We start from the raw sequence: 193,009 nt of genomic DNA, 5'->3' as shown, positions 1-193,009 counted from the left end.
TCGTCGTACACCGCCGCTCGATGATCACCAGCGGCAGGACACGTCCCGTCTCCAGGGCACTCCTTGAAGAAGATGCGCGATGAAGCGCTGACGCTACTTCCCCTACCGACTACATCTACTTTTCCCCCACCGGCCGTGACAACGAAAGCGGGCTCTCGCATCACCCCGTCGAACTGCCGGGCCAACTCCTCGGGCGTCCGCCCCTTCCGAACCAACTCGACGATGCGCTGCCAGGAGGCCGGCCGCCGGTATGGAGTGGCCACGAACACATCTCGGTGAGAAAGAGAAGCCTCACGGGGACTACGAGCCAGCCTGCCCCGGCGTCGTCGCGGGGTGTGTCGCCCGGCTCATCGCGCGGGACTGCGCACAGAACCCCAACTCCAACTGCACGTTCCAGCTGTGACGATAGGATGCGCGCGTCGCGAACCATCCGCCCTTCGCACTAGCCCTGAGGTACTCGGTCAGCAGGCGACGCACGCGCCAGCGCGGGACACCGAACACGAGCGCCACACGCTGCTGCTCCGGCCGGACCATCGACTCCTCGACACATAGCCACTTGCCGTGGCGACGAGCCCGGTGCAGCGTCCAGCAGCGCGTTAGTTGGTCCGGGCGGATGATGTGCTTTACGACCGGGCGGTTGCTGAAGTAGCAGCGGTGTCCAGCAGCAGACAGCCGGCGAACCAGTTCGGTTTCGCCGCCCATGACGTACTGACCGGGAGCTGGGCCAAGGGCTTCGTTGAACCGGATGCCGCCACGGAAGACGCTTGCCCGGATCATCATGTTCCCCCCCCACACCACCCATGGCACGTCTAGGCCCTCCGGCATGTCGTCGGAGTGAAGGCCAAATGCCACGGCGAGATCCACGTGGCCGAGGACCCACTCTGGGGGCGGGAACGGCCATTCGGGCAAGATCCGGCCCCCAAACACTGCCACTGATGCCTGCTCCGTGGCAACGGCCTTCATGGCCATCAGCCAGTCCCGCGCCGGCAGGACATCGTCGTCCGTGAACACGACGAGGTCGCCTTTGACGTGTGCGAGCGCCAGATTCAGGGCAATGTTCTTCCCTGGCGTCGGGCACGACAGCACGGTGAGTGGCAGTCGGGTCCGATATCGGGCCAGCACCGCGGCCGTGTCGTCGGTGCTGGCGTTGTCGACGGCTATGAGCTCCCACCCTCCGCTTGGTGCGTCCACCCTGCAGAGCGCGTCGCACGTGCGCACCAGCGTCCGCACGCCGTTCCGTGTCGAGAACACGACGGAGATCACCGATAACTCACTCGCTCGGAGCCTCTACGGCCCTCGCCTTGGCCGCCGGGCCGGCAGATCGCCCTCACGCCGCCCGCTCCAAGAGCCGCGCGCACCTGCGCCGGCGTCTGATGCCCATGGCGTTCGCAGAGCCACTCGCGGTTGTACCGGTCCTTGAACTCGAGCAGGGCCACTCGCAACTCCTCAACGGTGTCGAACGTGCGCACCCAGAGCAGTTGCTCCTTGAGCGTGCGGATGAAAGTAGTCACTGACATACTGGCTGCCGTGATCGTGCCGGGCCAGTAGCCCCGCGGGCGATCCCGGTCTCGTAGCCCCCCGAAGAGGGCGTGGACCCCTTGCCGCAGCGGCTCCACCGCCTCGAAGCGCGTCCCAGGCTTGGCCGCGTGCAGCCCGATGCACTCGGCCGCGCAGTGATCCACGACCACGAAGACCGTGGCCGTCCCTCCCGCGTCAGACAGCTCGTCGCATCCATCCCCCACATCTGACCGGCTGCTCCGTGGTGATCGTGCCGTCGTGCGCCTTCGGCCCATGGGTGTGCCCCACGCGCGTAGGCGCCAGCAGGTGCGCCTCGCGCATCAGGCGCAACACCCGGGCCTTCGAGGTCCGCACCCCGTGCCACCGCCGCCGCGCCCAGACCTTACGGTGCCCCTCCCCCAGAAACCCCGCTGCCGCCAGTACCGCCCGGATCTCGGTCAGCAGGATCTCGCCGCTCCAGCGCGGCTTCGGCCCGCGCCGCTGCGGGGCCCGGGCCGGCTCCGCCGCCCGGCTCTTCGCGGCGTACACCGTCGAGCGCGCCACCTCCCACACCCGGCACACCCGCGCCAGACCGTAGACCTGCTGCGTGGGGGGGGGCAGGCCTGGCTCGTTCGCCCCGCCTCCGCGACGCCAAAGGGAGGCCGCCCTCCAGCCGATGGCACCGGTCCAGGAGCAGCTCGTTGTTCATCGTGATCTCCCCGACCTTGGCCCGCAGCCGCTGGATCTCCTCGTCCCGCTCGTCGGCCGGCCGGCTCTTCAACGCCGCCTGGCCACCCGCCAGGAACCGCCACTGCGCCAGCGTCGCTGCCGTCACCCCGAGCTCCCGCGTCACGTTGTCGAGCGCCTCGCCCGGGAGCAGCCGGAGGAGCGTCTCGACCTTCCGCCGCGCCGAGAAGCGCCCGGGCTCCCGGCCGCCGGCCCCGCGCGTGGCCACTGCCGCGCCCGCCCCGGCCTTCCTATCTCTCTTGCGCTTGCTCATGCCCACCTCCCTGGAGGACCATCATGCCCCCAGTGAGGTGTCCAGCGAAACTCTAGAGCCCATTGGCCGCGCTCCGGGGGGTGTTGTCCCAGTTCGGGAGCAGGCAGGGGTGGCTGCGCACCCCCGGTCGCCGGGGCGGCAACAGGTCGGCTTCCACGTCCTCGTAGCGATAGACCGTGGGGAGCCGGCGCCACCGGCTCCACCTCCATCGCATGTTCCCGATCGGATGCCACCACGGAGCCCACGGCCTGAGCGACGGTAGGTCCGCCGTGACGAGGGGATCGAAGCCGTGGTGAGACGCGGGCCAGGTCGCCTCCGCCCGGGCCACGAGGTAGTAGAACGCAATACCCCGGGCCCTCAGGGTGTCGGTGCTCACTCGCTCCATCGCCTCCGGTCTGTTCTCAGCTGTTCAACGCAGTGTAGCGGGGAGCGGGGCGCGCAGCGTCCAGCGGCGGCTCTGAGCGGGCGAGCCCGTAGACGGCGAGCAGCCGCTCGCGCACCGCGGGCCACGCATAGTGCTGGATGGCCTCGAGACCGGCCCCGCGGAGGGAGGCGGCGAGGGCGGGTTCCCCGAGGATCCGCATGGTGGATGCGGCCATCGCCTGAGGGTCGCCGGGGGGGACGAGCAGGGCCGTGCGGCCGTCCTCCACGAGGAACGGCACGCCGCCGACATTCGTGCTCACCACGGGAACGCCCGAGGCCAGGGCCTCGAGGATCGAGATCGGCATGTTGTCCGCGCGGCTCGGGTTGAGCACGAGGTCCGCGCCCGCGTAGAGACCCGCCATGCGTGCGTTGTCGAGGCGGCCCGTGAAGGTCACGGCGGCGGCGATGCCGAGGTCACGGGCCAGGTCCCTGAGCTGGCTGCGGAGCGGGCCCGAGCCCGCCACGCTGAGCCGGGCTCCGGGGAAGGCCGTGCGGAGCGTGGCGAAGGCGCGCAGGGCGGTGGGGATGTCGTAGATGGCCTCGAGGTTCCGGGCGACGACGACGTGCGGGGCAGGGCCGGCTGGGCGCGGCGACGCGGGCCTGAACCGGTGGAGATCGATCACATTGGGAACGATGTGCACGGCGATGCCGCGCCTGCTGAACACGGCCTCGAGGAAGCCCGAGGGCACGATCACCGCGTCAGCCTGGCGCAGCGTCGGCTCGACCCACCGGAAGGATCGGGCGAAGAAGACCTCGGCCTCCCCCCCGCGGTAGTTGACGACCACCGGCACGCCGGCGCGGCGGGCCGCCCGGATCGCCGGCGCGGCGCGGAGATGCCACGCCCAGCCCGAGTTCGCCATGACGTGGACGAGCCCGGCTCCCGGGAGGGCCCGCCGGAGCGCCCGCCGATAGGCGCCGAGACGCCACAGCGCGCGGACTCCGCGGAGCCGGCCGATCCACGCCGGGCGGTACGGGGCATTGGTCGCGACCAGCCTCACGTGCGACCCCTCCTCCTGGAGGAGGCGAGCGAGCTGCTCGGTCTGGTTGGCCATGCCCCCGGACGGCGGAGGGAGCGGGCCGACGAGCACGAGGCGCAGGTCCGAGAAGCCCATCCGCGGTCCGGAGGCTACCAGCAGACGCCGCGGTACGCGCCGGGCAGCGTGTGGCGGTCCGGCAGGTCGACGAGGTCGAGGAGGAAGTGATCGGGCCGACGACGCTCACGCAGCGCGGCCAGCACCGCGTCCGTGCACAGCCCCACGACCAGCACCTGGGCCTCATCCACGAGGCCGGCGAGGTCGTCCGACATGAGGGAGCCCAGGTGCGGGATGCTCTCCTCGATGTAGCGCTGGTTGGCGCCGGTGAGCCGCGAGAGGTTGACGTCCGGGTCGTAGATCCGCAGTTTCAGGCCCTTGCCGATGAAGTGCTCGGCCATGACCACCAGCGGGCTCTCGCGAAGATCGTCGGTGCCGCTCTTGAAGGAGAGCCCGATCATGCCGATGGACTTCTTGCCCGTGGCGAGCACCGTGGCGATGGCGTGGTCGAGATGCGCCTCGTTGCTCTGGGGCACGGCAGAGAGCATGGGAATCGTGACGTCGTGCTGGCCGGCCAGATGGCGCAGCGCCGCGAGATCCTTCGGCAGGCAGGAGCCGCCATAGGCAAAGCCGGGGCGGAGATAGGCGCGGGAAATGTTGAGCCGCGTGTCGGAGCAGACCAGGTCCATGAGCGCGTGCGAGTCGACGCCGAGGGCCTGGCAGACGCGGCCGACCTCGTTGGCGAAGGTGATCTTCAGCGCGTGGAAGGCGTTGCACGCGTACTTGAGCATCTCCGCGGTGCGGATCCCGCACGTCTTGAACTCGCAGGGCAGGTGTCCGAATACCTCGCGCACCGCCGCGACGTCGCGGTCGGAGGCCGCGCCGACCACGGTGAAGGGGGGCGCGTCGTAGTCGCGGATCGACGAGCCCTCGCGCAGGAACTCGGGCTGGAAGCAGAGGCCGAAGCCCGTGCCCGCCCGCTTGCCGGCGTGCTGCTCGATCAAGGGCGCGATCTTCTCCTCCACGGTGCCGGGGACGACCGTGGACCGGATGACGATCACGTGGTATGCCGGCTTCGAGCGCAGGGCCGCGCCGAGCTGCGCCGCGAGCCGCTCGAGCGCCCTGAGATCCTGGCTGCCGTTGCGGCGCGCGGGCGTGCCCACGCAGACGAAGGAGAGATCGGAGTTGTGCACGGCGAAGGCGGCATCGTCGGTGACGTGGACCCGGCCGCTGGCCACGACCTCCCGCATGAGCCGCTGCATGCCCTCCTCCACGATGGGCGTCTGGCCCCGGCGGATCAGGTCGAGCTTGGAGCCGTCGATGTCCACGCCGATCACCTTGTGGCCGTCCCGCGCGAGGCAGGCCAGCGAGACGGCGCCGACGTAGCCGAGCCCGAAGATGCTGATGTTCATGTGCTCGCTCTCCGTCGCGACTTCAGACGCGCGCTGGCGGGCGCCGTCTCCACGCGGTCCGGCGCGCTCGGGAGCCCGGCCAGGAGCCCGTCGAGCATCTCCATGGAACGGGCCCAGCCGTGATGCGAGAGGACGCGGGCGCGCGCCGCGGCGCCGAGCGCCAGGCGCTCGGCTGGCTGCGCCATGAGGCGGAGCAACGCCGCCGCGTACTCCTCGGGCGTGGAGGCCGTGACGAGATGGCGGCCCGGCTCGGCATCGACGCCGCGGGCGGCCACCGGGCTGGTGACGGTCGGAATCCCCATGGCCATGGCCTCGAGGATCTTGTTCTGGGTGCCCCGGGCGATCCTGAGCGGCGCCACCGTGGCCGCCGAGGCGTGGGCGAAGGGGCGTACGTCGGGCACCGAGCCCGTCACCGTGACTCCGGGGAGGCGGCCCAGGCCGAGGATCTCGCGGGACGGGGCAGCACCCACGATGCAGAGCGTCGTCGCCGGGCGCCGGGCGCGGATGAGCGGCCACGTCGTCCGGCAGAAGTCGACCATGCACTCCTGGTTCGGATAGTAGTCCATGCGCCCGATGAAGCTGATGCGGTCGGGGTCATAGGGCGCGGTGGTCGGCTGGAAGTACTCGGTGTCCACGCCGTTGGGGAACCAGCCCGTCGCCGCGGCGATCCCGTAGCCCTTGAGCGTGTCGAGCTCCGCCTGCGTGGTGCACGTGCAGAGGTCGAACTGTGCCGCCAGCCGGCGCTCGGCGGCCTGGAGCTTGAGCCCCTCGAGCCGGTACCCCAGAGACAGCGGGAAGCGGCGCACCCGCGCGTAGGTCAGCCACTTCTGGGAGTCCATGTCGCCGAAGTCCAGGATCTTCGGCATGCCGTGGAGATCGGCCACGTAGGGCGCCACGAAGGCGCAATGCACGAAGACGAGGTCGAAACGGGTGTCCGGCACGGCCTGGCGGATCCGGCGGGACAGGGAGGGTGAGTGGAAGTAGCCCATGGACGAGGGGGCTGGCGTCGGAAGGCGGGCCAGCATCCGTGCCAGCGCGGCAGGGACCGACACGGTCTCCACGAGGAGGCGCGCGCAGTGCTGCTCGAGCCCACGCCCGGCCCGGGCTTCCTCGGCCGAGCGGGCCAGCGAGGCGACCGTGACCTCGTGCCGGCGGCTCAGGTGGCGGATGATGTTGAAGGGCCGGATCTTGCCGCCGCGGCTCGGCGGGAATGGCAGCCGGTGGCAGACGAAGAGGATCTTCATCTGGCTCCGGGCATCGGTCCGATGGGCCCGTCCGTGGCCAGCACCATCTGATCCAGCCAGATGTGCATGTCGCGGCAATTGCCCTGGGTGCCTCCCTTGTAGACGTCCAGCCAGGCGGTGCGGACGTGCAGGTTCTGATGGCCGGGGATCCGGAAGACCATGTTGGTCTTCTCGTAGGCGAGCTGCCCATCCACCCACCCGCGGATGATCCCGTCCGCGACGCCCGGAGTGTTCATCTTCACGAAGGTCTCGACGGCGTACCAGACCTCCCGCACGAACACCCCGGCGTTCATCGCCAGGCCCGTCCGCTCGTTGCTGTTCACCCCGCGCCTGGCTCGCGGCGCGCTGCAGAAGAGGTTCCGCGGATTCCTCTCGCAGGTGCCTCCGCCCGTGTCGAACTGGCCCCAGTAGTCCGAGTCCCACGGGGCGGCGCTGCCGGTGCCCCCGTCCTGGCCGTAGTAGTAGATGTAGCCGCCGAACCGCATCACGGCTCCCGGCTTCGTCGAGCAGACGCCCTTGGTAAAGCCGCCGTGCCGGCCACAGGCGCGGAACTCCGCCCGATGGGACCAGCAGTTGATGCCGTCGCCCCGCTCCCCCCCGTTCCCACACTGGCCGCCCGGGGCTGCTGGATCGCCATTGACCCTGGTGTCGGCGGGGCCGGGGAACTTCCCTCCGTGACCGACGATCGCCCCCTTGTCGTCGCACATGTTCGGCTCCCAGGTGGAACCGAGCTTGATGTAGTAGCGCATGGAGAGCTGCTCGGGCGCGAGGCCGGCGTTCTTGAGCGGCCAGTGCAAGCTCAGCGCCCCGGTCTGCCCCTTGAGCATGTTCACCCGGAGGCACTTGCCCGAGATGCACCCCTCGGTCTCGAGGGCGGTCCGCTGGACGTTGCCGGCCGTGGCCGGAGCGGGGTCGAGGAGCCGCGGGTTTCCCACGTAGCCGCGCGTCCACCAGCCCGACTCCTCCCACGGCTCGCAGAACACGACGTCCTGGCGGGCGGCGAGACCTGTCTCGCTCTCGCAGCCGGGAGGGAGGGCGAGGGCCGGGTTGGCCGGCCACAGCGCGATGGCGAGCGCGGTCAGGATCGCGAGCCTCAAGCTCAGTGTCGGGCTCCTCGGCGAGAAGGGGTGGCTCCTCGAAGACGCAAGTGTAGTATACGGGAGAGAGCCACTGATGCCGATGGATTCCAGCGCCTGTCGCCGCCCGCGGGCGTGCCCGTCGGGAGCGTGCGGACACGTGGGAACGCGGCGCTGCCGACGGCGATGCGGAGGCTGCGAAAAAAATGCGCGATCTGACGCCCCGGGCCGCGACGACGGATCTCGGCGGCGGACCCGGAGCGGGTCGGTGCGGCCGTCACGCACCTTCCCCGGCGGCTGAACGGCGGCGCGCGGTGGGACGAGCGGCGTTCGTCACGATCACGATCGCCCTCGCAGCGATCGTGGCCGCTTCGATTGCGATCGCGGAGCAGTCCCGGACGGTGGGTCGGGTCGACATCCCGCTCAAGCAGTGGGTGGGGCTGGAGATGCCGCTCAGGGGCCGCGGTCCCATGGGCCCGATCAAGCACCTCACGGCTGCTCACAACCCCGACGACGGCCGGATCTACATGACGGGCGGCGATTACAGGGGAACCGAGTTCGACCAGTCCTACCGGCAGGAGACCTGGTCCCTGTCGCTGGGGGAGCGGTGGGCGAGCCGCGCTGACCGCAACGCGGGGTGGAGGCTCGAGTACCCGTACTGCGGCCCGGCCGGCCAGATGCAGCCGAAGCACCCGGACTTCGTGGGCTGGACCTGGGACTCGAAGCGGAAGGTCTTCTGGATGGTGCCGGGTGTGATGGAGGTGGGCACGGCCAACTGTCCGGGGGAGACCGGCGCCCGCACCAGCGACCCCGGGTTCAGGCTCAACCGGATCATGCAGTTCGACCCGGCGGCGCGGCAGTGGCGGGATGTCAGCGGGAACGTGGGGCAGTCCGTCGAGACGTGGATGTCCGTGTACGACCCCAAGAACGACTCGCTCATCCGGTTCGGCTACAGCGGAGGCGGTGGCGCGATGGTGTCCACCTACCGGATCGGCGAGGACCGGTGGGTGAACCGGTCGCTATCGGCCGGCGCCGGGCGGCGCGAGATCCGGATCAACAAGGAGTACCTCGCGGTGGACCACGCCGAGCGGGTCATCTACGCGATCGACGGCGTGGCGGGCCGCCTGTACCGGTATCGAATGGATACGCAGGCGATGGAGGACCTGGGAGCTGTGCCGGGCGGGCCTCATGGACGCGAGAACTACATGTACGTGGTCTGGGACTCGACGAGCAAGGTGTTGCTGTGGTTCCGCTACGATCCGCCGGGCGCAAACGCCTATCATCCGACGACGCGGACGTGGGAGACGATTCCTCTCGCGGGGGACGTTCCGGGCGTGAGGCCGGGTGGGCGCGTGGCGGTGTACGACCCGCTCCACAACGTGACCGTGCTCTTCGGGAGCCACGTGGAGACGTCCCACCTGTTCCTCTACCGCTACGGCGACGGGCCGTGAGGGCGGGCCGGGGGCCCGCGAGGAGCCTCCCCGCTCGGGCGCCGGTCGCGTGGCGGAGCTGTCTGGCGCTGCTGGCTGCGGGGCTGGTCTGGGCGCTCCTCGGGCCGCGAGTGGGCGCGGAGAGGGCGTTCCCGGACGTTCCGCCCGGCACCTGGGTCGAGCTGCCGGACACCAGGCTGGACTCGGTGCTCTGGCGAGACGGTGCCGGGAGGAGCCTCAGCGCTCTCAAGGGATCCGGCGGCCCCGCGTCCATCGTGACCGCCTGGAACGGCGCCGCCTGGGACGAGGCTCGCGATCTCCTGTTCATCCTGGCCGCCGGGGGCGACAGTGACTACGCCGGCAACGAGGTCTACGCCTTCGACCTCGCCGCGCGGCGCTGGCGGCGGGAGTTCGATCCCACCGTCGGGCTGATCCCGTACCTCCAGCGACTGGGCCCGCAGGAGTCGGACCCCAAGAGCTCGACGCCCCCCCCGAGCAGGTACACGGATGCCAACGGCGTCTACCCCGCCTCCCGCCACACCTACAATGGGCTCACCCACATGCCCAGCGTGAACAGGACGTGGGTGGCGGGCGGGTCGCGGTGGTGGGCCGGGGCCGAGATCAACGACGTGTTCCTCTGGGACCATCCCGCGAAGCGCTGGGAGTACCTGGCGCGCGATCCGCTGCCCGCCTACTTCCTCGGGATCGTCTCGACCTGGGACTCGGTGCGGAGCCGGGTCCTCTACCACGACGCCGGGCGCCTCCGGGCATTCGATCCCTCGGCGCCCCCCGGATCGCGTCACTCGACGCTCGACGACGGCCAGCAGCCCAACGACACCGCGAACCGCTTCTATACCGCGCTCTTCGACCCCCGGCGCCGTCGCTTCGTGATGGCAGGGCCGCGCGGCCTCTTCTACTACGACTTCGCGGCGGGGCGGGAGGGAAGCCTGAAGCGCCGGGCTCTGCGACTCGGCGGGGCGCCGTGGCCCCAGCTCTACGCTCCCGGCTTCGCCCACGATCCCGTGGGCGACCGCTACGCGGCCTACGGGGGCGGCAACAGGGTGTACTTCGTCGATCCCGACACCGGCGCCGTGACCGTGGAGACCGGGGGCGGTGCCGTCATGACCCCCGCGCCGCCCAACGGCACCTTCGGCCGCTTTCGCTTCTCCCGCTCGCGGGGGGTGTTCCTCGTCGTGAACGGCATCGACCAGAACGTCCGGGTGTACAGGCCAGCGGCGCGCCCGCAGCCCGGCCGATGAGGGAGCCGGCTCGCCGATCGCGAGCGGCCCATCTCCGTCGGCCGCGCAGGCCCGTCGTGTGGCGGGTGTTCGCGCAGTGGCTGCTCGTGGCGGCGGCCGCGGCGGGCGCCGCGCGGCCCGCCGCGGGGGGCGAGATCGGGCCGGGGGCAGACTGGTGCGCCGCCCTGCGGATGCTGAAGCCCGGAGAGGAGCTGTCGCTTCGCGCCGGGGACTACCAGGGGCCGTGCGGGATCCGCGCCGGGGGGGCGCCGGGGGCGCCGGTCGTGCTGCGCGCCGCCGATCCCGCGCGCCGCCCGCGCATCGTCTACCAGGGCTCGACCTCCAACGTCCTCGAGATCCGCGCCAGCCACGTGATCGTCCGGGGCCTCGAGTTCGGTCCGAGCCTCCCCGGCGTGGACGCGGTCAGGGTGTTCGGCGGCGAGGAGGTGACCGTCGAGGAGTGTCGCTTCCTCGGGCCGGGCGGCATCGCCGTGGTGGCCAACCACGCCAGCGTGCGGGGCTTGACCGTTCGGCGGAACGAGATCCTCTCCCCGTGGACCACCGCCATGTACTTCGGCTGCCACGACGGCCGGTCGTGCACGGTCTCGGACCTGCTCGTGGAGCGGAACTTCGTCCGGGACGTGACAGCTCCGGACCCGCAGATCGGCTACGGTGTGCAGATCAAGGCCAACTCGTCCGGGATCGTCAGGGACAACGTGATCGTGGACACCAAGGGGCCGGGGATCATGGTGTACGGCGCCGGCGAGGCGCGAGGCCCGAGTCTCGTCGAGCGCAACCTGGTCATGGGCTCCCGGAGCTCGTCGGGCATCGTGGTCGGGGGTGGGCCGGCCGTGGTCCGGAACAACATCGCCGTGGGGAATGCCGTGGCCGGCATCGGCCTCGAGGACTTCCGGGGCCGCGGCTGGCTGCGGGGCGTGGTCGTGGCGCACAACACGATCTACGCCAACGGAGCGGCGGGGATCCAGCTCCCCAGCAATGGCCCCCTGGAGGTCGTCATCGTCAACAACGCCGTGAACGCCCGGGCGGGCACGCCGGCCCTCCCCCTCCAGCGGACGGGCGTGACGCTGGCGGGCAACGTGGACTGCTCGGTCACGGCGTGCTTCGCCCGGCCGGAGGCGGGTGATTTCTCCCCGCTCGCAGGGTCGGCGCTGGGGCATGGGACCGCGGGCGCGGGGACGCGCCTGCTCCAGCCAGGCGACGACTTCTTCGGCGTCCGGAGGGGCGTGGCCCCGATTCCGGGCGCGATCGAGCGCGCTGCCGGCCCCGTTCCCCTGGGCATCAAGCCCTGAGGCCGGCCGCGCGCGATTGCAGCTCCGGAATGAGGCACGCCCTCTTCGTCGCCTTCCATTACCCGCCGGAGTCCAGCAGCAGCGGCGTCCTCCGTACGCTCAAGTACACGCGCTACCTCGGCGCCCATGGCTGGCGGGTGACGGTGCTGACCGTGCGCCCGGACGCCTACGAGGTGGTGGACCCGGCGCTCATGCGTCAGGTCCCGCCCGAGGTGCGCGTCGTCCGCACGGCCTATCTCGACAGCAAGCGCCATCTGTCCGTGAGGGGCCTGCACCTGGCGCTGACGGCCATTCCCGACCGGTGGATCGGCTGGTGGCCATGGGGGGTGAGGGCCGGGAGGCGTATTCTCAGGGACGACCCGCCGGAGCTCATCTACTCGACCAGTCCCCACGCCACGGCGCATCTCATCGCCGCCTCGCTGGCGCGCACGGGACGTGTTCCCTGGGTGACGGACTTCCGTGACCCGTGGTACGAGGATCCGCCGGAGCCCGGCACGCCCCGGGTGGTGCACAGGGCGGCGCGGCGGCTCGAGCGCATGGTGGTTCGCCGGGCCGCCCTCGTGATCGGCAGCACCCGTCGGCTGCGGGACGTGCTCGCGGCGCGCTATCCCGACGAGCCCCCGGTCAAGTTCGCCGCCATCCCGAACGGCTTCGACGAGGCCGATTTCACCGCGCTGCCGCTGGCCGAGCGGTCGTCGGGAGACGAGCTGGTCGTGGTCCACGCCGGCAACGTCAATGCCGAGTTCCGCGACCCCCGGCCGGTCTTCGAGGCGGTGGGGGAGGCCGTGGCGGCGGGGGACATCGATCCGGGCCGGCTGCGGTTCAGGTTCCTGGGCGGCGGGCCCTACGGTGAGTCGGCCGCTGTGGCCGGCGCGGTGACAGCGGCCGGGCTGACGGGACGGGTGCAGTTCCTCCCGCGGGTGCCCTACGACGCGGCCCTGCGCGAGCTCACCGGCGCCGACATGCTTCTCCTGCTGCAGGCGTCGGCCGACACGGTCGACCTGGTGCCCGCGAAGCTCTTCGAGTACCTGCGCGCCGGACGGCCGGTCCTCGCGGTGGTCCGGCCCGGCGCCACCACGGAGGTGCTCGCGCAGGTGGGTGGCGGCTGGGCCGTGGATCCCAGGGACGGAGCCGGGCTGCGCCAGGCGCTCGTCGCGGCCTGCGCGGCCTGGCGGGCCGGCCATCTCGGCGGGATGGCGGCGAGTGCGGGGCGGCTCCAGGGCTTCAGCAGGGCGCAGCTGACGGCCGAGCTGGCCCGGCACTTCGACCGGCTGGTGCGAGGACCGGGGCCGGCAGCCTGACGCCCGTGTCCGGCGCGGCCCGGCCCCGGAAGCGTCAGGGGGGTCACCGGGTGGCCGGGGAGGGATGGCGGGACGGCGACCGCAGGACGTCCTCGTAGGCCGCGCGGTAGGCCTCCACGACGCGGTCCCACGAGTAGTCCCTGAGGGCTGTCTCCTGCCCGCGCGCCGCCAGCGCGGCGCAGAGGGCCCGGTCGGTGTCCAGCCGCATCATGGCCTCGGCGAGCGCGTCCGCATCGTCGGGCTCCACGAGGAGCCCGGTCTCGCCGTGCCGCACGAATTCCGGGATCCCGCCGACGCGGGTGGCGATCACCGCCTTGCCGAAGGACATCGCCTCGAGGAGCACGAGGCCGAAGGCCTCTTCCCGGGCGGTGTGGACGAAGAAGCTGGCGCGCGGGTAGAACTGCAAGGCCGCCGCGTGCGACATCTCACCCGCGAAGACCACGCGGGCGCCGACGCCCGACTCCCGCGCCAGCCTCGCGAGCGCCGCGGCCTCCGGGCCGTCCCCGACGACGACCACGTCGAGGGGGTGACCGCGATCCTGCGCCAGCCCCGCCGCCCGGACCAGGACGTCGTAGCCCTTGCGCGGGATGAGGCTTCCCACCGCGAGCACGAAGCGGTCCGGCAGCGTCGGCGACGGGGGCAGAGCGGCCGCCGGCAGGGGCCCAGCGACGGCGGGATTGCCGTTGAGGATGACGCGGGTGCCGGCGCGGAGCGCAGGGTACACCGTCTTCACCGTCCGCAGGAGGTCCCCCGACACGGCGGTCACGAGGTCCGCACCCGCCAGCACCAGCCGCACCAGCAGGCGGTACCGGGTGCCGCGACGCCGCAGCCCATACCCATCGGTTCCGTGAAAGGTGGCCAGGAGCTTCCAGCGGCTGAACGGGCGCAGGGCGACGAAGTAGAGCGAGGCGGGGATGGTGAAGTGCAGGTGCACGACGTCCACGCGCTCCCGTCGCAGGAAGGACCAGAGATGCCAGAGGGTGAGGGGGAGCATCGCCCAGAAGCCGGCGAACGCCTTCAGCCGGGAGGACTCCGGCCACATGCGCCTGAGGTAGATCGCGTGGAGGCCGGGCGCCCCCTCCTGCGGGACCACCCGGTTGCTGTCCCCGGCCACCAGGACCAGCGCCTGCCAGCCCGTGGCCGTGAGCCCTTCCTGGAGCCTCAGCACGAACGTGGTGAGTCCGGCCGTGCCCAGACGGTACGGGTGCACGAGCACGGCCTTCATGGCGCCTACAGCTTCTCGGTGAGGACGCGAAGAATCTCCTCGTAGGACAGCATGGCTTCCATCTCGCCGACGCTGAACGACACCTGGAAGTCCTGCTCGAGGCTGAGGCAGAGGTTGATGTGGGTCAGGGAGTCCCACGATTCGGTGCTGTCCATCGCCGTCTCGCCGTCGATGGCCAGCGGGTCCAGGTCGAGGACATCGGCCATGATCTGCTTGACTCGGTCTTCCATGTCTCCGGGCATCTCCAGGGTAGGTGCGGCGTGGGCCAGTCCCGCGGCGGTCCCGGCTGTCAGCGCGCGGAGGGGTCCGAGACGACCTTCATCCAGTCGGGATGCCGGACGGGCTCCCCGGCGAGGTCGAGGATCCAGGAGGTCTCCCCGGGCTCCTCGCCGGACTCGCGGCGGAAACCGTGGCGCAGGTAGAGATCGCGGACCGGGAGGTTCTTGGCCGTGGGAACGATGCGACCGCGGACACGCCGGCTGCCCAGGCGGAGCGCGTGCTCGCACACGTGCGCCAGCATCGCCGTCTCGACGGTGCGCCCGATCACGCGGCAGCTGAGCAGGAGCGAGTCGACCTCCATCTCGTCGGCCTCGGCGCGTGCCATCACGACGCCGACGATGCCGTTGTCGCCGAAGCGGTCCCGCACCTGGACCGTACGCACCAGCCACGCCGGGCTCGCCTGGCGCTCGAGGAGGTCCGCCTCGCTGTACCGGATGGTCGTCACGTTGAACTGGTTCGTCTTCTGGGTCAGCTGCGCCGCACGCGCCACCGAGCCGTCGCGCACCGGGGCGAGGATCACCTCCATCTCGAGCCGCCGGTAGAAGTCCTCCAGCGAGCCGCTCTCGGCGCGGAGCGCCTCGGCCTGGTCGCGCTGCTGGTACAGCTCGGCGCGCCGGAGATCCTCGGCGGAGACGCTCAGGCCGTCGAAGTACCCGGGCTCGAGGAGGGCCCGGACGAAGTGCTCCGGCCGCGCGGGCAGGGGCAGGACGGTCACCGCCGGCAGGGCATGGGCGACTTCGTCACACTCGGCGGGATTGTCGTCGGCGAAGAGCACGTGGTCGAGGGCGATGTTGAGGTGCGCGGCGATCTCTGCGAGAGACCGGCTCTTGGCGCCCCAGCCGACGCGGAGGACGGAGAAGTCCTGCGGGCGCAGCACCATGTGCGGATGCGTGGCGAGGAGCTCGTCGACGTCGTCGGGGTTGTTCTTGCTGGCCACGGCCAGGATGACGCCCCGCTGGCGGAGGCCGCGGATCGCCCGCTGGAAGGCCACGTAGGCGCTCCCGGGGTAGTCGGGTCCGAGCTTTATCCCCGTGGGCCCGTCCTCGCCGAGGATCCCTCCCCACAGCGTGTTGTCGAGGTCGAGGACGAGGCACTTCTTGGCCTTTCCGGCCAGCGCGCGGAAGAACTTCACGTGCTCGCGGGCCAGCTCCGGCAGCACCGCCTGCCCGATCGGGGCCTTCGCGTAGTGATCCATCCGGTCGTCGTACCACCGGAGCGCGCCCGCGCGGTGGACGAGACCCGCGTAGTCGACGGCGTAGGCGCCTCGGGTCTCGCGGCAGAGGCGGGCCAGCTCGGCGTTGAGCATGCCGACCATCTCGGCCTGGCCGGGGCCGAGGTGCCCATCGAGGATCCCGAGGTGGCGCCACGTGGGCGGGGCGAAGTTGTGGACCAGGAGCGTCGCGGCCGAGCGGTCGCGGAACGCCCTCACGAGCGTGGCCAGCTCCTGCCCGGCCTCGGCCACCGCCTGCCCGAGGCGGTCGTCGCCCTCCGGCGCCTCGTGGGCGTACAGCACGGGGGCGACGTCCTTGCCTTCCAGGGCGAGCACGACGACATCGGGGGAGAAGGCGTAGAGGCCGGAGTCCGCGCCGAGGAGCTCCTGGCGGAACTGGGAGAAGCCCGCCTGGTGGATCTGCAGGTGCAGCCCCTCGAGGAAGCCCAGCGCGATCAGCAGGTCGTGGATGAACTCGATGGAGAAGGACGAGAGGAGGGCCACCCTCAGCGGGGCGAGCCCCAGACGCTCCGCCGCTGCGTTCTCGATCGCCCGGCGGATGAAGGCCGCCGCGGCTCCCTGGGAGGGCTGGCCCAGCAGTGTCCGGGCCGCCCGCCTGGCCGCCGCGAGGTCGCTGCCGTCGAGAGCCGCACGGAGGGCGCGGCGGGCCTCGGCCGCGGTCGATGCGTCATGCGTCATAGCAGTACACTCCGTGCTCGGCGAGCCAGCGGCCCGCCGCCAGGACGTCTCGCGCGTTGAGGAGGATCAGGTCAAGTCCGCCCACCCGGCCCTGCGCCCACCTGCCCCGCTGCCGGAGGACGGGACGGAGCTTCTCGAGGTTCCGTCGGCGCGACACCGCAGGATCGAAGAGACGCGTCTTGGTCAGGAGGATTCCGCCCGTCTCGTCCCGGCTCTCGAGGGCGATCTCGTCCTTCGTGAAGGGCGAGATCGGCATGCCCGGCTCGAGCATCTCCTCGACGCAGTGGAAGAGCGTCATCGAGTCGATGTCCGCCCCCAGGAAGAGGACGCGGCCGTCCCGCTCGAGGAGCCGCGCAAAGGGACTGCCTTCACCGCAGGGCGTCCGCGCCAGGTGGTGAGTGGCGATCATCTCCGCCGCGCGGGCCCCCCAGGCCGCCACCGGGTGGGTCGGGTGGACGCTGCGCACGACGCCCGCGGAGCGGCGGAACAGCTCGGTGAGCAGGCCGACCCGCGAGGGCGTCCGCCGGACGTCGAAGATCTCCCCTCGCGACACGTACTCGACGGCGGTCACGGTGAAGGGGAGCGTCGGCATCAGCAGGGTGCCGGTGGGGCCCACCGCCTCCTGGAGCACGCGGAGCACGTCGGTGGGCTTGCCGGCGAACCCCGCGAACCGGTCGAAAGAGCTGTGAACCATCACCACGTCGCCCGGGGCGACGCCGAGTCGCTGGACCGCGGCCGCCAGGTCGTCGGGCCCGAAGGCCCGCCAGCGGCGGAGATAGGCCAGCCGCAGCCGCTTGCGCCATCCCTTGAGCCGCTCCTTGGCTCCCTTCGGGAGGAGAGCCACGATCCCCCGCGCCGCGGTGCTCATGTGCCGCTGTTCGGGCCCAGGCGCTCCTGCAGGAGCAGGCCGTCGAGGAGGTACTTGGTGGCCCAGTTCGGATAGCCCGCCGTCATGTAGCTTCCGAGCAGCGGGAACGAGCCCCCGATGGCGCCGTCCAGCGCGGGATCCGGTGAGCCCAGGAGCTGGTGCGCCTTGAGATGGTCGAGCAGGCGGTCGGCCGCCGTCCGGTACCCGGGCTCTGACGTCTGCTGGGAGAGCCGCAAGCAGACGACGGCGAGCTGGGCGCTCCCCGTCAGGCACGAGGAGAACGTGGCCGGCTCCCAGTTGGAGAAGAAGCACCCGTGGAGGAAGCCCCCGCGCGAGATCCGCCCGATGAGCGGCGCGAGGCCACTCCGGACAGCGTCCACCAGATCCTGGCGCCCCGCGAGAAGGCCGATCTCGAGGAGCCCCTGCAGGGTGTATCCGATGGTGTGGGTCAGCGGCGCCTCGGGGTCCGTCAGGCAGTTGTTCGCGAACCATCCGTTGGGGTGCTGCTGGCCGGCCGCCGCCTCGGCGGCCCTGAGGGCGACCTTGGCGTAGCGGTCGTCGCCGGAGTCCTCGGCGAAGCGCCAGAGGGCCCAGCCACAGAGGCAGTTGTAGGTCTTGATGCGGTGCTGGGCCACGAAGGTGCCGTGGGAGCGGAAGTGCCCGTCACCGTCCAGGTCGGCCACGAGGAAATCGGCGGCCCGCCGGCCTGCCTCGAGGAAGCCTGTCTCGCCGGTGGCCCGGTAGGCCGCGGTGTATCCGTGCAACACCATGCCCGTGTTGAACACGGCGGGCACCTGCCGGTCGGGGGCGCAGACGGTGCCGCCCTGGACCGCGCCCGACGGCATCTGGACCTGGATCTCCCAGGCGGCCATCCGGAGCGCACGCTGCCGGACATCGTCCCGGCCGAACACCTCGGCGAACTCGAGGAGGGAGGGAATGATGTAGCCCGTGGTCTCCGGGTACGAGGGAAGCCAGCCGGCAGTGGTGTCCGGAAGGCACGGAAAGTACCCGAGCGAGACGCCGTCGTCCGGGGTGACCGACTGCGCCCGGAGGAGCCAGCCCACGGCGGCCTCGGCGCGCTGGCGCCCCTCCCCCCGGACAGGCCGCGCAGCGCCGAGCGCGAAGCGCAGGTAGTCCCGGGCGAGCACGCGGGCGAAAGGGCGTCTCCGGGGCTGGCCCAGGAACGCCAGCCGGGAGATGTGGCGCCGGAGCGCCCAGTACCGCTCCCGCGGGCCCGCCCGCAGCGCGATTCGCGCGACCGTCCCGACTCTCACCGGTTGTCTCCGCCGCAGGTCACGGCATCACCTGGCCGCCGGAGACCGGCACGTCGACGCCGGTCAGGAAGGCGGACTCGTCGCTCAGCATGAAGGCCACCGCACTCGCCACGTCCTCGAGGCTCGCGAGCCGGCGCAGGGGAACGCGGGCGGCCTCCATCTTGAACACGCGGTCGGGATAGTGCTCGGTCAGATCCGTTCGCGTCAGCCCGGGCGAGACCGTGTTGACGCGGACACCGTCGGCGGCCCACTCGACGGCGAGGGCCTTGGACAGGCCGTGAAGCGCATACTTGGCGGCCACGTAGTCCGCCATGAGCGCGGGCGGCACACCGGAGGCGGCCTGAGACAGCACGTTGACGATGGCGCCACCCCCTGCGGCCTTGAGGAGGGGATAGGCGGCCTGGCAGACGTGGACCACGGCCTTGAGCTGGTAGTCGAGCTGCTGCTGGAAGGCGGCCCAGTCGAGGTCGACGAATCGGTGCTGCTCGAGCCCCCCGATGGCGGCGTTGACCACCAGGCTCAGGCCGCCCAGCTCGTCGGCGACGGTCCTGACCATGCGCGAGACCTGATCAGGCTCCCGCACGTCGGCCTGGACGGCGACGGCATGCCCGCCTGCCTGCCGGATGTCCCGGACCTGCTGCTGGGCGCGGTCGGCGCGCTGGTGGTAGTTGACGGCCACGGCGATGTCCCGGGCGGCGAGCCTCCGCGCGATGGCCCCGCCGATCCCCCGGGAGGCTCCCGTCACGAGGGCCACACGCCTGCCCGCGTCCGGGTGCGCCGGGGGCGGAGGCGCGGCGGCCTCCGGGCCGGGGCGCGCGCCGCGCACCTTCACCTTGGCCGCGCCGCTCACGACCACCAGTCCCGCCTCGTTGCGGATCTCCGTGGCGAGCGCCAGGGTCGCCGTCGCCTCGTTCTTGGCCGTCACCTTCGCCGAGGCTTGCACCCTCTCCCCGACGAGCACGGGACGCCGGAAGGCGAGATCCTGGCCCAGGTAGAGAGCGGCAGCGCCCGGGATGTGCATCCCGACCAGCCGGGAGAAGAGCGAGGCCAGCAGCATGCCGTGGAGGACGCAGCCACCGAACTCCGTGGAGGCGGCGTAGGCGGGGTCCACGTGCAGGGGGCTCCAGTCGCCGCTGAGGGCGGCGAAGCGCTCCACGTCGTCGGCGGTGAACGTCCGCTCGATCTCGAACCGCTGTCCGAGCTGGATGTCCCGGAATGTCAGCGCCGCCGCCGCCGGCACCGGGTTCATGGACGGGAGGGTGATGCGGGCATCAGCGAAACGCCTTGGCGTCGATACCGTGCCGGGCCAGCATCTCGTGGAACGTGGGGCGGCTCACCCCGACGGACTGCGCCGCGCGGCTGATGTTGCCCCCGCTCCGCGCCAGGGCGTCGATCACGAGCTTTCGCTCGTGCCCCGAGCGGGCCTCGCGGAGCGTCGGCAGGGGCGCGTCGGCGGCGGCGGAGAGCTCCAGATCGGCCGGCTCGATGGTGCGGCCCGTGGTCATGATGACGGCGCGCTGCACCTTGTTCTCCAGCTCCCGGATATTCCCCGGCCACGGATAGCGCACGAGGGCCTCGAGGGCCGCCGCGCTGAACCGCGTCTTGCGCTTCATGGTCTGTCCGGCCCGGCGCAGGAAGACGTTGGCCAGGAGGACGATGTCCTCCCCCCGCTCCCGGAGCGGGGGCACCCGGATGGCGACGACCGACAGGCGGTAGAAGAGGTCTTCCCGGAACGTCCCCTTCTGGATGCCCTGCTCGAGGTGGCTGTTGGTGGCGGCCAGCACGCGCACGTCGATCCGGATCGGCTCGCGGCCGCCCACCCGCTCGATCTCCCGCTCCTGGAGGAAGCGCAGGAGCTTGACCTGCAGCGGCACGCTCATCTCGCCGATCTCGTCGAGGAACAGCGTCCCGCCCGAGGCGACCTCGATCTTGCCCTTGCGCTGGACGTGAGCGCCCGTGAAGGAGCCCTTCTCGTGGCCGAACAGCTCGCTCTCGAGGAGCGTCTCGGGGATGGCCCCGCAGTTGATGGCCACGAAGGGGCCCGTGAAGGAGCCCTTCTCGTGGCCGAACAGCTCGCTCTCGAGGAGCGTCTCGGGGATGGCCCCGCAGTTGATGGCCACGAAGGGCGCGTTCCGGCGCGGGCTGCTGGTGTGGATGGCGCGGGCGATCAGCTCCTTGCCCGTCCCGCTCTCTCCTTCGATGAGGACGGTGGCGTCGGTCTTGGCCACGCGGCTGATGACGTTGAAGATCTCGCGCATCTTCTGCGTCGTGCCCAGGATGTCGCGGAAGCTGACCGCCCGCTCCTCCTGGCGCGTCCGCTGCTCGCTCTCGCGCTCGAGCTGGCGCAGATAGGTGGCCCGGCCGAGGACCACGCGCAGGTCGTCCAGGTTCACGGGCTTGAGGTGGAAGTCGAAGGCGCCGAGGTCCACGGCCTTGAGCGCGTTGGCGCGGTCGCTGTTACCCGTGATGACGACGACCTTGATCCCGGGGGCGACGTCGAGGATCTCCTCGAGCGCCTTGAGCCCCTCCCCGGCCGAGTCCGGCTCCGGCGGCAGGCCGAGATCCAGCGTCACGACAGAGGGCTGGAGCTCGCGCACCGCCGCGAGAGCCTCCCTTCTGTTCTCCGCGAGGGTCACCTGGTACTGCTCCTGGAGCGCGTACTTGAGCTGGGTCCGGATGTCCTCGTCGTCCTCGACGTTCAGCAGCCGTTCACGGTCCATGCCTGAGGGCCTCCGGTGTCGCCGGTCGCGGCCGCCGGCGTGATGCGGCCATCATCGTCTCGAGGGTGTCGCGGCCTACCCGCGACTCCACGGGGCGGAACTTGCCAGACGCCGTGGGCGGCAGGGCCGGGAGCTCCACGATGTCGACGCGGATGTCAGCGCCGAGGAGCATCCGGAACTTGGACAGCAGGCCCGCCTTCGCCGCGGAGTCCGGGGGAGCCGCAGCCACGAGCTGGACACTCACGTGATCGATGGCATCCTGGACGACGCGGGAGTCGCGCACCCACGGGATCTCGCGCAGGATGTGCATGGCCGAGGTGGGGTGCAGGAGGCGCCCGCCGGGCGTGACGAGGAAGTCGAGCAGCCGCCCCTCGACGGGGTGGATCTTCGGCAGGCTCCGGCCGCAGCGGCACGGCGTGGGGTCGAAGGCTCCGAAGTCGCCGGTCCGGTAGCGGATGGTCGGGAAGGCCAGTGAGTCGAGGCACGTGAGGACGATCTCCCCGCGGCCATCCGCGTCCGGGTCGAGGATCTCGACGTAGCTTCCCTCGGCGAACACGTGCAGGCCTCCCTCCGGGCAGCCCAGCGCCACGAGGCCTCCGTCGCGGCAGCCGTACTCCTCGGCCACGGGACAGCCGAAGCCCGCGGCGATGGCCTCGCGCTGGTAGGGGAAGAGCGGCTCGGCGGTCGTGAACACGACGCGGAGGCCCTCGGGACGTGGAAGTCCCTCACGCAGGAAGTACCGGGCCAGGAGATACACCGCATTGGCGTAGCCGTAGATCCTGGCCGGACGGTAGGCGAGCAGTGCCGCGGCGGAGGCGGGCAGCCGGTCCTCGCCCATGTCGAAGGCCGGCAGGATCCTCGAGTTGAGGAGCCAGTCCCGGAGGTCACGGACGCGGTCCTGGCGCGTGATCTCCAGCGGCGAGCCCCAGACCAGCACCTCCCGCGCGCCGGGCTCCACGCCGAACCAGCGGTGGGACCGCAGGCGGGCCGCCTCGGCGATGCCCATGCGGCCCATGTCCACCTCGATGGTGACGGGCGAGCCCGTGGATCCGCCCGAGGAGCGGCGATGCACGTGGGGCAGCCTGGCGCGCGCCCGGAGCTCCTCGAAGCGGCCGCGGATCAGGTCGCGCGTGAGGAAGGGCAGCCGGTGGAAGTCCTCCGGGGAGGCGATCCGGTGGGGAGGCAGCCCGTGCTCGTCCATCACGCCGCGGTAGTACGGCACATGCGCGTACGCCCACTCGAGCAGCTGGCGCTGACGGCGGAACTGGAACTCGCGCAGTCGGTCGGGCGCGAGCCACTGGGTGCGCTCGAGCTCCGGGAGCCAGCGGAACGTCGGCTTCCGCTTGAGCCGCTCGTGGAGCGGGAAGAGGACGTGACCGACCAGCCAGGGGTTCATCGCGCGCCTCGCCGCGCGCCGCCGGATCCGACGAGCACACGCATCAGGCGGCGCTCCCGTACACGTCGAGGTAGCCTGCCACGACCCGATCCCACGTCCGCTCGGCCTCGACGAAGCGGCGGCCCGTCTCGCCTAGCCGCTGGCGCAGCATCGGGTGCTCGCCCAGACGCACCGCCTCGGTGACCAGGGACTCGCGGTCCTCGGCGCGGAAGAGGACGCCGGTCTCGCCGTCCCGGATGAGCTCGGCGTGGCCGCCGATGTCGCTGGCCAGCACCGGCTTCCCCATGGCCATGGCTTCCAGCGGTTTCAGCGGCGTCACCAGCTCGGTGAGCCGGATGCGCCGGCGCGGCAGGACGAGGACGTCCAGCAGGGTGTAGATGCCCCGGACCTGATCGTGCGGGATGCGCCCGGTGAGGATGACGCCCGGCCCGGCCTCGAGGGCCGCCTCCCGGAGGGCGGTCTCGTCGCGCCCGCCCCCCACCAGGAGAAGGCGTCCGCCCGGGAGCCGGCGCAGGAAATCGGGCGCCGCGCGGGCGAGGAACGGGAGATTCTCGTAGCGGCTGAAGGACCCCACGTAGCCGAACACCGGGCCCTCCCCGAGCCCCAGGCGGGCCGCCAGGGCGGTGGCTCGCTCCCGGGGTTCGAACCAGTCGGCGTCGACCCCGTTCGGCACCACCGTGACCCGGTCCCGGGGCACTCCCCGGCGGAGGAGCTCGCCTCGGATGCCTTCGCAGATGGCGACGACCCGGTCCGCCTGCTTCACCGCCAGGGTCTCGAGCACCCGCGTCATCCGGTAGCGGAGCGAGCCTTCCGCGTACGTGCCGTGGTTCACTGCCGCATCTTCCCAGAAGGTGCGAACCTCGTAGACCACCGGGAGGCCCAGCCGCCTCCCCGCCCAGATGGCGGGAAGCCCGTTGAGGACCGGCGAGTGGGCGTGGAGCAGGTCAACCCGCTCCGCGCGGGCGACCTGCCCGATCCGTCCCGCCAGGCGGCGCATGAGCAGGAGCTCACGGAGGAACGGCATGCGGCCGCCGGGCTGCCCCGTTCTGTGGTGGCGGATCCCCTCGATCGTGTCGCAGCAGTCCGCGGCCGTCCCCTGCTTGGGGGAGGTGAGGATCAGGGGCTCCAGCCCGAGCCGTCGCTGGAACATGACGATGCTCCGGCTCCGGTAGCTGTAGCCGCTGCCGATGGGCAGCGAATGGTCCAGCACGTGGAGGATCCGGCGCGGGCTCATCGGATTCTCACCCGCGCGAGGCAGCGCCGGTAGAGGTCCGCGTAGCCGGCCAGCATCCGCTCGAGGCTGAACTCCCGTTCCACCCTCTCGCGGGCGGCCCGGCCGTGCCGCCTCGCCAGCGCGGGGTCGTCGAGGTACCCGCTCATGGCCTCTGCCAGGGCCGCCGTCGATCCCGGCTCGACGAGCCAGCCGGTCCGGCCATCGGCGACCAGCTCGGGGTTGCCCCCTACCCGCGTCGCCACCACGGGCAGGCCGGTGGCCATCGCCTCGAGGATCGCGTTGGAGATGCCCTCGCCCACCGACGGGAGGACGAAGAGGTCCAGGGCGCGAAGCACCAGCGGGATGTCGTCGCGCTCGCCAAGCAGGCGGATTCGGCCGCCGGCGCCGCATGTGCGCACGAGCTCCGCGAGTTGCGGGCGGGCCGGGCCATCTCCGGCGATGACGAGGATCGCGGCCCGCCGCCCCAGCTCCTGGGTGAAGACCCGGATCAGCCCGGCGTGATCCTTCACCGGATCCAGCCGACCGACAGTGCCGACGACGGGCAGGCCGTCGGGAACTCCGAGCGCCCTGCGGGCGACGTCGCGGTCCCCGGGGAGGAAGCGCTTCGTGTCCACGCCGTTGCAGAGATGCGTCACCTTGCGCGCGGGGACGCCCACCTCCTCGATGAGCCAGCGGGCGAGATCGCGCGAGACGGTGACGAACTCGGTGACCAGCGGTGCCAGCCACCGGCGCACCCGGCGGCGGAGGGGATTGCGCCCGTGGGGATCGGCGGCGTCGCGGCCATGCTCGCCATGGACGACCACGGGCACGCGGGCGAGCCGGGCGCCGATGACGGCATCGATGCAGGTCCAGTTGCGCGTGTGGACGATGTCGGGCCTGAAGGCGCGGAAGAGGCGCGCCATCCGCAGGGCATTCCACCTGTCCGATGGATGGTGCTCCGACATCGCCACCACCCGTACCCCTCGCGGGAAGTCCTCGCGGAGGGGACCGTCGCCCGAGGGGGTGACGACGAGGTGCTCGATCGGATCCCCGAGCGACTCGACCAGGCGGAGCACCACCTTCTCGAGCCCCCCCACCCGGAGGGAGGGGATGACCTGGGCGATCCTGGGCCTCCGGCCGGTTGCGCCGGCCGCCAGCGCCAGAGGGGAGCGCCGTGTGTCGTGGTCGAGACCGGGCATGCTCAGGCCGTGTGCCTCACCGCTGCTGGTCGCTCGCCGATCCGGCCAGGCGCACCGCCGCATAGAGGGCCGGAGCGATCTCCCGCAGGGGGCCAAGGCGCTGGTCAAGGGTCCCTTCCGGCGGCAGGGGGGTGGCGATCCGGACCAGCACCGAGTCGGCCCGCCGGGCGAACAGGATGTCCCGCGTGAGCGCCAGCCGGTGCGCGTACTCGCTGCCGTACGCCCGGCGGCCCATCTGGTGCCAGTAGACCACCAGCAGCCGTCGCTCCTGGTCCCGCTGGATGACCATGGCGGGAAGCTCGAGTGGGGGATCCGGCGAGCCGTTGAGGGACAGGGTGAAGGGCAGCCGATCGATCCGGACGGTGTTCCGCTCCGGGTAGATCAGGTTGATCGCGGCCCGGCGCTCGGGCTCCTGCTGCCGGCTGAACACCGCCACCGACACCCACAGGGTGTCCGGGCCGCGCTGATAGGTCCGTCGCAGTGCTGACCGCCCATTGGGATCCACGGGGAGGGCCCACTCCGGCGCGCCTTCGAGCGAGGTCCAGCCCGCCGGGCTCGGCGCCAGGGCCAGCAGGGCATGGTCGCGCTGCTCGCGCACCCCGGGGATGAGGACGATCGTCGCTCCGGCGACGAGCAGCAGCCCCAGGAGGAGCCCCAGCCGCCACGGCGGCCTCACGACCGGCGCCTCCTGCGCCAGAGAGACATGAGGGCGCCGTCGAGCACGATCAGCAGGACCACGGTGAGGAGGAAGACGCTGGTCCCGTTGAACTTGTGGATCACGTTCTCGAGCGCGATCCGGCCGAGGTAGTAGGCGCCGAGCGAGGTGAGGACCAGACGCACGATGTTCGAGGCGAGCCCCAGGGGTGCTGCCGCCAGCACGAGGAGGACGCGGACCCAGGTCGGGCGGGGGTTGATCTGGGCATAGGCGGCGCCGAGTGCGACCAGTGCGGCGACGGCGGGGATGCTGCTGCACTCGTCGGCCACCTCGAGAGTCATGTTCGCCAGGTGGAGCATGACACCTTCCCGGAGCACGGGCACGCCAAGCCAGCGCAGCGCCTCGGCCGTCACGGCAGCGTCGAAGAGGCGGGACTGGTAGGTGACGTCCCGCAAGGTCACGTAGGGCAAGGGGATCATGAAGACCAGGTAGGCCACCCCGATCCAGAGCTGCCGGGTGGCCGGTGCCCCGGCCAGGAACAGCAACGTGCCCACGAGGGTCACGGGCAGGGAGACGCGGGCCAGGAAGGGCTCGCCGACGAGGGACCCCATGACCAGCATGGCCAGGCCCAGCACCGCGAGGGGAAGTCCGAGCGGAGAGGAGCCGACGGGAATCTGGGCCAAGCGGTCCCAGCGTGCCCAGACGAGATACGCCGCGATCAGCGGGATCGCGAAGCCATGGGACAGGTTGGGGAACCTCGCCCACTCGTCGGCCATGCTGGCGACGACGGGGGCATAGAGAGCGGCCACCCCTGCGACGGCAATGGCGGGGGAGAGCCACGGGCTCCCGCCCGCGAGCCGGAGCGTGGCCATCCTCACGGCCGGGCCTCCGGCAGGAGGAGCGTCACGGTGGTGCCGTGGCCTTCCTGGCTGGCCACCTCGATCCGGCCGCCGTGGGCCGCGAGGATCTCCCGGGCCTGGTAGAGCCCGATCCCCCAGCCTCCCTTCTTCGTGCTCTGGAAGGGGACGAAGAGCGACTTCCGGATGAACTCCTCCGACATGCCGCAGCCGGCATCCGTCACGGAGCAGCCGACGAACCCGTCGCGGGCGAAGGTGCGGAGCGTGATCTCTCCCTCGCCGTCCATGGCCTCCACGGCGTTGGTGATGAGGTTCTGGATGACCCGCTGGATCGCGTCGGCGTCGGCCCGGACGGCCGGAACGGGCTCCAGCAGGAGCTTCGGCCTGGCGCGGCTGCCGCTCAGCGCGACCTCCGCTGTCTCCTCCGCGACGGGCGGGAGCTGGATCTCCTCCATCGCGAGGGGCTCGCCCGCCTGGCGGCTCGCGAGGCGGCCGAGGAGCTTCTGCATGCGCCCGACCGTGCGCTCCAGCGTCCCGAGCGCATCGCGCTGGAACTCCGGGTCATCGAGGTGAGCGCGGGCGTTCTGGTTGAGGAGCGAGAGCGCGGAGATGGAGTTCTTCAAGTCGTGGACGATGAACGAGCTGAGCCGGTTGAAGGCGTCGAAGGCGCGGCTCTGGCCGAGCTGCTCCGAGAGGCGCGCGGTGGCGATGGCGCTGGCGGCCTGCTCGCCGACGGTGGTGAGGAGATCGAGGTCCTCCTGCCCGTACGAGGCCTCCGTGCGCTCGGACCCGACCAGTATCACGCCGAGGAGCCGGCCCTGGGAAGGCAGGGGAACGGCGACCGCTATGCCGACCGGCAGGAGCGCCTCCGGCCGGCCGCCGCCGAGCGTGGCGGCGAGGCGGGCCTCGGGGGAGCCGGGCCGGTCCGAGAAATCCTCCAGCCGGAAGGACAGCTCCTTCGGGAGCCGGTCCGTGCCGAGGGCCGCTGCCTGCCTCATCGGGCCGCCGCTCTCCTCGGCCAGGTAGAGCGCTGCGCGGGTGGTCCCGACGGTGTCCATCAGGCTGCGCAGCAGGCTCCCGGCGATCCCGTCGACGGTGACACGGGAGGCGAGGCTCTGGGTGAAGCTCCGCCACTGCTGTCGGTAATCGTACTTGTCGGCGTAGAAGTGCGTGCTGATGTACCGCCTGAGCCGCCAGCGCAGGCTCTCGGACAAGAGGAGCGCCGCGAGCCCCATGACGGAGACGAAGAGGACCAGCGTGCCCCAGAACGCCTGGTCCGGGATGCCGAGCGTGTTGAGGAGCCACCCGCCGGCCCCGGCCAGGATCAGGTACGCGCCGCAGATCCCGACGACGACGGAACGGTAGACGAAGTGGCGAGACACGGCGAGGCCTGTCCGCAGCGCGCCGGTCCGCGCGAGGCCCACCGCGACGAAGCCCAGGCCCAGGGCGAGCGTCATGCTCCCGATGGCGAGGCTGTCCGGTGTCAGCATGCGGAAAAGGAGCAGCTGGCTCAGGAGGTAGAAGCGCACCACGAAGATCCCGCCGAGCCCCAGCGCCAGGTACTTGAGCTGCCAGCGCGCGGAGCCGTACGAGTTCCGGATCGAGGGCTCCAGCCCGTACAGCACCGCGATCGTGGCCAGGATCTCGACGGCGATGCCGATCTGGCCTGCCGGCGTCAGGAGGGCGTAAGGCAGGGGGCCGCGCGGCCAGGCGCTGGCCAGGAACGGCCAGTGGAGCCCCGCGGCCGCCACGGCCGCCAGGGTCGCCCCGCCCGCCACGAAGGACAGTCGCCACGCCCGCGGGATGGCTGCGTCGGGGCGGCGGGCCGACACGAAGGCGAAGACCGCCCACGGGAGCGGAAGCAGGAGCGCCACCGTCCTCAGCGCGAGGAGCCAGCGGGCATGGGCGGACACGCTCACGGAGTGGAAGAGGAGTCCGTAGCCGGCGGCCGCCTCCAGGGTGAAGCCGAGCATGCCGGCCGCGAATGAGATGTGGGGCAGGCGCAGGGGCCGCCGGGCCACCGCCGCGGTGCCCAGGGCCGCGCTCGCGGCCACGGCGAAGAGCGTGACGTAGCCGATCACGACCGTTCTCCGACGATCCAGAAGGCGTGGGGCGCCAGGTGCCGCATGCCGGGCACTGCCTTCACGGCGGCGGCGACCCAGGGCGTGCCCAGCGGGTCGGCCAGGCCCGGAAGCGACCGGGGCGGCAGGAGCAGGCTGATCCGGCTGAGCGCCCTCGCCCCCGTGGCGCCGAGGGCCCTCTCGATCCCGCGGGGGGCGCCGTAATGGAGGCGGAGCGGTTCACCCGTGAGCCGGCTGCGCATCCGCCGGGTCAGCGCCAGCGGGCTCCAGGGGTTCAGGGTCTCCACCAGCAGCCGCCCGCCAGGCCCGAGCACCCTCAGCATCTCGCGGAGCGCCTCCTCGGGCCGCGTGAGCGCCTGCAGGACGCCGATGCAGAGCAGGCCCTCGAAGCTCCCGCTGGCGAAGGGCAGGGCATAGGCCTCACCGGCGACGTAGCGGCCGAGCCCACCGGAATCGGAGGCCAGGGACCGCTCGAGGCTCGGCAGCGAGTAGTCGAGGCCGACGACGGGATGGCCGCGCTTGGCCAGGAGGCGCACGTAGGTGCCCGCGCCGCAGCCCAGCTCGAGGAGGCGCGCGCCGGGGTGGAAGAGCCCCCCGTCGAGGAGCTGCTGGAAGAGGGCGACGCGGCGCCGGAGCCCCACGGCCGACCAGCCCGACACCTGGTGCTCCTCCCCGTGGCGCGTGGCGAAGCGCTCGAAGCGGCCCCGCCACTGCCGCTCGAAGCTGCTCATGGCGTGTCCACGTACGCCCGGTGCCACAGCTCGAGGGCCATCAGCGCCCAGATCTGGGCCGAGTGGTCGCGGGTGCCCTGCTGGTGCGACCGCCAGATCCCCTGCACGGCCTCCGCCCTCAGGTAGCCGCGCTGCTCCGTCCGCGGGGACAGGAGAAGATCGCGGGCCAGCTCGCGCAGCTCCCCCCGGAGCCAGGCCGCCAGCGGCAGGGTGAACCCCTGCTTCTGCCGGTGCACTGGCGCCGCCGGCAGCCGGCGCTCCAGATGACGCTTGAGGAGGTACTTGGAGATCGGGCCCCGGTATTTCAGCTCGGGAGGGAGGGTGGCAGCGAACTCGATGATCCTGTGGTCCAGGAGCGGGGCGCGCACCTCGAGCGAGCAGGCCATGCTCATCCGGTCCACCTTGACCAGGATGTCGTCGGCCAGCCACGTCTTGAAGTCCACGTACAGGATCCGCGTGAGGGGATCGGCGTCCCGGACGCGCTCGAACCGCCGTCCGAAGGCCTCGAAGGAGTCGTGGGAGCCCAGCTGGCGGACGAACTCGGGGGTGAGCAGGGCCGCCTTCTCGTGCTCCCGGAACAGCGACAGGTCGTTGAAGTAGGCGCGCTCGAACGAGCGCCCAAGATTCATGAGCACGAGCTTGAATCGCAGCGGCCGCGGGAGGCGCTGCCACTGCGGGTAGAGCCGCCCCAGGGGGGCCAGGAGGCCGCGGCGGATCGGCCCCGGGACCAGGCCCCGCAGCCGGTTCTCGAGCCGATGGACGCCGTAGCGCCGCTGGTAGCCCGCGAACAGCTCGTCGCCGCCGTCTCCCGACAGGGCCACCGTGACGCGCTCGCGGGTGGCGCGGGAGACGTAGTAGGTGGGCAGGGCGGAGGAGTCGGCGAAGGGCTGGTCGAGATGCCAGACGAGCTGCGGCAGGTCCTCCACCGCGCGGGGGCGCACCAGCAGCTCGTGATGCTCGCTGCCCACGGCCGTCGCCACGGCCCGGGCATGCCCGAGCTCGCTGTGGCTCGCCTCGGCGAACCCGACGGTGGTGGTGATGACGGGGCGGGAGGACTGCCGCGCCATCGAGGCGACGACGGATGATGAGTCCACCCCGCCGCTGAGAAAGGCGCCCAGCGGGACATCGGAAACCAGCCGCAGCTTCACCGCCTCGTCGAGGAGCCCGTCCAGCTCCTCCAGGGCCTCCGCCTCCGGCCGCGGGCGGATCTGGAAGGCCACGTCCCAGTATTCCTCGATGCGGATGCGCCCGGCCTCCCAGACGAGGAGATGGGCCGGCGGCAGCTGCCGGATCCCCTCGAAGACCGTGCCGGGGGCGGGGATGGCCCCGAGGCTCAGGTAGTCGCTCAGCGCCTCGAGGCTCACCCGCCGCTTGATGCTCGGATCCTCCCGGAGGGCCTTGATCTCGGAGGCGAAGGCCAGACGCTCGGCATCGGCGTGGTAGTAGAGTGGCTTCTTGCCGGCGCGGTCCCGGGCCAGCACGAGGCGCCGCCGGGGCTCGTCCCAGAGCGCGAAGGCGAACATGCCGCGGAACCGGTCGACGCAGCGGACCCCGTGCTCCTCGTAGGCGTGCACGATCGTCTCCGTGTCCGAGTGCGTGGCGAAGTGGTGGCCCCGCGCCTCGAGCCCGGAGGCCAGCTCCCTGTAATTGTAGATCTCGCCGTTGAAGACCACCGCCACGGATCGGGTCTCGTTGTAGATGGGCTGATCCCCCGTCCGCAGGTCGATGATGCTGAGCCGGCGGTGACCGAGTCCGACGCCCGCCCCCATGTGGTAGCCGTCGGCATCGGGGCCGCGGTGGGAGAGGACGGTCGTCATCCGGCCGAGCAGGGCGCGGTCCACCGGATGCCCGGGATCGCTGAAGACCAGCCCGGCGATGCCGCACACGGCTAGTGCCCTCTCGCAGGAATGCGCCGGCGGTCCGCCGGGCGGGGCCGGGGGCGCCCTCCCCGGAACACGCTACCTCGCTGCGCGGTGCCCCCGGCTGGAACGGGCCACGACATGACGGTGTCCGGCTTCGTAAACACGCAGAAGCCACGGTTCCGGGGAGAGCGCCCCCGGCCCCGCCCCGCGTAGTCGGCTGGCGACTTCCCGGGACGGTGCATCAAGGCGTCTCCCCGGCCGTCCGAGCCGGCGGCCGGTCCAGCCACTCGCGGCACCAGAGCTCGAGCGACAGGAGTGCCCACAGCCGCGGCGAGCAGTCCCGGCCTCCGTCGTGGATCCTCAGCAGCTCCTCCACGGCAGCCGGCCGGACCAGGCCCCGCTGGCGCGCCCGCGGGGAGAGCAGGAGGTCCCGGGTCATCTCCCGCAGCTCGTTCCTGAACCAGGAGCCGAGCGGCACCCCGAACCCCATTTTCCTCCGCGTGAGGATGTCCGGGGGCAGGAGACCGGCCATGGCCTGCTTCAGAATATACTTGCCGGCGCCCTGCCGGAGCTTCAGTGAGAGCGGGATCGTTCCCACGAACTCCATGAGCCTGTGGTCGAGCAGCGGGACCCGCGACTCCAGCGAGACCAGCATGCTGGTCCGATCCACCTTGGTCAGGATGTCGTCGGGCAGATAGGTCTCGATGTCGATCCACTGGAGCGCGGAGACGTAGTCCCTGGCGCCGCTGTCGGCCGCGAGCCGCCGGAACGGGGCTGGATCCGTGGCGCCGTCGGCCACCGGGGCCAGCTCGTCGGCGAGGAGGCGGCGCAGCGTCTCGCGGCGCTGGCCGGTGATGAGGCGGAAGTACCGGTCCACCGGCCCGGCGCCCAGGAGCCCCGCATACCCCTGCCCCCGGGCGCCAGCCGGCATCAGCCGGGAGAGCAGCCGGAGCGCGGGACGGGTCCCGGCCAGGAGCCCCCGATCCAGCCGCTCGTGGAGCGCCTGGGCGCGGGCGTAACGCCGGTAGCCGGCGAAGCTCTCGTCCCCGCCATCTCCCGACAGCGCGACGGTCACGTGCTCACGCGTGATCTTCGACACGTAGTAGGTCGGGATGGCGGAGGAGTCGGCGAAGGGCTCGTCGAGCTGCCAGGCCAGGCGCGGCAGCACCTCCAGCGCGCTGGGCTTGACGACCATCTCGTAGTGATCGGTGCCGTAGTGTGCGGCGAGCTGGCGGGCGAAGCCCAGCTCGTCGAAGTCCGCCTCGTCGAACCCGATGGAGAAGGTCCGGATGGGACGGGACGAGGCCCGCGCCATGAGCGCCACGACGGTGCTCGAGTCCATGCCGCCGCTGAGGAAGGCCCCGATGGGCACATCACTCACCATGTGGCTCTCGACGGCATCCGTCAGGTGGGCGCGGAGCCGCGCGATCCACTCCCGCTCGCCCACGGCGTCGTCGGGTGCGAAGCGGAGCCGCCAGTAGCGGGAGATCACCGGCTCCCCTCCGTCCAGGGGTAGGAGGAGCGTCGAGGCCGGAGGCAACTTGCGGATCGCGCGGAAGATCGTCCGCGGCGCCGGGATGTAGTGGTGGGTGAAGTAGTCGCCCAGGGCCTGCAGATCGAGCTCCCGGGAGAGGCCGGGATCCTCAAGGAGGGCCTTCAGCTCCGAGGCGAAGTGCAGGCGGCGGCCGTCCCAGGCGTAAACGAGGGGCTTGATGCCGGTCCTGTCGCGGGCGAGAAAGAGGCGGCGGGCCCGCCCGTCGAGGATGGCGAAGGCGAACATGCCGCGGAGCCGGTGGACGCAGGCGGGACCCTCGGCTTCGTAGGCCCGCAGGATCACTTCCGTGTCCGAGCTGGTGCGGAAGCGCGCCCCGCGGGCCTGGAGATCGGCGCGGATCTCCCGGTAATTGTAGATCTCGCCATTGAAGACGATCCACATGGAGTCGTCGTCATTGGCCATGGGCTGGTCCCCGGTGGCCAGATCGATGATGGCGAGCCGTCGATGGCCGAGCCCCGCGGCCCCACGGTGGACGAACCCCTCCCCGTCAGGGCCCCGGTGGGCCTGCACCCGGGTCATGGCCTGGAGCAGCGCCGGCTCCACCAGCGCGCCCCCGACGTCGACGATCCCTGCGATCCCGCACATGTCAGAAGGTCGTGGCGACGATGATCCGCGTCAGGCGGACGGCCTCGGTCAGGTGCTTCCGCGCGACGTCGATGGGGTTGCTGGAGGCGTTCCAGGTCTTCCGGCTCTTCAAGGCATCGTGAGCGGAGAGGATCTGGGCGCGGGCCTGTTCGATCCGCCGGTCCGCGAGGGGGAAGAGCGGGTCCGGGAACTTGGTGTTGGAGGCGTTGATGATCATGTTCCCGTGAGCCGCCCGCATCTGGACGTAGGCCTCCCAGGTCAGCTTCTGCGCGCGATCGGGCTCGTCCAGGGCGCTCAGGGCCTGGAGCTGCTGCTGCAGGCTCGTCTCGAGCTGCTGCCTGATCAGTGCCGGGCTGCGGGGCAGTGGCTCGACCGGTGCGGGCCAGAGACCGAAGACGAGCGCCGCACCGAGCGCGATCCGTCGAAGCGCGGAGTGCCTCATCGCAGTTGCTCCCACTGGTGCGGGTAGTGGATGTATCCGGTGGCGTCTCGCCCCGAGGCCCGCTGGCCATCGATCGTGATCCGGGCCGCCCGCCGCCTCAGGTCGTAGTACTTCTTGAGGCGCGGATCCTGGACGTGGACAGAGAACGTGTAGGTGCCGCGGTTGAAGAGGAGCGGGTCGAGCGTCAACCGCAGCACCGCGCGCTCCGAGGGCGCGGTGATCTTGATGCAGTCCGGATCCGTGACGATGCCGCCCAGGGGGTAGCCGTGGACGTCGTGGACCGAGACTCCGAAGACGGCGCCCGGGACCGCCGCCGCCGCCGCGTAGGTGATGTCCACGAGCACGGTGTCGCCGCGATCGAAGGTCGTGCGCGCGGTCTCCTGAGCGTCCCGGGTGGCCACGGACAGGATGGAGACCTGCGGATTGTCCCCGCGCACGGATGCCGTCCCGGCGTCGGCCGAGGTCATGCCGGCCGTCACATGCTCGAGGTACGCGTTCACGACGCTCTCGGGCTCCCCGATCATCCTGAGCTTCCCCCGGTCGAGCCAGGCCACGACCCTCGAGTGCTCGGTGATGTTGGTGAGGTTGTGGGACACCAGGATGATCGTCTTGTCCTGGTCCTTCAGCTCGGCCAGCTTGTTGAGGCACTTGGCCTGGAAGGAGGCGTCGCCCACCGCCAGGATCTCGTCGATCAGCAGGATATCGGGGTCGGTGTGGGCGGCCACCGAGAAGCCCAGCCGCATCTGCATGCCCGAGGAGTAGAACTTGATCGGCGTGTCGATGAAGCGCTCGATCTCCGCGAAGCTGACGATGCGGTCGAACTTGCCCTGCACCTCGCGCCGGGGCATCCCCATGATGGTGCCGTTGAGGAAGATGTTCTCGCGGCCGGTCAGCTCGGGGTGGAAGCCGGCCCCCACCTCGATGAGCGCCCCCAGGCGTCCCGTGGCGCTGAAGGTGCCAAGGGTCGGCACCGTGACGCCGGAGAGGATCTTCAGGAGCGTGCTCTTGCCTGCTCCGTTGGCGCCGACGAGGCCCAGCACGTCGCCCCGCTTGAGGGAGAACGTCACGTCCCGGAGCGCCCAGAACTCCTCCCGGGGCGGCGCGGGCCGGCCCATCAGCCGGGCGGTGAGGCGCCCAACCTCGTCCCTGATGGACGTCACGTACCAGCCTCGCCGGAGCCGGTAGCGCTTGGAGACCTTGTCCAGCTCGACCGTCGTGTCCTGGGTGGGCATCATGATCTCTCAGATGACATCGGCGAAGGTGCGCTCCGCCCGCCTGAAGACGGACAGGGCGAGGATCGCGAAGAGGGTGACGGCGAGGGCGCTGAGCCCGACGGCAGCCAGATCGGGCGCCACGCCGTGGAGGAGGGCCCGTCGGTAGCCGTCGATGATGGGCGCCATCGGATTGAGGAGGTAGAAGGGCAGGAGCCACTCCGGGATGACGCTGATCGGGTAGGCGACGGGGCTCGCGAACATCCAGAGCTGGAGGAGCAGCGGCAGGCCGTGACCGATGTCGCGGAAGTTGACGTGTGCGGCCGAGGTGAGACTCGCGACACCGAGGGCGAAGAGCATCTGGACCACGAGCAGAGGGAGCGCCCAGAGGGCGGTGAGCGTCACGGCGACGTGGTAGTACGCCATCATGGCGAGGAAGAGGGACGCGGACACCAGGAGATCGAGGGAGCCCGCGATGAGGACGGCCACGAGGAGCGTCGCCCGCGGGAAGTGGATCTTCCGGATCAGGGAGGAGTTCCCCACCATGGTGGTGGTGCCGCCGCTGATGGCGCTGGCGAAGTAGGTCCAGAAGATGAGGCCGCTGTACGCGAAGATCGGATAGGGCAGGCCGTCGCTCGGGATCTTCGCGAAGAGGGAGAAGACCAGGGTGAAGACGACCATCATGGACAGCGGCTGCAGCACGGCCCAGGCGATGCCCAGCACCGTCTGCTTGTAGCGCGCCTTGATGTCGCGGCGCGCGAAGCTGACGATCAGGTCGCGATGGCGCCAGAGGTCGGCGATCATCTCAAGCATGGCGTGTCCTCGATGGAACGGGCGCGCCGTGCCGGCGGCCCCGGAAGGGCTGGAGCCGGGCGGTCCGGGGCACGGTGACCGCCGCCGCCTCCGCCGCCTCCGCCCGCGCCGCCAGGGTCTGCAGCACGATGCTGGTACCGATGAGGTGCTGGTAGAGATCGAAGTAGGCGACGGTGAGGAAGGCCCCCGCCACCAGGAAGGGATACAGGGACAGCTGGGTCATCTCGGCGTAGCGGGACAGGTAGCCGTGCTCGGGATCGCCCCGCCAGCGCTTCCGGATCCGCCTGAGGTGGACGAGCGTGTTGAGCAGGAGCGCCATGTAGAGGGCAAAGCCGAGGAAGCCATGCTCGCCCAGGACCTCGAAGTACAGGCTGTGGGCGTCCCGGACCTTGACGTAGAGCCCGGGGTGGTACCTGTCCCAGATCTCCGCGTTGTGGAAGGCGCGGAAACCGGCGCCGGTGAACGGGCGGCTGAGCGCCAGGTTCCAGGCGACGCTCCAGGCCTCGATGCGTCCCGCGGCGGACTGGTCGCGCGTCTCGGCGCTCTCCTGGTCGGAGATGGAGCCGAGGCGCAGCCACAGGCGCTCCGGGAGCAAGGGCGCGGCGACGAGTGCGGCGACGACGATCGCGACGGCAAACCGCAGGCGCCAGGGGGAGCGCCAGATGAGGATAGCCAGGATCACCGTCAGGCCGAGAAAGGCGCCCCGGGAGTAGGTGAACAGGATGGCGATGATGGTGAGGGCGAAGGTCGCGCGCAGGAGCAGCTTGAGCCACCGGCGCGGCTCCTCCCGCGACAGGTAGAGCAGCAGCGGCAGCACCATGCAGAGGGCGAGCCCCAGGGTGTTGTTGTCGGCGAAGAAGGTGGTGCCGGGACCCTGCACCACCTCGCCGCCGCCGGTGCGGAGCACCCACAGCCCGCCCTTGAAGCCGTAGAAGCCCAGCGACAGCGCCATCACCAGGTAGAGGGCTCGGAGGCGGGCGCGGTCCTGGAAGAGCGCCATCGTCACGAAGGTCATCAGCATGGACTTGAGGACCCAGTCCAGCTTGCCCGCGGCCAGCGTCGGGTTGTGGGCGAGGAGGGTCGTCAGCGTGAAGTGAGCGGCGAGGGCCGTCATGAGGACGGTGCCGGTGACGCGGGGGACGGGCTTGCGGTCCTTGGTGAGCAGGAATCCGGCGAGGGTGGCGACCCCGATGAGCATGGCGACCGGGAGCACGCGCCCGAAGCCCCACGTGAGCTGATGGGGGGCCATGTACGCGATCCACGACCAGGCCAGCACGCCCACCCAGGGGCGCCTGAAGCTCACCGGCACCAGCCCCAGGAGAAGAATGGTGAAGACGACGTCCCTGAGCCCGCTCATGGAGAGTGCCGCCCCCGACCGGTCCTCGATACCTGCCACTCCCCCCACCAGCGGCCGGCAGCGGCGAGGAAGTCCAGCTCGCGCTCGAAGGCGTCCCGCCGCCGGCAGAGAGCGGAGAGCCAGGCCGCCAGCCGCGCGAGGAGCCACCGGTAGCTGAAGAGGGAGACGCCAAGGAGCCGGTGGCCCGCCGGGGGCCCGGCCCGCAGGGCCATTCCCTCGGCGCCGTCGAAGTGCCAGCGCCGGAAGTACGATGGGCGCATCCGTTCCTCCGGGATCTTGTGCCACACGACCAGCCGCGGGTCGTACAGGACATGGGCGCCCGCCGCCAGGGCTCGCCTGACCATGTCCACGTCCTCGCCGCTCTTGAGCCGGGTCCCGACTCGACCCAGGGTGACGTCGAAAGGCCCGATGGTGTCCAGGAGAGAGCGCCGAGCCGCCAGGTTGGCACACCAGAGCTGGAGAGTTCCACGCTCCTGCACCAGCCACTCCCGGTGTTCATGGTCCACGAGAGCCAGATTACCGTAGAGCCACCGATTCCGAGCAAGCCATCCGGGGAGCGGACCCGACCAGTCGGGCAGGATCCGCCCTCCGATCATGTCGGCCTTCGACTCGCTCAGCAGGGTCCACAGCATCGCGACCCAGTCGGAGGCCGGCCTCACGTCGTCATCGGTAAAGGCGACGACCTCCCCCTTGCCCACCGCCACCCCTGCATTCCGGGCCCAGCTCACGCCCTGCCGGGGCTCGAAGAGGTAGGTCACCGGTGCCGGAGCCCGGGCGGCGAATTCCCGCACCACGGTCGCGGTCTCGTCGCGGGAGTTGTTGTCCACGATGACGATTTCCCAGTCGACCGCCACGGGAGACCGCTGGGCCGCAAGCGCCTCCAGCGTGTGGCGCAGCGAGGGCGCACGGTTGTGGGTGCACACCATGACCGTCATATCCATCCTGGTCACTCCGCGCCGTGACGGGCGCGGCCGCCAGCCGGCTGCTCCCCGCCGGCTCTCGACGCCCGCCATTCCCCCCACCAGCGGCCAGCGGCGGCGAGGAAGTCCAGCTGGAGCTCCAGGGCATCCGGCCGCCTCCGGCAGGCGGCGACCAGCCAGGCCGCCAGCCGGACGAGGAGCCACCGGTAGCTGAAGAGGGAGACGCCCAGGAGCCGGCGGCCCTCCGGGGGCCCGGCCTGCAGCGCCATTCCCTCGGCGCCCTCGAAGTGCCACCGCCGGAAGTAGGACCGGCGCATCCGCGCCGCGGGGATCTTGTGCCACACGAGGAGGCGCGGGTCGTAGACAACCGCGACGCCATGGGCCAGAGCGCGGGACAGGAAATCGGTGTCTTCTCCCCCGTGGAGCTTCGCCCCCCTCCGTCCCAGACCGGGGTCGAAGGAGCCGACTCGGGCAATGGCCTCGCGCCTGATGGCCACGTTGCAGGTCCACACGCGAGGGTGACGGGTCGCGGGGGTGATCCGCTCGACGGTCCCGTGGTCCATCAGGGCGAGGGCGTGCAGGAGGGTCCGGGACCCGCTGAGCCACGGAGGCGCCGGACGGGGCCAGCGGGGGAGGACGCGGCCGCCGAGGATGTCTGCGGAGTGCTCGCGAAGCAGAGGAAGGATCGCGGCAACCCAGTCCGGGCCCGGGAGCACATCGTCGTCGGTGAATGCGATGATGTCCCCCGTGGCGTGGTCGATGCCGGCGTTCCGGGCCGCGCTCACTCCCTGCCTGGACTCGAACACGTACTTGACGGGCATCGGACCACGGGCGGCGAACTCCCGTACGACCGCCCCGGTCTCGTCGTGCGAGTTGTTGTCCACGACCACCACTTCCCAGGCGAGCGTCGGAGGGACCTGCTGTTCCCTCAGCGCCTCGAGCGTGTCACGCAGGGACGCGGCCCGGTTGTAGGTGCAGACGATCACGGTGACGTCCATCGTGGTCACCACGCGCTCAGACGGGATCGCCCGGCCGCAGCCGGCTCGCTGCGGTGGGCGAGCAGCTCCCGAAGGTCTGCGCCGAGCCGGGTCCCGATCGCTTCCCAGGTATACCACTCCGCGACGAGGCGGCGCCCCGCCTCGGCCAGCGACTCGCGGGCCACGGGGTCGCGCAGGAGGTCCACGACCGCAGCCGCGAAGGACTCCGGCGTGTCCGCGATCCTGAGATGGCGCCCCGGAACGACGTCCAACCCCTCAGCGCCGATGGAAGTCGACACCACGGGGGTGCCCAGCGCGAAGGCCTCGAGGATCTTGATCCGCGTTCCGCCGCCGACGCGGAGCGGCGCCAGGCTCACCGTGGCGCGCGACACATAGGGGGCGACGTCGTCGACGCGGCCGGTAACGATGATGCGGTGTCCGTCGTGCATGCGGCCGAGGGTCCCCCGCAGATCGTCACCGACCAAGTACAGCCGCACGTCGGGCACCGCCTCGGCGACCCGAGGGAGGATCTCGCGGACGAGCCACATCGCCGCATCGACGTTGGGCTCGTACCGCATGGTGCCGACAAGGACGAGACTCGCGGGATCGCGTGGCCGCGTCGGAGCGTGGAGCAACCGGGCCGGGACACCGTTGGGCACGACGAGCACCGCGCCGCGGTGGCGGGCGGGGAAGAACCGTCGGTCCGGGTTCGAGCACACGACGACGCGGGCATAGCGCGATGGCGCCCGCCGCTCCAGCCGGCGGAGCTTCAGGTTGTCCAGGCGGAGGGCGAGGCCCCACGGGCCCGCGGGCTCGAGTGTTAGCCGCCGATTCTGCTTTACGGACTCGAGGTCGTCGAGATCGACGATGGTCTTGCCGCGATCCGTGGTCAGCCACTCGGCCACGAAGATGCGCTCGGCCCAGACGAGGTCGGCCCGCTGGGCCAGCGCTGCGGCGCGCTCGACGAGCGGCACGCCCGCGAAGTCGCTGACGAGATGCGGTGTCCGCGAGATCACGAACTGCCGGAGCACGTCCCGCCGGCTCCGGGAGCTGGCGTGCCCGGGCGCTGACGGATAGGGCAGGGCTTGGAGCGTGTCGCAAAGGTCGCGTAGCGGTCCGAGATCGCCATCGTCGCACGGAAGCTGATTATCACGATAGCACACGAGATCCACGGGGCCCAGACTGGTCAGCGCGTTCAGGACGTGGAACATCCGCTGGGTCAGTCCCGAGTCTAGCGGGTACGGGACGCGCGGCGCGACGAAGACGGTCCTGAAACTCATTCGACGGTCACGCTCTTGGCGAGGTTGCGGGGCTGGTCCACGTCGCAGCCGCGGAGGACGGCCATGTGATAGGCGAGCAGCTGGAGGGGGACGACGCTCACCAGTGGCGCCAGGAGCTCGGCGGCCGGCGGGATGGGGATCACCCAGTCCGCGCGCCGGGTGATCTCGGTGTCGCCGTCGTGACAGACGGCGAGGATGCGGCCACCGCGCGCGCGCACCTCCTCGAGATTCGCCACCATGCGGTCGTAGGAGGCATCCCGCGGGACGAGCGCCACCACGGGCATCTGCTCGTCGATGAGGGCGATGGGGCCGTGCTTCATCTCGCCGGCCGCGTAGCCCTCGGCATGGGCATAGGTGATCTCCTTCAGCTTGAGGGCCCCTTCCAGGGCGATGGGGAAGTGCACGCCCCGCCCGAGGTAGAGGAAGTTCTGATGCGTCCCCACCTCGCGGGCGATGGCCCGGACCGCGGGCTCGGCGCCGAGGGCCCGCTGGATCAGCGCCGGCACCTCCGCGAGGTCCGTGAGGCGTTTCTGCGCGTCCCGCTGGGTGAGGAAGCCGCGTCTGAGACCCAGGTGGAGCCCGAGGAGGTAGCAGGCCGTGAGGGTGGCCGTGAAGGTCTTGCTGGAGGCCACCCCGATCTCGGGGCCGGCATGCGTGTAGAGGACGCCGTCGGTTTCTCTCGCGAGCGCCGACCCCACGACGTTGGTGATGGCCAGCACCGGCGCCCCCCGCAGCCGGGCCGCCTTCGCGGCGCCCAGGGTGTCGGCCGTCTCCCCCGACTGCGAGATGGCCACCACCAGCGAGTCCGGGCCCAGGATGGCGTCGCGGTAGCGGAACTCGGAGCCGATGTCCACGTCGGCGGCGATCCCCGCCAGCCGCTCGATCATGAAACGGCCCACCAGCGCGGCGTGGTACGAGGTGCCGCAGGCGACGAGCACCACGCGGCTCAGCCGGGCGAGGAGGGCGTCGGACAGGTTCGCCTCGCGGAGGCTGACGGTGCCGGCCTCGGCGTCCACCAGGCCGCGCGCAGTATTGGCGACGGCCAGCGGCTGCTCGTGGATCTCCTTGAGCATGAAGTGGGGGTAGCCGCCCTTCTCGGCCATGGCAGCATCCCAGGTGATGAGCGAGGGGGGGCGCTCGACGAGCCGGCAGTCGCGGCTGGACAGCCTCACGCCGTCGCGCTCGATCACCGCGACCTCGTCGTCCTGGAGGACGGTGACGGTGCGGGTGTGGGGGAGCACGGCCGGGATGTCGGAGGCCACGAAGGCCTCGCCAGCGCCGAAGCCGATTACGACGCTCCCCGCGCCCCGCTTGGCCGCGATGATCCGGCCCGGCTCCGTCTCGCTGAGGACGCAGAAGGCATAGGCCCCACGGATCTCGCCCAGGGCCGCGCGCACGGCCGTCTCGAGGTCGGCGGCGTCGGGGAGGTAGTGCTCCACCAGATGGGCGATGACCTCGGTGTCGGTCTCGGATCGGAAGCCGTGACCGATGGCCTCGAGCTGCTCCTTGAGCGCCACGTGGTTCTCGATGATCCCGTTGTGGACGACCACGAGCCGGCCGGTGCAGTCGGCGTGCGGATGGGCATTGCCCTCCGAGGGACGCCCGTGGGTGGCCCAGCGCGTATGGCCGAGCCCGACGCTGCCCCGGAGCCCGTCGGTGGCGAGGCGCTCCGCGAGCGCGCCGATCCGTCCCACGCTGCGCCGGACCTCGATGCGCGCGCCGTCGAAGACGGCCAGGCCGCTCGAGTCGTAGCCGCGGTACTCCAGGCGCCGGAGCCCCTCGAGGAGAATGGGCGCCGCCGCGCGTTCACCGATGTAGCCGACGATTCCGCACATGGGGAGGATCCTCCACGGTCAGGGTTCAGCCAAGCGGTAGTACGCCAGCCTCAGGGCGTAGGTCGGGAGATGGTCCTCGCGCGGCCCGCCGCGCCGCAGTTCCAGGGGTGGCGTCCGGGGCGTGTTGAGCCCGTGCTGGGTGGTCACCGCCCAGGCGAATCCGGCCTCGCGCACGAGGTGCTTGACGGTCTCGGTGTAATCCCTTGCGCCCCCGTTCGGGTACGCGAAGCCGCGAATCGCCCCTCCAAGGTGCCGCTCGATGTCGCGCTTGCAGCCGCAGATCTCCTCCCGGGCCCGGTCGGCGGAGGTCCGCGAGAGGATCGGGTGGCTCACGGTGTGAGCGCCCACGGCGAAGCCCAGGCCCTGGAGGGTCTGCACCTCGTCCCAGCTGAGCATGAGGCTCTTCGTCTCCCCTGGCGCGCTCCCCCCGAGCTGGTCCAGGATCCGGTCCAGGCCGTCCCGGCGCTCCTCGTCCGTGACGCGCTTGAGGTATCCCAGGGTTGCCTCGAGTGCGCGGAGGCGCTCCTCCCGGGTGCCGAGGGGCAGGATGCGATCGGCCGCCAGGCGCAGGGCGTCTCGCGGGGTGGTCTTCAGTGCGATGGCCAGCTGGTCGAACCACGGGATCTGGCCGGTGCCGATGCAGCCCGTCGTCAGGAAGATGGTGGCCGGGAGGCCGTGGCGGGCCAGGATGGGCGCCGCCTCGGTCAGATTGTCGCGGTATCCGTCGTCGAAGGTGATGGCCAGCGCGTTGCGGGGCACGCGGCCCGAGCGCATGCGCTCCACCAGGTCCTCGACGGTGAGAACGCGGTAATGCCGGGCGATGTGGGCCATCTGCGCCCCGAAGACCCGCGTCGGCATCGCCGGAAGGAACGGATCCCCGGCATCGCCCACTCGATGGAAGGTGAGCACCTGGAAGGTCGGCCCGCGTCGCGCGCGGCCCGCCAGCGCCGTGAGGGGTCCCACGATGCCGCCGTGATACAGGGCGCTCGACAGGGCGCGGAGGACCGCCACCTTGGCTGTCACGCCCGGTCCCCGTGCCGCTGGTGCCAGGCCTCGAGCATCACGAGGGTCCAGAGCACGCTGCCGTAGAAGGCGGTCGAGTCCTCCGCGTGGAGACGGAACAGGGACTCGACGGCGCCCGGGGCGAAGTAGCCCCGCTCGAGCGCCCGTCGGGAGAGCAGAGTGTCGCGCGCGAACTCCCGGAATCCCCGGTGGCTGCGGAGCCAGTCCGACACCGGCAGCCCGAAGCCGTGCTTCTTCTTGGCGAGAATCTCTTGGGGCAGGAGCGGGGCGAAGGCGCGCTTGAACAGATGGCGCTTCTCGGTGCCGCGAACCTTGTGCCAGGCCGGCAGGGTGGCCGTGAACTCCACCAGCCGCCGGTCGAGCAGCGGGAAGCGCACCGCCAGCCCTGCGGCCTGGGCGGTCCGCGTCACCTTGAAGAGATCGTTGTCGGCGAGGGTGATCTTGAGGTCGACGTAGAGGAGCCGGTTGAGCTCGCTCGCAGCCCCGGCCGCGTCGAAGTGCCGCTGGGCGACCAGGCGCGGCCAGTCGGGCGTGACGGCCGCCTGGAAGTCCGGGTGCAGGAGGCGGCTCCGCTCCCGGGCGATGAAGAACTCACTATCGTAGAAGCGCGCCGGATTCGGCGTCGTCGCGCGCTGGACGTAGCGCTGGGCCTTGCCCAGGGGGCCAAGCCCCCCCGGGGGCAGGGCACGGAGAACCGGCTCGATGACCCGTGTGCGGAGGGCCGCCGGAAGCCGCTGGTAGCGCGCGAGGATGCGCTCGCGCCGGTACCGCTCGTTGCCACCGAAGATCTCGTCACCGCCGTCGCCCGCGAGCAGCGTCTGGACGCCCGCATCCCGCGCCAGCCGCGCGCAGAGGTAGGTCGGAATCGCCGAGTCGTTGCCGAACGGCTCGTCGTAGGCTTCGATGAGGTCGGGAACGCAGGCCAGCGCGTCGTCCGCGCCGACGAGCTTCGTGTAGTGGGCTGCCTCGAAGCGCCGGGCCGCCAGCTCGGCGTAGGCGAGCTCGTTGTACCGCTCCTCGGAAAAGCCGATGGAGAAGGCGTTCACGCGCTCGCCGGCCATGCGGCTCATGAAGCCCACCACGGTGCTGCTGTCCGTCCCGCCGCTCAGGAACGCCCCCGCCTGCTTCGGGTCCAGGCCCCGGATCGCCTCACGCACTGCCTCCTCCGTGTGCCGCCAGAGCGCTGCCGCGGCGGCCGCTGTCGGGAGCGGGCGCTCGTCGTAGCGGAGGTCCCAGTACCGCTCGAGGGTCAGGCGCCCGTTCTCCCAGACGAGGAGGTGCCCGGCGGGCAGCCGGCGGACGGCCCGGTGCATGGTCTGAGGCGCGGGCACCGTGCCGAAGTTCAGGTACGCGTAGGCGGCATCGGGATCGAGATCCCGACTGACCCCGGGGATGGCGAGCGCCGGGAGGGGACGCGAGCTGAAGCCGAGGGTATCTCCCGTCGCGGCGTAGTAGAGGCGACGCAGCCCGAAGGGATCGACGGCGAGGAGGAGCCGCCGGGCGGGGGCGTCCCATAGCGCCACGGCGAAGGCCCCTCGCACCTGGTCGAGGCCCCGCCCCTCCCGTGCGAGCAGCGAGTCGAGAAGGCGCCGCTCCGGTGAGGTGCCGGCCTCGGGCCCGGACAGCTCCTCGGGGTTCGTCAGGTCGAGATCGCCCACGGCCCAGCCCCGCTCGCATTGCTCCACCCAGAGGCCGTCGCCGGCCGCAGCCAGGCCGGCTCCCGGCAGCGCGATCCGCCACGTCTTGCCGGCCTGCGGCGCGCGGGCGAGGAGCGGCGAGAGGTCGTGCGCCTGCACGGGCCGCCGCGGATCCCTGAAGGCGATGCCGGCGATGAGCGTCATGATGCGGAGAGCCCTCGACGGAGGCGCCGGAGCGCGGGCACGGCCCGGGTCTCCATGGCGAAGAGGGACTTGCCGTAGATGCCGGGATGGAAGAGCCGGAGCCGGACCGTCTCGTGGGCGCCCATGGCCCAGCGTGACTTGTACTCGTTGTCGCCGGGTCCCATGTCGTACTCGTGCACCCCCTCACGGTCGAAGAGGGCCCGGACGATGTGGCCGCTGAGATGGGCGCCCGGCGAGAGATCCTCCGGGAGGCTCGCGTCGAAGTCGGCCCGGAGCGCGTGGACGTGGCCGTCTGCCTCCAGCTGGTACTCGGTGGCCACCGCGCGCCCGTCGAGCCTCAGCACCCAGAGCCGGAGCCATCCCCGCGCGCTGGCGCGCTCCGTGAGCCCGCGGAAGAACTCCGGCATCCCCGGCATGTTGCCCATGGCCAGGCGGCGCGGCCCCTTCCAGCTGCGCAGGGACACGTCCAGCGCCTCGGCGAAGGGGCCGCCGTCCACGGCGAGATTCCGGTGCTCCTCGACGCCGACGCACCCCGCCTTCTCGAGACGATTCCGCACGCTGCGGAAGGTCTTCTTGAAGCGCTGGCTCGTCTGCGACCAGAAGGCCTCCCAGGTCCCGCTCACGTCGAGGTACGGCGAGCGGAGGGTGGCCGCGCGCTGGCAGGGGACGCCGCCGGGAGTCCTGGACTCGAGGACCTTCACGATCGGGGAATCCACGGGCATCTTGTCGAGGATCAGCAGGTCCCAGTCCCCGCGCGCGACGAGGTGCGCCATCACGGCGTCGGTGACCTGTTCCGGGCCGCCGGCCATGGGCCAGTCGACGAACGGCGTGTCGGGGGCGTCCAGCGTGCCGAGCACCTTGACGGGCAGGCCTCGCAGCCGCGCGCCCCAGCGCGCCAGCGGGACCAGGGCGACGGGACCGGCGGTGTCCTCCACGAGGAGCAGGAGCGGACGGCGGGCCGGGACGGCGGCGCGCCAGCAGCAGGCGAACCAGTCATGGCTGAGAAAGGGCGAGGCGCATCCGCCTGCGGTGGCGACCTCCCGCCACACGGGCGCCAGGGCCTCGAACTCCTCCGGGGACTCCACCCGCCGCACCTTCATGTCCCGACGCGCACCCTCGACTCGCGTGGCGCATGCCGGGCCGGCCGTCCCTTGGGCACGACCGTCTCGACCAGCTCCAGCAGCTGCGCGCTCGCGGCGTCCCAGGAATGGTGCGTCTGGACGAAGTCCCGTCCCTGGGCGCCGATCTCGGCGCGGAGCCCCGGATCCTCGAGGAGCTCCGTCACCCGCTGGCTGAAGCCGGGAGTGCCGTCCTCCACGTGGAGGTGACGGCCCCGCGTGGCAGCGATCCCCTCGATCCCCTGGGAGGTCGTCACGACGGGCACGCCGCTGGCCATGGCCTCGAGAACCCCCGTCTGCAGTCCGCGGGGGGCTGCCAGGGGGGCGATGGCGATGGCCGCGCGGTGGAGGAATGGGCGCACGTCGCTCACGGGCGCTGCGACCACCACGCCGGGGATCTGCTCGAGCGCGCGGATGGACGGTGGCGCCTGCCGGGCGGGCACGACGAAGCGCGCGTCCGGGATGCGGGCCAGGACGCGCGGGAGCACCGATCGGCAGAACTCGGCGGCGGCCTCCGCGTCGCCGTCGGTCTCGATGGCGCTCACGCAGAGGGCCGTCGGCGCCGACGGGAGCCGGAGCCCCGGGGTGAAGTAGTCGGAGTCCACGCCGTTGGGGATGGCCGTCGTGGGAGCCCAGGGGGCGAAGGTCGCCAGCACACGCGCGCCCTGGGGGCTGCCGACGAGACAGCGGGCGGCCCGCCGGGCGACGGCGGCCTCCGCCAGCCGGAGCCGCATGCCCTCCGTCCGGTAGAAGCTCGCGCCGGGGAACGCGCGGACCTGGGCCTGGCGCAGCCACCACTCCGAGTCGATGTCCCCGAAGTCCATGAGGACCGGGATGTCCGTCCCCAGCTCCAGGGCGTAGCGGATCATGCTCGATGCCGAGACGAGGACGAGGTCGTAGCGGGAGGTGCGCACCCGGTCGCCGAGCCGGGTGCTGAGGGCCTCCGAGCGGTGATAGGCCATGGTGCAGGACTCGCCGGTCGCGAGGCGCACGGCGCTGGACACCGTCTTCCAGCCGCGCGGCACCACGGCGAACTCGATGTCGCCGAACTCCTCGCGGAGCGCCGAGACGCAGCCGACCGGATTGGGCTCGTCGGTGACGAAGGCGAGCGTGAGCCGGTGGGACCGTGCGAGGCAGCGCGCGAACCGGTACTCCCGTCCCACCTCCTCGACACGGCGGGGAACGGGCAGCCAGCGGCCGAGCATGAGAATGTTCATGTGGGGGTCCTAGGGCAAGTACTTCGTGAGCGTCGGGCCGATGCGCTTGGTCAGACCCAGGGGCAGCCGCTTCCACGTCTCGACCGCCAGGCGCATCTTCGGGTTGGAGGGGCTCAGGTTTGGCAGCGCCGCGCCGTCCCGCAGCACGTACTGGTAGGGCAGGGGCTCCGGCTCGAAGCCCCAGTGGCGCTTGAAGTGGTAGGGCCCGGTGCCCTCGCGGCTCCGGCCGAAATCGAAGAGGCGGAAGCCGGCCCGGGCAGCGTGACACATGAGCTCCCAGTACATGAAGTCGTTCACGGCGTACTGGAAGGCCTCCCGCAGGGCACCGCCGTAATAGGGCAGGACCTGGTCCTCGTAGAGGAGCGTCAGGACCCCGGCGACCATCCGGGCGTCCTTCCAGACCGTCAGGAGCTCGCAGTCCTTGCCGAACTCCTGTGCGATGGCATGGAAGAGGCCCCGCGGGAAGACCGGCGAGCCGAGCATGTGGACGCTCGAGGCGTAGATGTCATAGAAGCCGTCGAGGTGCTCCGGCCCGAATTCGACGCGCAGTCCGAACTTGGCGCCCTGGCGCGTCATCCGCCGCTGCTTGCGAGGGATGGCCGCGAGGTTCTCGTCCTCGGAAGGCGAGATGGGCCGCGAGAAGCTCACGTAGAGTGCCTTGGTGGGAAGGTTCATTCGCTGGGGCGCCCGGTGGCGCAGCTCCACGTAGCGAGCGCCGAGCCGCCGGGCCAGCCCGCTCGCCGAGTCGAGCAGCGCCTGGCGGACCTCCCCGGACCGGGCGCAGATGCCTCCGTAGACACCGTAAGGGACCGAGACGAGGGCCCGGCCTCCGAGCGGCCCGCGCACCTCGAAGAGCGGCAGCACGCCCTCGATGCCCGTGGCGCCTCCGGCGAAGAGGTAGTGGGGGCGGTGGCCGAAGGCCGTCTGGACGGCGTGCTTCCAGGCGATCAGGTGGAAGGGGCTGCCGTCCGGCGTTCCGCGGACGAAGGCGTCCCACTCGACAGTCTCGTCGCTCAGCACGCGAACGTCCATGGCTCCTCTACCTTGCCGACCCGAGCAGGATCCGCACGATGCGCTCGGCCGCCTTGCCGTCCCACAGCTCGGGGAGCTCGCCCGCCGGCCAGCGCCCCTCGGCGATCTGTCGCCAGGCCGAGAAGATGGCCTCGGGCTCCACGCCCACGACCCGGTTGGTCCCGCGCGCCACCGTGATGGGCCGCTCGGTGCTGGTCCGGAGCGTGAGGCAGGGGATGCCCAGCGCCGTGGTCTCCTCCTGAATGCCGCCGGAGTCGGTCAGGACGCAGCGGGCGTGCGCCATGAGACAGACGAAGTCGAGGTACGGCAGCGGGTCGATGAGCCGTAGCCCCGGCACCGCCGGCAGGCTGCCGCCCATGCCGGCCAGGCGCTGCCGGGTGCGGGGATGCACCGGGAACACCACCGGGATCTCGGCCTGGATCCGCGCCACCGCGGAGACCATGCGACCCAGCGCCTCGGCGCTGTCAACGTTGCTGGGCCGGTGCAGCGTGAGCGCGGCGTAGGCGCCGGCCTCCACCCCGAGGGTCCCGAGGATCGGCGACTGCTCCGCTCGCTCCCGGTAGCGGAAGAGGGTATCGATCATGACGTTGCCGACGAAGTGGACCCGGTGGGCCGGGATTCCCTCGCGGGCGAGGTTCTCCTGCGCGGCGGGTTCGGTGGTGAAGAGGAGATCGGAGATCGCGTCCGTGAGCACGCGGTTGATCTCCTCGGGCATGGTGCGGTCGAAGCTCCGGAGCCCGGCCTCCACGTGTGCCACGGGCACGCCGACCTTGACCGCGGTCAGCGCCGCGGCGATCGTCGAGTTGACGTCGCCCACCACGACGACGATATCCGGGCGGGAGGCCGCGAGGACCGGCTCCAGGCGCTGCATCACGCCGGCGATCTGGGCCGCCGCCGTCCCGGACCGGACGTCCAGGTTCACGCCCGGCGTCGGGATCTCGAGGTTGGCGAAGAAGGCCTCCGACATCCGGACGTCATAGTGTTGCCCGGTGTGGATCAGGGTCGTCCGTGCCTCGGATCGATCCCTGAGGGCGGCCAGGATGGGGGCGATCTTGACGAAGTTCGGCCGGGCGCCGACCACAGCGGCGATCTTCATCGCGGGTCTCCGACGGGCAGGAGATCCGAGTCCGCGAGGACCTCGCAGGCCGGGGCGAAGCGGAAGTCCAGCAGGAGCCGCTGCAGCCGCCCGGCCACCTTGTCCGCGTTCACCGTGTGCCGCCACCAGGAGAAGGCGTTGACCGGCTGTCTCGGCTGGTCCGGATCCACGTCCCAGGGATGCAGGTAGACGATGGCGGGCTGGCGCTCCCTGAGGTTCAACCGCGAGATCGCCCGGCGCGTCATCGCGTAGGGCAGGAGGCGGAAGTAGCCGCCACCGGCCACCGGGAGGCGGCGTCCGAGAAGGGTGACCGTCGAGAGCGGGAACTCGGTGATCCCGCCGGTACCGTTGACCGGCAGCCGGTGCGGGAACCGCGGGGCGTCGGGGATCCCGTAGCGGTCGTGCAGGATGGGGAAGATGCTCGAGTCGTACAGGAAGCCCGCCTCCCCGAGGACCTCGAGACTCCACAGGGTCTCCCGCATCACCGAGAAGGTGGGGGCCCGGTAGCCCAGGACGGGCGCCCCCGCCGTGTCCTCCAGCACCTTCTTGGCGCGCCGGACGTCCTCCGCGAACTCGTGGCGCTCCAGGTGCTGGATCATCCGGTGTCCGTAGCCGTGGCAGCCGATCTCGTGGCCCAGCGCCGCGATCTCCCGCACGAGGGCCGGGTGGCGCTCCGCCACCCAGCCCAGGACGAAGAAGGTGGCCCGCACCCGCTCCCGGTCGAGGATGTCGAGCAGCCGCCTGGTGCTGGACTCGACCCGGCTCTCCAGCCCCGGCCAGTCCGCGGGACGAAGAACGCCGGAGAAGACCTCGGCGTGGAAGTACTCCTCGACGTCAAACGTCAGCGCGTTCTTCATGGGACCCCACCTCGGCCAGGAGAGGCTCGTCCGCCCGCTCCGCCTCGGCGAAGAACTGGGCCGACCGGGCGAGGCCGCTCACCAGCGACACCCGCGGCGCGCATCCCAGGAGCTCGGTGGCCAGCGTGGTGCGGGCTGTCATGGGCGTGCCGGGCTCGGTGGGCCGCTGCCTGAGACGTGGGACGGCATCGCTCCGGAGCAGCCGCTTGAGGATGTCCAGCACCTCGAATGCCGAGGCCGGCTGCCCCGAGCCCACGTTGATGACGCGCCCGGCGGCCCCCGGGGAGACCGCAGCCGCCCGGGTCGCCTCCACCGCGTCGTCGACGAAGGGGAAGTCCCGGGCGCGCCGGCCGTCTCCGGCGATGAGGGGGCGACCGCGACGCCTGAGGGTGTCGATGAGGGCCGGGACGAGCGCCCCCCCGGAGATGCCGTTCTGCCTGGGTCCGTAGACGCTGAAGTACCTGAGCGCGACCGTCTGGAGTCCGTGGGTGCTGTGGTAGGCGCGACAGTAGATCTCGCCCGCGAGCTTGGAGGCGGCGAAGACCGAGACCGGATGGGCGGGGCAGTCCTCGCCGACGGGTGTCGCAACCGTGGGTCCGTACACCGACGCGCACGAGGCGAAGACGACCCGGGGCACACCCTCGGTGGCCGCGCCGTGGAGGACGTTGAGGGTGCCGTGGACGTTGACCGTGTGCAGCTCCATGGGGTTGGTGAGGGCGACAGGGCTCGGGGGGACGGCCGCCATGTGGAAGACGCATTCCGCGTTGCGCATGGCCCGGCGCACGAGCCGGTCGTCCCGCACATCCCCGATCATGAGCTCCAGGCGCCGGCCCGGCGCGAGTGCTCCCGACGGTCCGTTGCCGCCGCCCCGGCCGTCAGCCGCCCCCTGGAGGTTGCGGAGCGACCCCGTCGAGAGGTTGTCCAGCACGCGGACCACCGTGCCGCTCTCGAGGAGCCGATCCACGAGATGCGACCCGATGAACCCAGCACCGCCCGTCACGAGCACGATACCCATGGTGACTCCTCAGAGGGTGACGATCGACGGGTGCGCCCGCCGGTACGCCTTGAGCGCGTTGCGGGTGTCCACGACCAGCGGCGCGCGCTCGACGACGGCCGCGTAGTCGAAGGCGGAGTGGTTGGTGAGGATCAGCACGCAGTCGGCCGCCGCGAAGGCCTCGCCCGACGGCTCCACCGCGCTGAACTTGTGCCCGTCCACACTGAGCTGGGGCGTGAACGGGTCCGCGTAGGACAGGCGGGCGCCCTTGCGGGCGAGCATCTCGATGATCTCGAGGGCCGGAGACTCGCGGATGTCGTTGACGTCGGGCTTGTAGGTGACGCCCAGGACGAGCACCGAGGCCCCGCGGACCGCCCGGCCGCGCTCGTTGAGCGAGTCGGCGACCAGCGTGACGACGTGCTCGGGCATGGCACGGTTGATCTGGTCGGCCAGCGCGATGAACTGGGCCTCGTAGCCGGTGAGCCGGATCTTCCACGACAGGTAGAGCGGATCCACCGGGATGCAGTGGCCGCCGATGCCGGGCCCCGGGTAGAAGGGCATAAAGCCGAAGGGCTTGGTGGCCGCGGCGTCGATGACCTCCCACGGGTCCACGCCGATCTTCCGGCAGGCGAAAGCCAGCTCGTTCGCCAGCGCGATGTTCACGCTCCGGAACGTGTTCTCCAGGAGCTTGGCCGTCTCGGCCACCCGTGGGCTGGAGGCCTCGAAGACGCTCGAGGTCACGTGCCGGTAGAGCGCGGCGGCCAGCTCCGTGCAGGCCCGCGTGACGCCGCCCACCACCTTGGGGATGTTGGCCGTCGTGAAGCGCTGGTTGCCCGGGTCCACGCGCTCGGGCGAGAAGGCCAGGAAGAAGTCCGTGCCGATCGTGAACCCCATCGACTCGAGCCTGGGCTGCACCACCTCCTCGGTGGTCCCCGGGAAGGTGGTGCTCTCCAGCACCAGGAGCTGGCCGCGACGCAGCCGCGGCAGGAGGTGCTCCATCGCCGAGAGGATGAACGAGATGTCGGGCTCCTTGCTCTTCCGCAGCGGCGTGGGGACGCAGATGATGATGGCGTCAGCGCTCCCCGCCTCCTCGAAGCCGGTCGTGGCCGTCAGCGTGCCCGCGGCAACGAGCGGGGCGAGGGCGTCGCTCGACACGTCCACCAGGTACGACGTGCCCCGGTTGAGCAGGCTCACTCGCTCGAGGTCGAGGTCGACGCCCCGCACCTTGAGTCCCGCCCTGGCCAGCTCCACCGCCAGCGAGAGCCCGACGTAGCCCATGCCGACGACGGAGACGCGGGCCGTCTTCGTCTCGAGTTTCTGCTTGAGGGTCGCTATCCAGTCGGTCACCGGGATCTCCTCTCAGGCCTTCGGGTCGTGACGCACGTACGACCGGTAATAGCTGTAGTACTGGTTCACCGCCTTGACCGGCACCTGGTTCAGCACGACGCCGATGATGGGCGTCCCGGACTTCTCGATGATGTCCTTGGTGCGCAGCAGCTCGCGGGGACGCGTGACCCCGGCCTGGACGACGAGCAGGACGCCGTCGGCTGCCGCCGCCATGTAGAGGTTGTCCGGGATCAGCAGGATCGGGGACGAGTCGAGGAGGACGAACTCGGCCTCGGCGGCCATGGTCTCGAGGACCTCGGTGAGCCGCTGGGAGCCGAGCCCCGTGCGCGACAGCGCTGTCGAGGAGGTGCCGCGCGGGGACAGCCACACACCCTCCGCCACCGGGCTCATGGCCTCTCTGAGATCCCCGGTCCCGGCCAGAAGGTCGCTGAAGCCCTTGTTGTTGGGGGTCTTGAGCGTCCGGTGCAGCGTCGGGCGGTGGAAGTCCGCATCCGCGATGATCACGTGCTTGCCGACCTCCCCGAAGGTCAGGCCGAGGTTGACGACCACCGTGGACTTCCCCTCGCCGGGCAGGGCACTGGCGACCATGATCCGCCGCATGGGCAGCTCCCGCCCGAGGAGCTGGATCTCGACCCTGAGCCGTCTGAAGGCCTCGAGGAACAGGAAGTAGTCCTCCTGCCGCATATCCTCGGGCTGGCCGCTCCCCAGGAGGAACATCGAGCGGCGGGAGCGGACGAGGGGAATCGTCGAGAGGATCGGGAGGCCCGTGAGCTGGCGGATGTCGTGCTCGGACTGGACCGGCCGGTTGAAGTACTCGACGGCCATCGGCACGCCCGCCCCCGCCACGAGCGCCAGCACCACCGCGATGCCCAGGAACTTGAGCCGCTTCTGGTTCGCGGCGGGGAAGGGGACCTGGGGAGGATCGATGACCTTGACGACCTTCATCTCGCCCTGCTCCCGCATGCGTGCCGCGGTCAGCTTCTCCGAGAGCAGGGCCTGGAGCCGGCGGTTGGAGTCGTTGTCGCTGTTGAGGCGCGTGAACTCCATCTCGTCCTTCGAGAGACCCGACAGGCTACGCCGGAGCCTCGCGCCCTGATCGCGGAGGGCCTCCTCCTGGGCGCCGAGCGCCAGGACCGAGCTCTCCAGGGCCGCGACGGTCTCGGCGAAGGCGGCGCGGTCCTGGGCGGGCACCGCACTGGCGGTCGAGGCCGCGGCGACTTGCGGCATGTCCTTCACAGCGTCCCCCAGCTCTGCCCGGACCTCGTCGATCTGCCGGCGGGTTCCCGCCACGCGCGGGTGCCGATCGGTGTAGAGCGACTCGTACTCGAGGAGCTGCCGCTGGAGGGTGGCGAGCTTGCCCCGAAGGAGCTGGATCCGCGGCGAGGGCGGCGCTGGCGCCGCGGCTGCGACTCGCGGCGCCGCCGGCGCCGGCGGCGGGAGCGTGTCCAGCTTGGCCTTCATGGCGGCGAGCCGGCTCTGGCTCATGTTCCTGTTGGCCTGGATCTCGGCCAGGGTCTGCTCGACCTGGGCCAGCCGCTGCACCGTCTCTGCATTCCGGGCGGGCGGCTTGATGCCGCCGCGCGCCAGGGTGAACTGGCGGAGGGCCCCGTCGCTCTGGGCCAGGGCCTGGCTCACCTGACTGTGCTGCTGCTCGAGGAACTCGCGGGTGACCTTGGTGTCGTCCACGTTGAAGGAGCGGGTGCGGGAGAGCAGGGCCTCGATGTAGGTGTTGGCGATGTCGAGCGCCGCGCGGGGCTTCGAGGCCTCCGCCGTGATGGCCACGATCCCGGAATCCCCCTGCGGAGTGAACCGCACGCGCGCCTGCTGGAGCTCGGCCAGGGCCCGGCGCTGGGGGCTCTCCACCACGATCTCCTCCCCGCGAAGCCGGCGAATCCAGTTCTGGAACTCGAGGGCGTGGTCCCGGGAGTAGGGGTTCTCGATCAGGTCCTCGACGGTGGCCCGGGGCAGGCTCTCGATCACCACCTCGGCGAGGCTCCGGCTGCGGAGGATCGCGAACTGGACCGAGAGCGGCCGGAACGGCGAGAACTCCTGGAAGAGCGGCGTCCGGTCCGGCTTGTTCTCGATCAGGATGAGGGCCGAGGTCCGGTACCGCGGCGGCTCCTGGGAGAGGAGGTAGGCGGTCGGCACGAAGGCGAGGAGGGCGAGGGCGATCCCGGCCAGCACCCACCGCTTCCGGCGAGCGACGACGGACCGGGCGACCTGCTTGAGAATCGTCAGGATGTCCATGTGGGCATGTTCCCCTTGTCAGGCGTGGGTCGATCAACCACGGCTAGCGCCCTCTCGCGAAGAGAACGACTTGGATCGTGTTCAGCAGGATGAGCAGATCCAGGAAGAGAGAGAGGTTCTTGATGTAGTAGAGATCGTACTGGAGCTTCTCGAGGGCATCCTCCAGCGAGGCCCCGTAGCGGTACCGGACCTGCGCCCAGCCGGTGATCCCGGGCTTCACCGAGAGCCGTTCCATGTAGAACGGGATCTGCTTCTGGAGCTCGTAGACGAATTCGGGCCGTTCGGGGCGCGGGCCGATGAAGCTCATGTCTCCGACCAGCACGTTGAGGAGCTGCGGCAGCTCGTCGAGCCGGGTGCGCCGGAGGATGCCGCCGACCCGGGTCACGCGCGGGTCCTGCTGCTGCGCCCAGACCGGTCCCGTCTCCTTCTCGGCGTCCTGGCGCATGGAGCGGAACTTGTTGAGGATGAACACGCGGCCGTTCTGGCCCAGCCGCGGCTGGCGGAAGAGCGCCGGACCCGGCGACTCGAGCTTGATCGCCAGAGCGGCCAGCGCCATGAGGGGCAATGCCACGGCGAGCCCGGCGAGCGCCAGCAGTACGTCGGCGAGCCGCTTGATGATCTCGGTGCGCGGGGTCTTGACGAAGCCGTCGGAGAAGATGAGCCAGCTCGGCCGGAGATCGGTCACGAGGATCTTCCCCGTCTCCTTCTCGTAGAAGGTGGGCCAGTCCTCTACCTGGATGCCGCGGAGGCGGCAGTCGAGCAGCGCCTTGCCGGGGAAGCTGCCGCGCCGGTTCATCTGCGCCACGACCACGAGGTCGGGCCGCAGCTCGTCCACGATGGCCGGCAGATCCTTGATCTTGCCGATCAAGACATGTCCGTCGGGGATCGTCTCGGGAGCGTTCGGGTTGTCGTCGAGGAAGCCGATGACGGTGAACGGCCGGGCGCCAGTCTGTTGCAGGCCGGCGATCACCTTGCCGATGACCCCGGTGCCGAGCACCAGCACACGGATCCTCATGTGCCGGTGCGACCAGGGCCCGAGCCAGGCCGCGCGCCAGGCGAGGAGGCCCACCGTGGCCGCGATCCCGATCTCGAAGTAGGCGGCGCGCCCGAGCCTCAGGTGCGGCACGACGAAGCCCCCCGCGGCGATGAGGAGACCGGTGACCGCCTGGCAGGCCAGGAGGCGCGCGACCATCTCGCGGCGCCCCAGCGGGAGGTGGATGTCGTAGAGGCCCCCCAGGTGCAGCACGAAGGGGGCCAGGGCCATCACGAAGACCAGCTTGGGGAGCGGTTCGCTCTGGCCGAGCCAGGAGCCGGTCAGTGTGACGACGTGGAAGGCCCCGTAGATGACGGCCAGGTCTCCGGCGAAGAGGAGGAGAGACAGGCTCGGGATGTAGTGCCGGAATATTCTCAGCATGGCTCGCTGGGGAGGGATGCGCAGCAAGCCGGGTGCCAGGAGAGGCTGATACCGCCTCTCTCAACCTATTGATTCCTAAGCCTCACCTTACCAGGGTGTCGGGGAACTTTGCTGGCCACACAAGGTAAGAAAGGCGCCAGTCGCGCCAATTCTGCGCGGCTCCGCGCCTTCCTCACGAGGCGTCCAATAGAATCGGCTGCTTCAGAGACGCCGCCGGGTCATGCAAGAGTTGCGTAGGGGCGCCAGAAGTGGGGGGTGCCTACAAGAAGCGTCGCTGAACTAGAAAGACGCGGTCAGACTGAGAAAGGCCCGGTTCTCCGAGACGTCACTCGCTGGCTGGCTCTGAGAGCCGCCCGATGCGTCGCCGAAGGTCAGATCCCTCGAGCTGTCGCTGCTGCGCTCGGTGTGGGTGTAGTCGAGCGTCATGCTGAGCCAGCGGAGGACCTGCCACGACAGCCCGGCGCCCGCCGTGAATGCGGTGCTTGACTGGGCCGAGGCGGCGTTGCCGCTTCCGGTGGGCTCGTTGCGGCTGTAGGAGACCCTCGCGTTCGTGGTGATGAACGGGGTGAGCTGGTAGGTGATGGTGCCCGTGAGGGTTCGGGTGACCACGACCCCGAAGTCCTGCCCTTCCTCTGCCGTCTGCCTGAAATCCTGGAACGCAGTGAGGCTGATCACCGTCCTCACGAAGCGGTAGCTGATGCTGCTGTTGGTGGAGAACGTCGACAGCGTGTCCCCCTGGTCCGAGTCGAACAGGCTGTAGCCGAGGCTGCCCGAGAGCGACAGCCCGGTGGGGAGGCCGTAGGCCGTGAACAGGGAGATGTTCCACAGCCGGCTGTCGCTGTCGTCCGTGGAGGTGATCGAGTAGGAGCTCGAAAGCCCGGCGCTGCCGAACGCCCCCACTTGCCGGGAGAGCGAGGCCAGCACCCGGTGGCCCGTGCTCGACGAGGAGACGTTCTCGTTGGCCGTCGTCGTCCCCGTGCTGACCGAGCTGGTCCCTCCCGACGTCTCGCGCAGGCTCAACTCGTACCCCGCGGTGAGGCTCATCAGGGCCCCCAGCGGGGTCGTGGCGTTGACCCCGAGGATGTGGCTGACGGTGTCGGCATTACCGAAGAAGATCGTGTTGCGGTAGTAGCTCTGGGTGGCGATGAGGTCTAGGAGCCAGTCGGCGGCGATGCTGAAGGAGTTGCTGGTAAAGACGTCGCGCTCGCGCCGGAGCCCGCCCTGATCCCCCAGCGAGGGCTCGTCCGTCCTGGTGAAGCTGTCGGTGACGGTGAGGCTGAGCCGGGGATTGAAGGTGTGGCGGACCGAGCCGTTCAGCGTGGGGAAGATCTGGTAGTCCTCCTGCCCCGTCGCGCTGTCGTGGCTGACGCTGACGCTGCCCGAGACGCTGCCCTTGGTCCTGGGACGGTTGATCAGCAGGCTCAGTCCCGAGTTGAGCGACGAGCGGAAGTTGTCGGTCCTACCGCGGGAGGCGAGCGTGAAGTTGTCCGTGTACTCCTCGGTGAAACCGAAGCTCGGATGCAGCTCGAAGCTCATGGTCCGGTCCGCGAGGAAAGGCTCCCGGAAGGGCCCCGGCACCCGGGTCTGAGATGGAGGCGGGGGCACGGGTGGGACGAAGGGGGGCTCCCTCGGCGTTACCGTGGCCGGTGTCGTGGCGCCCCTCTCTCCGCCCGTCGCTGGCGGTGGGGCCTGGCCCTGCTGAGACGACGGCGCGGCGGGCGTCGACGACTCCTGGGGCGATGCGGGAGTGCTGGCGAGCAGAATCAGGAGGAGAGAAGCGACCGAGAACGGGAGGCTGGAGGGAAGGGACCACCACCGCCCCTTCCCCCCAGGGCCTGCGCCTTGTCTAGAAGAGTCTCTGGGGCACAAAGATGATGTCGTCGGGCCTCAACCGCATGTCGGGATTCTCCTCCGGGGCCCGGAGCATCTTATCAAGGTCGATCCGGATGCGCACCTTTTTTTCGCCTTCAGTTCTCACCAGATCGACCCGGCCCGCAGCGGCCAGCTGAGTGAGGCCGCCGGTCAGCGTGATGGCCTTGACGATGGTCAGGTCATTGGTGTACTTGACCACTCCCGGGGCCCTCACCTCCCCCTGGATGTAGACCACGTCGGCCAGGGGGACGACAACCGTGTCCCCGGGCTCGAGCCTGGTGTTCTGGGAGAGATCGCCCCTCCTGAGGAGCTTGTCGAAATCCAGGGGCAGCCGCTTGTCGCCACGGAGCAGGAACCCCTTCTCCGCGTCCGCCCCCGCCACCACCCCGCCGACGATACCCAGCGCCTGGAGCATGTTCAGCTCCCGGGTGAGCTGGAGGGGACCGGCCTTGCCGAAGCCGCCGATGAAGTACACGGGCCGGCTCTTGATGTCCCTCACGATCACCGTGACCGCGGGCTCCTTCACGGTCTTGCCGTAGGCGGCCACGAGATCGGCGGTGAGGCTCTGGACCGTCTTGCCGGCAGCCTGGACCTCCCCCACCAGCGGCAGGGAGATCTTGCCGTCAGGCCGGACGAACGTGACCTGGTTGAGATCCTTGTTGTCCCAGACCTGGATGTCGAGCACATCCTCGGGTCCGATGACGAAGGCTTCCTCCGCGGCCAGTGCGGAGCCCCCCCCGAGCCGAAGGAGGAGCAGGGAGAGCGCGAGCAGGGACGGCAGCCGGAAGAGAGGCATCTTCATCGCTTAGACTCCTAGCAGGTGCCCGGGCTCGCTGGCCCGACTGGGTTGAGCCGAGGGGTCGGCGGCGCCCTCGGCGTAGGCCTTCAGCTTGTACTGAAGGCAGCGCAGGCTGATACCGAGGATGCGGGCGGCTCGGGTCCGGTTGCCGCCTGTCTCCTGGAGCGTGCGCAGGATGTACTGCTGCTCCACATCCCTGAGCGTGAGGCCGGAGCGGATCCGGATCGAGCTGTCGGCCTCCCCGCGCTGGGGCGCCGTGTCCCCGAGCCAGAGGGCGTCCACGTCCACCACGTCCGCCTCGCACAGTACCACGGCCTGCTCGATGCAGTTCTCGAGCTGCCGCACGTTGCCCGGCCACTGATAGCTGGTCAGCAGCTCCATGGCGTGCGGGGTCACGGCCCGGATGGGCTTGCGGTGGGCGGCGCTGAACTTGTCCAGGAAGTGCTCCACCAAGAGCGGAATGTCGCCCCGCCGCTCCCGCAGGGCGGGGCTCTGGATCATCACGACGGCGACGCGGTAGTAGAGGTCCTCGCGGAAGTTGCCGTCCTCCACGGCACGGCCGAGGTCCCGGTTGCTGGCGGTGATGAGACGGATGTCGGTCCGGATCGGCTTGGTGCCGCCGACCTTGACGAACTCCCGGCTCTGGACCACCCGCAGGAGCTTGGCCTGCAGCGGCAGCGACAGCTCGCTGATCTCATCGATGAAGAGCGTCCCCGTGTGGGCGAGGGAGAAGACACCGTCACGATGCTCCACGGCGCCCGTGAAGGAACCGCGCACGTGGCCGAAGAGGTGGCTCTCCATGAGCCCTTCGGGAATGGCCGTGCAATCCAGGGTGACCAGCGGCCGGTCCCGGCGGGGGCTGTTGTAGTGGATGGCCCGGGCGATGAGCTCCTTGCCCGTGCCGCTCTCACCGACGATACACACGTTCGCGTTGCCCCCCGCCACCTTCTCGATCTTGGCGAAGACGTCGCGGAGCTGGGGCGACTGGCCGATGATGTCCGAGACCATGAAGCTCCCCGGCGCCGGCAAGGCCTTGGGCACCGGTGCCGTCGGCGCCGCCCCTGCGGCCGCCTGCGCCCTGTCCAGCGCTCGGTCCAGCAGCGCCCCGAGGTCGGCCGTGCTGCGGGGACGCTCGACGCACTCCACGCCGGGCAGGCTCGAGAGATGCTCGAGACCCTCGGAGGACTCCGGGCCGAAGAGCACGAGCGTGGTTGGCCGGCCCTCCCCGGCCCTGAGGTACCGAGCGAGCTCCCAGGCACCGAGGGTCGGGGAGAGGTTCACGATCCGCAGGGGGGCGGGCCCGTTCGCTGCCTCGGCCAGCTGGAACTCGTGCGGGGAGCAGACGAAGGCGGCATCCGCTCTGCGCGCCGCCAGCAGCCGGTGCAGATCCTGCGAGATGTCCAGCGTTTCGTCGAGGACGAGCGTTTTCATCGGTCTGGGTCCTCAGCGCCTGCTCTCGCTGGCGTAGACGACCTGGTTGCCTCCGCGACGGGAGGCCTCCGCCAGGTGCGCCTGCGCCCGCGAGAGGAGAATGACGTCGTTGTACCCGTCGCGCGGGAAGGAAACTCCTCCGACGCTCAGCGTGATCTGGCGCGGGCTTGTGCCAGGGTCACCGGTGAATGCGACGTGCTCGATGTGGGTGCGGATCCGCTCGGCGACGCGCATGGCGTCAGCCCCTTCGGTGTGCAGCAGGAGCACGGCGATGCCGTCCTCGACCCGGGCCACCATGTCCGTGGATCGGAGGAACTCGGCGATCTTCCTGGAGATCGCGTGACGCGTTCCCTCCTCCGCCGCCCGGCTCTCGCCGGCCCAGTCGGGCCTGACGAGACAGATGGAGAAGAAGTCCTGGTACCGCGTCGCCCTGAGTGCCTCCCGTGTCAGCAGATGACGAAACGCGCCCTCCGCGAACACGCCGGTCCCAGGCTCCATGAAGTCAGTCACCGAACACTCCTTTGCCTCGCCCCAGAGCTGTGGCCTGCCGGCCGCCCTCACGGGCATGCTGAACCTCTCCCCGGAACCCGACAGCGCTCGATGACTGTGCAAAGCCTGCGCCATACGTGGGCCACGCGGGTGCCGGGAGACACGGGGCCCCTCGAGAACCGATCGTTCTCAGTGAGTTATACGAATGTCGCGATCTCGCCGCTGGCTCCGGGGCCGCTGAGCCCCTATCGGGTTGTGCCCCGGTAGGAACTGCACAGGTCAATCGCGAGACTAATTTTTGTCAAGTGGCGAATCCCTGTCCTTCTTCGCGCGCGCCCCGTTCTTGCCGTCGAGCCCGGCCGCCGTGATCTTATAAAGCAGGGCCTTGTAGCTGATCTTGAGGAGCCTCGCGGCCTCGGCGCGGTTCCACCTCACGCGGTCCAGGACTTCCTTGAGCACAGCCCTCTCCGCCTCCCTGGCGGCGCGCCGGGCGATCTCCTTCAGACCGACGGAGGCCTCGAAATTTGTAGCGACCCGCGCGGGCGGGGACTGCGGCTGCGGGGGAGCCGGGGCTCCCACCAGGGCGGGCGCGGGCTGAGGCGCCGACCAGCGGCGCCCGCGCCTCAGCGCGATCTCCTCCTGCAGGAGTCCGTCCTTCTGGAGTACGACGAGCCGCTTGATCATGTTCTCCAGCTCGCGGACATTACCTGGCCAGGCGTACTCCTCGAGGAGCCGCATGGTCTCGGGCGAGATCCTCGGCGTCTCCCGCTCGTACTGGCGGCAGAACTTCTTGAGGAAATGCTCGGCCAGGATCGGGATCTCCTCGCGCCGCTCGCGCAGGGGCGGCACGGCGATCGTGACCACGTTGAGGCGATAGTAGAGGTCCTCGCGGAAGAGCCCCGCGCCCATGACCGCGGCAAGGTCCTTGTTGGTCGCCGCAACGAGCCGGACGTCGGCGTCGATCAGCTCGCTGCCGCCCACCCGGAAGAACGTTCCATCCTGCAGCACGTGCAGGAGCTTGGCCTGAAGGCCCAGCGGCATCTCGCCGATCTCGTCGAGCAGGAAGGTCCCCCGGTGGGCGAGCTCGAACTTGCCGGGCTTGCGCCGGTGCGCGCCCGTGAAGGCGCCCTTCTCGTGGCCGAACAGCTCGGACTCGAGCAGCTCGCCAGGCAGGGAAGCGCAGTTGACCTTGAGGAACGGCCTGTCCCGGCGCTGGGAGATGTAGTGGATGGCCTTGGCCACCATCTCCTTGCCCGTCCCGCTCTCTCCCTGCACGAGGATCGTGGCGTTGGTGTCCGCGGCCCGCCGCACGACGCTCTCCACGTCCTGCATGCGTCCGCTGTTCCTGAAGAGCAGGTCCAGGTCGGGCCAGTGGCGATCGGCAGCCGGTACGGCGCTGCTCGCGCTCTCGCCTGCCAGTGGTCCCTCGGTGCGCGCCAGGGCGCTGGCGACGGCTTGCTGGATCGCGCCCGCCGACGCCGGCTTGACGATGAAGTCCGAAGCTCCCGTCCGCATCGTCCGGACCACGAAGCCCGTGTCCCTCACCCTCGACAGCGCCAGGACGGCGGCGTCCGTGGCCTCCAGCCGGATCTGCTGGATCACCTCGAACGGCTCTGTCCCAGGCATGTCGAGGTCGAGCAGAACCACCTGGGGGTGCAGGGTCGAGAGCAGCGCGAGCCCCTCGGCGGCGTCGGCCGCGGCGAGGACCGCGTGGCCCGCGTCCGTGACGACGCGCGCGAGCACGTCGCGGCTCTCGGCATTGGAGTCGATGATGAGCGTGCTCGCCTGGGCCATGGGCTGGTCTACTCCGTTATCCCTTGACGGGGGCGGGCGCGGCCCGGATACTCCTGCCCGAGAGCGCCATGAGGATTCTCGTGGTGGACGACGATCCGTCCGTGGCCGAGGTGATCGCGGACAGGATCCGGGCCGGGGGCGACGGGGCTCTGGTGGCGCTCGACGGCAGCGAGGCGCTGCATCTCCTGGGGTCCACAAGCGTGGACGGCGTGCTGCTCGACCTGGTGATGCCGGGGCTCAGCGGGCTCGCGGTCCTGGCCCGGATCCGGGACCGACACCCGGCCCTGCCGGTGGTGATCCTTTCGGGGCACGCCGACCACGAGCTGACCAGGAAGGCGCTGGCCATCGGCGCGGTCGATGTGATCAGGAAGCCAGACGTGCTCACCCACTTGAGCGTTACCCTTTCTAAGCTGAAGGGCCTATGAATACAGGGTGGCCCGGCGCTGTCCTCGAGGGCCCTATTATCCAAGACACGCTGTGAAATGCAATACCCAATTTTGCCTGGTATGGGCCCTGGGTGACCGCTACACCTGGGGAGATCTAGGTAAGGGGGAGAGCCGAATGGGCAGAGGGCGGGCACGGATGCCAGCAAGCCGAGACGGCTCTCGCCTGGCCGGGAGCTCGGCTCGAGAACGCTCGCGCCGCCTGGCCATAGAGCGTTTACACCATGCGCCGGCGCAGAGGGATCTGGCGCGCCTTGACGACGGTTGCGGGACTCACCGACAATACCCGCCATGATCAATCCGAGCATCCGGGCGGACACGGCCCAGGCGCGGCCCGGGCGGATCCGCCGGCCGGTGCCGCTGTCCGTGCGGTCGTAGCCTCATGGCGACAGCGGCGCAAGTCCTGGGCTGCTTTGCCGCGCGCCTCGACGCCGGGGCAATTCCCTCGGCCGTCCGGGACAATGCGGCGCTCCGGGTCCTGGACACCATCGGCTGTGCGCTGGCGGCCTCCAGAGAGGAGCTTGCCGCCCCGGTGCTCTCGCTGGCGCGCCAGTGGGGGGGCAGCGGCCCGTGTGTCGTCATCGGTTCGCCGCTCACGGCCACGCCGCCGCTGGCGGCTCTCGCGAACGGCTGCCTGGCCCACGGTCTCGATTTCGACGACACCCACTCGCCGTCCATCACCCACGCCTCCGCCGTGCTCGTCCCCGTGATCCTGGCCCTCGGCCAGTCCGAGGGATTTGATGGCCGGTCGGCGCTGATCGCGCTGGTGGCGGGCTACGAGACGGTGACGCGGATCGGCATGGCGGCGCCGGGGCGATTCCACGAGCGGGGCTGGCACGCCACGGCCGTGTGCGGGGCCTTCGCGGCCGCGGTCACCGCCGGCCGGTGCCTGGGCCTCGACGAGAGCGGGATCACGGCGGCCATGGGCATCACCGCCAGCTTCGCCTCGGGCGTGATGGAGTTCCTCGAGGACGGCTCCCCCGTGAAACGGGTGCATCCGGGGTGGGCGGCTCACTCGGGACTGCTCGCGGCAGGCCTTGCAAAGGGGGGCTTCAGCGGTCCGGCTACGGGCCTCGAGGGGCGCTTCGGGTTCTACCGGGCCGCCCTGGGCGAGGCGCCAGACCTGGCGCCCCTCCTCGACTCTCTCGGCCGGGAGTGGGAAACGCTGCGCATCTCCTTCAAACCGTATCCCTGCTGCCACTACAACCACGCCTATGTTGACGCGGCCGCCCGCCTCAGGCGGGACTCCGGCGTCAGCGCGGCGTCGGTGGCGGACATCGAGTGCATCGTCCCGCAGGGGGAGGTGCCCATCGTCTGCGAGCCCGCTGCCGCCAAGCGGCGGCCGCGCACGGCCTACGAGGCCCAGTTCAGCCTGCCATTCGCCGTGGCCGCAGGGTTGCTGGACGAGCGAGTGGGGGTGGCCTCGTTCTCGGCGGAGCGCCTCTCGGATCCCGGCGCGCTGGAGCTGGCGCGGCGGGTCCGCTACACCGTGGATCCGGAGTCACCGTTCCCGAAGACCTTTCCCGGGCGCGTCCGCGTGCGGCTCGTGGACGGGAGCCTTCTCGAAGCGCGCCAGGACCACAACCGGGGCGGACCGGAGCTCCCGCTGAGCGAGGCGGAGGTGGTGGACAAGTTCCGCGACAACGCCTCACGGGCGCTGGCTCCGGCGCAGGTGGCCGAGCTCGAGAAGGCCGTCCTCGGCCTCGAGGGCGCTGCCGACCTGGGCCCCCTCGCGGCGCTCTGCGCGCGCAACTGACGCGGGCCGCCGCTTCTCCTTGCCTGGACCTGACCGATCTGCCATCATGAGTTCATGAACAGGGTTCTTCTCGTCGCGGCGGGGGGCTTGCTGGCGCTGCTCTGGACGGGCCCCGGTCTCGCGCAGCAGGCCCGGGGGGCGCCCTCCCCGGAGCCGAGATTCCAGATCCTCGCCCCGGGGCCGGCCGTGCGCGACGCCACGCGGCCCCGCGAAGCGGAGTTCTACAGAGAAGACGTGCGCGTGCGTCATGAGCCCGCCTTCATCGAGCCCCTGACTGCCGCTCCCGTCTCGGGCCCCGTCAAGAAGGTGGGGCTGTCGGCCTGGACCGCGCCGGCCGGCCGCGGGGACGGGATCGTACAGCACGAGACGAGCGGCTGGTTCGGGTTCGGCTTCAGCCTCGTCTGGGAGTGAGCCTCGCCGCTGCTCAAGGGTAACCTGCACGCCCACACCACGCTCTCCGACGGGCGCCGCCCGGTGGACGAGGTGGTGGCCCGCTACCGCGATCTCGGCTACGACTTCCTCGCCATCACCGATCACGACGACCGGATCGCGGACGACTACTGGTTCCGCATCCCCGCCGGCGACGACCGCATGCTCATCCTGAGCGGGATAGAGCTGGACTACCGCCCGCTCTCGCAGCACGTGGGGAAGATCCTCGGCGAGCACGAGACGCTCTTCGTGCTCAACCACCCCGGCCGCTACAAGCTGACCGTGGACGAGACGCTCCGGCGGATCGCGACGCTCACCGCGGCGGGCGTGCCCATCCACGCGGTGGAGCTGAGTGACACGGGGATCTACCAGGCCGAATACGATGTGGAGGCCATTGGCCTGCCGAAGATTGCCACGGACGACTCGCACCGCGACGCCGATTACGGCCGGGCGTGGATCGAGGTGGACGCCCCACGGACCCCCGACGCCATCCTGCGGGCGATCAAGGCCGGCGACTTCCGGGTGGACTTCGCTCCGGGCGATGGAGCCGTCGCCGGGCCGGGCTGGAACCTCCTCTCGATCGAGGATTAGCCGCCCCGCCGGGCGCCCTGCGAGGTGGCGGCGCCCGTGACGATGGGGCCCGCCGGGCCCCTGTGATACCCTTTCTGGGCACATGCCAGCGCGGCGCCTGTGGAATGCCGTCGCGAGTCGCGAGCTCTGTCACGAGGAGAGGCAATGCCTGTCATCCGTATCGGTCACAGCCCGGATCCTGATGACGCCTTCATGTTCCATGCGCTCAACGCGGGGAAGGTGCGTCTCCCGGGCTTCGATGTGCAGCACGTCCTGGAGGACATCGAGTCGCTGAACCGCCGCGCGAGGACCGCGGAGCTCGAGGTCACGGCAGTCTCGGCCGCAACCTACACCCTCATCGCCGACCGCTACCGTCTCATGGATCCGGGGGCCTCCATGGGGAAGGGCTACGGCCCCATCCTCGTTGCCCGGGAGCCGATGGATCCCGCGAGGGTGTCCCAGCACGTGGTCGCGATCCCCGGCAGCCACACCACCGCGGCGCTGCTGCTGCGGCTGTACTGCGGCGACCCGCCGGTCATCGAGGTCGCCTTCGACAAGATCCCGAGGGCGGTGCTCGAGGGGCAGGCGCATCTGGGCCTCCTGATCCACGAGGGGCAGATCACGCACGCCGCCATGGGGCTCGTGAAGGTGCTCGATCTCGGGCAGGCGTGGGAGAAGGAGACCGCCCTGCCGCTGCCACTTGGCGTGAACGTCATGCGGCGCGATCTGGGGGAGGAGCTGCATCGGACGATCTCCCAGGGCCTTCGCGACTCCATCGAGTACGGCTACGCCCATCTCGACGAGGCTCTCGAGTACGCCATGCAGTACGGGCGGGGCATCGACAAGGAGACCTGCCGCCGCTTCGTCCTCATGTACGTCAACGAGTACACGCGGCGGCTGGGTGACGACGGGCGCGGCGCGCTCCTCCGGCTCTACCAGATGGCGCATGCCCGGGGCCTGATCTCCGAGATCCCCCCCATTGACCCCATCTAGGGGTCAGGTCTTGCATTACGACATCGGCGCGGCCGCGGCCCTGCATCGTGATACGGGGTCAGCGTACTCGTCATCGTGTACCGCCGGGCGGACAGCAGGGGCGGGGACAGGGCTACGTGTCGGATTGCAAGACCTGACCCCTAGAACTCGCGGAGGATCTCGTAGGTCGTGGTGCGCTGGGCCGGCGTGAAGCCGGCCTCGCGGATCAGGGTCACGATCTCCGCCACGGTGGTCCGGTTCACGTAGTCCGCGGCCGCGTGCACGTTCTCCTCGAAGAGCGTCCCGCCGAAGTCGTCGGCGCCCCAGGAGAGCGCGACCTGGCCGGTGCGCTTGCCCCCGGAGAACCACGAGGCCTGGATGTGCTGGAAGTTGTCGAGGTAGAGGCGGGCGGCGGCGAGCATGCGGAGGTAGGCGCTCGGTCCCTGGTAGTGCTTGATCCACTTCTCGAGGAGCGTGTGTCCCGGCTTGAACGACCACGGTACGAAGGCCGTGAACCCGCCGTGCTGGTCCTGGAGGTCCCGGATCGCCTCCCAGTGGTCGAGGATGTCCTCGGGCTCTTCCACGTGCCCGTACATCATGGTGGCCGTGGACCTGAGTCCCTGGCGGTGGGCCTCGCGGTGCACCTCGAGCCAGCTGTCGGGCCCGCCCTTCTTGGGCGCGATGCGGGTCCTGACGCGCGCGGAGAGCACCTCCGCCCCCCCGCCGGGCAGCGTGGTCTGCCCGGCCTCCTTCAGGCGCCCGATCACTCCGGCCACGTCGAGCCCGCTCACCCCGGCCATGGTGTGGATCTCCGAGGCCGTGAAGAAGTGGGGAGTGACCGACGGGAAGCGCCGCCGGGTCTCCCGGACCAGCGAGAGGTAGTACTCCAGCGGCAGCTCCGGGTTGTGACCCCCCTGCAGCAGCACGGTCGTGGCGCCGTCGCGCGCAGCGGCCTCGACCTTTCGGAGCACCTCCTCGACGCCCAGCGTCCAGGCCTCCGGGTGACCGGGCTTGCGGTAAAAGGCGCAGAACTGGCAGTCGGTGACGCAGACATTGGTGTAGTTCGGGTTGGAGTCGACGACGAAAGTGACGCGGCGCTCTGGCAGGCGCCGGAACCGGGCGGCCTGGGCGAGGCTGCCGAGGTCCAGCAGCGGCGCCTCGGTGAGGAGCCAGCGGCCCTCGGCCCGCTCCAGGCGCCGGCCCGCCTCGACCTTCTCCCGGATCGCCTCCTGCGGGCTCAGCTCCACACCCGCACCACGTTGTAGAGGGCGTCACGCTCCACGGCAGTCTTGCCCGCGTCGCGGATCATCCGGAGGATCTGCTCGCGGGCGAGCCCCGCCGGGCTCTCGGCCTTGGCCATGTGGGCGATCTTCTCCTCCTCCAGCGTGCCGTTGACGTCGGAGGCGCCGAAGTGAAGCGCCAGCGAGGCAGTCTCTTCGCCGAGCATCACCCAGTAGGCTTCCACGTGGGGGAAGTTGTCGAGGAGGAGCCGGGAGATGGCGATGGTCCTGAGATCGTCGGTCGGCGGAGTCTGGCGGGGCACGAGCTTCGTGTTGCCCACCTGATAGGCCAGCGGGATGAAGGTGAGGAAGCCCCCGGAGCGGTCCTGCTGCTCCCTGAGCCGCAGCAGGTGATCCACGCGCTCTGCGAGCGTTTCCACGTGGCCATAGAGCATGGTGGCGTTCGTCTTGATGCCGAGCCCATGCGCGATCCCGTGGATCTCGCACCAGCGGTCGGCATCGGCCTTGCCAGTGAAGTTGAGCCGCTTCTGCAGGCGCCGGGAGAAGATCTCGGCGCCCCCGCCCGGCATGGAATGTAGCCCCGCCTCCTTGAGCCGCGCGAGCGCCTCGCGGGGCTCGATCTTCCAGCGGCGCCACCAGAAGTCCACTTCCGCCGCCGTGAAGGCCTTGATCTGCGTCTCGGGACGGGAGGCGTGGATGGCCGCGATGAGGCGCTCGTAGTACTCGAAAGGCCAGTCGGGGTGATGCCCTCCCACGATGTGGGCCTCGCGGGTGCCCGGCTTGATCATCGCCAGCACGTCCTCGATGGAGTTCTCGAAGGCGCCGGCCTCACCTTTCTTCCGCGTGAAGTCGCAGAAGGCGCAGGAGAGGACGCAGACGTTGGTGGGGTTGACGTAGCGGTTCATCACGAAGAACACCCGCTCTCCGTACCGGCGGGCCTTGACGTGGTCGGCGAGGCTCCCCACCCCATGGAGATCCTCACTCTCGAAGAGAAGGAGGCCGTCCTCCCGCGACAGGCGCTCCCCGGCGCGGACCTTCTCCCAGACGGGGACCAGCAGCCGGTCTCGCAGCAGGAGCCGGCGCTCTTTCACGACAGGCATGCTATCCTCCCGGTGGATCGGACGGACCAGCCGCTCTGATTCTAGGGGCGACTGACCCTTCGGTCAATGTATCCCGCCCGCGCCGCTGCTTGGCCGGACGGGAGGGGGGCGTGGCGCACATCCCCCGGCTGCCAACCCGTCTCACGCCTGCGGAGGACTGCGTGGAATCGCCACTCAGAAGACTTGCGCGGAAGATCGACCTGGTCCAGGAGCACATCGGCCGGGCGATGTCCTGGGTCATGCTGGCCATGGTGTTGGTCACGTTCGGCGACGTGGTTCTGCGATACGCGTTCAACCACAGCGCGGTGTGGACCCAGGAGCTCGAGTGGCACCTGTTCGCGGTGTGCTACCTGCTGGCCGCCGGCTACACCATGCTCTACGACGAGCACGTGCGCGTGGACATCATCTACTCGCGCTGGGCGCCGCGGAAGAAGGCCAAGTCCGACTTCATCTTCCTATTCATCTTCTTCTTTCCGTCGTGCCTCATGATCCTCATCACGACCTGGCCGTTCCTGAGGAACTCCTTCATGGTCAACGAGGGCTCGCCCGATCCCGGCGGCATCCCCGCGCGCTGGCTGCTGAAGAGCATGATCATCATCGGCTTCGGGCTGCTGACCCTGCAGGGCCTCTCCCAGGCCGTGAAGAACTTCTACGTCCTGAAGGGGTGGGAAGAGCCTGAGCGGCGGGCGAAAGAGATCCACTGAGATGCTGCCGCTCGACCAGACGCTCGGCGGCCTGATGTTCATCGGGATGATCGCCTTCCTCTTCTTCGGCTTCCCGGTGGCCTTCAGCCTCACGTTCACGGGGCTCTTCTTCGGCATGGCCGGCGTCGGGCTGGGCGTCCTGAACGCCAACTTCTTCGACATTCTTCCCCTGCGCATCTGGGGCACCATGACCAACGTCACGCTGATGGCCGTCCCCCTCTTCGTCTTCATGGGGGTGGTCCTCGAGAGGTCGGGGCTGGCCGAGGAACTGCTCGAGACCATGGCGCTCCTCTTTGGCAAGATGCGCGGGGGCATCTCGATCTCGGTGATCGTGGTGGGCGCCATCCTGGCCGCCTCGACCGGCATCGTCGGCGCCAGCGTCATCACCATGGGGCTGGTGTCGCTGCCGACGATGCTGCGCCGGGGGTACGACAAGCGGCTGATCAGCGGCACCATCTGCGCCTCGGGGACGCTCGGCCAGATCATCCCGCCGAGCATCATCCTCGTGCTCCTGGGTGACATCATGGGGGTGTCCGTCGGGGACCTCTACATCGGGGCGGTGCTACCCGGCCTGGTCCTCGTGGGCCTCTACATCATCTACGTCGTCATCCTGGGGCGGCTCAGACCGGGGCTGGCGCCGGCCATCCCCGCCGAGGAGCTCAGGGAGTTCCAGGGCGAGGCCCTCAAGCGGGTGACGATCGCGCTGATCCCGGCCTTCGCGCTCATCGTCGGCGTGCTCGGCTCCATCTTTGCCGGGATCGCCACGCCCACCGAGGCGGCCTCCGTGGGGGCGGCCGGGGGCACCATCCTCACCATGCTCAAGCGGCGCTTCTCCTGGGCCATGCTCAGGAACGTGATGGAGACCACCACGCGCATCACGAGCCTCGCCTTCATCATCCTGGTGGGAGCCAATTGCTTCGGCCTGGTGTTCCGGGGGCTCAACGGCGACCACCTGATCCAGAACTTCCTCCTGGGACTGCCCTTCGGCCCCTACGGGGTGCTCGCCGTCGTGATGCTCGTGATCTTCGCGCTGGGCTTCTTCATCGACTTTTTCGAGATCTGCTTCATCCATGTGCCGATCCTGACCCCGGTGCTCGTGACCCACTTCGGCTTCGACCCCCTGTGGATCGGGGTCCTCATCGGCGTGAACCTGCAGACCTCGTTCCTCACGCCGCCGTTCGGCTTCGCCCTCTTCTTCCTCCGCGGGGTGGCCCCGCCCGAGATCACCACCCAGGACATCTACAAGGGCGTGGTCCCCTTCGTGATCCTCCAGCTGATCGGGCTCACCATCGTCATCGCCTTCCCGCAGCTGGTCCGGGCCCTCTTCACCGTCTTCCGGGGGTAGAGACGGAAAAGGGGGCGAAGCCCCTCGGGCTCCGCCCCCCCCGGCTGCTCTCGCCGTCGCCCGCTAGAGGGCGGCGATCTGCGCGTGGTAGGCCGCTTCGGAGAGCAGGCGCCAGTCGTTCAGCGCCTTCTCGAACTTCTTGACGGAGGCGTAGACCTTTCTCGCCTGCGGACTCTTCTCCGACTCCTCCTTGATGACGTCGTCGGAGATCTTCTTGAGGTCCTTGAGGATGGCGTTGGAGAAGGCCACCAGCTCGACCTTGCCCTTGAAGTCGGTCTTGAGCTTCTGCAGCGCGATGAAGTTCTTGGCCTCGTACTCCATGAAGGTGTGGACCTGCATGGACTGGCATGCGTAGTCGAGGATGCGCTTGAGATCGACGGGCAGGGAGTCGTAGGCCTTCTTGTTGAAGCTGTACTCCCCGGTGGTCCCGGGCTCGTGCCACCCGGGGTAGTAGTAGTACTTGGCCGCGTTGTGCAGGCCGAGCTTCATGTCGTCGTGGGGTCCCACCCACTCAGTGGAGTCGATGGTGCCGCGCTCGAGCGCAGTGTAGATCTCGCCGCCGGGCGTCAGGACCACGGTGCCGCCGGCCTTGGCAACCACCTTGCCGCCGAGGCCGGGGATGCGCATCTTGAGCCCCTTGTAGTCGGCAGTGGTGTTGATCTTCTTCCTGAACCAGCCGGCCATCTGGCAGCCGGTGGAGGCGCCGGGGCGGGGGACGAGGTTGAAGGTGGCGTAGATCTCCTCCCAGAGCTTGAGCCCGTCGCCGTGGATGTACCAGTTCATCTGCGCCTGGGGATTGAAGGAGAAGGGGACGGCGGAGAACCACTGCAGGGCCGGCTCCTTGCCTGCCCAGTAGTAGGGGGCGGCGTTGAAGGCCTCGATGGTCCCCTGGGAGGCTGCGTCGAAGCAGCCGAAGGCCGGCATCAGCTCCCCGGCGGCGAAGACCTGGATCTTCAGCCGACCGCCGCTCATCTCGTCGACGATTCTGGCGAAGCGCTGAGCGCCGCCCTGGAGCACGTCGAGCGCCGGGGGCCAGGTGGTGGACAGGCGCCACTGGAACTTCGGCTGGGCGATGACGTTGGGGGCATTCACCGCCGTGGCGGCGCCGGCGGCCGCGAGCGCGGCCCCCTTCAGGATGAACCGTCTGCGACCTTCCATAGACACCTCCGTGTTGTATAGGATGCGCCCCTGGCCGCGATGTGGCGGCCCGTGATCGGCGGCCAGAGGATACCACACCCTGCCCGCCCCGTCGGGTCAAGCGAGGAGGGCGAGGCGCTGCCGGAGGCGAGGCGAGCGGATATGGGAGGCCGGGCGAGCGTGAGCGAGCCCAGACGAGGCGGAGCCGCCGGCGAGTCTGGGCGGTTCCGGGGCCGCGGGCTCGCGTGCTATGCTACCGCCTCGTGAGCGTCGGAGAGACGGTGCACTTCGAGGACATCCGGGTCGGCGAGGAGTACATCTCCCCCGCTCGTACTGTCACCGAGGCCGACATCGTGATCTTCGCGGGGCTGAGCGGCGACTACAACGTGCTGCACACTGACGCCGAGCACATGAAGGCCTCGCTCTTCGGCGAGCGGATCGCTCACGGTCTCCTCGGACTCTCCATCCAGCAAGGCCTCCTCGCCCGGGACATGCCAGCCTGGGCCGGCGAGTCGCTGGGCGGGCTCAGGTGGAAGTTCAAGGGACCCATCAAGATCGGCGACACCATCCACGTGCGGGCGCGCGTGGCAGCGAAGAAGGCTGCCGCCGGTCCCGGGTCGGGGATCGTGACCATCGCGCGCACCGTGCTGAATCAGCGCGGCGAGGTGGTGCAGGAGGGGGAGACCGAGCACGCCGTCCAGCGCCGGGGCGGCTAGACCGACGCCGATGGCTGCCCTCGTGCCGGATCAGCGTCAGGCCTACTTCGAGGACGTTGAGGTGGGCGTTCCCCTGGAGACACCAGGCATGACGCTGACCCAGGCGCACGTGGCCCTCTTCTCGGGTGTCACCGAGGCCCGGAGGGCGCTCGACCCCGGAGCAGTGCCCGATCTGCTGCCGCTGTGCATGTCCTCGGGGCTCGGCTGGCGGGTGCCTCGGCCGCCGCTGGTGGTCCTGGCCTTCATGGGCTTCGAGTGGCGCTTTCTCCAGCCGGCGCGGATCGGCGACACGATCCGCAGCCGCTCGCGGACCCTCGTCAAGCGCCCCATGCGGGAGGGCGGTATCATCGTCGAGGAGCGGGACATCCTGAACCAGCGAGGCGAGATCGTCCAGTCCGGCAGACTCACCCTGCTGGTGGCGCGGCGCCCTCGGCCATGACCGGGCGTCCGCCCCGCGTGCTGGTCCTGACCGCCTCCTATGGCTCCGGCCACAACCGCGTGGCCCAGACGCTGGTCGACGAGTTCCGGCGCGCGGGCGCCGTGGCGAGGGTCCTGGACCATTTCCACGATCTCGTGCATCCCGGCTTCGACCGGGCGAGCCGGGGGCTCTACTACGCCATGCTTCGCCGGACCCCCCTCCTGTGGGGAGCCGCGTACTGGCTCGGCGATCAGCTCAGCGTCACCTCGCCGCTCCTGATGGGCTTCAACCGGCTCGGCGCGAGGAAGCTCAGGAGGCACGTGCTGGCCCAGGCCCCCGACCACGTGGTCTCGGTCCATCCGACCCCCGTGGCCGCGCTCTCGGTGCTGCGCTCCCGCGGGGTGCCGATCCCGCCCCACACGACGGTGTTCACCGACTTCGTGGCCCACACCCAGTGGATCGACCCCAACGTCGACCGCTACTGCGTCCCCGCCGAGGAGATCGCCCACGATCTCACGGCGCGTGGCGTGCCGCGAGAGCGAGTGGTGGTGACCGGAGTCCCGGTGGGACCGGAGTTCGCCCAGGCGACGGACCGCGCGGCGTCCCGGCTCGCTCTCGGTCTCTCCCCGCGCTTGCCCGTCCTGCTGCTCATGGATGGCTCGGGCGGCGGCTTCGGCCGGCTGGAGGTCGCCACCCGCAAGCTCCTCCAGATGGAGCAGCCGCTCCAGGCCGTGGTGGTGACCGGCCGCGAGGAAGCGCTCGAGGCGCGGCTGCGCCGGCTCGTGGCGGGCAACGAGACGCGGGTGAAGGTGTGCGGCTACGTGGACAACGTGCGCCAGCTCATGGGGGCGGCCGACTTCCTGGTGAGCAAGGCCGGCGGGCTCACCCTCGCCGAGGCGCTGGCCGCGGAGCTGCCCGTCATCTGCTTCGGCTCGCTGCCGGGGCAGGAGGCGCGCAACGAGCGATTCGCCGCCATGGCGGGGGTGGCGCTCGTGGCGAGCTCCGAGGCCCAGCTCCATCGGGTCATCGCGGCTGCGCTGCGCGACCCGGTGCTGCTCTGGGACATCCGCGAGAGGATCCGCATGTACCGGCGCCCGCACGCCGCCCGGAGCATCGTGGACCTGGTGCTGACGCAGCCTGCCGTTGTCCGGGAACGGGCCTCGTGACGGCGAGCCCCTGGCTGCTCGCGCCGCCCCTGATGTGGGCGGGCTACACCTGGGGCTCTCACCTCCTCACGCTCGGGAGCATCTGGCGGGGACGGCGGGGCGAGCGGGCCGCGGCGCTGACCTTCGACGACGGGCCGGATCCCGAGCACACGCCCCGCGTCCTCGACATCCTCGCCCGCCACGGGATCCACGGAGCCTTCTTCCTGATCGGGGAGCGGGCCCGGCGTGCGCCCGAGGTGGTCCGGCGCATCGCCGCCGAGGGGCACGACCTCGGAAACCACACGTGGAGCCACCGGAGCCTCTGGCTCTGCGGACCGTCGGAGACGGTGCGGCAGGTCGAACGGGGCCATGCCGCCATCGCCGAGACGGCCGGCCGGACCCCGCGCTTCTTCCGGCCACCGTGGGGCCTGACCAACCTGGCGCTCTTCCCCGTGCTCCGCCGGCTGGCCACACCCTGCGTCTTCTGGTCGGTGCAGACCGAAGGCCGGCGTGCCGTGCCGGCGGCGCAGCAGGTAGAAGCGAGCGCGCGCCGTGTCGGGCCGGGGGCCATCCTCGACCTGCACGACGCTGACGGCGTGGCGGGAGCGGGCACGCGGCTCGTCGAGGGGCTGCCCGCGCTCATCCAGGCGCTCCGGGGACGGGGCTATGCCCTGGTCCCGCTCCGCGACCTGCTGTAGAATCGCCAGCGTCGCTGTGACGGCGCCGGGCGCCGCGCGAGGGAGTGACCGGCAGCGAAGATGCGGCGGGCGCGGGCGGGCGTGAGCCCGGGTGCCCGGGCGGGGTGACGGCGCCGGGCGCCGCGCGAGGGAGTGACCGGCAGCGAAGATGCGGCGGGCGCGGGCGGGCGTGAGCCCGGGTGCCCGCGCCAGGTAAAGGAGCCAGCCACATGCCGCCCACCAAGCCCTGGGACCCACGCCAGAAGAGCCGCCTCCTCCTCGAAGGCCCCGACCGCGCGCCGGCACGGGCGATGATGAAAGCCGTCGGCTTCCGGGACGAGGATCTTTCCCGCCCGCAGATCGGCGTGGCGCATGCGTGGATCGGGACGATGCCGTGCAACTGGAACCACCGGAAGCTCGCCGAGAAGGTCATGCAGGGGGTCCGCGCGGCGGGCGGCACGCCCATCGAGCTCAACACCATCGCCATCACCGACGGCATCACCATGGGCACCGAGGGCATGAAGGCCTCCCTGATAAGCCGCGAGGTCGTGGCCGACTCGGTGGAGCTGGTGGCGCGCGGCCACCTCTTCGACGGCCTCGTGACCATCTCGGGTTGCGACAAGACCATTCCCGCCATGGCGATGGTGCTCGGGCGGCTCAACATCCCCGGGCTCATGCTCTACTGCGGCTCCATCATGTTCGGGCGCTGCGGGGCGGGCGGGCCCTTCTCCGACCGCAACCTGACCATCCAGGACGTCTTCGAGGCCCTCGGCGCCTACAACGCCGGGAAGATCTCGGCCGAGGAGCTGAAGGACGTGGAGGACCACGCTTGCCCGGGCGAGGGGGCGTGTGGCGGTCAATTCACCGCCAACACCATGGCCACGGCCTACGAGATGCTCGGCATCTCTCCCATGGGGTGGAACGGCATCCCGGCCCCGGATCCGCGAAAGGACGAGGTCGCCTTCGAGTGCGGCCGGCTCGTCATGGAGCACGTGCGGAAGGGGATCACGCCACGCTCGCTCATCACGCGCAGGAGCTTCGAGAACGCCATCGCCGGGGTCCTGGCCACGGGCGGCTCCACGAATTCCGTGCTCCACCTGCCCGCCACGGCCTGGGAATTCGGCCTCAAGCTCTCCATCGACGACTTCGACAGGTTGTCGCGCAAGACCCCCGTGCTGGCCGACCTCAAGCCCTGGGGCGCCTACACGGCCCCCGAGATGCACGAGGCGGGGGGGATGGCGGTCGTGGGCAAGCGGCTCGTCGAGGCCGGGCTGATCCACACGCAGGAGAAGACGGTCACCGGACGCACCATCGGCGAGGAGATCGGCGCCGCCCGCGAGCCCGCGGGCCAGAAGGTGATCAGGCCGCTGGCGCAGGCGCTGAAGCCCACGGGCGGCATCGCCATCCTCCGGGGCAACCTCGCGCCGGGCGGCTGCGTGATCAAGCTCTCGGGGCATGCCAGGGTCAGCCACCGGGGTCCCGCCCGCGTGTTCGAGCGCGAGGAAGATGCCTTCAAGGCAGTGAAGGAAGGCAAGATCAAGGCCAACGACGTCATCGTGATCCGCTACGAGGGGCCCAGAGGCGGCCCCGGCATGCGCGAGATGCTCCACGTCACGGGGGCGCTGCAGGGAGCGGGACTGGGGGAGACGGTGGCCCTCATGACCGACGGGCGCTTCTCCGGCGCCACCCACGGCTTCATGATCGCCCACGTCGTGCCCGAGGCCTTCGAGCGCGGGCCCATCGCGGCGGTGCGGAACGGCGACATGATCAATATCGATGTGAAGAAGCGGCGGGTAGACCTGGAGATCACCGCGGCCGAGTTGAAGAAGCGCCTCGCCGGCTGGAAGGCCCCCAGGCCGCGCTACACGAGCGGCGTCTTCCACAAGTACGCCAGGACCGTCTCCAACGCCTCCGAGGGCGCCGTCACCGGCTGAGAACCCAAGGCGGATCGGGCGCGTGGCGCAGGGGCCGGGGGCGCCCGCGGGCCGGATGCTAGAATGACCGCATGACGGTCGGTTCCTCCCGCGCCGCCCTGCTGGCGGGGGCCTGCCGGCGGCGCATCCTCGTCCTCGACGGTGCCATGGGCACCATGATCCAGGCCCGTGCTCTCGGCGCCTCGGATTTCGGCGGCGCGTCCTACGAAGGGTGCAACGAGCACCTCAATCTCACCCGTCCTGATGTGATCCGGTCCATCCACGAGGTGTACCTGGATGCGGGCGCGGACCTGATCTCGACCAATTCCTTCGGCTGCGCTCCCTATGTGCTTGCAGAGTATGGCCTGGCGGCGCGCTGTCACGAGATCACGCTGGCGGCCGCTCGGCTGGCCCGAGAGTCCGCGGCCTCGCGAGAGAGCGCCGCCCGGCCTCGCTTCGTGGTGGGGGCCATGGGGCCGGGCACGCGGACGATCACGGTCACGGGGGGGGTCACCTTCGACGAGGTGATGGAGGGCTATCGCCTCCAGGCGCGGGCCCTCATCGAGGGAGGGGTGGACGCACTGCTGCTCGAGACCTGCCAGGACACACTCAACGTGAAGGCGGCGGCCCTCGGTGTCCGAGGCGCCATGGACGAGGCCGGCACCCGGCTGCCGCTGATGGTGAGCGGGACCATCGAGCCCATGGGCACGATGCTGGCGGGGCAGGGCGTGGAGGCGCTCCACGCCTCGCTCGAGCATCTCGATCTCTTCTCCATCGGGCTCAACTGCGCCACCGGCCCCGAGTTCATGACCGACCACCTGCGCTCGCTGTCGGCGCTGGCGACGTGCTTCGTCTCCTGTTACCCGAATGCGGGGCTTCCGGACGAGCATGGCCACTACGAGGAGACGCCCGAGAGCCTCGCGCTCAAGATGCGCCGCTTCGTTGACGAGGGGTGGGTGAACCTGATCGGCGGCTGCTGCGGGACCACTCCCGCTCATATCCGGTTGCTGGCGGCGCTGGCGGAGGGGCGGCCTCCGCGCCGGCCCGCAGCCGTCCTGATGGCGGCCGTCAGCGGCATCGAGGTGCTGTACCCAGGGGAGGACACGCGCCCGGTGCTCGTGGGCGAGCGCACCAACGTCATCGGCTCGCGCCGGTTCAAGGCGCTCATCGTCGAGGGGAAGTTCGAGGAGGCCGCCGAGATCGGCAGGGCCCAGGTCCGCGGCGGGGGGCAGGTGCTGGACGTCTGTCTCGCCAACCCGGACCGGGACGAGATGGCCGACACGGAGCGATTCCTCGACCGGCTCACCCGGAAGGTGAAGGTGCCGCTGATGATCGACTCCACGGACCCCGCCGTGATCGAGCGGGCGCTGCGCCTGTGCCAGGGCAAGGCCATCGTGAACTCGATCAACCTGGAGGACGGCGAGGAGCGCTTCGAGCGGGTGGTGCCGCTGCTGCGCGCCTACGGGGGCGCGGCAGTGGTCGGCTGCATCGACGAGGACAAGCAGCAGGGGATGGCGCTGACCCGGGAGCGCAAGCTCAGGATCGCCGAGCGCGCCCATGGGCTCCTCACGGAAAAGTTCGGCCTGCCCGAGCGCGACCTGGTCTTCGATCCCCTGGTCTTCCCGCTGGGAACCGGGGACAGGAACTACGTGGGGTCGGCCGTCGAGACCATCGAGGGGCTCCGCGCCATCAAGGCCCGCTTCCCCTCGTCGAAGACCATCCTGGGGGTCTCGAACGTGTCCTTCGGGCTCCCGGACGCGGGGCGCGAGGTGCTCAACGCCGTGTTTCTCCACCACTGCACCAAGGCGGGACTCGACTACGCCATCGTGAACACCGAGCGGCTCGATCGCTATGCCTCCATCCCCGAGGAGGAGCGGCGGCTGGCCGAGGATCTCATCCACATGCGCGGCGCCGATCCGCTGGGAGCCTTCGTCGCTCACTTCCGTGGGCGGACACGGGCCGCGCGGGCGGCCGGCAGCGCGCTGCCGCTGGACGAGCGGCTGGCCCGCTACATCGTCGAGGGCTCGCGCGACGGGCTGGTCGAGGACCTGGAGCTCAAGCTCCGGGAGGCGGCGCCGCTGGCGATCATCAACGGCCCGCTCATGCGAGGGATGGAGGAGGTGGGCCGGCTCTTCAACGACAACCAGCTCATCGTGGCCGAGGTGCTGCAGTCGGCGGAGGCCATGAAGGCCGCCGTCGCGCACCTGGAGCCGCGGATGGAGCGCGCGGAGAGCGCCACGCGGGCCACCCTCGTGCTGGCCACGGTGAAGGGCGATGTGCACGACATCGGCAAGAACCTGGTGGAGATCATCCTCAAGAACAACGGCTACCGCGTCATCAACCTCGGGATCAAGGTGCCGCCCGAGGACCTGATCGCCGCCTACCACAGCCACAAGCCCGACGCATTCGGGCTGTCGGGTCTCCTCGTCAAGTCAGCGCAGCAGATGGTGTCCACCGCCCAGGATCTGCGCGCAGCGGGGATCGAGGTCCCGCTCTTCGTGGGTGGCGCCGCCCTCACGCGGAAGTTCGCCGCCACGCGTATCGCAGTCGAGTACGCGGGGCCGACCGTGTACGCGAAGGACGCCATGGACGGGCTCGATCTCGCCAATCGCCTCTTCGGCGCGACGACGCGGGAAGCGTTGCTCGCCGCCCTTCGCGAGGAGCAGGCGGCCCTTCGCGCCGGCACCCCCGGGGGGGCTGCGCGCCTCCCGGTCCCGGCGGCGGCGACCCCGGCGGGCCCGTCCGTCTCACGGACTGTCTCCGTGCCGGTCCCGCCGGATCTGGATCTCCATGTGCTGCGGTCGGTTCCCCTGGGTCACATCTATCCCTATCTCAATCTCCAGATGCTCCTGGGCAAGCACCTGGGGCTCCGGGGCCCTGTCTCCCGCCTCCTGGCCGAGCGCGATCCGAAGGCCGTGGAGCTGCTGGGTATGGTCGAGGAGCTCGAACGGGAGGCGGCGGCCCGCGGCTGGCTCAGGGCCGACGGGCTGTACCGCTTCTTCGAGGCGCGCTCCTCCGGCGAGACTCTGGTCCTCTACGACGGCGGCCGGGAGGTGGCGCGCTTCCGTTTTCCGCGGCAGGCGGGCGGCGAGCGCCTGTGCCTGGCGGACTACGTGAGGGGCGTCGAGTCCGGCGAGCCCGATTCCGTGGCGCTCTTCGTCGTGACCTGCGGCGCTGGTGTGCGAGAGCGCGCGGAGGAGTGGAAGGAGGCGGGCCAGTACCTGCGGGCGCATGCGTTGCAGGCCCTGGCCATCGAGTGCGCCGAGGCGTTCGCCGAGCTCGTCCACGCCCGGCTCAGGACCCAGTGGGGCTTCCCCGACCCGGCCGAGCTGACCATGGAGGAGCGGCTCAAGGGCCGCTACCGCGGCATCCGCGTCTCCTTCGGCTACCCGGCCTGCCCGGAGCTCGCCGACCAGCGGCTGCTCTTCGACCTGCTGCACCCGGAGCAGATCGGGCTCACCCTGACCGAGGGCTTCATGATGGACCCCGAGGCCTCCGTGTCGGCCCTGGTCTTCCACCACCCGGAGGCCAGGTACTTCAAGGCCGATGACGTGTGAGGCGCCCGCCCCGGCCGTGATCAGTCCGAGGTTCTGGGCGCTGCTCGAGGAAGAGGGGCTGAGGGGGAAGCGGATCCTCGACGTGGGTTGCGGGTGGGGAAGACTGGCGCTCCCGCTGGCGGAGGCGGCGGGATGGGTGGTGGGTCTGGACCGGGATCTCTCCCTCGTGGCGGAGGCCCGGCGGCGGGCGAGGGCGGCCGGGCTTCACAGGGCGGAGTTCCACGAGGCGGACGTGGAGCAGGAGGAGTACGGCCGCTGGCACCCCGACCTGATCGTCGCCCACCTCTGCGTCTCGGATGCCATCATCCAGCGCGCCGCGCGCGCGCTCCGGTCGGGCTCCTGCCTCGCAATGGTGGCCTTTCACGTGGATCAGTGGCAGGAGACGGGGAAGGTCTCGCGCTTCGCCTACGACGAGGAGCGCATGGCCGACGTCCTGCGCGAGGGCGGGCTCCTGCCCGAGGCCGTCGAGCTGGAGCGCGAGGTTCAGCGGTTCGAGACCGTCGAGGCGGGGCTGGCGGCCGCCGTGGGCCTCGCGGACCTCTGGAAGGCCGACGGCCGATGGCACCGGTACCTGGCCTTCCTCGAGGGCGGCGGCCGGACGCTCACGCGCAGTCACCTCCTCGTCAAGGCGCGCAAACCGTGATCACGGTCGCCACGCTCACGGCAGCCGTGAAGGCGCGCGCGCTGGCCCTCGGCTTCGACGCGGTCGCGGTCGGTGCCGCCGATCCGCCGGCGCACGGGGACGAGCTACGCCGCTGGGTCGAGGCCGGTCGCGCCGGGACCATGGCCTATCTGGAGCGCCGCCTGGAGGAGCGGCTGGATCCGCGACGCGTGCTCCCCGGCGCGCGCTCCGTGGTCTGCGTGGCGCTCAACTACCATCAGGGCCGGATCGCGGACGGGTCCTGGGCCCCCGTGGCGCGCTACGCGTGGGGACGCGACTACCACGAGGTCATGCTCCCGCGGCTCCAGGCGCTGGCCGCGCTTCTGCGCGAGGCGGCCTCCGCCGAGAGCCGCGCCTACGTGGACACCGGTCCCGTGCTGGAGCGAGAGCTGGCGGCCCGCGCCGGACTCGGCTGGGTCGGCAAGAACACCATGCTGCTGAGCCCGTCGCTGGGCTCCTGGTTCTTCATCGGCGTGCTGCTCACCACCGCCGAGCTGGTGCACGATCCGCCACTGCCCGACCGCTGCGGCTCCTGCCGCGCCTGTCTGGATGCCTGCCCGACGGGGGCCTTCGCGGCCCCGCGGCTCCTCGACGCCCGCCGCTGCATCTCGTACCTCACCATCGAGCACCGGGGCCCCATCGAGCCCGCGCTCGCGGCAGGCATGGGGCAGTGGCAGTTCGGCTGCGACCTCTGCCAGAGCGTGTGCCCGTGGAACCGGAAGGCGCCCGTCACCCGCGAGGAAGCCTTCCGTCCGGCAGCGCCGTACCCGGGTGCCGAGGCGCTGCTCCAGATGGACGACGCGGCCCTCCGGCGCCGGTTCGCCGGCACGGCGCTGCTTCGCCCTCGGGCGGCGGGCCTGAGGAGGAACGCCGCGATCGCGCTCCGCAACCGCCAGAGCAACAGAAAGGAGCTCACCCCCATGGTCGATCCGGCCCGCGACGCCCTCGTCATCGTCGACGTCCAGAACGACTTCTGCCCGGGCGGCACGCTCGCCGTCCCCCACGGTGACGGGGTGGTCGAGCCGCTCAACCGCTACGCGGCGCACGTCGCCGGGGCCGGGGCGGCGGTGTTCGCCTCACGCGACTGGCATCCGGCGCGGACCCGGCACTTCAAGGCCTTCGGTGGAGTCTGGCCGGCGCACTGCGTGCAGGGGACAGGCGGCGCCGAGTTCCACCCCGCCCTGCGCCTGCCGGCGGGGACCACCGTGATCTCCAAGGGGATGGATCCGGATGAAGACGCCTACTCCTGCTTCCAGGGCCAGGCGCCGGACAGCCGTCCCTTCGCTGGCATCCTCGCCGCGCGCGGGATCAAGCGCCTCTTCGTCGGCGGGCTCGCCACGGACTACTGCGTCAAGGCCACGGCGCTGGACGCCCTCCGCGAGGGCTTCGAGGTGGTGGTGCTGGAGGACGCCATCCGCGCCGTGGACATCCAGCCCGGAGACGGAGCGCGGGCGCTCGAGGAGCTGAAGCGCGCCGGTGCCACCTTCGCCGGGGCGGAGCCCCTGTGACCGGTCGTGCCTCGAGCCGGGACGGCCGGGCGCGGGTCAGCCGGCTGCCACCTGCTCGCAGCGCTCGAGCTCGCGCATGATCTCGTCGTTGCCGGGGATCTGCCGGACGCCTGCGTCACCCACGTAGGAGCCCGTGAGCGCGTAACGGACCACGCCGTCGCGGTCCACGATGAAGAAGCCCATGTCGTCGTCGACGATCAAGCGTGGCAGATCGGTGAGCGGCGTCTTGACCGCGCCGAAGTCACTGGGCGGCTCCTGGCTCTTGAACCCCGTGTAGAGCGTCTTCGCGTACCAGGCCATGGAGTGGGATCGGGCCTCGAGGCCCCAGGCGCGGCGCGCGGTGTACTCCGGGTCACAGAGGTACGGGAAGGGGATCTTGAACTTGTCCACGTAGAAGCGCGCCCGGTCCGGAGTGGAGAGGGTGATCTCCAGGATCTCGGCTCCCTGCGCCCGGAACTGCGGGTAGCCCCGGGCCAGCTGGGACATCTGCTGGCGGCAGAAGGCGCAGGCCATGCCCTTCGTGAACCAGACGATGGCCTTGTTCCGCCCGCGGTAGTCGTCGAGCGCGATCTCGCGTCCGTGGCCGGACGGCAGACGGAGAGCCGGAGCGCGTTCACCGAGCGTCGCAGTGTTCATCGAGGTCCTCCTTCAGCAGAGAAAAGGCAGGAGCAGGAACGTGTCGCTCGTCCACCCCGTCGTCTCCCGGGTGTGACGGCTCTTCTCGAGCCACCGGTCGGCCTCCGCCTCGTCGCCCCGCTCGACGGCCAGGGTGGCGAGGCCCTCGTAGCAGGGACAGAGGAGCTGCGGCTCGCCCACCGCCTCGGCCACGGCGAGGGCCTCATCGTAGTAACGGCCGCTCCGCGGGTAGTCCCCGCGGCACTGGTAGATCTGCGCTAGGATGATCAGCGGGATCGGCAGGTGGTTGAGCTGCCCGAGGCGCCGGTCCAGCTCCACGGCCGCCTCGGCAGCCCTGACGCCCTCGTCATAGTCGCCCGCTACCGTGCAGTGCCCGCCGGCGAGCGCGCAGTAGAGCCACGGCTGCTGGAGGAGATCGCCGATCCTCTGGGCCAGCGCGAGCCCTTCGCGGCAGAAGGCCGCCGAGCGGCCGTGGTCGAGGGGCGCGTACATCACGGCGAGGTTGGTGTAGGCTCGGCAGGCCACGGAGCCGAGCTGGCCGGCCAGCGCGGTCTCGAGGCTGCGCGACACCTGCGCGGCGCCACGCTCCAGGTCGCCGGCCCGGGCGAGCGCCACTCCCAGGGTGTTGCATGCGTGGGATACCACGTCCGGCGCGCCGAGGCTTTCGCCGAGAGCGAGGGCGCGCTGGGCCCAGTTCACCGCCAGGTCGTGACGGCCGAGCCGGAAGTGGATGCGTCCCAGCTCCTGGCACAGCCGTGCCAGCTCGAGGCTCCCGTCCTCACCGAGCGCCGCCAGCCCCAGCTCGAGATGGGCCAGGGAGGCCTCCCTGTCGCCGGCGGCCCAGGCCGCCGCCCCGAGCTTCCGGTGGAGGTCCGCCGCACGCCGCCGGTCCGCGGCCGCCTCCTCCAGCGCGAGGCTCTCGCTCCAGCGGGAGCGCGCCTCGCCGAGGCCGCCCCGGGCGAAGGCCGCGTCGCCGAGCTTGTCCAGGATGGCCTGTCGCCGGCCCGGGTCATTCTCCGGGCCGAGGGCGTCCAGCGCGCGCCGGAAGTAGGCTTCCGCCTCGTGGTAGGCGTAGAGGGCCGCCGCGCGGTCGCCCGCGCGCACGAGGGACTCGACGGCCCTCGCGCGGTCGGCGCTGCGGGCCCAGTGCTCGGCCACCTCCTGGAGGACCTCGTCCGCGCGGCCCTCGTAGAGGCGCTCGAGGGCGGCTGCGGCCCTCCCGTGCAGGTCAGCGCGCGACTTCACGAGGAGGCCCTGGTAGGCGACCTGCTGGATGAGCACGTGCGAGAAGCTGTACCGGACCTCGGGGAAGAGATCCGTCTCGCGCAGGAGGTCGCCCCGGACCAGATCGGCGAGGTGCCGGCGGATGTCGAGCTCCGCCGGTGCCACCGCCTCGAGGAGCGAGAGGGAGAAGTCGCGTCCCAGCACGGAGGCGATCTGCACCGTGCGCTTGAGCGGCTCCGGAAGGCGGTCGATCCGCGCCGTCAGCAGATCGTGGATGGTCTCGGGAACCTCCACCTCGCCCTGCTCCCGCCCCTTCCCGGCGGCAGGCACCGCCGGCGACAACAGATCCCGATCTCGGAGGTAGGTGGCCAGCTCCTCGATGAAGAGCGGGTTTCCCTCGGACCGCTTGATGACGAGGTCGCGCAGCTCCGGCGACAGATCGGGCACGGAGAGGAGCGCCTTCACCATCTCCACGGTGTCCTCGTGCGACAGGGGATCCAGCGCCAGCCGCAGGTGGACGGCTCGATCCTGCCAGGGCGCGGAATAGCCGCTCCGATAAGTGCAGAGGAGCAGCACGCGGTGGCCGGCCAGGCTGTCCACCAGCGAGGCGAGGTACTCCTCGGAGCTCGGGTCGGCCCAGTGAAGGTCGTGCGCCACGAGGAGCAGCGGGCGGTGCTGGGCTCCGCGGAGGGTGAGTGCCTTGACGGCCTCGATGAGGCGACGTTTGCGCTGCGCGGGGTCGAGGCCGTCGGCCTCGAGCCCCGGGGCGGGCAGCGAGAGCAGGTGCTGGAGGTAGGGGATGGTCCACTCGAGCGCGGGGTCCAGGCGTCCCACTCCGGCCTCGACCTTCGCGAGCTGGGCGGCCTCGGGCTCGCCCTCCTCGAGACGGAAATTCCCCTCGAGGAACTGGACGATCGCGTGGAACGGCAGCGACCCGCCGTGGGGCAGACAGTGCGCCTCGAGGTAAGTCAGCGGGGTGTCGTGGAGCCGGCGCCTGAGCTCGTAGGCGAGCCGAGACTTCCCCACGCCCGCCTCGCCCACCAGGGAAACCACGTGCCCCCGCCCGCCCCGGGCCTTCTCGAAGCAGTCGAGGAGCAGCGCCAGCTCGGTGCGCCGGCCCGCCAGCGGGGTGAGTCCCCGCTCCAGCGCCAGGTCGAAGCGGGCCCGCCGCGTGCGCTGCCCCGCGACGCTGAAGGCGCGGACGGGCCGCTCGATGCCCTTGAGTGCCAGGGTCCCCTCGTCCGCGGTCAGGAAGTAGCCGTTCACGAGCCGGTGCGTCGCCTCGCTGACGAGCACGCCCCCCGGGGGCGCGGCGGCCTGCAACCGCGCCGCGAGGTTCACCGTCTCCCCCTGCGCCGTGTAGTCCATCCTGAGGTCGTCCCCGATCCGACCGACCACGACCGGACCCGTGTTCCCCCCGATCCGCACGGCGAAGTCGAGGCCACGCTCCGCGCGCAGCTTCTCGGCGTAGCCGCGCATGGCGGCCTGGAGCGCCAGTGCCGCGGCGACCGCCCGCACGGCATGATCCTCGTGGGAGATGGGGGCGCCAAAGAGGGCCATGACGCCGTCGCCGGTGAACTGGTTCACGGTGCCCTCGTAACGATGAACGGCCTCCAGCATGTGCTGGAAACAGCCGTCCATGACCGCGTGCAGCTCCTCCGGGTCGAGGCGAGTCGACAGCGCGGTGAAGCCCACGCAGTCGGCGAAGAGCACGGTGACGAGCTTGCGCTCCCCCTCCAGCGCGCTGCGGGAGGTGAGGATCTTCTCGGCGAGATGGCGCGGCGTGTAGCCTGGGATCTTGCGGGCCAGCTTGTCGGCGACGTCTGCCGGCGAGGCGGGGGCGCGTGGTGCGGCGCCCGCTGTCGCCGCCGGGCCGCCGGTCGTCAGCTGGTGCCCGCACTCGTCGCAGAAGCGCGCGCCGGAGCGCAGCGCCGTGCCGCACGAGGGGCAGCGGACCGGCAGCGGCTCCCCGCAGCGCTCGCAGAACTTCGCGCTCTGCCGGTTCTGGTGCTGGCACGCCGGGCAGATCACAGGGCCATCGTAGCACCGCTGTCCAGACCCGCTCAGCCGCTCCGGAGTGCGCGGCGCCCGTGTTACAATTCGGCGCGGAAGGAGGGCGCCATGGCCATTCTGAAGGTCGCGCGTCTCGGCCACCCGGTGCTCCGCCAGGCGGCTGCTCCGGTGGCCGTCAAGGACATCCGGTCGCCGGAGATCCAGCGCCTGATCGGCGACATGGTGGAGACCATGCGGGAGTACAACGGGGCGGGCCTGGCGGCCCCTCAGGTGCACGCGCCCGTCCAGATCTGCGTCATCGAGGTGAATTCCAACCCGCGCTATCCCGACGCCGACAGCATCCCCCTCACCGTGCTCGTCAACCCGAAGGTGACGCCCCTCACCGAGGAGACGGAGGAGGGCTGGGAGGGGTGCCTCTCGGTGCCGGACATGCGGGGGATGGTGCCCCGTTACACTGCCGTGCGGCTCGAGGCCCACGACCGAGACGGGGGCCCGATCGACGTGGTGGCCAAGGAGTTCTTCGCCCGCGTCATCCAGCACGAGACGGATCACCTCAACGGTATCGTTTACCTCGACCGGATGAAGGACCTCTCCACGCTCTCCCACCTGGCCGAGTGGAACAAGTACTGGACGGGCAATGACGAACCGGGAGAGGGAGATTGATGAGGGTCCTCGCCGCCGTGCGGGATCTCTTCTTCGTCGCCCGGATCCGGGAAACGGCCCGGCTCGTCGGCACCCAGGTGGCCTTCGCCCGGAGCCCCGACGAGGTGCGCGCGGGGCTCGCCGGGGCGCCGCCCGACCTGCTGATCGTCGACCTCACGACGGCGGGGTGGGACTACGGGGCCCTCTTCGGCGCCGTCGAGGCGTGCGCGCCGCGCGTCCCGGTGCTGGGTTTCACGACGCACGCGCTGGCGCGGCAGACGCAGCCGCTTCACTCGCGCTGCACCCGCGTCGTGACCAAGGAGACGCTGACCAAGGAGCTGGGCGAGGTGCTCAGGCAGGGACATCCGGGCGGGCGGCCGCCGCTGGCGGCCCCCTCTCCGGCCGGGCCGGGGGGGCCCGCATGACCGCCGAGGAGTTCGTCCTCGCCCTGGACGAGGAGAACCAGGCGACGCTCCGCCGTCTCGAGCCCGAGGCGACGCTGCGCCCCGAGGTGGAGGGAGACCTGACCGTCACCACCCTGCTGAAGGTCGCGCTCAAGAACGAGGTCGAGGCCACGGAGATCGCCGCACGCTGGCTCACCGCGACGGATGACCTCGACGTGAAGATGGCCTTCGCGCGGCAGGCGGGAGACGAGGCCAGGCACTATCGCTTGATCGGGGACCGGCTCCGCGAGCTCGGGTGCGACCCGCGCACCGTCGACCCCCTCGCCAAGGGGTACGGGCCGCTCTTCAGGTACCTCGACACCCTCGGCACCACCGTGGAGCGCGTCGCCGCCGGCCAGTTCACGCGCGAGGCCATCGCCGTGGTGAAGAACCGTCAGTTCATAGAGTTCTGCGAGCGGGCCGGGGACGCCTCGACCGCCGCCCTCTACCGGGAGATCATCGAGCCCGACGAGCGCTTCCACCACGAGCTGGGCCGCTTGCTGCTGTTGCGGTTCGCCACGACCCCGGAGGCGCAGCGGGCCGCCAGACAGGCCGCCGCGCGGACGCTGGCACTCGCGGAGGAGCTGCAGGCCGCGGCCCTCAGGACTACCGGCATCCACCACGCTCCGGGCTGCTGATGGAGGGCGATCCCGCGCTCCGCGAGTGGGTCGCCGAGGTGGAGCGGCCGGAGCGGGAGATCGACCTCGGCCGGGCGGCCTTGGTCCTGGCGCGAGCGGAGTACCCGGACCTCGACATCGACCGCTACTGTCGCCGCCTCGACGGGATCGCCGCCGAGGTGGCAGCCGGGTGCCGGAGGTGCACCGACCTCCACCTGCTCCACCGGCTGCGCGAGCACCTGTTCGCGGAGCTGGGCTTCAGGGGCAACCGCCACGACTACTTCGACCCGCGCAACAGCTTCCTCAACGATGTGCTCGATCGCCGGCTGGGCATCCCCATCACGCTCTCCCTGGTCCTCATGGAGGTGGGCCGCACCCTCGGTCTCCGGATGGCGGGAATCGGGCTGCCCGGCCACTTCGTGACGGGCGTCACGCTCGGCGAGGAGCGGATCCTCCTGGACCCGTTCCACGGGGGGAGCATCCTGACCCCTGAGGCCTGTGCGGAGCTGGCCGCCCGGGCCGTCGGCCACCCGGTGGACCTCACGGAGGCCGACTTCGCCCCGGTGACGGGACGCCAATTCCTGGCCCGGATGCTCCGGAACCTCAAGGCCCTCTACTGGCGGCGGGAGGAGTGGGAGAAGGCCGTGGGCATCGTGGACCGGCTCCTGGCGCTGGAGCCCGCGGCCGGCGCGGAGTGGCGCGACCGGGGGATCGCGCTCGCCAGGCTCGGGGACTTCCGGCGCGGGCTCGCTGACTGGGAGCGCTACCTCACCGACTTCCCCAACGCCCCAGACGGCGAGAAGGTCCGCGACCAGCTGCGGCGGGTGCGCGAGAAGCTCGCCCAGCTCAACTGACGTTGCGCGTTCGAGGCGGCCCGAACCTCTACGGCTTCTCGGTAGGCATCCTCATGCTCGACACGCGCTTCCCGCGAATCCCCGGCGACATGGGGAATGCCTCCACCTTCGATTTCCCCGTCCGGTACCACCGCGTGCCCGGGGCCTCGCCGGACCGGGTGGTGCGCCAGGGGCAGCAGGCGCTCCTGCCGGCCTTCATCGAGGGGGCGCAGTTCCTCGAGCGGGAGGGCGTCGGTGCCATCACCAGCAATTGCGGCTTCCTGGCGAAGTTCCAGCCGGAGCTCGGCGGCGCCGTCTCGGTGCCGGTCTTCACCTCGAGCCTGATGCTGGTGCCGCTCGTTCACCGGATGCTCCGGCCGGGCCGCGCGGTGGGCATCCTCACCGTGGATGGCTCCTCGCTCGGCGCCGAGCACTTCGCGGGGGCGGGGATCGGCCCGGAGATCCCGACGGTGGTAGCGGGGCTCGAGACCGAGAAGGAGTTCACGCGCGTCCTGCTGGACGATCTCGTCGAGCTCGACGTGGAGGCGGCGCGCCAGGAGCACCTTGTGGTGGCGCGGCGGCTGGTGGAGGCCCACCCCGAGGTGGGCGCCATCGTCCTGGAATGCACCAACATGCCGCCCTACCGCGCCGACATCGCGGCCGTCACCGGGCTACCCGTCTTCGACATCATCACGCTGGTCCGGATGGTCCACGAGGCCGTGCGCCACGGCCTGTCGCCCCGTCCCGCATGAAGACCTCCGCCGATGTCCTCATCATCCGATCCCGCCACGCTCGAGCGCTCGCGCCAGGCCGTGGCGCGTCAGCAGTGCCCGGGCGTCAGGAGCCAGCTGCTGGCGCCGGCCGAGATCCAGCGCCACGTCCTGATGGCGGAGATCGTCCTTGACGGCCGGGCGTCCAGCATGGATATTGGCGCATTGTCGCTCGGCCGCTTCGGCGCCGCCGCCCCGCGTGCCGAGGCCAACATGTTCTGACAGAGGAGGCTTTCCGATGCTCACGCGCACGCTCGCCGCGCTCCTCGCGCTCTCGCTCCTGGCGCTGCCGGCGCTCCCGGCCTCGGCCCAGCAATCCCTCACCTGGACGGCCGGCGCCGTCGGTGGCGGCTGGTACGCCATCTCCGGTGGCATGGCCGAGCTGATCCGCGAGAAGGCCGGGCTCAACATCAAGGTCATCCCCGGCGGTGGCACGCAGAACCCGGTGCTCGTGGAGAAGGGCGACGCCGAGCTCGGCATGGGGCTGCCGCCACTCCTGGGCGCCGCCGTCCGCGGCGAGGATCCGTATCCGGGCAAGAAGCATCCTAACCTCCGCGCCCTCGCCGGCAACATGAGCCTCAATACCTTCCACTTCTATGTCGCGGTGGACTCGGACCTCGCCAAGCTCTCCATGGAGGAGATCTTCAAGAGCAAGAAGCCCATTCGCCTGGCCATCTCCAAGCCCGGCTCGTCTGATGTCTGGGTCTTCGAGAAGGTGATGGAGTACTACAAGACCTCCTACAAGGACTGGGAGGCGGCGGGCGCCAAGTTCTTCCGTGGCTCCTACGCGGAGCAGGCCGGTGCCTTCAAGGACAGGAACGTGGACGGCACCTTCACCTTCCTGGCGCTGCCCGGCGCTTCGGTGACCGAGGCCTCGGTGGGACGCACCCTCAAGCTCCTGGCCTTCCCGAAGCCCTTGCTCCAGCACCTGGCAGGCTTCGGTCTCGGTGAGGGGCCGATCCCCGCGGGGACCTACCCGAAGGCCGCCAATGCCAACGAGCCCGTGCTGTCGGCGACCATGGGCACGACGATCACGGTCAATGCCAAGATGTCCAGCGACACGGCGTACCTGCTGGCCAAGACCATCAACGACAACGCGGACCGGGTCAGGAAGATCCACGGCAGCCTCGCCGACTACGACCCTTCCAAGGGGCACCTGTACCTCGGCGTGGCGCTTCACCCGGGCGCCGAGAAGTACTACCGGGAGAAGGGCTGGCTCAAGTAGGGTGAGAGTCCCTTGACGCGGGGAACCTGCGAAGGCATTGGAACGTGCTCAACACGGGGCAGGTAGAATCCAGGCTACGGGGAGGCAGGGACCGCCCAAGACACGAAGCGCGGCGAGAGCGTAGGAGGTGAGCATGTCCGGTGAGAGTGGGCACCAAGAGCCACCGACCTATTATGCGAACATAGTGACGTCACTCCTGACCGAGGACGATCTCACGCTCGAGCTGCGGCGCGTTGATAAGCCACATCGCGAAGTGATGGCTGGTCCAGGTGAGCGGCTGACGGAGATTCCGCCAGCGTCGACAGAGGACGTCATGCGACGGGAGCCCATTGCCCGCGTGATCGTGACATTCTCTGCGGCCAGGGCCCTGAAGGAGTACCTTGACTTGGCACTCCCACGGATCGAGGAGTCGCGACGGGCGGGGCGCCGCACATGACGACGATCGAACTTCAGCTGCCAAGTGGTGTTGGAGCGATTCCCCCGGAGACGGGTGCCGCGTCTTGGTCCGGCGTTTCAGGTACCGTTCACGACGTGATGCCCTCTTATGTCGAAGAACACCCCTGGCTCAATAGCTTGATCGGGGGGCCTGCGGTGGGAGGTACGTGGGCGCTGGCGCAAGTAGTAGCTGCCGACGCGTTGCTCTTGGGTGAGAGAGTTCGTGTCACTGTCGCCCATGGCGAGAAGATGGACAGCCTACCCCTTCGGTCAGGGTCGGGTCGCCGGGAGAAGGAGCTGGAATGGCTGCGTACACACCGCGATGAGTTGCGCGCGCTGGTGGGCAAATGGGTCGTTGTGGAGGGCGACGAGATCATCTCGATGGGTCCGAGCCCGTCGGACGCGGTGCGCGGAGCCCGACAGAGGGGTGTTCAGGTTCCGTTTGTGTATCGCGTTGATGAGGAGAGATCAAAGGGTGTCGTCCATATAGGCCTCTAGCGATGCCGTCTGTCGACTACAGACATCAATTCGCCTACATCGCTGACGCCGGCAGCCGCGGAAGGTCGTTCCCCGCGCTCGTCGTGAGGATTCAGAGCCCCCAGAATGACGGGCTGGGGGTCGACGTTGTAGGACACGTGGACACCGGAGCGGAGGTGTCCGTCTTCCCGGGAGAGTTTGCGAGCCTCATCGGGCTGGAGCTTCTCCAGGGCGAACCTCTGGCGCTGGACGCAACGGTGGGGCATTCTCATGATGCACGCCTGCACGATGTCATCATCTCGCATGACGAACTCGGGCGTTATCAGCTGAAGGTTGCGTTCATGCTTGATGAGGCTAGAAGAGCACTGCTTGGTCGTGATTTCCTGAACGTCCTTCAAATTAGGTTCCGTGAGCGGTATCAGGAATTCTACGTGACCGCGACCCCCTAAGCAGAGGTACGGGCAGCGTCAGCGAATCCCTGGTTGGTGCCAGGAACAAGAGGGGCTGCGCGTGGTGTGACCGCCGAGAGGCCGCGGTCCCTGCCAGGAGAGAGCGCTCGCAATGGCGGTGGTTCTGCGGTTCCCGCGGGGAGTCCCGATCGAGCGCCCCGAGAAGCCAGCGGCGTGGATCCCGTGACAAGGAAGGCTCCAGGGTGTCGATCGGGGGCTGTCCACTCCTAGCGCGCTGTCGGTGCACCAGCTGAGTGTTCGAGGGTCAAGCCCTGGCCATGGGCGGTTTTCGGTCCCGGAAGCGGCTGTGATCGAAAGCATGCATGCCAGAGGGGTGGATAATCAGGCGCTTATCTGGAACCGCCGGGTGGGGGGCCGGGGCGTATGCTGCCCTGGCCTCCCTTTTTCATCTCTACACCGCGGGCTACGGGGTCTTCGAGCCGCGCGTCCAGCGGTCGATGCACCTCCTCTTCCTCGTGCCGCTGGTCTTCCTCGCCTTCCCGTGCCGCAGGGCATCGCCCCGGCACCGGCCCAGCGCTCCGGACTGGCTCTTCGCAGTGGCCTCCTGGCTCGCCAGCGCGTACCTCATCTGGGACAGGGACAGGCTCGACCACCGCTGGGAGGGCGCCTCGCCGGTCCTCTCCCACGAGGTGGCGATCGGGATCGTCATGGCCCTCCTGGTCATCGAGGCGTGCCGGCGCGCGCTGTCGCCGTGGATGGCCGTCACGATCTCCGTGGCGCTGATCTATCTCGGCACGAGCCAGTGGTTCCCGGGCGTCCTGCACTTCAAGGGCTACCCGCTGCCGCGCATGGTGGAGTTCGTCTACCTCGCGAGCGACGAGGGCATGTACGGCTTTCTCACCGGGATCTCGGCCAACATCCTCTTCATCTACGTGCTCTTCGCCTCGGTGATGATGAAGGCGGGCGTGGGCGAGTTCGTCATCGACCTGGCGGTGCGCCTGGCGGGCTGGGCGCGCGGGGGGCCCGCGAAGATCGCCGTGATCGGCTCGGCGCTCTTCGGCACCATCTCCGGCTCCACGGTGGCCAACGTCTACGCCACCGGCTCCTTCACGATCCCGCTCATGAAGCGCGGCGGCTACTCGGCCAAGTCCGCGGCGGCCATCGAGGCCATCGCGGGCACCGGGGGGCAGATCATGCCCCCGGTGATGGGCGCCGGTGTCTTCATAATGGCGGAGGTGACCGGCATCTCATACTTCGAGATCATCAAGGCCGCCGCCATCCCGGCCATCCTCTACTATGTCGGGCTCTTCGCCATGGTCCACTTCCTCGCGCTCCGCTTCGGGCTGCGCCCGGTGCCGCGTTCCGAGCTGCCGTCCTGGCGGCCGGTGCTCCGGCGCGCCTACTTCATGGTCCCCTTCGGGCTCATCGTGTACCTGCTGGCCCAGGGGTACTCGCCCACGGGCGCCGCCTTCTACACCATCGCCGCCACCTTCGTGCTGTCGTTCCTGGACCGCCGGACCTGGATGACGCCGAAGAAGTGCTGGGAGGCGCTGGTGGAGGCCGCCTTCAGCGCCGGCACCATCGCCGTGGCCCTGGCGGGCTCGGGGATGATCGTGGGCGTTCTCACACGGACGGGGGCTGCGCTGGCCTTCGGCGGCGTGGTGGTGCAGGCCGCGCAGGGCATCCTCGTCATCGCGATGATCCTGGTCTTCGTCGTGGTCTCCATCCTCGGCACGGGGATCCCGACGACGGCCGCCTACGTCATCGCGGTGACGGTGGGCGCCGGCGCCATGGGCAACCTGGGCGTGGGGCTCCTGGCGGCGCACCTCTTCGTCTTCTACTACGCGGTGCTCTCCGATCTCACGCCGCCGGATGCCGTGACCGCCTTCGCTGCGGCGAACATCGCAGGCTCGGACATGTTCGGCACCGGCGTCGAGGCCTTCCGCCTGGGCGTCGCCGGGTTCCTGGTCCCCTTTGCCTTCGTCTACCACCCGGAGCTCTTGCTCGCGGGGGAGTGGGCGCAGGTGCTGCTCATGTCGGGCTTCGCCGGGATCTCGGCGATCGCCGTGGCGTCGGTGGTGGTCGGACATGCCTGGGGGCCGATGTCCGGCTGGCTCAGGGGGCTTTGCGCGGTTGCGGCGGCGCTCCTGGTGCTGCGGACGCTGGCGCTGCAGCTGGCGGGGCTCGCGCTCTACGGGGCCATCGTCGGCTACGCGGCCTGGCGCCGGGACACCCCGGCGCCCGTCATCGTCCGCTGAGACGCGCGATCAGAGCCGCATCCGCGGCCGGGAAGTCGTAGCGGCAGAGATCCGCGCGCGCGACCCAGGCCATCTCCTGGCCCTCGAGGGCCCGGGGTTCGCCCTGCATCGTGCAGCGGAAGAAGACGAGCCGCACGCGTTTGTCAGGGTAGGCCCAGTCGATCGTGTCCAGCCTGTCCAGGACCGTGACCTCGGCGCCCAGCTCCTCCCGGGCTTCCCGTCGCAGCGCATCTTCCAGGCTCTCGCCCACGTGTGGTTTGCCGCCGGGGAACTCCCAGAGCCCCGCCAGGTGCGAGCCCTCGGGGCGCCGCGTGATGAGGAGCCTGTCGGCGCGCTCGATCACCGCCGCCACGACCGGGGTGAGGTCTTGCATTACGACACGATGTTGGATTGCAAGACCTGACCCCTACGACCTACGAGGCGGTCCAGCCTCCGTCCACGGCGAGGATGGCACCGGTGACGTACCGCGAGGCATCCGAGGCGAGGTAGAGGCAGGCCGCAGCGATGTCGCCCATGTGGCCGGCCCGCCCGATGGGGATGCGGTGCTTGAGGAGATGGCGGCGGAACTCCGGGACGCCCTGGCCGATGGGGGTGTCGATGGTGCCCGGGGCCACGACGTTGACGCGGATCTCGTCCTGCACCAGCTCCACTGCGGCGGCGCGTGCGAAGAGGTGGAGACCGCCCTTGGAGGCCACGTAGGGGGAGAAGTCCGGCGCCGCCACGGTCCCCAGCGCCGAGCCGAGGTGGACGATGCTGCCCCCCCTGCGGCGCCGCATCGCGGGGACGACGGCCTTGGTGAGGACGAAGGCGCCGACCAGGTTGATCCTCAGCACCTCGGCGAAGTCGGCGGCGCTGATCTCGACGAGCGGGGCGCGCAGGCGCACGGCGGCGCAGTTGACGAGGATGTCCGCGGCATGGTACTCGCGCTCGGCCGCCGCGACCAGCCGTCGGGCATCCTCCTCGCTCGCCGCGTCTCCCGCCACGGCCGTGGCGGTGCCGCCGGCCGCGACGATGGCCTCGACCGTCTGCGCGAGGGGCTCGGGCCTGCGCCCGAAGACCACGACCCTCGCGCCCTCCGCCGCGAAGTGCTCCGCCGTCGCCCGCCCGACGCCCGTGCCGCCACCCGCCACCAGCGCCACCTTCCCCTCAAGGGATCCCATGGCCTCTCCCCTTGGGCACGCCGTCCTGCGGGTAGCTCGCGCAGAAGCCTCTCATCGTACAGCGCGGGCACCGCGGCGCGCGCGGCGTGCACCAGGTGGCCCCGAAGTCCATCAGGGCCTGGTTCCAGTCATACGCCCGCCCCGGGGGCAGGAGCGCCTCGGCGAGGTGCCAGAGAGCGCGATCGCCCCGCAGCCGGCGCAGGCGCCGGGGGCCGAGGAAGATCCGGCCGAGGACTCGCCGTACATTGGTGTCCACGACCGCGGCGTCCCGGCCGAAGGCGAAGGAGAGGATGGCGCCCGCGGTGTAGCGGCCAATGCCGCGCATGGCGCGTAGCGCGACGCCGTCGTCGGGGAGGCGGCCGCCGTAGCGGGCCACGGACTCGCGCGCGATCCCCTGGAGATGGACTGGCCGGACATTGTAGCCGAGCGGGTACCAGGTCCGCCTCACGGCGGCGGGACGCGCCCGGGCCAGCCGCGTGAGCGTCGGATAGCGCCGGAGGAACTCGCGGTACTTCGGGACCACGCGCTCGACCTGGGTCTGCTGGAGCATGATCTCGGAGACCAGGATGTGATAGGGATCGTCGGTCCGGCGCCAGGGAAGGTCCCGGCGATGCCGGCGGTACCAGTCGAGCAGCCGGCGCTGGAAGCGGCGGCGGACGTCCGGATCCGGCCGGGGTGGCGTGCGCACGCCGCCTAGTGTGACCGAGTCGTGCGGGCCCTGCAAGTTGACATCCCCCGGAGGCGCGTCAAGAATGAGGGCGTGCCGACCACGCTGCCGCTCGCCGAGACCCATGCGCGCCACGGCGCCGTCATGCGGGAGAGCTGCGGCTGGCTCCTGCCGGCCCATTACGGCGATCCGGCGCTCGAGTACCGCGCCGTGCGCGAGGGCGCCGGGCTCGCCGACCGCTCGCCGGTGGGCAAGGCCGCCGTCACGGGGCGCGACCGGGCGGCCTTCCTGCACGGGATGCTCAGCAACGACATCAAGGGGCTGAAGCCAGGGCAGGGGTGTCCGGCGGCCCTCCTCGACGCCCACGGCAAGGTCATGTCACTCCTCTCCGTCTACGCCCTCGAGGACCGGTTGCTGCTGGAACTGCCGCCGGGGAGCACGGAGAAGACGCTCCAGGTCATCGACCACTTCCTGATCTCGGAGAAGGCCTCCCTCGAGCCGGCGGACGAGGCCTTCAGCGTGCTCTCGCTCCAGGGCCCGGGGGCGGGAGCGTTGCTCGAGCGGCTGGCAGGCGGCGCCCTCACCCTCGCCCCATACGCTCATGCCGAGGTGACGCTCGGCGAGACGGCCGCGCGCATCATTCACAGGGCCGAGGGGGCCCCCGCCGGCTTCCAGTGCTGGACGGCGGCCGCGGCCGGCGCCGCGCTCTGGGAGACGCTCGTCGCGGCCGGCGCCCGGCCCGTGGGGGTGGAGGCCTGGGAAGTACTCCGGGTGGAGGCGGGCATCCCGCTCTACGGGCATGACGTGGACGAGACCGTGATCCTGCCCGAGACGCGCCTCGAGCACCTCGTGTCCTACACCAAGGGTTGTTACATCGGCCAGGAGGTGGTCGCCCGGGTGAAGTATCGGGGCCATGTCAACCGCGCGCTCGCGGGGCTCATCCTCGAGGGTGAGCGCGTGCCGGCGCACGGGGCCCGGATCCTCGTCGACGGGACGGAGATCGGCCGCGTCACCTCGGCGGTGCGGTCGCTCGCGCTCGGGACGCCCATCGCGCTCGGGTACGTGCGGCGCGAGCACCTGGACCCGGGCACCGCCCTGACGGTCGCGGCCGGCGACGCGCAGCTGCCCGCCCGAGTGGCCGCGCTCCCCTTCGTCCAATGACTCTGGTGGAATCGCGCCACGCCCGGCCTCCGAGCCCCGCCGGGACCGCATTCCCGTATCGACCGTAGGTCGCCAGGCAGCAGCGGAGACCGTCGGTGAGCGAGCCCGCGCACACCAATCGGCTGAGCCGCGAGACGAGCCCCTATCTGCTCCAGCACGCCCACAACCCGGTGGACTGGTATCCCTGGGGCGCGGAGGCTCTCGAGCGGGCGCGGCGCGAGGACAGGCCCATCCTGCTCTCGGTGGGCTACTCCGCGAGCTCTTCGTCAACGTCAAGGTGGACCGCGAGGAGCGGCCGGACGTGGATCAGATCTACATGCAGGCCGTGCAGTCCATGACGGGGCGCGGCGGCTGGCCCATGACCGTGTTCCTCACCCCCGAGGGCGTGCCGTTCTACGGCGGGACCTATTTTCCGCCCGAGGACCGTCACGGCATGCCCGCCTTCCCGCGGGTGCTCGAGGGCGTGGCGGAGGCCTATCGCGACCGCCGCAACGAGGTGGTCGCCACGGGCCAGCAGCTCATCGAGCAGATGCGTCAGGGCGAGCGCCTGCGCCAGTCCGCGAGCCTCCTCACTGACGACATCCTGCTCGACGCCTACCAGGGCCTCTCGCGCGACTTCGACGAGCGGCACGGGGGACTCGGCCAGGCGCCGAAGTTCCCCCAGCCCATGATCTGGGAGTCCGTGCTGCGCTTCTGGCGGCGGACGCGGAACCCGCGGGCGCTCGAGATGGTGACGCGCACCCTCACGGCCATGGCCCGCGGCGGGATGTACGACCAGATCGGCGGTGGCTTCCACCGCTACTCGGTGGACGCCCGCTGGCTCGTCCCGCACTTCGAGAAGATGCTCTACGACAACGCCCAGCTCGCCTCCCTCTATCTCCACGGCTGGCTCGCCACGGGCGATCCCGAGTACCGCCGGGTCACGGAGGAGACGCTCGATTATCTCCTGCGCGAGATGGCGCACCCCGCCGGCGGGTGCTTCTCGGCGCAGGACGCCGACTCCGAAGGGGTGGAAGGGAAGTTCTTCGTCTGGACTCCGGAGGAGATCCGCGCGGCGCTCCCCGACGCCGAGACGGCGCGGGCGGCCTGCGCCTACTGGGGCGTGGACGACGGCCCCAACTTCGAGGGGCGCAGCATCCTCTTCGTGCCCCGCGAGCCTGCCGAGGTGGCCTCGGGGCTCGGCGTGACGCCCGAGCGTCTGGCCGCCCTCGTGGGCGCCGCGCGTCGGCGGCTGTACGCGGTGAGGGAGTGCCGCGTCCACCCCGGACTCGACGACAAGGTGCTCGCCTCGTGGAATGGCCTCGCGCTGGCCGCCTTCGCCGAGGCGGGGCGGGCGCTGGGGCGTGCCGACTACGTGGCGGCCGCCGTGCGCACGGCCGCGTTCCTGACGACGGCGATGCGGGACGGCGAGCGGCTGCTCCGCTCGTGGCGGAACGGGGAGGCCCGGCTCCGCGGCTATCTCGAGGACTACGCCATGGTGGGGCTCGGCCTGCTCGCGGTGTACGAGGCCACCTTCGACAGGCCCTGGCTCGACGAGTCGCGGCGGCTGGCCGAGGCGGCGCTCGCCCTCTTCTGGGACGCCGGCCGCGAGACCTTCTTCGACACCGGCAGTGACCACGAGGCCCTCGTGGTGCGGCCGCGGAACCTCTTCGACAACGCCGTGCCCTCCGGCTCCTCCACGGCCATCGAGTGGCTCTTGCGCCTGGCGCTCCATTTCGGCGAAGAGCGCTACGAGCGGCAGGCGCTCCAGGCGCTGCGTCCCCTGGGGGAGCTCATGGCGCGTCATCCCGCGGGGTTCGGCCGCTATCTCTCGGCGCTGGACTTTCACCTGGGGCCCGTGGCCGAGGTCGCGCTCCGCTGGCCGCCCGGCGGCGGAGGCCGGGTGGCGGGGCCGCTGCTCGAGGCCGTCTTCGGGTGCTACCTGCCCAACCGCGTCGTGGCCGGCGCGGCCGACGGGACAGAGGGCCTCGAGGGGCTCCCGCTCCTCTCGCAGCGCGGCAGCGTGGAAGGCAGGCCCACCGCGTACCTCTGTCGTCGTTACGTGTGCGAAGCGCCGACCACCGACCCCGCCGACCTGGCCCGACGGCTCGAGGGCACGGTATAATCCAAGCGCCGCCGCATGCGAGTCACGGTGAACGGTCAGCCGATGGAGCTGTCCGATGGCCTCACCGTCGAGGGGCTGCTGGAGCATCTGCGGATCCGCCGCGAGTACACGGCCGTGGCACTGAACCGAGAGGTCCTCGCCAAGACGGTGTACGGTGACACGGCGCTGCGCGATGGCGACAAGGTCGAGATCGTCCGTCCCATGGGCGGCGGCTGACCTGCGATCGAAGGGCGGCTGATCGCGTGTGTCGAAACGCGCAGGGCTGATCGAGCGGGGGAGCCCGGCGGGGATGGGCGGGCGAGAGCCCGGGTGCCCGTCCCGCGTGAACAGGAGACAGTCATGCATGACACATCGCTCTGGCTGGGCGGCAAGGAGTTCAAGTCGCGGCTCATCGTCGGCACCGGCAAGTACACCTCATTCGAGAACATGCGGGAGGCCCTGGAGGCCTCGGGCGCGGAGATCGTCACCGTCGCCGTCCGGCGCGTGAACCTGCCGGGGCAGGGAGAGTCGCTGCTGGACTACATCGACACCAAGCGCTACACGCTCCTGCCCAACACGGCGGGCTGCTATACGGCCGACGAGGCCATCCGGACCTGCTATCTCGCCCGCGAGGCCGGGCTCGGCACGCTCGTGAAGCTCGAGGTGATCGGCGACTCGCGCACGCTCTTCCCGGACGTGGAGGGGCTCCTGGAGGCGACACGCACGCTGGCCCGCGACGGCTTCAGCGTGCTGCCGTATGCCAACGACGACCCCGTCACCTGCAAGAAGCTCGAGGATGCAGGGGCGGTCGCGGTGATGCCGCTGGGCGCCCCCATCGGCTCGGGCCTCGGCATCCGCAATCCGTACAACATCAAGCTCATCCTGGAGGCGGTGACGCTGCCGGTGATCGTGGACGCCGGCGTCGGCACGGCGTCGGACGCGGCCATCGCCATGGAGCTCGGCTGCGCCGGCGTCCTGATGAACACCGCCATCGCCTCGGCCAAGGATCCTGTCGCCATGGCCACGGCCATGAAACTCGCGGTCGAGGCCGGGCGCCTGGCCTTCAAGGCAGGCCGCATCGGCAAGAAGCTCTACGCCACGGCCTCCTCTCCCATCGAGGGCGTGCCAGACTGGAGCACCAGCTAAGCGCGTCGTGCATGAACCCGATCGCCGGCCCGCGCTCGTGAATGGCCCGCGCTGATGGAGTTCGCGCTGTACCTCGTCACCGACCGGCGCCAGTGCCGGGAACCGCTGCTGGAGGTGGTGGAGGAGTGCCTGGGGGCGGGGCTTCGCGCGGTGCAGCTGCGCGAGAAGGACCTTCCGGTGCGCGACCTGCTCGAGCTCGCGCGGCCGTTGCGCGAGTCCACGCGGCGGCACGGCGCGCGGCTCCTGATCAATGATCGCGCCGACGTGGCGCTGACGATCGGAGCCGATGGTGTCCAGCGCACCCATGACTCGCTGTCCGTTGCAGCGCTGCGCGCCATCGCCCCCTCCGGTTTCCTGATGGGGGCCTCGGTGCACGGCCTGGACGAGGCGCGGGAGGCCGCCAGGGAGGGGGCCGACTTCCTCGTGTTCGGGCCGGTGTGGGACACCCCGTCCAAGCGCCCCTATGGGCCGCCCCAGGGGCTGGCGGCGCTCTCCACCGTGGCCGCCGGCTCCACGGTGCCGGTGCTGGCCATCGGCGGGATCACGCCCGTCCGGGCCCGTGAGGCGCTTCGGGCCGGCGCCGCCGGCGTTGCGGTCATCTCCGCCATCCTCGCCGCCGAGCGTCCAGCTGAGGCGACGGAAGCCTTCCTGGACGTGCTGGGGCGCGTCTGATGCCGCCCTCGGTCCTCGTCGTGGGCGGCGGCATCATCGGCTGCGCCACGGCCTACATGCTCGCCAAGGGGGGCTGCCGCGTCACCGTGCTTGAGCGGGACACGCCGGGCAGTGAGGCCTCGGGGGCCGCGGCCGGTCTGCTGGCCCCCCTCGGCGAGTCACGGGAGCCGGGGCCCTTCCAGAGGCTCGCGGTGGAGAGCTGGCGGCTCTATCCGGCCGTGGTGGCCGAGCTCCAGGGCGCCACCGGGATGGACGTCGAGCACATGACCGCGGGCACGCTGTATCCGCTGGTGGGTGATGCCGAGGTGGAGGCCGCGCGCGACCGGACCACATGGCCCGTGGCGCGGGAGTTCGACGTCGAGCTGCTCGAGGGCGCCGCCGTGCGCGAGCGGGAGCCGGCGCTCGACGCCGGCATCGAGGCGGCCCTCCTCGTCGGGGGCGATCACTGGGTGAACAACGAGCGCCTCATCGCGGCCTATGCCCAGGCGGCCGCGGCCGGCGGCGTCGTGATCCGGAGCGGCATCGAGGTGAGCGAGATCCTGGTGGAGGGGAGCCGCGCCCGCGGGGTCGTCGCGGGGGGCGCCCGGCTCGGCGCCGACGCGGTGCTGCTGGCGGCCGGGGCCTGGTCGGGCCAGCTCTCGCTCCCGCGGGGCCCGGGCTCGCCGGGCGACGCCCTGCCCGTGACGCCCGTGCGCGGCCAGATCCTCTCGGTGTCGAACTCGCCCGCGCTCCTGGGGCATGCCGTCCACGGCCGGAGCGTGTACCTTGCCCCCCGCCCGTCGGGCGAGTGCCTCGTGGGCGCCACGGTGGAGCACGTGGGCTTCGCCCGGGAGGTCACCGACGAGGCCCTGGAGCACCTCATCGACGAGGCCGTGGCGCTGGTTCCGGCCGCCGGCGAGCGCCCGCTGCTGAGGTCGTGGTGCGGCTTCCGTCCCTGGGCGCCGGACAGCCTGCCGATTCTCGGCCCCTGGCCCGGCGTGGAGGGGCTCTTCGTCGCCACCGCCCATTTCCGGAACGGCATCTTGCTGGCGCCCATCACGGCGCAGCTCGTGAGCGAGTGCGTGCTCACGGGGCGGGTGCCGGCCCTGCTCTTGCCGTTCCTCCCCGACCGCTTCTTTCACCCCGGCCGATAGCGCGGAGAGGAGCCACCATGCCGAGCCGTGAGGATGTCAAGCGAAGCGTCTGCGATGCCGTCGACCGCCGGGCGGAGCAGATCATCGGCGCGGGCGAGACCATTCGGCATCACCCCGAGCTCGGCTTCAAGGAGGTCAAGACGGCGCGCCTCGTGGAAGAGACGCTGCAGGAGATCGGCCTCTCGCCACGCGGGGGACTGGCGCTGACCGGGGTGAGGGCCGAGCGGCGGGGGGCCAGGGGCGGGCCGACGCTGGCGCTGCTGGGAGAGCTCGACGGCCTCGTGGTGGCCGGGCACCCCGTGGCCGACCCCGGGACCGGGGCTGCGCATGCCTGCGGGCACAATGCCCAGGTGGCGGGGCTGCTCGGCGCCGCCATGGGGCTCGTCGACGCCCGCGCCTTCGATCACCTGGCCGGGCGCGTGGTGTTCTTCGCCGTGCCCGCCGAGGAGTACGGAGACGTGGAGTGGCGGGTCGGACAGGCGCGCGCGGGCCGCCTGGAGTTTCTGGGCGGCAAGCCCGAGCTGCTCCGCCTCGGGCACTTCGACGACGTGGACCTCGCCATGATGATCCACACCACCTCGCAGCCGGAGATGAGGAGGGCGGGCGTGGCGGCCTCCAACAACGGCTGCATCGTCAAGACCGTGCGCTACCTCGGGCGCGCCGCGCATGCCGGCAGCGCGCCGCAGAACGGGATCAACGCGCTCTACGCGGCGCAGATCGGCCTGGCGGCCATCAACGCCATCCGCGAGACCTTCAGGGACGAGGACTCGATCCGCGTCCACCCGATCATCACGCATGGCGGCAGCCAGGTGAACGTGATCCCGGCCGAGGTGCGCATCGAGACGTACGTGCGCGGGAAGACCGTGGAGGCCATCCTGGATGCCAACCGTCGCGTGGACCGCGCGCTACGGGCAGGGGCGCTGGCGCTGGGGGCACAGGTGGAGATCGAGACGCTGCCGGGCTACCTGCCGCTCTTCAACCACGCGGGCATGGCGAGACACTTCGTGGCCAACGCCAGCGCGCTGCTCGGGGCCCACCAGGTGACGGAGGCCGGCCACCGTAGCGGGTCGACCGACATGGGGGACATCTCGCATGTGATGCCGGCCCTGCACCCGTACATGGGCGGGGCCACAGGGAGCGGGCATGGGGCCGACTACGCCATCGCGGATCAGCGCCTGGCCTACGTGGAGCCCGCCAAGCAGCTGGCGCTGATGGCCGTGGATCTCCTCTGGGGCGAAGCGGAGGCCGCCCGCGAGATCCTGGCGGGCTTCAAGCCGCGCATGACCAAGGAGGAATACCTGGCCTTCCAGCGCAGCGTGGCGCGCACGGAGCTCTTCGACGGGGCGCGTTGACGGATTGGGATTGCGGCGGGCCAGGGGGATCAGACTCGGTAGAGCCACAGGTAGGTGACGGTCACCGTCACGTTGTTCACTCCGTGCGCCAGCAGGCCCGGCACGAGACTCCTGGTCCGCTCGTAGGCCGCCGCCCAGAGGATCCCGCTCCAGAGCGCCGAGGCGAAGCCCGCGGGGCCGTAGCCATGCGCCGCGGCAAAGATGGCGGCGCTGGCCACCACGGCCGGCATCACTCCCGCGGCGCTCCGCAGCGTGCCGAAGAGCACACCGCGGAAGGCGATCTCCTCGACGATCGGCGTCCACACCCCTCCGTCGAGGGCGCCGGCGGCGACGAGCCAGGGGGGATCCCAGAGGATCTCCTCGGGAAATCCATCGGCCCAGTGCGTGCGGAGGCCCAGCGCTCCCGCGGCGCCGGCGATGCCGAGATCGCCCGCGATCCCCAGCCCGATCAGCGCGCAGGTCACCGTGACGAGATGCCCTCCGCCGCCCGGCGTCAGCCGGAGCCCGAAGGCAGTGGCGGCACTGCCTCCCGCGGCCCTGAGGTAGTGCCAGGCCCACCAGAGCATGGGGAGGCCCGCAGCGAAGCCGGCCAGCCGAAGGGCCGGGCTCCCGTCGGGCAGGAGGAGGCTGGCAACCACGCCCACTCCGAGCAGGCCGAGAGCGCCGCGGACGAAGAGGGCGTAGCCGTCGCGCACCGGCCACCGGGGAGGCAGCGGCGCCTCGCCGATGGCGGCTGCCGGACGGCGGGTGGCGAGCCGGGCGAGGGCTGCCAGGCCCAGCGCCAGCAGGAGCGCCTGACCCACCGCGAGCAGCAGGAAGCGACGGAGCAGAGCAGCGCCGCGCTTGGCGATGGCCGACTCGGCCTGCGCCTGGATAGCGCCGTCGCCGATCCTCGAAGCCACGCGCGCCACGAGCCTGTCGGCGAACCAGTTCTCCGGCAGGCGCTCGCGGATCTCCGCGATCACCGCGCGCCCGACGTCGGCCTCCGGCGGCTCCTGTCCGTGGGCCGCCCTCATCCACGCCGCGGAGGCAAGGGTCGGGTCCGCCGCCGGCAACCGCCCCGCCTCGGCCAGGAGGATCTGGCGATAGATCTCGGCGCGGGGAGCGTCCAGTGTGTCGGTAAGCTCCTCGTACCACACGATGGATTCCTCCACGGGCTCGCCAGGTCCTGCCGCCAGGGCGTAGAGGGCGCGCCCCCAGGCAGGCGCGCCCTCCAGCGCGGCACGGAGGTCCATCTCGCTCGACACGAGGCGCTCGAGGGATTCCTCGGGATGGTCGAGCTGAAGGAGCGGGAAGGCGGGCCAGGGCCAGGCGTAGATCACGACGAGAACGCTGACCAGGACCGAGCAGAGGAGCGTGTGCCAGCCAGAGAAGTACGGCGCCGCGGGCCCCGGGGGCCGAGCGTCGTCAGCGAGCTCGAGTCCCGGCTGACCCATCGGGCGGCAGTATAGCACCGGGCCGCGCCGACCTCGGGCGGCGCAGTGCCCCTCTCCGGGGTTCGGCCGGTCTTCCCGGTCTCGGCGTCGGTCTCGGCGGGGGCGCTCGCGGCTCCCGGCGTGGGCAGGGCCGATCATGAAGGCGTGACTGAGCGAGGGTGACTCAAGTGCGTGATTGGCCAGGCGTCGGCTGATCGACAGGGACGGCTCGGCGGAGTGAGCCAGAGCGCCGCAATAAATTGGGAGTCTGCAAGAATCCCGGTGGTAGCATGAAGTCCTTCCAGGAGTCCCGCGGAAACGGAAATGCTGGCGCATCCAGAGAGATTCTTCGAGGACAGGTTCGGACTGACGCCGTCCGCCATGGACCGGCTGCTAGGCTCGAGTCTGGCCGGCGGGGTCGACCACGCTGACCTCTACCTCGAGTATCGGGTTTCCGAGGAGGTCACCCTGGAAGAAGGGGCCGTCAAGAAGGCCGCGAGGCATGTGAGCCAGGGGGCCGGGGTCCGCGCCCAGTCCGGAGAGCGGACCGGCTACGCCCACACCGACGAGATCTCGCTCTCCACCCTCGAAGAGGCCACACGCCAGGCCCGGGCCATCGCGGCGAATGCGCGGGCCTCGGCCGTCGTCCCGGTCGGCCACCGCCAGCCACACGACCTCTACAGCCTCGCCGAGCCGCCCATCGCCGCCGAACTGGGCCGCAAGCTCGAGCTGCTGCGCAACGTGGATGCCGCGGCCCGCGCCTGGGACCCGCGCGTGCGCCAGGTCATCGCGAGCCTGGGCAGCGAGGAGGTCGTGGTCCTGATGGCGATGCCGTCGGGGTTCACCGTGGGAGACGTGCGGCCGCTCACCCGGCTCAACGTCACCGTGATCGCGGAGGACGACGGAAGGCGCGAGATCGGCACCTTCGGCGGCGGGGGACGGGTCCCGTTCGACTTCTTCCTGGAAGGCGAGCGCTGGCGGCGCTTCGCGACGGAGGCGGCCCGCCAGGCGGTGCTCAAGCTGGCGGCGGTGGACGCCCCGGCAGGCACGCTCACCGTGGTGCTGGGCCCGGGCTGGCCGGGGATCCTGCTCCACGAGGCCGTGGGGCACGGCCTCGAGGGTGACTTCAACCGGAAGGGGACCTCGGCGTTCTCCGGTCGCCTCGGTCAGAAGGTCGCCTCCGAGCTCGTGACCGTGGTGGACGACGGGACCATGGCCTATCGGCGTGGCTCGCTCAACGTGGACGACGAGGGCACCGCGACGGGGCGCAATGTCCTCATCGACAAGGGGGTCCTCGTCGGCTACATGCAGGATCTCCTGAACGCGCGCCTCATGGGGATGCAGCCCACCGGCAACGGCCGCCGCGAGTCCTTCGCGCATCCGCCCATGCCGCGCATGACCAACACCTTCATGCTGGCGGGCCAGGACGACCCCGAGGAGATCATCCGCTCCGTCCCGCGCGGACTCTACGCCGTGAACTTCGGCGGCGGGCAGGTGGACATCACGAGCGGGAAGTTCGTCTTCTCGGCCAGCGAGGCCTACCTGATCGAGCAGGGTCGCGTCACGGCGCCGGTCAAGGGCGCCACGCTCATCGGCAATGGGCCCGAGGCGCTGACGCGGGTCTCCCGCGTGGGGCGCGACCTCGCGCTGGACGAGGGCGTGGGCACCTGTGGCAAGGACGGGCAGTCGGTGCCGGTGGGCGTGGGGCTGCCCACGATCCGGATCGACGGGATGACGGTCGGCGGAACCCACGTCTGATGCTCGATCTCCTCGTTGACCTCCTCGGCCGCGCGACGGCGAAGGGGGCCTCTGCGGCCGACGCCTTCGTGGTCGAGGAGCAGTCCTTCTCCGCCCAGGTCCGCCTCGGCCAGGTGGAGACGGTCCAGCATGCCCGCGAGCGGCGCCTGGCGCTCCGGGTGTTCGTGGGGCAGTCGGTGGCCGCCGCCTCCACGTCGGACCTGAGCCGCGGCTCCGTCGCGGGACTGGTGGAGGAGGCGGTGTCGCTGGCGCGGATCACGAGCCCGGATGAGCTGGCGGGGCTCCCCGATGCCGCCGAGCTCGCGCGCGCCCCGCTGCCCGATCTCGACCTCGCCGATCCGACCGGGCACGATCTCTCGCCCGAGGAGAAGATCGATCTGGCCCGCCGCGCGGAGCAGGCGGCGCTGGAGGCCGACCCGCGGATCACGAACTCGGAGGGCGGTGACTTCGCGGATCACCGGGCGCGCTATGCCTATGCGACGAGCCACGGTTTCGCTGGAGAGTACGGGGCCTCCTCCTTCAGCCTGTCGGTGGCCCCGGTGGCCTCGAGCGGCGGGGAGATGCAGCGCGACTCCTGGTATCACGTCGCGCGCAAACGCGCTGCGCTGGACGCGCCGGAGGAGATCGGCCGGACAGCCGCCGGCAGGGCCCTCCGCCGACTGGGGGCCCGCCCGGTGAAGACCGCCGAGGTGCCGGTGATCTTCGACCGGGAAACGGCGGCGAGCCTCGTCCGCCACCTGGCCGGCGCGGCCTCCGGGCCCGCGCTCTACCGCGGCGCCTCCTTCCTCGTGAACCGGCTGGGGCAGGCCGTGGCCGCCCCGTCGGTGACCGTCGTGGACGACGGGACGCGGCCGAGAGCGCTCGGCTCCCGTCCCTTCGACGGAGAAGGGCTCCCGGTGCGGCGCACCGTCGTCGTGGACAGGGGCGTGCTCGCCTCCTACCTGCTGGACACCTACACCGGCCGCAAGCTCGGCCTGGCCTCGACCCATCACGCCGCGCGCGACGGCAGCGGTGTCTCGGTATCCACCACCAACCTCTATCTCGCTGCCGGGGCGGCGAGCCCGGAGGCGCTCATCCGGAGCGTGCGAAGCGGGCTCTATGTCACCGAGCTCATCGGTTTCGGCGTCAACGGCGTCACGGGCGACTACTCCCGCGGCGCCGTCGGGCTCTGGATCGAGAACGGGGAGATCACCTATCCGGTGGAGGAGATCACGATCGCCGGCAATCTGGTGGACATGTTCCACGCCGTGGAGGGTGTGGGCAATGACCTCGTGTTCCGCGACCGCACCGCGTCGCCGACGCTCCTCATCGGCCGCATGGTGGTGGCGGGCTCGTAGGAGAGGGAGGGGAGCCGGCCCATGGGTGTCCTCGGGGGGTGCCGCGACCATCTGGCCCACGGTCAACATGCCGCAAGGCATGGGGCGCGCAGTCCGATGGGTGTCCTCGGGGGGTGCCGCGACCATCTGGCCCACGGTCAACATGCCGCAAGGCATGGGGCGCGCAGTCCGATGGGTGTCCTCGGGGGGTGCCGCGACCATCTGGCCCACGGTCAACATGCCGCAAGGCATGTTGAACCCAAATGATCGTCGACAGCCACTGCCATCTGCATGACGCCGCCTTCTCCGACGTCCGGACGGCCCTGTCCCGCGCGCTCGAGTCCGACGTGTGGGGAGTCGTGGCCGTGGGCTGCGACCCGCGGAGCAACGAGCGCACGCTGGAGACCGTCTCGGCCAACGGCAAGGCGGTGTGGCCCGCGCTGGGCTTCCACCCGGAATGGGCCCATCTCACCGACGAGGATCTGGCCAGGGTCGAGGCGCAGGTGATCGCGAACCATTCCAGGCTCGTGGCGCTGGGGGAGGTGGGGCTCCCCTGGTACAACCTGGTCAGGGCCGCGGACGCCGCCTCACTCATGGCACGGGGACGGGCACGGCTGGGGCGGCTGCTCGCCCTCGCCACGCGATTCGACCTGCCGGCGGTGGTGCACGCCCCGCACGGCGCCGCGGTGGGCGCGCTCGAGGCGCTCAAGGCCGCGGGGGTGGAGCGCGCGGTGTTCCACTGGCACAAGGCCCCCCGCGAGGTGACGCGTGCCATCCTGGACGCGGGGTACCTCGTCTCGGTGACGCCGGAGGTGGTCTACCGGCAGCGCGACCGCGAGCTGGTGGAGTGGGTGCCGCTGGACTCGCTGCTCGTGGAGAGGAGTTCGAGACCATCGCCTCCGGGCCCTGGCTCGCCTCGCGCGTGGCCGAGGAGGTGGCCAAGATCAAGCGACTGCCCGTCGAGGACACCATGTACCGGCTCTCCGTCAATACCTGCCAGCTCTTCGACCTCATCTGGGCCTAGGCCGCCGCTGAGAAGGGCCCGTTCGCTGCGCTGGCTCTGTCGCTCGTCGCCTCCGCCGCCCCTCGCATCTGGACCCGCTTGAGCGGCGTGGGGGATTTCTCTGCGTGGAGCTGGGCTTGGCCGCGGGAGTGACGGCCGAGCGCTTCACCCTCAGCGTGGGGGGCGCGGAGGTGGTCGGCGTGCTCCACCGCATGCGGCCCGCAGGGCAGAGCCCTTGCGTCGTGGCCTGCCACGGGATGGGCGCCTCCAAGGACAGCGACAAGTACCTTCTGCTGAGGCGGGAGCTGCCGGCCGCGGGCCTGGCGGTGGCGCGCTTCGACTTCCGCGGCAGCGGCGAGTCGGGCGGCGCCTACCAGGATGCGACGATCGCCACGCGCATCGCCGACCTCGAGGCCGTGCTCGGCCATCTGAGGCGCCATCCGGGCCTGAACGGTCGCTTCGGGCTCCTCGGCTCGAGCCTCGGCGGCTTCGTCGCGCTCTGGGTGGCGGCGAGGCAGCAGACGGCGCGCGCTGTCGTCACGTGGAATGCCCCCGCGAGCCTCCACGATCTGGCGGCGCAAGGGGGAACCGCGGCGCCCGGGCCTGGCCCGGCCCTCATCGCCGAGGTGCGCGCCGGCCGCCACGCCGAGGCCCCGGCGGGCGTGGAGCGCCTCCTCGTCATCCAGGGCGGCAGCGACGAGGTCGTGCCTGCGGCCCATGGCCGCGCGCTCCTGGAGCGGGCCCGGCCGCCGAGGGAGCTGTGCCTGATCGAGGGCGCCGACCACCGGCTGTCGGAGCCGGCGCACCGGCTCCAGGCCCTCGAGCGCAGCCGCCAGTGGCTGCTTCGCTACCTCGGCGGCGCCGCCGCCTGCGGCTCGTAGGCCTCCAGCGCCGCCCTGATCTGCGGCCCCCAGGGGGATGCCTCGATCGAGACGTGCCCCGTGAGTGCCGCCGTGATCTCGCTCACCGCCCGCGCCAGCTCCGCCGTGACGGGGGGCATGGACTGCGCCTCCGCCTGGATCGCCTGTAAGGCCCTCATCGCCAGCTCGTAACGGGCCTGGGCGGCCTGCAGGCGTGCTTCCATGAGGTGGCGGCCGTCGGGCACCGCCGCAGCGTAGCCCCGCACGGCAGCCTGGGCCCGATAGTCGGCGACTGCGGCCTCGACGGCGGCGCGATGTTGCGCCTCGAGCGCCGCCAGCCGCGCCGCCCGTCCGTAGAGCTCACCGAGACCGGCGGGTCCGTCGAATCCTTCCTTGTGGAGCACGACGGCGGTCTGCACCGGACCGGGCTCTCAGAGGAACACCCACAGAATCAGGATGCCCAGGGCGCAGCGGTAGATGACGAAGGGCAGGAGCGAGCGGCGCTGCAGGAAGTTGACGAGGAACCAGACGGCTGCCAGCCCCGCGAGGAAAGACGCGAGGACCCCCATGCCGAGGGGGCCCAGGAGCGTCGGATCGAGCCCCCGCTTGACGAGCTTGAGCGCGCTGTAGCCGCCCGCCGCCGCGGTGATGGGGATGCTGAGCAGGAAGGCGAATCGCGCGGAGGTGACCCGGCTCATGCCCGCGAAGAGCCCGGCCGTGATGGTGATGCCGGAGCGCGAGGTTCCGGGGATCAGCGCCACCGCCTGCGCGAAGCCGACGGCCATTCCCGGCAGCCACCCGACCTGTGCCGGCGCGCCGGCGACCTGCCCGCGCCGCGAGGCCCGACGGTCGGCGATCCACATGACGACTGCCCACGCGATGAGGGACACGGCGACCACCATGGGACTGCGGAGCCGCGTCTCGATGGCTCGGCCCAGGAGGAGACCGGCCACCCCCGCCGGGACGGTGGCGGCGGCGAGCAGCACGGCCAGCCGCCGATCGGTCCCCAGCGCCATCTGCGCGAGATCCCGCCGGAAGTAGGCCAGCAGCGCCAGGAGCGTGCCGAGGTGGATGGCCGCGTCGAAGGCGAGCCCCTCGTCCTGCCAGCCGAGCAGGAGCGGGACCAGGATGAGGTGGCCCGAGGAGGAGACAGGCAGGAACTCGGTGAGCCCCTGGACGATCCCCAGCACCGCGCTCTGGAGGTAGGTCATGGCCGGCCGGGGCCTGGGAACGGCACCTAGCCGGTGATCTCTTCGCCACCGTCGACGCCGATGACGTTCCCCGTGATCCAGTACGTGTCCGGGTGGGACAGCACCACGATGGCGCGCGCGACATCCTCCGTCGTGGTCATCCGGCGGTGCGGGTTCCGGGCGACGGCCCGCTGGGAAAACTGCTCGTAGTTCGGGATCTTCCTGGCGGCGGGCGTGGCCGTCACGCCCGCGCGGATGGAATTGGCGGTGATGCCGCGGGGGGCCAGCTCCGCCGCGAGCTGGCGGATGTTGGACTCGAGCGCGGCCTTGGCCGCGGACACAGGGCCGTAGAAGGGCAGGACGCGGGTGCCACCGGAAGAGGTCATGGCGAAGATCCGGCCGCCGTCGGCCATGAGGCCGCGTCCCACGATCTCCTGCGCCCAGTAGATGAGGCTGTGGGCCATCACATCCAGCGTCATGTCCATCTGCGACTTGGTGACGGCCTCCTTCATGGGGTCGGTGATGAAGAGCTTGAGCGTGCCGAAGGCCAGGGAGTGGAGCATGACGCGGAGCTGGGCCAGCTGGCCGCGCTCCCTGAGAACCCCCTCCATGGTGGCGGCGACCTCCGCCCGTTTCTCCTCATCCGCCGCGTTGGCGTTGAAGAAGAGAGCCTCGCGGCCCAGCGCGCGGATCTCTCCCACGATGCGCTCGACGTTGCCCAGAGTGCTCCTGCGGTCCAGGTGCACGCCGAAGATGTCGAGGCCCGCGCGCGCCAGGGCCAGGCTCGTGGCCGCGCCGAACCCGGAGGAGGCGCCCAGGATCAGCGCCCAGCCGCGGAGGGAGATGCGGGTGGCCTCGTCGGTCATCGCGGCGGCCATTTTACCATCTTCTCCGCGGGAGGGCCTACTGCGCCCGCGCGCGCCCGTGCTAGGATGGATCGCCATGGCGAAGACCGCCGGCATCGTCCTCATCGGCAACGAGCTCCTCTCCGGCAAGGTGGCGGACGTGAACGCGTCGTACCTCTGCCGTGAGCTGCGGGCGCTCGGCGTGACGGTCCGCAGGATCTCCGTCATCCCCGACGAGGCGGATCTCATCGCCGCCGAGGTCACCGCGCAGAGCCGGGCCTTCGACGTGGTCTTCACCTCGGGCGGCGTGGGGCCGACGCACGACGACGTGACCATCGAGGGGGTGGCCCGGGCCGTGGGCGTGCCTGTCGTCCGCGATCCGCGTCTGGTGGAGCTCCTGCGCGGCTTCTACCAGGACCGGCTCACTGACGCGAGGCTCAAGATGGCCGAGGTGCCCCAGGGCGCGGAACTCGAGGCAGGAGACCGGCTGAGGTTCCCGGCCATCGGCATCCGGAACATCTACATCTTGCCCGGGGTCCCGGAAATCTTCCGCCAGAAGTTCGAGGCGCTGAAGGAGCGCTTCCGCGAGCCGCCCTTCTTCCTCACCGCCGTCTTCGTCAACATGGGCGAGGGCACCCTGGCCGACTACCTCAACGACCTGCTGCGACGGCACCCGGACCTGATGCTCGGCTCCTACCCGGAGTTCTCGAACCCGGAGTACAAGGTCAAGGTGACGCTCGAGTCCAAGAACCGCGAGCTGATGGAGCGCGCCGTCGCGGAGCTGCTCGGCGAGCTGCCGTCGGACGCCGTCGTCCGCGTCCAGCGCTGAGGATCCCGGCCGCTCCCCTTCTGCGCGCCCCCCGTCACGCCGATGAGCAAGCACGTCCTGCTCGGTGTCGCCCTGGTCGCCGCCGCCCTGTTCCTGGGCGGCCTCGGGAGCGCGCCCTTCGTGGACCCGCCCGAGGGGTTCCACGCCGCCATCGCCCGCGACATGCTCCGCTCCGGGGAGTGGATCACTCCCCACGTCAATGGCGTGCGCTACTTCGACAAGCCCGCGCTCCTCTACTGGCTCATGGCGGGGGTGTTCTCCGCGCTGGGCCTCAGCGAGGGCGCGGCCCGCCTGCCGTCGGCCCTGCCGGCCATCGGCGTCGCCGTCGTCACGGCCTGGCTCGGCATGCGACTGGGCTCCACGCGGCTCGGGCTCGTGGCAGGGCTCGTGGTGGCGGCCAACCTCGAGCTCTTCCTCTTCGCGCGGCTGGTCAAGCCGGACCTGCTCTTCGTCTTCCTGATCATGGTGGTCTTCGCCGCCTTCATCGAGGTCTATGCGCGGGGCGGCAGGGCGGCGCTGCTCGTCTGTTACGCGAGCCTCGGGTTGACGATCCTCGCCAAGGATGTCCTGGGGGCCATCGGCCCTGTGGCCGTCATCGGGCTGTTCCTGCTGCTGGTCCGCGACCACCACGTGCGCGGACGCTTCGTGCCCTGGGCCGGCGTGGCGCTCTTCCTGGCCGTTGCCGTGCCGTGGTACGTGCTCGTGGAGTGGGCCAACCGCGGATTCCTCTGGTACACGGTCGTGGACAATCCCCTCCTCAACTTCGCGCGCCGGCGCGTCTTCCCCGACGAGGACGTGCCGCTCTCGGCGCTGGAGTTCCTGGGGGTGACGGCCGCCGGGTTCTTCCCGTGGAGCCTCGCGCTGCCGTGGGCGCTGTGGCGGGGCCTGCGCGATCCGAAGGACGATGTCCGCGCGCGGCCGTGGCTTCTGCTGGCGCTCTGGACGGTCGTGGTCCTCGGCTTCTTCGCGCTGTCGCCGTTCAAGCTGCCCCACTACGGGCTCCCGGCCTTCCCGGCCATGGCCCTCCTCGTGGCGAAGCTCTGGGAGGACGTTCTGGACGGAGCGCCGGGAGCGCCGGCGCCGCGGATCCTGCTGCTCCCGGGGGCGGTCCTGCTCCTGGCGCTGGCCGCCGCCTCAGCCCTGGCCTGGCAGGGGTGGCTGGCGCTTCCCGGCGGCGCGCCGCTCACGGTGGACCTGGCGGCCCGGAACATGGCCGCCCGGGGCGGGCAAGAGATGCCCTTCATATCCCTCGAGCGGCTCCGGCCGGTCTTCGGCTCCCTGGCGCTGATCTTCGGGCTGGGGGGCGTCGGTGCTCTGGGGGGCCTCGCCCTGCGGCGCCCGATGGTCGGGTTGGGCGCGCTGCTGGCCGCCATGATCGCCTTCCTGCCCGTCACCGTCGAGGGCTTCGCGCTCTTCGCCAGGAGCCGCTCGGTCCGCATCATGACCGAGGCGATCGCGCTGCGGGCGGGCCCCTCGGATGTGCTCGCCCATGAGGGGGCCCTGGAGAACAGCGCCTCGTGGCTCCTGGCCCTGGGGCGTCCCGTCAAGATCGTCAACGGGCTGCAGTCCACCCTCGCCTTTGGCGCGACCTTCCCGGAGGCGTGGGAGCTCTTCTGGGACGCCTCGCGGCTGGCCCAGGCGTGGCGGGGGGGGCAGCGAGTCTTCCTCCTTTCGGCCGTGAGCCCGGAGCGGAGTGCCGTGCGCGAGCTACCTCCGGCCGAGGTCCACCGCCTGGTCGAGGCAGGCGGTCGCTGGCTGTACTCCAACCGGCCCTGACGGCCGCCCCGAAGAGGTGTAAGCGCCCCGGGGCACGCACGGAGCTGTCCGCCTCGAGAGCGGAGTGTCGGCGTTCTTTACATGCCTCGCGTGGTGCTTGAGGGCGATATTCGTAACTTGTTGATATGTGGGGTTCGTCATGTGATGGCCTGCGTCATGCAATTCTTTCAGAGCAAGAAAAAGTGGAAGAAGCAATTGGGTGTGTCGCCTTCGAATCCGGCTTCTCGGGAGGATGCCATGAGAGTGAGAGCGTCTCGATTCGCCGTCTCCGTCGCCGTGACCCTGGCCGTTTTGCTTGCCGGTGGCGTCGCCCAGGCAGCCATCCTCGCCGACGTCGTGTGGGTCATCGATACCTCCGGCTCGATGGGCGGTGACATCGCGGAGGTCAAGGCGCGGATCCTCGAGTTCGACACGGTCATGACCAGCAATGGCATCGACGCCCGCTATGCGGCCGTGCGCTTCGGCGGCGCGGCATCGCTGATTCAGGACATCACCGATTTCGCCACCTTCACCGCGCCGGGCAGCCCGTTCAGCCTGCTCGGCGCCACCGGCGGCGGTACCGAGGACGGCTCGGCGGCGATCCAGGTCGCTCTCGGCGCCAGCTTCCGCGCCACCACGGTCAGGAACATCATCCTGATCACTGACGAGAACGACGACGTGGCTGGCAATCGTCCCGCGCTGGCTGCGGACCTGGCCGCAACCGCGGCGAACGAGCTGATCAACGTCATCCGCAATCCTGGCGATGACGACCTCGGCTACTATGCCGCCCTGGCCCTGGCCAATGGCGGGCTTGCGTTCAACATCCTTGACTTCCGTAGCGATCCCGGTCCGTTCTTCACCAATTTCACGACCACGAAGGTGGCGGAGATCATCGAGGAAGGCGGCGGCAGCGTACCTGGGCCCGCCGCGGTGATCCTGATGGGGCTGGGGCTCCTGGTTCTGGGCATCATGCGTCGCCGAGCCTGAAGCAGCAACTGTCGAGGCTGTGAGACAGTGAACGGCGGCTGCCCAGGCCGCCGTTCACCTTTTTCGGGGAGCCGTGGCTGCCCGGTTCGAGCGAGCGACCGCGATCCGGGACGCGCTTAGGGCCGGGCTTCCCCGCCGCCTGACCGGCGGGCGCCGAAGGCAAAGTGGTTCATGCCGTCGCGGGGCCGGATGATATCCTGGCCGTGGGCGCAGCGCCCGGCCGGCGGGTAATCCGCCCTGCGCCCACGCCGGACGGCCCGTCAGCACTTGTCGGCGGCGCCGCGGCCCACCCGGGAAAGGACGGCAGAGCCATGGCTATTCCCATGTTCGACCCCACCGACCCGAGGCAGCCCACGTGACGGTGGTCGGCAGCGGCGCCTGAGGGGCCCGCTCGCCGGGCAGTGTGCTCACCGGAATCCCGCTGGAGCGGCGGCGCCCGGCCGCGCTGCTCGCCGTCGTGCCAGGGCGGCTTCAGTGAGCTCGGTCGCGTACCGGCTGAAGGACGATCGCTACTCGAGTCACGCGCTGATCCTGGCTGTGCTCGGGGAGGGCGGCGGCCGGCGGCTGCTGGACGTCGGGGCCGCCGATGGGTTTCTGGCGGAGCGGCTCACGGCACGCGGCTGGCAGGTCACGGCCCTCGAGCGCGACCCGGGCAGGGCGGCTGCCGCCCGCGGGAGGTGCCGGGAGGTTGTCGTGGTGGACCTCGAGCGGGAGACGCCTGCCGTGGGCGGGCCCTTCGAGGCCGCCGTGTACGGTGACGTGCTCGAGCACTTGAGCGACCCCCTCGGGGTGATGCGCCGGCTCCACGGGCTCCTCACGCCCGGCGCGAGCGTCGTCGCGTCGGTGCCCAACGTGGCCCACCTCTGGATTCGTCTGTCGCTCCTCTTCGGACGCTTCGAGTACGCGGACCGCGGCATCCTCGACGGGAGCCACCTGCGGTTCTTCACCCGGCAGACCTTCCTCGCGCTCCTGGCCCGGGCTGGACTGGAGGTGCGGGCGCTCCGGGTCACGCCGGTGCCGCTGCCGCTCGTGATTCCCGAGAGGCTGCACGGCGCCTGGCTCGAGGCGCTGCACGGGCTGGCTGCCGCTGCCGCGCGGGTGTGGCCCGGCGGGCTCGCCTATCAGTTCGTCGCCGAGTGCCGGCTGCGAGAGGCCCCTTGATGCCCCCGCCGAAGGTCGTGGTGGTGATGCCGGCCTACAACGCCGGGCGCACGCTCCGGATGACCTACGAGGAGCTGCCGAAGGACTCCGTCAACCTGGTGATCCTAGTGGACGATGGCTCCACGGACGCCACCCGCGAGATCGCGCGGCAGCTGGGGCTCGAGGTGTTCGTCCACGACAGGAATTACGGCTATGGGGCGAACCAGAAGACCTGTTACACGGAGGCGCTCAGGGCCGGGGCCGACATCGTGGTGATGGTGCATCCGGACTACCAGTACGATCCGACGCTTCTACCCGAGATCATCGCGCCCATCGTCCGCGGCGAAGCAGAGCTCGTCCTGGGCTCGCGACTCAAGGGCGCAGGCTCCGCCGTCCAGCAGGGCATGCCCTGGTGGAAATACGTGGCCAACCGCGTCCTGACCTGGGTGGAGAACCGGGCATTCGGGATCGAGCTGTCGGAGTACCACACGGGCTACCGCGCCTTTCACCGGGAGGCGCTGGAGGCCGTGAACTTCAGGATGAACTCCGACGGCTTCGTCTTCGACCAGGAGATCATCGCCCAGGTTGTGGCCGGTCGCTTCCGGATCGCCGAGATCTCCGTCCCGGTCCGCTACTTCCCGGAGGCCTCCTCGGCGGGCTTCTACGACTCGTGCGTGTACGGCCTCAAGATCCTCTGGGTCGTGACGCGTTACCTTCTCCACCGCTCGGGTGTCAAGCGCTCGCGCCGTCTCGAGACGCTTCGCGGGCGGTACACGCGGCTGCCGGACCAGGCCGCGCGGCCGCGCAGCCCCTGATCGCCCCTTGACGTCCGCCCGCCTCCTGGATCTCCTGGCGCTGTCCCTCGGAGCCGGTCTCCTCGGCGCCCTGCTCTTCCCCTGGTGGCGGCCGGAGGAGATCGTCCTGGCCATCCTCGGCGTGGTGTCGCTGCGGCTGCTCGTCAGGCCCTGGACGATCCCGGCGTGGCGGCCACGACGCGTGGTGGCCGTCGGGGTGGCCACCTATGGCCTCCTCTTCTCGTTCGTCACCGTCACGCGCCACAACACCTTCCTGACGCATGCCCTCGACCTGGGCTACTACGTGCAGCTCGTGTGGAACCTCGCGGGCGGGCGCGGCCCGCGGGTGAGCCTGCCCGAGATGCATGCCTGGGGCGACCACTTCTCGCCGATCATGTACCTCTTCGTGCCGGCCTTCTGGGTGGCGCCGGGCGCGGTGGCGCTGCTCGTCGCCCAGTCGGTGCTCCTGGCGCTGGGCGCCGTGGCCGTGTTCGGCATCGCGCGCCGGCGGCTCGGGGATGAGCGGCCCGCGGCCGCCTTCGCCGTCCTCTACCTCGTGAACCCGTCACTCCACGGCATCAACGTGCGCGACTTCCACGCAGCGGCGCTGGTGATCCCGCTGCTGCTGGCCGCCGTCTGGGCGGTGGAGGCGGAGCGGCCGCTGTGGGCCTGCGGCGCCGCGGGGCTGGCGCTCCTGTGCCGGGAGGACGCAGCCATCGCGGTGGTCGGGCTCGGGCTGTGGGTGGCGCTGGCGCGCCGTCTCTGGTTCTGGGGCGCCGGCATGGCCGCCGGCGCGCTCGGCATCCTCCTCGTGGAGGTGCGCTGGCTGATCCCGGGCTACCGGGGCGAGGCCTACAGCCACCTCTGGCGCTACGACCACCTGGGGCGCTCGCTCCCCGAGATCCTCTCCACCGTGTTGCTGCATCCGATTCGGACCGTCACGCGCCTCGCCACGCTCCAGCGCCTCGTCTATCTGGGGGCGCTCGTGGCGCCGCTCGGACTGCTGCCGCTGGCAGCGCCGCTCGCGGCGGTGGGGGCGCTGCCCGGGCTCGCCCAGAATCTTCTGAGCCGCGATCCCGTCCTCTTCCACCACCGCACCCAGTACCAGGCCTTCGTGCTGCCGTTCCTCTTCGTGGCTGCGGTGGCGGGCTATGCGCGGCTTGCCGCGCGCCGTCCCGGGCGCCTGCCCGCGGCCGTGCTCGTTGTCGCAATGGTGGCGAGCCTGGCCCTGGCCTCGCGGACCGCGAACCAGCTCGCCGTGTACCGCTTCTGGCCGACGCCCGAGCAGCGGGCCGCCCACCGGCTCCTGGCGAAGGTGCCCGCCGGCGCCGCGGTGTCGGCCCAGGACCCCTACGTGCCGCATCTCGCCATGCGCCCGCTCGTCTTCGTCTTTCCCATGGGCCTCGAGAAGAGCGATCACGTGCTGGTGAACGCCACGACGTATCCCTGGCGGAGCTTGCCGGGGGCCACCATGGTCCGCGAGGAGCGCACGGTGCGGATCAGGCTCTCGCTCGGCGCACCCGACTACCGCTACGTCGTGGTGGCCGAAGACGGGCCGCACCTCCTCCTGCGGCGGCGCTGACCTCCGATGCGAGCGTCCTCTCGCGCGAGGCGAGCCGCGTCCCGTGTGGGGGTTTCTGATGTATCCTGGTGCCTGCCTCTCCACCATTCACATGCCGGGGGAAGTGCCGTGAGAGAGAACAGGCTGAAATCGATCTGGGCGCGGGGGGAGGCGGTGATCAACGGCTGGCTGTCCATCCCCGCCTCCTTCTCCGCCGAGGTCATGGCCCACCAGGGGTTCGACTCCCTCACGGTGGACTTGCAGCACGGGGTCATCGAGTACCAGACGGCGGTGACCATGCTCCAGGCCATCTCCACGACGCCGGTGATGCCGCTGGCCCGGGTGCCGTGGAACGACCCCGGGCGGCTCATGAAGATCCTCGATGCCGGGGTCTACGGTGTCATCTGCCCCATGATCAACACGCGGGCCCAGGCCGAGGCGCTCGTCGGCGCCTGCAAGTACCCCCCGCGAGGGTTCCGGAGCTGGGGGCCCGTGCGCGCGTCCATCTACGCAGGTGCCGACTACGGCGATCGGGCCAACGACGACGTCATCGTCATGCCGATGATCGAGACCGCCGAGGCAGTGCAGAATCTGGACGAGATCCTGAGCGTTCCCGGCGTGGACGCCGTGTACGTGGGCCCCTCCGACCTGAGCCTCGCGCTGGGCTGCAAGCCCCGGCTGGACCAGACCGACCCACCGGTGGTGGAGGCGCAGCTGAAGATCGTCGAGGCGTGCAAGCGCCACGGCGTCGTCGCCGGCATCCACAACAGCACGGCGGCCTACGCGCTCCGGATGATCGCCGTCGGCTACCAGTTCGTGACGCTCGCCAGCGACAGCCGTTTCCTGGCGGCGAAGGCCGCCGAGGAGGTGGCCGCCGTCCGCAAGTCCGGCGTGACGGTGGGGAAGCTCCCGGCCTACTGATGCCAGCCTTCGACGCGAAGCTCCGGGCGCGGGCGCGGCTCCACCTCGCCGCCTTCGACCGGCGGGCCTATGGGGGGAACGGTCTCCGGGCGGCTGCCGTGGCGGTGGTGCTGCTGGACGACATCCACGGGCGAGCGTGCTTCCTCCTCACGCGGCGGGCCGCCGCCCTCCGCGACCACGCCGGGCAGTGGGCGCTGCCTGGCGGCGCGATCGAGGCCGGGGAGAGCGCCGAGCGGGCGGCGCTGCGCGAGCTCATGGAGGAGGTCGGGCTCCGCCGGAGCCGGGCCTCCGTGCTCGGCCTGCTCGATGACTACCCCACGCGCTCGGGTTTCGTCATCACGCCGGTCGTGGTCTGGGCGGGCCGCGTGGCCGGGCTCGCGCCGAGCCCAGCCGAGGTCGCCTCCGTGCATCGCATCCCCCTCGACGACCTCGAGGGCACCGACAGCCCGCGGCTGCTGCGGATTCCCGAGAGCGAGCGGCCCGTGATCCAGATGCCCGTGCTCGGCAAGTGGATCCACGCGCCCACCGCCGCGGTGCTGTACCAGCTGCGGGAGGTCGTCGTGCACGGTCGGGCGACGCGGGTGGATCACCTCGAGCAGCCGGTCTGGGCGTGGCGCTGACCCAGGCCATATGCTGCCGGGCACGATCGAGCGCGGCGCCGGCAGCATCGTCACCGCCGCGAGGCGGCGAGCGTGAGCGGGCCTGAGCGCGACTTCACGCTTCTCGACGACGGCCGGCCCGTCGTGGTGCCAGCCTGGGTCGGAGCTGGCGGCGTCAGGCTCCCTCCGCAGGCCGTCGAGGCCCTCGGCTGGCGGCTCGAGTCGCAGGGCCTGTGCCGGGAAGGGCTCTGTGTGCCGCTTCCCGCCGGGGCCGCCTGCGCCGTGGCCGAGGGCATCGCGCTCGATCAGCTGGCGGGCCTCCTCGACCGCCCGCTGGCGCTGGAGCTCCCGGAGCGGGCGGCCTATCTCGGCGCCTCCGCGGCCGACCGGGCCGGCGCTCTGGCGTCCCTCGAAGCCCCGGAGTTCAGCCTGCCCGACCTCCACGGCCGCCCGCACTCGCTCTCCGAGCACCGCGGGGACAAGGTCTTCCTTGTGGCGTATGCCTCGTGGTGAGGGTGCCGGCTCGACCTGCCGGTCTGGCAGGCGCTGTACGAGGAGCTCCACGGGTACGGCTTCGTCGTGATCTCCGTCGCGCTGGACCGGAGCCCGGAAGACGCGCGGCCCTGGATCGAGGCGGCGCGGCCGACGCACCCGTCGCTCATCGACGTGGAGCATCGCGTCGCCGACCTGTACAACATGGTGAATGTCCCCACGGGAGTCTGGATCGACGAGGCGGGGCGCATCGTCCGGCCCAACGACGTGACCTTCGGCAGCGACACCTTTCGTCACATCACCGGGATCGAGGCGGCCCGCCATCTGGGCCTGCTCCGTGGCTGGGTCCGTGGCGAGGCGCCCGTCATGGGTGCGCGGGACGTCCGACGGCTCCAGGCCATGCCGGGCCCGGACGACCAGCAGGCGCGGGCCGAGTTCGGTCTCGGCCGCTGGCTCGTCGGGCGAGGGCGCGCCGAGGCGGCCGAGCGGCACTTCGTGCGGGCCGGCGAGCTGGCGCCGCACAACTTCACGATCCGGCGCGGCACGATGCCCATCCGCGGCATCGATCCCATGGGGCCGGGGTTCCGCGCCATGCTGCAGGAGTGGGTGGGGGCGGGGAAGGCGTACTACCGCCCGCTGCCCGGGTGAACGACACGAGGGAGACAGCCATGGCGAAGGCGGCGCTCAACGGCATCCAGATCGAGTACCAGGACGGCGGCCACGGGCCGGCCGTGTTCCTCACCCATGGCTACTCGGCCACCGGGCGGATGTGGGAGGGGCAGCGGCAGGCTCTCGGGGAACGCTACCGGATCATCTCCTGGGACATGCGCGGCCACGGGCAGACGGACAGCCCCGCCGACCCCGCGCAGTACTCGCACGCGCTCACCGTGGCGGACATGCGGGCGCTCCTCCAGCACCTGGGGCAGGCGCGGGCCGTGGTGGGCGGGCTCTCCCTCGGCGGCACCATGTCGCTGGCCTTCCGCCTGGCGCATCCCGAGATGGTCCGCGCGCTGGTCATCTGCGACTCGGGGCCCGGCTTCCGCAAGCCGGCCGCGCGGGAGGAGTGGAACCAGCAGGCGCAGAGGCGGGCCCAGGATCTCGAGGCCCGCGGCCTGGCGGCCCTGGGGGGCCGGAGCCGCGAGATGGAGGAGGCCATGCGCCACCACCGCTCCGCCCAGGGGCTGGCGCATGCGGCGCGGGGCATGCTGGCCCAGCAGGACTCCCGGATCATCGATTCCCTGCCGGGCATCGGCGTGCCCACCCTCATCATCGTCGGCGGGGAGGACACCCCCTTCCTCGCCCCCTGTGAGTACATGGCCAAGAAGATCCCGGGCGCCCGGCTCGAGGTCATCGCCGGCGCCGGGCACTCCTCCAACCTGGCCCAGCCGGAGGCCTTCAACCGGGTGCTGGCGGAGTTCCTCGACTCGCTGTCCTGAGGAGCGCAGGGCCATGGGAATGCTCGACGGCAAGACGGCGCTGGTGACGGGGGCCGGCCGCGGCATCGGCCGCGGCATCGCCATCGCCCTGGCCGCGGCCGGCGCCCGGGTCGTCGTCAACGACCTCGGCGCGAGCCTCGCCGGCGAGGGCGTCGAGCGGGGGCCGGCGGACCAGGTGGTGGAGGAGATCAGGCGGCAGGGTGGCACGGCGCTGGCCAACTACGGGTCGGTGGCCGACTCCGAGCAGGGACCCGCCATGGTCCAGCAGGTCATCGACGCGTGGGGGCGCATCGACATCCTGGTCAACGTGGCCGGCATCCTGCGTGACCGCATGATCTTCAACATGAGCGAGGCCGAGTGGGACGTCGTGGTCGCCGTGCACCTGAAGGGCACGTTCAACTGCACGCGTGCCGCCACCATCGCCATGCGGCAGCAGCAGGGCGGGCGCATCATCAGCATGTCGTCGGTCTCGGCGCTGGGCTCGCCGGGCCAGCCCAACTACGCCGCCGCCAAGGCCGGGATCATCGGGCTCACCTGGTCCACGGCCAACGCCATGGCGAAGTACGGCGTGACGGCCAATGCCATCCTCCCGAGCGGGGCGACGCGGATGATCGACTCGACGCCGCGCGGCCAGAAGGTGTTCGCCGAGACCGGCAAGTGGCCGAGCCAGATGGCCGCCGGCACGGAGCGCGATCCGGACAACGTGGCGCCGCTGGTGGTCTACCTGGCCAGCGACGCCGGAGCCGGGGTGAATGGCCAGGTCTTCCACTCCTTCGGCTACGGCTACACGCTGCTCGCCCAGCCGCAGGCGGTGAGGCGGCTGGCGGCCGATCGCCGGCTGGCCCCCGAGGAGCTGGCCACCCTCTTTCCCGGCACGCTGGGGAGCGATCTCGAGCTGCCTCCAGGCACGGCGTTCGGCCAGACCCTCGACGAGCGGCCGCCCACCGAGTGGAAAGATCTGGGCGGGGGCGTGCGCTTCTGGCGGTCCCCCCGGGAGGAACGGTGAGGACCATCCTCCTCGTCTGCCACGCCAACACCGCGCGCAGCGTGATGGCGCAGCTGCTCCTCGAGCGGCTGCTGGCCGGGCGTGATGCCCTGGCGGGGGTCCGCATCCGGTCGGGAGGCATCGCTCCCTATGCGCGGGACGGCATGGTGCCCTCTCTGGATGCGCGGCTCGTGCTCAGGGAGGCCGGCATCGAGCTGGGCGAGGAGGAGCTGGCGTCCACGGATCTCAAGCGGCACCGCCATCTCCTGGCCGAGGCGCACCTCATCGTGACGATGACGCTGCAGCAGAAGCGGATGGTGGAGGGCTTCGCCGAGGCGCGGGGGCGGCCGGTGCTCACGCTCCGCGAGCTGGCCGGCGAGGAGGGCGACATCGCCGATCCGGCCACGCAGGGGGAGGAGAGCTTCCGCGCCTGCCGCGACGAGATCAGCCGCTGCCTCGAGCGCTCCGTGGATCGCTTGCTCGTCGCGCTGTCGGCGTAGCGGGGCCAGGGCGGCGGGCGTCCCGGCGGGCGAGGTAGGTCTCCCGCGACAGCGCGTAGAGCACGGCCCGGATCCCGCAAACCTCCACGCTTCCGTGGCAGCTCATGCCGAGCTTGCCCATCACGCCGAGCGAGGCGCGGTGCTGCGGGCGGGTCACGGCGACGATGCGCGGCAGCCGCAGCGTCACGAAGCCGTGGCGGAGCGCGGCGCCGGCCGCCTCGGTCGCGAGGCCGCGGCCCCAGCAACGGCGCTCGAGGGCGTAGAGGATCTCCACCTCCGGCGCCGTCACGGGAGCCACCGGAAGGTACTTGAGCCCGCACTGGCCGATCAGGCGCCCGCTCTCGCGCTCCAGCACGGCCCAGACCCCGAAGCCGTGCTCCGCCCAGTGGCGCACGAACGCCTCCAGGGTGCGGGCCGAGCGCTCGCCCGGCGTCTGGGCGATGGCACTCGCGCCCCCGAGATACCGCGTCACCTCGGGATCGGCGTACAGCCGCGCATGCGCCTCCGCATCCTCGGCGGTGAAGGGGCGCAGCCGGAGTCTCCGGGTGCCCAGGATTGCCCCTGGCATCAGGCCTCCCCCGGCGGGGCGCCAGTCAGGATGTGCGAGGCGTGATGGAGCACCATGAGCCAGTCGCCGCCTTCGCGCTCGAAGACATTGGTGGCGAGCGCCGTGGTCACGCCGATGTTCCCGCGGACCTGGGAGAGGATGTTCTCGGTGCAGGTCACCCAGGCGATGTCGCCGCCGACCCGGATCTGGACGTGCGCGAGCGTGAAGCTCATCTCGGGACTGTCCTTGAAGATGGCTTGCCAAGACTGCCGCACCGCCTCCCAGCCCTCGAGGGGCCCCCAGCCCGGGTGGATGCAGCGGACGTGGTCGCCGCGGGACCAGATCCTGTCCATCTCGGTGATGGCCAGGCTCTCGACGGCGCGGTAGAAGCGGCTGTTGGCCTCCTCGACCTCGGCCATCTCCTCGTCCGGGGTCAGGTCGGACATGAGATCACCAGCGTATCTCCATCGCGCTCGACGGGGAGGCGCTCGAGCCGGTCACCGGGGCAGGGGCCGTCGAGGCAGACGCCGGTGTCCGGGCCGAAGATGGCACCGTGAGTGGCGCAGACGAGGTGCCGGCCGTCCTCGGTCCAGAACTCGTTGGGCCAGAGGTCCAGCGGGGTGCCTGCATGGGGACAGCGGTTGACGTAAGCGTGGTGGCAGCCGGCGTGGTTCACGACGAAGCCGTGCACCGCCTTCCCGTTGCGCTCCAGGCGGAAGGTCGCGGTCTGGCCTGGGGCCAGGGCAGCGGCCTGACACCGCCACGCGGTGGGCTCCTCCTGGGCATCCACGCTCCGGTTCTACCAGATCAACCGGGGCGCTTCAAACCCGAGGGGGGGTCTCCGGAGCGGAGGGCGATGGGTCGTCCCCGGGCACACGGGCCCGAGAAGCAACGGGCGCCCGCCGCCCGCCCCCCGGGCCGCGGTGGTACGATGGCCCGGTGATGCCCGCCGTGGAGGCGCGCGGCCTGACGAAGGCCTTCAAAACGGGTTGGTTTCATCGCCGGCGCACCGAGGCGCTCCGGGGGGTGAGCCTCGAAGTCCCCCGCGGGGCCATCTTCGGGCTGCTCGGGCCCAATGGGGCCGGGAAGACCACGCTGCTCTCCATCCTGGCGACGCTGCTCCTGCCTGATGCGGGGTCGGCCAGCGTGCTCGGCATGGATGTCGTGCGGGAGAGTCTGGCCGTGCGCCGCCGGCTCAACATGGCCAGCGGCAATGCCTCCTTCGTCTGGAGTCTCAGGCCGGCAGAAGTGCTCATGTTCTACGGCAGGCTCTACGGCCTCTCGGGCGGCGCCCTGAGACGGCGCGTGGAAGAGCTCATCGAGCTGTGTGAGCTCACCTCACACCGCAAGACGGAGTACAACGAGCTGTCCACCGGGCTCAAGCAGCGGCTGGCCTTCGCCAAGGCGCTCCTCAACGAGCCGGAAGTGCTCTTCCTCGACGAGCCCACGCTGGGGCTCGATCCGGACGTGTCCATCAGGATCCGCGCCCAGATCGCCCGCCTGAGGCGGGAGCGGGGGACCACGATCATCCTCACCACCCACTACATGCGGGAGGCCGAAGAGCTCTGCGACGACGTCGCCTTCATCAAGGCCGGGCGCATCCTGGCCCAGGGCGCCCCGGACGCGCTCAAGCGCCAGATCAGGCTGGGGGAGGTCATTGCGCTGAGGCTGGACCCGCTGGAGCCCGCCGGCCTGTCCTCGCTGCCGGGGGTGCTCGAGTGCCGGCTGCGGGAGGACCATATCGAGTGCGCGGTGGATGCGGCCGACAAGCGGCTGCCGGAGCTCCTGCGGTGGCTCCACGAGCAGGGGGTGGTGGTGCGGGGATGCGAGGTGTGCGAGCCCGATCTCGAAGAGGTCTTCGTTGAGCTCAACCGTTGACGGGCGAGCCGCAGCCGAAGGCGAGGCGAGCGGATACCGTTGACGGGCGAGCCGCAGCCGAAGGCGAGGCGAGCGGATACGGGAGAATGGCGAGCGTGAGCGAGCCTGCGCTGCACGCCGATGGGCTCCGGGCGGAGTGGACGCGGACCTGGGCCTTCGCCTGCCGCAACGTGATCATGGCACGCCGGAACGTCTTCTTCCTCTTCGAGCTGACCTTCTGGCCCGGCGTGGCCATGGTCTCGCACGGGCTCCTGACCCGCTTCCTCTCGCTGACCCCCGAGATGACCGCCTTCATCCTCTCCGGCACCGTGGCGCTCTCGGCCGTGCAGGTCTGCCAGCTCGACGTGGCCTATGCCGTGCTCTTCGACATCTGGTCCAAGTCGATGAAGCACCAGTTCCTCGCCCCGGTCGGCATCCGTCACCTGGCGCTGGGCTCCTGGCTCGTGGGGGTGGCGCGCGGCCTCGTCGTCTTCGGGCTCATGGCCGCCATCGGCAGCCGCGCCTTCGGCTTCGACTTCCTGGGCGGTGGCGCGAGGAGCCTCGCCGCGTTCCTGGCCGGCTGCTTCCTCTGCGCCCTCGTCATCGGGCTCCTGGTCTGCACGCTGGTCTTGCTCTTCGGCACGCGGGCCGAGACCTCCGCCTGGGCGGCCGTGAACCTCATCGTCATGCTGGCGGGGATCTACTACCCGATCTCGGTGCTCCCTGGCTGGGTGGCCGCCATCTCGGCCGCGATCCCGCTGACGTACTTCCTGGATGCGTTCCGGGCGGGCTATGGGTTCGACCCCCAGTTCAGCGACCCGCTGGCGAAGGGATTCGCCCTGGCCCTCCTCTACGTGGCGCTCGCGCACTGGGCGCTGGCCGCCGCCATCACGCGCGCTCGTCGCACCGGCCTTCTCCTCAAACTCTCGGAGTGACCCGTGACCACGATTCCTTCCGCCATCCGGATCGACATCCCCCGCCCGCCGGCCGACGTGCTGCGCGCTTACCGCGCCCTCTCCCCCACCACGCTGGCCGACGTGCTGGAGCTCGGCCGCGTCATGCGGATCGGCATCGGGCCGCTGTGGCCCGAGGTGCCGCGCATCGCCGGTCCGGCCTTCACCGTGCGGACGGCGCGCCACGACAACCTCATGCTCCACGCCGCCATCTACCTCGCGGAGCCCGGGGACGTGATCGTGGTCGAGGCGGGCGACCAGGAGATGGCCGTCGCCGGCGGCAACGTGTGCGCGGTGGCCCAGGGGCGCGGAGTGCAGGGGTTCGTGATCGACGGCGTCATCCGGGACGTGGCCGAGTCCCGGGCCCGGGGCTTCCCGCTCTTCGCCCGCGGCGTGTCACCGATCCCGGGGGGCAAGGAAGGGCCAGGCCAGATCAACGCGCCCATCACCTGCGGAGGCGTGCACGTGGGCCCGGGCGACGTGGTGGTGGCCGACGAGGAGGGGATCGTGGTGGTGCCCGGTGTCCGCGCCGCCGAGGTGCTGGCGCGCGCCCAGGCCAAGGCCTCCGCGGATGCGGCCGAGACGCTGGAGGCCTGGGAGCGGAAGCATCGGGCCCGCGTGGAGGCCACGCTCACGGCCAAGGGCTACCGCCCCTGATGGACACTGGCCTGCCGCTGCCTTGCTCGGGCGCAGCGGACGCCGCGCGCCCGCCACCCGTCAGCGGTGGAGGAACTTGAGGACGCTCTCCGCGATACCGTCGGGATCGAGCCCGTGCTTGGCGTAGAGCCCCCTCGGGTCGCCTGACTCGCCGAAGCCCGTCACGCCCAGCCGCCGGAGCGGGGTGGGCATGACCTCGCCGAGCAGCTCGGCCACGGCGCCGCCGAGGCCGCCATGCACACCGTGGTCCTCGACCGTGACCACCCGTCCCGTCTTTCCCGCCGAGCCCAGGATCGTCTCCTCATCCAGCGGCTTGATGGTCGCCACGTTGACCACCTCCGCGACGACACCCTGGGCGGCGAGCCGCTCGGCGGCCTCGAGGCAGTTCCAGAGCGGGCCGCCCGAGGCCACGATGGTGACGTCATGGCCGGGGCGCAAGACCTCGGCCAGCCCGAAGCGAAACCGGTAGCCGTCTTCGTGGACCGGCTCCAGGCTCTGCCGGGTGAGCCGCAGGTACACGGGGCCCGGATGCCCCACGGCCCAGGCCACCGCCTGCCTGGTCTCGAGCTCGTCGGCGGGCTGGACGATGGGGATGTTGGGCAGCGCGCGGATGCAGGCGATGTCCTCGAGCCCCATCTGCGTGTAGCCGTCTTCCCCGATGGCAACGCCCACATGCGTGCCCACGAGCTTGACGGGGGCCTGCGTGTAGGCCACCGAGACGCGGATCGTCTCGAAGCGCCCCACGAGGAAGCAGGCGAACGAGCAGGCGAAGGGGACGCGGCCGGTGAGCGCGAGCCCGGCCGCCATGCCGATCATGGTGGACTCGGCGATGCCGACGTTGAAGGCGCGTGACGGGTAGGCCTTCGCGAACTTCGCGGTCATCGTGGACTTCGAGAGGTCGGCGTCGACGGTGACGATGCGCTCATCCGTGGCGCCCAGCTCGAGGAGGGCCTCCCCGAAGGCGGCGCGCGAGGCCTTGGCCGCCATCACCGCTTCTCCAGGCGCTCGATCTCGCCCACGACCGCCTGGGCCCAGGCGGGCAGCGGGTCGCCGAGGATCTCGCCGATGGCCCGGATCGCCTCGGCAGGCTTGGGCGCCTTGCCGTGCCACTCGGGCTCGTCCTCCATGAAGGAGACGCCCTTGCCCTTCACGGTGTGGGCCACCACGAAAGTGGGCTTGCCCTTGATGGCCTCGGCGTGGTCCAGCGCCTTGTCGATCTGGGCGAAGTCGTGGCCGTCGATGTCGAGAACCGGCCAGCCGAAGGACTTCCACTTGTCCACCAGGGGCTCGAGGTCGAGGATATTCCTCACGTGGTCGTCGAGCTGGATCTTGTTGTAGTCGACGATGACGCAGAGGTTGTCCAGTGCATGGGCGGGCTGGCCGAGCTGGGGCGCCGACATGGCGGCCTCCCAGACCTGGCCCTCCTGGATCTCGCCGTCGCCCACGACGCAGTAGACGCGCGCGGCCTTGCCGCCGAGCTTGAGCCCCAGCGCCATGCCGACGGCAATGGAGAGCCCCTGGCCGAGCGAGCCCGTGGCCGCTTCGATGCCCGGCAGCATCACGCGGTCGGGATGGCCCTGCAGCGGGCTCCCCAGCTTCCTGAGGGTGATGAGCTGGCTCTCGGGGAAGAAGCCGGCCCGGGCCATGCAGCAGTACTGGGCGGGCACGCAGTGTCCCTTGGAGAGCACCAGCCGGTCGCGCTCCTCCCAGCCGGGGCGCGCGGGGTCGTAGCGCATGCGGTGGAAGTAGAGCGTCACCAGGATATCGGCCACGGAGAGGGAGCCGCCGGGGTGGCCCGAGCCGGCGTGGGTGAGCATGCGCAGGATCTGGACGCGGCATTCCCGGGCGAGCTGCTGGAGCCGCGCGAGGTCGGGCCTGGCCATCAGTCGAACACCTCCATGGGGCTCGAGATCTCGTCGACGTGGACGCCGCTCACGGCGATCTCGGGAGCGTACACGACCTCGTCGGCCGCCCAGACGAGCGTGCCCTTGGCGTCCCTGGCGATGCCGACGATGCTCTGGAGCAGCCGCGTGATGTTGTCGTTGATCCGGATGACGTTGGCACGGAGCGGACCCGCGATTCGACCGTCCCGGATGATAAAGGAGTCGCCCACCACGGTGCAAGTGAAGTCGCCTGCGCCCAGACCGTTGATCGGGTACGTGTACCAGATGCGGCCGATGTAGAGCCCGTCCTTGACCGCGCGGATCAGCTCCCCGAGTGGCACGGGCTCGGCGCCCTCCACGATCACGTTGGAGGCCGCGACCCCCGGCTGGACGTCGAAGGCCCGCCCGCCGCCGCCCGTGTAGCGGAAGCCGTTGCGCGCGACCAGCGCCGGGGAGGCGGCGGTCGCCTCCACGCCGAGCTTCTGGCGGATGAGCGGGTCGCGCAGCAGTCGCTGGGCGTCGTACCAGTTCGTCAGGAGCCCCACCAGCTGGCCGTTCCGGAGGAGGTCGGTGCGCCCGGTGGGGAGCCCCTCGCAGGTGATGCCCTTGGAGCCCATGAGACCCGGCGCGGCGCCGCTGTCGTACACCGAGAGCAGCGGCGAGGCCACCGGCTTGCCGAGCCGCCCGAGGAAGGGTGTGCTGGACGAGTAGAAGGCGCCGGCCTGGCAGGCCGGGATGACGAGGTTGTTGAGGAGATCGGCCACCGGCTGCTTGCCGAGGATCACCGTATAGTCCCCCGCGGGGACCCGCTCGCCGCCGATGGCGGCGATGGCGTTCTGCGCCGCCTCGACGCCGGCCTCGTCGGTGAAGCGCTCGAGGCCGGTGCCCGTGGACCAGCCCGAGCCCTTGGCGTCGTGCGCCTCCACCATGGCGGTCACGAAGCCCATCATGAGCGTGGACTCGTCCGTCTGCGGCCCCGGCAGGTGGGTCGACGCGATGGCGATCCGCTCCTGCAGGACCGTCACGTCGCCGCCCACGATGAGGCCGAGACGCCGGAGGCCCGCGTCGCCCCCGGCGAGATCAGCCAGCCGGGACGAGGTGAGGAAGGCGTTGAGGGCCCCCCCGAGGACCCGCCAGCCGACCTCGACCAGCTGCCCGTCGCCGACCTCGAGGAGCCGCGGGTCGTGGTACGCGTGGAGCCGGCGGCTCTCGGAGCCGGGCCTCGGCAGCGACACGAACTCGGGGTCGTGGACCGCGCCCCGCCTGGCCTTGTCGAGCGCCCGCTCCACGCCCCGCCGGGAGAGGTCGCTCGGCTCCGCCCCGAAGCCGATCGTGGCGAACCCGCCGGGGGCCTCGAACACCGCCTGGACGCCGAGCCCGTACCCCTCGCTGGACTTGGGCTCCTCGATGCCGTTGCAGGGAATGTGGGAGGTGAAATTGAGGCGCGTCAGGAGGGTCCGGTTGGCGGCCGCGAACACCTCGGCCTCGCGCACGCCGGGCTGGGCGGCGACGAAGGCCAAGGCCTCGGCCACCGCCCGTCGGAGCTCCCCCGCGGTGGGCAGGGCTAGTGGCCTCCGGTGATGATGGCGCGGCTCCGCATGGTCGGCCCGCCGTTGCCGAGCTTCTTGGTCTGCATGGGCTGCCCCTTGCCGCAATTCGGGATCGGGTAGAGGCGGAAGTCCGATCCCACCGCGTCGACGTTCATGAGGTAGGTTTGCGTGTCGGCCATCATCCCGCCGTCGCGGTACAGGCGCCCGAGCTGTCCGTCGCGGATCTCGTAGACCTTGCGGGCGGAGATGCGGAAGTTCTCACGGCTCTCGGCGATGGACGGCGTCTTGTGGCCCACGAGGTAGTAGCCGCGGTCGACTTCCTTGATGATGTCGGCAGGGTCGCGTTCGCCCGCGCCGAACACCGTGTTGGACATGCGGATGAGGGGGACGAGGGAGGCCTCCGTGGCCTTCCAGTGCCCGTTCGGGCTGCCGCCGAAGATGGCGGCGGTCTGCCGGCTGTTCATGAAGCCCCTGAACACGCCGTCTTCGATGTGCACCACACGCCGGGCCGGCGTGCCCTCGTGGTCGTACCTGTAGTGTCCGTAACCGGGCAGCGCGGGGTCGGAGTACGCGGTCACGAGCGGCGAGGCGATCTGCCGCCCGAGGTGGTGGCGGTCGAGGTCCCGGAGGAGCCACGACCGCCCGGCATACGCCGTCTCCAGCTTGAGGCCCCGGTCGAGCTCCATGGGGTGGCCGATGATCTCGTGGGCGACGAGGGTGTTGTAATGCGGGTCCGTCACCACGGTGACCGCCCGGTCCAGGGTAGGGAGAGGCGGTGCCGTGGCCAGCTCCGCGCCCTCCCGGGCCATGTCCAGCGCGAAGCGCGGGAAGGGGGGGAAGGCCAGGAGCGGATCGTCCACGCCCGCGGCGAGGATCTCCCAGCCGCGCTGGTGGCCCACCACGTCGTAGATCTCCTGGCCGTGGCCTTCGTCACCCGCCACGAGGTAGCACATGCCCTGGGTCAGGGCGAAGGACTGGTCGATGAGGGCGCCCTCGGAGGAGGCGAACAGCTCGCGGGCGAGCTGGGTCATGGCGGAGATGTAGTTGTAGCGGAGACGGCTGTCCGCGCCGGAGACCTGGCGCGACACCTCCGTGGCGAAGTGGACCATCTCGCCGAGATCCATGCTGCGCGGGTCGAGCTCGAAGACCGGCGGCACCACGTCGCGACTGGCGCGGACCGGGGAGAGGCGCGTGTCAGTCAGGGCCTCGCCCAGGGGACCGAACTTCCCCCGCGCGTCCGCCTTCGCCTCGGCATTCGCCAGCGCCCGTCGATGCGCGGTGCGCAAGCCGTCCCGCAGGAGCGCCGCGAGCCCGTCGAGGTCCGCCGCGCCCAGCGCCCGGCCGAAGTACCCCGGGGCGATGGCGCGGGAACCCGCCAGCACGCGCATCCCGACCGCGAAGCTATAGTCGTCGCCCGAGGACTTGGCCGACCCGTTCTCCGCCGAAGCCCACTTGCCCTCGCTGATCTCGACCCGGACATCGGCGTAGGCCAGGTCGGCGAGGCTGCGGGCGAAGGCGGTCGCCGTCTCCTCCGCGAGGGGAGCGATCTGCTCCATCAGGTCGGTCCGGATCCGGTGCGGCATGGGATAGCGCAGGAGCGCGCGCGCTCAGGCGGGGGGAAAGGGCTCGACGACGACGCGCTCTCCGGGCGCCACGTCCCCCCGCTCCTCCTCGATGACGATGAAGCAGTTGGCCCGGGCCATGGAGGTGAGGATCCCGGAGCCCTGCGGCCCCGTGCTCCGCGCCTCCCACCGCTCGCCGGTGTAAGCGAGGACGCCGCGCTTGAACTCGCGCCGCCCGGGCTTCTTGCTCAAGGGCTCCACCGCCACGGCATGGAAGCGGGGAGGGAAGAGGTCGCGCCGGCCCGCCAGCTTCCAGAGCGCCGGGCGCACGAACAGGCAGAACGTCAGCATGGAGGCGACGGGATTGCCCGGCAGCCCGAAGAAGTGCGCCGGGCCGATGCGCCCTACGGCCAGCGGGCGGCCGGGCTGCATGGCCACCTGCCAGAAGTCTATGCCGCCGGACTCCCGGAGCACGGCCTTGACGAGGTCGTAGTCCCCCACCGAGACCCCGCCGGAGGTGAGCACGATGTCGGCGTCGCCCGCGGCCCTCAGGAGCCTCGCCCGAAGCTCGTCGAAGAGGTCGGGGACGACGCCGTGGTCGATGACCCGGCCCCCGGCCTGCTCGACGAGGCCGCGGATCGAGAAGCGGTTGGAGTCGTAGATCTGTCCCGGCTTGCGCGCTCCGCCCGGCTCGGCCACCTCGTCGCCGGTGGAGACGATGGCCACGCGCGGGCGTTGGCGCACGCTGAGCTGTGGCAGGCCGAGAGAGGCTGCCACGCCCAGCTCCTGGGGACGGAGCACCGTGCCGGCCTCGAGGACGACTCCGCCCGCCCGCACGTCCTCGCCGCGATAGCGGACGTTGGCGCCGCGCACGATGGCTCCCACACGGATCCGCCTTCCCTCGCGCTCGGCCACCTCCTGGGGGTACACGGTGTCGGCGCCGGCGGGCATGGGCGCTCCCGTCATGATGCGGATGGTCTCCCCGGCGGCGAGGCGGCCGTCGAACATGGCGCCGGCGGGGAGATCGGCCACGACCCGCAGGCTGCGGTGGCCCCCCGCGGCGACCTCCGCGTGGGCGACGGCGTAGCCGTCCACGGCGGAGTTGTCGTCCGGGGGGACGTCGATGGCCGCCCGCAGGGCTTCGCCGAGCACGCGGCCGAGCGCTTCGGGGAGCGGGACGACCTGGGGCGGCGCGACGGAGGTGACTTGCGCGAGGATCCGCGCCTGGCCCTCCTGCACTGAGATCATGGCGGAATTATACCTGTGCTACCATGCGCGCGCGATGCTGGAGCCCGGCCCGGGTTGCGCTGTCCCCGAGGCGGAGACCGCCGAGCCCTCGCCGCCGGGCGTGGCGGCACGGCCGGCCGGGTTCTGGGCTCGGGCTGCGGCGGTGGTGCTCGACTGGGCCTTCATCGTGGCGGCGCAGGTGACGGTGGGCGTGCTGGGCGGCTGGCTCTGGGGGGCGGCGCTGCAGGGCTCGCGCGTGTTCCAGGCAGCGGGGGGTGCCTTCCGCTGGCTCTTCCCGCTGGTCTACTCGGTGCTCTTTCACTGGCTCTTCGGCCAGACCATGGGCAAGATGATCCTCGGCATCAGGGTCGTCGCGGCCGAAGGTGGTCCGCTCACGCTCGGGATGGCGGTCGGCCGGGCGCTCGGGTGGGCGTTGTCGTTGCTCGCGTTCGGCGGTGGACATGTGCTGGCCGCGCTGCGACGGGACAGGCGCGCGCTCCACGATCTGCTGGCGGGCACGCGCGTCGAGCGCCTCTGACCCGCATGCTATACTGCGCGCCGATGGCTCGCGGCCGTTGCCCCATCTGCCGCCTCCCGCATCGCCGGCTCCGGAGGGCCCATCCCCTCCGCTCGCCATGTTCCCGGGCCCTGTCCCCGCTCTCGGGCGTCATGTGACGCTGCCGTTGCCGCTCCGGAACCGCCTCACGGAGCTCATCCTGGGGGCCTTTCACGACGAGGACGCGCGCCGGGGCCTCGAGGCCCTCACCGCGGTGTGCGACGATCCGCGGGCGCTGGAGGTGGCCGGCCGTGTCCCGGACTCCTTCCCCGCCGATCTCTTCGAGCGCCACCGCGACGGGCTGGCCGTGAAGAGCGGGCTCCGCGCCCATCAGGCGGACTTCTGCGAGCGGGCACGGCGAGGCTGGCGGCTGGTGCGCGGGCGGCCGCTGGAGCCGAGGGACCCGCCGCTCCGGCGGGCGCTCCACACGGCCGCATGCCTTTTCGACGCCGGTCTCTACTTCGAGATGCACGAGCAGCTGGAGCCGTACTGGATGCGGTCCGAGGGCGATGAGCGCGAGGTGCTCCAGGGGCTGATCCAGGTGGCGGTGGGATTCCAGCATCTGGCCAACGGCAACCTGGATGGCGCCCGACTCCTCCTCCACGACGGCTGCGCGCGGCTCCTGGGCCGGAGGCTCGACGGGATGGATCTGGAGAGCTTCGGCCAGGGCGTTCGGCGGTGCTGGGAGGAGGCGGTGGTCCTGGGAGCGCGGGATGCCGGGGCCTTCGACTGGGCCGCCGTGCCCTGTTTCCCGCGGCGAGACTGAGACGAGAGGCGTCGACGGGCGCCAAGGGGGGAACGAGCAGCCATGGATCTCGGGCTCGGGGACAGGACGGCGCTGGTCACAGGAGGCAGCAAGGGCATCGGGCGCGCGGTGGCGCGAGCGCTGGCCAGCGAGGGCGCCCGGGTGATGATCTGCGCCCGGGACGCCGGAACGCTGGCGCGCGCGGCGAGCGAGATCGAGGCCGCGACGGGCCGGCGCGTGGAGACGATCGCGGCCGATCTCGGGGAGCGTGAGGGCGTCCAGCGCGCGGCCGCCGAGGCGGTGAGCCGGCTGGGCCGCCTGGACATCCTCGTGAACAACGCGGGCGCCATCAGGGCAGGTGACTTCCTGGCGACGCCCGACGAGGAGTGGCTCAACGGCTGGCGGCTCAAGCTCCTCGGCTACATCCGCATGGCGCGCGAGATCCTTCCCCAGATGCAGCGGCAGGGGGGCGGCCGCATCGTGAACGTGGTCGGGGCGGCGGCGCGGAATCCGTCGGCCACCTACATGATGGGGGGCACGGCCAATGCGGCGCTGATCAACTTCACCAAGGCGCTGGCCGACCTCGGTGCCAAGTCGAACATCCTCGTCACGGCCGTCTCGCCGGGACCGGTGAAGACGGAGCGCTGGGATGCGCTCACGCGCCAGCAGGCGCAGGCCGCGGGCAAGGACGTCGCGGCCTTCGAGAGGGAGCGCGCGGCGGACCTCCCGCTGGGGCGGATCGCGCTGCCCGAGGAGGTGGCCGACCTGGTGTGCTTCCTCGCCTCGGCGCGCGCCTCGTTCCTGACCGGCATCGCCATCACGGTTGACGGGGGGATCACGCGCGGCGTGTACCTCTGAGCCGGCCCGCCCCCGTGTCGTAACATCGTGAAAGAAGGAACATTCCGAGAAACTTCGCTTGACAGTGTCCGGCACGCTCAGTACCGTTACCTAGTGCGCGGCGGGCGGGCGTTGCGCGTTCGCCGCAGCGCGGGGTCTTTCGGGGCGCGATGCCCTACACGCCGCAGGCGAGCCGGGGAGAGGTCGTTGACTCGGTCCTGATCGCGGCAGGAGGGTCGTGATGCCTGCAAAGCTGTTCGTCGGCAACCTCTCCTTCCAGGCCACGGAGGAAGATCTGCGGGAGCTGTTCCAGCAGGCCGGCACGGTGGAGTCGGTGCGGATCGTCACCGATCAGTTCACCGGGCGGCCCCGGGGATTCGGCTTCGTGGAGATGTCCACCAAGGAAGAGGCGTCGAAGGCCATCGAGATGCTGAACGGGCGTCTCTTCAGAGATCGCAACCTGGTCGTGGACGAGGCGCGCCCGCAGCCGCAGCGCGGAGCGGGTGGACCTCGGTCGGACCGCGGACCGCGGCCGGGGGGCGGCGCGGGCGGAGGCGGGTGGCGGCGCTAGCCGCTGACAGGCCGGGCGAGACACAGGACCCCGGGGCCAGGCCTCCGGGGTCTTCCTTTTTCCCGGGGGCGCGGCTGGCCTGTCGCCTCTCGCTCGCAACGGGAGGCGCGGGCCGGCGCCCTTCCGGGCTCAGGCGTCGAGATCGAGGGACTCCTGGGTCGGAGCGGCCGCCACGTCCTCCTCCACCGGCCGCAGGCCGTCCTGCTCGATGAGGGGGCGGAACTTCTCGTGGAGGTCGCGGAGCTTGGCGAGGTAGTAGGCCGTGTTCTCGTCGGGGGCGGCCGGGTCCCAGGACGAGGCCAGCTTGGCGGCCTCGTTGACCTTCACCCGCGGCCCGGTGCCGGTCACGTAGTAGGAGAGCTGATCGCCAGCCTGGTATGCCCGCGAGGACCGGAGCGCCAGCTGGTAGAGCGCGCTTGGGTTCCGCGTCCCCGCCGCGACCTTTTCCTGGTAGTTCGCCGGGGACTCCTGCAGCGTCTCCGTCTTCATGAACTGCTGCACCGTCAGGCGCCGGTGGGTGAAGTCCTCCTCCCAGCGGCGCAGGAGCGCCGGGATCTCGTCGCGACGCCCGGTGAGGAGCAGCCGGAACATTTCCTCCATCCACCGGCGCTGGAAGAGCTCGAGGCCGCGGGAGCGCAGGCTCGATCCCTTGACGAGGAGCTTGCCGTCCGCGTCCAGGAGCACATAGTTCTTCATCTTGTAGCTCAGCATGGCCGGGTAGCGGCCGGCCAGCTCCAGCTGAATTCCCTCGGGCAGAACCCCGGCGAGCGCCGCGAGGAGGGCGACGGCGCTGTCCCCGTCCCCGGCGGCGGGGCGCGACGCGGGGGGGAGAGTGAAGTAGATGCCGTCGGTGTCCACCTCGATGGGCGTCGCCCCCAGCTCGCGGAGGCGGTCGAGCAGCGCCGTCACCAGCCGGCGCCCCTCGGCGGTCACGCGGTTGGCGACGTCGTAGTCGTTCCAGTGCGCGAAGCCGGCACCCAGGTAGCCGTAGAACGAGTTGATGAGGATCTTGAAGGTCTGCTGGAGCGCGGTCAGCAAGAGCCGCTCGGCCGCGGCAGGCGCCTCGTTGGCGAGGCGCTTGGCCGCCACACGGAAGTCGCGCAGGTCACGCAGCAGGATCGAGAAGACGCGGAGCGCGTCGGAGGCGGGAGCCAGGCCCTCTGCGAGCATGAGCGAGGGGTAGAGCGATGTCACGTCCACGTGCACGACGTCCCGCGCGACCCCCTGCTGAAAGAGCGCGGTGAAGCCGCCCGCGACGGCCCGGCCGGGGCACGGCTGGGGCACGGCCCGCCGCTGGTGGAGATACTCCCGCAGCAGGAGCGCATCGATCTTCGTGGCATTGCCCCTGAGGACCACCGATTCGTAGTCGAGGGGCAGCGCCTGGGCCTGGACGAAGTAGGGTGGCGACAGGATCGCCGACAGCGCCACGGTCTCCAGCACGTCGTCGCGCGCGTAGGCCATGAGCCGTGCCGGCTCCTCCCGGAAGATGCGTGGGATGTCCTCCGGCGGCAAGTAGGTGCGGTGGGGAGCGGCCACGCCGAAGTGGCGCGCCACGTCCTTCAGGCCGTAGGAGGGAAGGTCGCGCGCCGCTACGTCGTGGAGCTGGGCCAGGATCCACGTGTCCACGATGTGGCGCCCCGCCACGCGGTAGCGGCGGTAGGAGATCGTCCGCTCGGCCACCTGCATGCGCGAAGGGTGACCGGCGAGCGCCGAGCCGTCGCGGCCCCAAGCCAGCGCGACGCCGTGGCGCCGGGCGCGGGCCTCGATGTACTCGAGATCGAAGCGGAAGATGTTGTGCCCCTCCAGCACGTCGGGATCGCGCTCGCGGATGAGGCGCGAGCAGTCCTCGATCAGCTCGGCCTCGGACTGTGCCGCGCCGGACAGGACGGTGCTCCACCCCGACGAGTCGGCCAGGGCGATGGCGATGATCCGGTCGGATTCGCGGAGTGCGTTGGGGAACTCGAAGCCGGGGCCGGTGAGGACCTCGAGGTCGAGGGCCATGCGACGAAGGTCACCGAACACCATCCCGCGGAACGAGGTCTTCCCCGTCCAGAGGAGGAACTGATGCGTGGCCTCCCCGAGGAAGCGGTACGGGGCGTCCGGCGCGCCGGGAGGGCGGCCGGTGACCTTCCGGCAATGCTCGCGGGCCTTCTCGGCCTGAGCCCACGTGGGCAGGCGGGCGAGGCAGCGATAGCCGCGCTCTCCCTCGAGGGGGGACAGCTCCGCGTCACCCTTGAACCCGCGGAGCAGCGCTCCCTCGGTGAGCAGCAGGAAGGGCTGGAAGGGGAACTCGCTGGCGACGACGCGCCCCTCCTGCCGCGCCCAGCCCCGCACGGAGCCCTCCAGCGGCGCGAAGGCCAGCAGCCCCTCGGCGGGGTCCCGGCCGAAGAGGAGCGGACTGTCGTAGCGGAGGCGAGGGAGGCCAGTCACCTACGCGGACTCGATCGCCTTCCTGTACGTGGCGAGGTCCGCGAGGCCGGTGAGCCGCTGGCCGCCCTCCACGACGATGGTGGGGATGGCGCGCACCCGGTCGCGCGTGAGCCCATCCTGGTAGTCGGCCAGGACCGCCTGGCGCCCCGCGCCGCCCCCGAAGTCGGCGAGGAAGCGCGGCATGTCGGCGCCCGATTCGCGGATCACGCCGGTCAGCTCCTCCGGGTCGGCGATGTTCACGCTGCGGGTGAAGAAGGCCTCGTACAAGAGCAGGTGTAGGCGCTCGAACGCCTCGCGTCCCTGGAGGAGGACGCACTTGGCGGCCTCGAGGGCCGGGAGCGACCAGTGGGGGTACTCGTCGCGCGGCCATGGCGTGAACCGGATGCCGTCTCCCTGCGCCATCGCGTCGCAGCGCCGCCACCCCTCCTCGCGGTACGTGCCCTTGAAGGTGACGCTCGGGTCCGGCGCGGGGCGGAGCGGGAAGGCCTTCCACTGGATGACGAGGTCGTCGCCCATCTCGTCCTGGAGCCGCCGGAGGCGAACCGCCGCCGGGTAGCACCACGGTCAGAGATAGTCGGCGTATTCCACGATGTGCACGGGCATGGCGGAAGCCCTCCTCGGCCGATTCTACCGCACCCGGCGGCCCTGGAAGGGCCGCCCCCGCTCCGGTATGCTCTCCCCCGATGAGCGCGTGCGCGAAGAGGCGCGGCGGCACCCTGGAGTCCTCGACGTTCAGGCGTGCTGAATGACGACCCGTCTGCTTGCTGCGCTCGCGCTGGCCGGGCTCCTCGGCGGTTGCGCAGGAGCCGTGGCGTTCCACAGCGTGACGCCTGGGGCCCCGGAGGAGATCAGGGCGAGGCTCAGCGCCCCGCCAGGCCGAGGACCCTTCCCGGCAGTGGTGCTGCTGCACGGTTGCGGCGGCCTCTCCCCGCAGCTCGAGCGCTGGGCCCGCTGGCTCGCCGCCCGCGGGTACGTCGCGCTCGTGGTGGACAGCTTCGGCCCCCGGAAGGTGGCGGGGGACTGCCTCCCCGAGACCCCTGACGACATCCCGATCACCGCGCGCTTCGACGATGCGATGGGCGCTCTCCGCTGGCTGCAATCGCAGCCGTTCGTCCGGCCGGACCGCGTGGCGGCCCTGGGGTTCTCCCAGGGCGGTGTCTACGCCATGGCGGTGATCAACGGGCCGAGCCTCGAGCGGGCGCAGAAGCGCGGAGTGAAGCTGCCCGCGCCCGGCTTTGCGGCCGCGGTGGGCGTCTATCCCGGCGGCTGCTCCTCCCTGGTGAAGCAGCTCGTGGTCCGCCCGCTCCTGGTACTGATCGGCGGGGCGGATGACTGGACACCCGCGCCCGTGTGCCAGGAGATGGTGGACAGCATGCGGGCGCGCGGGGCCGAGGTCTCCCTGGTGATCTACCCAGGGGCCTACCACTACTTCGACGTTGAGGGGCAGCGGCTCGAGGTGCTTCCGCATGTCGGGAACGACCACAAGCCCGGGGGGCGCGGCGCCACCGTGTCGTACCAAGCCGAGGCCGCGGCCGACGCGTTCCGCCAGGTGGAGTCCTTCTTCCGCAAGCACCTCGGGCCGTGAGCGTTGCGACCTCCGCGCTGTCCGTGCTAGTGTCCCGTCTCGGAACCCCGCCGACGAACCGCCGTGTGGGGCCGGGGGCGCCCTTCGCGGCAACGCGCTGCCTTGCGCCACGTTGGGCCGGTGCGCAACGGGCCAGGAGATGACGCTGTCCCGCCCCGTCAGCGGGGAGAAGCCAAGGGTCCGGAGAGAGCGCCGCCAGCAACGCTCCGCGTGGCTGGCGGCAGCAACCGCGGGAGGGGACGCGGGGCAACCCCAGACGCCCATACCCAACTGAGAGGAGCGGCATGGATCTCGGACTCGCGGGCAAGGTGGCTTTCGTGGCGGCGGCAAGCAAGGGCATGGGCCGGGCCTGCGCGCTCGGACTGGCGGCCGAGGGGGCGCGCGTGGCCATGTGCGCCCGCAACGATGGTCCGCTCCGCGAGGCCGCCGAGGAGGTGCGGAAGCAGACGGGCGGCGAGGCGCTGGCCGTCCCGGCCGACCTCAGCCGGGCCGAGGACGTGGCGCGCGCCATGGCGCGCACCGCCGAGGTCCTCGGCGGGGTGGATGTCCTGGTCGCCAACGTCGGCGGGCCGCCGCCCGGCGGCTTCGACCAGATGACGGACGCGCAGTGGAACGAGGCCTTCGAGCAGGTGCACCTGTCCACGGTGCGGCTCATCCGCGCAGCGTTGCCTCACATGAGGCAGCGGAGATGGGGGCGCATCCTCGCCATCCAGTCTTCCTCCGTGAAGCAGCCGGTGGACGGGCTGGTCCTCTCCAACGGCATCCGGCCGGGTGTGGCGGGGCTGTTCAAGACCCTGGCCGGAGACCTCGCCAAGGACAACATCACCGTGAACCTGGTGCTGCCGGGGCGGATCCTGACGGACCGCTTCCTCCAGCACCAGACGGAGCGGGCGCGGACGGCGAGCCGGAGCCTCGAGGCGCAGATGGCGCTGGCCGGCGCCGACATCCCGATGGGGCGCGTTGGCACCCCCGAGGAGTTCGCCAGCGTGGTCGTCTTCCTCGCCTCCCAGCGGGCCTCCTATGTCACCGGAGCCGTCATCCAGGTGGACGGGGGCCTCATCAGGAGCGTGGTGTAGCCTGAGGCCGCCCCGCGGTCCGGTCTTGTTGCGGTGATCCTGGCGCTCTGGCGGGCGCTCCGGGGCTTCGCGGCCCACCGCGGTCTGTTCATGGCCGCCGGGCTCTCCTTCTACCTGCTCATCTGTCTCATCCCCATGCTCTTCCTCGTGGTGTCGGCCCTCGGCTTCGTCCTCACCAGCGAGGCCGCGACCCAGGCGGTGCTGAGCCAGCTCGCCCAGATCATCCCCGTGTACCGGAGGGAGGTGAGCGACGCCCTCGCCCGCATCATCGCCACGCGCAACCTCTCCGGTCTCCTCGGCACCGCCATTCTGCTGCTCTTCTCCACGCAGCTCTTCGGGTCCCTGCGGCAGGTCATGAACGAGATCTTCGCCGTCAGGCGAGGGCGCGGCTTCTTCCGCGGCATGCTCTACGACGTCCTCATGCTCTTCGTGATGGGCGCCCTCTTCCTGGCCAGCATCGGCATCATGGACCTGTTCTTCTGGCTCAGAGCCTTCGTGCTGACGCCCTTTCTCGTGCCCCGCCAGTGGATCCGCTGGATGTCCGTCGCGCTGGCGCTCGGGCTCAACGCCGGTCTCTTCTTCGTCGCCTACCGCTACTTCCCAAGCCGCAAGGTGCCGGCGGGCGCGGCGCTGGCCGGCGCCCTCCTGGCGGCCGTCCTGTGGGAGATCGCCAAGCAACTGTTCCGCTGGTACATCCTCGCCGTGGGCGTCTACGATCAGATCTACGGCCCGCTGGGGGTGCTCGTGGCGCTGGCGATGTTCGCCTACTACACGGGCATCGTCTTGCTCCTGGGCGCCGAGTACGCGGCAGCGCTGGAGGCCTGGCGCCGCTCGCGGCGCCAGGGACGTCTGGGATGATTGCTTCAGGCGCCAGGCGGCGGCCCCGCCCCGCCGCGAATGTGCTAGGGTTGACCGGTCATGGCACCGCCGTCTCCGCCGCCGCTCGAGGGGATCCGGGTCCTGGAGGCCGCCCATCTCATCGCGGGGCCATTCCGCGGGATGTGTCTTGGCGACCTGGGCGCCGACGTCGTCAAGGTCGAGGCGTGCGAGTCCGCCGACGCGGGCCGCACGGTGTACCGCGCGTACCGCGGGGGCGAGGGTCTCCTCCACCTCGTTGTCAACCGGAACAAGCGCGGGGTGTGCGTGGACCTGCGCCGCCCGGAGGGCCTCGCCGTGTTCCGGCGGCTGGCGGAGCGGGCCGACATGATCATCGAGGAGTTCCGGGGCGGCCACGCCGGTGAAGCTCGAGAAGACGCCCGGCACCATCCGGACCCCGGCGCCGGCGCTGGGGGAGCACACGCGGGAGGTATCGAGGGAGATCGGGTACGCCGAGACCGAGATCGAGGTCCCCGGCGCTGGGGGCGTGCTGTGACGCAGTGGACCCGATGTCATTCCTGAGGAGAGGGAACCCATGATGCTACAGGACAAGGTGGCCGTCGTGACCGGCGCGGGCCGCGGGATCGGCCGGGAGATCGCCTTGCTGATGGCCCGGCACGGCGCGGCGGTGGTAGTCAACGACTACGGCGGCGGCGCCGACGGCGCGGGCGGAGGCTCGGCGCCCGCCGACGAGGTCGTGAGCGAGATCAAGGGCCTGGGCGGGCGGGCCACGGCCAGCTACGACTCGGTGGCCACCATGGCGGGCGGGCGGAACATCGTGCAGGCGGCGCTGGACCACTTCGGGCGCGTGGACATCGTGGTGAACAACGCGGGCATCCTCCGCGACCGCATGATCTTCAACATGACGGAGGAGGAGTGGGACGGCGTCATCGACACGCACCTCAAGGGCTGCTTCGCCGTCACGCGCGCGGCGGTGCCCCACATGCGCGAGCAGAAGTGGGGGCGCCTGATCAACATGACCTCCACCTCGGGTCTGGTGGGCAACGTGGGACAGGCCAACTACGCCGCCGCCAAGCTCGGCATCGTGGGCTTCACCAAGGTGGTGGCGCTGGACATGGCGCGCTACAACGTGACTGCCAACTGCATCTCTCCCTTCGCGTGGACGCGGATGATCGGCACCATCCCGACCGAGACCGAGGCGCAGAAGGCGCGCGTGGAGAAGATCAAGAAGATGGGCCCGGAGCACATCGCCCCCGTGGCGGTCTTCCTAGCCTCGGACGCCGCCAAGGAGGTCTCGGGGCAGGTCCTGGGGGTACGCGGCAAGGAGATCATGCTCTTCGGCCACATGCGTCCGACGCGCAGCGTCCATCACGAGCCCGGCTGGACCCCCGAGCGGCTGGCTGACATGTTCCCGGGGACGCTCAAGCACCACCTCGTGCCGCTCGAGACCTCCGGCCAGTACTTCAACTACGACCCGCTGGTCTGACTGCGGGAGCCAGACACCGGCCCTGGCCCTACGACGATGGCAACACCCTTCTTCACCCGACGCAAGGAGGTGGTGATCGAGCAGGAGGCGGAGGGCCGCTTCCGGTTCCTGGGCACGCTCGAGGACGACGTCCATCACATCCGCGCGACGCTGCTGGTCACCTATCCCTCCATGACCATCGTCGAGGCCACCGGGGAGATGGTGAGGGGGACCAACCCGCCCTTCTGCGCCGGCGCCACGGGGGTGCTGGGCGGGCTCGTGGGCGAGCGGCTGCACCGCGGCTTCGCCAGGATCGCCCAGGACAAGGTGGGCACGAGTCTCGGCTGCCCGCACCTGATGGAGATTGTCACGGACATGGGGCGGGCAGCCTTCCAGGTCACCATGCTCCGGCTGAGGGAGCGGGTCCGGGCCGATCCCGTGCAGGCGGCCCGCATCCTCGCCGATCCGCTCGCCCGGCGGAGCTTCGTCCTCGCCGGCGTGCCCCAGCTCGAGAACACGTGCTGGGTCTTCAACCGTGACAATGACCAGCGCTTCGAGGAGGAGGCGCGGAGGCCGGACCGGTGATCGTGGACGTCCGGTCCGGTTTCTTCGCCCCACTTCCCCCGCCTGGCCGATGAGGCCGGGCCGGCGGCCGCGCCCCGTCGCGGCGGTCTGGGCCACCGCCGCGGCGCTCCTGCTGGGCGCTGCGCTGGCCGGCGGGGCCGAGAGGCCCCGAGAGATCCTCGTGACGGTGGGCGAGGTCACCGACAGCGGAGCTGTCCTCTGGGCTCGCGCTCCCGAGCCTGGCCCCGTGACCTTCCGCTATGGCCCAGCCGCCGGCCCTCTCGCCGGCCTGGGCCACGTGGAGGCCGCCCCGGCTGCCGACCTGGCGACGAAGATCAGGCTGAGCGGGCTCCAGCCAGGCGCGCGTCAGCGCTACACCGTGGAGCAAGGGGCCCGCCGGGTGGACGGGGAGTTCGTGACGGCGCCCGCGCCCTCGGCGGCGGCGCCCGTGACCTTCGCGTGGAGCGGCGACCTGGGTAGCCGGACTGCCTGCCGCCACGTGACCGAGGGCTACCCCATCTTCCGCGCCCTCGCCGGCCGCTCGCTCGACTTCTTCATCTTCGTCGGCGACACGATCTATGCCGATCACGTCTGCGAGGGCCCGGACCGTGTGCCAGGATATGGCGGGGTGGCCCGCACGCTGGCCGAGTTCCGCAGCAAGCACCGCTACAACCGTGCCGACCCGGCGCTGCAGCACTTCTTCCAGCGCGCTTCGGTCTATGCCATCTGGGACGACCACGAGGTGAGGAATGACTTCGCCGGCTCCGCGGACCGGCTCATGCCCACGGGCCGCCGGGCCTTCCTCGACTACTTTCCCGTAGAGCCGCCACACTCCGAGCCCGGGCGGCTGTACCGCCAGTTCCAGTGGGGGCGGCGGCTGGAGCTGTTCATCCTGGACACGCGGCAGTACCGGAGCCCCAACACCCACCCCGACGGACCGGGCAAGACCATGCTCGGGGCCGCGCAGAAGCGCTGGCTCGTGGAGGGGGTGCCGGCCTCGACGGCCACGTGGAAGGTCGTCGTGACGAGCGTGTCCCTGTCCGTGCCCACGGGGCGGGGCGCCAGGGACTCCTGGAGCAACGCGAACATCCTCGGCTTCCCGGAGGAGGGCGGCACCGGCTTCGCCGTGGAGCGCGATGCGATCCTGCGCGCCTTCCGCGAGGCCGGCGTCAGGAACCTGATCTTCCTCGCCGCCGACGTGCACCACGCGGAGCTGCTCCGCCACGAGCCGGCGGCCGGCTGGGCCTTCCACGAGTTCATCGCGGGGCCGCTCTCGGCCTCGCTGGGCCGGCCGCGTCCGACCGACCAGGAGCTCAACTCCCGCACGCTCTACGGCCTCGGCGAGGTCGAGAACTTCGGCGAGATCCGGATCGACGAGGCGGGCCTCTCCGTGCGCATCGTGGATGTCACGGGTCGGGTCCGCTTCACTCACACCCTCGCCCCCGAGCGCCACTGACTTTCGCGGAACAGGTTTTCCGGGACGTGACCGCGTATACTCATGAGGCACGGGAGGGTCCCGATGCGAGTCCTGCTCGTCCATCCGAGTCCCCTGATGTACTCGGAGCTTTACCTCCGGCTCGAGCCGCTGGGGCTCGAGCGCGTGGCAGGCGCGATCCGCGACGCCGGCCACCAGGTGCGGCTCCTCGATCTGCAGATCTCCCCCCCCCGCGCGCTTTCGCGCGAGCTCGCCGACTTCACCCCGCAGGCCGTGGGATTCTCGGTGAACTATGTCGCCAACGTGCCCGAGGTGATCGACCTCGCCCGGGAGATCAAGCGCCAGAGGCCGGACTGCTTCGTCTTCGTCGGCGGTCACAGTGCCTCCTTCATTGCGCCGGAGGTTCTGGAGCACGCCGGCGGAGCCATCGACTGCGTCGTGCGCGGCGAGGGCGAGGAGATCGCCCCGCTCCTGCTCGAGGCCGTCGGCGACCCGCGCCTCGAGGCCCTCCCAGGCGTGGTCACCCGCCAGGCCGCGGGACCGGCGCCGACGCTGCTGGACAGTCTCGACCGGCACCTGCCGGCGCGGGACCTCGCGCGGGACCGCCACCGCTACTTCATCGGCGTGCTGGACCCCTGCGCGTCGGCTGAGCTGACTCGGGGATGCCCCTGGGACTGCTCCTTCTGCAGCGCGTGGACCTTCTACGGCCGCTCCTACCGCAAGGCCTCGCCCGAGGGGGCGGCGGAGGATCTCGCGCGGATCCGGGAGCCGAACGTGTTCCTGGTGGACGACGTGGCATTCATCCACCCGGAGCACGGCATGGCCGTCGGCCGCGAGGTCGAGCGGCGAGGCATCCGCAAGCGGTACTACGTGGAGACGCGCTGCGATGTGCTCATCAAGAACCGGGAGGTCTTCGCCTACTGGAGGCGGCTCGGGCTCTTCTACATGTTCCTGGGGCTCGAGGCGCTGGACGAGGAGGCGCTGCGACGGCACCGCAAGCGCGTGACCCCCGGCGAGAACTTCAGGGCGCTGGAGATCGCGCGCGAGCTGGGCTTCACCGTGGCCGTGAACCTCATCGCCGACCCCGACTGGGACGAGCGGCGCTTCGCCATCGTCCGGGAGTGGGCGCTCAGCGTGCCTGAGATCGTCCACCTCACCGTGGCCACGCCCTACCCGGGCACCGAGACCTGGCTCACCGAGTCGCGCAAGCTCGCCACACGCGACTACCGCCTCTTCGACGTCCAGCACGCGGTGCTGCCAACGCGGCTGCCGCTCCGGCGCTTCTACGAGGAGCTGGTGCGCACCCAGCAGATCCTCGCCCGCAAGCATCTCGGCTGGGGCGCCCTCCGTCGCTACGGCGTCCCCCTGCTGCGAGCGCTGGGGCGCGGGCAGACGAACTACGCACGCATGCTCTGGAAGTTCGGCAGCATCTACAGCGTGGAGCGGCAGTGCGAGGATCACGCTCGCGAGACGTCCTACCTCATCGCCCCGCCGGGAAGGTCGTCGGCGCCGCGGCCGCGCCCCGAGGAGCTCTTCGTTCACATCCCCGTCAGGCGCGCGGCTGCCGAAGCGCCGTAGCGGGCGCTTCCTCCGAGCATTCCTTACAGGCCCGCCGGGTAGAAACTTCTCGGGCCGGAACCGCCCCCGCCCTCACCGGAGCGGAAGTCCGCGAAGATCATCACGTTCCGGGCTCCATAGGGCTGGCACGAGCCTTGCCGGTGACGGGACAAAAAGGAGGGGCGGAGCATGCACAGGCTCATGGCCGTGGTCACGCTGGTGACGATGCTCGGGCAGGCCGGAGAAGCCTGGGCGCAGACAGGCAATGACGGGACGCTCGCGCAGGCGGGATACGGGGCCGGCAGCTTCCTGGGCACCCTGGTCTACACGCCGCTCAAAGCGACCTTCTGTATCCTCGGCGGTCTGGGCAGCGCGGTCGCGCTGGCGGCCGGCCCGGACACGGCAGCCAAGGTGGCCGGGGCAAGCTGCGGCGGCACCTGGGTGATCACGCCCGCGGTAGTCAAGGGCCGCGAGGAGGTCCATTTCGTCGGGGCGACGCAGGGGACGTCGCGGCGGCTGGCCGAGCGGGACCGCCGGTGACGTTCCTGCCAGCGCCGTGGCGTCCCTCGCCCTGGCGGCTCCCGTAGAACGTGGGACGGGCTCGCATATGCCGGACCGGTCAAGCGTCTCAGAGGCATGGCTCTCCACGGGAGGTGCGACATGAAGACGCTGCTGGCGGTGGTCCTGGCGCTGACGTTCTTGAGCCCGGCCGTGGCCTTCGCCGACGCGGCGACAGACGCGGCCCTGGGGCTCGGCGCCTTCGCCGTGTTCAACCAGATACTGGGCGGGGTGGGGATCTTCGGGTATCACCCCGCGCCCGTCGTGGTAGCGCCCCGCGTCACGGAGCGGGTGGTCGTACACGAGCACCATCACTACCCTCCGCCACGGCGGGTGCACCACTACTACTACCCCGCTCCCGCTTACCACTACGGGCCCCCGACAGTGATCGTGCGCGAGCGCGGCTGGTGTCCGCCGGGGCGCGCCAGGAAAGGGTGGTGCTGACCGGCGCGCTCTCCGGTGGGTCGGGGCTGCCGACGGTTTGCTCCTGCCAGCGCGCCGCGCCCTCAGAACCCCCTGACGTGGCAGGCTAGCGGGAGGGCTCCCGCGCTCCCCCCGGCGCGGGAGCCCTCGGGGGCGGGAGAGCAGGAGGCACCCCGCGGCGGCCCCGGGAACAGACGTCAGGCCCCGCTCGTGGTTTCGCCGACCGTCACGCCCTCGCGGATCATGGTTTCGATCTCCGCGTCACCGTGCCCTGCCTCGCGCAGCACCTCCACGCTCTGTTCGCCCAGCCGGGGTGCGTGCCGGGTGAGCTCAGACGGGGTCCGCGAGAAGCGGACCGGCATGTCAACGGTCCAGTAGGCTCCCTCCGTCGGGTGATGCGCGACGCGGAAGAAGCCCGTGGCCGCCAGATGGGGGTCGTCCCACATCGCATCGATGTCGAGGACGAGGTTCACGGGGGATGCTCGCTTCTTCGCAGCGCTCCACCCACTCGGCCGTCGTCCGGGTGGCGACGATCTCCTCCACCAGGGCGTAGAGCTCGCCGATGTGCCGGGTGCGCGTGCCGAGATCGGCGAAGCGCGGGTCACCGGCCTGCGGAAGGCGGTGAGTAGCCGCGCGTATCCGGCCGGCCCGAGGGGTGGCTCGAACGCCCGCCCCGCGTTGTGCTCGACCAGGTTGAACGAGAAGAGCGTCTCGAACATCGGGACCTCGATCGTCTGCCCGTCACCCGTGCGCCCGCGGCGGCGGCCCGCTGCGCGAGGCGCAGCAGCGCCTCCCTGCCGGCCGGGCGCTTGAGGTCGAGCACCACGCTCCGCTTGTTCCGGTGCAGGTTCAGCACCGTCCCGCTCATCCCGGGGTGGCGGGCCGGGCCGATCGCGCGCGTCGAGTCGCCCTCCGGCCCTTCCACCTTGATGACGTCGGCGCCGAGGTCACCCAGGATCTGGGTCGCGTAGGGGCCCATCAGAACGGTGGTGAGGTCGAGAATCCGGATGTCGGTGAGAGGTCCTATCGCCCTGCCTCCTTCGCCGCGCTCGGCTCTTGACAATGAGAATTGACCGCGATGCGGATCCGGCGTGACACCCTGACGGCCGGGCTCCGGAAGCCACGGTGGGCCTGAGCCCCACGGAGGTGACGATGACGACGCGAAGCAGCGCTTCCCGGTTCTTCGTGCGGCCGCAGGACGTCACACCCTACTCGAAAGCGAAGGGCGTCGCGCGGTGAAGAGCTGCACCCGCTGGCCCGGGCACTCGATCTTGGTGCCCGCGCCGTGATCCTCGCCTGGAGGATTCGGGCGCGCGGGCGACCCGGTGGTGTCCTCGGCGGCGGCATGGTTGAGCGGCAGATCGCCGGCTGGGCGCGCCCGTGACGCTCCTGCTGCTCGGGCTCTTCCTCGTCGCGGTGCTGCTGAGCATGCCGCTCGCCTTCGCCTTCGGCTTCGCGAGCCTGACCGCCGTGCTCCTCCTCGGGCCCACGACTTTCGCCGGCATTGCACACGCCGCCCCGGGCTCCGAGCTGCCACTGTTCGCCGGTGCCGCGTCGAAGGTCCTGCTCGCCTTCCAGCCGCCGGAGGAGCTCCGGGAGCTTATCCGGAGCGCCAGACGGCGACGCGGGCGTGGAGCCGGGCCGGTGGCGGACCTCGAGGGCGAGCTCGAGCGGATCCGGAGGCAGGGCTCTGCCTTCACGGCCGGCGAGGTCGTCCCCGACGCGTGGGCAGTCGCGGTGCCCCTTTTCGATGGCCTCAATCGCCTTGCGGGCGGCCTGTCGATGGCCGGTCCCGTCCGTCGGCTCACGAGCCGCGACGTGGAGCCGGTGGCGCGACGACTCATCGCCGCCGCCGAGGAGATCAGCGGAGCGCTGGGGGCATCCGCGCCCGGGACCCACGGTGGAGACCGTCGTGGCCGACGGTGATCCGCCCCATCGCAGTCGCAACCTCAAGCCAGGAGACACACATGCTCGGTCATCGTAAGTTCCTAGGATTGGCGCTCGCGGGAGCGGTCGTGATCGTGGCGGGCGTCTGCTCCGCACTACCCCCGTGGAGCCCAGGCAGCGCCAGCGCTGGAGGCGGCGGGCAGATCATCCGGGTCGCGGACAAGACAGCCAGTCTCCAGTTCTCGACGTCCACGGTAGGGGGCAACCCACACCAGAACGGATCCGGCTGGGCCAAGATCATCAACGAGCGGTCCACCCGGGTGCGCGCCACCGTCGCCGCGAGCGCCGGCGGTCCGGAGAACATGAGCCTGGTCGCGCACAAGCAGGCGAGCATTGGGTGGGCGGTCGCGACGGAGGTTGGCGAGGCAGTTCGAGGGGTGTTGCCGGCCGGGAATGATCCTGTGTACCGTTCGCTGCGGCCAGTCTTCTCGTATTTCTTCGGCGGGCTGCACTGGGTCGTGCCGGCCGAATCCCGCGTGCGAGGGCCCCTGGACTTCAAGAACTCGAACCTGAAGGTCAGCATCGGACAGCCTGGCAGCAGCTCGAACGCATTCAACCGACGGTTGCTCCTGAGCTATGGAATCAATCTCGAGCGCGACATCAAGATGCTGGAGCTGTCGCCTCCCAATGGTATTCAACGCTTCAAGGACGGCGCCATCGACGCCTACATGGGCTTTGCCTCGTTACCCCTGGGGCAGATCCTGGAGATGGCAACTGCCCGGAAGGTTCGCTTCATTGCCCACACGGGGGATGGCGCCAAGGAGTTTCTCGCGAAGATTCCCGGCTGGAAACTCGGGATCCTGCCTCGAACGCTGTATCCGAATGTCGAGAACGCCGAGGATATTCCGATCGTGACGACGTACCAGGTGGCGATGGCGCACCGGGACTTGGATGAGGGCGTCGTGTACGAGATCACCCGGCTTCTCTTCGAGAACATCGGCGAGTTCCACAAGAGCTACCAGCTCGCCAAGAACGTGACCTTGGACGACGCCCTGACTGGGATCACGACGCCTCTCCATGGCGGTGCCTACCGCTACTACCGCGAGAAGGGAGTGAAGGTACCGGAACATCTGATGCCACGATAGCGCGAGCTCAACCGGTGGGACCGACAGCGAACATGCCGCGCGGCCTCGTTGCGACCATCCGCGATCGCCTCTTCACCTGGGGGGCGCTCACGCTGGGGGCGACCCTTCTGTACATCGGCCCGTTTGGAGAGTACCCGCTTCACGTCGAGCGCGGGATTCCGTTACTGCTCGCGGCGACGCTGCTGTTCCTGCGTGTCCCATTCGCTCGTGGCTGGCGTGGGCTGGCTGTCGATGTGGCTCTCATCGCGGCGACCGTCTTTGCTGTGCTGCATATCGTGCGTCGATTCGCCGTCATCGCGACGAGCTTCGGGAGCCTCTCCGTCATCGACTTTGCATCGGCAGCGGCGGGTGCGGTCGTCGTGCTGGAGATGGCTCGGCGCACCATCGGGATGAGCTTGCCGGTCATCGCTGGCGGATTCGTCGCGTATGCGTTCTGGGGCCAGTGGCTTCCCGGAGATCTGAGCCATGGCGGCTTCTCGCTCGAGCGGGTCGCCCGTTTCATCTGGCTTGCGCAAGATGGCGTGTGGGGTGTTCCGGTCGGCGTGATGGCCGAGTTCGTGTCGCTCTTCATCATATTCGGCGCGATGGTGGAGCGAACGGGAGCCGGGCAGGCGCTGACGTGGCTGGCTGGGCTGGCGACCCGGCGCCTGCGAAGCGGCCCTGGGCAGAGCGCGGTGCTCTCTTCGGCCATGTTTGGGATGGTGTCCGGGAGCGGCGTGGCGGATGTCGCCACCATTGGCACGGTCACGATACCGGTCATGGTCCGGACCGGCTACGGCGCAGTGTTTGCCGCGGCCATCCAGGCGCTCGCCTCGATCGGGGCGCAGATCATGCCGCCGATGCTGGGGGTGTCGGCCTTCCTGATGGCGGAGCTGACGAACACGCCCTACATCCGTATCGCTGCGGCGGCCGTGATCCCCGCCATGCTGTACTACCTCGCAGTCGGAACTGCTGTTCACCTGGAAACGGCTCGGCTGAACCTGTCTCGGCAATCCGGCTCGGTGAGCGTGCGGGAGCGCGCATCGGCCGCACGCCTCATACAGTGTGTGCTCCCGCTGATAGTGCTCGTGTATCTGTTGGCGCAACAGTACAGCCCGGCTCGATCCGTCTTCTTCGCGATCGTGACGCTCACGGCCCTGACGGTGTTCGAGCATCGGCGTCGGCCCCGGGCGCTCGTCGGCCTGCTTCACGACGTGTGTGTGTCTGGCGTGGAGGCAACGCTCGCGCTCTGGGCCGCCACCGCCGTCGTGGGGATCGTCATGGGGATGGTTGCGCTGACCGGCATCGGCAACAAGCTGTCCGAGCTGGTGCTGTCACTGGCTGGCGGGAACCTGCTGGCGACACTCCTGCTCGCCGCGATCGCTTCGATCGTCCTCGGCACCGGGCTGCCGACCTTGCCCTCGTACCTGCTCCTTGCGATCCTGGTCGCCCCCGCGCTGATCGCGCAAGGGGTGCCGCTGCTCGTCGCCCATTTCTTCCTGTTCTTCTTCGGCGTCACATCCGATCTGACGCCGCCGACGGCGCTTGCACCGTTCACGGCAGCCGGGATTGCACGGGTGGACCCATGGCGGACCACGTGGGTGGTCCTCCGGATCGGGCTGCCCGTGTTCTTCATCCCGTTCGCGATCGTGTATTTCCCGCAGCTCATCATCGTGTCCCGGGTCGAGGAGACGGTCGTCGCGTTCGCGCTCGCTGCGGTCGGTACGGTGCTCATCTGCACCGCGAACTGCGGCTTCGCGGGTGGTCCGCTCAGAGTCCCCACGAGGATCCTGCTCTTGCTCGCGGGGGTCGCCTGCATGGTCCCGCGCGGGTGGGTGCAACTGGTAGGGCTCGGCACGGGGCTGGCGATCGTCGCGAATGGGAGCGTCGGTCGCCGTGCGGCCCGGAAGATAGGCCTCAGGCACTAAAGGAGACAATCGATGGACATGGAGCTTGTCGAGAGGGTGAAGCGAGAACGCGGTCAGCCTACCCTGAAGTGGCATGAGGTTCTGGCCGAATACGCCCCGCAGACTCTGGCCGCGTGGCACGACATGACCATGAAGATGTACGCCCACGAGGAGCTCGACAGGAAGGCCACGGAGTTCATCATCGTGGCCATCGATGCCGTGCTTGCCTGGCCGTACATTGACATCCACATCCACAAGGCGTTTGAGGCGGGAGCGACGATCCAGGAACTCGTCGAGACGGTCGTCACGGCAGGGGCGCTCATGGGGCCTCACGCGCTGTCCTTCGGGCTGGAGCACCTGGACAAGGTCATCCGGGAGCGCGCGGACAGGGGGCTGCCGCACCCTCGGAAGCGGAGTGACGCCTGAGTTCAGTAGTCCTTGGGGTCGAGCAGGTCGCGCAGCCCGTCACCGGCGAGGTTGAAGGACAGGGCGAGTGAGAAGATCGCCAGCCCGGGCCAGTACGCCATCCAGGGGGCCGATTCCAGAAACTGCTGCGCGGCGTTGAGCATCGTCCCCCAGGACGGGACCGGCGGCTGCACGCCCAGCCCCAGGAAGGACAGGATGGCCTCGGCGATGATCGCGGTGGGAATCGAGACAGTCGCCTGGACGAGGATCGCGCTGAAGATGTTCGGGAAGACGTGGCGCCTCATCAACCGGAGATCGCCGGCCCCGAGGGCCCGCGCGGCCAGGACATAGTCCTCCTCCTTGGCCGAGAGGGTCAGCCCGCGTGTGAGGCGAATATAGGTCGGGGTGGCGCCGAGCCCGATCGCGAGCGTCGCGTTCGTGAGGGAGGGGCCCATGATCGTGACGAGGCCGATGGCGAGGATCAAGAACGGGAAGGCCAGCCAGGCGTCGGTGAGCCGCATGATGAGCTGGTCGAGCCCGCCGCGGTAGTACCCGGCCACGAGGCCGATCGGGACCCCCATCGCCATCGCCAGCATGATCGAGAAGACGCCCGCCTGCATCGAGACGCGGCTTCCCCAGACCACGCGAGAGAAGTTGTCGCGGCCGAGGTCGTCCGTCCCGAACGGGTTCGCCCAGGTCGGCGGCTTGCGGATCTTGCTCCAGTCGGCGCGCAGCGGGTCGGTGGTCGCGATCCACGACGCGCCGATCGCCATCGTGATGAAGACGAGGACGACGACGCTCCCGGCCACCGATGCCGGCCGCCGCACCATCCGCCGCCAGCCCCGGCCCAGCCAGCCGGACGGCGCCGTGGGGGCAGTCGCCAGTGGAAGGGCCCCGGCGGTCACCGACCCGCGCGAGGCGTCAAGACTCACCGGCCGCCCCCTTGATCCGGATACGGGGGTTCAGGAAGGAGTAGGAGACGTCAACGGCCAGATTGATCAGCACGTAGGCGCTCGCGGTGATCAGCACAACTCCCTGGACGAGCGGGTAGTCGCGGGTGAAGACGGCCTCCACGATGAGCCGCCCGAACCCCGGCACCACGAAGATCTGCTCGGTCACCACCGCGCCCCCCATGAGCGCACCCATCTGCAGCCCGAGGATCGTCACCACCGGAATGAGCCCGTTGCGGATCGCGTGACGGAAGACCACCGTCTGCCCCGCGAGGCCCTTGGCTCGGGCTGTGCGGATGTAGTCGGCGCTGAGCACCTCGATCATGCTGTTGCGGGTCTGGCGCATGAGCACAGCCGCCAGGGCGGTACCGAGCACGAAGGCGGGCATGACCATGCGCTCGAGGTTGCCCACCGGATCTTCCCAGAACGGCACGAAGCCGGACGCGGGTAGCCACCCGAGCCGGACCGAGACGAGCAGGATCAGCATGATCCCCAGCCAGAAGTTGGGCACGGAGACGCCGCAGAGGGACGCGCCGCTGGCCAGGAGGTCCCACACGGTGTTGCGGCGTACCGCGGCCAGCACGCCGGCCGGGATGGCGATCGCGACGGCGATGAGCACGGCGAAGCCGGCGAGCTCCATGGTGATGGGCAGCTTCATCGCCACCGTCCAGGCGACCGACTGGCGCGTCCGGATGGACTCCCCCAGGTCGCCGCCCAGCGCCAGCCGGACCCACCTCAGATACTGGACCGGGACGGGGTCCTTCAGCCCGTACTTCTCGCGAACCTCCTCGAGCCCCGCCTCGTCGGCGTCCGTCCCCGCCATCACGCGCGCCGGATCGCCCGGGATCATGCGCACGCCGGTGAAGACGACGAGGCTGATCAGGACGAGCGTGACGATCGAGATGAAGACCCGGCGCAGCACGAACTCGAGCATGGAGGAGCTACCGGGCCGTCATCTCGATGCCGGCGCCCGCGCGATCAGTTCCAGGACGTCCCCTTGATTCGGATCAGGCCGTCGGGCACCGCCTTGTAGCCCTTGAGATTCTTGGGGAAGGCCACGATGTAGTTCGGGTGGTAGAGGTAGACGATGTTGCGCCGGGCGGTGAACATGTCGATCGCCTCCCGGTAGAGCGCGCGCCGCTGGCCCACGTCGCTCACCTCGCGGGCCTTGTTGAGGAGGGCATCGATGCGCTCGTCGCAGGCCTGTGTCTGGTTGAGGCTCCCCTTGCACGTCTGGGCCTGATGGATGTTGCCGTCGGGGTCGACGCGGCCGCTCCAGCCGATGAGGAACGCCTGGTGCTTGCCATTGTCGTCGTCCTTCAGCGCGGAGGCGAATTCCGAGGGGCGAAGCGTGACGGTGAAGCCGGCTTCGCGTGCCATCTGCTGGAGCACTTCACCCACGCGGCGCTCACGGGGGTTGTTGACGATCGCCATCTCGAAGGCGTAGCCGTTGGCCAGCCCGGCCTCCGCGAGGAGCTTCTTGGCCCGCGCGACGTCCCGGGCCGCGCACTTGCGGCTCTTGTCGAAGTAGACGCTGATGGTGGGGATGGGCGTGCAGCCCGGCGTGAAGAGCCCGTCCCACGCCACCTGGTTCAGCGCCTCGCGGTCGATCGACAGCTCGAACGCCTCGCGCACCCGCGGGTCGTTGGCCAGCGGCGTGCCGAGGTCGCCGGGGGGCGTCGGGTACTTCCCGTTCTTGTTGCGGAGGTTGATGGTGATGCCCTGGTAGCCGAGCCCGGTGACGTTCGACAGCTCGAACCGGCCCTCACGCTTGATGGCGGTCGCGTCGGTCGGGGAGACCTGGTGCATGACGTCGATGTCGCCCGAGCGGAGGTTGGCAAGCCGCACGTTGTCGTCGGCGATGATCCGAAAGATGATCTTGTCGAACTTCGCCTGCGCCGGGTCGAAGTAGTGGGCCGACTTCTCCACCACGATCCGGTCCTGGGGCACCCGCTCGGCGAACTGCCACGGGCCGACGCAGACGGGGGCGGTGCCGAACTTGTCCCCGAGCTTCCGGACGGCGGCCGGGGAGACGGGCATGCCGGCCCGGTCGGTGAGCTGGGCGAGCAGCGGCGAGGACGGCGCCTTCAGACGGAGCCGCACGGTGAGCGGGTCGACCGCCTCCACCGCCTCGACCGGCGCGAGCTCGCTGGCGCGGGTGGAGCCCTTGAGCGTGCGGTGTCGGTCGAGCGAGAACCTGACCGCTTCCGCGTCCATCGGTGTGCCGTCGTTGAACTTCGCGCCGGGGCGGAGCTTGATGGTGACGGTCTTGCCGGCGTCGCTGATCGTGGGCATGTCGGCGGCGAGCTGCGGCGAGATCCGGAGGCTCTCGTCGATCTCGTAGAGCTTCTCGCAGATGTGCGAGAAGACGATGCGCCCCACGTAGGTCCGCGCCAGCGTGGGATCGAGGATGTCGGGGTCCTGATTCAGCGCCACGACGAGCGTCTTCTTCTTCTGCGCGTGCGCGACTCCTGCCTGCAGCAGCAACACGGCGAGCACTCCCGCGGCGAGCCACAGGCCGTTCCTGAGCACACCCATAGTCGCCTCCTCCTCCATGCCGCTCCCGATTCACTGCTTTCGCGGCCGACGAGCCGGGCGGCTGCCGCGCCGCCTTCGCGCTCGGCGCGGGGGCTATGGTACATGCGCGGCTGCGGGCCCGCAAGGAGGGCTGCGTCCCACGCGCCCCGCGAAATCCGCATCCGGCGGCTCGAAGGAGAAGGCGCTCAGACGGCGAGGTTACGATCTCGCGATCTTCATGCTCGAGGAGACCTCACGGCGCGAGATCGGCACTGTCCGCGCGGTCGCGGACTGGGTGGTCACCGTGAAGGGCGGGGCGAAGTGACGGGTCCGGCTCGACCCCTCCGTTGAGGGTGAACCACCCGGTGAGTCGGCGCGTCCTGACCGTGCTCGCCCATGGCGGGGCGGGACGTCGGCACCGCGGGGCTGCAAGGGCCATCCGGGGAGCGCCATCGCCTCGAGGAGCCGTGGCGAAAATCCACTTCTTGTCAGCGGGTAAGCCCCAGGCGCCTTCGGAAGCACATGAGGAGGAGACAGGCGAGGCTGAGCCCCACGCCGGCCCACTCGGCGAGGCCGGGTCCATAGAGCAGATCCACGAAGAGCGGCTGCCGCGCAGGGACCCGGATCTCGAGGAGCCCCGCCTCTCCCCGCCGGGTCGCCAGGGCGCGGCCGGCGGCATGCGCCGTCCAGAGTGGCGAGTAGCCGATGCCGGCGGGAACGAAGCCGCCCGCGCCGGCCGGCAGGAGGAGGCGCAGGTGGCCCGGCGCCACGGCTTCCGGGCCCGGGGCGGCGGCCTTCGCGACGAAGAGCAGGAAGGGTCCGATCCTCCGGGGGCCTCCGAAGCCCTCGTGCGCGGTGAGGAAGCCGAGCCGTTCGGCATCCTCGTCGAGCGCCACCACGGCGGAGATCGCGAGCCCGGCGGACAGGCGGTCGAACTCCTCCGGGCGGAGCGTCGCGAGCGGCCGGCCGAAGAGCGTCTCACCGTCTCGCTGCTCCACGAGCCGGGTGACGGGGGCCGAGGCCGACCCCGAGTAGAGGAAGCCCGCGACGGGGGAGGGGTGGGTGAAGGTGCCGTTGACGATGTCGCGGCCCGCGGCGACGGGTGTCAGCGCCATGAGATGGGAGTGCGGCCGCCACCACTCCGCTCCGTACCGCAGCGGGACCGAGGAGCGCACGAAGAGGATTCGCCCGGGCGGCACCTCTCGGAGCGCCGCCCAGAGGTCGCCGAGCCGAGTGCCTGCCACCGCGTGGGTGTAGCTGGGCCACTGGCTCCGCCCGCCAGGCCAGAGGGAGAGCGTTGGCTCGGGGCTGCCGGCCGCCAGGGGAAGCGTCACGGCCAGAGCGGCGAGGCCGAGGGCTCCGGCCGGGACCCGCGGGAGGTGCCGTGCGGCCGCCCCCAGGCTCACCGCGCCGCCCAGGATCAGGGCCAGGTAGAGGCTGTCCACCAGCCGGTCGGCGGGGATCCACCGGATGCCGACCGTCGAGCCGAGGAAGACATCGGTGAGGAGCAGTCCCGTCATCAGCGGCGCGAGCGCGAGTAGCCAGACCGAGGCTGTGCCGGTGAGCCGTCCCCGCCCGCGCATGATCCAGCCCGCGAGGTTGGCCGCCGCGAGGACCACGATGAGCGGCCGGCCAAGGACCTTGCGGCCGAGCGCGGCGAGGTCGGCATCTCCCCAGGCCAGCGGGAGCGCGAGCGACAGATGGGCGAGGAGCGGCAGCATCCAGAAGGCGGCCAGGCCGAGGCCGAGGCCGGTGAGGAGCGCGGCATCGCCGAGCCGCCGCGCTGGCGTCCCGGAGCCGACGAGAGCCGCGAGCCCGATCAGCGCCAGCCCCGCGGGGACGTGGGCCGGATGGACGAGGACCACAGCGGCGAGGAGCAGGGAGGCGCTCACCGGGGCGCGAGGGTCACCCCCCGCCCAGCGCAGCAGCGAGAGCGCGAGGAGCGGCAGGAGCCCCCAGCCCAGCCGAGCCGCCACGAGCCCCCAGCGCACGCCCTCCTCGGCGCCGCTCCGTGACTCCGCCGAGAGCGTGAGGGCCAGGACCGCGGCGGGGAGCGCGAGCCACGGACGCGGGAGCAGGCGGGCGAGGAGCGCGTAGACGCCGAGTCCGGGGAGGAGCCAGGTCACCCAGAGGAGGACACGATAGGTGGCCTCCACGGAGAGCCGGCCCACGGCGGCCGCGTGCAACAGCGCGCCCAGGTAGGAGAAGCCGGGCGGGTAGAACTGCAGCTCCGCGTAGCCCGCCCACCAGCCGGGATTCCAGCGCCACGGCGCCAGCCCGAGACTCACTGCGTGGTGGAGCCGGTAGAGCTGTCCCGGATGGTCGTCGAAGACGGGCAGCCCGGCGCCAAAGGCCGCCACCCCCCAGGCCGTCGCGTAGCCGGCCAGCAGCAGCAGCGGGAGGTGGCGCGCTCTGTCCACAGGCGCCGATCATACGTCATCTCCGCGGCCGGCCGCGATGCGAGCGCGTTGACTTTTCGCGCGCGCGAGTGTTTAGTAAGCAGGATTCTCTCGCTGTGTCGGTGATCCGGGCGGCGGCCAGCCCAGGATCGTTGCTGGAAAGCCGGGGCTCAAATCCCCTACCGATGGAGAGGCCATGGAGAGACTGCAAGGGCTGAAGTGCCGGGAGTGCGGGCGCTCGTATCCCGCCGCGCCCACTCACGTCTGCGAGTTCTGCTTCGGCCCCCTCGAGGTCGAGTACGACTACGCGGAGATCGGCCGGCGCCTGAGCCGGGCGCGCATCGAGGCCGGTCCGAAGAGCATCTGGCGCTACGCCGATCTCCTGCCTCTGGAGCTGGGGGCCGACGGCGAGCCCACCGTGGGCGGGGCCGTGGGCTTCACGCCGCTGATCCGGGCGCGCAATCTGGCCGACGAGCTGGGCGTCAAGGAGCTCTGGGTCAAGAACGACTCCGTCTGTCACCCGACGTGGTCGTTCAAGGACCGGGTGGTGGCCGTTGCGCTCGGCAAGGCGAAGGAGTTCGGCTTCGACACCGTGGCCTGCGCTTCCACCGGCAACCTGGCGAACTCGGTGGCGGCGCATGCCGCCGAGGGGCGGTTCAAGTCCTACATCTTCATCCCCGCCGACCTCGAGCAGGGGAAGATCACGGCCACGCTCGTCTACAGCCCCACCCTCGTGGCCGTCCACGGCACCTACGACGAGGTGAACCGGCTCTGCTCGGAGGTGGCCGACAAGTACCGCTGGGCCTTCGCCAACATCAACATCCGCCCGTACTACGCGGAGGGCTCCAAGACCTACGGCTACGAGATCGCCGAGCAGCTCGGCTGGCGCGCGCCGGCGCACGTCGTGGTGCCCTGTGCCGGGGGGTCGCTCATCACCAAGATCTGGAAGGCCTTCAAGGAGCTACGGCTCCTGGGGCTCATCCCGGAGGGACGCACGAGCATGTACGCCGCCCAGGCGGCCGGCTGCGGGCCCATCGTGACCATGATCCGGAACGACACCGACATGCTGGTGCCGGTGCGCCCGCAGACCATCGCCAAGTCCCTCGCCATCGGCAACCCCGCCGACGGCTACTACGCCTACCGCGTCGCCAAGGACTCGGGCGGCCACGGCGAGCACGCCACGGACGAGGAGATCATCGAGGGCATGCAGCTCCTGGCGCGGACGGAGGGGATCTTCACGGAGACGGCCGGCGGCGTGACCGTGGCCGCGGCGCGGAAGCTCATCGAGGCGGGCCGGATCCCGCGGCACGAGCCCATCGTGATCTGCGTCACCGGCAACGGGCTCAAGACCCCCGATGTCCTCCACGAGCGCCTCTCGGTGGACGTGACGATCAGGCCCTCGCTCTCGGCCTTCGACCAGGCCCTGGCCGACCTCAAGGCCAAGGTGGGCGTGTGAGGCGGGAGCCGGGAGACCGGGACTGGCGTAGCGCGATGGCAGGACGCAACCTAAGATTCCGGCGGGCGCGGGCGGGCGACAGCCCGGGCGCCCGCGCCAGGTGAAGGAGGCAGCTCATGGCCGTGCTCGTTCGCATCCCGACCCCGCTGCGCGCGGTGACCAAGGGCGCCGCCGAGGTGCAGGCCGCCGGCGACACCGTGGCGCAGGTGATCGACGATCTCGAGCGCCAGTTCCCGGGGCTGCGGGAGCGGGTGGTGGAGGAGGGTGGGGCTGTTCGCCGATTCATCAACGTCTACGTGAACCAGGAGGACATCCGGTTTCTCCAGGGGGCGAAGACCACGCTCAAGGCCGGGGACGAGGTGTCCATCGTGCCGGCCATCGCCGGCGGGCGCCGGTGAGGGGTGAGCGGTAGGGGGTGGTCTGGCCCATGGCCCGGATGCGGGTGCGCCTGACCTTTCCCGCCGAGCTGGTGCAGAAGCCCATCATCTACCGGCTGGTGAAGGACTTCGACATCATCACGAACATCCGCCGTGCCGAGGTCAGGGCCGATCACGGCTGGGTGGTGCTCGAGCTCGAGGCCCCCGAGGAAGGGCTCGATCGGGGGGTGGCCTGGCTCAAGACGCAGGGCGTGACGGTGGACCCCATCGAGCACGACGTCCTCCTGCCGTGAGGGAGCTCCAATGACCGGGATGTCGAAGCGCGTGCAGGGGTTCACCGAGTCGGTGATCCGCGAGATGACCCGTGTGAGTGACCAGCACGGGGGCATCAACCTGGCCCAGGGGATGCCCAACTTCCCGCCGCCTCGCGAGCTGGTGGAGGCGGCCCACCGGGCGCTCGACGGCGACTTCCATCAGTACGCCGTCACCTGGGGCGCGCCGCGCTTCCGGCGGGCCGTGGCCGACAAGTACCGGCGCTTCTACGGCATGGAGCTGGACCCGGACCAGCACGTCACCGTGTGCTGCGGTTCCACGGAGACCATGCTCGCCACGCTGCTGGCCGTGCTGAACCCCGGGGACGAAGTGATCATCTTCGAACCCTTCTACGAGAACTACGGCCCGGGCTGCATCATCGCGGGCGCCGAGCCCGTGTTCGTGCCGCTGGAACCGCCGGACTTCTCCTTCGACCCCGCGCGGCTGGCCCGGGCGGTGTCGCCCCGCACGCGGGCCATCATCTTCAACAGCCCCAACAACCCCTCGGGCAAGGTCTTCTCGCGCGCCGAGCTCGGGACCATCGCCGATCTGTGCCTCGAGCACGATCTGCTGGCGATCACCGACGAGATCTACGAGCACATCGTCTACGACGGGGAGGGGCACACACCCATCGCGACCCTTCCCGGCATGGCCGAGCGGACCGTCACCATCTCCGGGATCTCGAAGTCCTACTCGGTGACCGGGTGGCGCATCGGCTACGCCGTCGCGAGCCCGGAGCTGTCGCTCGGAATCAGGCGGGCCCACGACTTCATCACGGTGGGGGCGCCGCACCCGCTGCAGGAGGCAGCCGTCACCGCGCTCGGCTTCCCGGACGCCTACTACGTGCGGTTGCGGGAGGGCTACCAGGCCCGGCGCGACCTGCTCTTCTCGCAGGTGGAGGCCGCCGGCTTCGTGGCCTGGAAGCCGAGAGGGGCCTACTACATCCTCACCGACGCCGCCCATTTCATGAAGCGGTATGGCTGCGAGGACGACACGGCCTTCGCCATGTTCCTGGTCAAGGAGATCGGCGTGACCACCGTGCCCGGATCGTCCTTCTACGCCCACCCGGATCTCGGGAAGACCAAGATCCGCTTCTGCTTCCCGAAGACCGACGACATGCTGCTGGAGGCGGGCCGGCGCCTGCAGAAGCTCGAGCGGTGAACCCGCGGGCCGCGGCCCGCGCCATCTTCGACGCGGCGGTTCGAGCGGGAGCGGTACGCCCGCTCGTCCTGCGTGCCCTCGGCGATCTCCGGCCGCCTTCCCGGGGCAGGCTCATCGTGGTGGGGGCGGGGAAGGCCTCGGGCGCCATGGCCGCCGCCGTCGAGGAGCCCCTGGGCGACCGCATCGCCGAGGGGCTGGTCGTGGTCAAGGACGGCCATCTCGCGCCCACCCGGCGGCTGCACCTCGTGGAGGCCGGCCACCCGGTCCCCGACGAGCGGGGGGCCGCTGCCGCCCGGCAGATCCACGCTCTGGTCCGCGGGGCCGGCCCGGACGACCTGGTGCTCGTCCTCATCTCCGGTGGAGGCTCGGCGCTGGCCCCCGCTCCGCCGCCGCCCATCACCCTCGAGGAGAAGCGGGCGCTGACCCGGCTCCTCCTGGGGGCCGGGGCCACCATCGGCCAGCTCAATGCGGTGAGGAAGCATTGCTCGCTACTCAAGGGGGGACAGCTCGCCCGGGCCGCGGCTCCGGCCCGCGTCCGCGCCCTGCTCCTCTCCGACGTGATCGGGGACCCGCCCGACATCATCGCCTCGGGCCCCACCGCTCCGGACGCGTCCACCTTCCCCCAGGCCGTGGCCATCCTGGACCGCCTGGGCGTCGGCGACCAGGTGCCCGCGGCCATCCGGGAGCGGCTCCAGGAGGGGGTGGGGGGGGAGATCCCGGAAACCCCGAAGCCCGGCGATCCGATCTTCGACCAGGTCCAGAACATCGTCATCGGCAACAACCAGCTCGTGGTGGACGGAGCCATGGCCGAGGCGCGCCGGCTCGGGCTCGATCCGCATCTGCTCACCCGATCGCTCGAGGGCGAGGCCCGGGAAGTGGCGGACCGCTTCGTCGGGCTGGCACGGGAGATCCGCGCCGGGCGCGGGCCCGTGGCCGCCCCCGCCTGCCTGATCGCGGCGGGAGAGACCACGGTGACGGTCAGGGGGCGGGGACGGGGCGGACGCTGCCAGGAGTTCGCCCTGGCCGCGGCCCTCGAGCTTGACGGCGTGGCGGGCATCACGGTCCTGGCGGCTGGCACCGACGGCACCGATGGGCCCACCGATGCCGCCGGGGCACTCGCCGACGGGGAGAGCGCTGCACGGGCCCGAGCCCAGGGATGCGATCCCCGTGCCCGCCTCCATGACAACGACTCCCACGCGGTCTTCTTTGCTCTCGGGGACTTGCTCGTGACAGGGCCCACCAACACCAACCTGCTCGATCTCTACCTGGCCGTGGTGACGTAGCCCGGGAGGCGTGGTGCCGCGGCCGGCTGCCTCGAGGGGAGGCGAAGCGCTCTTAGTGCCCGTCACCAGATGGCGCCGGCCCGGGAACCCACCGGGTTATCCACGGGCGGCCCACAGTTTCTGTGGACAACTGGCGCCGGACGCCGCGCCCGTGGCCGTGTGCTATCCTACCCCGCGTATGTCCCTTTCGAATCTGCTGGACCTCCTGCCCTCCGAGATGGAATCGCTCGTGGAGTCCCTTGGCGCCCCGCGCTACCGCGGCCGTCAGCTCGCCGGCTGGATCTTCGGCAAGGGCGTCACCGATCTCGGGGCCATGTCAGACCTCCCCGGGGAGCTGAGGCAGGCGCTCGCGGCGCGTTGCGCCATCGCGCTGCCCGACGTGGAGCGGATCACCCCCTCCCAGGACGGCAGCAGCAAGCTCGTCCTGCGGTTGGCGGACGGGGCGAGGGTCCAGTCAGTGCTCATGCCCGACGACGACCGGCTCACGCTTTGCCTTTCCACCCAGGTGGGCTGCGGCTTCGGCTGCGCGTTCTGCCTCACCGGCACCATGGGGCTTGCCCGCAACCTGACGGCCGGCGAGGTCGTGGGCCAGCTGCTGACCGCCAGGAAGACGCTGCCCTCCGGGACGCGGATCACACATGTGGTCTACATGGGCATGGGCGAGCCGCTGGCCAGCTATGCGGCGACGGTGAAGTCGCTGAGGATCCTCACCGATCCCCACGGCTTCGGCCTCTCCCCCCGGCGGATCACGGTCTCCACGGTGGGGCTGGCCCCGGGCATCGAGAAGCTGGCGCGGGAGAACCTCCGCGTCAATCTGGCGATCTCCCTGCACGCCACGACGAGCGAGGTCCGCAGCCGGCTCATGCCCGTGAACCGGGCCTTCGACCTCGCGGCCCTCCTGAACGCCTGCCGGCGCTTCCCGCTGCCCCTGCGCCAGCGCATGACCTTCGAGTACGTGCTGCTGGACGGCGTGAACGACAGCGCCGAGGATGCCCGGCGGCTGGTGCGGCTGCTCCGCGGGATGCGGGCCAAGGTGAACCTGATCCCGTTCAACGACTGGGAGGGCGCGCCGTTCCAGCGCCCCGCGGTGCCCAGGATTCTCGCCTTCCAGGCCGTGCTGCTGGAGCACGGGATCACCGCCACGCTGCGTTGGAGCAAGGGCGAGGACGTTGGCGCGGCCTGCGGCCAGCTCAAGGAGGCCGTGGCGGCCGGGTGCGGCCGGGCGGCGGCCGAGGTGTCGGTGTCGTGACCAGCGAGCCCGTCACGGTGAGCGTGGCCACGCTCGGCTGCCGGCTGAACCAGGTCGAGTCCCAGGAGATGCTGGCAGTCCTGGAGAGTCGGGGCTTCCGCGCGGTGGCGGGGCAGGAGCCAGCCCGGGTGTACGTGGTGAACACCTGCACCGTGACGGGCCGGGCGGACTTCTCCGATCGGCAGCTCATCAGGCGCATCGCGCGCGAGCGGCCTGGCGCCCTCGTGGTGGTCACGGGCTGCTACGCCCAGACCGATCCGCGGGCCGTCGCGCGTATCCCCGGCGTGGACCTCGTTGTCGGCAACCAGGAGAAGTACCGGCTCCCCGAGCTGCTGGCGCCGCTCCTCTCGCGGGGGGGGGGGTCCCGGGCCGAGGGCAGGCAGCCGGCAGAGATCGAGGTGGCGCCCATCGCGGCGGCCCACGCGGTGCCGGTGGCGCCCTTCGCACGGGTGGCCGGCCGCTCGCGCGCCTCCGTGAAGGTCCAGGACGGCTGCCAGTACCGCTGCGCCTTCTGCATCGTGCCGACCGCGCGGGGTGGCAGCCGGAGCCAGGACCCGAAGGTGGTGCTCGAGCAGGTGCGCGCGCTCGTGGAGGCCGGGTACCGCGAGATCACGCTCACGGGGGTGGACCTGGGACACTACGGCCGGGACCTCCTGCCGCGCACGACGCTGGCCGCCCTGGTGACGCAGCTCGATGCCGTTCCGCGGCTCCGATGGCTCCGGCTCTCGTCGATCCTGCCCGCCTACTTCACCCCGGAGCTTATCGAGGCGATCGTGGGCTCGCGCGTCGTCACGCCTCACCTGCACCTGCCGCTCCAGAGCGGCAGCGACCGTGTGCTGCGTCTCATGCGCCGCCCGTTCAACACGCGCATGTACCGGGCGCTGGTGGAGCGGCTGGCGCGGGACATCCCGGGTCTCGGCCTCGGCGCCGACATGATCGTGGGGCATCCGGGAGAGGGCGACCTGGACTTTGCCGAGACGCTGAGCCTCGTCGGGGAGCTGCCCTTCTCCTACCTGCACGTCTTTTCCTACTCGGACCGAAAGGGCACGGAGTCCGCCCGGCTCCGCGACCACGTGCCGGCTCCAGCGATCCGGGCGCGGAGCGCGGCGCTCCGGCGGCTGGGGAGGGGAAAGGCGCTCGCCTTCAGGCGGAGGATGCTGGGACGGACCCATGAGGCGCTCGTCCTCGAGACCCGCGACCGGGCCACCGGTCTCCTCTCCGGGCTGACGGCCAATTACGTCGAGGTGCTCTTCGACGGCCCCGACACTCTCGCCCGCCGCTTCGTGCCAGTGACCATCACCGACTGCCGGCCCGAGGGGACCTTCGGCCGCCTGGAGGAGCCGACCGCATGACAGCGAGCAAGCAGCCCGGGCGGAGGCCCGCAAGACGCGATCGAGACGCCGAGCGCGTGGGCGTCATCGGAGGCAGTGGCCTCTACGCCATGGAGGGCCTCACCGAGGTGCGGTGGGTGCGGGTCAAGACCCCCTTCGGCGATCCGTCGGATGCCTACTGTGTCGGCCGGCTGGGAGACCGCGAGGTGATCTTCCTGCCGCGCCACGGCCGCGGGCACCGGCTCACGCCCTCGGAGCTGAACTACCGGGCGAACATCCACGGGCTCAAGCAGCTGGGCGCCCGCTGGGTGATCTCCATCAGCGCCGTGGGGAGCATGAAGGAGGAGATCCGGCCGCTGGATCTCGTGCTCCCTGACCAGTTCTACGACCACACGAAGCGCCGGGCGTCGTCCTTCTTCGGCGACGGCATCGTGGCCCACGTGGGGCTCGCGCATCCCGTGTGCTCGGACCTGGCCGATCTCCTGGAAGCCGCCGGGCGCGAGACAGGAGCCACGGTGCACCGCGGGGGGACCTACATCTGCATCGAGGGGCCGCAGTTCTCCACCAAGGGGGAGTCGGAGATCTACCGGAGCTGGGGTGTCTCCGTGATCGGCATGACCAACATGCCGGAGGCCAAGCTCGCCCGCGAGGCGGAGCTCTGCTACGCCACCCTCGCGCTGGCCACCGACTACGACGTCTGGCACGAGGAGCACGAGGTGGTGTCGGTGGAGGCCGTGGTGGCCAACCTGCTCAAGAACGTCGCCACCGCCAGGGAGGTGCTGCGCCGGGTCATCCCGCGCATCGGCAAGCCCTGCGGCGGCGGCTGCCGGCAGGCGCTCAAGGATGCCGTGATCACGAACCCCGCGGCCTTCTCGCCGCGCGCCCGGAGGCGGCTCGACCTCCTGCTCGGGCACTACTTCCCGAAGGAGAAGTCCCGTGGCTGAACTGGTGGTGGTGGGCTCGGTGGCTCTGGACAGCGTCAAGACCCCTTTTGGCCAGGTGGCCGAGGCCCTGGGAGGGTCGGCCACTTACTTCTCCTACGCCGCGAGCTTCTTCACCGGGGTGCACGTCGTGGCGGCCGTCGGACAGGACTTCCCGAAGGCGCACCTGGCCCTGCTGGAAGGGCGGGGCGTGGACATCGGCGCGGTGCAGGTGAAGGAGGGCAAGAAGACATTCCGCTGGACCGGGGAGTACGGCTTCGACCTCAACGACGCCAGGACCCTGGACACCCAGCTCAACGTGCTCGCCGAGTTCACGCCGGTGCTCTCCCCGGTGATGCGCAAGGCGCCGTTCCTCTTCCTCGCCAACATCGATCCCGAGCTGCAGCTCGACGTGCTCCGCCAGATGCAGCAGCCGCGGCTCGTGGCGCTGGATACGATGAACTTCTGGATCGAGGGCAAGCGCGAGGCCCTGTGCCGCGTGCTCTCCCGCGTGGACGTGCTCCTCATCAACGACGCCGAGGCGCGGATGCTGGCACGCGAGCCCAACCTCATCAAGGCCGCGCGCGCCATCGTGGACCTGGGGCCCCGGGTGATCGTGATCAAGCGCGGCGAGTACGGCGCCCTCATGGTCGCCGAAGGCCGCTTCTTCTTCGCTCCGGCCTACCCGCTGGAGTCGGTCTTCGATCCGACCGGCGCAGGCGACACCTTCGCCGGCGGCTTCATGGGCTATCTCGCCCAGCGCGGCCTCACGGATGGGACCTCCCTCCGGCGCGCCATGGTGCACGGCGCGGTCATGGCCTCCTTCACGGTGGAGGACTTCTCGCTGGAGCGGCTCAAGCGGCTCGACGCGGCCGAGATCGAGGGGCGCTACAGGGTCTTCCAGGAGATGGTGCACTTCGACCGATGACGACGGCAGCCCCGCTGGCGGAGAAGTACGAGCGGCTCCTGGGCATTCTCCGAGCCCTGGACCACCTCATCGTGGCCTTCTCGGGCGGCGTGGACTCCACCTTTCTGGGCTGGGCGGCGAAAGAAGCGGTGGGTGAGCGGGCGCTGCTGGTCACAGCCGACTCGGAGACCTACCCCTCCTCCGAGCTGGCCGAGGCCCGGCGGCTCGCCGCTCTCATCGGCCTGCCGCACACCGTGGTGCAGACGCGCGAGCTCGACAATCCCGACTACGCGCGGAACGCGCCCGACCGGTGCTTCTTCTGCAAGGACACGCTCTTCACACGCCTCGAGGCCATCGGGCGCGAGCACGGGGGACTGCCCATCGTCTACGGCGCCCTCATGGACGATCTCGGCGACCACCGTCCCGGCATGGAGGCGGCGAGAGAGAAGGGCGTGCGGGCGCCGCTCATCGAGGCCGAGCTGTGGAAGGAGGAGGTGCGGGTCCTCTCGCGCGAGGCCGGGCTCCCAACCTGGGACAAGCCGTCCTTCGCGTGCCTGTCGTCCCGCTTCCAGTACGGCGACCCGATCACCGCGGAGAAGCTCCGCAGGGTGGACGAGGCCGAGGCCTTCCTCCGGGCGCTCGGCTTCAGCCAGTTCCGGGTGCGCCACCACGACCGGCTGGCCCGGATCGAGCTGCCGCTCCCGGAGATGGAGCGGTTGTGGCAGGCGGGGCTGCGCGAGGGCATCGTCGCCCGCTTCCGCGCGCTGGGCTACGCCTACGTCACGCTGGACCTCGAGGGCTTCCGCAGCGGCAGCGCCAACGAGATGCTCCGCGGGATCGGGAAGCGGCCCGGGCCCTCCTAGATGGCGCCGGCGGAATGCCCCGTTTCTCTCGCCCACGGTCAACATGCCGCCAGGCATGTTGAACATGGATGAAGCTGGCGTACTTCGACTGCCCGAGCGGGGCGTCGGGGGACATGATCCTGGGCGCCCTCGTGGACGCCGGGCTGTCCTTCGAGGCGCTTCGCGACGGACTGGCGGGGCTCGACCTCGGCGGCTACTCCCTCGAGCGGCGCGACGTGATGAAAGGCGCCTTCCGGGCGACGAAGGTGGACGTCCATGTCCACGACCACGGCCACGGCCCCGACGACGGGCCCGGTCACGCCCACGAGCGCCCCCACGGCTCCTACGTCCACCCGCACCGCAGCCTGGCCGTCATCCTCGGCATCCTGGAACGCAGCGCGCTGCCGGGACCCGTCCGGGACCACGCCGCGCGGATCTTCACGCGGCTGGCCGAGGCCGAGGGGCGCGTGCATGGGGTGAGCGTGGACGAGGTGCACTTCCACGACGTGGGGGCGGTGGACGCGATCGTGGACGTGACCGGGGCCTGCCTGGGCCTCCACCTGCTGGGAATCGAGGTGCTGCACTGCTCGGCCCTGCCGCTGGGCGGCGGCATGGCGGGCGGGCCGCATGGCCAGGTCCCGGTGCCCGCGCCTGGGACCGCCGAGCTGCTTCGCGGCTTCCCGGTGGTGGACACCGGGGTCAAGCGGGAGCTGGTGACCCCCACGGGGGCGGCGATCCTCACGACGCTGGCCGCGGGGGCCGGGGCCATGCCCGCCATGACCGTCTCCGCCGTGGGCTACGGCGCGGGCAGCATGGACCTCGACACGCCGAACGTGATCCGGCTCTTCGTGGGGGAAGGGGCCGCGCCGCCCGACCCGATGGGGGTCGCGACGGAGACGGTGTTCCAGGTCGAGACCACGGTGGACGACATGTCCCCCCAGCTCTGGGAGCCCCTGATGGAGCGGCTCTTCACCGCGGGGGCGCTGGATGTGTACCTCACCCCCGTCCTGATGAAGAAGAGCCGCCCCGGCGTGGTCCTCACGGCCCTCTGCGAGCAGGGCGACGTCGGGGCGGTCGCGCGGGCGCTCTTTCAGGAGTCCACCACCATCGGCGTTCGCTGGGCGGCCTGGCAGCGCCAGCGGCTCCCGCGCGAGCTGGTGAGGCTGGAGACGTCGTACGGCGCACTGGCCTTCAAGGTCTCGCGCCTGGGCGACCGGGTGGTCACGGTGACGCCCGAGTTCGACGAGGTGCGGCAGATTGCCCGGGACAGAGGCCTGCCCGTGCGCGAGGTGCTCGACGCGGCCCGGGCCGAGGGGCGCCGGCTCTTGACATCCGGCCCAGGCACGGCATAGGGTGAGGGGCGCTTTTCCCAAGCCACTGAACCGTCGGCCCAGCGAGGAGGTCCCCGCGGTGAAAACGAAAGTCACCATGACGATCAACGGCGTGAGCTATTCCCACGAGGTCGAGCCGCGGATGCTCCTGGTGCACTTCATCCGGGAGCTGGCGGGGCTCACGGGCACGCATGTGGGCTGCGACACCAGCCAGTGCGGGGCCTGCACGATCCACCTGAACGGCGCGGCGGTGAAGTCCTGCACGCTGCTGGCCGTGCAGGCCGACGGGGCCACCATCACCACCATCGAGGGGCTGGCCAGGGATGGGCAGCTCCACCCCATCCAGGAAGGCTTCTGGGAGAAGCACGGACTGCAATGCGGCTTCTGCACGCCAGGCATGATCATGTCGGCCGCCCAGCTGCTCCAGCGCTACCCGAATCCCTCCGAGGCCGAGATCCGCCACCAGCTGGAGGGCAACCTCTGCCGCTGCACGGGCTACCACAACATCGTCAAGGCCATCCAGTACGCCGCCGAGAAGATGGCGAAGCGGTAGGAGGGATCTCCACCATGGCCACCGCGAGACTGATGGGCTCGAGCATCAAGCGCCGGGAGGACCCCCGCTTCATCACCGGCAAGGGCAACTACACGGACGACCTGAAGCTGCCGGGCATGACTTACGCCGCCTTCGTCCGGAGCCCGCATGCCCATGCGCGCATCCGGCGGATCGACACAAGCGCGGCGAAGGCTCACCCGGGCGTCGTGGACGTGTTCACGGGACAGGACCTGACCGGCGTGGGCTCGCTGCCCTGCGGGTGGCTGCTCATGAAGGCCGGCGTGGACAAGCTCAAGCAGGCCGGGCTCCCGCTCGACTTGAAAGAAGACATCAAGGTCGTTCCGCACATGCCCCTGGTCTCGGACGTGGCCCGCCACGTCGGCGATCCGGTAGCGGTCGTCATCGCCGACAGCCAGGTCGCCGCCCAGGACGCGGCGGAGAAGGTGGTGGTGGACTGGGAGCCGCTGCCCTCCGTCACGAGCACCGAGAAGGCCACCGCCCCGGGCGCGCCGCAGCCCTACAAGGAGGCCCCGAACAACATCTGCTTCGAGTGGCAGATCGGCGATGCGGCTGCCACGGAGGCCGCCTTCAAGTCGGCCCCGGTGGTGGTGAAGAAGCGCATCGTGAACCAGCGGCTCGTGGCGAATGCCATGGAGCCGCGCGCCAGCGTCGCCCGCTATGACGCCGCCACCGACGAGCTCACGATCTGGATCACGTCCCAGAACCCGCATGTCCACCGGCTGCTCATGACGGCCTTCGTCCTGGGCCTTCCCGAGCACAAGGTGCGTGTCATCGCGCCCGACGTGGGCGGCGGCTTCGGGTCGAAGATCTTCGTCTACAACGAGGAGATCGTCCTGGCGTGGGCGGCCCGGCGGGTGCAGCGGCCCATCCGGTGGACCTCCACGCGGCGCGAGGCCTACCTGACGGACGCCCAGGGGCGCGATCACGTCACCGCCGCCGAGCTGGCGCTGTCGCGGGAGGGCAAGATCCTGGGGCTGCGCGTCAGGACCACGGCCAATCTCGGCGCCTACCTCTCGACCTTCGCCCCGGCCGTGCCGACCTATCTGTACGGGACGCTCCTCAACGGCGTCTACGAGATGGGTGCCATCCACTGCGCGGTCACGGGTGTCTACACCAACAGCGTCGTCGTGGACGCCTACCGGGGCGCCGGACGGCCGGAGGCATCCTACCTGCTGGAGCGCATGATCGAGGCCGGGGCCGCCGCGCTCAAGATGGACACCGCGGAGATCCGGCGCCGGAACTTCATCCCGAAGTTCGCCAACGGCTACCAGACCAAGGTCGTGGTGAACTACGACAGCGGCAACTACGGCCCCACCTTCGACAAGCTGCTGGCGGCGCTGGACTACGAGAAGTTTCGCGCGGAGCAAGCGGCGGCGCGGAAGCAGGGGCGGCTCATCGGCGTCGGCTTCTCGACCTACATCGAGGCGTGCAGTATCGCGCCCTCGAAGGTGGTCGGGATGCTGGGTGCGGGCGCCGGCCTGTACGAGTCGGGCGTCGTGCGCGTGCACCCGACGGGGAAGGTCTCGGTGTTCACGGGCTCGCACTCCCACGGGCAGGGGCACGAGACGACCTTCGCCCAGCTGGTGGCCGACCAGCTCGGCATCCCCATGGACGACGTGGAGGTGGTCCATGGGGATACCGGGAAGGTGCCCTTCGGGATGGGCACCTACGGCAGCCGCTCGGCCGCGGTAGGCGGCACCGCCCTCCTGATGTCGCTCAACAAGATCAAAGAGAAGGGCAAGAAGATCGCGGCGCATCTCCTCGAGGCCTCCCCCGGCGACATCGAGTACGCCGGCGGGCAGTTCTCCGTGCGCGGCGCGCCCGGCAAGGCGGTGCCCTTCGGCGCGGTGGCGCTGACAGCCTACGTGCCCCACAACTATCCGGACGGCCTCGAGCCCGGGCTCGAGGAGACGAGCTTCTACGACCCGGCGAACTTCTGCTTCCCCTTCGGGGCGCATGCCTGTGTGGTCGAGGTGGACCCGGACACCGGCCACGTCAAGATTCTCCGCTACCTGGCGGTGGACGATGTTGGAAACGTGATCAACCCGATGATCGTGGACGGCATGGTCCACGGCGGCATCGCCCAGGGGGTCGGCCAGGCGCTCTGGGAGGGTGCGGTGTACGACGACCAGTCGGGCCAGCTCCTCACCGGGAGCATGCTGGACTATGCGATGCCCAAGGCCGACATGCTGCCGCTCTACGAGACCGACCGCACCGAGACCCCGACGCCGGTGAACCCGCTGGGCATCAAGGGTGCGGGGGAGACCGGTACCATCGCGTCCACGCCCGCCGTCGTCAATGCGGTGGTGGACGCGCTGTCGGGGCTCGGCGTGGATCACTTCGAGGCCATGCCACTCACGCCCGAGCGCGTCTGGAAGACCGTTCAGGCCGCCAGGTCCCGGAAGTAAGGGGGAGGAGCGCATGTATCCAGCCCAGTTCGACTACCACACGCCCGGTACGCTGAAGGAAGCCCTCGATCTCCTCGGCAAGTACAAGGAGGAGGCCAAGCTCCTGGCTGGGGGTCACAGCCTCCTGCCGGCCATGAAGTTCAGGCTGGCGCGGCCGGCGCACCTCGTGGATCTGCGAAAGGTCCCGGGGCTCGCCGGGATCAAGGAGGAGGGCGGCACGCTGGTGATCGGTGCCATGACCACCCACTGGGCCGTCGAATCCTCTCCGGTGGTCAAGGGCAGGTGCCCCGTCCTGGCCCAGACTGCGGCCCAGATCGGCGACCCCATGGTGCGCAACCTCGGGACCATCGGCGGGAGCCTCTCTCACGCCGACCCGGCGGCCGACTATCCGGCGACGATCATCGCGCTCAGCGCCGAGATGGTCCTCGAGGGTGCCAGGGGCCGGCGGACGGTCAAGGCCGACGACTTCTTCAAGGGGCTCATGACGACGGCGGTGGGGCCCGACGAGATCCTGAGCGAGGTCCGGGTCCCCGTCTGCGGCCCGGGCGTGGGCTGCGCGTACCTGAAGTTCCCGCACCCGGCCTCGCGCTTCGCCGTGGTGGGCGTGGCCGCCGTGCTCACGCTCGACGGCGGCAAGGTCGGCAAGGCCGGCATCGGCATCACCGGTGCCGGCACCCGGGCCGTGCGCGCCAGGGGCGTGGAGGCCGCGCTCCAGGGGAAGACGCTCGACACGGCGACGATCCAGGCGGCCGCCGAGCGAGCGCCGGAGGGGGTGGATGTGCAGGCCGACCTCCAGGGCTCGGTGGAGTACAAGCAGCACCTGCTCAGGGTCTTCGCGAAGCGGGCCATCGAGGCCGCGGCCAGGAAGTAGCCGCGCGGGGGTGACGGGTCCCCGCCGATGCTCCGACCCATGGCTTCTGGCCTCTCGAGAAGCGGCTGAGTGAGCTGGAGGCCCCGGGTGTTCCGGGCGACGGTCTGCGCCGTCGCTCTCCTGGCGTGGGTCCCGGTCGGCGCCGTCTCGTCCCAGGAAACGATCAAGGTCGGCGGCACCGGGGGAGCCGTGCGCTCGATCGAGATCCTCGCGGAGGCCTTCCAGAAAACCCCCGATCACAGCCGGGTCGAGATCCTCACCCGGCTGGGTAGCCGTGGCGCCAAGACGGCGCTGCTGGCGGCGGTTCTTGACATCGCGGTGAGCGCCCAGGCGGTCACGCCCGCGGAGTCCGAGCAGGGGCTCAGCGGCGTGGAGCTGGGCAGGACGCCGTTCGTCTTCGCGACCTCCAGCACGAACCCTGTCCCCGGGTTCACGCTCCCGGAGCTGGTGAACATCTACGCCGGCCGGACCCTGAACTGGCCCGACGGGAGCCGGCTGCGACTGATCCTGCGCCCTCCAGGCGACTCCGACAGCGACAGCCTCAAGAGGATGTCCCGCGAGATGGAGCGGGCGGTCACCGCCGCCCATGGCCGTCCCGGGCTGAAGATGGCGGCCACGGACCAGGACAGCGCCGAGGCCATCGAGGCGATCCCCGGAGCGCTCGGCACCTTGACGCTGGCCCTGATCCTCTCCGAGCGGCGCCCGCTCAAGGCGCTCTCGATCAACGGCGTCCCGCCCAGCCAGAGGGCCATCGCCGACGGTTCCTACCCGTACGTCAAGACCTTCTACCTGGTGACGCCCCGGACGCCCTCACCGCGCGCGCGGCGTTTCCTGGAGTTCGCGGGGTCGGCGCCCGGCCGCGAGATCCTTTCCCGCCTGGGGTACTGGGTCCGGTGACGGATCCGGCCCAGGAGAATCGCCCATGCCCGGGTCCGACGCCACCGTAGTCCGGGTCGGCGGCCGGATCGCGGCCGTGCTCGCCGTCGTCATCGCGCTCGGGCTGCCGGGCACCTACCTCGCGCTCTCGTATCAGTACCAGGCCGGGTTGGTCCAGACCGATGCCGAGATCAACGCGACGATCCTCAGTGAGCTCATCGTGGAAAGCCCCGACACATGGCAGTACCAGCTCGTGAGGATCGAGGACGCGATCTCGCATCGCAGGGTCCCGGGCGACCCGGTGCGACGGCGAGTCGTCGGGCCCGGCAACCGGTTGATCCTGGAGACGGCGATCCCGGCGCCCAGGCCGGTCATGGTCCGGAGCGCCAACTTGCGGGACGCCGGGGTCGTCGTCGGCCGCACCGAGAGTGTCCGGTCCCTGCGTCCTCTCCTCATCGGCGCGGGGGCGGTGGGGATCCTCGGCCTCGTGGTGAGCGGGGGAGTGTTCTTCTTCCTGCGGACCCTGCCACTGCGGGCGCTGGAGCTCAGCGAGGCGCGCTTCCGCTCCGTGACGCAGTCGGCCGGCGACGGCATCATCCTGGCCGACGCGGCGGGGCGCATCCTGTCCTGGAACGGCGGGGCGCGCGCGATCTTCGGCTGGACCGAGCACGACGTGCTCGGCACGCCGGTCGTCCGCCTGATCGCGGAGGCGTCCCGGGAGCCGTTCACCGCCCGTCTGCTCGAGGGCGCGGGCGGCGCGGGGACGTCGGCGGCGTGGCAGTCCACGGTGGAGCTGGAAGGCCTCCGGCAGGACGGGACGGAGGTCCCGGTGGAGCTGGCCGTGTCGACGTGGAAGCACCGGGGCGAGACCGCTTACACCCTGATCCTCCGGGACATCAGCGAGCGCCGGCGCGCCGAGGCCGCGCGGGCGGGGCTCGAGGCGCAGCTCCGTCAGGCGCAGAAGATGGAGGCGGTCGGGCGGCTGGCCGGCGGAGTGGCTCACGACTTCAACAACCTGCTGACGGTCATCACCGGGCGCAGCGAGCTGCTGGCGGCAAGGCCCTCGCTCGACGACGGCGCGCGGCGCAACGTGGAGCTCATTCGGCAGACGGCGGAGCGGGCCGCCAGCCTCACCCAGCAGCTGCTGGCCTTCAGCCGGAAGCAGGTTCTCACGCCGATGGTGCTGGACCTCAACGCGACCATCGAGAGCACGGGGCGGCTGCTGCGCCGGCTGATCGGAGAGCAGATCGAAATCCGCTACTCTCTGGACCCGGGGCTCGGCCGGGTCAAGGCCGACTCAGCCCAGATCGGGCAGGTGATCATGAACCTGGCCGTGAACGCCGGCGACGCCATGCCCGGCGGTGGGACCCTCACCATCGAGACCGCGAATGCCCAGATCGACGCGGCGTTCCTCGACCGCCACCCGGAGGCCCGGATCGGCCCGTACGTCAGGCTCGCGGTGGCCGATACGGGGCACGGGATGGACCGCGACACCCAGGCCCGTATCTTCGAGCCCTTCTTCACGACGAAGGAGGTGGGCCGGGGGACCGGGCTGGGGCTCGCGACAGTGTACGGTGTCGTCAAGCAGAGCGAGGGGTTCATCTGGGTCGAGAGCGAGCCCGGCCGGGGCACGAGGTTCGAGATCTTCCTGCCGCGGGTGGAGGAGGTCGTCCAGCCGAAGACGCCGGTTCCCGCCGAGGCGCAGCGCACGTCGGGCGCCGAGACCATCCTCCTGGTCGAGGACGAGGAGCCCTTGCTCGATCTCGGCCGGGAGATCCTGCGGGCGGCTGGGTACGCCGTGCTCGCCGCCCGGGACGGGGCGCAGGCGCTCGAGATCAGCGAGGCGCATGCCGGGCCCATCGACCTGCTGTTGACGGATGTGGTCATGCCCAGGATGAGCGGGCGGGCGCTGGCGGAGCAGCTGACGCGGCTTCGCCCGGGGATGAGAGTGCTCTACATGTCCGGCTACACCCACGACACGCCTGGCCTGCAGGGGGTCCTCGAGCCCGGCACGGCCTTGCTCCAGAAACCGTTCTCCCCGCCCGGCCTGGCGGCGAAGGTGCGTGAGGTCCTGGACACCGAGCCGTGATCGCCGGAATCGTCCTCGCCGCGGGGCTGTCGCGCCGCATGGGGCAGGCGAAGCTCTTTCTGGACTGGGGCGGCAGGCCACTGATCCGAAGAACTGTCGAGCGCGTTGCGTCGTCCGGGCTCGACGATATCCTCGTGGTGGTGGGGCCCGCGCCCTCCGACATCGAGGCCGCGCTCGAGGGCCTCGGGGCCCGGCTCGTGGTGAACGCTCATCCCGAGGCCGGCCAGGCCGGTTCCATCGAGGCCGGCATTCGCGCGCTCGTCCCTGGAACGGCGGCGGCCCTGGTCGCGCTGGGCGACCAGCCGACGGTCCCGGGCGAAGTGATTCCCGCGCTGCTCCGGGCATTCAGGGAGAGCGGCCGGCCCGTCGCGGCTCCCCGCTACCGGGGCGCCCGGGGCAACCCCGTGCTCTTCTCGGCCGCGCTCTTCTCCGAGCTCCTGGCACTGGGCGGCGACCAGGGAGGCCGCTGCGTGGTGGACCGGGATCCGGCGAGGGTGACGCTGGTGGATTTCGACCTGCCCATGCCCGAGGATCTCGACACGCCCGGGGACTACGAGAGGCTCAGGCCGAGCGCGCCGCCGGTGTAAGATGGAAACGCCATGAGGGCGGAGATCAAACGGATCGAGGAGCTGATGGAAGGCGCCGACTACGTCACCGACGCGGCCATCGCCACGTCGGTGCACCTGGCCATGACGCTCAGGAAGCCGCTCCTGATCGAGGGGCACGCGGGGGTGGGCAAGACCGAGGTCGCCAAGGTCATGGCCCGCATGCTCGCCACGCGGCTCATTCGCCTGCAGTGCTACGAGGGGCTCGACGCGAACCAGGCGCTGTACGAGTGGAATTACCCCAAGCAGCTTCTGCACATCAAGCTCGAGGAGAGCACGACGCACTCCCTCAAGGACAAGGAGGCGGCGATCTTCTCCGAGCCCTTCCTGATCCGGCGCCCGCTCTTGCAGGCGATCACGCAGAACGGCCAGGCTCCGGTGCTGCTCATCGACGAGATCGATCGGGGCGACGAGGAGCTGGAAGCCTTCCTCCTCGAGGTCCTCTCCGACTTCCAGGTGACGATCCCGGAGCTGGGCACGATCAAGGCCACGCACCCCCCCTACGTGATCCTGACCTCGAACCGGAACCGTGAGCTGTCGGATGCCCTCCGGCGGCGCTGCCTGTATCTCTGGGTGGACTTCCCCGGCTTCGACAAGGAGGTCCGCATCGTCACGCGCAAGGTGCCCGGCGTCAACGAGCGCCTGGCCCGCGAGATCTCGCGCTTCATGGAGACGCTCCGCACGGTCAGGCTCGCCAAGCTCCCGGGCGTGGCGGAGACGCTGGACTGGGCGCAGGCGCTCTCATCGCTGCACGCCGACCACCTGGACGAGGACCTGGTGGCAGAGACCCTCGGCTGCGTGCTCAAGGACCCGGAGGACATCAGGCGCGTGAAGCGCGAGCTGGACACCGCCGGCCTCAAGCGCTTCCTGCCCGTCGAGGGGTAGTCCGTCCCGTGCAAGCTCCGCGGGACCTGATGACGGCCACCCTCGCCTTCGGCCGGATGCTGCGCGGCGCGGGGCTCCAGGTCACTGTGTCCGAGCTGATGGATGCGGTCCGGGCGCTGGAGATCGTGAACGTGCTCGACCGCGGCGAGGTGCGCCTGGCCCTCAGGACGGTGCTGGTGGCCCGCCGCGAGGAGCTGCCAGCCTTCGACCGCTGCTTCGATGCCTTCTGGACCTTCCGCGCCGCGGAGGGGCAGGGGCTCGAGGGGCTGGTCAGTGCGGCGCCAGCCTCCGGTTCGCCGCGGGAGGAGGACCCCGTCCCCGGCTCTGCCGAGAGCGGGGGACGTCAGGAGATTGCGCTCGGGCTGGAGGGGTGGGAGGAAGAGGGGGCGGAGGACGGCGAGCCTCTCGAGGTTCCCGGGACGAGCCCGCAGGAGGTGCTGATGGAGCGGGACTTCTCCTCCTTTCCCTCGGACCAGCTCGACGAGGTGGCGCGCGTGACGGTGCTGATCGCCAGGCGGCTGGCACGGCGGATGAGCCGGCGGCGGCGCCCGGTGAAGCGCGGAGGCGTGGTGGACCTGCGCCGGAGCATCCGCGCCAACGTGATGAAGGGGGAGCTGGTCGAGCTGAGGCGGCGGGAGCGTCGGCGCCGGAAGGTGCGGCTCGTCCTCCTCTGCGACGTCTCTGGCTCCATGGACCTCTACAGCCGCTTCCTGCTCCAGTTCCTCTACGCGCTCCAGAACGTCTTCGGGCGTGTCGAGACCTTCACCTTCGCCACGCGGCTCACGCGCGTCACCGAGCACCTCCGGGGCCTGTCCTACAAGGGGGCGCTCCGCCAGCTCACCGAGGTGCGCGACTGGTCCGGAGGCACTCGAATCGGTGACAGCCTGCGCGAGTTCAACTCCGGCTGGGGGCACCTGCTCAGCCGGCAGAGCATCGTCATCCTGCTCTCCGATGGCTGGGACACGGGAGAGCCGGAGGCGCTGGCGGGCGAGATGCTGGCCCTCAAGCGGAAGGCAGGGCGACTGATCTGGCTGAACCCCTTGCTGGGCAACCCCTCCTACGAGCCGCTGACGCGCGGCATGGCCGCGGCGCTGCCCCTCGTGGACCACTTCGCCGCGGCCCACAACCTCGCGAGCCTGCGTGACCTCGCGGGGCATCTCACGCTGAGGTGAGCCGACCGTGAGCGAGTTCCTCGAGCACATCGCGCGGCTCCGCCGGGCGGAGGGCCGGGTGGCGCTGGCGACGCTGGTCAACACCCGTGGGACGACCCCCAGGAAGGAAGGAGCGCAGATGCTGGTGGGCGAGGGGGGGCGGATTCTCGGATCCGTCACCATCGGGGGGTGCGTGGACGCCCAGGTCATCGAGGAGTCAGCCGCCGTGCTCGGGCGGAATGCGCCGCGACTGCTGGAGCTCGACCTGGGCGACGAGGAGGCCTGGGAGATCGGCCTCACCTGCGGGGGGACCATCGAGGTGTTCGTCGAGCCAGTCGCGCTGGATCGCCCGGGTGACGACACGCTGGCCTTCTACGAGAGGGCGCGCGCTCATGCGGGCCGCGGCGGGCGCGCCGCCATCGTGACGCGGCTCGATCCGCCCGGCGCCGGCGCCAAGCTCCTCGTGCTGGACTCTGGCGAGATCGAGGGCAGCCTCGGCGAGCCGTTCCTGGACCGCCGCTTCGCCGGCGAGGCCGGGGCGGCGCTGCGTGCCGGCGCATCGCGCACGCTGTTCCTGGAAGGGGTGCGGGCCTTCGCGGAGGTGCTGGCGCCGCCCGCCATCCTGGCGGTCGTGGGGGCGGGGCATGTGGCCATGCCGCTGGTGGCCCTGGCGCGGACCCTCGGCTTCCGGACCATCGTGGTGGACGGGCGGCCGCGCTTCGCAACGCCCGAGCGCTTCCCCGACGTCGACGAGCTCAGGATCGGCATTCCCTCGGATCTCGTCCGAGAGGTCCCGCTGGTCCCGAGCACGGCGCTGGTGCTGGTGGCCCACGACTACAAGTACGACCTGCCCGTGCTGCGGCACGCGCTGGGCACGGAGGTCGGCTACATCGGACTCCTGGGAAGCACGCGGCGCGGCGCGGCGATCCTGAACCTGCTCCGCGAGGAGGGGCTGGGCGAGGCTCAGCTGGCGCGCGTGCGGGTGCCCATCGGGCTCGATCTCGGCGCCCGCTCGGCGCCCGAGATCGCGCTGGCCATCATGGCCGAGGTCGTGGCGGTCCAGCACAGCGCCACCGGCCTCCCCCTGTCGGAGAAGGTCGGCCGGGCGCCCCGATGAGGGCCGGAGGCCCGAAGAGGCCCGGGGGCAACGTGGAGTCTTCCAGGTTCAGGCGAGATGGACAGAGCCCGACAGGGCGAAGAGGCGCGGGGCGCACGGTGGAGTCATCCACGGTCAGGCGAGGTGGAGAGGGCCCCGGTGGAGTCGGCGCCCCGATGAGCCCGGCAGGGCGAAGAGGCCCAACCGCACGGTGGAGTCATCCACGGTCAGGCGAGGTGGAGAGGGTCCCGAAGGGGCGAAGAGGCCCCGGTGGAGTCGACGCCCCGATGAGCCCGACAGGGCGAAGAGGCCCAACCGCAGCCCGAAGTCATCCACATTCAAGCGAGATGGTTAGATGAAGCCGATGGCCCTGCGAAGGGACGAGGCTGCGGCAGGGGCGCTGGAGGGGAGGATCGCCTGTCACGACGTGCGGGACGGCGAGGGGCGCGTCGCCATCCGCAAGGGCCAGACCCTGGACGTCGCGGCCGCGGGGCTGCTCCTGACCCTGCCGTGGGAGGAAGTGCATCTCCTCGAGCTCGAGGCTGGAGATCTGCACGAGGAGCCGGCCGGGGCGCGGCTGGCGCAGGCGGCGGTGGGGGAGGGGGTCGAGGTGAAGGGCTATAGCGGCGGGCAGTGGACGCTCGCCGCCGCGCATCGCGGGCTGCTGCGGGTCCGCGAGGCTGCGCTCGCGCTGGTCAATGCAGAGCCCGGCATCGCGGTGTTCACCCTCTACGATCTCCAGCCGGTGGAGGCAGGCGAGATCGTCGCCCGGGCGAAGGTGATTCCGCTGGCCATCGCCGAGCAGGTGGTGAAGCGCGTCGAGGAGTGCACGCGGGGAGCTGGCGGACTGCTGGGAGTCCTGCCGTTCGCCCCGCACGCCATCGGCGCCGTCACGCGCGAGACCCTGGACGCCCGCCAGCGCGCGAGGTTCGAGGCGGTGCTGCGGGAGAAGGTGGACTGGTTCGGCTCCCGTCTGCTGCCGGTGCGCTACTCGGGGGGCGACGCGCGCGCGGTGGGCGGGGAGATCACGGCGCTGGTGGAGGCCGGTGCGGAGCTCGTGATCGTCGCCGGGGCCAGCGCGCTCGATCCGCTCGATCCGGTCTTCCTCGGCATCGGGCTTGCCGGCGGGCGGATGGAGCGGGTGGGGGTGCCGGCGCACCCGGGCAGCCTGCTGTTCGTCGGCGAGGCGATGAGCCGCCCGGTACTCGGCATGCCCACGTGCGGCATGTTCTCCCAGGCCACGACCTTCGACCTCATCCTGCCGCGGCTTCTCGCCGGCGAACCCATCGGCAACGCCCAGCTGGCCGCTCTCGGCCTCGGAGGTCTTCTGTCACAGGACAGCGCCTTTCGCTTCCCGCCGTACCGCAAGACGGCGGCGCGCGGCGAGCTGCCGGAGTAGCGCCGTGGTCTACAGCACGGTGATCCGCGACCGCTTCCGTCACCCGCGCTTCCGCGGCCGGATCGCGGAGCCCCAGGGCGCCTTCGAGGACGTGAATCCCCTCTGCGGGGATCGGATCCGCATCGAGTGCCGCATCGTGAACGGCACGCTGTCGGATGCCCGCCACCACGGCGACAGCTGCGCCATCTGCGCCGCCTCGGCGGACGTGCTGCTGGAGATGGTGGTGGGCCGGGCCACCGACCAGGCGGCCGCGGTCCCGGCGGCCGCCGTCCTCGAGCGCCTGGAGGCGGAGATCCGTCCCACGCGGATGCGCTGCGTCACCCTCCCCATCTCCGTCCTCCAGGCCGCCCTCTCGGGCGGGGAGACGCCGCCCCCCCGATGAGCGCCATGACCCTGGGCGAGGGCTGCCGGCCCGACTTCCCCATCCTGTCCCGCATGGTGCACGGCCACCCCGTCGCGTACCTCGACTCCGCCGCCTCCAGCCAGAAGCCGCGCCAGGTGATCGAGGCCATCCAGCGCTACTACGAGCAGAGCCACGCCAACGTCCACCGCTCCATCCACACGCTGGGCGAGGAGGCCACGGAGCTGTACGAGGGTGCCCGCGACGCCGTCCGTGCCTTCATCGGCGCGCGCGCCCGCGAGGAGATCGTCTTCACCCGCGGGACGACGGAGGCGATCAACCTGGTGGCCCAGGTCATGGGGCGCACGCTCGCGCCGGGCGACGAGGTGCTGGTCACCGAGATGGAGCACCACTCGAACCTGATCCCGTGGCAGCTGGTCTGCCGCGATCGGGGCGTCGCGCTCCGGGCGGTGCCAGTGTCGGACGGGTGTCACCTGGACCTCGACGCCTTCAGCCGACTCCTCGGCGGGCGCACCCGCATCGTGGCCGTGACTCACGTCTCCAACGTCCTCGGCACGGTCAACCCCGTGGCGGACATGGCGCAAGCGGCCCATGCAGCGGGCGCCCTTCTGCTCGTGGACGGAGCCCAGGCCGCGCCCCATCTGGCGCTGGACCTTCCCGGGCTCGGCGCCGACTTCTACGCCTTCTCGGGGCACAAGATGCTGGGGCCGACGGGGATCGGCGTGCTCTACGGGCGCCACGAGGTGCTGGAGCGGCTGGAGCCCGCCTGGGGCGGGGGAGAGATGATCAAGGAGGTGTGGATCGACCGCGCCCGGTGGAACGACCTGCCATGGCGCTTCGAGCCCGGCACCCCACCGATCTCGGAGGCGGTGGGATTGGCGGCGGCGGTAGAATATCTCGGCAAGCTCGGTATGCCGCGCGTGACCGCCCACGAGCAGGAGCTGACGCGGCTCGCCCAGGAGGCGCTGGCGGCCATCCCCGGCGTCACGCTCTACGGCCCGCCGGCGGCAGAGCCGCGGGGGGCCGTGGTGGCGTTCAACGTCGCGGGCATCCACCCTCATGACGGCGCGGCCATCCTCGACGAGTCGGGGATCGCCGTCAGAGCGGGGCACCACTGCGCCCAGCCCCTGATGCGGCGCCTGGGAATCGTCGGTACGCTCCGGGCGAGCTTCTCCGTCTACAACACCGCCGGCGAGGTGGAGTGCCTCGCTCGAGCGGTGTCCACGCTCCAGGCCGAGCTGTGACGCGAGGCGGGTGAGGGCAACGTGGACGAGGGCCGACCGGCGCCGCGGGACGCGCTTCACTCGCCTCGCTTCGGCCAGCCGGCGACCTTCATGCGGCTGCCCTACTTGCGGGACCCGGCCGCGCTGGACGTGGCGATCGTCGGGCTTCCCTACGACGGCGGCACATCCTACCGGCCGGGGGCGCGCCACGGCCCGCGCCACATCCGGGAGCAGTCCTCGCTGATCCGCACCTACAACCCCGCGCTCGGGGTGTCCCCCTTCGAGCGGCTGAGGGTAGCGGACTACGGGGACGTGGACGTGGCCCCCATCTCCATCGAGCGCACCTTCGAGGCGATCGAGCTGGAAGTGGACCGGCTGGCGGCGGCCCGGGTCATCCCGCTCGGAGTGGGCGGCGATCACTCGGTCACGCTGCCCATCCTCCGGGCGCTCCGGCGGCAGCACGGGCCGCTGGGTCTCGTGCACTTCGACGCGCACCCCGACACCTGGGACGAGTACGGTGGCTCCCGCCACTTCCACGGCAGCACCTTCAGGCGGGCGGTCGAAGAGGGGCTCGTGGATGGCCGCCGAGTGCTGCAGATCGGCATCCGGGGCCCGCTGCGAGGGCCGGGCGACTTCGACTTTCACGCCGAGCACGGGCTGGAAGTCGTGCGCATCGACGAGGTCAAGGAGCGCGGCGTGGCGGCGGTCGCCGGGCGGCTCGAGCGGCTGCGCGGCGCGCCCGTCTACTGTTCCTTCGACATCGACGCGGTGGATCCCGCCTACGCACCCGCCACTGGCACACCGGAGGTGGGTGGGCTCAGCGCGTACGAGGCGCTGGTGCTCGTGCGTGCCCTGCGCGCGCTCCCGCTGATCGGCGCCGACGTCGTGGAGGTCTCGCCCCCCTACGACGGGCCGGGCCAGGTGACGAGCCTGCTGGCCGCCAACCTGCTCTTCGAGCTCCTGTCGGTGCTCGCCCTCGGCCGGTAGCCGCGCTGCCGCGTGCTATCATGAGCGGCGGGAGGCGGCCATGAGGCGAGGCCTGCTGTGGGGGTCTGTTCTGCTCGGGCTGGCCGTGGCGCTGGGACCGCTGCCCGGCTTTGCGGCGCCTCCCGCTCCCGTCTCCCTCCTCGAGGTGGACGGCGCCATCACCCCCGTGACCGTGCGCCTCGTCGCCGGCGCGCTGGAGCGGGCCCAGGCGGAGCGATCCCAGGCACTGATCGTCCAGCTCGACACCCCCGGCGGGCTCGAGCGCTCCATGCGCTCCATCGTGCAGGCCATCCTCAAGTCCGAGATCCCCGTCATCGTCTACGTCGGCCCCACCGGCGCGCGCGCGGCCTCCGCCGGGGTCTTCATCACCATGGCGGGTCACGTGGCCGCCATGGCGCCGGCCACCAACATCGGGGCCGCGCACCCCGTGGCCGTGGGTGGCGGCAGCGACAAGGAGATGATGAAGAAGGTCGAGAACGACGCGGCCGCCTTCGCCCGCACCATCGCCACCGAGCGCGGGCGCAACGTCGAATGGGCGGAGAAGGCCGTGCGCACCTCCGTATCGGCCACGGAGCGCGAGGCGGTGAAGCTCCGGGTGGTCGACCTCGTCGCCGAGAACATCCCGGATCTCCTGGCAAAGGCGAACGGGAGGACCGTCAAGACCACCCGGGGTCCGGTCACGCTGCAGACGCGCGAGGCGCCGGTGAAGCGCATCGAGGTGCGCTTCCGCGACCGCTTCCTGGCGCTGATCACCGACCCGAACATCGCCTACATCCTCATGATGATCGGGATGCTGGGCCTGTTCTTCGAGCTGTCGAATCCCGGAGTGATCCTGCCCGGGGTGCTGGGCGGCATCAGCCTCATCCTGGCCTTCTTCGCCTTCCAGAGCCTGCCCATCAACTGGGCGGGCCTGCTGCTCATCCTCTTCGGCGTGGCGCTCCTCATCGCGGAGATCAAGATCGTGAGCCATGGTGTGCTCTCCATCGGCGGGATCGTCGCCATGATCCTGGGCTCGATGATGCTCTACGACGCTCCCGAGACGGGGATCCGCATCTCGTGGTACGTCATCGTCCCGACCGTGGGGAGCACGGCAGGGCTCTTCATCTTCGCGCTCTCCTACGGTGTCCGGGCCCTGTACCGGCAGCCCAGCACGGGGGCTGCGGGCATGGTGGGCGAGGCGGCCGTGGCCCGGACGGCGCTCGATCCCGAGGGACAGGTGCTCGTGCAGGGCGAGTTGTGGCACGCCGTGACGCGGGACGGGCCCGTGGCGGTGGGCGAGACGGTACGGATCACGGCGGTGGAGGGGCTCACGCTCCACGTGGTCAGGGCAGCCAACCCGCGGCGGGACCGTGAGGAGACACGCACATGAGCGGCTTCGAGATGATCTTCGGGATCGTGCCGGTGCTGGTGATCGTGCTCTTCGTCGTCGGCTCGTCCGTGCGGATCCTCCGGGAGTACGAGCGGGGGGTCATCTTCCGCTTCGGCCGTCGCGCCAGCGCCGTGCTCAATCCGGGCGGCGACGGCTCCGGGCCGGGCCTGGTGCTGCTGATCCCGTTCGTGGACAAGATGGTCAAGGTGAGCCTCAGGACCATCACCATGGACGTGCCGCCGCAGGACGTGATCACGCGCGACAACGTCTCCGTGAAAGTCAACGCCGTGATCTTCTTCCGCGTGCTCGACGCGGCGAAGGCCGTGATCAGCGTCGAGGATTTCCTCTACGCGACTTCCCAGATCGCTCAGACGACGCTCCGGAGCGTGCTGGGGCAGCAGGAGCTGGACGACCTCCTCGCCGCGCGGGACAAGATCAACCAGCAGCTCACCCGCATCATCGACGAGCACACGACGCCGTGGGGCATCAAGGTCGCAGCCGTGGAGGTGAAGAACGTCGACCTGCCGCAGGACATGCAGCGGGCCATGTCCAAGCAGGCCGAGGCCGAGCGCGAGCGGCGCGCCAAGGTGATCAACGCGGACGGAGAGTTCCAGGCCGCCGCGAAGCTCTCCGAGGCGGCAGACGTGCTGTCGCGCTATCCCATCGCCATCCAGCTCCGGTATCTCCAGACCATGAGGGAGATCGCCTCGGAGCGGAACACGACGACGTTCTTCCCGCTGCCCATGGAGCTCTTCGGCGCGGTGGTCAACGCCTTCAAGGCTGCGCAGCCGCCACCGGCCCCCGGGATCCCGGCTGGCCAGTGACGCGCTGCTTGTGATGTCCCCCCTGCGTGGGTAGAATACGGAGGCTGTCCAGGGGGGGTTAGCTCAGTTGGGAGAGCGCGGCGTTCGCAACGCCGAGGTCGAGGGTTCGAATCCCTTACCCTCCACCATCCGAAGAGCAGGCGGCGGGGCGCCGCGAGCGGGAGCGGAGACCGCCGGCGCCCCGCGCCATGGCTGCCCGGGCCGTGACGCCGAGTCAAGAGCCGGTCGTCATCGGCAGAGCGTAGATATCATTCGCGGGGTCCCGGGGTCGGGGGAGGAGTCAGCCATGGACCGCATCGGGATGGTGACTGTGGGTCAAGCGCCGCGCGACGATCTCGTACCCTTCATGACCCCGTTCTTCACGCGTCCGGTCGAGGTCTTGCAGGCTGGCGCGCTGGATGACCTCCGCCGGCGTGAGATCGAAGCGCTCGGCCCGGGGCCTGGCGAGGTCGGCATCGCCGCCCGGCTTCGCGACGGGTCCGAGACGCCGCTCCGACGTCCTCGTCGTGAACCCCGGCCGCGTCTTCCCCGCGATCATCTCGGCGCTGGCCGGTGGACGGCGGCTCGGCGTCATCAAGCCCTCGGCCGGACAGATCGAGCAGGCGCACCGGCAGTTCGCGGAGCGCGGCATCGAGGCGGTGGTGACGTCGGCCTCGCCCTATACCGGCGAGCAGCGTCTCGACGACGTGCGCCGAGCGGCGGAGATCCTCGCCGCCGCGCGCGCCGACCTCGTGTGGATGAGCTGCGTCGGCATGGACGAAGCGATGCGCGAGATCGTCGTCGAGGTCACCGGCCGCCCGACCGTCCTCGCCCGTTCGATCCTGGCCCGCGTCATCGACGAGCTGCTCGCGGCTGGATGCGTTCCGGCCGCGACCTAGGGCGCACGATTCATGAACCGCGGACGGGGTGGCAAACGGTGGGTGCTGCGTGCGTGAATGACACGGGCGGGTGTCCCTCTTTGACCTCATGCTGAGAACGCCGCGTCGGCCCCGCCGCGTGATCGTCAGCGTGGGTTCAGAGCCTGGACACTAGCCTCGATCCCGCGTCGTGCGGACGTATCTTCTCCGCCGGCTGCTCCATGGCGTGGTCGTGCTCTTCGTGGTGAGCGTGGCGATCTTCGTCATCGTCCACGCCGCGCCCGGCGGGCCCGCGCTGCTCAACCAGCCGGACATGGACCCCGGCGTCGCGCGGGAGATGCGTGGCCTGCTCGGCCTCGACGACCCGCTGCCGGTCCAGTACGGGCGCTGGATCCGCAACGCGCTCGGCGGGAACTTCGGCCGCTCCTACCAGCACGGCCTGCCGACCTCGCAGCTCGTGGCCGAGCGGATCCCGAGCACGCTGCTGCTCTCGGGCACGGCGCTCGTCGTCGCCGTCGTGCTGGCCGTGCCGCTCGGGACGATCTCCGCCGTCTACCGCTACTCGTGGCTCGATTACGTCGCGACGGTGGTGGCGTTCGCCGGCGTCTCCGTCCCGATCTTCTGGCTGGGGATCCTGCTCATCATCGTCTTCTCGGTGCAGCTCGGCTGGCTCCCTTCGTCGGGGATGGTGACGGTCGGGACGCCCTTCGCGGTGGGGGACCTGCTGGCCCACACCGTGATGCCGGCCCTGGTGCTGGCGACCTTCCCGCTGGCGCAGCTCACCCGCTACGTGCGCTCGAACATGGTGGACGTCCTCGCGCAGGACTACATCCGCACCGCGCGCGCCAAGGGTCTGCCGGAGGTCTCGCTCCTCGCGCGGCACGCGCTCCGCAACGCGCTCATCCCGATGCTGACAGTGCTGGGCGTGCTCGTCCCCCGGCTCCTCGGCGGCGCGGTGATCACCGAGACGATCTTCGCCTGGCCTGGACTCGGACGCCTGGCGGTCGATGCGGCCATCACGCGCGACTATCCGGTGATCATGGGCGTGACGCTGCTGGTGGCGGGGCTCGTCGTCGCGAGCAGTCTGGTGACGGACCTGCTCTACGGCGTGGTGGACCCGAGGATCACGCTCAGGTGAGCGGGCCCGGCGGGATCGACACCGAGACGCCGCGCGCCGCGCTGCCGGAGGCACGGGGCGAGCGGGGCGCCGACTACCCCTGGCGCCGGTTTCGCCGCAACCGGCTGGCAGTCGCCGCGCTCGGCTATCTCATCGTGGTGCACCTGGCCGCCGCGCTGGCGCCGTGGATCGTCCCTTACGAACCGGAGTTCATCGACCTCCTGAATCAGATGGCCCCGCCGTCGCGCGAGCACCTGCTGGGCACGGACGAGACCGGGCGCGACGTGCTCTCCCGGCTGATCGCCGGCGCGCGGACGTCCCTGGCGGTCGGGCTGTCGGCCATGGTCCTGGCGATCGCGATCGGCACCGCACTCGGCGGCATCAGCGGCATGGCCGGCGGGATCGTCGAGGTGATCCTCATGCGCGTGACCGACGGCATGCTGACGGTGCCCACATTCTTCCTGGCCCTGCTCGTACTGGCCGTCTTCGGCTCGAGCATCGTCAACGTGGTCCTGGTGATCGGGGCGACGGGGTGGATGGTCGTCGCTCGCGTGGTCCGCGCCGAGGTGCTGCGGACGCTGCCGCAGGAGTTCGTGGTCGCCTCGCGCGCCCTGGGCGTGGGCCGCACGCGCATCCTGCTGCGGCACCTGCTGCCGCAGGCGCTGCCCTCGCTCATCGTGGCGGCGACGCTCGGCGTCGCGTACGCCGTGCTCACCGAGTCGGCGCTGTCGTACCTCGGCCTCGGCGTCCAGCCGCCGACGCCGACGTGGGGCAACATGCTGACCGGCGCCCAGCACTACGTCTGGAAGACCCCGAGTCTCGCCCTCTACCCGGGCGCGGCGATCATGCTGACCGTGCTGTCCTACAACGCGCTCGGCGACGCGCTGTCCGACACGCTCGATCCGCGGCACGCGGGAACGTGATGCCGCTGGGACTCCGCCGGCAGCGTGGAAGCCCGGGGGAGATTGCCCGCAACATCGCCGCGCAGATCATCGAGGACGCGGCGCACTCACCAACGAAAGGGATCACATGAGTTATCGACCATCGTCGCGATGTCTGACCCTGGCCCTGGCGTTCGCGGTCATCACCGGCACCCTGGTCACGCCTGCTGAGGCTCAAGGGCCGCCCGGCGTGCTCCGCATCTCCATCATCGGCGACGTGACGCTGAATCCATTCACGCAGCCCCAGCAGTTGCCGACGACGCAGGTGCTCAAGGTCGTCTTCTCGACCCTGACACGCTACCGTCCGGGCGACCTCCAGCCGGTCGGCGATCTCGCCACCTCGTGGCAGGCGCTCGAGGGCGCCAAGGTGTGGGAGTTCAAGCTGCGGCGTGGCGTGAAGTGGCACGACGGCAAGCCGCTCACCGCGGCGGACGTCAAGTTCACGCTCGAGAGCATCGTCGACCCCAAGGTCAAGGCGTTGTTCCGGAGCGCGTTGAAGGGGCTGCAGCGGGTGGACATCGTCGACGACGCGACGGTCCGCATCGTCTTCGGTCAGCCGTTCGCGTCGCTGCCCATCGTGCTCGCGTGGAACGTCGTCATCGCGCCGAAGCACCTCCTGGAGGGCAAGGACCTCAACGACCTCTCGGACTTCGCGCAGAAGCCGGTCGGCACGGGGCCGTTCAAGTTCAAGGAAGCGGTCAAGGGCTCGCACATCACTCTCGACGCCAACCCTGACTACCATGACGGCCGTCCCAAGCTCCGCACCATCGTGTTCAAGGTCATCCCCGACATCAACACGGTGGTGGCGCAACTCCGGACCGGCGAGCTGGACCTGGCCGTCGTCGAGTCCGTCCATCGCGAGACGCTCGAGCGCGCGCCGCAGCTCAGCTTCAAGGTGACGCAATTGCCGTCCACGTTCAACATCTCCTTCAACAACACGCGCTGGCCCTTCACCGACCGCCTGGTCCGGCAGGCGCTGATCCACGGGCTGAACCGTGGGCTGCTCGTCCAGCGCGTCGTGAAGGGCGATGCGCCGGTGGCCAGCAGCCCCTACGCCCGGGCGTTCGGGCCGTTCTTCAACGCCAGCCTCAAGCCGTATGCCTACGACGTCGGCCGCGCCAAGGCGCTGCTGGCGGAGGCGGGATTCAAGCCCGGCCCCGACGGCACTCTCCAGAAGGGCGGCAAGCGGTTGGCCTTCGAGCTGATGGTGGACAAGGGCAACCCCGTCCGCGAGCAGGTGGCACTCTACGCGCAGCAGGCGTGGAAGCAGCTCGGCCTCGAGGTGAAGCTCGTCGTCGAGGAGTGGTCGGTCTATATCAAGAAGGGCAACC

175 protein-coding genes, 1 tRNA gene and 3 pseudogenes are annotated in these 193,009 nt (G+C 70.8%); 105 read left to right on the top strand and 74 right to left on the bottom strand.

Going from position 1 to position 193,009, the window contains the following annotated elements; all coding sequences use genetic code 11:
- Positions 1–300: 300 nt before the first annotated feature.
- The 7 genes and pseudogenes from HYV93_13985 to HYV93_13955 form a co-directional block, all read right to left on the bottom strand.
- On the bottom strand, positions 301–1,263 hold the full coding sequence (locus HYV93_13985) for a glycosyltransferase family 2 protein (GenBank protein MBI2527080.1): 963 nt from the start codon (positions 1,261–1,263) through the stop codon (positions 301–303).
- Positions 1,264–1,346: 83 nt separating this feature from the next.
- A pseudogene (locus HYV93_13980) lies at positions 1,347–2,452 on the bottom strand (transposase).
- A 97-nt stretch (positions 2,453–2,549) separates the two neighbouring features.
- Entirely contained in the window at positions 2,550–2,873 is a 324-nt protein-coding gene (locus HYV93_13975) for a hypothetical protein (GenBank protein ID MBI2527079.1), read from the bottom strand.
- 25 nt (positions 2,874–2,898) lie between these two features.
- Positions 2,899–4,032 (bottom strand): glycosyltransferase family 4 protein, encoded by a 1,134-nt coding sequence (locus HYV93_13970; protein ID MBI2527078.1) that lies wholly within the window; start codon positions 4,030–4,032, stop codon positions 2,899–2,901.
- A gap of 14 nt (positions 4,033–4,046) precedes the next feature.
- On the bottom strand, positions 4,047–5,363 hold the full coding sequence (locus HYV93_13965) for a UDP-glucose/GDP-mannose dehydrogenase family protein (GenBank protein ID MBI2527077.1): 1,317 nt from the start codon (positions 5,361–5,363) through the stop codon (positions 4,047–4,049).
- Positions 5,360–6,607, bottom strand: coding sequence for a TIGR03087 family PEP-CTERM/XrtA system glycosyltransferase (locus tag HYV93_13960; protein ID MBI2527076.1), 1,248 nt, complete (start codon positions 6,605–6,607; stop codon positions 5,360–5,362). Before HYV93_13960 ends, HYV93_13965 begins: the two co-directional genes overlap by 4 nt.
- Entirely contained in the window at positions 6,604–7,704 is a 1,101-nt protein-coding gene (locus HYV93_13955) for a hypothetical protein (GenBank protein MBI2527075.1), read from the bottom strand. Before HYV93_13955 ends, HYV93_13960 begins: the two co-directional genes overlap by 4 nt.
- Positions 7,705–7,997: 293 nt before the next feature.
- Between HYV93_13955 and HYV93_13950 the strand changes: the two genes are divergently transcribed.
- Genes HYV93_13950 through HYV93_13935 form a run of 4 tightly spaced genes read left to right on the top strand, consistent with a single transcriptional unit; the run spans position 7,998 to position 12,962 of the window.
- Positions 7,998–9,134 carry a hypothetical protein gene (locus tag HYV93_13950; protein ID MBI2527074.1) on the top strand — a complete coding sequence of 379 codons (1,137 nt, stop codon included), beginning with the start codon at positions 7,998–8,000 and terminating at the stop codon, positions 9,132–9,134.
- Positions 9,131–10,372 carry a hypothetical protein gene (locus tag HYV93_13945; protein MBI2527073.1) on the top strand — a complete coding sequence of 414 codons (1,242 nt, stop codon included), beginning with the start codon at positions 9,131–9,133 and terminating at the stop codon, positions 10,370–10,372. The genes HYV93_13950 and HYV93_13945 overlap by 4 nt, the downstream gene beginning before the upstream one ends.
- Before the next feature lie 56 nt (positions 10,373–10,428).
- On the top strand, positions 10,429–11,661 hold the full coding sequence (locus tag HYV93_13940) for a right-handed parallel beta-helix repeat-containing protein (GenBank protein MBI2527072.1): 1,233 nt from the start codon (positions 10,429–10,431) through the stop codon (positions 11,659–11,661).
- Between the two features lie 29 nt (positions 11,662–11,690).
- Positions 11,691–12,962 (top strand): glycosyltransferase family 4 protein, encoded by a 1,272-nt coding sequence (locus tag HYV93_13935; GenBank protein ID MBI2527071.1) that lies wholly within the window; start codon positions 11,691–11,693, stop codon positions 12,960–12,962.
- 43 nt (positions 12,963–13,005) lie between these two features.
- Here HYV93_13935 and HYV93_13930 read toward each other — a convergent pair whose 3' ends face one another.
- From HYV93_13930 to HYV93_13735, 40 genes are all read right to left on the bottom strand, one after another.
- Positions 13,006–14,187, bottom strand: a complete 1,182-nt coding sequence (locus tag HYV93_13930) for a glycosyltransferase family 4 protein (GenBank protein ID MBI2527070.1) — start codon at positions 14,185–14,187, stop codon at positions 13,006–13,008.
- Positions 14,188–14,192: 5 nt separating this feature from the next.
- Positions 14,193–14,417: an acyl carrier protein gene (locus HYV93_13925; protein ID MBI2527069.1), complete on the bottom strand. Its 225-nt coding sequence runs from the start codon at positions 14,415–14,417 to the stop codon at positions 14,193–14,195.
- 59 nt (positions 14,418–14,476) lie between these two features.
- Positions 14,477–16,375 (bottom strand): HAD-IIIC family phosphatase, encoded by a 1,899-nt coding sequence (locus tag HYV93_13920; GenBank protein MBI2527068.1) that lies wholly within the window; start codon positions 16,373–16,375, stop codon positions 14,477–14,479.
- Positions 16,365–17,243 carry an AAC(3) family N-acetyltransferase gene (locus HYV93_13915; GenBank protein MBI2527067.1) on the bottom strand — a complete coding sequence of 293 codons (879 nt, stop codon included), beginning with the start codon at positions 17,241–17,243 and terminating at the stop codon, positions 16,365–16,367. Before HYV93_13915 ends, HYV93_13920 begins: the two co-directional genes overlap by 11 nt.
- Complete coding sequence (locus tag HYV93_13910) at positions 17,240–18,517, bottom strand: hypothetical protein (GenBank protein MBI2527066.1); 1,278 nt, start codon at positions 18,515–18,517, stop codon at positions 17,240–17,242. Before HYV93_13910 ends, HYV93_13915 begins: the two co-directional genes overlap by 4 nt.
- Before the next feature lie 19 nt (positions 18,518–18,536).
- Positions 18,537–19,766, bottom strand: a complete 1,230-nt coding sequence (locus HYV93_13905; GenBank protein MBI2527065.1) for an SDR family oxidoreductase — start codon at positions 19,764–19,766, stop codon at positions 18,537–18,539.
- 22 nt (positions 19,767–19,788) lie between these two features.
- Positions 19,789–21,237 carry a sigma 54-interacting transcriptional regulator gene (locus HYV93_13900; protein MBI2527064.1) on the bottom strand — a complete coding sequence of 483 codons (1,449 nt, stop codon included), beginning with the start codon at positions 21,235–21,237 and terminating at the stop codon, positions 19,789–19,791.
- Positions 21,227–22,633, bottom strand: a complete 1,407-nt coding sequence (locus HYV93_13895) for a phenylacetate--CoA ligase family protein (protein ID MBI2527063.1) — start codon at positions 22,631–22,633, stop codon at positions 21,227–21,229. The genes HYV93_13900 and HYV93_13895 overlap by 11 nt, the downstream gene beginning before the upstream one ends.
- Positions 22,634–22,676: 43 nt before the next feature.
- Positions 22,677–23,867, bottom strand: a complete 1,191-nt coding sequence (locus HYV93_13890; GenBank protein MBI2527062.1) for a glycosyltransferase, exosortase A system-associated — start codon at positions 23,865–23,867, stop codon at positions 22,677–22,679.
- Positions 23,864–25,045 carry a glycosyltransferase gene (locus HYV93_13885; protein ID MBI2527061.1) on the bottom strand — a complete coding sequence of 394 codons (1,182 nt, stop codon included), beginning with the start codon at positions 25,043–25,045 and terminating at the stop codon, positions 23,864–23,866. Before HYV93_13885 ends, HYV93_13890 begins: the two co-directional genes overlap by 4 nt.
- A 16-nt stretch (positions 25,046–25,061) precedes the next feature.
- Positions 25,062–25,721, bottom strand: coding sequence for an exosortase-associated EpsI family protein (locus HYV93_13880; protein ID MBI2527060.1), 660 nt, complete (start codon positions 25,719–25,721; stop codon positions 25,062–25,064).
- Positions 25,718–26,578, bottom strand: a complete 861-nt coding sequence (locus tag HYV93_13875) for an exosortase/archaeosortase family protein (protein ID MBI2527059.1) — start codon at positions 26,576–26,578, stop codon at positions 25,718–25,720. The genes HYV93_13880 and HYV93_13875 overlap by 4 nt, the downstream gene beginning before the upstream one ends.
- The gene (locus tag HYV93_13870) at positions 26,575–28,638 is read right to left on the bottom strand and encodes a GAF domain-containing protein (GenBank protein ID MBI2527058.1); all 2,064 of its coding nucleotides are present in this window, start codon (positions 28,636–28,638) and stop codon (positions 26,575–26,577) included. The genes HYV93_13875 and HYV93_13870 overlap by 4 nt, the downstream gene beginning before the upstream one ends.
- On the bottom strand, positions 28,635–29,369 hold the full coding sequence (locus tag HYV93_13865) for a class I SAM-dependent methyltransferase (protein ID MBI2527057.1): 735 nt from the start codon (positions 29,367–29,369) through the stop codon (positions 28,635–28,637). Before HYV93_13865 ends, HYV93_13870 begins: the two co-directional genes overlap by 4 nt.
- On the bottom strand, positions 29,366–31,255 hold the full coding sequence (gene asnB, locus HYV93_13860) for an asparagine synthase (glutamine-hydrolyzing) (GenBank protein MBI2527056.1): 1,890 nt from the start codon (positions 31,253–31,255) through the stop codon (positions 29,366–29,368). The genes HYV93_13865 and asnB (HYV93_13860) overlap by 4 nt, the downstream gene beginning before the upstream one ends.
- A gap of 217 nt (positions 31,256–31,472) precedes the next feature.
- Positions 31,473–33,371: an asparagine synthase (glutamine-hydrolyzing) gene (gene asnB / locus HYV93_13855; protein MBI2527055.1), complete on the bottom strand. Its 1,899-nt coding sequence runs from the start codon at positions 33,369–33,371 to the stop codon at positions 31,473–31,475.
- Position 33,372: 1 nt separating this feature from the next.
- Positions 33,373–33,813 (bottom strand): hypothetical protein, encoded by a 441-nt coding sequence (locus HYV93_13850; GenBank protein ID MBI2527054.1) that lies wholly within the window; start codon positions 33,811–33,813, stop codon positions 33,373–33,375.
- Complete coding sequence (locus HYV93_13845; GenBank protein ID MBI2527053.1) at positions 33,810–35,048, bottom strand: ABC transporter ATP-binding protein; 1,239 nt, start codon at positions 35,046–35,048, stop codon at positions 33,810–33,812. The genes HYV93_13850 and HYV93_13845 overlap by 4 nt, the downstream gene beginning before the upstream one ends.
- 6 nt (positions 35,049–35,054) lie before the next feature.
- Positions 35,055–35,837, bottom strand: a complete 783-nt coding sequence (locus HYV93_13840) for an ABC transporter permease (protein ID MBI2527052.1) — start codon at positions 35,835–35,837, stop codon at positions 35,055–35,057.
- Positions 35,830–37,194, bottom strand: coding sequence for a putative O-glycosylation ligase, exosortase A system-associated (locus HYV93_13835; GenBank protein ID MBI2527051.1), 1,365 nt, complete (start codon positions 37,192–37,194; stop codon positions 35,830–35,832). The genes HYV93_13840 and HYV93_13835 overlap by 8 nt, the downstream gene beginning before the upstream one ends.
- A complete protein-coding gene (locus HYV93_13830; protein MBI2527050.1) occupies positions 37,191–38,129 on the bottom strand; it encodes a glycosyltransferase in 939 nt (312 codons plus the stop codon). Before HYV93_13830 ends, HYV93_13835 begins: the two co-directional genes overlap by 4 nt.
- A gap of 11 nt (positions 38,130–38,140) precedes the next feature.
- Entirely contained in the window at positions 38,141–39,121 is a 981-nt protein-coding gene (locus HYV93_13825; GenBank protein MBI2527049.1) for a glycosyltransferase family 2 protein, read from the bottom strand.
- Positions 39,118–40,371: a glycosyltransferase gene (locus HYV93_13820; protein MBI2527048.1), complete on the bottom strand. Its 1,254-nt coding sequence runs from the start codon at positions 40,369–40,371 to the stop codon at positions 39,118–39,120. Before HYV93_13820 ends, HYV93_13825 begins: the two co-directional genes overlap by 4 nt.
- Positions 40,368–42,206: a glutamine--fructose-6-phosphate transaminase (isomerizing) gene (gene glmS, locus HYV93_13815; GenBank protein MBI2527047.1), complete on the bottom strand. Its 1,839-nt coding sequence runs from the start codon at positions 42,204–42,206 to the stop codon at positions 40,368–40,370. Before glmS ends, HYV93_13820 begins: the two co-directional genes overlap by 4 nt.
- An 18-nt stretch (positions 42,207–42,224) precedes the next feature.
- Entirely contained in the window at positions 42,225–43,229 is a 1,005-nt protein-coding gene (locus HYV93_13810) for a polysaccharide deacetylase family protein (protein MBI2527046.1), read from the bottom strand.
- Positions 43,226–45,070: an asparagine synthase gene (locus HYV93_13805; protein MBI2527045.1), complete on the bottom strand. Its 1,845-nt coding sequence runs from the start codon at positions 45,068–45,070 to the stop codon at positions 43,226–43,228. The genes HYV93_13810 and HYV93_13805 overlap by 4 nt, the downstream gene beginning before the upstream one ends.
- Positions 45,067–46,170, bottom strand: coding sequence for a GNAT family N-acetyltransferase (locus tag HYV93_13800; GenBank protein MBI2527044.1), 1,104 nt, complete (start codon positions 46,168–46,170; stop codon positions 45,067–45,069). The genes HYV93_13805 and HYV93_13800 overlap by 4 nt, the downstream gene beginning before the upstream one ends.
- A complete protein-coding gene (locus HYV93_13795) occupies positions 46,167–47,405 on the bottom strand; it encodes a glycosyltransferase (protein MBI2527043.1) in 1,239 nt (412 codons plus the stop codon). The genes HYV93_13800 and HYV93_13795 overlap by 4 nt, the downstream gene beginning before the upstream one ends.
- 9 nt (positions 47,406–47,414) lie before the next feature.
- The gene (locus HYV93_13790; protein ID MBI2527042.1) at positions 47,415–48,437 is read right to left on the bottom strand and encodes a FemAB family PEP-CTERM system-associated protein; all 1,023 of its coding nucleotides are present in this window, start codon (positions 48,435–48,437) and stop codon (positions 47,415–47,417) included.
- Positions 48,438–48,444: 7 nt separating this feature from the next.
- On the bottom strand, positions 48,445–49,533 hold the full coding sequence (gene wecB, locus HYV93_13785) for a UDP-N-acetylglucosamine 2-epimerase (non-hydrolyzing) (protein MBI2527041.1): 1,089 nt from the start codon (positions 49,531–49,533) through the stop codon (positions 48,445–48,447).
- Complete coding sequence (locus HYV93_13780; protein ID MBI2527040.1) at positions 49,530–50,390, bottom strand: DUF3473 domain-containing protein; 861 nt, start codon at positions 50,388–50,390, stop codon at positions 49,530–49,532. Before HYV93_13780 ends, wecB begins: the two co-directional genes overlap by 4 nt.
- Positions 50,368–51,405 (bottom strand): NAD-dependent epimerase/dehydratase family protein, encoded by a 1,038-nt coding sequence (locus HYV93_13775; GenBank protein MBI2527039.1) that lies wholly within the window; start codon positions 51,403–51,405, stop codon positions 50,368–50,370. The genes HYV93_13780 and HYV93_13775 overlap by 23 nt, the downstream gene beginning before the upstream one ends.
- A 9-nt stretch (positions 51,406–51,414) precedes the next feature.
- Positions 51,415–52,719: a nucleotide sugar dehydrogenase gene (locus HYV93_13770; protein ID MBI2527038.1), complete on the bottom strand. Its 1,305-nt coding sequence runs from the start codon at positions 52,717–52,719 to the stop codon at positions 51,415–51,417.
- A 24-nt stretch (positions 52,720–52,743) separates the two neighbouring features.
- Positions 52,744–54,978, bottom strand: a complete 2,235-nt coding sequence (locus HYV93_13765; protein ID MBI2527037.1) for a polysaccharide biosynthesis tyrosine autokinase — start codon at positions 54,976–54,978, stop codon at positions 52,744–52,746.
- A 43-nt stretch (positions 54,979–55,021) separates the two neighbouring features.
- A complete protein-coding gene (locus HYV93_13760; protein MBI2527036.1) occupies positions 55,022–56,392 on the bottom strand; it encodes a TIGR03013 family PEP-CTERM/XrtA system glycosyltransferase in 1,371 nt (456 codons plus the stop codon).
- Between the two features lie 279 nt (positions 56,393–56,671).
- The gene (locus HYV93_13755; GenBank protein MBI2527035.1) at positions 56,672–57,928 is read right to left on the bottom strand and encodes an outer membrane beta-barrel protein; all 1,257 of its coding nucleotides are present in this window, start codon (positions 57,926–57,928) and stop codon (positions 56,672–56,674) included.
- Positions 57,929–58,238: 310 nt separating this feature from the next.
- Positions 58,239–59,066 (bottom strand): polysaccharide biosynthesis/export family protein, encoded by an 828-nt coding sequence (locus tag HYV93_13750; GenBank protein MBI2527034.1) that lies wholly within the window; start codon positions 59,064–59,066, stop codon positions 58,239–58,241.
- 3 nt (positions 59,067–59,069) lie between these two features.
- Complete coding sequence (locus HYV93_13745; protein ID MBI2527033.1) at positions 59,070–60,494, bottom strand: sigma-54-dependent Fis family transcriptional regulator; 1,425 nt, start codon at positions 60,492–60,494, stop codon at positions 59,070–59,072.
- A 12-nt stretch (positions 60,495–60,506) separates the two neighbouring features.
- A complete protein-coding gene (locus HYV93_13740) occupies positions 60,507–61,004 on the bottom strand; it encodes a diguanylate cyclase (GenBank protein ID MBI2527032.1) in 498 nt (165 codons plus the stop codon).
- A 270-nt stretch (positions 61,005–61,274) separates the two neighbouring features.
- On the bottom strand, positions 61,275–62,777 hold the full coding sequence (locus HYV93_13735) for a sigma-54-dependent Fis family transcriptional regulator (GenBank protein ID MBI2527031.1): 1,503 nt from the start codon (positions 62,775–62,777) through the stop codon (positions 61,275–61,277).
- 68 nt (positions 62,778–62,845) lie between these two features.
- On the opposite strand from HYV93_13735, the gene HYV93_13730 reads away from it, so the two are divergent.
- The 5 genes from HYV93_13730 (at position 62,846) to HYV93_13710 (ending at position 66,968) form a co-directional block, all read left to right on the top strand.
- Positions 62,846–63,202: a response regulator gene (locus tag HYV93_13730; protein MBI2527030.1), complete on the top strand. Its 357-nt coding sequence runs from the start codon at positions 62,846–62,848 to the stop codon at positions 63,200–63,202.
- 400 nt (positions 63,203–63,602) lie between these two features.
- Positions 63,603–64,976 (top strand): MmgE/PrpD family protein, encoded by a 1,374-nt coding sequence (locus HYV93_13725; protein MBI2527029.1) that lies wholly within the window; start codon positions 63,603–63,605, stop codon positions 64,974–64,976.
- A 54-nt stretch (positions 64,977–65,030) separates the two neighbouring features.
- On the top strand, positions 65,031–65,387 hold the full coding sequence (locus HYV93_13720) for a hypothetical protein (protein ID MBI2527028.1): 357 nt from the start codon (positions 65,031–65,033) through the stop codon (positions 65,385–65,387).
- A 63-nt stretch (positions 65,388–65,450) separates the two neighbouring features.
- Positions 65,451–65,996 (top strand): hypothetical protein, encoded by a 546-nt coding sequence (locus HYV93_13715; protein ID MBI2527027.1) that lies wholly within the window; start codon positions 65,451–65,453, stop codon positions 65,994–65,996.
- 144 nt (positions 65,997–66,140) lie between these two features.
- Positions 66,141–66,968, top strand: a complete 828-nt coding sequence (locus HYV93_13710) for an ABC transporter substrate-binding protein (protein MBI2527026.1) — start codon at positions 66,141–66,143, stop codon at positions 66,966–66,968.
- 140 nt (positions 66,969–67,108) lie between these two features.
- Here HYV93_13710 and mqnC read toward each other — a convergent pair whose 3' ends face one another.
- Positions 67,109–68,188, bottom strand: a complete 1,080-nt coding sequence (gene mqnC / locus HYV93_13705) for a dehypoxanthine futalosine cyclase (protein MBI2527025.1) — start codon at positions 68,186–68,188, stop codon at positions 67,109–67,111.
- Complete coding sequence (gene mqnE, locus HYV93_13700; GenBank protein MBI2527024.1) at positions 68,185–69,288, bottom strand: aminofutalosine synthase MqnE; 1,104 nt, start codon at positions 69,286–69,288, stop codon at positions 68,185–68,187. Before mqnE ends, mqnC begins: the two co-directional genes overlap by 4 nt.
- A 227-nt stretch (positions 69,289–69,515) precedes the next feature.
- Between mqnE and HYV93_13695 the strand changes: the two genes are divergently transcribed.
- Complete coding sequence (locus tag HYV93_13695; protein MBI2527023.1) at positions 69,516–69,992, top strand: TRAP transporter small permease subunit; 477 nt, start codon at positions 69,516–69,518, stop codon at positions 69,990–69,992.
- A 1-nt stretch (position 69,993) separates the two neighbouring features.
- The gene (locus tag HYV93_13690; GenBank protein MBI2527022.1) at positions 69,994–71,337 is read left to right on the top strand and encodes a TRAP transporter large permease subunit; all 1,344 of its coding nucleotides are present in this window, start codon (positions 69,994–69,996) and stop codon (positions 71,335–71,337) included.
- A gap of 63 nt (positions 71,338–71,400) precedes the next feature.
- Here the strand turns inward: HYV93_13690 and HYV93_13685 are convergent, their stop codons facing one another.
- Complete coding sequence (locus HYV93_13685; protein ID MBI2527021.1) at positions 71,401–72,495, bottom strand: TRAP transporter substrate-binding protein; 1,095 nt, start codon at positions 72,493–72,495, stop codon at positions 71,401–71,403.
- A 242-nt stretch (positions 72,496–72,737) separates the two neighbouring features.
- Here HYV93_13685 and HYV93_13680 point away from each other — a divergent pair, with 242 nt between their 5' ends.
- The 8 genes from HYV93_13680 to queG all read left to right on the top strand — a co-directional run bounded on the left by HYV93_13680 (position 72,738) and on the right by queG (position 83,069).
- Positions 72,738–73,190, top strand: a complete 453-nt coding sequence (locus HYV93_13680; GenBank protein MBI2527020.1) for a MaoC family dehydratase N-terminal domain-containing protein — start codon at positions 72,738–72,740, stop codon at positions 73,188–73,190.
- A 10-nt stretch (positions 73,191–73,200) separates the two neighbouring features.
- Positions 73,201–73,629 (top strand): hypothetical protein, encoded by a 429-nt coding sequence (locus HYV93_13675; protein ID MBI2527019.1) that lies wholly within the window; start codon positions 73,201–73,203, stop codon positions 73,627–73,629.
- Positions 73,626–74,774 (top strand): glycosyltransferase, encoded by a 1,149-nt coding sequence (locus HYV93_13670; protein ID MBI2527018.1) that lies wholly within the window; start codon positions 73,626–73,628, stop codon positions 74,772–74,774. The genes HYV93_13675 and HYV93_13670 overlap by 4 nt, the downstream gene beginning before the upstream one ends.
- Positions 74,775–74,806: 32 nt before the next feature.
- Positions 74,807–75,451: a polysaccharide deacetylase family protein gene (locus tag HYV93_13665; protein ID MBI2527017.1), complete on the top strand. Its 645-nt coding sequence runs from the start codon at positions 74,807–74,809 to the stop codon at positions 75,449–75,451.
- A 209-nt stretch (positions 75,452–75,660) separates the two neighbouring features.
- Positions 75,661–77,364, top strand: coding sequence for a dihydroxy-acid dehydratase (ilvD, locus tag HYV93_13660; protein MBI2527016.1), 1,704 nt, complete (start codon positions 75,661–75,663; stop codon positions 77,362–77,364).
- A gap of 71 nt (positions 77,365–77,435) precedes the next feature.
- Entirely contained in the window at positions 77,436–80,900 is a 3,465-nt protein-coding gene (gene metH / locus HYV93_13655; GenBank protein ID MBI2527015.1) for a methionine synthase, read from the top strand.
- Between the two features lie 16 nt (positions 80,901–80,916).
- On the top strand, positions 80,917–81,543 hold the full coding sequence (locus HYV93_13650) for a class I SAM-dependent methyltransferase (protein MBI2527014.1): 627 nt from the start codon (positions 80,917–80,919) through the stop codon (positions 81,541–81,543).
- Complete coding sequence (gene queG, locus HYV93_13645; GenBank protein MBI2527013.1) at positions 81,540–83,069, top strand: tRNA epoxyqueuosine(34) reductase QueG; 1,530 nt, start codon at positions 81,540–81,542, stop codon at positions 83,067–83,069. The genes HYV93_13650 and queG overlap by 4 nt, the downstream gene beginning before the upstream one ends.
- 36 nt (positions 83,070–83,105) lie before the next feature.
- On the opposite strand, the gene HYV93_13640 is transcribed toward queG, so the two are convergent.
- Together HYV93_13640 and HYV93_13635 are read right to left on the bottom strand one after the other, a co-directional pair.
- Complete coding sequence (locus tag HYV93_13640) at positions 83,106–83,705, bottom strand: AhpC/TSA family protein (protein MBI2527012.1); 600 nt, start codon at positions 83,703–83,705, stop codon at positions 83,106–83,108.
- A gap of 12 nt (positions 83,706–83,717) precedes the next feature.
- Positions 83,718–86,960 carry an AAA family ATPase gene (locus HYV93_13635; GenBank protein ID MBI2527011.1) on the bottom strand — a complete coding sequence of 1,081 codons (3,243 nt, stop codon included), beginning with the start codon at positions 86,958–86,960 and terminating at the stop codon, positions 83,718–83,720.
- A 90-nt stretch (positions 86,961–87,050) separates the two neighbouring features.
- Here HYV93_13635 and HYV93_13630 point away from each other — a divergent pair, with 90 nt between their 5' ends.
- The 10 genes from HYV93_13630 (at position 87,051) to HYV93_13585 (ending at position 95,052) form a co-directional block, all read left to right on the top strand.
- A complete protein-coding gene (locus HYV93_13630) occupies positions 87,051–87,605 on the top strand; it encodes a peptide deformylase (protein MBI2527010.1) in 555 nt (184 codons plus the stop codon).
- Entirely contained in the window at positions 87,605–88,009 is a 405-nt protein-coding gene (locus HYV93_13625; protein ID MBI2527009.1) for a hypothetical protein, read from the top strand. Before HYV93_13630 ends, HYV93_13625 begins: the two co-directional genes overlap by 1 nt.
- Positions 88,006–88,665 carry a ferritin-like domain-containing protein gene (locus tag HYV93_13620; protein MBI2527008.1) on the top strand — a complete coding sequence of 220 codons (660 nt, stop codon included), beginning with the start codon at positions 88,006–88,008 and terminating at the stop codon, positions 88,663–88,665. Before HYV93_13625 ends, HYV93_13620 begins: the two co-directional genes overlap by 4 nt.
- Positions 88,665–89,498 (top strand): tetratricopeptide repeat protein, encoded by an 834-nt coding sequence (locus tag HYV93_13615; GenBank protein ID MBI2527007.1) that lies wholly within the window; start codon positions 88,665–88,667, stop codon positions 89,496–89,498. Before HYV93_13620 ends, HYV93_13615 begins: the two co-directional genes overlap by 1 nt.
- Positions 89,499–89,551: 53 nt before the next feature.
- A complete protein-coding gene (locus HYV93_13610; GenBank protein ID MBI2527006.1) occupies positions 89,552–90,229 on the top strand; it encodes an aspartate/glutamate racemase family protein in 678 nt (225 codons plus the stop codon).
- A gap of 12 nt (positions 90,230–90,241) precedes the next feature.
- Positions 90,242–90,469, top strand: a complete 228-nt coding sequence (locus tag HYV93_13605; protein MBI2527005.1) for a hypothetical protein — start codon at positions 90,242–90,244, stop codon at positions 90,467–90,469.
- A gap of 16 nt (positions 90,470–90,485) precedes the next feature.
- On the top strand, positions 90,486–91,472 hold the full coding sequence (locus HYV93_13600; protein ID MBI2527004.1) for a TAXI family TRAP transporter solute-binding subunit: 987 nt from the start codon (positions 90,486–90,488) through the stop codon (positions 91,470–91,472).
- Between the two features lie 432 nt (positions 91,473–91,904).
- The gene (locus HYV93_13595; GenBank protein ID MBI2527003.1) at positions 91,905–92,405 is read left to right on the top strand and encodes a hypothetical protein; all 501 of its coding nucleotides are present in this window, start codon (positions 91,905–91,907) and stop codon (positions 92,403–92,405) included.
- 2 nt (positions 92,406–92,407) lie between these two features.
- On the top strand, positions 92,408–92,833 hold the full coding sequence (locus HYV93_13590; GenBank protein MBI2527002.1) for a hypothetical protein: 426 nt from the start codon (positions 92,408–92,410) through the stop codon (positions 92,831–92,833).
- A 323-nt stretch (positions 92,834–93,156) separates the two neighbouring features.
- On the top strand, positions 93,157–95,052 hold the full coding sequence (locus HYV93_13585) for a TRAP transporter fused permease subunit (protein MBI2527001.1): 1,896 nt from the start codon (positions 93,157–93,159) through the stop codon (positions 95,050–95,052).
- Here HYV93_13585 and mutT read toward each other — a convergent pair.
- Genes mutT through HYV93_13570 form a run of 3 tightly spaced genes read right to left on the bottom strand, consistent with a single transcriptional unit; the run spans position 95,039 to position 97,005 of the window.
- On the bottom strand, positions 95,039–95,425 hold the full coding sequence (gene mutT / locus HYV93_13580; GenBank protein ID MBI2527000.1) for an 8-oxo-dGTP diphosphatase MutT: 387 nt from the start codon (positions 95,423–95,425) through the stop codon (positions 95,039–95,041). The two genes, HYV93_13585 and mutT, sit on opposite strands and share 14 nt — an antisense overlap.
- A 40-nt stretch (positions 95,426–95,465) precedes the next feature.
- Positions 95,466–96,212: an SDR family oxidoreductase gene (locus HYV93_13575; protein ID MBI2526999.1), complete on the bottom strand. Its 747-nt coding sequence runs from the start codon at positions 96,210–96,212 to the stop codon at positions 95,466–95,468.
- Entirely contained in the window at positions 96,199–97,005 is an 807-nt protein-coding gene (locus HYV93_13570) for an A/G-specific adenine glycosylase (protein MBI2526998.1), read from the bottom strand. Before HYV93_13570 ends, HYV93_13575 begins: the two co-directional genes overlap by 14 nt.
- Between HYV93_13570 and HYV93_13565 the strand changes: the two genes are divergently transcribed.
- The 7 genes and pseudogenes from HYV93_13565 to HYV93_13535 all read left to right on the top strand — a co-directional run bounded on the left by HYV93_13565 (position 96,973) and on the right by HYV93_13535 (position 104,426).
- On the top strand, positions 96,973–98,040 hold the full coding sequence (locus HYV93_13565) for an aminomethyl transferase family protein (protein ID MBI2526997.1): 1,068 nt from the start codon (positions 96,973–96,975) through the stop codon (positions 98,038–98,040). The genes HYV93_13570 and HYV93_13565 overlap by 33 nt on opposite strands.
- A gap of 95 nt (positions 98,041–98,135) precedes the next feature.
- Positions 98,136–100,144 (top strand): annotated as a pseudogene (locus HYV93_13560) (thioredoxin domain-containing protein).
- Between the two features lie 15 nt (positions 100,145–100,159).
- A complete protein-coding gene (thiS, locus tag HYV93_13555; protein MBI2526996.1) occupies positions 100,160–100,360 on the top strand; it encodes a sulfur carrier protein ThiS in 201 nt (66 codons plus the stop codon).
- 123 nt (positions 100,361–100,483) lie between these two features.
- A complete protein-coding gene (locus tag HYV93_13550; protein ID MBI2526995.1) occupies positions 100,484–101,269 on the top strand; it encodes a thiazole synthase in 786 nt (261 codons plus the stop codon).
- Positions 101,270–101,323: 54 nt separating this feature from the next.
- On the top strand, positions 101,324–101,941 hold the full coding sequence (gene thiE, locus HYV93_13545) for a thiamine phosphate synthase (GenBank protein MBI2526994.1): 618 nt from the start codon (positions 101,324–101,326) through the stop codon (positions 101,939–101,941).
- On the top strand, positions 101,941–103,074 hold the full coding sequence (gene thiO, locus HYV93_13540) for a glycine oxidase ThiO (protein MBI2526993.1): 1,134 nt from the start codon (positions 101,941–101,943) through the stop codon (positions 103,072–103,074). Before thiE ends, thiO begins: the two co-directional genes overlap by 1 nt.
- A gap of 17 nt (positions 103,075–103,091) precedes the next feature.
- The gene (locus tag HYV93_13535) at positions 103,092–104,426 is read left to right on the top strand and encodes an amidohydrolase (protein ID MBI2526992.1); all 1,335 of its coding nucleotides are present in this window, start codon (positions 103,092–103,094) and stop codon (positions 104,424–104,426) included.
- Between the two features lie 29 nt (positions 104,427–104,455).
- On the opposite strand, the gene HYV93_13530 is transcribed toward HYV93_13535, so the two are convergent.
- On the bottom strand, positions 104,456–105,862 hold the full coding sequence (locus HYV93_13530; protein ID MBI2526991.1) for a CPBP family intramembrane metalloprotease: 1,407 nt from the start codon (positions 105,860–105,862) through the stop codon (positions 104,456–104,458).
- 303 nt (positions 105,863–106,165) lie between these two features.
- Between HYV93_13530 and tldD the strand changes: the two genes are divergently transcribed.
- From tldD to HYV93_13510, 4 genes are all read left to right on the top strand, one after another.
- A complete protein-coding gene (tldD, locus tag HYV93_13525) occupies positions 106,166–107,599 on the top strand; it encodes a metalloprotease TldD (protein ID MBI2526990.1) in 1,434 nt (477 codons plus the stop codon).
- Entirely contained in the window at positions 107,599–108,936 is a 1,338-nt protein-coding gene (locus HYV93_13520) for a TldD/PmbA family protein (protein MBI2526989.1), read from the top strand. Before tldD ends, HYV93_13520 begins: the two co-directional genes overlap by 1 nt.
- Positions 108,937–109,178: 242 nt before the next feature.
- On the top strand, positions 109,179–110,021 hold the full coding sequence (locus HYV93_13515; protein MBI2526988.1) for a TatD family hydrolase: 843 nt from the start codon (positions 109,179–109,181) through the stop codon (positions 110,019–110,021).
- Between the two features lie 22 nt (positions 110,022–110,043).
- Positions 110,044–110,799, top strand: coding sequence for an alpha/beta fold hydrolase (locus HYV93_13510; GenBank protein ID MBI2526987.1), 756 nt, complete (start codon positions 110,044–110,046; stop codon positions 110,797–110,799).
- On the opposite strand, the gene HYV93_13505 is transcribed toward HYV93_13510, so the two are convergent.
- The 3 genes from HYV93_13505 to HYV93_13495 are packed head-to-tail and all read right to left on the bottom strand — an operon-like array spanning position 110,766 to position 112,834.
- Positions 110,766–111,197 carry a hypothetical protein gene (locus HYV93_13505; GenBank protein ID MBI2526986.1) on the bottom strand — a complete coding sequence of 144 codons (432 nt, stop codon included), beginning with the start codon at positions 111,195–111,197 and terminating at the stop codon, positions 110,766–110,768. The genes HYV93_13510 and HYV93_13505 overlap by 34 nt on opposite strands.
- 12 nt (positions 111,198–111,209) lie before the next feature.
- A complete protein-coding gene (locus tag HYV93_13500; protein ID MBI2526985.1) occupies positions 111,210–111,989 on the bottom strand; it encodes an undecaprenyl-diphosphate phosphatase in 780 nt (259 codons plus the stop codon).
- A gap of 26 nt (positions 111,990–112,015) precedes the next feature.
- Positions 112,016–112,834, bottom strand: a complete 819-nt coding sequence (locus HYV93_13495) for an SDR family oxidoreductase (GenBank protein MBI2526984.1) — start codon at positions 112,832–112,834, stop codon at positions 112,016–112,018.
- Positions 112,835–112,910: 76 nt separating this feature from the next.
- On the opposite strand from HYV93_13495, the gene HYV93_13490 reads away from it, so the two are divergent.
- The 13 genes from HYV93_13490 (at position 112,911) to HYV93_13430 (ending at position 124,812) form a co-directional block, all read left to right on the top strand.
- A complete protein-coding gene (locus HYV93_13490) occupies positions 112,911–113,642 on the top strand; it encodes a competence/damage-inducible protein A (protein ID MBI2526983.1) in 732 nt (243 codons plus the stop codon).
- Between the two features lie 42 nt (positions 113,643–113,684).
- The gene (locus HYV93_13485) at positions 113,685–115,418 is read left to right on the top strand and encodes a glycosyltransferase family 39 protein (GenBank protein ID MBI2526982.1); all 1,734 of its coding nucleotides are present in this window, start codon (positions 113,685–113,687) and stop codon (positions 115,416–115,418) included.
- A 156-nt stretch (positions 115,419–115,574) separates the two neighbouring features.
- Complete coding sequence (locus HYV93_13480; protein ID MBI2526981.1) at positions 115,575–116,384, top strand: VWA domain-containing protein; 810 nt, start codon at positions 115,575–115,577, stop codon at positions 116,382–116,384.
- Between the two features lie 474 nt (positions 116,385–116,858).
- Positions 116,859–117,545, top strand: a complete 687-nt coding sequence (locus HYV93_13475) for a class I SAM-dependent methyltransferase (protein ID MBI2526980.1) — start codon at positions 116,859–116,861, stop codon at positions 117,543–117,545.
- Positions 117,545–118,339 (top strand): glycosyltransferase family 2 protein, encoded by a 795-nt coding sequence (locus HYV93_13470; GenBank protein ID MBI2526979.1) that lies wholly within the window; start codon positions 117,545–117,547, stop codon positions 118,337–118,339. The genes HYV93_13475 and HYV93_13470 overlap by 1 nt, the downstream gene beginning before the upstream one ends.
- 7 nt (positions 118,340–118,346) lie before the next feature.
- Positions 118,347–119,900 (top strand): DUF2079 domain-containing protein, encoded by a 1,554-nt coding sequence (locus HYV93_13465; protein MBI2526978.1) that lies wholly within the window; start codon positions 118,347–118,349, stop codon positions 119,898–119,900.
- Positions 119,901–120,008: 108 nt separating this feature from the next.
- Positions 120,009–120,800: a 2,4-dihydroxyhept-2-ene-1,7-dioic acid aldolase gene (locus HYV93_13460; protein MBI2526977.1), complete on the top strand. Its 792-nt coding sequence runs from the start codon at positions 120,009–120,011 to the stop codon at positions 120,798–120,800.
- The gene (locus tag HYV93_13455; GenBank protein ID MBI2526976.1) at positions 120,800–121,420 is read left to right on the top strand and encodes a CoA pyrophosphatase; all 621 of its coding nucleotides are present in this window, start codon (positions 120,800–120,802) and stop codon (positions 121,418–121,420) included. The genes HYV93_13460 and HYV93_13455 overlap by 1 nt, the downstream gene beginning before the upstream one ends.
- A 72-nt stretch (positions 121,421–121,492) precedes the next feature.
- Positions 121,493–121,912: a hypothetical protein gene (locus HYV93_13450; protein MBI2526975.1), complete on the top strand. Its 420-nt coding sequence runs from the start codon at positions 121,493–121,495 to the stop codon at positions 121,910–121,912.
- 15 nt (positions 121,913–121,927) lie between these two features.
- Positions 121,928–122,539, top strand: a complete 612-nt coding sequence (locus HYV93_13445) for a TlpA family protein disulfide reductase (GenBank protein ID MBI2526974.1) — start codon at positions 121,928–121,930, stop codon at positions 122,537–122,539.
- Between the two features lie 20 nt (positions 122,540–122,559).
- Positions 122,560–123,327 carry an alpha/beta fold hydrolase gene (locus tag HYV93_13440; GenBank protein MBI2526973.1) on the top strand — a complete coding sequence of 256 codons (768 nt, stop codon included), beginning with the start codon at positions 122,560–122,562 and terminating at the stop codon, positions 123,325–123,327.
- A gap of 13 nt (positions 123,328–123,340) precedes the next feature.
- Positions 123,341–124,333, top strand: coding sequence for an SDR family oxidoreductase (locus tag HYV93_13435; protein MBI2526972.1), 993 nt, complete (start codon positions 123,341–123,343; stop codon positions 124,331–124,333).
- On the top strand, positions 124,330–124,812 hold the full coding sequence (locus HYV93_13430) for a hypothetical protein (protein ID MBI2526971.1): 483 nt from the start codon (positions 124,330–124,332) through the stop codon (positions 124,810–124,812). Before HYV93_13435 ends, HYV93_13430 begins: the two co-directional genes overlap by 4 nt.
- Here HYV93_13430 and HYV93_13425 read toward each other — a convergent pair.
- From HYV93_13425 to HYV93_13415, 3 genes are read right to left on the bottom strand one after another with little or no spacing between them, the layout of a single operon-like run.
- Positions 124,757–125,380: a GNAT family N-acetyltransferase gene (locus HYV93_13425; GenBank protein MBI2526970.1), complete on the bottom strand. Its 624-nt coding sequence runs from the start codon at positions 125,378–125,380 to the stop codon at positions 124,757–124,759. The genes HYV93_13430 and HYV93_13425 overlap by 56 nt on opposite strands.
- On the bottom strand, positions 125,380–125,805 hold the full coding sequence (locus HYV93_13420; protein MBI2526969.1) for a nuclear transport factor 2 family protein: 426 nt from the start codon (positions 125,803–125,805) through the stop codon (positions 125,380–125,382). The genes HYV93_13425 and HYV93_13420 overlap by 1 nt, the downstream gene beginning before the upstream one ends.
- Positions 125,793–126,149 (bottom strand): Rieske 2Fe-2S domain-containing protein, encoded by a 357-nt coding sequence (locus tag HYV93_13415; GenBank protein ID MBI2526968.1) that lies wholly within the window; start codon positions 126,147–126,149, stop codon positions 125,793–125,795. The genes HYV93_13420 and HYV93_13415 overlap by 13 nt, the downstream gene beginning before the upstream one ends.
- 152 nt (positions 126,150–126,301) lie before the next feature.
- Here HYV93_13415 and HYV93_13410 point away from each other — a divergent pair, with 152 nt between their 5' ends.
- The 3 genes from HYV93_13410 to HYV93_13400 all read left to right on the top strand — a co-directional run bounded on the left by HYV93_13410 (position 126,302) and on the right by HYV93_13400 (position 128,826).
- Entirely contained in the window at positions 126,302–127,237 is a 936-nt protein-coding gene (locus tag HYV93_13410) for an ABC transporter ATP-binding protein (protein ID MBI2526967.1), read from the top strand.
- A gap of 86 nt (positions 127,238–127,323) precedes the next feature.
- Entirely contained in the window at positions 127,324–128,151 is an 828-nt protein-coding gene (locus HYV93_13405; protein ID MBI2526966.1) for an ABC transporter permease, read from the top strand.
- 123 nt (positions 128,152–128,274) lie between these two features.
- Entirely contained in the window at positions 128,275–128,826 is a 552-nt protein-coding gene (locus tag HYV93_13400) for an RraA family protein (GenBank protein ID MBI2526965.1), read from the top strand.
- A 60-nt stretch (positions 128,827–128,886) separates the two neighbouring features.
- Here the strand turns inward: HYV93_13400 and HYV93_13395 are convergent, their stop codons facing one another.
- The 5 genes from HYV93_13395 to HYV93_13375 are packed head-to-tail and all read right to left on the bottom strand — an operon-like array spanning position 128,887 to position 135,069.
- Positions 128,887–129,813: a transketolase family protein gene (locus tag HYV93_13395; GenBank protein MBI2526964.1), complete on the bottom strand. Its 927-nt coding sequence runs from the start codon at positions 129,811–129,813 to the stop codon at positions 128,887–128,889.
- Complete coding sequence (locus tag HYV93_13390) at positions 129,813–130,709, bottom strand: transketolase (GenBank protein MBI2526963.1); 897 nt, start codon at positions 130,707–130,709, stop codon at positions 129,813–129,815. Before HYV93_13390 ends, HYV93_13395 begins: the two co-directional genes overlap by 1 nt.
- Positions 130,709–132,241: a TldD/PmbA family protein gene (locus HYV93_13385; GenBank protein MBI2526962.1), complete on the bottom strand. Its 1,533-nt coding sequence runs from the start codon at positions 132,239–132,241 to the stop codon at positions 130,709–130,711. Before HYV93_13385 ends, HYV93_13390 begins: the two co-directional genes overlap by 1 nt.
- Before the next feature lie 32 nt (positions 132,242–132,273).
- On the bottom strand, positions 132,274–133,842 hold the full coding sequence (locus HYV93_13380) for a TldD/PmbA family protein (GenBank protein ID MBI2526961.1): 1,569 nt from the start codon (positions 133,840–133,842) through the stop codon (positions 132,274–132,276).
- Between the two features lie 24 nt (positions 133,843–133,866).
- The gene (locus HYV93_13375; GenBank protein MBI2526960.1) at positions 133,867–135,069 is read right to left on the bottom strand and encodes a molybdopterin molybdotransferase MoeA; all 1,203 of its coding nucleotides are present in this window, start codon (positions 135,067–135,069) and stop codon (positions 133,867–133,869) included.
- Between HYV93_13375 and HYV93_13370 the strand changes: the two genes are divergently transcribed.
- The 4 genes from HYV93_13370 (at position 135,068) to HYV93_13355 (ending at position 137,757) form a co-directional block, all read left to right on the top strand.
- On the top strand, positions 135,068–135,586 hold the full coding sequence (locus HYV93_13370; protein ID MBI2526959.1) for an RDD family protein: 519 nt from the start codon (positions 135,068–135,070) through the stop codon (positions 135,584–135,586). The two genes, HYV93_13375 and HYV93_13370, sit on opposite strands and share 2 nt — an antisense overlap.
- 145 nt (positions 135,587–135,731) lie before the next feature.
- The gene (locus HYV93_13365) at positions 135,732–136,370 is read left to right on the top strand and encodes a DUF309 domain-containing protein (GenBank protein MBI2526958.1); all 639 of its coding nucleotides are present in this window, start codon (positions 135,732–135,734) and stop codon (positions 136,368–136,370) included.
- Positions 136,371–136,412: 42 nt separating this feature from the next.
- A complete protein-coding gene (locus HYV93_13360; protein ID MBI2526957.1) occupies positions 136,413–137,207 on the top strand; it encodes an SDR family oxidoreductase in 795 nt (264 codons plus the stop codon).
- Between the two features lie 220 nt (positions 137,208–137,427).
- On the top strand, positions 137,428–137,757 hold the full coding sequence (locus HYV93_13355) for an RNA-binding protein (protein MBI2526956.1): 330 nt from the start codon (positions 137,428–137,430) through the stop codon (positions 137,755–137,757).
- Positions 137,758–137,886: 129 nt separating this feature from the next.
- Here HYV93_13355 and HYV93_13350 read toward each other — a convergent pair whose 3' ends face one another.
- Positions 137,887–140,187, bottom strand: a complete 2,301-nt coding sequence (locus tag HYV93_13350) for a DNA polymerase II (GenBank protein ID MBI2526955.1) — start codon at positions 140,185–140,187, stop codon at positions 137,887–137,889.
- Positions 140,188–140,703, bottom strand: a complete 516-nt coding sequence (locus HYV93_13345) for a DsbA family protein (GenBank protein ID MBI2526954.1) — start codon at positions 140,701–140,703, stop codon at positions 140,188–140,190. It abuts the gene before it with no gap.
- 229 nt (positions 140,704–140,932) lie between these two features.
- Between HYV93_13345 and HYV93_13340 the strand changes: the two genes are divergently transcribed.
- The 10 genes from HYV93_13340 (at position 140,933) to HYV93_13295 (ending at position 149,708) form a co-directional block, all read left to right on the top strand.
- A complete protein-coding gene (locus HYV93_13340; protein ID MBI2526953.1) occupies positions 140,933–141,772 on the top strand; it encodes a dienelactone hydrolase family protein in 840 nt (279 codons plus the stop codon).
- A 284-nt stretch (positions 141,773–142,056) separates the two neighbouring features.
- Complete coding sequence (locus tag HYV93_13335; GenBank protein ID MBI2526952.1) at positions 142,057–142,848, top strand: SDR family oxidoreductase; 792 nt, start codon at positions 142,057–142,059, stop codon at positions 142,846–142,848.
- Positions 142,849–142,881: 33 nt separating this feature from the next.
- Positions 142,882–143,706, top strand: a complete 825-nt coding sequence (locus tag HYV93_13330; protein MBI2526951.1) for a YihY/virulence factor BrkB family protein — start codon at positions 142,882–142,884, stop codon at positions 143,704–143,706.
- A 60-nt stretch (positions 143,707–143,766) separates the two neighbouring features.
- On the top strand, positions 143,767–144,246 hold the full coding sequence (locus HYV93_13325) for a CoA transferase (protein MBI2526950.1): 480 nt from the start codon (positions 143,767–143,769) through the stop codon (positions 144,244–144,246).
- 16 nt (positions 144,247–144,262) lie between these two features.
- A complete protein-coding gene (locus HYV93_13320; protein MBI2526949.1) occupies positions 144,263–145,171 on the top strand; it encodes an SDR family oxidoreductase in 909 nt (302 codons plus the stop codon).
- A gap of 36 nt (positions 145,172–145,207) precedes the next feature.
- Complete coding sequence (locus tag HYV93_13315; protein ID MBI2526948.1) at positions 145,208–145,735, top strand: DUF2889 domain-containing protein; 528 nt, start codon at positions 145,208–145,210, stop codon at positions 145,733–145,735.
- A 49-nt stretch (positions 145,736–145,784) separates the two neighbouring features.
- A complete protein-coding gene (locus HYV93_13310) occupies positions 145,785–147,170 on the top strand; it encodes an alkaline phosphatase D family protein (GenBank protein MBI2526947.1) in 1,386 nt (461 codons plus the stop codon).
- Positions 147,171–147,233: 63 nt separating this feature from the next.
- On the top strand, positions 147,234–148,727 hold the full coding sequence (gene hpnR, locus HYV93_13305) for a hopanoid C-3 methylase HpnR (protein MBI2526946.1): 1,494 nt from the start codon (positions 147,234–147,236) through the stop codon (positions 148,725–148,727).
- Positions 148,728–148,895: 168 nt separating this feature from the next.
- Complete coding sequence (locus HYV93_13300) at positions 148,896–149,246, top strand: hypothetical protein (protein ID MBI2526945.1); 351 nt, start codon at positions 148,896–148,898, stop codon at positions 149,244–149,246.
- A gap of 120 nt (positions 149,247–149,366) precedes the next feature.
- Positions 149,367–149,708, top strand: a complete 342-nt coding sequence (locus HYV93_13295; protein MBI2526944.1) for a hypothetical protein — start codon at positions 149,367–149,369, stop codon at positions 149,706–149,708.
- A 176-nt stretch (positions 149,709–149,884) separates the two neighbouring features.
- On the opposite strand, the pseudogene HYV93_13290 reads toward HYV93_13295, so the two are convergent.
- A pseudogene (locus HYV93_13290) lies at positions 149,885–150,666 on the bottom strand (CoA transferase).
- Positions 150,667–151,067: 401 nt separating this feature from the next.
- Here HYV93_13290 and HYV93_13285 point away from each other — a divergent pair.
- From HYV93_13285 to HYV93_13270, 4 genes are read left to right on the top strand one after another with little or no spacing between them, the layout of a single operon-like run.
- On the top strand, positions 151,068–151,613 hold the full coding sequence (locus HYV93_13285; GenBank protein MBI2526943.1) for a hypothetical protein: 546 nt from the start codon (positions 151,068–151,070) through the stop codon (positions 151,611–151,613).
- Between the two features lie 41 nt (positions 151,614–151,654).
- Complete coding sequence (locus HYV93_13280) at positions 151,655–152,719, top strand: TAXI family TRAP transporter solute-binding subunit (protein ID MBI2526942.1); 1,065 nt, start codon at positions 151,655–151,657, stop codon at positions 152,717–152,719.
- 32 nt (positions 152,720–152,751) lie between these two features.
- A complete protein-coding gene (locus tag HYV93_13275) occupies positions 152,752–154,626 on the top strand; it encodes a TRAP transporter fused permease subunit (protein ID MBI2526941.1) in 1,875 nt (624 codons plus the stop codon).
- Positions 154,627–154,638: 12 nt separating this feature from the next.
- The gene (locus HYV93_13270) at positions 154,639–155,031 is read left to right on the top strand and encodes a carboxymuconolactone decarboxylase family protein (protein ID MBI2526940.1); all 393 of its coding nucleotides are present in this window, start codon (positions 154,639–154,641) and stop codon (positions 155,029–155,031) included.
- A gap of 2 nt (positions 155,032–155,033) precedes the next feature.
- Here HYV93_13270 and HYV93_13265 read toward each other — a convergent pair whose 3' ends face one another.
- The 4 genes from HYV93_13265 to HYV93_13250 all read right to left on the bottom strand — a co-directional run bounded on the left by HYV93_13265 (position 155,034) and on the right by HYV93_13250 (position 160,897).
- Positions 155,034–155,915 carry an ABC transporter permease gene (locus HYV93_13265; GenBank protein ID MBI2526939.1) on the bottom strand — a complete coding sequence of 294 codons (882 nt, stop codon included), beginning with the start codon at positions 155,913–155,915 and terminating at the stop codon, positions 155,034–155,036.
- Between the two features lie 16 nt (positions 155,916–155,931).
- Positions 155,932–156,894, bottom strand: coding sequence for an ABC transporter permease (locus HYV93_13260; protein ID MBI2526938.1), 963 nt, complete (start codon positions 156,892–156,894; stop codon positions 155,932–155,934).
- A 44-nt stretch (positions 156,895–156,938) separates the two neighbouring features.
- Positions 156,939–158,498 (bottom strand): ABC transporter substrate-binding protein, encoded by a 1,560-nt coding sequence (locus HYV93_13255; protein ID MBI2526937.1) that lies wholly within the window; start codon positions 158,496–158,498, stop codon positions 156,939–156,941.
- Positions 158,499–158,965: 467 nt separating this feature from the next.
- Complete coding sequence (locus tag HYV93_13250) at positions 158,966–160,897, bottom strand: hypothetical protein (protein MBI2526936.1); 1,932 nt, start codon at positions 160,895–160,897, stop codon at positions 158,966–158,968.
- Between the two features lie 175 nt (positions 160,898–161,072).
- Here HYV93_13250 and HYV93_13245 point away from each other — a divergent pair, with 175 nt between their 5' ends.
- The 31 genes from HYV93_13245 to HYV93_13095 form a co-directional block, all read left to right on the top strand.
- Positions 161,073–162,332, top strand: coding sequence for a threonine synthase (locus tag HYV93_13245; protein ID MBI2526935.1), 1,260 nt, complete (start codon positions 161,073–161,075; stop codon positions 162,330–162,332).
- 116 nt (positions 162,333–162,448) lie between these two features.
- The gene (locus HYV93_13240) at positions 162,449–162,730 is read left to right on the top strand and encodes a MoaD family protein (protein MBI2526934.1); all 282 of its coding nucleotides are present in this window, start codon (positions 162,449–162,451) and stop codon (positions 162,728–162,730) included.
- Between the two features lie 29 nt (positions 162,731–162,759).
- Positions 162,760–163,002, top strand: a complete 243-nt coding sequence (locus HYV93_13235; GenBank protein ID MBI2526933.1) for an NIL domain-containing protein — start codon at positions 162,760–162,762, stop codon at positions 163,000–163,002.
- 10 nt (positions 163,003–163,012) lie between these two features.
- Positions 163,013–164,182: an aminotransferase class I/II-fold pyridoxal phosphate-dependent enzyme gene (locus HYV93_13230; protein MBI2526932.1), complete on the top strand. Its 1,170-nt coding sequence runs from the start codon at positions 163,013–163,015 to the stop codon at positions 164,180–164,182.
- The gene (locus tag HYV93_13225) at positions 164,179–165,465 is read left to right on the top strand and encodes a glycerate kinase (protein ID MBI2526931.1); all 1,287 of its coding nucleotides are present in this window, start codon (positions 164,179–164,181) and stop codon (positions 165,463–165,465) included. The genes HYV93_13230 and HYV93_13225 overlap by 4 nt, the downstream gene beginning before the upstream one ends.
- A gap of 178 nt (positions 165,466–165,643) precedes the next feature.
- The gene (rlmN, locus tag HYV93_13220; protein ID MBI2526930.1) at positions 165,644–166,714 is read left to right on the top strand and encodes a 23S rRNA (adenine(2503)-C(2))-methyltransferase RlmN; all 1,071 of its coding nucleotides are present in this window, start codon (positions 165,644–165,646) and stop codon (positions 166,712–166,714) included.
- A complete protein-coding gene (gene mtaB / locus HYV93_13215; GenBank protein ID MBI2526929.1) occupies positions 166,711–168,066 on the top strand; it encodes a tRNA (N(6)-L-threonylcarbamoyladenosine(37)-C(2))-methylthiotransferase MtaB in 1,356 nt (451 codons plus the stop codon). The genes rlmN and mtaB overlap by 4 nt, the downstream gene beginning before the upstream one ends.
- The gene (gene mtnP / locus HYV93_13210; GenBank protein ID MBI2526928.1) at positions 168,063–168,989 is read left to right on the top strand and encodes an S-methyl-5'-thioadenosine phosphorylase; all 927 of its coding nucleotides are present in this window, start codon (positions 168,063–168,065) and stop codon (positions 168,987–168,989) included. Before mtaB ends, mtnP begins: the two co-directional genes overlap by 4 nt.
- Position 168,990: 1 nt before the next feature.
- The gene (locus HYV93_13205; GenBank protein ID MBI2526927.1) at positions 168,991–169,893 is read left to right on the top strand and encodes a sugar kinase; all 903 of its coding nucleotides are present in this window, start codon (positions 168,991–168,993) and stop codon (positions 169,891–169,893) included.
- A complete protein-coding gene (gene larE / locus HYV93_13200; GenBank protein MBI2526926.1) occupies positions 169,890–170,735 on the top strand; it encodes an ATP-dependent sacrificial sulfur transferase LarE in 846 nt (281 codons plus the stop codon). Before HYV93_13205 ends, larE begins: the two co-directional genes overlap by 4 nt.
- A gap of 68 nt (positions 170,736–170,803) precedes the next feature.
- Positions 170,804–172,066, top strand: a complete 1,263-nt coding sequence (gene larC / locus HYV93_13195; GenBank protein ID MBI2526925.1) for a nickel pincer cofactor biosynthesis protein LarC — start codon at positions 170,804–170,806, stop codon at positions 172,064–172,066.
- A gap of 76 nt (positions 172,067–172,142) precedes the next feature.
- Positions 172,143–172,598, top strand: coding sequence for a (2Fe-2S)-binding protein (locus HYV93_13190; GenBank protein ID MBI2526924.1), 456 nt, complete (start codon positions 172,143–172,145; stop codon positions 172,596–172,598).
- Positions 172,599–172,612: 14 nt separating this feature from the next.
- The gene (locus HYV93_13185) at positions 172,613–175,027 is read left to right on the top strand and encodes a molybdopterin-dependent oxidoreductase (protein MBI2526923.1); all 2,415 of its coding nucleotides are present in this window, start codon (positions 172,613–172,615) and stop codon (positions 175,025–175,027) included.
- A gap of 13 nt (positions 175,028–175,040) precedes the next feature.
- Entirely contained in the window at positions 175,041–175,898 is an 858-nt protein-coding gene (locus tag HYV93_13180) for a xanthine dehydrogenase family protein subunit M (protein MBI2526922.1), read from the top strand.
- 69 nt (positions 175,899–175,967) lie between these two features.
- The gene (locus HYV93_13175; GenBank protein ID MBI2526921.1) at positions 175,968–176,795 is read left to right on the top strand and encodes a substrate-binding domain-containing protein; all 828 of its coding nucleotides are present in this window, start codon (positions 175,968–175,970) and stop codon (positions 176,793–176,795) included.
- Positions 176,796–176,820: 25 nt separating this feature from the next.
- Positions 176,821–178,863 (top strand): PAS domain S-box protein, encoded by a 2,043-nt coding sequence (locus tag HYV93_13170; GenBank protein ID MBI2526920.1) that lies wholly within the window; start codon positions 176,821–176,823, stop codon positions 178,861–178,863.
- On the top strand, positions 178,860–179,450 hold the full coding sequence (locus HYV93_13165) for a nucleotidyltransferase family protein (GenBank protein MBI2526919.1): 591 nt from the start codon (positions 178,860–178,862) through the stop codon (positions 179,448–179,450). Before HYV93_13170 ends, HYV93_13165 begins: the two co-directional genes overlap by 4 nt.
- A 12-nt stretch (positions 179,451–179,462) precedes the next feature.
- Entirely contained in the window at positions 179,463–180,353 is an 891-nt protein-coding gene (locus HYV93_13160; GenBank protein MBI2526918.1) for a MoxR family ATPase, read from the top strand.
- Positions 180,354–180,382: 29 nt separating this feature from the next.
- Complete coding sequence (locus HYV93_13155; protein ID MBI2526917.1) at positions 180,383–181,525, top strand: VWA domain-containing protein; 1,143 nt, start codon at positions 180,383–180,385, stop codon at positions 181,523–181,525.
- Between the two features lie 7 nt (positions 181,526–181,532).
- On the top strand, positions 181,533–182,621 hold the full coding sequence (locus tag HYV93_13150; protein MBI2526916.1) for an XdhC family protein: 1,089 nt from the start codon (positions 181,533–181,535) through the stop codon (positions 182,619–182,621).
- 334 nt (positions 182,622–182,955) lie between these two features.
- Positions 182,956–183,999 carry a hypothetical protein gene (locus HYV93_13145; protein ID MBI2526915.1) on the top strand — a complete coding sequence of 348 codons (1,044 nt, stop codon included), beginning with the start codon at positions 182,956–182,958 and terminating at the stop codon, positions 183,997–183,999.
- Positions 184,000–184,003: 4 nt separating this feature from the next.
- A complete protein-coding gene (locus HYV93_13140; GenBank protein ID MBI2526914.1) occupies positions 184,004–184,381 on the top strand; it encodes an iron-sulfur cluster assembly scaffold protein in 378 nt (125 codons plus the stop codon).
- A 5-nt stretch (positions 184,382–184,386) separates the two neighbouring features.
- Positions 184,387–185,604 (top strand): SufS family cysteine desulfurase, encoded by a 1,218-nt coding sequence (gene sufS, locus HYV93_13135; protein ID MBI2526913.1) that lies wholly within the window; start codon positions 184,387–184,389, stop codon positions 185,602–185,604.
- Between the two features lie 90 nt (positions 185,605–185,694).
- Positions 185,695–186,570, top strand: coding sequence for an agmatinase (gene speB / locus HYV93_13130; GenBank protein MBI2526912.1), 876 nt, complete (start codon positions 185,695–185,697; stop codon positions 186,568–186,570).
- 40 nt (positions 186,571–186,610) lie between these two features.
- The gene (locus tag HYV93_13125) at positions 186,611–187,939 is read left to right on the top strand and encodes a nodulation protein NfeD (protein ID MBI2526911.1); all 1,329 of its coding nucleotides are present in this window, start codon (positions 186,611–186,613) and stop codon (positions 187,937–187,939) included.
- A gap of 11 nt (positions 187,940–187,950) precedes the next feature.
- Positions 187,951–188,763: a slipin family protein gene (locus HYV93_13120; protein ID MBI2526910.1), complete on the top strand. Its 813-nt coding sequence runs from the start codon at positions 187,951–187,953 to the stop codon at positions 188,761–188,763.
- A 52-nt stretch (positions 188,764–188,815) separates the two neighbouring features.
- A tRNA-Ala gene (locus tag HYV93_13115) sits at positions 188,816–188,891 on the top strand.
- 285 nt (positions 188,892–189,176) lie between these two features.
- Positions 189,177–189,641: an AroM family protein gene (locus HYV93_13110; GenBank protein MBI2526909.1), complete on the top strand. Its 465-nt coding sequence runs from the start codon at positions 189,177–189,179 to the stop codon at positions 189,639–189,641.
- A 169-nt stretch (positions 189,642–189,810) separates the two neighbouring features.
- The gene (locus tag HYV93_13105) at positions 189,811–190,758 is read left to right on the top strand and encodes an ABC transporter permease (GenBank protein MBI2526908.1); all 948 of its coding nucleotides are present in this window, start codon (positions 189,811–189,813) and stop codon (positions 190,756–190,758) included.
- A 41-nt stretch (positions 190,759–190,799) separates the two neighbouring features.
- Positions 190,800–191,660, top strand: coding sequence for an ABC transporter permease (locus HYV93_13100; protein ID MBI2526907.1), 861 nt, complete (start codon positions 190,800–190,802; stop codon positions 191,658–191,660).
- 106 nt (positions 191,661–191,766) lie between these two features.
- Positions 191,767–193,009: ABC transporter substrate-binding protein (locus HYV93_13095; GenBank protein MBI2526906.1), on the top strand; the 1,243-nt coding region annotated here is incomplete at its 3' end.

Source organism: Candidatus Rokuibacteriota bacterium, assembly GCA_016188005.1.
In the GTDB taxonomy this organism is placed as follows: domain Bacteria; phylum Methylomirabilota; class Methylomirabilia; order Rokubacteriales; family CSP1-6; genus UBA12499.
The sequence above is the reverse complement of the archived record's forward strand: the minus strand, read 5'-3'. Positions and strand labels throughout refer to the sequence as shown.

What these genes read in the sequence shown, in the direction of transcription:
- HYV93_13970 (MBI2527078.1), bottom strand. Translation starts at nt 4,032, where the DNA reads ATGGGCTTCTCGGACCTGCGCCTCGTGCTCGTCGGCCCGCTCCCTCCG.
- HYV93_13965 (MBI2527077.1), bottom strand. Translation starts at nt 5,363, where the DNA reads ATGAACATCAGCATCTTCGGGCTCGGCTACGTCGGCGCCGTCTCGCTG.
- HYV93_13960 (MBI2527076.1), bottom strand. Translation starts at nt 6,607, where the DNA reads ATGAAGATCCTCTTCGTCTGCCACCGGCTGCCATTCCCGCCGAGCCGC.
- HYV93_13935 (MBI2527071.1), top strand. Translation starts at nt 11,691, where the DNA reads ATGAGGCACGCCCTCTTCGTCGCCTTCCATTACCCGCCGGAGTCCAGC.
- HYV93_13930 (MBI2527070.1), bottom strand. Translation starts at nt 14,187, where the DNA reads ATGAAGGCCGTGCTCGTGCACCCGTACCGTCTGGGCACGGCCGGACTC.
- HYV93_13925 (MBI2527069.1), bottom strand. Translation starts at nt 14,417, where the DNA reads ATGGAAGACCGAGTCAAGCAGATCATGGCCGATGTCCTCGACCTGGAC.
- HYV93_13920 (MBI2527068.1), bottom strand. Translation starts at nt 16,375, where the DNA reads ATGACGCATGACGCATCGACCGCGGCCGAGGCCCGCCGCGCCCTCCGT.
- HYV93_13915 (MBI2527067.1), bottom strand. Translation starts at nt 17,243, where the DNA reads ATGAGCACCGCGGCGCGGGGGATCGTGGCTCTCCTCCCGAAGGGAGCC.
- HYV93_13905 (MBI2527065.1), bottom strand. Translation starts at nt 19,766, where the DNA reads ATGAACCCGGTGCCGGCGGCGGCGGCGCTGACATTCCGGGACATCCAG.
- HYV93_13900 (MBI2527064.1), bottom strand. Translation starts at nt 21,237, where the DNA reads ATGGACCGTGAACGGCTGCTGAACGTCGAGGACGACGAGGACATCCGG.
- HYV93_13895 (MBI2527063.1), bottom strand. Translation starts at nt 22,633, where the DNA reads ATGAACCCCTGGCTGGTCGGTCACGTCCTCTTCCCGCTCCACGAGCGG.
- HYV93_13890 (MBI2527062.1), bottom strand. Translation starts at nt 23,867, where the DNA reads ATGAGCCCGCGCCGGATCCTCCACGTGCTGGACCATTCGCTGCCCATC.
- HYV93_13885 (MBI2527061.1), bottom strand. Translation starts at nt 25,045, where the DNA reads ATGCCCGGTCTCGACCACGACACACGGCGCTCCCCTCTGGCGCTGGCG.
- HYV93_13865 (MBI2527057.1), bottom strand. Translation starts at nt 29,369, where the DNA reads ATGAGCAGCTTCGAGCGGCAGTGGCGGGGCCGCTTCGAGCGCTTCGCC.
- asnB (MBI2527055.1), bottom strand. Translation starts at nt 33,371, where the DNA reads ATGTGCGGGATCGCAGGGATCGTCGACGTCGGGGGCGCGCTGGTGGAG.
- HYV93_13850 (MBI2527054.1), bottom strand. Translation starts at nt 33,813, where the DNA reads ATGAGGCACTCCGCGCTTCGACGGATCGCGCTCGGTGCGGCGCTCGTC.
- HYV93_13845 (MBI2527053.1), bottom strand. Translation starts at nt 35,048, where the DNA reads ATGATGCCCACCCAGGACACGACGGTCGAGCTGGACAAGGTCTCCAAG.
- HYV93_13840 (MBI2527052.1), bottom strand. Translation starts at nt 35,837, where the DNA reads ATGCTTGAGATGATCGCCGACCTCTGGCGCCATCGCGACCTGATCGTC.
- HYV93_13835 (MBI2527051.1), bottom strand. Translation starts at nt 37,194, where the DNA reads ATGAGCGGGCTCAGGGACGTCGTCTTCACCATTCTTCTCCTGGGGCTG.
- HYV93_13830 (MBI2527050.1), bottom strand. Translation starts at nt 38,129, where the DNA reads ATGACGGTCATGGTGTGCACCCACAACCGTGCGCCCTCGCTGCGCCAC.
- HYV93_13820 (MBI2527048.1), bottom strand. Translation starts at nt 40,371, where the DNA reads ATGAGTTTCAGGACCGTCTTCGTCGCGCCGCGCGTCCCGTACCCGCTA.
- glmS (MBI2527047.1), bottom strand. Translation starts at nt 42,206, where the DNA reads ATGTGCGGAATCGTCGGCTACATCGGTGAACGCGCGGCGGCGCCCATT.
- HYV93_13805 (MBI2527045.1), bottom strand. Translation starts at nt 45,070, where the DNA reads ATGACGCTCATCGCCGGCATCGCCTTCAGGGATCCGCGGCGGCCCGTG.
- HYV93_13800 (MBI2527044.1), bottom strand. Translation starts at nt 46,170, where the DNA reads ATGAAGGTGCGGCGGGTGGAGTCCCCGGAGGAGTTCGAGGCCCTGGCG.
- HYV93_13795 (MBI2527043.1), bottom strand. Translation starts at nt 47,405, where the DNA reads ATGAACATTCTCATGCTCGGCCGCTGGCTGCCCGTTCCCCGCCGTGTC.
- HYV93_13790 (MBI2527042.1), bottom strand. Translation starts at nt 48,437, where the DNA reads ATGGACGTTCGCGTGCTGAGCGACGAGACTGTCGAGTGGGACGCCTTC.
- wecB (MBI2527041.1), bottom strand. Translation starts at nt 49,533, where the DNA reads ATGAAGATCGCCGCTGTGGTCGGCGCCCGGCCGAACTTCGTCAAGATC.
- HYV93_13780 (MBI2527040.1), bottom strand. Translation starts at nt 50,390, where the DNA reads ATGAAGAACGCGCTGACGTTTGACGTCGAGGAGTACTTCCACGCCGAG.
- HYV93_13775 (MBI2527039.1), bottom strand. Translation starts at nt 51,405, where the DNA reads ATGGGTATCGTGCTCGTGACGGGCGGTGCTGGGTTCATCGGGTCGCAT.
- HYV93_13765 (MBI2527037.1), bottom strand. Translation starts at nt 54,978, where the DNA reads ATGGACATCCTGACGATTCTCAAGCAGGTCGCCCGGTCCGTCGTCGCT.
- HYV93_13760 (MBI2527036.1), bottom strand. Translation starts at nt 56,392, where the DNA reads ATGCTGAGAATATTCCGGCACTACATCCCGAGCCTGTCTCTCCTCCTC.
- HYV93_13755 (MBI2527035.1), bottom strand. Translation starts at nt 57,928, where the DNA reads ATGAGCTTCGAGCTGCATCCGAGCTTCGGTTTCACCGAGGAGTACACG.
- HYV93_13750 (MBI2527034.1), bottom strand. Translation starts at nt 59,066, where the DNA reads ATGAAGATGCCTCTCTTCCGGCTGCCGTCCCTGCTCGCGCTCTCCCTG.
- HYV93_13745 (MBI2527033.1), bottom strand. Translation starts at nt 60,494, where the DNA reads ATGAAAACGCTCGTCCTCGACGAAACGCTGGACATCTCGCAGGATCTG.
- HYV93_13735 (MBI2527031.1), bottom strand. Translation starts at nt 62,777, where the DNA reads ATGGCCCAGGCGAGCACGCTCATCATCGACTCCAATGCCGAGAGCCGC.
- HYV93_13730 (MBI2527030.1), top strand. Translation starts at nt 62,846, where the DNA reads ATGAGGATTCTCGTGGTGGACGACGATCCGTCCGTGGCCGAGGTGATC.
- HYV93_13725 (MBI2527029.1), top strand. Translation starts at nt 63,603, where the DNA reads ATGGCGACAGCGGCGCAAGTCCTGGGCTGCTTTGCCGCGCGCCTCGAC.
- HYV93_13720 (MBI2527028.1), top strand. Translation starts at nt 65,031, where the DNA reads ATGAACAGGGTTCTTCTCGTCGCGGCGGGGGGCTTGCTGGCGCTGCTC.
- HYV93_13710 (MBI2527026.1), top strand. Translation starts at nt 66,141, where the DNA reads ATGCCTGTCATCCGTATCGGTCACAGCCCGGATCCTGATGACGCCTTC.
- mqnE (MBI2527024.1), bottom strand. Translation starts at nt 69,288, where the DNA reads ATGCCTGTCGTGAAAGAGCGCCGGCTCCTGCTGCGAGACCGGCTGCTG.
- HYV93_13695 (MBI2527023.1), top strand. Translation starts at nt 69,516, where the DNA reads ATGTCCTGGGTCATGCTGGCCATGGTGTTGGTCACGTTCGGCGACGTG.
- HYV93_13690 (MBI2527022.1), top strand. Translation starts at nt 69,994, where the DNA reads ATGCTGCCGCTCGACCAGACGCTCGGCGGCCTGATGTTCATCGGGATG.
- HYV93_13685 (MBI2527021.1), bottom strand. Translation starts at nt 72,495, where the DNA reads ATGGAAGGTCGCAGACGGTTCATCCTGAAGGGGGCCGCGCTCGCGGCC.
- HYV93_13675 (MBI2527019.1), top strand. Translation starts at nt 73,201, where the DNA reads ATGGCTGCCCTCGTGCCGGATCAGCGTCAGGCCTACTTCGAGGACGTT.
- HYV93_13670 (MBI2527018.1), top strand. Translation starts at nt 73,626, where the DNA reads ATGACCGGGCGTCCGCCCCGCGTGCTGGTCCTGACCGCCTCCTATGGC.
- HYV93_13665 (MBI2527017.1), top strand. Translation starts at nt 74,807, where the DNA reads ATGTGGGCGGGCTACACCTGGGGCTCTCACCTCCTCACGCTCGGGAGC.
- ilvD (MBI2527016.1), top strand. Translation starts at nt 75,661, where the DNA reads ATGCCGCCCACCAAGCCCTGGGACCCACGCCAGAAGAGCCGCCTCCTC.
- metH (MBI2527015.1), top strand. Translation starts at nt 77,436, where the DNA reads ATGACGGTCGGTTCCTCCCGCGCCGCCCTGCTGGCGGGGGCCTGCCGG.
- HYV93_13640 (MBI2527012.1), bottom strand. Translation starts at nt 83,705, where the DNA reads ATGAACACTGCGACGCTCGGTGAACGCGCTCCGGCTCTCCGTCTGCCG.
- HYV93_13630 (MBI2527010.1), top strand. Translation starts at nt 87,051, where the DNA reads ATGGCCATTCTGAAGGTCGCGCGTCTCGGCCACCCGGTGCTCCGCCAG.
- HYV93_13625 (MBI2527009.1), top strand. Translation starts at nt 87,605, where the DNA reads ATGAGGGTCCTCGCCGCCGTGCGGGATCTCTTCTTCGTCGCCCGGATC.
- HYV93_13620 (MBI2527008.1), top strand. Translation starts at nt 88,006, where the DNA reads ATGACCGCCGAGGAGTTCGTCCTCGCCCTGGACGAGGAGAACCAGGCG.
- HYV93_13615 (MBI2527007.1), top strand. Translation starts at nt 88,665, where the DNA reads ATGGAGGGCGATCCCGCGCTCCGCGAGTGGGTCGCCGAGGTGGAGCGG.
- HYV93_13610 (MBI2527006.1), top strand. Translation starts at nt 89,552, where the DNA reads ATGCTCGACACGCGCTTCCCGCGAATCCCCGGCGACATGGGGAATGCC.
- HYV93_13605 (MBI2527005.1), top strand. Translation starts at nt 90,242, where the DNA reads ATGTCCTCATCATCCGATCCCGCCACGCTCGAGCGCTCGCGCCAGGCC.
- HYV93_13600 (MBI2527004.1), top strand. Translation starts at nt 90,486, where the DNA reads ATGCTCACGCGCACGCTCGCCGCGCTCCTCGCGCTCTCGCTCCTGGCG.
- HYV93_13595 (MBI2527003.1), top strand. Translation starts at nt 91,905, where the DNA reads ATGACGACGATCGAACTTCAGCTGCCAAGTGGTGTTGGAGCGATTCCC.
- HYV93_13590 (MBI2527002.1), top strand. Translation starts at nt 92,408, where the DNA reads ATGCCGTCTGTCGACTACAGACATCAATTCGCCTACATCGCTGACGCC.
- HYV93_13585 (MBI2527001.1), top strand. Translation starts at nt 93,157, where the DNA reads ATGCCAGAGGGGTGGATAATCAGGCGCTTATCTGGAACCGCCGGGTGG.
- mutT (MBI2527000.1), bottom strand. Translation starts at nt 95,425, where the DNA reads ATGCAAGACCTCACCCCGGTCGTGGCGGCGGTGATCGAGCGCGCCGAC.
- HYV93_13575 (MBI2526999.1), bottom strand. Translation starts at nt 96,212, where the DNA reads ATGGGATCCCTTGAGGGGAAGGTGGCGCTGGTGGCGGGTGGCGGCACG.
- HYV93_13570 (MBI2526998.1), bottom strand. Translation starts at nt 97,005, where the DNA reads ATGGGTCTCGGCGAGCGGCAGCGTGGTCGGCACGCCCTCATTCTTGAC.
- thiS (MBI2526996.1), top strand. Translation starts at nt 100,160, where the DNA reads ATGCGAGTCACGGTGAACGGTCAGCCGATGGAGCTGTCCGATGGCCTC.
- HYV93_13550 (MBI2526995.1), top strand. Translation starts at nt 100,484, where the DNA reads ATGCATGACACATCGCTCTGGCTGGGCGGCAAGGAGTTCAAGTCGCGG.
- thiE (MBI2526994.1), top strand. Translation starts at nt 101,324, where the DNA reads ATGGAGTTCGCGCTGTACCTCGTCACCGACCGGCGCCAGTGCCGGGAA.
- thiO (MBI2526993.1), top strand. Translation starts at nt 101,941, where the DNA reads ATGCCGCCCTCGGTCCTCGTCGTGGGCGGCGGCATCATCGGCTGCGCC.
- HYV93_13535 (MBI2526992.1), top strand. Translation starts at nt 103,092, where the DNA reads ATGCCGAGCCGTGAGGATGTCAAGCGAAGCGTCTGCGATGCCGTCGAC.
- HYV93_13530 (MBI2526991.1), bottom strand. Translation starts at nt 105,862, where the DNA reads ATGGGTCAGCCGGGACTCGAGCTCGCTGACGACGCTCGGCCCCCGGGG.
- tldD (MBI2526990.1), top strand. Translation starts at nt 106,166, where the DNA reads ATGCTGGCGCATCCAGAGAGATTCTTCGAGGACAGGTTCGGACTGACG.
- HYV93_13520 (MBI2526989.1), top strand. Translation starts at nt 107,599, where the DNA reads ATGCTCGATCTCCTCGTTGACCTCCTCGGCCGCGCGACGGCGAAGGGG.
- HYV93_13515 (MBI2526988.1), top strand. Translation starts at nt 109,179, where the DNA reads ATGATCGTCGACAGCCACTGCCATCTGCATGACGCCGCCTTCTCCGAC.
- HYV93_13500 (MBI2526985.1), bottom strand. Translation starts at nt 111,989, where the DNA reads ATGACCTACCTCCAGAGCGCGGTGCTGGGGATCGTCCAGGGGCTCACC.
- HYV93_13495 (MBI2526984.1), bottom strand. Translation starts at nt 112,834, where the DNA reads ATGACCGACGAGGCCACCCGCATCTCCCTCCGCGGCTGGGCGCTGATC.
- HYV93_13490 (MBI2526983.1), top strand. Translation starts at nt 112,911, where the DNA reads ATGGCGAAGACCGCCGGCATCGTCCTCATCGGCAACGAGCTCCTCTCC.
- HYV93_13485 (MBI2526982.1), top strand. Translation starts at nt 113,685, where the DNA reads ATGAGCAAGCACGTCCTGCTCGGTGTCGCCCTGGTCGCCGCCGCCCTG.
- HYV93_13480 (MBI2526981.1), top strand. Translation starts at nt 115,575, where the DNA reads ATGCAATTCTTTCAGAGCAAGAAAAAGTGGAAGAAGCAATTGGGTGTG.
- HYV93_13470 (MBI2526979.1), top strand. Translation starts at nt 117,545, where the DNA reads ATGCCCCCGCCGAAGGTCGTGGTGGTGATGCCGGCCTACAACGCCGGG.
- HYV93_13455 (MBI2526976.1), top strand. Translation starts at nt 120,800, where the DNA reads ATGCCAGCCTTCGACGCGAAGCTCCGGGCGCGGGCGCGGCTCCACCTC.
- HYV93_13440 (MBI2526973.1), top strand. Translation starts at nt 122,560, where the DNA reads ATGGCGAAGGCGGCGCTCAACGGCATCCAGATCGAGTACCAGGACGGC.
- HYV93_13435 (MBI2526972.1), top strand. Translation starts at nt 123,341, where the DNA reads ATGGGAATGCTCGACGGCAAGACGGCGCTGGTGACGGGGGCCGGCCGC.
- HYV93_13425 (MBI2526970.1), bottom strand. Translation starts at nt 125,380, where the DNA reads ATGCCAGGGGCAATCCTGGGCACCCGGAGACTCCGGCTGCGCCCCTTC.
- HYV93_13420 (MBI2526969.1), bottom strand. Translation starts at nt 125,805, where the DNA reads ATGTCCGACCTGACCCCGGACGAGGAGATGGCCGAGGTCGAGGAGGCC.
- HYV93_13410 (MBI2526967.1), top strand. Translation starts at nt 126,302, where the DNA reads ATGCCCGCCGTGGAGGCGCGCGGCCTGACGAAGGCCTTCAAAACGGGT.
- HYV93_13405 (MBI2526966.1), top strand. Translation starts at nt 127,324, where the DNA reads ATGGCGAGCGTGAGCGAGCCTGCGCTGCACGCCGATGGGCTCCGGGCG.
- HYV93_13400 (MBI2526965.1), top strand. Translation starts at nt 128,275, where the DNA reads ATGCGGATCGGCATCGGGCCGCTGTGGCCCGAGGTGCCGCGCATCGCC.
- HYV93_13395 (MBI2526964.1), bottom strand. Translation starts at nt 129,813, where the DNA reads ATGGCGGCCAAGGCCTCGCGCGCCGCCTTCGGGGAGGCCCTCCTCGAG.
- HYV93_13390 (MBI2526963.1), bottom strand. Translation starts at nt 130,709, where the DNA reads ATGGCCAGGCCCGACCTCGCGCGGCTCCAGCAGCTCGCCCGGGAATGC.
- HYV93_13380 (MBI2526961.1), bottom strand. Translation starts at nt 133,842, where the DNA reads ATGCCGCACCGGATCCGGACCGACCTGATGGAGCAGATCGCTCCCCTC.
- HYV93_13370 (MBI2526959.1), top strand. Translation starts at nt 135,068, where the DNA reads ATGGCGGAATTATACCTGTGCTACCATGCGCGCGCGATGCTGGAGCCC.
- HYV93_13375 (MBI2526960.1), bottom strand. Translation starts at nt 135,069, where the DNA reads ATGATCTCAGTGCAGGAGGGCCAGGCGCGGATCCTCGCGCAAGTCACC.
- HYV93_13360 (MBI2526957.1), top strand. Translation starts at nt 136,413, where the DNA reads ATGGATCTCGGGCTCGGGGACAGGACGGCGCTGGTCACAGGAGGCAGC.
- HYV93_13355 (MBI2526956.1), top strand. Translation starts at nt 137,428, where the DNA reads ATGCCTGCAAAGCTGTTCGTCGGCAACCTCTCCTTCCAGGCCACGGAG.
- HYV93_13345 (MBI2526954.1), bottom strand. Translation starts at nt 140,703, where the DNA reads ATGGGCGACGACCTCGTCATCCAGTGGAAGGCCTTCCCGCTCCGCCCC.
- HYV93_13340 (MBI2526953.1), top strand. Translation starts at nt 140,933, where the DNA reads ATGACGACCCGTCTGCTTGCTGCGCTCGCGCTGGCCGGGCTCCTCGGC.
- HYV93_13335 (MBI2526952.1), top strand. Translation starts at nt 142,057, where the DNA reads ATGGATCTCGGACTCGCGGGCAAGGTGGCTTTCGTGGCGGCGGCAAGC.
- HYV93_13325 (MBI2526950.1), top strand. Translation starts at nt 143,767, where the DNA reads ATGGCACCGCCGTCTCCGCCGCCGCTCGAGGGGATCCGGGTCCTGGAG.
- HYV93_13320 (MBI2526949.1), top strand. Translation starts at nt 144,263, where the DNA reads ATGCTACAGGACAAGGTGGCCGTCGTGACCGGCGCGGGCCGCGGGATC.
- HYV93_13315 (MBI2526948.1), top strand. Translation starts at nt 145,208, where the DNA reads ATGGCAACACCCTTCTTCACCCGACGCAAGGAGGTGGTGATCGAGCAG.
- HYV93_13310 (MBI2526947.1), top strand. Translation starts at nt 145,785, where the DNA reads ATGAGGCCGGGCCGGCGGCCGCGCCCCGTCGCGGCGGTCTGGGCCACC.
- hpnR (MBI2526946.1), top strand. Translation starts at nt 147,234, where the DNA reads ATGCGAGTCCTGCTCGTCCATCCGAGTCCCCTGATGTACTCGGAGCTT.
- HYV93_13300 (MBI2526945.1), top strand. Translation starts at nt 148,896, where the DNA reads ATGCACAGGCTCATGGCCGTGGTCACGCTGGTGACGATGCTCGGGCAG.
- HYV93_13295 (MBI2526944.1), top strand. Translation starts at nt 149,367, where the DNA reads ATGAAGACGCTGCTGGCGGTGGTCCTGGCGCTGACGTTCTTGAGCCCG.
- HYV93_13280 (MBI2526942.1), top strand. Translation starts at nt 151,655, where the DNA reads ATGCTCGGTCATCGTAAGTTCCTAGGATTGGCGCTCGCGGGAGCGGTC.
- HYV93_13275 (MBI2526941.1), top strand. Translation starts at nt 152,752, where the DNA reads ATGCCGCGCGGCCTCGTTGCGACCATCCGCGATCGCCTCTTCACCTGG.
- HYV93_13270 (MBI2526940.1), top strand. Translation starts at nt 154,639, where the DNA reads ATGGACATGGAGCTTGTCGAGAGGGTGAAGCGAGAACGCGGTCAGCCT.
- HYV93_13260 (MBI2526938.1), bottom strand. Translation starts at nt 156,894, where the DNA reads ATGCTCGAGTTCGTGCTGCGCCGGGTCTTCATCTCGATCGTCACGCTC.
- HYV93_13255 (MBI2526937.1), bottom strand. Translation starts at nt 158,498, where the DNA reads ATGGGTGTGCTCAGGAACGGCCTGTGGCTCGCCGCGGGAGTGCTCGCC.
- HYV93_13245 (MBI2526935.1), top strand. Translation starts at nt 161,073, where the DNA reads ATGGAGAGACTGCAAGGGCTGAAGTGCCGGGAGTGCGGGCGCTCGTAT.
- HYV93_13240 (MBI2526934.1), top strand. Translation starts at nt 162,449, where the DNA reads ATGGCCGTGCTCGTTCGCATCCCGACCCCGCTGCGCGCGGTGACCAAG.
- HYV93_13235 (MBI2526933.1), top strand. Translation starts at nt 162,760, where the DNA reads ATGGCCCGGATGCGGGTGCGCCTGACCTTTCCCGCCGAGCTGGTGCAG.
- HYV93_13230 (MBI2526932.1), top strand. Translation starts at nt 163,013, where the DNA reads ATGACCGGGATGTCGAAGCGCGTGCAGGGGTTCACCGAGTCGGTGATC.
- rlmN (MBI2526930.1), top strand. Translation starts at nt 165,644, where the DNA reads ATGTCCCTTTCGAATCTGCTGGACCTCCTGCCCTCCGAGATGGAATCG.
- mtnP (MBI2526928.1), top strand. Translation starts at nt 168,063, where the DNA reads ATGACAGCGAGCAAGCAGCCCGGGCGGAGGCCCGCAAGACGCGATCGA.
- larE (MBI2526926.1), top strand. Translation starts at nt 169,890, where the DNA reads ATGACGACGGCAGCCCCGCTGGCGGAGAAGTACGAGCGGCTCCTGGGC.
- larC (MBI2526925.1), top strand. Translation starts at nt 170,804, where the DNA reads ATGAAGCTGGCGTACTTCGACTGCCCGAGCGGGGCGTCGGGGGACATG.
- HYV93_13190 (MBI2526924.1), top strand. Translation starts at nt 172,143, where the DNA reads ATGACGATCAACGGCGTGAGCTATTCCCACGAGGTCGAGCCGCGGATG.
- HYV93_13185 (MBI2526923.1), top strand. Translation starts at nt 172,613, where the DNA reads ATGGCCACCGCGAGACTGATGGGCTCGAGCATCAAGCGCCGGGAGGAC.
- HYV93_13180 (MBI2526922.1), top strand. Translation starts at nt 175,041, where the DNA reads ATGTATCCAGCCCAGTTCGACTACCACACGCCCGGTACGCTGAAGGAA.
- HYV93_13170 (MBI2526920.1), top strand. Translation starts at nt 176,821, where the DNA reads ATGCCCGGGTCCGACGCCACCGTAGTCCGGGTCGGCGGCCGGATCGCG.
- HYV93_13160 (MBI2526918.1), top strand. Translation starts at nt 179,463, where the DNA reads ATGAGGGCGGAGATCAAACGGATCGAGGAGCTGATGGAAGGCGCCGAC.
- HYV93_13155 (MBI2526917.1), top strand. Translation starts at nt 180,383, where the DNA reads ATGACGGCCACCCTCGCCTTCGGCCGGATGCTGCGCGGCGCGGGGCTC.
- HYV93_13145 (MBI2526915.1), top strand. Translation starts at nt 182,956, where the DNA reads ATGAAGCCGATGGCCCTGCGAAGGGACGAGGCTGCGGCAGGGGCGCTG.
- sufS (MBI2526913.1), top strand. Translation starts at nt 184,387, where the DNA reads ATGACCCTGGGCGAGGGCTGCCGGCCCGACTTCCCCATCCTGTCCCGC.
- speB (MBI2526912.1), top strand. Translation starts at nt 185,695, where the DNA reads ATGCGGCTGCCCTACTTGCGGGACCCGGCCGCGCTGGACGTGGCGATC.
- HYV93_13125 (MBI2526911.1), top strand. Translation starts at nt 186,611, where the DNA reads ATGAGGCGAGGCCTGCTGTGGGGGTCTGTTCTGCTCGGGCTGGCCGTG.
- HYV93_13120 (MBI2526910.1), top strand. Translation starts at nt 187,951, where the DNA reads ATGATCTTCGGGATCGTGCCGGTGCTGGTGATCGTGCTCTTCGTCGTC.